The sequence below is a fragment of the Rahnella sp. 2050 genome (assembly GCF_040544515.1).
Classification (GTDB): domain Bacteria; phylum Pseudomonadota; class Gammaproteobacteria; order Enterobacterales; family Enterobacteriaceae; genus Rahnella; species Rahnella aceris.
In genome coordinates this window covers 171,538-402,223 of record NZ_JBEPKE010000003.1, presented here as the reverse complement: position 1 = coordinate 402,223, position 230,686 = coordinate 171,538, and the positions used below count along the sequence as shown (strand labels likewise).

Annotated in this window: 202 protein-coding genes and 9 pseudogenes (2 of these 211 running past the window's edge); 89 read left to right on the top strand and 122 right to left on the bottom strand. The window is 52.6% G+C overall.

Annotation, left to right across the window (positions count from 1 at the left end; translation table 11 throughout):
* From ABIC79_RS15385 to ABIC79_RS15365, 5 genes are all read left to right on the top strand, one after another.
* Nucleotides 1-2,440: the 3' portion of a membrane-bound PQQ-dependent dehydrogenase, glucose/quinate/shikimate family gene (locus ABIC79_RS15385; protein WP_121019850.1), read on the top strand. Its footprint begins 38 nt before the window's first position; only the last 2,440 of its 2,478 coding nucleotides appear in the window; its start codon lies beyond the left edge, outside the window; it ends in the stop codon at nucleotides 2,438-2,440.
* 193 nt (nucleotides 2,441-2,633) lie between these two features.
* Nucleotides 2,634-4,733 (top strand): lipase family protein, encoded by a 2,100-nt coding sequence (locus tag ABIC79_RS15380; protein WP_119262374.1) that lies wholly within the window; start codon nucleotides 2,634-2,636, stop codon nucleotides 4,731-4,733.
* Nucleotides 4,717-5,487, top strand: a complete 771-nt coding sequence (locus ABIC79_RS15375; RefSeq protein WP_240966981.1) for a hypothetical protein — start codon at nucleotides 4,717-4,719, stop codon at nucleotides 5,485-5,487. The genes ABIC79_RS15380 and ABIC79_RS15375 overlap by 17 nt, the downstream gene beginning before the upstream one ends.
* Before the next feature lie 40 nt (nucleotides 5,488-5,527).
* On the top strand, nucleotides 5,528-6,298 hold the full coding sequence (locus ABIC79_RS15370) for a hypothetical protein (protein WP_191996270.1): 771 nt from the start codon (nucleotides 5,528-5,530) through the stop codon (nucleotides 6,296-6,298).
* Nucleotides 6,299-6,339: 41 nt separating this feature from the next.
* A complete protein-coding gene (locus tag ABIC79_RS15365; protein WP_240966982.1) occupies nucleotides 6,340-7,110 on the top strand; it encodes a hypothetical protein in 771 nt (256 codons plus the stop codon).
* Between the two features lie 107 nt (nucleotides 7,111-7,217).
* Here the strand turns inward: ABIC79_RS15365 and ABIC79_RS25665 are convergent, their stop codons facing one another.
* The 3 genes and pseudogenes from ABIC79_RS25665 to ABIC79_RS15355 form a co-directional block, all read right to left on the bottom strand.
* On the bottom strand, nucleotides 7,218-7,472 hold the full coding sequence (locus tag ABIC79_RS25665) for a hypothetical protein (protein WP_502947774.1): 255 nt from the start codon (nucleotides 7,470-7,472) through the stop codon (nucleotides 7,218-7,220).
* Nucleotides 7,429-7,650 (bottom strand): annotated as a pseudogene (locus ABIC79_RS15360) (HipA N-terminal domain-containing protein); the annotation flags it as partial. The pseudogene ABIC79_RS15360 and the gene ABIC79_RS25665, both read right to left, overlap by 44 nt.
* Nucleotides 7,651-7,654: 4 nt before the next feature.
* A complete protein-coding gene (locus ABIC79_RS15355) occupies nucleotides 7,655-7,951 on the bottom strand; it encodes a helix-turn-helix domain-containing protein (protein WP_121019978.1) in 297 nt (98 codons plus the stop codon).
* A gap of 187 nt (nucleotides 7,952-8,138) precedes the next feature.
* On the opposite strand from ABIC79_RS15355, the gene ABIC79_RS15350 reads away from it, so the two are divergent.
* Nucleotides 8,139-8,849, top strand: coding sequence for a GntR family transcriptional regulator (locus ABIC79_RS15350; protein ID WP_013577982.1), 711 nt, complete (start codon nucleotides 8,139-8,141; stop codon nucleotides 8,847-8,849).
* 10 nt (nucleotides 8,850-8,859) lie between these two features.
* On the opposite strand, the gene ABIC79_RS15345 is transcribed toward ABIC79_RS15350, so the two are convergent.
* Nucleotides 8,860-10,059 carry an enolase C-terminal domain-like protein gene (locus ABIC79_RS15345; protein ID WP_013577983.1) on the bottom strand — a complete coding sequence of 400 codons (1,200 nt, stop codon included), beginning with the start codon at nucleotides 10,057-10,059 and terminating at the stop codon, nucleotides 8,860-8,862.
* 324 nt (nucleotides 10,060-10,383) lie between these two features.
* On the opposite strand from ABIC79_RS15345, the gene ABIC79_RS15340 reads away from it, so the two are divergent.
* A complete protein-coding gene (locus tag ABIC79_RS15340; RefSeq protein WP_354567787.1) occupies nucleotides 10,384-11,784 on the top strand; it encodes a PTS transporter subunit EIIC in 1,401 nt (466 codons plus the stop codon).
* Between the two features lie 6 nt (nucleotides 11,785-11,790).
* On the opposite strand, the gene ABIC79_RS15335 is transcribed toward ABIC79_RS15340, so the two are convergent.
* On the bottom strand, nucleotides 11,791-12,663 hold the full coding sequence (locus ABIC79_RS15335; protein ID WP_112151483.1) for a fumarylacetoacetate hydrolase family protein: 873 nt from the start codon (nucleotides 12,661-12,663) through the stop codon (nucleotides 11,791-11,793).
* Nucleotides 12,664-12,821: 158 nt separating this feature from the next.
* Between ABIC79_RS15335 and ABIC79_RS15330 the strand changes: the two genes are divergently transcribed.
* Entirely contained in the window at nucleotides 12,822-13,745 is a 924-nt protein-coding gene (locus ABIC79_RS15330) for a LysR family transcriptional regulator (RefSeq protein ID WP_013577986.1), read from the top strand.
* A gap of 18 nt (nucleotides 13,746-13,763) precedes the next feature.
* Here ABIC79_RS15330 and ABIC79_RS15325 read toward each other — a convergent pair whose 3' ends face one another.
* From ABIC79_RS15325 to ABIC79_RS15275, 11 genes and pseudogenes are all read right to left on the bottom strand, one after another.
* Nucleotides 13,764-14,729: an ABC transporter ATP-binding protein gene (locus ABIC79_RS15325; RefSeq protein WP_013577987.1), complete on the bottom strand. Its 966-nt coding sequence runs from the start codon at nucleotides 14,727-14,729 to the stop codon at nucleotides 13,764-13,766.
* Nucleotides 14,726-15,730 carry an ABC transporter ATP-binding protein gene (locus ABIC79_RS15320; protein ID WP_119262369.1) on the bottom strand — a complete coding sequence of 335 codons (1,005 nt, stop codon included), beginning with the start codon at nucleotides 15,728-15,730 and terminating at the stop codon, nucleotides 14,726-14,728. The genes ABIC79_RS15325 and ABIC79_RS15320 overlap by 4 nt, the downstream gene beginning before the upstream one ends.
* Complete coding sequence (gene opp4C / locus ABIC79_RS15315) at nucleotides 15,727-16,674, bottom strand: oligopeptide ABC transporter permease (protein WP_013577989.1); 948 nt, start codon at nucleotides 16,672-16,674, stop codon at nucleotides 15,727-15,729. The genes ABIC79_RS15320 and opp4C overlap by 4 nt, the downstream gene beginning before the upstream one ends.
* Complete coding sequence (locus ABIC79_RS15310; protein ID WP_014416615.1) at nucleotides 16,674-17,633, bottom strand: ABC transporter permease; 960 nt, start codon at nucleotides 17,631-17,633, stop codon at nucleotides 16,674-16,676. Before ABIC79_RS15310 ends, opp4C begins: the two co-directional genes overlap by 1 nt.
* Before the next feature lie 51 nt (nucleotides 17,634-17,684).
* The gene (locus tag ABIC79_RS15305; protein WP_223510035.1) at nucleotides 17,685-19,304 is read right to left on the bottom strand and encodes an ABC transporter substrate-binding protein; all 1,620 of its coding nucleotides are present in this window, start codon (nucleotides 19,302-19,304) and stop codon (nucleotides 17,685-17,687) included.
* Between the two features lie 423 nt (nucleotides 19,305-19,727).
* Entirely contained in the window at nucleotides 19,728-19,949 is a 222-nt protein-coding gene (locus ABIC79_RS15300; RefSeq protein WP_014341711.1) for a DNA-binding transcriptional regulator, read from the bottom strand.
* A gap of 94 nt (nucleotides 19,950-20,043) precedes the next feature.
* A pseudogene (locus ABIC79_RS15295) lies at nucleotides 20,044-20,260 on the bottom strand (phage late control D family protein); the annotation flags it as partial.
* Between the two features lie 184 nt (nucleotides 20,261-20,444).
* Nucleotides 20,445-20,936 carry an Hcp family type VI secretion system effector gene (locus tag ABIC79_RS15290; RefSeq protein ID WP_121019854.1) on the bottom strand — a complete coding sequence of 164 codons (492 nt, stop codon included), beginning with the start codon at nucleotides 20,934-20,936 and terminating at the stop codon, nucleotides 20,445-20,447.
* A gap of 248 nt (nucleotides 20,937-21,184) precedes the next feature.
* Nucleotides 21,185-21,706, bottom strand: coding sequence for a DUF2778 domain-containing protein (locus ABIC79_RS15285; protein WP_153376840.1), 522 nt, complete (start codon nucleotides 21,704-21,706; stop codon nucleotides 21,185-21,187).
* A gap of 171 nt (nucleotides 21,707-21,877) precedes the next feature.
* Nucleotides 21,878-22,987, bottom strand: a pseudogene (locus ABIC79_RS15280) (IS3 family transposase).
* A 389-nt stretch (nucleotides 22,988-23,376) separates the two neighbouring features.
* Nucleotides 23,377-23,598 carry a replication endonuclease gene (locus ABIC79_RS15275; RefSeq protein ID WP_309247398.1) on the bottom strand — a complete coding sequence of 74 codons (222 nt, stop codon included), beginning with the start codon at nucleotides 23,596-23,598 and terminating at the stop codon, nucleotides 23,377-23,379.
* A gap of 139 nt (nucleotides 23,599-23,737) precedes the next feature.
* Here ABIC79_RS15275 and ABIC79_RS15270 point away from each other — a divergent pair.
* Nucleotides 23,738-24,000: pseudogene (locus tag ABIC79_RS15270) on the top strand (tyrosine-type recombinase/integrase); the annotation flags it as partial.
* Between the two features lie 323 nt (nucleotides 24,001-24,323).
* On the opposite strand, the gene ABIC79_RS15265 reads toward ABIC79_RS15270, so the two are convergent.
* The 6 genes from ABIC79_RS15265 to pdxR all read right to left on the bottom strand — a co-directional run bounded on the left by ABIC79_RS15265 (nucleotide 24,324) and on the right by pdxR (nucleotide 31,823).
* Nucleotides 24,324-25,310 (bottom strand): replication initiation protein, encoded by a 987-nt coding sequence (locus ABIC79_RS15265; protein ID WP_013577992.1) that lies wholly within the window; start codon nucleotides 25,308-25,310, stop codon nucleotides 24,324-24,326.
* Nucleotides 25,311-25,875: 565 nt separating this feature from the next.
* Nucleotides 25,876-26,079 carry a hypothetical protein gene (locus tag ABIC79_RS15260; RefSeq protein ID WP_147423489.1) on the bottom strand — a complete coding sequence of 68 codons (204 nt, stop codon included), beginning with the start codon at nucleotides 26,077-26,079 and terminating at the stop codon, nucleotides 25,876-25,878.
* A 600-nt stretch (nucleotides 26,080-26,679) separates the two neighbouring features.
* Nucleotides 26,680-26,889, bottom strand: a complete 210-nt coding sequence (locus tag ABIC79_RS15255; protein WP_013577993.1) for a plasmid partition protein ParG — start codon at nucleotides 26,887-26,889, stop codon at nucleotides 26,680-26,682.
* Complete coding sequence (gene parA / locus ABIC79_RS15250; protein ID WP_013577994.1) at nucleotides 26,886-27,512, bottom strand: ParA family partition ATPase; 627 nt, start codon at nucleotides 27,510-27,512, stop codon at nucleotides 26,886-26,888. The genes ABIC79_RS15255 and parA overlap by 4 nt, the downstream gene beginning before the upstream one ends.
* A gap of 1,418 nt (nucleotides 27,513-28,930) precedes the next feature.
* A complete protein-coding gene (locus ABIC79_RS15245) occupies nucleotides 28,931-30,016 on the bottom strand; it encodes an ABC transporter ATP-binding protein (protein ID WP_121019855.1) in 1,086 nt (361 codons plus the stop codon).
* A 250-nt stretch (nucleotides 30,017-30,266) separates the two neighbouring features.
* Nucleotides 30,267-31,823 (bottom strand): MocR-like pyridoxine biosynthesis transcription factor PdxR, encoded by a 1,557-nt coding sequence (gene pdxR, locus ABIC79_RS15240; RefSeq protein WP_121019856.1) that lies wholly within the window; start codon nucleotides 31,821-31,823, stop codon nucleotides 30,267-30,269.
* Nucleotides 31,824-31,969: 146 nt separating this feature from the next.
* Here pdxR and ABIC79_RS15235 point away from each other — a divergent pair, with 146 nt between their 5' ends.
* From ABIC79_RS15235 to ABIC79_RS15200, 8 genes are all read left to right on the top strand, one after another.
* Nucleotides 31,970-33,238 (top strand): 4-aminobutyrate--2-oxoglutarate transaminase, encoded by a 1,269-nt coding sequence (locus tag ABIC79_RS15235; protein ID WP_013577997.1) that lies wholly within the window; start codon nucleotides 31,970-31,972, stop codon nucleotides 33,236-33,238.
* A gap of 277 nt (nucleotides 33,239-33,515) precedes the next feature.
* Nucleotides 33,516-34,544: an ABC transporter substrate-binding protein gene (locus ABIC79_RS15230; RefSeq protein WP_013577998.1), complete on the top strand. Its 1,029-nt coding sequence runs from the start codon at nucleotides 33,516-33,518 to the stop codon at nucleotides 34,542-34,544.
* Nucleotides 34,545-34,714: 170 nt separating this feature from the next.
* Nucleotides 34,715-35,980, top strand: coding sequence for an ABC transporter permease (locus ABIC79_RS15225; protein WP_013577999.1), 1,266 nt, complete (start codon nucleotides 34,715-34,717; stop codon nucleotides 35,978-35,980).
* A 23-nt stretch (nucleotides 35,981-36,003) separates the two neighbouring features.
* Nucleotides 36,004-36,831 (top strand): ABC transporter permease, encoded by an 828-nt coding sequence (locus ABIC79_RS15220; protein WP_131637575.1) that lies wholly within the window; start codon nucleotides 36,004-36,006, stop codon nucleotides 36,829-36,831.
* Nucleotides 36,832-36,919: 88 nt separating this feature from the next.
* On the top strand, nucleotides 36,920-37,663 hold the full coding sequence (locus ABIC79_RS15215) for an SDR family NAD(P)-dependent oxidoreductase (RefSeq protein ID WP_014416620.1): 744 nt from the start codon (nucleotides 36,920-36,922) through the stop codon (nucleotides 37,661-37,663).
* Nucleotides 37,656-38,705: a phosphotransferase gene (locus ABIC79_RS15210; protein ID WP_119262365.1), complete on the top strand. Its 1,050-nt coding sequence runs from the start codon at nucleotides 37,656-37,658 to the stop codon at nucleotides 38,703-38,705. The genes ABIC79_RS15215 and ABIC79_RS15210 overlap by 8 nt, the downstream gene beginning before the upstream one ends.
* Nucleotides 38,706-38,716: 11 nt before the next feature.
* Nucleotides 38,717-39,976: an aspartate aminotransferase family protein gene (locus ABIC79_RS15205; RefSeq protein WP_013578003.1), complete on the top strand. Its 1,260-nt coding sequence runs from the start codon at nucleotides 38,717-38,719 to the stop codon at nucleotides 39,974-39,976.
* Nucleotides 39,977-40,248: 272 nt separating this feature from the next.
* The gene (locus ABIC79_RS15200; protein ID WP_013578004.1) at nucleotides 40,249-41,373 is read left to right on the top strand and encodes a GGDEF domain-containing protein; all 1,125 of its coding nucleotides are present in this window, start codon (nucleotides 40,249-40,251) and stop codon (nucleotides 41,371-41,373) included.
* A 155-nt stretch (nucleotides 41,374-41,528) separates the two neighbouring features.
* Here ABIC79_RS15200 and ABIC79_RS15195 read toward each other — a convergent pair whose 3' ends face one another.
* Nucleotides 41,529-42,203, bottom strand: a complete 675-nt coding sequence (locus ABIC79_RS15195; protein ID WP_041689163.1) for a GntR family transcriptional regulator — start codon at nucleotides 42,201-42,203, stop codon at nucleotides 41,529-41,531.
* A 175-nt stretch (nucleotides 42,204-42,378) separates the two neighbouring features.
* Nucleotides 42,379-43,836, bottom strand: a complete 1,458-nt coding sequence (locus ABIC79_RS15190; RefSeq protein ID WP_013578006.1) for a sugar porter family MFS transporter — start codon at nucleotides 43,834-43,836, stop codon at nucleotides 42,379-42,381.
* Nucleotides 43,837-44,115: 279 nt separating this feature from the next.
* On the opposite strand from ABIC79_RS15190, the gene ABIC79_RS15185 reads away from it, so the two are divergent.
* Together ABIC79_RS15185 and fabV are read left to right on the top strand one after the other, a co-directional pair.
* Nucleotides 44,116-45,216, top strand: coding sequence for a DmsC/YnfH family molybdoenzyme membrane anchor subunit (locus tag ABIC79_RS15185; protein WP_225444947.1), 1,101 nt, complete (start codon nucleotides 44,116-44,118; stop codon nucleotides 45,214-45,216).
* 197 nt (nucleotides 45,217-45,413) lie between these two features.
* Nucleotides 45,414-46,610 (top strand): enoyl-ACP reductase FabV, encoded by a 1,197-nt coding sequence (gene fabV, locus ABIC79_RS15180; RefSeq protein WP_013578012.1) that lies wholly within the window; start codon nucleotides 45,414-45,416, stop codon nucleotides 46,608-46,610.
* Between the two features lie 124 nt (nucleotides 46,611-46,734).
* Here fabV and ABIC79_RS15175 read toward each other — a convergent pair whose 3' ends face one another.
* The 3 genes from ABIC79_RS15175 to ABIC79_RS15165 all read right to left on the bottom strand — a co-directional run bounded on the left by ABIC79_RS15175 (nucleotide 46,735) and on the right by ABIC79_RS15165 (nucleotide 47,921).
* Nucleotides 46,735-47,037, bottom strand: a complete 303-nt coding sequence (locus ABIC79_RS15175) for a TM2 domain-containing protein (protein WP_013578013.1) — start codon at nucleotides 47,035-47,037, stop codon at nucleotides 46,735-46,737.
* A 213-nt stretch (nucleotides 47,038-47,250) separates the two neighbouring features.
* Nucleotides 47,251-47,556, bottom strand: coding sequence for a YdgH/BhsA/McbA family protein (locus ABIC79_RS15170; protein ID WP_014416631.1), 306 nt, complete (start codon nucleotides 47,554-47,556; stop codon nucleotides 47,251-47,253).
* A 143-nt stretch (nucleotides 47,557-47,699) separates the two neighbouring features.
* Nucleotides 47,700-47,921 (bottom strand): helix-turn-helix domain-containing protein, encoded by a 222-nt coding sequence (locus ABIC79_RS15165; RefSeq protein ID WP_121019859.1) that lies wholly within the window; start codon nucleotides 47,919-47,921, stop codon nucleotides 47,700-47,702.
* A gap of 263 nt (nucleotides 47,922-48,184) precedes the next feature.
* Between ABIC79_RS15165 and ulaA the strand changes: the two genes are divergently transcribed.
* Nucleotides 48,185-49,477 carry a PTS ascorbate transporter subunit IIC gene (ulaA, locus tag ABIC79_RS15160; protein WP_314521912.1) on the top strand — a complete coding sequence of 431 codons (1,293 nt, stop codon included), beginning with the start codon at nucleotides 48,185-48,187 and terminating at the stop codon, nucleotides 49,475-49,477.
* A gap of 131 nt (nucleotides 49,478-49,608) precedes the next feature.
* Here the strand turns inward: ulaA and ABIC79_RS15155 are convergent, their stop codons facing one another.
* Nucleotides 49,609-50,994 (bottom strand): aldehyde dehydrogenase family protein, encoded by a 1,386-nt coding sequence (locus ABIC79_RS15155; protein ID WP_121019860.1) that lies wholly within the window; start codon nucleotides 50,992-50,994, stop codon nucleotides 49,609-49,611.
* 100 nt (nucleotides 50,995-51,094) lie between these two features.
* On the opposite strand from ABIC79_RS15155, the gene ptrR reads away from it, so the two are divergent.
* From ptrR to ABIC79_RS15130, 5 genes are all read left to right on the top strand, one after another.
* Complete coding sequence (ptrR, locus tag ABIC79_RS15150; RefSeq protein ID WP_013578018.1) at nucleotides 51,095-51,979, top strand: putrescine utilization regulator PtrR; 885 nt, start codon at nucleotides 51,095-51,097, stop codon at nucleotides 51,977-51,979.
* A 545-nt stretch (nucleotides 51,980-52,524) separates the two neighbouring features.
* Nucleotides 52,525-52,932 carry an H-NS family histone-like protein gene (locus ABIC79_RS15145; protein WP_013578019.1) on the top strand — a complete coding sequence of 136 codons (408 nt, stop codon included), beginning with the start codon at nucleotides 52,525-52,527 and terminating at the stop codon, nucleotides 52,930-52,932.
* A 212-nt stretch (nucleotides 52,933-53,144) separates the two neighbouring features.
* A complete protein-coding gene (locus tag ABIC79_RS15140; RefSeq protein WP_013578020.1) occupies nucleotides 53,145-53,678 on the top strand; it encodes a cytochrome b in 534 nt (177 codons plus the stop codon).
* A gap of 162 nt (nucleotides 53,679-53,840) precedes the next feature.
* Complete coding sequence (locus ABIC79_RS15135; protein ID WP_013578021.1) at nucleotides 53,841-54,305, top strand: STM2901 family protein; 465 nt, start codon at nucleotides 53,841-53,843, stop codon at nucleotides 54,303-54,305.
* Entirely contained in the window at nucleotides 54,290-54,634 is a 345-nt protein-coding gene (locus ABIC79_RS15130; RefSeq protein WP_037032727.1) for a DUF1493 family protein, read from the top strand. Before ABIC79_RS15135 ends, ABIC79_RS15130 begins: the two co-directional genes overlap by 16 nt.
* 22 nt (nucleotides 54,635-54,656) lie before the next feature.
* Here ABIC79_RS15130 and ABIC79_RS15125 read toward each other — a convergent pair whose 3' ends face one another.
* Both ABIC79_RS15125 and panE read right to left on the bottom strand, forming a co-directional pair.
* Entirely contained in the window at nucleotides 54,657-55,139 is a 483-nt protein-coding gene (locus ABIC79_RS15125) for an Hcp family type VI secretion system effector (protein ID WP_013578023.1), read from the bottom strand.
* A gap of 181 nt (nucleotides 55,140-55,320) precedes the next feature.
* Entirely contained in the window at nucleotides 55,321-56,244 is a 924-nt protein-coding gene (gene panE, locus ABIC79_RS15120) for a 2-dehydropantoate 2-reductase (RefSeq protein ID WP_354567663.1), read from the bottom strand.
* 156 nt (nucleotides 56,245-56,400) lie between these two features.
* Between panE and ABIC79_RS15115 the strand changes: the two are divergent.
* A pseudogene (locus tag ABIC79_RS15115) lies at nucleotides 56,401-57,171 on the top strand (Fic family protein); the annotation flags it as partial.
* Nucleotides 57,172-57,226: 55 nt separating this feature from the next.
* Here ABIC79_RS15115 and ABIC79_RS15110 read toward each other — a convergent pair.
* The 4 genes from ABIC79_RS15110 to rhaS (ABIC79_RS15095) all read right to left on the bottom strand — a co-directional run bounded on the left by ABIC79_RS15110 (nucleotide 57,227) and on the right by rhaS (ABIC79_RS15095) (nucleotide 61,831).
* On the bottom strand, nucleotides 57,227-58,189 hold the full coding sequence (locus tag ABIC79_RS15110; RefSeq protein WP_099049221.1) for an ABC transporter permease: 963 nt from the start codon (nucleotides 58,187-58,189) through the stop codon (nucleotides 57,227-57,229).
* A 56-nt stretch (nucleotides 58,190-58,245) separates the two neighbouring features.
* Nucleotides 58,246-59,259 carry an ABC transporter permease gene (locus tag ABIC79_RS15105; protein WP_013578027.1) on the bottom strand — a complete coding sequence of 338 codons (1,014 nt, stop codon included), beginning with the start codon at nucleotides 59,257-59,259 and terminating at the stop codon, nucleotides 58,246-58,248.
* A complete protein-coding gene (locus ABIC79_RS15100; RefSeq protein WP_217192444.1) occupies nucleotides 59,256-60,770 on the bottom strand; it encodes a sugar ABC transporter ATP-binding protein in 1,515 nt (504 codons plus the stop codon). The genes ABIC79_RS15105 and ABIC79_RS15100 overlap by 4 nt, the downstream gene beginning before the upstream one ends.
* Nucleotides 60,771-60,838: 68 nt before the next feature.
* A complete protein-coding gene (gene rhaS / locus ABIC79_RS15095; RefSeq protein ID WP_013578029.1) occupies nucleotides 60,839-61,831 on the bottom strand; it encodes a rhamnose ABC transporter substrate-binding protein in 993 nt (330 codons plus the stop codon).
* A gap of 401 nt (nucleotides 61,832-62,232) precedes the next feature.
* On the opposite strand from rhaS (ABIC79_RS15095), the gene rhaS (ABIC79_RS15090) reads away from it, so the two are divergent.
* From rhaS (ABIC79_RS15090) to ABIC79_RS15075, 4 genes are all read left to right on the top strand, one after another.
* Nucleotides 62,233-63,057 carry an HTH-type transcriptional activator RhaS gene (gene rhaS, locus ABIC79_RS15090; RefSeq protein WP_013578030.1) on the top strand — a complete coding sequence of 275 codons (825 nt, stop codon included), beginning with the start codon at nucleotides 62,233-62,235 and terminating at the stop codon, nucleotides 63,055-63,057.
* A gap of 195 nt (nucleotides 63,058-63,252) precedes the next feature.
* A complete protein-coding gene (gene aldA / locus ABIC79_RS15085) occupies nucleotides 63,253-64,692 on the top strand; it encodes an aldehyde dehydrogenase (RefSeq protein ID WP_037032738.1) in 1,440 nt (479 codons plus the stop codon).
* Between the two features lie 71 nt (nucleotides 64,693-64,763).
* Nucleotides 64,764-65,345 carry a LutC/YkgG family protein gene (locus ABIC79_RS15080; protein WP_013578032.1) on the top strand — a complete coding sequence of 194 codons (582 nt, stop codon included), beginning with the start codon at nucleotides 64,764-64,766 and terminating at the stop codon, nucleotides 65,343-65,345.
* Nucleotides 65,346-65,585: 240 nt separating this feature from the next.
* Nucleotides 65,586-66,563 (top strand): coiled-coil domain-containing protein, encoded by a 978-nt coding sequence (locus ABIC79_RS15075; RefSeq protein WP_354567658.1) that lies wholly within the window; start codon nucleotides 65,586-65,588, stop codon nucleotides 66,561-66,563.
* A 20-nt stretch (nucleotides 66,564-66,583) separates the two neighbouring features.
* Here the strand turns inward: ABIC79_RS15075 and ABIC79_RS15070 are convergent, their stop codons facing one another.
* Complete coding sequence (locus ABIC79_RS15070) at nucleotides 66,584-67,342, bottom strand: alpha/beta fold hydrolase (protein WP_119262357.1); 759 nt, start codon at nucleotides 67,340-67,342, stop codon at nucleotides 66,584-66,586.
* Nucleotides 67,343-68,129: 787 nt separating this feature from the next.
* Between ABIC79_RS15070 and pqqU the strand changes: the two genes are divergently transcribed.
* Together pqqU and ABIC79_RS15060 are read left to right on the top strand one after the other, a co-directional pair.
* On the top strand, nucleotides 68,130-70,283 hold the full coding sequence (gene pqqU, locus ABIC79_RS15065; RefSeq protein WP_112197656.1) for a TonB-dependent receptor PqqU: 2,154 nt from the start codon (nucleotides 68,130-68,132) through the stop codon (nucleotides 70,281-70,283).
* Between the two features lie 178 nt (nucleotides 70,284-70,461).
* Nucleotides 70,462-72,861, top strand: coding sequence for a glucose/quinate/shikimate family membrane-bound PQQ-dependent dehydrogenase (locus tag ABIC79_RS15060; RefSeq protein WP_217244542.1), 2,400 nt, complete (start codon nucleotides 70,462-70,464; stop codon nucleotides 72,859-72,861).
* 71 nt (nucleotides 72,862-72,932) lie between these two features.
* Here the strand turns inward: ABIC79_RS15060 and ABIC79_RS15055 are convergent.
* Nucleotides 72,933-73,154 (bottom strand): annotated as a pseudogene (locus tag ABIC79_RS15055) (LbetaH domain-containing protein); the annotation flags it as partial.
* Nucleotides 73,135-74,037 carry an AraC family transcriptional regulator gene (locus ABIC79_RS15050; protein WP_168444334.1) on the bottom strand — a complete coding sequence of 301 codons (903 nt, stop codon included), beginning with the start codon at nucleotides 74,035-74,037 and terminating at the stop codon, nucleotides 73,135-73,137. The gene ABIC79_RS15050 and the pseudogene ABIC79_RS15055, both read right to left, overlap by 20 nt.
* Nucleotides 74,038-74,171: 134 nt before the next feature.
* Here ABIC79_RS15050 and ABIC79_RS15045 point away from each other — a divergent pair, with 134 nt between their 5' ends.
* The 3 genes from ABIC79_RS15045 to ABIC79_RS15035 are packed head-to-tail and all read left to right on the top strand — an operon-like array spanning nucleotide 74,172 to nucleotide 76,317.
* The gene (locus ABIC79_RS15045; protein WP_013578041.1) at nucleotides 74,172-74,915 is read left to right on the top strand and encodes an SDR family NAD(P)-dependent oxidoreductase; all 744 of its coding nucleotides are present in this window, start codon (nucleotides 74,172-74,174) and stop codon (nucleotides 74,913-74,915) included.
* Nucleotides 74,916-74,932: 17 nt separating this feature from the next.
* Nucleotides 74,933-75,337, top strand: a complete 405-nt coding sequence (locus tag ABIC79_RS15040) for a VOC family protein (RefSeq protein ID WP_354567654.1) — start codon at nucleotides 74,933-74,935, stop codon at nucleotides 75,335-75,337.
* Nucleotides 75,334-76,317 carry a saccharopine dehydrogenase family protein gene (locus tag ABIC79_RS15035; RefSeq protein ID WP_013578043.1) on the top strand — a complete coding sequence of 328 codons (984 nt, stop codon included), beginning with the start codon at nucleotides 75,334-75,336 and terminating at the stop codon, nucleotides 76,315-76,317. Before ABIC79_RS15040 ends, ABIC79_RS15035 begins: the two co-directional genes overlap by 4 nt.
* Here ABIC79_RS15035 and ABIC79_RS15030 read toward each other — a convergent pair.
* The 6 genes from ABIC79_RS15030 to ABIC79_RS15005 all read right to left on the bottom strand — a co-directional run bounded on the left by ABIC79_RS15030 (nucleotide 76,290) and on the right by ABIC79_RS15005 (nucleotide 81,160).
* Nucleotides 76,290-76,949, bottom strand: coding sequence for a LysR family substrate-binding domain-containing protein (locus ABIC79_RS15030; RefSeq protein WP_014416637.1), 660 nt, complete (start codon nucleotides 76,947-76,949; stop codon nucleotides 76,290-76,292). The two genes, ABIC79_RS15035 and ABIC79_RS15030, sit on opposite strands and share 28 nt — an antisense overlap.
* A gap of 296 nt (nucleotides 76,950-77,245) precedes the next feature.
* Nucleotides 77,246-77,890 carry a hypothetical protein gene (locus ABIC79_RS15025; RefSeq protein ID WP_013578045.1) on the bottom strand — a complete coding sequence of 215 codons (645 nt, stop codon included), beginning with the start codon at nucleotides 77,888-77,890 and terminating at the stop codon, nucleotides 77,246-77,248.
* Nucleotides 77,891-78,088: 198 nt separating this feature from the next.
* Nucleotides 78,089-78,328, bottom strand: a complete 240-nt coding sequence (locus tag ABIC79_RS15020) for a DUF1272 domain-containing protein (protein ID WP_072012244.1) — start codon at nucleotides 78,326-78,328, stop codon at nucleotides 78,089-78,091.
* Nucleotides 78,329-78,540: 212 nt separating this feature from the next.
* The gene (locus tag ABIC79_RS15015) at nucleotides 78,541-78,912 is read right to left on the bottom strand and encodes a VOC family protein (protein WP_095925464.1); all 372 of its coding nucleotides are present in this window, start codon (nucleotides 78,910-78,912) and stop codon (nucleotides 78,541-78,543) included.
* Nucleotides 78,913-79,009: 97 nt separating this feature from the next.
* Nucleotides 79,010-79,699, bottom strand: coding sequence for a helix-turn-helix transcriptional regulator (locus ABIC79_RS15010; protein ID WP_013578048.1), 690 nt, complete (start codon nucleotides 79,697-79,699; stop codon nucleotides 79,010-79,012).
* A gap of 39 nt (nucleotides 79,700-79,738) precedes the next feature.
* The gene (locus tag ABIC79_RS15005; protein ID WP_354567649.1) at nucleotides 79,739-81,160 is read right to left on the bottom strand and encodes an MFS transporter; all 1,422 of its coding nucleotides are present in this window, start codon (nucleotides 81,158-81,160) and stop codon (nucleotides 79,739-79,741) included.
* A 134-nt stretch (nucleotides 81,161-81,294) separates the two neighbouring features.
* On the opposite strand from ABIC79_RS15005, the gene ABIC79_RS15000 reads away from it, so the two are divergent.
* Nucleotides 81,295-82,200 (top strand): LysR family transcriptional regulator, encoded by a 906-nt coding sequence (locus tag ABIC79_RS15000; protein WP_037032752.1) that lies wholly within the window; start codon nucleotides 81,295-81,297, stop codon nucleotides 82,198-82,200.
* Between the two features lie 4 nt (nucleotides 82,201-82,204).
* Here ABIC79_RS15000 and exoX read toward each other — a convergent pair whose 3' ends face one another.
* Entirely contained in the window at nucleotides 82,205-82,867 is a 663-nt protein-coding gene (exoX, locus tag ABIC79_RS14995; protein WP_013578051.1) for an exodeoxyribonuclease X, read from the bottom strand.
* 388 nt (nucleotides 82,868-83,255) lie between these two features.
* On the opposite strand from exoX, the gene ABIC79_RS14990 reads away from it, so the two are divergent.
* The 6 genes from ABIC79_RS14990 to ABIC79_RS14965 are packed head-to-tail and all read left to right on the top strand — an operon-like array spanning nucleotide 83,256 to nucleotide 89,698.
* On the top strand, nucleotides 83,256-84,410 hold the full coding sequence (locus tag ABIC79_RS14990) for a mandelate racemase family protein (protein ID WP_037033211.1): 1,155 nt from the start codon (nucleotides 83,256-83,258) through the stop codon (nucleotides 84,408-84,410).
* Between the two features lie 51 nt (nucleotides 84,411-84,461).
* A complete protein-coding gene (locus ABIC79_RS14985; protein ID WP_370461740.1) occupies nucleotides 84,462-86,105 on the top strand; it encodes an ABC transporter substrate-binding protein in 1,644 nt (547 codons plus the stop codon).
* A 41-nt stretch (nucleotides 86,106-86,146) separates the two neighbouring features.
* Nucleotides 86,147-87,163: an ABC transporter permease gene (locus ABIC79_RS14980; RefSeq protein WP_112151590.1), complete on the top strand. Its 1,017-nt coding sequence runs from the start codon at nucleotides 86,147-86,149 to the stop codon at nucleotides 87,161-87,163.
* Nucleotides 87,160-88,065: an ABC transporter permease gene (locus ABIC79_RS14975; protein WP_112151460.1), complete on the top strand. Its 906-nt coding sequence runs from the start codon at nucleotides 87,160-87,162 to the stop codon at nucleotides 88,063-88,065. The genes ABIC79_RS14980 and ABIC79_RS14975 overlap by 4 nt, the downstream gene beginning before the upstream one ends.
* Nucleotides 88,037-88,903, top strand: coding sequence for an ABC transporter ATP-binding protein (locus tag ABIC79_RS14970; protein WP_112151589.1), 867 nt, complete (start codon nucleotides 88,037-88,039; stop codon nucleotides 88,901-88,903). Before ABIC79_RS14975 ends, ABIC79_RS14970 begins: the two co-directional genes overlap by 29 nt.
* A 24-nt stretch (nucleotides 88,904-88,927) precedes the next feature.
* Entirely contained in the window at nucleotides 88,928-89,698 is a 771-nt protein-coding gene (locus ABIC79_RS14965) for an ABC transporter ATP-binding protein (RefSeq protein ID WP_134705459.1), read from the top strand.
* Between the two features lie 43 nt (nucleotides 89,699-89,741).
* Here ABIC79_RS14965 and tssG (ABIC79_RS14960) read toward each other — a convergent pair whose 3' ends face one another.
* From tssG (ABIC79_RS14960) to ABIC79_RS14920, 9 genes are all read right to left on the bottom strand, one after another.
* Entirely contained in the window at nucleotides 89,742-90,827 is a 1,086-nt protein-coding gene (tssG, locus tag ABIC79_RS14960) for a type VI secretion system baseplate subunit TssG (RefSeq protein WP_121019980.1), read from the bottom strand.
* Entirely contained in the window at nucleotides 90,791-92,566 is a 1,776-nt protein-coding gene (tssF, locus tag ABIC79_RS14955; protein WP_121019869.1) for a type VI secretion system baseplate subunit TssF, read from the bottom strand. The genes tssG (ABIC79_RS14960) and tssF (ABIC79_RS14955) overlap by 37 nt, the downstream gene beginning before the upstream one ends.
* Nucleotides 92,566-93,099 carry a type VI secretion system lipoprotein TssJ gene (tssJ, locus tag ABIC79_RS14950; RefSeq protein ID WP_354567643.1) on the bottom strand — a complete coding sequence of 178 codons (534 nt, stop codon included), beginning with the start codon at nucleotides 93,097-93,099 and terminating at the stop codon, nucleotides 92,566-92,568. The genes tssF (ABIC79_RS14955) and tssJ overlap by 1 nt, the downstream gene beginning before the upstream one ends.
* The gene (locus ABIC79_RS14945; RefSeq protein WP_354567641.1) at nucleotides 93,086-96,454 is read right to left on the bottom strand and encodes an ImcF-related family protein; all 3,369 of its coding nucleotides are present in this window, start codon (nucleotides 96,452-96,454) and stop codon (nucleotides 93,086-93,088) included. Before ABIC79_RS14945 ends, tssJ begins: the two co-directional genes overlap by 14 nt.
* Complete coding sequence (locus ABIC79_RS14940; RefSeq protein WP_240966973.1) at nucleotides 96,447-97,859, bottom strand: KPHS_23130 family T6SS system protein; 1,413 nt, start codon at nucleotides 97,857-97,859, stop codon at nucleotides 96,447-96,449. Before ABIC79_RS14940 ends, ABIC79_RS14945 begins: the two co-directional genes overlap by 8 nt.
* Nucleotides 97,856-98,110: a PAAR domain-containing protein gene (locus tag ABIC79_RS14935; protein ID WP_121019871.1), complete on the bottom strand. Its 255-nt coding sequence runs from the start codon at nucleotides 98,108-98,110 to the stop codon at nucleotides 97,856-97,858. Before ABIC79_RS14935 ends, ABIC79_RS14940 begins: the two co-directional genes overlap by 4 nt.
* 68 nt (nucleotides 98,111-98,178) lie before the next feature.
* The gene (locus tag ABIC79_RS14930) at nucleotides 98,179-98,925 is read right to left on the bottom strand and encodes a T6SS immunity protein Tli3 family protein (protein ID WP_121019872.1); all 747 of its coding nucleotides are present in this window, start codon (nucleotides 98,923-98,925) and stop codon (nucleotides 98,179-98,181) included.
* Nucleotides 98,926-98,937: 12 nt separating this feature from the next.
* Nucleotides 98,938-101,055 carry a T6SS effector phospholipase Tle3 domain-containing protein gene (locus ABIC79_RS14925; protein WP_121019981.1) on the bottom strand — a complete coding sequence of 706 codons (2,118 nt, stop codon included), beginning with the start codon at nucleotides 101,053-101,055 and terminating at the stop codon, nucleotides 98,938-98,940.
* Nucleotides 101,055-103,565, bottom strand: coding sequence for a DUF2345 domain-containing protein (locus tag ABIC79_RS14920; RefSeq protein ID WP_121019873.1), 2,511 nt, complete (start codon nucleotides 103,563-103,565; stop codon nucleotides 101,055-101,057). The genes ABIC79_RS14925 and ABIC79_RS14920 overlap by 1 nt, the downstream gene beginning before the upstream one ends.
* Nucleotides 103,566-103,999: 434 nt before the next feature.
* Here ABIC79_RS14920 and ABIC79_RS14915 point away from each other — a divergent pair, with 434 nt between their 5' ends.
* Nucleotides 104,000-104,980 (top strand): GNAT family N-acetyltransferase, encoded by a 981-nt coding sequence (locus ABIC79_RS14915; RefSeq protein ID WP_013578069.1) that lies wholly within the window; start codon nucleotides 104,000-104,002, stop codon nucleotides 104,978-104,980.
* Nucleotides 104,981-104,996: 16 nt separating this feature from the next.
* On the opposite strand, the gene ABIC79_RS14910 is transcribed toward ABIC79_RS14915, so the two are convergent.
* The 9 genes from ABIC79_RS14910 to ABIC79_RS14870 all read right to left on the bottom strand — a co-directional run bounded on the left by ABIC79_RS14910 (nucleotide 104,997) and on the right by ABIC79_RS14870 (nucleotide 116,931).
* Nucleotides 104,997-106,784 carry an ABC transporter permease subunit gene (locus ABIC79_RS14910; protein WP_131637415.1) on the bottom strand — a complete coding sequence of 596 codons (1,788 nt, stop codon included), beginning with the start codon at nucleotides 106,782-106,784 and terminating at the stop codon, nucleotides 104,997-104,999.
* Nucleotides 106,784-108,292 (bottom strand): ABC transporter substrate-binding protein, encoded by a 1,509-nt coding sequence (locus ABIC79_RS14905; protein WP_121019875.1) that lies wholly within the window; start codon nucleotides 108,290-108,292, stop codon nucleotides 106,784-106,786. Before ABIC79_RS14905 ends, ABIC79_RS14910 begins: the two co-directional genes overlap by 1 nt.
* A gap of 13 nt (nucleotides 108,293-108,305) precedes the next feature.
* Nucleotides 108,306-109,544, bottom strand: a complete 1,239-nt coding sequence (locus ABIC79_RS14900; RefSeq protein WP_354567636.1) for an MDR family MFS transporter — start codon at nucleotides 109,542-109,544, stop codon at nucleotides 108,306-108,308.
* A 4-nt stretch (nucleotides 109,545-109,548) separates the two neighbouring features.
* Entirely contained in the window at nucleotides 109,549-110,364 is an 816-nt protein-coding gene (locus tag ABIC79_RS14895; RefSeq protein WP_166860960.1) for an ABC transporter ATP-binding protein, read from the bottom strand.
* Nucleotides 110,364-111,182, bottom strand: a complete 819-nt coding sequence (locus tag ABIC79_RS14890; RefSeq protein WP_166860962.1) for an ATP-binding cassette domain-containing protein — start codon at nucleotides 111,180-111,182, stop codon at nucleotides 110,364-110,366. Before ABIC79_RS14890 ends, ABIC79_RS14895 begins: the two co-directional genes overlap by 1 nt.
* A gap of 257 nt (nucleotides 111,183-111,439) precedes the next feature.
* Nucleotides 111,440-112,495 (bottom strand): LacI family DNA-binding transcriptional regulator, encoded by a 1,056-nt coding sequence (locus tag ABIC79_RS14885; RefSeq protein WP_013578075.1) that lies wholly within the window; start codon nucleotides 112,493-112,495, stop codon nucleotides 111,440-111,442.
* On the bottom strand, nucleotides 112,496-113,905 hold the full coding sequence (locus ABIC79_RS14880; RefSeq protein WP_153375203.1) for a sucrose-6-phosphate hydrolase: 1,410 nt from the start codon (nucleotides 113,903-113,905) through the stop codon (nucleotides 112,496-112,498).
* Nucleotides 113,902-115,275, bottom strand: coding sequence for a sucrose-specific PTS transporter subunit IIBC (locus tag ABIC79_RS14875; RefSeq protein WP_013578077.1), 1,374 nt, complete (start codon nucleotides 115,273-115,275; stop codon nucleotides 113,902-113,904). Before ABIC79_RS14875 ends, ABIC79_RS14880 begins: the two co-directional genes overlap by 4 nt.
* Nucleotides 115,276-115,350: 75 nt before the next feature.
* Nucleotides 115,351-116,931, bottom strand: a complete 1,581-nt coding sequence (locus tag ABIC79_RS14870; protein WP_013578078.1) for a carbohydrate porin — start codon at nucleotides 116,929-116,931, stop codon at nucleotides 115,351-115,353.
* A gap of 250 nt (nucleotides 116,932-117,181) precedes the next feature.
* Here ABIC79_RS14870 and cscK point away from each other — a divergent pair, with 250 nt between their 5' ends.
* Nucleotides 117,182-118,120 (top strand): fructokinase, encoded by a 939-nt coding sequence (cscK, locus tag ABIC79_RS14865; RefSeq protein ID WP_354567631.1) that lies wholly within the window; start codon nucleotides 117,182-117,184, stop codon nucleotides 118,118-118,120.
* A gap of 214 nt (nucleotides 118,121-118,334) precedes the next feature.
* Nucleotides 118,335-120,758, top strand: a complete 2,424-nt coding sequence (gene bamA, locus ABIC79_RS14860; RefSeq protein WP_354567629.1) for an outer membrane protein assembly factor BamA — start codon at nucleotides 118,335-118,337, stop codon at nucleotides 120,756-120,758.
* A gap of 211 nt (nucleotides 120,759-120,969) precedes the next feature.
* Here bamA and ABIC79_RS14855 read toward each other — a convergent pair whose 3' ends face one another.
* The 11 genes from ABIC79_RS14855 to ABIC79_RS14805 all read right to left on the bottom strand — a co-directional run bounded on the left by ABIC79_RS14855 (nucleotide 120,970) and on the right by ABIC79_RS14805 (nucleotide 134,639).
* Nucleotides 120,970-121,356, bottom strand: a complete 387-nt coding sequence (locus tag ABIC79_RS14855; RefSeq protein ID WP_013578081.1) for a methionine-R-sulfoxide reductase — start codon at nucleotides 121,354-121,356, stop codon at nucleotides 120,970-120,972.
* 95 nt (nucleotides 121,357-121,451) lie between these two features.
* A complete protein-coding gene (locus tag ABIC79_RS14850) occupies nucleotides 121,452-122,822 on the bottom strand; it encodes an efflux transporter outer membrane subunit (protein ID WP_168444374.1) in 1,371 nt (456 codons plus the stop codon).
* On the bottom strand, nucleotides 122,822-125,938 hold the full coding sequence (locus tag ABIC79_RS14845; protein WP_166860966.1) for an efflux RND transporter permease subunit: 3,117 nt from the start codon (nucleotides 125,936-125,938) through the stop codon (nucleotides 122,822-122,824). The genes ABIC79_RS14850 and ABIC79_RS14845 overlap by 1 nt, the downstream gene beginning before the upstream one ends.
* On the bottom strand, nucleotides 125,938-127,077 hold the full coding sequence (locus ABIC79_RS14840) for an efflux RND transporter periplasmic adaptor subunit (protein ID WP_121019882.1): 1,140 nt from the start codon (nucleotides 127,075-127,077) through the stop codon (nucleotides 125,938-125,940). Before ABIC79_RS14840 ends, ABIC79_RS14845 begins: the two co-directional genes overlap by 1 nt.
* Before the next feature lie 126 nt (nucleotides 127,078-127,203).
* Nucleotides 127,204-127,695 carry a PadR family transcriptional regulator gene (locus tag ABIC79_RS14835; protein WP_013578085.1) on the bottom strand — a complete coding sequence of 164 codons (492 nt, stop codon included), beginning with the start codon at nucleotides 127,693-127,695 and terminating at the stop codon, nucleotides 127,204-127,206.
* 271 nt (nucleotides 127,696-127,966) lie between these two features.
* The gene (locus tag ABIC79_RS14830) at nucleotides 127,967-128,548 is read right to left on the bottom strand and encodes a PqiC family protein (protein WP_241917392.1); all 582 of its coding nucleotides are present in this window, start codon (nucleotides 128,546-128,548) and stop codon (nucleotides 127,967-127,969) included.
* Nucleotides 128,545-130,140 carry a PqiB family protein gene (locus ABIC79_RS14825; RefSeq protein ID WP_037032776.1) on the bottom strand — a complete coding sequence of 532 codons (1,596 nt, stop codon included), beginning with the start codon at nucleotides 130,138-130,140 and terminating at the stop codon, nucleotides 128,545-128,547. The genes ABIC79_RS14830 and ABIC79_RS14825 overlap by 4 nt, the downstream gene beginning before the upstream one ends.
* Nucleotides 130,133-130,756, bottom strand: coding sequence for a paraquat-inducible protein A (locus ABIC79_RS14820; protein ID WP_013578088.1), 624 nt, complete (start codon nucleotides 130,754-130,756; stop codon nucleotides 130,133-130,135). The genes ABIC79_RS14825 and ABIC79_RS14820 overlap by 8 nt, the downstream gene beginning before the upstream one ends.
* Complete coding sequence (locus tag ABIC79_RS14815; RefSeq protein ID WP_354567624.1) at nucleotides 130,753-131,370, bottom strand: paraquat-inducible protein A; 618 nt, start codon at nucleotides 131,368-131,370, stop codon at nucleotides 130,753-130,755. The genes ABIC79_RS14820 and ABIC79_RS14815 overlap by 4 nt, the downstream gene beginning before the upstream one ends.
* A gap of 26 nt (nucleotides 131,371-131,396) precedes the next feature.
* Complete coding sequence (locus tag ABIC79_RS14810) at nucleotides 131,397-132,059, bottom strand: DUF3313 domain-containing protein (RefSeq protein WP_013578090.1); 663 nt, start codon at nucleotides 132,057-132,059, stop codon at nucleotides 131,397-131,399.
* A 207-nt stretch (nucleotides 132,060-132,266) separates the two neighbouring features.
* The gene (locus ABIC79_RS14805; protein WP_370461751.1) at nucleotides 132,267-134,639 is read right to left on the bottom strand and encodes a TonB-dependent receptor domain-containing protein; all 2,373 of its coding nucleotides are present in this window, start codon (nucleotides 134,637-134,639) and stop codon (nucleotides 132,267-132,269) included.
* 387 nt (nucleotides 134,640-135,026) lie between these two features.
* Between ABIC79_RS14805 and ABIC79_RS14800 the strand changes: the two genes are divergently transcribed.
* The 3 genes from ABIC79_RS14800 to ABIC79_RS14790 all read left to right on the top strand — a co-directional run bounded on the left by ABIC79_RS14800 (nucleotide 135,027) and on the right by ABIC79_RS14790 (nucleotide 137,074).
* Nucleotides 135,027-135,638, top strand: a complete 612-nt coding sequence (locus tag ABIC79_RS14800; RefSeq protein ID WP_013578092.1) for a TetR/AcrR family transcriptional regulator — start codon at nucleotides 135,027-135,029, stop codon at nucleotides 135,636-135,638.
* A gap of 138 nt (nucleotides 135,639-135,776) precedes the next feature.
* A complete protein-coding gene (locus ABIC79_RS14795) occupies nucleotides 135,777-136,589 on the top strand; it encodes a siderophore-interacting protein (RefSeq protein WP_168444344.1) in 813 nt (270 codons plus the stop codon).
* Nucleotides 136,590-136,591: 2 nt separating this feature from the next.
* Nucleotides 136,592-137,074, top strand: a complete 483-nt coding sequence (locus tag ABIC79_RS14790) for a PadR family transcriptional regulator (RefSeq protein WP_223509528.1) — start codon at nucleotides 136,592-136,594, stop codon at nucleotides 137,072-137,074.
* A gap of 55 nt (nucleotides 137,075-137,129) precedes the next feature.
* Here ABIC79_RS14790 and map read toward each other — a convergent pair whose 3' ends face one another.
* Together map and ABIC79_RS14780 are read right to left on the bottom strand one after the other, a co-directional pair.
* A complete protein-coding gene (map, locus tag ABIC79_RS14785; RefSeq protein WP_168444345.1) occupies nucleotides 137,130-137,930 on the bottom strand; it encodes a type I methionyl aminopeptidase in 801 nt (266 codons plus the stop codon).
* Nucleotides 137,923-138,177 (bottom strand): ParD-like family protein, encoded by a 255-nt coding sequence (locus tag ABIC79_RS14780; RefSeq protein ID WP_013578096.1) that lies wholly within the window; start codon nucleotides 138,175-138,177, stop codon nucleotides 137,923-137,925. Before ABIC79_RS14780 ends, map begins: the two co-directional genes overlap by 8 nt.
* A gap of 159 nt (nucleotides 138,178-138,336) precedes the next feature.
* On the opposite strand from ABIC79_RS14780, the gene ABIC79_RS14775 reads away from it, so the two are divergent.
* On the top strand, nucleotides 138,337-138,726 hold the full coding sequence (locus ABIC79_RS14775) for a hypothetical protein (RefSeq protein ID WP_013578097.1): 390 nt from the start codon (nucleotides 138,337-138,339) through the stop codon (nucleotides 138,724-138,726).
* A gap of 100 nt (nucleotides 138,727-138,826) precedes the next feature.
* Here the strand turns inward: ABIC79_RS14775 and ABIC79_RS14770 are convergent, their stop codons facing one another.
* From ABIC79_RS14770 to ABIC79_RS14760, 3 genes are read right to left on the bottom strand one after another with little or no spacing between them, the layout of a single operon-like run.
* On the bottom strand, nucleotides 138,827-139,093 hold the full coding sequence (locus ABIC79_RS14770; protein ID WP_013578098.1) for a pentapeptide MXKDX repeat protein: 267 nt from the start codon (nucleotides 139,091-139,093) through the stop codon (nucleotides 138,827-138,829).
* A 51-nt stretch (nucleotides 139,094-139,144) separates the two neighbouring features.
* A complete protein-coding gene (locus ABIC79_RS14765; protein ID WP_354567619.1) occupies nucleotides 139,145-139,948 on the bottom strand; it encodes a molybdopterin-dependent oxidoreductase in 804 nt (267 codons plus the stop codon).
* 10 nt (nucleotides 139,949-139,958) lie between these two features.
* Entirely contained in the window at nucleotides 139,959-140,585 is a 627-nt protein-coding gene (locus ABIC79_RS14760) for a cytochrome b/b6 domain-containing protein (protein ID WP_013578100.1), read from the bottom strand.
* Between the two features lie 154 nt (nucleotides 140,586-140,739).
* Here ABIC79_RS14760 and ABIC79_RS14755 point away from each other — a divergent pair, with 154 nt between their 5' ends.
* The 7 genes from ABIC79_RS14755 to ABIC79_RS14725 all read left to right on the top strand — a co-directional run bounded on the left by ABIC79_RS14755 (nucleotide 140,740) and on the right by ABIC79_RS14725 (nucleotide 147,438).
* A complete protein-coding gene (locus ABIC79_RS14755; RefSeq protein WP_013578101.1) occupies nucleotides 140,740-141,462 on the top strand; it encodes a response regulator transcription factor in 723 nt (240 codons plus the stop codon).
* A gap of 3 nt (nucleotides 141,463-141,465) precedes the next feature.
* On the top strand, nucleotides 141,466-142,932 hold the full coding sequence (locus ABIC79_RS14750) for a sensor histidine kinase (RefSeq protein ID WP_354567616.1): 1,467 nt from the start codon (nucleotides 141,466-141,468) through the stop codon (nucleotides 142,930-142,932).
* Nucleotides 142,933-143,178: 246 nt separating this feature from the next.
* A complete protein-coding gene (locus tag ABIC79_RS14745) occupies nucleotides 143,179-144,678 on the top strand; it encodes a UbiD family decarboxylase (RefSeq protein WP_013578103.1) in 1,500 nt (499 codons plus the stop codon).
* Between the two features lie 59 nt (nucleotides 144,679-144,737).
* The gene (locus ABIC79_RS14740; protein WP_121019887.1) at nucleotides 144,738-145,307 is read left to right on the top strand and encodes a UbiX family flavin prenyltransferase; all 570 of its coding nucleotides are present in this window, start codon (nucleotides 144,738-144,740) and stop codon (nucleotides 145,305-145,307) included.
* Between the two features lie 39 nt (nucleotides 145,308-145,346).
* The gene (locus tag ABIC79_RS14735; RefSeq protein ID WP_112151437.1) at nucleotides 145,347-146,060 is read left to right on the top strand and encodes a DUF554 domain-containing protein; all 714 of its coding nucleotides are present in this window, start codon (nucleotides 145,347-145,349) and stop codon (nucleotides 146,058-146,060) included.
* An 87-nt stretch (nucleotides 146,061-146,147) separates the two neighbouring features.
* On the top strand, nucleotides 146,148-147,002 hold the full coding sequence (locus ABIC79_RS14730) for a LysR family transcriptional regulator (RefSeq protein ID WP_014416647.1): 855 nt from the start codon (nucleotides 146,148-146,150) through the stop codon (nucleotides 147,000-147,002).
* 115 nt (nucleotides 147,003-147,117) lie between these two features.
* Entirely contained in the window at nucleotides 147,118-147,438 is a 321-nt protein-coding gene (locus ABIC79_RS14725; protein ID WP_013578105.1) for a DMT family transporter, read from the top strand.
* Between the two features lie 59 nt (nucleotides 147,439-147,497).
* Here the strand turns inward: ABIC79_RS14725 and ABIC79_RS14720 are convergent, their stop codons facing one another.
* From ABIC79_RS14720 to ABIC79_RS14690, 7 genes are all read right to left on the bottom strand, one after another.
* Nucleotides 147,498-147,971, bottom strand: coding sequence for a helix-turn-helix transcriptional regulator (locus tag ABIC79_RS14720; RefSeq protein ID WP_013578106.1), 474 nt, complete (start codon nucleotides 147,969-147,971; stop codon nucleotides 147,498-147,500).
* On the bottom strand, nucleotides 147,968-149,317 hold the full coding sequence (locus ABIC79_RS14715) for a type II toxin-antitoxin system HipA family toxin (RefSeq protein WP_013578107.1): 1,350 nt from the start codon (nucleotides 149,315-149,317) through the stop codon (nucleotides 147,968-147,970). The genes ABIC79_RS14720 and ABIC79_RS14715 overlap by 4 nt, the downstream gene beginning before the upstream one ends.
* Nucleotides 149,318-149,512: 195 nt before the next feature.
* Nucleotides 149,513-149,734, bottom strand: a complete 222-nt coding sequence (locus ABIC79_RS14710) for a YdgH/BhsA/McbA-like domain containing protein (RefSeq protein ID WP_014416648.1) — start codon at nucleotides 149,732-149,734, stop codon at nucleotides 149,513-149,515.
* Nucleotides 149,735-149,901: 167 nt separating this feature from the next.
* Nucleotides 149,902-150,525: an NAD(P)H-binding protein gene (locus tag ABIC79_RS14705; RefSeq protein ID WP_121019888.1), complete on the bottom strand. Its 624-nt coding sequence runs from the start codon at nucleotides 150,523-150,525 to the stop codon at nucleotides 149,902-149,904.
* Entirely contained in the window at nucleotides 150,522-151,034 is a 513-nt protein-coding gene (gene hutX, locus ABIC79_RS14700) for a heme utilization cystosolic carrier protein HutX (RefSeq protein ID WP_404814850.1), read from the bottom strand. The genes ABIC79_RS14705 and hutX overlap by 4 nt, the downstream gene beginning before the upstream one ends.
* Complete coding sequence (gene hutW, locus ABIC79_RS14695) at nucleotides 151,021-152,346, bottom strand: heme anaerobic degradation radical SAM methyltransferase ChuW/HutW (protein WP_166860982.1); 1,326 nt, start codon at nucleotides 152,344-152,346, stop codon at nucleotides 151,021-151,023. Before hutW ends, hutX begins: the two co-directional genes overlap by 14 nt.
* A gap of 112 nt (nucleotides 152,347-152,458) precedes the next feature.
* Entirely contained in the window at nucleotides 152,459-152,833 is a 375-nt protein-coding gene (locus ABIC79_RS14690) for a hypothetical protein (RefSeq protein ID WP_013578111.1), read from the bottom strand.
* 378 nt (nucleotides 152,834-153,211) lie between these two features.
* Here ABIC79_RS14690 and ABIC79_RS14685 point away from each other — a divergent pair, with 378 nt between their 5' ends.
* From ABIC79_RS14685 to lldD, 3 genes and pseudogenes are all read left to right on the top strand, one after another.
* Nucleotides 153,212-153,430, top strand: a complete 219-nt coding sequence (locus ABIC79_RS14685) for a YgdI/YgdR family lipoprotein (protein WP_013578112.1) — start codon at nucleotides 153,212-153,214, stop codon at nucleotides 153,428-153,430.
* Between the two features lie 125 nt (nucleotides 153,431-153,555).
* Nucleotides 153,556-153,849: pseudogene (locus ABIC79_RS14680) on the top strand (ferric citrate ABC transporter ATP-binding protein FecE); the annotation flags it as partial.
* A 368-nt stretch (nucleotides 153,850-154,217) separates the two neighbouring features.
* Complete coding sequence (gene lldD, locus ABIC79_RS14675) at nucleotides 154,218-155,381, top strand: FMN-dependent L-lactate dehydrogenase LldD (RefSeq protein ID WP_354567609.1); 1,164 nt, start codon at nucleotides 154,218-154,220, stop codon at nucleotides 155,379-155,381.
* Between the two features lie 44 nt (nucleotides 155,382-155,425).
* Here the strand turns inward: lldD and ABIC79_RS14670 are convergent, their stop codons facing one another.
* The 9 genes from ABIC79_RS14670 to fhuE form a co-directional block, all read right to left on the bottom strand.
* The gene (locus ABIC79_RS14670; protein WP_241917388.1) at nucleotides 155,426-156,553 is read right to left on the bottom strand and encodes a sensor domain-containing diguanylate cyclase; all 1,128 of its coding nucleotides are present in this window, start codon (nucleotides 156,551-156,553) and stop codon (nucleotides 155,426-155,428) included.
* A 112-nt stretch (nucleotides 156,554-156,665) separates the two neighbouring features.
* Nucleotides 156,666-158,858 carry a pyrroloquinoline quinone biosynthesis protein PqqF gene (pqqF, locus tag ABIC79_RS14665; RefSeq protein WP_121019891.1) on the bottom strand — a complete coding sequence of 731 codons (2,193 nt, stop codon included), beginning with the start codon at nucleotides 158,856-158,858 and terminating at the stop codon, nucleotides 156,666-156,668.
* A 7-nt stretch (nucleotides 158,859-158,865) separates the two neighbouring features.
* Nucleotides 158,866-159,999, bottom strand: coding sequence for a pyrroloquinoline quinone biosynthesis protein PqqE (pqqE, locus tag ABIC79_RS14660; protein ID WP_373689690.1), 1,134 nt, complete (start codon nucleotides 159,997-159,999; stop codon nucleotides 158,866-158,868).
* Nucleotides 159,986-160,243, bottom strand: coding sequence for a pyrroloquinoline quinone biosynthesis peptide chaperone PqqD (gene pqqD, locus ABIC79_RS14655; protein WP_037033221.1), 258 nt, complete (start codon nucleotides 160,241-160,243; stop codon nucleotides 159,986-159,988). Before pqqD ends, pqqE begins: the two co-directional genes overlap by 14 nt.
* A 26-nt stretch (nucleotides 160,244-160,269) precedes the next feature.
* A complete protein-coding gene (pqqC, locus tag ABIC79_RS14650; RefSeq protein WP_037032804.1) occupies nucleotides 160,270-161,037 on the bottom strand; it encodes a pyrroloquinoline-quinone synthase PqqC in 768 nt (255 codons plus the stop codon).
* Nucleotides 161,038-161,048: 11 nt separating this feature from the next.
* The gene (pqqB, locus tag ABIC79_RS14645; RefSeq protein WP_014416660.1) at nucleotides 161,049-161,960 is read right to left on the bottom strand and encodes a pyrroloquinoline quinone biosynthesis protein PqqB; all 912 of its coding nucleotides are present in this window, start codon (nucleotides 161,958-161,960) and stop codon (nucleotides 161,049-161,051) included.
* Between the two features lie 58 nt (nucleotides 161,961-162,018).
* On the bottom strand, nucleotides 162,019-162,090 hold the full coding sequence (gene pqqA, locus ABIC79_RS14640) for a pyrroloquinoline quinone precursor peptide PqqA (protein WP_013578120.1): 72 nt from the start codon (nucleotides 162,088-162,090) through the stop codon (nucleotides 162,019-162,021).
* Between the two features lie 170 nt (nucleotides 162,091-162,260).
* Nucleotides 162,261-163,298 carry a dipeptidase gene (locus tag ABIC79_RS14635; protein ID WP_014416661.1) on the bottom strand — a complete coding sequence of 346 codons (1,038 nt, stop codon included), beginning with the start codon at nucleotides 163,296-163,298 and terminating at the stop codon, nucleotides 162,261-162,263.
* A 336-nt stretch (nucleotides 163,299-163,634) separates the two neighbouring features.
* Nucleotides 163,635-165,857 carry a ferric-rhodotorulic acid/ferric-coprogen receptor FhuE gene (gene fhuE / locus ABIC79_RS14630; RefSeq protein WP_354567605.1) on the bottom strand — a complete coding sequence of 741 codons (2,223 nt, stop codon included), beginning with the start codon at nucleotides 165,855-165,857 and terminating at the stop codon, nucleotides 163,635-163,637.
* 646 nt (nucleotides 165,858-166,503) lie between these two features.
* On the opposite strand from fhuE, the gene ABIC79_RS14625 reads away from it, so the two are divergent.
* From ABIC79_RS14625 to ABIC79_RS14575, 11 genes are all read left to right on the top strand, one after another.
* A complete protein-coding gene (locus ABIC79_RS14625; RefSeq protein ID WP_112151426.1) occupies nucleotides 166,504-167,406 on the top strand; it encodes a homocysteine S-methyltransferase family protein in 903 nt (300 codons plus the stop codon).
* Nucleotides 167,407-167,475: 69 nt separating this feature from the next.
* The gene (locus ABIC79_RS14620) at nucleotides 167,476-169,017 is read left to right on the top strand and encodes an ABC transporter substrate-binding protein (protein WP_173362124.1); all 1,542 of its coding nucleotides are present in this window, start codon (nucleotides 167,476-167,478) and stop codon (nucleotides 169,015-169,017) included.
* 94 nt (nucleotides 169,018-169,111) lie between these two features.
* Nucleotides 169,112-170,050 carry an ABC transporter permease gene (locus ABIC79_RS14615; protein WP_354567781.1) on the top strand — a complete coding sequence of 313 codons (939 nt, stop codon included), beginning with the start codon at nucleotides 169,112-169,114 and terminating at the stop codon, nucleotides 170,048-170,050.
* 18 nt (nucleotides 170,051-170,068) lie between these two features.
* Nucleotides 170,069-170,884, top strand: a complete 816-nt coding sequence (locus tag ABIC79_RS14610; protein ID WP_013578126.1) for an ABC transporter permease — start codon at nucleotides 170,069-170,071, stop codon at nucleotides 170,882-170,884.
* Complete coding sequence (locus ABIC79_RS14605) at nucleotides 170,881-172,470, top strand: ABC transporter ATP-binding protein (RefSeq protein ID WP_119262320.1); 1,590 nt, start codon at nucleotides 170,881-170,883, stop codon at nucleotides 172,468-172,470. Before ABIC79_RS14610 ends, ABIC79_RS14605 begins: the two co-directional genes overlap by 4 nt.
* A 236-nt stretch (nucleotides 172,471-172,706) precedes the next feature.
* The gene (locus ABIC79_RS14600; RefSeq protein WP_013578128.1) at nucleotides 172,707-174,371 is read left to right on the top strand and encodes a methyl-accepting chemotaxis protein; all 1,665 of its coding nucleotides are present in this window, start codon (nucleotides 172,707-172,709) and stop codon (nucleotides 174,369-174,371) included.
* A 125-nt stretch (nucleotides 174,372-174,496) separates the two neighbouring features.
* A complete protein-coding gene (blaRAHN, locus tag ABIC79_RS14595) occupies nucleotides 174,497-175,384 on the top strand; it encodes an RAHN family extended-spectrum class A beta-lactamase (protein ID WP_241917383.1) in 888 nt (295 codons plus the stop codon).
* A gap of 102 nt (nucleotides 175,385-175,486) precedes the next feature.
* Nucleotides 175,487-175,900 carry a hypothetical protein gene (locus tag ABIC79_RS14590; RefSeq protein ID WP_041673406.1) on the top strand — a complete coding sequence of 138 codons (414 nt, stop codon included), beginning with the start codon at nucleotides 175,487-175,489 and terminating at the stop codon, nucleotides 175,898-175,900.
* Nucleotides 175,901-176,454: 554 nt separating this feature from the next.
* Nucleotides 176,455-177,840, top strand: coding sequence for a diaminobutyrate--2-oxoglutarate transaminase (locus ABIC79_RS14585; RefSeq protein ID WP_354567600.1), 1,386 nt, complete (start codon nucleotides 176,455-176,457; stop codon nucleotides 177,838-177,840).
* A gap of 18 nt (nucleotides 177,841-177,858) precedes the next feature.
* Nucleotides 177,859-179,331, top strand: a complete 1,473-nt coding sequence (locus ABIC79_RS14580) for a pyridoxal phosphate-dependent decarboxylase family protein (protein ID WP_013578132.1) — start codon at nucleotides 177,859-177,861, stop codon at nucleotides 179,329-179,331.
* Between the two features lie 654 nt (nucleotides 179,332-179,985).
* Nucleotides 179,986-181,062, top strand: coding sequence for a mechanosensitive ion channel family protein (locus ABIC79_RS14575; protein WP_166860990.1), 1,077 nt, complete (start codon nucleotides 179,986-179,988; stop codon nucleotides 181,060-181,062).
* On the opposite strand, the gene treY is transcribed toward ABIC79_RS14575, so the two are convergent.
* From treY to ABIC79_RS14560, 3 genes are all read right to left on the bottom strand, one after another.
* A complete protein-coding gene (gene treY, locus ABIC79_RS14570) occupies nucleotides 181,059-183,569 on the bottom strand; it encodes a malto-oligosyltrehalose synthase (protein WP_314521777.1) in 2,511 nt (836 codons plus the stop codon). The genes ABIC79_RS14575 and treY overlap by 4 nt on opposite strands.
* Nucleotides 183,566-185,353, bottom strand: a complete 1,788-nt coding sequence (treZ, locus tag ABIC79_RS14565) for a malto-oligosyltrehalose trehalohydrolase (protein WP_354567597.1) — start codon at nucleotides 185,351-185,353, stop codon at nucleotides 183,566-183,568. The genes treY and treZ overlap by 4 nt, the downstream gene beginning before the upstream one ends.
* Nucleotides 185,354-185,497: 144 nt before the next feature.
* Nucleotides 185,498-185,689 (bottom strand): hypothetical protein, encoded by a 192-nt coding sequence (locus ABIC79_RS14560; protein WP_013578136.1) that lies wholly within the window; start codon nucleotides 185,687-185,689, stop codon nucleotides 185,498-185,500.
* Nucleotides 185,690-185,993: 304 nt separating this feature from the next.
* Here ABIC79_RS14560 and ABIC79_RS14555 point away from each other — a divergent pair, with 304 nt between their 5' ends.
* The gene (locus ABIC79_RS14555; protein WP_121019898.1) at nucleotides 185,994-187,100 is read left to right on the top strand and encodes an ABC transporter substrate-binding protein; all 1,107 of its coding nucleotides are present in this window, start codon (nucleotides 185,994-185,996) and stop codon (nucleotides 187,098-187,100) included.
* Nucleotides 187,101-187,166: 66 nt separating this feature from the next.
* Here ABIC79_RS14555 and ABIC79_RS14550 read toward each other — a convergent pair whose 3' ends face one another.
* Nucleotides 187,167-187,769, bottom strand: a complete 603-nt coding sequence (locus ABIC79_RS14550) for a glutathione S-transferase (RefSeq protein ID WP_013578138.1) — start codon at nucleotides 187,767-187,769, stop codon at nucleotides 187,167-187,169.
* A 4-nt stretch (nucleotides 187,770-187,773) separates the two neighbouring features.
* The gene (locus tag ABIC79_RS14545) at nucleotides 187,774-188,625 is read right to left on the bottom strand and encodes an alpha/beta fold hydrolase (RefSeq protein WP_014416672.1); all 852 of its coding nucleotides are present in this window, start codon (nucleotides 188,623-188,625) and stop codon (nucleotides 187,774-187,776) included.
* A 101-nt stretch (nucleotides 188,626-188,726) separates the two neighbouring features.
* Between ABIC79_RS14545 and ABIC79_RS14540 the strand changes: the two genes are divergently transcribed.
* The 3 genes from ABIC79_RS14540 (at nucleotide 188,727) to btsR (ending at nucleotide 192,258) form a co-directional block, all read left to right on the top strand.
* Nucleotides 188,727-189,623 (top strand): LysR family transcriptional regulator, encoded by an 897-nt coding sequence (locus tag ABIC79_RS14540; RefSeq protein WP_013578140.1) that lies wholly within the window; start codon nucleotides 188,727-188,729, stop codon nucleotides 189,621-189,623.
* Between the two features lie 233 nt (nucleotides 189,624-189,856).
* Nucleotides 189,857-191,545, top strand: coding sequence for a sensor histidine kinase (locus tag ABIC79_RS14535; protein WP_013578141.1), 1,689 nt, complete (start codon nucleotides 189,857-189,859; stop codon nucleotides 191,543-191,545).
* On the top strand, nucleotides 191,539-192,258 hold the full coding sequence (btsR, locus tag ABIC79_RS14530) for a two-component system response regulator BtsR (protein WP_013578142.1): 720 nt from the start codon (nucleotides 191,539-191,541) through the stop codon (nucleotides 192,256-192,258). The genes ABIC79_RS14535 and btsR overlap by 7 nt, the downstream gene beginning before the upstream one ends.
* Nucleotides 192,259-192,288: 30 nt before the next feature.
* Here the strand turns inward: btsR and yjiA are convergent, their stop codons facing one another.
* The 3 genes from yjiA to ABIC79_RS14515 are packed head-to-tail and all read right to left on the bottom strand — an operon-like array spanning nucleotide 192,289 to nucleotide 195,691.
* A complete protein-coding gene (gene yjiA / locus ABIC79_RS14525) occupies nucleotides 192,289-193,260 on the bottom strand; it encodes a GTPase (protein WP_119262316.1) in 972 nt (323 codons plus the stop codon).
* Nucleotides 193,261-193,273: 13 nt separating this feature from the next.
* On the bottom strand, nucleotides 193,274-193,477 hold the full coding sequence (locus ABIC79_RS14520) for a YbdD/YjiX family protein (RefSeq protein ID WP_013578144.1): 204 nt from the start codon (nucleotides 193,475-193,477) through the stop codon (nucleotides 193,274-193,276).
* Nucleotides 193,478-193,537: 60 nt separating this feature from the next.
* On the bottom strand, nucleotides 193,538-195,691 hold the full coding sequence (locus ABIC79_RS14515; RefSeq protein WP_119262315.1) for a carbon starvation CstA family protein: 2,154 nt from the start codon (nucleotides 195,689-195,691) through the stop codon (nucleotides 193,538-193,540).
* Between the two features lie 367 nt (nucleotides 195,692-196,058).
* On the opposite strand from ABIC79_RS14515, the gene ABIC79_RS14510 reads away from it, so the two are divergent.
* Nucleotides 196,059-197,495: a glycoside hydrolase family 1 protein gene (locus ABIC79_RS14510; RefSeq protein ID WP_119262314.1), complete on the top strand. Its 1,437-nt coding sequence runs from the start codon at nucleotides 196,059-196,061 to the stop codon at nucleotides 197,493-197,495.
* A 168-nt stretch (nucleotides 197,496-197,663) separates the two neighbouring features.
* Here ABIC79_RS14510 and umuC read toward each other — a convergent pair whose 3' ends face one another.
* The 9 genes from umuC to ABIC79_RS14465 form a co-directional block, all read right to left on the bottom strand.
* The gene (umuC, locus tag ABIC79_RS14505) at nucleotides 197,664-198,926 is read right to left on the bottom strand and encodes a translesion error-prone DNA polymerase V subunit UmuC (protein WP_014416677.1); all 1,263 of its coding nucleotides are present in this window, start codon (nucleotides 198,924-198,926) and stop codon (nucleotides 197,664-197,666) included.
* A 2-nt stretch (nucleotides 198,927-198,928) separates the two neighbouring features.
* Nucleotides 198,929-199,348 carry a translesion error-prone DNA polymerase V autoproteolytic subunit gene (gene umuD / locus ABIC79_RS14500; RefSeq protein WP_013578148.1) on the bottom strand — a complete coding sequence of 140 codons (420 nt, stop codon included), beginning with the start codon at nucleotides 199,346-199,348 and terminating at the stop codon, nucleotides 198,929-198,931.
* Between the two features lie 246 nt (nucleotides 199,349-199,594).
* Nucleotides 199,595-200,608, bottom strand: coding sequence for an alpha/beta hydrolase family protein (locus ABIC79_RS14495; RefSeq protein ID WP_354567589.1), 1,014 nt, complete (start codon nucleotides 200,606-200,608; stop codon nucleotides 199,595-199,597).
* A 199-nt stretch (nucleotides 200,609-200,807) separates the two neighbouring features.
* Entirely contained in the window at nucleotides 200,808-201,647 is an 840-nt protein-coding gene (locus ABIC79_RS14490; RefSeq protein WP_014416678.1) for a VOC family protein, read from the bottom strand.
* 33 nt (nucleotides 201,648-201,680) lie between these two features.
* Nucleotides 201,681-202,400, bottom strand: a complete 720-nt coding sequence (locus ABIC79_RS14485; protein ID WP_013578151.1) for an ABC transporter ATP-binding protein — start codon at nucleotides 202,398-202,400, stop codon at nucleotides 201,681-201,683.
* Nucleotides 202,397-203,176, bottom strand: coding sequence for an ABC transporter ATP-binding protein (locus ABIC79_RS14480; RefSeq protein ID WP_014416680.1), 780 nt, complete (start codon nucleotides 203,174-203,176; stop codon nucleotides 202,397-202,399). The genes ABIC79_RS14485 and ABIC79_RS14480 overlap by 4 nt, the downstream gene beginning before the upstream one ends.
* Nucleotides 203,173-204,060, bottom strand: a complete 888-nt coding sequence (locus tag ABIC79_RS14475) for a branched-chain amino acid ABC transporter permease (RefSeq protein ID WP_013578153.1) — start codon at nucleotides 204,058-204,060, stop codon at nucleotides 203,173-203,175. Before ABIC79_RS14475 ends, ABIC79_RS14480 begins: the two co-directional genes overlap by 4 nt.
* Entirely contained in the window at nucleotides 204,053-204,946 is an 894-nt protein-coding gene (locus tag ABIC79_RS14470; RefSeq protein WP_013578154.1) for a branched-chain amino acid ABC transporter permease, read from the bottom strand. The genes ABIC79_RS14475 and ABIC79_RS14470 overlap by 8 nt, the downstream gene beginning before the upstream one ends.
* Nucleotides 204,947-204,994: 48 nt before the next feature.
* A complete protein-coding gene (locus tag ABIC79_RS14465) occupies nucleotides 204,995-206,122 on the bottom strand; it encodes an ABC transporter substrate-binding protein (RefSeq protein ID WP_013578155.1) in 1,128 nt (375 codons plus the stop codon).
* Between the two features lie 534 nt (nucleotides 206,123-206,656).
* On the opposite strand from ABIC79_RS14465, the gene ABIC79_RS14460 reads away from it, so the two are divergent.
* The 3 genes from ABIC79_RS14460 to ABIC79_RS14450 all read left to right on the top strand — a co-directional run bounded on the left by ABIC79_RS14460 (nucleotide 206,657) and on the right by ABIC79_RS14450 (nucleotide 209,464).
* Nucleotides 206,657-207,358: a GntR family transcriptional regulator gene (locus ABIC79_RS14460; RefSeq protein WP_013578156.1), complete on the top strand. Its 702-nt coding sequence runs from the start codon at nucleotides 206,657-206,659 to the stop codon at nucleotides 207,356-207,358.
* Between the two features lie 121 nt (nucleotides 207,359-207,479).
* The gene (locus ABIC79_RS14455; RefSeq protein WP_013578157.1) at nucleotides 207,480-208,658 is read left to right on the top strand and encodes a M20 aminoacylase family protein; all 1,179 of its coding nucleotides are present in this window, start codon (nucleotides 207,480-207,482) and stop codon (nucleotides 208,656-208,658) included.
* 2 nt (nucleotides 208,659-208,660) lie between these two features.
* Nucleotides 208,661-209,464, top strand: coding sequence for a pyrroline-5-carboxylate reductase family protein (locus tag ABIC79_RS14450; protein ID WP_014416682.1), 804 nt, complete (start codon nucleotides 208,661-208,663; stop codon nucleotides 209,462-209,464).
* A 126-nt stretch (nucleotides 209,465-209,590) separates the two neighbouring features.
* On the opposite strand, the gene ABIC79_RS14445 is transcribed toward ABIC79_RS14450, so the two are convergent.
* Genes ABIC79_RS14445 through cecR form a run of 5 tightly spaced genes read right to left on the bottom strand, consistent with a single transcriptional unit; the run spans nucleotide 209,591 to nucleotide 215,257 of the window.
* Nucleotides 209,591-210,697, bottom strand: a complete 1,107-nt coding sequence (locus tag ABIC79_RS14445) for an ABC transporter permease (protein WP_013578159.1) — start codon at nucleotides 210,695-210,697, stop codon at nucleotides 209,591-209,593.
* Between the two features lie 9 nt (nucleotides 210,698-210,706).
* Nucleotides 210,707-211,843 (bottom strand): ABC transporter permease, encoded by a 1,137-nt coding sequence (locus ABIC79_RS14440; protein ID WP_121019901.1) that lies wholly within the window; start codon nucleotides 211,841-211,843, stop codon nucleotides 210,707-210,709.
* A complete protein-coding gene (locus tag ABIC79_RS14435) occupies nucleotides 211,836-213,581 on the bottom strand; it encodes an ATP-binding cassette domain-containing protein (RefSeq protein WP_013578161.1) in 1,746 nt (581 codons plus the stop codon). Before ABIC79_RS14435 ends, ABIC79_RS14440 begins: the two co-directional genes overlap by 8 nt.
* Nucleotides 213,568-214,572: a secretion protein HlyD gene (gene hlyD, locus ABIC79_RS14430; protein ID WP_013578162.1), complete on the bottom strand. Its 1,005-nt coding sequence runs from the start codon at nucleotides 214,570-214,572 to the stop codon at nucleotides 213,568-213,570. Before hlyD ends, ABIC79_RS14435 begins: the two co-directional genes overlap by 14 nt.
* Before the next feature lie 13 nt (nucleotides 214,573-214,585).
* On the bottom strand, nucleotides 214,586-215,257 hold the full coding sequence (cecR, locus tag ABIC79_RS14425; RefSeq protein WP_013578163.1) for a transcriptional regulator CecR: 672 nt from the start codon (nucleotides 215,255-215,257) through the stop codon (nucleotides 214,586-214,588).
* Nucleotides 215,258-215,781: 524 nt separating this feature from the next.
* Between cecR and ABIC79_RS14420 the strand changes: the two genes are divergently transcribed.
* The 3 genes and pseudogenes from ABIC79_RS14420 to ABIC79_RS14410 form a co-directional block, all read left to right on the top strand.
* Complete coding sequence (locus tag ABIC79_RS14420; RefSeq protein ID WP_168444358.1) at nucleotides 215,782-216,942, top strand: iron-containing alcohol dehydrogenase; 1,161 nt, start codon at nucleotides 215,782-215,784, stop codon at nucleotides 216,940-216,942.
* A 142-nt stretch (nucleotides 216,943-217,084) separates the two neighbouring features.
* Nucleotides 217,085-217,624 (top strand): annotated as a pseudogene (locus ABIC79_RS14415) (IS5 family transposase); the annotation flags it as partial.
* 49 nt (nucleotides 217,625-217,673) lie between these two features.
* Nucleotides 217,674-217,961 (top strand): annotated as a pseudogene (locus tag ABIC79_RS14410) (mechanosensitive ion channel protein MscS); the annotation flags it as partial.
* Nucleotides 217,962-218,007: 46 nt separating this feature from the next.
* On the opposite strand, the gene ABIC79_RS14405 reads toward ABIC79_RS14410, so the two are convergent.
* Complete coding sequence (locus ABIC79_RS14405; RefSeq protein ID WP_112151407.1) at nucleotides 218,008-218,454, bottom strand: ester cyclase; 447 nt, start codon at nucleotides 218,452-218,454, stop codon at nucleotides 218,008-218,010.
* 118 nt (nucleotides 218,455-218,572) lie between these two features.
* On the opposite strand from ABIC79_RS14405, the gene ABIC79_RS14400 reads away from it, so the two are divergent.
* The gene (locus ABIC79_RS14400) at nucleotides 218,573-219,487 is read left to right on the top strand and encodes a LysR family transcriptional regulator (RefSeq protein ID WP_013578166.1); all 915 of its coding nucleotides are present in this window, start codon (nucleotides 218,573-218,575) and stop codon (nucleotides 219,485-219,487) included.
* An 89-nt stretch (nucleotides 219,488-219,576) separates the two neighbouring features.
* On the opposite strand, the gene ABIC79_RS14395 is transcribed toward ABIC79_RS14400, so the two are convergent.
* The 4 genes from ABIC79_RS14395 to ABIC79_RS14380 all read right to left on the bottom strand — a co-directional run bounded on the left by ABIC79_RS14395 (nucleotide 219,577) and on the right by ABIC79_RS14380 (nucleotide 223,096).
* Entirely contained in the window at nucleotides 219,577-220,437 is an 861-nt protein-coding gene (locus ABIC79_RS14395) for an aldo/keto reductase family oxidoreductase (RefSeq protein WP_037032854.1), read from the bottom strand.
* 136 nt (nucleotides 220,438-220,573) lie between these two features.
* Nucleotides 220,574-220,930, bottom strand: a complete 357-nt coding sequence (locus tag ABIC79_RS14390; protein ID WP_013578168.1) for a DUF1493 family protein — start codon at nucleotides 220,928-220,930, stop codon at nucleotides 220,574-220,576.
* The gene (locus tag ABIC79_RS14385; RefSeq protein WP_121019903.1) at nucleotides 220,917-221,999 is read right to left on the bottom strand and encodes a glycosyltransferase family 9 protein; all 1,083 of its coding nucleotides are present in this window, start codon (nucleotides 221,997-221,999) and stop codon (nucleotides 220,917-220,919) included. The genes ABIC79_RS14390 and ABIC79_RS14385 overlap by 14 nt, the downstream gene beginning before the upstream one ends.
* A 77-nt stretch (nucleotides 222,000-222,076) precedes the next feature.
* Nucleotides 222,077-223,096: a glycosyltransferase family 9 protein gene (locus tag ABIC79_RS14380; protein ID WP_013578170.1), complete on the bottom strand. Its 1,020-nt coding sequence runs from the start codon at nucleotides 223,094-223,096 to the stop codon at nucleotides 222,077-222,079.
* A gap of 351 nt (nucleotides 223,097-223,447) precedes the next feature.
* Here ABIC79_RS14380 and ABIC79_RS14375 point away from each other — a divergent pair, with 351 nt between their 5' ends.
* The gene (locus ABIC79_RS14375; protein WP_013578171.1) at nucleotides 223,448-224,419 is read left to right on the top strand and encodes a LysR family transcriptional regulator; all 972 of its coding nucleotides are present in this window, start codon (nucleotides 223,448-223,450) and stop codon (nucleotides 224,417-224,419) included.
* A 4-nt stretch (nucleotides 224,420-224,423) separates the two neighbouring features.
* Here ABIC79_RS14375 and mntP read toward each other — a convergent pair whose 3' ends face one another.
* Complete coding sequence (gene mntP, locus ABIC79_RS14370; RefSeq protein ID WP_013578172.1) at nucleotides 224,424-224,999, bottom strand: manganese efflux pump MntP; 576 nt, start codon at nucleotides 224,997-224,999, stop codon at nucleotides 224,424-224,426.
* A gap of 719 nt (nucleotides 225,000-225,718) precedes the next feature.
* Between mntP and tssB the strand changes: the two genes are divergently transcribed.
* The 6 genes in view from tssB to tssG (ABIC79_RS14340) are tightly spaced (at most 52 nt apart) and all read left to right on the top strand, a layout consistent with a single transcriptional unit that may run on beyond the window.
* Entirely contained in the window at nucleotides 225,719-226,198 is a 480-nt protein-coding gene (gene tssB / locus ABIC79_RS14365) for a type VI secretion system contractile sheath small subunit (RefSeq protein ID WP_013578173.1), read from the top strand.
* Nucleotides 226,195-227,676 (top strand): type VI secretion system contractile sheath large subunit, encoded by a 1,482-nt coding sequence (tssC, locus tag ABIC79_RS14360; RefSeq protein ID WP_013578174.1) that lies wholly within the window; start codon nucleotides 226,195-226,197, stop codon nucleotides 227,674-227,676. Before tssB ends, tssC begins: the two co-directional genes overlap by 4 nt.
* A gap of 29 nt (nucleotides 227,677-227,705) precedes the next feature.
* Complete coding sequence (locus tag ABIC79_RS14355; RefSeq protein WP_013578175.1) at nucleotides 227,706-228,197, top strand: Hcp family type VI secretion system effector; 492 nt, start codon at nucleotides 227,706-227,708, stop codon at nucleotides 228,195-228,197.
* A gap of 52 nt (nucleotides 228,198-228,249) precedes the next feature.
* Nucleotides 228,250-228,666 carry a GPW/gp25 family protein gene (locus ABIC79_RS14350; RefSeq protein WP_013578176.1) on the top strand — a complete coding sequence of 139 codons (417 nt, stop codon included), beginning with the start codon at nucleotides 228,250-228,252 and terminating at the stop codon, nucleotides 228,664-228,666.
* 12 nt (nucleotides 228,667-228,678) lie between these two features.
* Nucleotides 228,679-230,481, top strand: coding sequence for a type VI secretion system baseplate subunit TssF (gene tssF / locus ABIC79_RS14345; protein ID WP_013578177.1), 1,803 nt, complete (start codon nucleotides 228,679-228,681; stop codon nucleotides 230,479-230,481).
* Nucleotides 230,472-230,686: the 5' portion of a type VI secretion system baseplate subunit TssG gene (tssG, locus tag ABIC79_RS14340; RefSeq protein WP_013578178.1), read on the top strand. 733 nt of this gene lie beyond the right edge of the window; 215 of the gene's 948 nt are visible here — the first part of the coding sequence; it begins with the start codon at nucleotides 230,472-230,474; the stop codon falls past the right edge of the window. The genes tssF (ABIC79_RS14345) and tssG (ABIC79_RS14340) overlap by 10 nt, the downstream gene beginning before the upstream one ends.

The following is a 230,686-nucleotide window of genomic DNA, read 5'->3' as shown; positions in this document are numbered from 1 at the left end:
GTTACTGAGTGCGCTGATGGTCGTCATCGGCCTGACACTCGGTATCGGTGGTGCGTACCTGGCCACATTAGGAGGAAGCGTTTACTTCCTGCTGATGGGTCTGGCGCTCATCGTTTCCGCCGTTTTGATTTTTAAAGGTAAGCCGTCAGGCGCATGGCTGTATGCCGTGGCCTTTGTGCTTTCTATTATCTGGGCTGTCTGGGACGCGGGCTTCACGTTCTGGCCGCTGTTCTCCCGCCTGTTCACTTTCGGCGTGCTGGCTTTCCTGGTGGCACTGGCCTATCCGTTGCTTCAGGCACGCGCGGGCCTGGTGGTGCGTAAAGGGCCAGGCTTCTCGCTGGCGGCTGTTCTGGCCGTTGCGCTGATTGCCGCATTCGGTAATACCTTCGTTCCGACGCCAATCATCAGCGCCGACAGCGATCAGGTGCCGGTGAAACCGGTAGATAAAGGTGCAGAGCAGAAGAACTGGGAAAACTGGGGTAACACTACCGCTGGCGACCGTTTTGCTGCACTGGATCAGATCAACAAAACCAACGTGGATAAACTTCAGGTTGCGTGGATTGCCCATACCGGTGATATCCCGCAGAGCAACGGCTCCGGCGCTGAAGACCAGAACACGCCGCTGCAAATCGGTGACAAGCTGTTTGTGTGTACCGCTTACAGCAAAGTGATCGCCCTGAATGTGGATGACGGTAAAAAGCTGTGGTCTTACGATTCCAACTCCACCGCACCTAACTGGCAGCGTTGCCGCGGGCTGGGCTATTACGAGAACAGCGCCGCCCCACAGGCTGCGGCGGCACAACCTGCCGCTGTGCCTGCTGCTGAACCGGCAAGCCCGACCGCTGCTTCAGAAGCCGCCGCGCCTGCCACTAACGCACCGCAAACGCCTGCTGCCACCGGCGGTACCGTCAGCGCCACCTGTGAACGTCGTCTGTTCCTGCCAACCATTGATGCCCGCCTGATTGCCATCAACGCCGACACCGGCAAGCCTTGCGCTGATTTCGGTGACAACGGCGTGGTGGATCTGAAAGTCGGCATGGGCGAAGTGAAACCTGGCTACTACCAGCAAACCTCTACCCCGCTGGTTGCGGGTAACGTGGTTGTCGTTGGCGGTCGCGTAGCGGATAACTTCTCTACCGGCGAACCTCCGGGCGTGGTGCGTGCATTCGACGTGCACACCGGCGCACTGGTGTGGGCATGGGATCCGGGTAATCCGAACATCACCAAACTGCCACCGGAAGGTCAGACTTATACCCGTGGTACGCCAAACGTCTGGTCGGCCATGTCCTACGATCCAAAACTGGGTCTGATTTACATGCCTACCGGTAACGCGACGCCAGACTTCTTCGGCGGCACGCGTACCGAGCTGGATGACAAATACAGTTCTTCTGTTGTTGCGGTAGATGTGGCCACCGGTAAAGTCCGCTGGACCTTCCAGACCACCCATCACGATCTGTGGGACTTCGACCTGCCGTCTCAGCCGCTGCTGTATGACCTGCCGGACGGGAAAGGTGGCAGCACGCCGGTTCTGGTGCAGACCTCCAAACAAGGCATGATCTTCATGCTGAACCGCGAAACCGGCCAGCCGGTCGCCAAAGTGGAAAACCGCGAAGTACCGCAGGGTAATGTCCCTGGCGAACGCTACTCCAAAACGCAGCCTTTCTCTGTCGGTATGCCAAACATCGGCAACCAGACGCTGAAAGAGTCTGATATGTGGGGCGCGACACCAATGGATCAGCTGCTGTGCCGCATCGAGTTTAAAGGCATGCGTCACCAGGGCGTTTACACGCCTCCGGGTCTGGATCGTTCCCTGCAATTCCCGGGTTCTCTGGGCGGCATGAACTGGGGCAGCGTCTCGGTTGACCCGAACAACGCCATCATGTTCGTGAATGATATGCGTCTGGGTCTGGCGAACTACATGGTTCCGCGTGCCCAGGTTCCGACCGGCGCGAGCGGCATCGAGATGGGGTTGGTACCGATGGACGGCACACCTTATGGCGCAGTCCGCGAGCGTTTCCTGTCTCCGCTGGGCATTCCTTGCCAGAAACCACCGTTCGGTACCATGTCTGCGGTGAACCTGAAAACCGGCAAAATCGTCTGGCAGGTGCCGGTCGGTACGGTGAAAGACACCGGTCCGCTGGGCATCAAAATGCGCATGCCAATGGAAGTCGGTATGCCAACGCTGGGCGCGAGCCTGTCAACGCAATCCGGCCTGCTGTTCTTCGCCGGTACGCAGGATTTCTATCTGCGCGCGTTCGATACCGCAAACGGTAAAGAAATCTGGAAATCCCGTCTGCCGGTCGGCAGCCAGTCCGGCCCGATGACCTACGTTTCACCGAAAACCGGTAAACAGTACATCATCATCAGCGCCGGTGGCGCACGTCAGTCCGCAGAACGCGGCGACTACGTGATCGCCTACGCACTGCCTGATCAGAAGTAAGATTTAGCAGTAAACGACAAAGCCCGCTGGTGCAGACCGGCGGGCTTTTTTGTTGAACGTAACCCACAGATACCTTTAATGATGTTCCTGTCTTCACGACAGCAATGTTAAAACATACTAAACAAATAATTTGGGTTAAGGAGAGTGACGAGTATGATGCAACCATTACCCTTACTAACCAAAAGGAATTGGCATGGAAATCATCGGAGACAACAGCGTTATCACCAGTGTTGCACCCAAAGGTAAGGTTGTTTACTGCCGTGGTGAAACCCCCAGATTCTGGCTGGAACTGCAATTTGTCGATGAGAATAATCTCCCCGTTACCGGACTGAAGGTCACACTGGAATACCATCCGCTGGCATCCGCGCAAGACGTCGCGATGTGGAAAAAATATAGTAATCACCACTACGATCCCACACCACCACCTAATCCCCCTGCCGGAGTGACAGACAGCCAGGGACTGGTCAGGTTCGACGATTTGTCCTGGATAACGGTCGACGTAAAAGCAGACGCACAGCAGCTGGCCGACGAAATGGAGCAGCGCCCGCTGGGACTTCGGCGCAATCCTAACAGCCAGCCGGTGAGCAAAAATGTCTTTCGTCGGGAAACGCGAGATAAAAGCTGGCGATCTGACGTACAGGAAAAAGCCGAGGCCGCAGGACATATCCACCATTACGTGACCATCGGTGAACTTTGCGATCAGTTGCCTCACATTGAAGGCTGGGAGGAGAAGGAGCCACCGGAGTTTCATTTTCAGCAAGGGCGTTCGCTGAAAGGCACAGAGATAGCGTGTCAGGCGCTAAAGCAGCGGCACGTCATTGAAATCTGCCCGTTCCGGGCGTGGGTGCTGGCACTGCATGACACCACCGCGTTTGATCTTGCCAACAGCCTAAACCTCGGCATTATGGCTGACCTCGCCTATTCGGCTGAAGCGAAGAACAATACCATTGATTATTTCTTCCGGAATAAATGTCAGGATCTGTCTGCAATCCCGCAGTTTGCCGAATTCCCGTCTTATTACCACACGCTGGCCGTAGATGTCCCCTTCCGGGAACGTTATCTTGCACCTGTGTATCTGAATACGGGTGAGGGGTTAAATCCTGAGGGTGACACCAGGCTTTTTACAGTTGAGTGTGATACTCACATTATCGTTGCGTGGTGCGGTACGGACAGTTTGTTAAACGCTCTGACAGATATCTCCTTTGCGCCCAAAAAATGCCAGCCTGAGCTTGGTGGCGTGGGTCACATACACGGCGGTTTTTTGAAAGCCTACCAGCTAGCAAAACAAAGATTCGAGCTTAGATTTCAGAACGTAATCACTTCTCTAAATGAAGGGAGAGGCACGAAAAAACTTTTCATCTGTGGTCACAGTCTGGGCGGTGCGCTGGCCTTAACCTATGCTGCCGAGATGAAGAACAGCCGCCCTATTTTGTATACTTTCGGTATGCCACGCACCTTCACTCGCGCAGCAGTGCTCGGACTGGACGCTGTAACTCATTACCGCCACGTCAATGATAACGATTCAGTCACCCAAATTCCTCCCGATGCCGATGTAGACAATATTTTCTATGAGAAATGGGGGCCACTGGGCGACAAACTCGGCTTCGACTGGTCGGTGACAACACTTACCGGTTTGGGAGTGGCTGTTCGCGACCTGGCTTTTCAGTCCACAGGAATTTCCGATAAAAAAGATCCCTACTGGCATCACGGCAATACAGTGATATTTTTCCAGGCTCAGCAGTGCGTGATGCAATCCCGTCATCAGAACGTTCCGTGGATAGGCGGCGGAGGCAGCGATAATCCGGCACCCGGCGTGGTGAGCACCTGCCATAAGCAGTCGGTGAAACTCTTTCTGGTGCCCTCACTGAATGAAGAATGCCTTAATGCCACCGGCGAGCATCAGGCGAAGTTTATCGGGTGTCTGGATACCGTTAACCTGAGAAAAACCTTCCCCAGAAACACTAATCCCGAACTGGACGGACTTTTGAGTAACCCTTCCAGCCATTCTATGGCACACCGCTACCTGCCTTATATCCATAATCAGGTACTTGAGCTGGCAAATCCGGATCTTGAGATGGACCGGAAGGAGAAGCGGGCTGAGTTCAGGCAGGAGATTGAAGCAACTGCCAAAGGAAGTGCTAATCAGGATGAAGTACAGCGAAACCAGGAATTTATAGCGCTTCAGGATATGTTGCCGGTGGCACTAACCCGCACCCGCTCAGAAGATGTGGGCAAAAATGCCCTGCTACGTTTTGCTGCAGTTACGGAGGAAGAAGTTGAATTTTCTAAATAAAACAGCCCTGTTGATGCCGACAGTATTTTTGCTTTCCGCCTGTTATGGCAAAACAGACCAGACGTTGTCACCGCCGGAAAATGCCCGGCGCGTGACCATAGCCGTCAGGGTTCCTGAAGGCATTACACTATTGCCATTGCAAATGCTTTACCGTTCTGAACGGTGCAAGACTAAAAGCTACAACTCGAGTAATGAAGCCTACGAAATTCGCGGATATAACGGTTTTATGCAGGCATTCCCCCCGCAGGAAAACAGTGATATCAGACAGCAGCGGATTGCCATTGATGGCGGCGGGCCATGTCAGTGGCAGCTTAATTCCATTAAAGTCAGCTTTAAATTTTCCAATGACAATCCTCTAGTACAAGGGAAGAAAATAATTACTACTAATTATATTTTTGATTTTGATGATTATGGCTTTAGTGATGGTTACGCCACCGGTGAAGCACAAATTACCAGTGGAAATCTTGAATTGAAAACAGATTTTTTTCCTATGGTTATTATAAATCAAATGTTCAATCAAATATCTATTGAGATGTTTGGTGGTGATACAAATTATGACAGATGGAGCCGACGTTACAAACTTCAAGATACTCAGAAAATAGCCATTGAACCGATATTACACTCTCAGAAAGAAGTATTACTACAGGGTGATGAAGAACGTGGAGTCGGGATGATGATCACTTATCCCAATGGAAGCATTGAGCATGTACGCAAGATAAAGCCTGATTATGAAAAGCTACTATCGATGAAATAGAAAGGGATTCTTTCGTTTTACATATTCAAGGAGGAAGAAGTTGAATTTTTTAAATAAGAATTATGCGGTTATATCCTTTATCGTGCTGCTTTATGGCTGTGATAACACTCCCGACCGCACTCTGTCTCCACCTCAGAATGCAAAGTGGATCGACGTGGTCTTCACGCTTCCGGCAGATACCGTTCTTTTACCAATGGAAGTTCTTTACCGTTCAGATAAGTGTAAAACAGTGCGTTATAACTCGAGTAATGAACCTCATGATATTCCCGGTTATAACGATTTCGAGAAGCCATTCGGTCAGCAAGGAAGCAGTAATATCTGGCGGGCACATATCGCCATTGATGGCGGCGGAAAATGCCAGTGGCAGCTTAATTCTATCAAGGTCAGTTTTAGGATTGCTGATAATAATCCTCTGGTGCAGGGGAAAAAGGGGTTTGCGACCAATTATATCTTTGACTTTGATGATTATGGATTCAGTGATGGCTACGGTACAGGTAGGGCAATCATGGTCAGTGGAAATCTTGAATTGAAAACAGATTTTTTCCCTATGGTTATTATAAATCAAATGTTCAATCAAACATCTATTGAGATGTTTGGTGGTGACACAAATTATGACAGATGGAGCCGACGTTACAAACTTCAAGATACTCAGAAAATAGCCATTGAACCGATATTACACTCTCAGAAAGAGGTATTACTACAGGGTGATGAAGAACGTGGAGTCGGGATGATGATCACTTATCCCAATGGAAGCATTGAGCATGTACGCAAGATAAAGCCTGATTATGAAAAGCTACTATCAATGAAATAGAAAAGGAATTATTTCATTTTACATTTTCAAGGAGGAAAAAGTTGAATTCTCTAAATAAAACAGCCCTGTTGCTGCCGACAGTATTTTTGCTTTCCGCCTGTTATGGCAAAACAGATCAGACGCTGTCACCGCCGGAAAATGCCCGGCGAGTAACCATAGCCGTCAGGGTTCCTGAGGGCATTACACTGTTGCCATTGCAAATGCTTTACCGTTCTGAACGGTGCAAGACTAAAAGCTATAACTCGAGTAATGAAGCCTATGAAATTCGCGGATATAACGGTTTTATGCAGGCATTCAACCCGCAGGCAAACAGTGACATTAGACAGCAACGGATTGCCATTGATGGCGGCGGGCCATGCCAGTGGCGGCTTAATTCCATTAAAGTCAGTTTTAAGATTGCTGATGGCAATCCTCTCGTTAAAGGAAAAGAGGTTTTCGCTACTAATTATATCTTCGATTTTGATGATTATGGATTCAGTGATGGTTACGGCACCGGAAGGGCAATGGAAGCCAGCGGGGATATTATTTTAAAGACAGATTTTTTCCCAATGGTTACTTATCACATTGATAATACTACTAGCTTGAAATTTTTTGGTGGAGATACTGGATTTAAACAATGGAGACGCAGATATAAACTTTTTAATACACATCGGATACTTGTTGCACCGAATATTCATTTAACAAAAGTTGTTACACTCATTCCGCCTGAACAAAAAGAGGATAGAGATTTTTCAGCGATTTATCCTGATGGGAGTACCGAAAAAATTCCGTATATTTATCCTAATTACGAAAAACTGCTACCCATGAAATAACGAAGTCATTATGAAGTTACCTTCAGGGAGGAAAAAGTTGAATTCTCAGTGTAAATAAAGCCCCGCGGGTCTGCACCGGCGGGGCTTTGTCGCGCGGTGCTGATATCTTAAACCTGCGCCTCCAGCCTCACCCGCTGCTGTTCCATCCCGGTTAAAATAGCGTCTGCCAGTTCAGGAGGAAACGAAGCAGGGAGCTGCCTTGCGACATTTTCAATAACGACCGGTACGAGCTCGATGAGCTCATCGATCATGGTTTCTATTTGCCGTTTACCTAACCCGCTCTGCTCGCCCTGCTTAATCCAATGCCTGCGCAGGATCTTGCTGATCAGGTAATAAATTATCAAAATAATCGCGAACCACATTGCCGCGATGCACCTGATTACCCGGCGTAAACGGCAGGGAAAGCGACAAAGGTCGCCCTTGTGGGTCCTCTGTCCATTCGGGCGAGTACTGTAAACGATCCTCGCCTTTTTGCTTATCCCAGTACCCCACAGGAATACCGTTCATCCATATCGCTAAACGCTGCTGCGCACGACGCATATCATCACCATTGTTCCTTTCTGGCGGGCGTACTTAAATAATCCGGCTTGATTTCCTCCATAGAGGGTTTTTCAGGATCGGATTGTGAGGAAAACACCATCTCAATGCCCAACACATTAAATACCCGAAACAGCCGGTCAAGGCTGGCAGTAGCAGGGTTTGCCTCCAGTCGGGCATATGTCTGCTGGGTCACGCCCAGTTTTTCTGACACATCCTTTTGCGTCAGACCTTTTTCCTTACGGAACCCCACCAGTAACGGACGGAGCTGGTTAAGTGTTTTTAACGGATAGACTGTATTCATTATTTTGGCTCTGGTATCGCGGTTCTTATACAGATTATAGGCTGTATTCAGCACATTACACCCTAAAGGCTGTAAAAACAAAATACAGCCTGCAAGCTGTTAAAGATAAATACAGTTTATAAGCTGTAATTTGCCCACTACTGCCCCCTCATGCTCAAATACCGGTTTCACGCCCGGATGAAACCTCATGAAAAAAAGCGAATTTATCGCTCAGGATTTACTGAGCAAGATTTATCAGAACAGCGGATCGCTGCCGGAGAAGTTACCGCCGGAGCGCCAGTTAGCGGAAGAATACGGGGTTTCGCGCTTTACCGTGCGCAAGGCGCTGGAAAAACTGGTGAGCATCGGGGCGGTGCGCATTGTGCAGGGCTCGGGAATTTACATTAACCCCGGCGTGAGCAGTAATCCGCTGGTGTACAACTCGATCACCGAAAAGAAATTCGCCGAAATCAGCTTTAAAATGCTGGAGCTGCACAAGCGGCGGCCGGATAAAGAAGAGCAGCAGGTTTTCGATCTGAATGTGGATGATTTTATCTGGGCATTCATCCGTTTGCGGCGTATCAGCCAGCGCAACGTACAGATTGAATACTCCCGTATGCCTGCCCGTGAATTTGGTGATCTGAATCAGAAGACCATCGAACATTCCATTCAGCAATATGTTCTGAGCAAGGGCTATGCGATTTCACATTCCCTCACCCGCTATCAGGCGGTGACAGTCAATAAAGAACAGGCGCACATCCTGGGATGTAAAAAAGGCATTGCCGCCATGCACATTACCAACAGAGGCATTTTGCAGGGCGGCAAAGTTTATGCGTTCAGCGACATTATCGACATCGATTATTCCTGTACCTACATCATCCCGTTTAATCAGGACAATCTGGCTTTCCGCCAGAAGTAACACCCTGTTGTCAGGGCGTGTGGATCACGCCGTCCGGCAGGCGGCTTTGCGTCCATTCATGCGGACGGTACACCACCGGAAATTCAGCCGCAGCCTGGCTGTTAAAGCCCACACCAATGCCCGCTTCTTCTCCCGGATAGAAATACCCGTTCTCCGGTGCCCGTGCGCCCGGAAAGACCTGCTGCGTGTTAGCCGGATACGCGACAAATTCCTGAATTGCCGCATTATGCAGATGAATATTCAGATGCGTATTCACGGCTGCACCAATCGGCGTCATATCAGGCGGACAATGCCACGCCAGTCGCACGCCAAAGCTCTGACAGAAATGCGCCAGTTTTAATGCCGGTGTGATACCGCCGATTTGCGAAACATGGCAGCGGATAAAGTCTATGCGGCGGTTAATAACCAGTTCTTTCCATTCCGCCGGATTATTAAATAATTCACCGGTCGCCAGCGGCACCGCAGTCTGGCTGCGGATTTGCGCCAGCCATTCGTTCTGGTCCGGCGGCAGAATATCTTCGATAAAGTAAGGCCGGTACTGCTCGACGGCTTTGGCGAACTGCACCGCCTGCTGCGGGAACAGCCGTTCGTGAACGTCATGCAGAATGTGGAACTGATTGCCGTATTTTTCACGCAGCGCTTTGAACATCGCCAGCGTGTTGTCGATGTACTGATCCTGATCGTAATACGCACCCGCCGTCGGTTGGCGGGTGCTGTGGAAATCACGCGCATTACCGCCGTAAAAACCTAGCTGGCAGCGGATATGGCGGTAACCTTCAGCCAGCAAGCGATCCACTTCACCGTACAATTCTTCCAGCGTTTCACCGGCCGCATGGCTGTACGCCGTGACGGCATCTTTCGATTTACCGCCAAACAGATGATACAGCGGCATATCTGCCAGCTTGCCTTTGATATCCCACAGCGCCATATCAATGCCCGCAATGGCGTTATTGATCACAGGTCCGTTACGCCAGTAAGCGTTCACCATCATCATCTGCCACAAATCTTCGATGTGATTGGCATCGCGGCCGATCAAAAGCGGTTTGAGATATTCATCCACCATCAGTTTGACCGCCAGCGGGCGCTGCTGGAATGTCGCGCAGCCCAGACCGAAAATACCACGATCAGTTTCAATTCTGACCACCACTAAATTATGACGATCAGGGCGCGTTATCTGACATTCGATATGAGTAATCAGCACAGGCTGCATGATAAATCCTTAATAAAGACCGTAATTCCTTTTCACAAAAAGGCGGCGGGAATATTCGTATAGAGGTTATTTCAACGTATTTTTATCCTGCTTGTAAACCTAAAATTCAGGCTTTTATTTTGGTTTGAAAGCATGGCTGAATATCGCCAAAAAACAGACCAATTTAACCATGATGCACTAAACCAGCACCGATCAGTGAAGTTCTGTGACGGGGATCCTGTTTTATTGGTTTGTTTTTAAAAATATCCCTCATTACACTCCTCTTCACTCAAATAAAGAATAATTGATTTTTTCGTCGCGGGGTTCAGGGTGAATACAGAAATAATGCTCTCGGTAATTAAACTGGTGGGCGGTGCGGGAAATATTAATAAAGTCTGGCACTGCATGACCCGCCTGCGTTTTGATTTACGCGACGAAAATAAAGTGGCCTGGGATGAGATTAAAAATCTGCCCGGCGTGCTCGGCGCGCAAAGCCAGAGTGATCAGGTGCAAATCATCATCGGACCAAAGGTGAATGTCTGGTACGAGGCCATCGTGTCGCAACTGGATCCGGTGAGCGGCAACGCCGAAACACCAACAGGAAATGTTTCCACAAAAGGAAGAAAAAGCCTGGTATCGATGTTCATGGATACTGTCTCCGGCGTGTTCGGCCCGATCGTTCCGGCCATTGCGGGCGCGGGGATGATTAAAGGTTTACTGGCCGGACTGATTGCCCTGAAAGTCATATCGGCTAAAAGCGAAACCGTGATGATCATCGATTTGATCGCCAGCGGCGTATTTTACTTCCTGCCGTTTTTCCTCACGGTTTCTGCGGCGAAGATCTTCAAAACCAATGAATATCTGGCCGCTGCCGTAGCCGCCTGCCTGATGTACCCGACACTGATGGACGCGGCGAAAGCACTCGCCAGCCACACGGCCGGGGCACCGACAGCGTTGTATTTTATGGATGTGCTTCCGGTGTCTGTTTTCAACTATTCGGCAAGCGTCATTCCGGTAATTTTCTCGGTGCTGGCGCTGAGTTACATCCATCGCTGGGTCGATAAAATCATGCCGGATGTGCTGAAAACCGTCTTTACACCAACGCTGACACTGTTTATCGCGGCGCTGGTATCACTGACGCTGATTGGTCCGGCGGGGATTTATCTCGGTAAGTTGCTGGCGTTTGGCATCCAGGGATTGTTCGATGTATCGGCGGTGTTTGCGGGCTTTATTGTCGGCGCGATCCGCCCGGTGGCGATCCTCACCGGCATGCATCACGCCATGACGCCAATTGCGTTGCAGAACTTTACTGATCAGGGCTGGGACATGCTGATGCCGATGATGTTTATGGCCAACATGGCGATTGCCGGATCCACCTTTGCGATTTATTTCCACGTTAAAACCCGTGAACAAAAATCCGTGGTGCTCTCTGCGGCGATTTCCGGCTTGCTGGGGATCACCGAACCGGCATTATTCGGCGTGCTGACGCGCTACAAAAAAGCCTTTATCGCCACCACCATCAGCAGTTCCGTGGCGTCGGCATTTATCGCGTTCTTCGGAGTGCGTTTGTACGGCTATATTCTGTCGAGCATTTTCAGCCTGCCCGCTTACATCGGTCCCTATTTCATTTACATTCTGATGGGCGTAGTGCTGTCACTGGGGCTGTCGTTTACGCTGACCTACCTGATGGTCGTCAAAAACAAAGGCACCGAACAATCGGTGCCTTTGGTGAATCAAACGCGCTGAGATTTATCAGGCCGCTGTCTTTGAATGCGTAAGCTCAGACAGCGGTGCATTCTGAATAAGATTGGTCAGACGCCCGATATTTTCGATTTCCACTTCAATCTTGTCATTCTCATGCAGGAACAACGGCGGTACGCGGGTTTTACCCACACCGCCCGGTGAACCGGTCATGATCACATCGCCCGGAGAAAGCTGGGTGAAGGTGCTGATGTAGGCAATCATCTGCGGAATGGTGTGCACCATATTGGCTGTGGTGTCGTCCTGCACCAGCCGGTCATTCAGCCAGGTTTTGATACTCAGATTTTGCGGGTCGCCGACTTCATCCGGCGTCACCATCCACGGGCCAAATGCGCCTGTCGATGGCCAGTTTTTACCTGCGGTATACCATTTATGCTGCCAGTCGCGTACTGAGCCATCCATGTAGCAGCTGTAACCGGCGACAAAATCGAGTGCGTTTTCTGCTGAAATATTGCGGCCCGTGCGGCCGATAATAATCGCCAGTTCGCCTTCATAATCAAACTGCTCAGAAGAAGCCGGTTTAATGATGGTGCCGTTGTGACCGACCTGCGAATCCGCGAAGCGGACAAACAATGTCGGCGCGTCGCTGGTTTCATTAAATTCTTTGCGTTTTTCCGCGTAGTTCATGCCCACGCCGAAAATTTTGCCCGGCCTGTCGATAACCGGCAGGAAACTGATGTCATTCAGTTGAAGATCCGCAGGGGACTCAACATAGCGTTGCAGTTCTGCAAGTGAATGGCGTGCCATGAATTCGTTAATATCGCGGCATCCTGAGTGACTGCCGACGTCGACAATCCCCTCTTTTTGGTAGATACCGAAGCTTTTGGTGTGGTCTTTATTGATGGTGAAATTAACAATTTTCATAGATGCACTTAGATTCTTATTTTACTTAAAACAGGTAAATTCGCTGGCGTTCGTGTTGCGAAAACGGCGTGCCGGTCACAACGTTGGCGTGATTATTGACCCTGCCTCTCATGCCTTCTACTATATTTTATTATCAAATTGATGAATTTTAGGAATCAATGTTAAATAACAGAGACTTAGAGTATTTCGTGACGGCTGCGCAGATAATGAATTTGAGACTTGCGTCACAAAATTTAAATATAACTCAGCCTGCGCTTTCGAAATCCATCACCCGTTTAGAGAAAGAACTGAACATCAAACTGTTCAAACGGGCAGGTCGCGGGCTGGAACTGACCGAGGCGGGACGGGTGCTTTATCAGCGTGGTTTAGCGCTGCAAAGTTCCTATCTTGAGCTTGGGGAAATCATGAATGAACTGAGCAGCGGCGCGGGCGGTATCGTTCGCGTGGGTGTCTCAGGTTCTGCGACACAATTCTTACTGCCTGAAATCTGCAAAATGCTGCAATCGCAGGTGCCGAATATGAAACTGGAAATCCAGATCGGCATGAACGATGTGCTTTTTACGTTGCTGGAACGTCATGCGATCGATGTGATCATCGGTCCGCTGGTCAACTACGACAGCCCGGTGGTGCAGTTGCCGGTAACCGCCGACCGGGTGATCGTCGCCGCGTCACGCGATCACCCGCTGGCCGGTAAACCCGCCAGCCTGCGTGAACTCAGCCGTTATGGCTGGATTTTACCGGCGAAAACCGTGTCGATGCGCCAGTGGCTGGATAAAATGTTCTATGAAAATCATTGCTCACCGCCAGACGTGAAAGTGGAAATCAGCTCACTGGCGTCGGTGCCGGGGCTGATTGCGAAAAGCGGATTGCTGAGCTTTTTGTCGGAGAATATTCTGGTCGAAGAAGAATTCCTTTCGCGGCTGATCCGTATCGATAACGACCAGTTAGTGATGGAACGCCGGGTCGGGATCACCTGGCTGGAAGGTGCGTTTCTTTCACCGGCCACACAGAAAGTGATCGACGTGACCAAAAGCGTTGGGCAAAAAATGCAGATGGAGGCCCGCCGGATCATGGAAGACTGAAATCCGGCGGGCTTGTTTTTACACCAGATGGCAGGCCACGTGATGACCGCTTTCTACCTCACGCAGTAACGGAATTTCTTTATGACAACGGTCGGTTGCACACGGGCAGCGGGTATGGAAACGACAACCGGCAGGCGGTTTTGACGGATCCGGAATTTCACCACTGACCATCGCCACCGGCTCACTGTCCGGATCCAGCGTCGGCACCGCCGCCAGCAGCGCCTGCGTATACGGATGCAGGGGCTGACAGAACAACGCATCACGGCTGGCCGTTTCCACTAACTGGCCGAGATACATCACCGCCACGTCATCACACAGATGTTCCACCACGCCGAGATCGTGCGAGATAAACAGAAACGTCACGCCGTGATCGTCACGTAAATCCGCGAACAAATTAATGATCTGCGCCTGAATCGACACGTCCAGCGCCGAAATGGGTTCATCGGCAATAATGAAATCGGGTTGCAGGATCAGTGCGCGGGCGATGCCGATACGCTGGCGCTGACCGCCGGAAAACTCATGCGGGAAACGGTTGTAATGCAGCGGCGACAGCCCGCAGATCTTCATCACCTCCACCACTTTCCCGTGCAGTTGCGCCCGCGTACACAGCTTGTGTTCCAGCATCGCTTCACCGATAGCATCACCAATGCGGATGCGCGGGTTCAGCGAACTGTAAGGATCCTGAAAGACCAGCTGGATTTTCGGGCGTAACGCTTTCAGTTGCTTAGGTTTCAGTCCGTGCAGGTCTTCGCCACGAAATTTTACGCTGCCCGCCGTTTTGTCATACAGCCCCAGCAACGTGCGTCCTACGGTGGTTTTACCGCTGCCGGATTCACCGACCAGCCCAAAAATCGTGCCCTTGCGGATGTTAAAACTGACGCCATCCACGGCCCGCAACTGCCCGGTTTCCTGTCCGAATACGCCGTCACGGATCGGGAAATACTTTTTCAGGCCATCCACTTCAATCAGATATTCAGCACTCATGGCTGTAACCCCCAGTTTTCCTTCTCACTGACCGCGTTCAGTCCGCTATAAAAACATGCGGCCTGCCGGAACTGACCTTCCAGCGGCGGAATGCCCTGGCGACATCTTTCCGTGGCGCGGGAACAGCGTTCGGTGAATGCGCAGTAAGGCGGCAGCGCGGCCAGATCCGGTACCTGACCGGGAATGGAATACAAGCGGCGGCGGCGTTCGCCCGGTGTCGGCCTCGAGGCAATAAGTCCCTGGGTATACGGATGTAGCGGATTGCGCAGCACATCGGCGGTCGCCCCCTGCTCGACAATTTTACCGGCGTACATCACGACCACGTGGTCGGCCATCTGCGCGATCACGCCCAAATCATGAGTGATCAGCATCAGTGCCATATGATTTTGCTGCGCCTGTTCACGTAATAAACGCAGGATCTGCGCCTGCACGGTGACGTCCAGTGCAGTGGTGGGCTCGTCAGCAATCAGCAACTGCGGCTTACAGCTCAGCGCCATCGCAATCATGATGCGCTGTAACATACCGCCCGAAAGCTGATGCGGATAACTGGTCATCAGGCTTTCCGCACGCGCCAGCCCGACGTTGGTGATCATCTCCGTCGCATGTGCCCACGCCAGTTTCGGCGATTCACGGCGGTGGCGGATCAGCGGCTCGACAAGTTGCTCACCGAGGGTCAGCACCGGATTCAGCGCGGTCATGGGTTCCTGAAAGATCATCGCCAGTTGGTTACCGCGCAAATCCGCCATTTGTGACGGTCGCAGTTTAAGCAGGTCACGCCCCTGAAACAGAATTTCACCGCCATCAATACGTGCGGCCTGTGGCGGTAACAGCCCCATCAGCGACATCGCCGTGACACTTTTCCCGCAGCCGGATTCCCCGACAATACCGACAGTTTGACCTGCCTGAACGTCAAAGGTGACATCCTGTACCGCGCGCACACGGCCCTGATCGCTGGAGAACGACAGCGAAAGCTGATTAAAACGGATCAACGGTTGTGTCATTTTTTGCTCCGTTTCAGTTTTGGATCGAGCGCGTCACGCAGCCCATCACCCAGCACGTTAATCGCAATCACCGTAATAAAGATCGCCACGCCAGGCGGCATCCACAACCACGGGCGACGCTGGAAGTCGATCAGACTGTTCGCCGCATCCATCATATTTCCCCAAGACGGCGTCGGCGGCACCACGCCTAATCCCAGATAGCTGAGTGCAGACTCGCTGAGAATGGCGTTCGCCACGGCCATCGTGGCCATCACCACCAGAATTGGCACCGTGTTTGGCAGTAAATGACCGAACAGCCGACGGCGTGAAGACAAACCGAGCACCTGTGTCGCCAGCATGAAATCACGTTCACGCAGGGAGAGAATTTGCCCGCGCACCAGACGTGCCAGCTTCGGCCATTCCAGCAAACTGAGCATCACGATCACCATGTACACACGGGAATCCGGCGAAAAATCCAGTTCAGAAAGCATCGCGCCCATCACGATCAGCAGCGGCAGGCTCGGAATAGTCATCACCAGATCAGCAAAACGCATGATGATTTTATCAGTCACACCACCGAGATAGCCGGACACCGCGCCCATGAGATACCCGAGTGTCACAGACAGCAACATGGTCAGCATGCCGATAATCAGCGAGATGCGCCCCGCCAGCAGCAGCCGCGTATAGACATCACGCCCGAGAAAATCGGTACCCAGCCAGTGTTCTGCATTCGGCGCTTTGTTGATCATCAGCGCATCAGTGGCATCATCGCGCCAGGGAGAATAGTAAGGACCCGCTATGCACCAGACGGCCATAACCAGCAGCAGAACTAAGCAAAACATTGCCAGCCGGTTTTGGCGCAACGCCCGCCAGGCCTGTCGCCAGGGTGACGGTGTCACCTGAGCCAGCACCGGAATTTGCGCTTCGCGCAGACGGCGGTTGGTTGAAAATAAAGAGCCAAACATTACGACCTCACACGGATACGCGGATCAGCCCACGCATACAACACGTCGGCAATCAGATTGCCAAGAATGGTCAAAACCGCCAGAAACAGCGTGAACCCCATCAGTACCGGGTAATCACGCGCTGCCAGTGAATCAATATGAATGTGCCCTGCACCCGGCCAGTTGAAAACTTTTTCGGTGATCAGCGCCCCGGAAAACAGCCCCGGCAACTCAAATCCGAGCAGCGTAATAATTGGCAGCAGCGCGTTTCTCAACGCGTGTTTGAGGATAACCGTGCGTTCACGAAGCCCTTTGGCACGCGCGGTACGGATGAAATCCATCCGCACGACGTCCAGCATACTGGCGCGAAAATAACGCGTCAGGCTGCCCGCCTGCAGCATCACCAGCGCAACGACCGGCAACACCAGATGCGCGGCCACCTGCATCACCCACGCCCAGCCGGTCGCATCACTGCCGGTGTTAGTCATCCCACCCACCGGCAGCCAGTGCAAATCAACGGCAAACCATTTGATCAGCAGAAGACAGAGGAAAAACGTCGGGAAGGACATCGCGGCGAAAATGATCACACTCACCACATGATCGAACAGGGAATAAGGCTTCATCGCCGAGACAATGCCAACTGCCAGCGCGATCCCCCAGTACAACACCATCGCAATGGTCGCAAGCAGGAAGGAATTCCAGATGTACTGATTCAGCAACTGGCTGACCGGGATCTGATATTGCAACGAAAAACCCAGATCCCCCCGCAACAGATTCCCCAGCCAGTGCAGATAGCGGCTGAGCAGCGGTTGATCCAGGCCGTATAAGGCTTTCAGTTCAGCAGCGCGTTGTGCAGTCAGCGTAATATTACCATCGATAAAATCACCCGGCGTTTTGGCAAACAGCATGAAAATCAGCAGCGAAGCGAGGAACAACATCGGAATGGTTTGAAGTAAACGACGCAGAATGAAATTTCTCATGACTTTCTCATTGAAGCTGCCGGAAGAGCCCGGCAGCGGCGTTATTTCTGATTATTTGACAATTTTGACATCCGGCAGACTGCCGGTCAGGCCGTTGTAGATGTCCGGTTTAAAACCGGTCACGCGGGCGCTGCTGGCTGAAAGAATTTTGCGGTTACCGAGCAGGATCGCCGGCGGATCGTTTGCCAGCACTTTGTACAGCTCGTGGTAAATCGGCTTACGCTTTTCGATATCCAGCGTCGCGTTCCCTTCGTTGATCAGCTTATCGACTTCAGGGTTGTTGTAGCCGGATTCGGTAGCCTCGGTGCTGTAATAATCCCACACGCCATCATGCGGATCGTTAAGCGTGCTGGTGCTGAATGAGGCCAGATCGTAATTACCCGCTTTACGCTGTGACATCAGGGCGTTGAAGTCCACAACCTGCGGTTTCAGCAATACGCCAATTTTCTGATAGTCTTCTTTTGCGATCGGGATCAGCGCATCGTTCAGCACTTTTTTGCTGACCAGCAGCGTCAGTTCGAGACGTTTACCGTCTTTCACACGAATACCATCACCGCCAACTTTCCACCCTGCTTCATCCAGCAATTTATTGGCCTGCGCCGGATCGAATTTATAGGGATTCACGCCATCAGTGTTGTACGCCCAGGAGATAGGCGCGATCGGCTCAATCGCCACAGAGCCGTAACCCTGATAAACCACGTCGATCAGTTTCTGGCGATCCAGCCCGTAGATCAGCGCCTGACGCACTTTCACATCCTGCAACGCAGGGCGGTGAACGTTAAATTCAATTTTGCTGTAATCGCTGGATCCATACAGGTTGATGTTGGCAAAGCCGAGCATTTTCAGCTGCTCGATGTCATCCGGTCGGGAAGTGAAGGCATCGTAATCAGTATCGCCGGTCTGGAATAACTGGAAGTTAGTCGACGGATTGGTCACGCGATAGATAAAGCGCGGAGTCGGCGGTACGCCGCGATAATAATTGGTGTTGGCGTGGAAACGGATCTCCTGCCCCGGGATGTACTTATCGTACACATACGGGCCATTACCCAACGGTTTGCCATGCAGCGTGCGCAGGTAATCGAGATTTCCTCGCTGATAGCCTTTGCCGTAATACGCTTTCGACAGCACCGGCCCGCCGATTTTTTGCAACGTGGTGGCTCCCGGCTGAGTGGTGGTGACCTGCAACGTCAACGGGTCAATCACTTTCAGACCATTGATGCTGTCCGCCTTGCCCTGCTTATATTCATCACCACCGGCAATGTGTGCCAGCGTGATATCAGTGTCCCCATCGTATTTCGGGTCATACAACACCGTCAGCGTGAACGCGACGTCTTCTGCAGTCAGTGGTGAACCGTCACTGAATTTCAGGTCAGGACGTAGTTTGATGGTATAGGTTTTGCCATCCGGGCTGACGGTCCAGCTTTGCGCCAAGCCGGGAACCAGCTTGCCCTGGCTGTCCCAGTCAATCAGACGGGCGAAAATCACGTTAGTGACATTTTCATCCCAGCCGTTGACGAAGAAATACGGGTTAAAAATCCCCTGAGGTTCGGAGATCCCGGCGATCACTGTATCAGTGCGCAGTTTTGCAGCCGCAGGAATCTGGCTGACATCTGTTGCCGGTGTGATGCCTTCCTTTAATACATCATCAGCGAATGCAAAAGAAGACAGCATCACGGCGCTGGCCAGTAATGCGATTTTGAAAGAAGCAGTACGGTGCGCGCGTTGTGCGGCTGGCGCGAATGCAGAGCGTAATAACGTAGCCAAAAGACATCCTCATCATAAGTGTGCAAACGGTTTACAAAACATGACAAAGAGTAAGGATGCCGTTTACCCTTGTCTAACAACGAAAAAATATGGCTTATAGCTATTTTTTATTTCTTAATGCCAAAAAATAACTTCAAATAATCAAGTTAAATTCAATAAATTCATAATGTTATTTTTTGATTAATTAAGTTGATTTTTAGCTATACGCTTTATGATGGCGATGAAATGGCGGTAGAGCTAACGCCCTCCTTAATGCGGCGAACAATCACAGCCTGTAATCATTGATAAGGCACAATAGACAAGAAACCCGCCATTGGCGGGTTTCTTGTTTTAGTGCATCTGTAGAGATTGCTGCTGATGTTTGTCCGGATGCAACTGCACGGCGTGAACCGTCCCAGGCTCAACAATGATGTCCGCAATCGACTCATGAGTTTTAAACGTGCAACTGCAATTAATATTCTGACACTGATGATAACGCTCTTTGGTGTTGAGGCTCAGGTAACGGCTGGAACGGGCGTGAGCGGCGTGCTGGCATTTCGGGCAGTGCATCATAATAATCACCATGTAATCATTTTAATCAGATACAATCATTGTATGTCATTCGCTAAAACATACATCTGACATTACAGTGATTTACATATTCAGCTTATTCAGCACCGTCGCTTTCCGTCGCCTCATAACTCACATCCGACAGCAATACTTCCAGATTCAACATCGTCACAAATCTGCTGCTGTCCAGGTTGTGTGTCACCTTGCTGATTAGCCAGGGCTGCGCGTCGATCACGGATTTAAAACCCGACACCGCGCTGGAGTTTGTCCCCTTTTGCCTGGGCTGCACGCATGGCGGCCTTTTGCGTGGCGTAGGCGCAGAAAGCGGCGCTGGCGGAATAATTTTTTAAGGCGACGGAGAAGTCGCTTTAAAAATAGCTTAAAAATATGAAATAAAAGGATTTATTTCTAGTAGCGTCCACATCGTGACCATGTCGATACTAAAAGCCCCGTTCACATGTACGGGGCTTTTTTATGAATTAGCCACAGTACATATTTTTATGCGGTATGACGTTCGTTCCAAGAGTCTGCAAATTGAATGTTTCCATCAACAATGCGCCAAGTTATTTTTTCATACTGCAAACTGACACTCTCGACATGGTTCATTTTATCGTTGCCTGCTAATTTCACATTGGGCACTCCGCAGTTAACGCCAGTAATTTTTACATTTTCCATCAATACGGTGTAATAACAAACTTCTTGTCCTGCGTCGTTAATATGATAGAAACAAATTTCCGCGCTTTTTAGCGTCTGACCAGTGGCTGCCGCTTTATACAGATAAGGTGTTGAGCTATCAACGTCCTTTTCAATCATCATGGATGAATGCTGGCGCGTGCCTGTTATTTTGCCGTTTGCATTGTCCACTGGTAAGTTAATGCCATGACTTAATCCAATGATTTCAATACTTCCTTCGCGATCCTTAACGTCTACAGACCCTTTGATATCGGCACCGCCATCGTCTTTAAGCCACATGTATGGAGGAATTGGCATTTTATTTGTTCCTTATTTTTGTGATTAACTTCATTGTTAAAATGTAAATTAGAGTTGTGACAGAAAAAACCGTGATTACGGAGATGTAAAAGTACAGGTCATAAAAATTATCTGCCCCAATCTCACCAGCACCATAAATCATATGGCCTATGTAGCTTGCTAAACTATGATCAAACCATACTTCAGGATTTCCCAATGTACGACCAACAACCAGTGACAAAAGAATATAGAAAGTGATTTTTGAAACTCTACGGGCAAGTGTTGTTATAGTCACCGGCTATCACCTCAATCCAGCCACGAGCCATGAGAGATCTCATACAAGGAACCTGCATAGGTGTTGTTCTCAAAAGTGCATTTCTAATTAGAGCGTAATCTGAGTTATGCGCTATGGTTATACACCCTTCTGAAACATGGCCTGGGTGAAGCCTAAACAACCCACGGAAAACACCATTGACCCAAGTTCCATCATCAATGCCCCAGTCATCCTTGTACAATGCAAACCACTCATCACGCCCAAATTCAGCACCATAGTAAAATTTGTTGAACATATCTTGGGATTTAGCCTTAACCCACGAGCCTAAGCCACCGGCACCACGCTCCACTATCCAGTACTTACCTGGTGGTAACGGTCCATCACTGGGTATTGCACCGCACGCACCTTTATTTCGGTAAACACCTTTTCCCGAGAAGGCCATAAACACGCCAACGCCGTACAGATTGAAAGGTGCGTAATCAGCACCATTCAGAATCAACTTTCCATGCAATGCCATAGATCACCCTATAACCTTGTAATGTGTAGGCTTATAATATAAGCGTTCAATCAGATCAGCCAAATTAAATTATGATTTCAAGGCCTGATTGAATCATTACGAAATCTAATCGGCTGACGATGCCGGTGATTTTCTCCATTAGCGCTCCGCCCACCTGTAAGTATCCCAGCTTTAGTTCCAGGCACTTTTTGAGATTTCCGGTTTCTCAGCCATCAGCCGGTACTCTTCCGGCGTCAGGTTATTCAGGGATTCATGAGGACGCTCACTGTTGTACTCATTCAGCCAGCGCTCTGTGATTTCTCGTACTTCATTCAGTGTTCTGAACAGGTAAAAATCCAGTATTTCTGTCCGATATGTTCGGTTAAACCGTTCTATAAACGCGTTCTGTGTTGGCTTACCCGGCTTGATAAATTCCAGCATCACTCCATGGTCTTCAGCCCATTGCGCCAGCGCCAGTGATATCAGTTCCGGCCCATTATCCATCCGCATCTTCAGCGGATATCCACGGTTTGCTACTATTCTGTCCAGCACCCGGACGACACGCTGCGCTGGGATATTCAGGTCAATTTCTATCGCCAGCGCTTCACGGTTAAAATCATCGACAACATTGAAAGTCCGAAAACGTCGGCCACATGTCAGCGCGTCGTGCATAAAATCAATTGACCAACTTTGGTTGAGTGCTTCCGGCGTTGCCAGCGGAGCCGGATTGCGCACCGGCAGGCGTTGTTTACCCTTACGACGAAAATTCAGTTTGAGAAGACAGTAAATCCGGTAGACACGTTTGTGGTTCCAGACGTGCCCCTGCCTGCGAAGTACCTGAAAAAGCTTCTTAAAACCGTAGCGGGGATAGCGCTCAGCGACCTCGGTCAGCCTCTGGATCACCGCTTCATCACGTCGCGTATCCGGTTGATAACGAAACACCGTCCTGCTTAGCGATAACGTCCTGCATGCCTGGCGTATGCTCATCGTAAATTGCGTGGTCAGATAGTTGACGAGCTCACGCTTTATCGCTGGTTTTAAAGCTTTTTTCGATGACGTCTTTCAGCGCCCGGCATTCCAAACTCAGATCGGCAAACATTTGCTTCAGACGACGATTCTCGTCCTCAAGGTCTTTGATTTTTTTGATATCAGCGGCTTCCATCCCGCCATATTTTGCTTTCCAGTTGTATAGCTGGCTTCAGAAATAGCAGCCTCGCGGCACACATCTTTGACGGTACTGCCAGCCTCGACTGATTTCAGGACGGCGATGATCTGGTGCTCAGTGAATCGGATCTTACGCATAGCGATCTCCTCAGGGGACATAATCAGTATGTCGGAAGATCTCTAAAAATGAATGGGCCGTTTTGGTGGGATACTTACACCTCCAACTCCCAGCGCGCAGCAGTGATTTTGCTTTTCATCAATTCTCGCTCAATTTCAGGCAATCGCGCCCGTTCTTCAGGCGTTAATCTTGCTGATGGAGCAACATTGCGTCCCTTTGTTAGGTCAAAACTTCGCTGTCACCTACTCACCTTCGGTGTTTCTTCCCGTATACGCGCCACAAACGCCCTCACGGCGGCAGTGTCTGTCCAGTCAAAACTCGCAGGTTGTCAGAAGTGGACGCCGTAGCAGTGCTCCCAGCCTGCCTGTAATGCCAATTTGTAAGTTGTTTCTTTCCACCTAACCCACAGTTATTGACAGGACTCCGAGGCGCTAGCCTGCTTACTGGCATAAGGTGAAGCGTCGCGGTTCACTTTGCCGATGGCGATCCGTAAAGATTCACGCCAGCGTGTGCGCTGGCCTTTCAGTTGGCGTAACCACCAGTCCGGATTAACCGGGCGCGACATGGCAGCGATCGCGGAAACGGCATCCAGCTTGCCTTTGCAATATTGTCCAGTACATCTGCGTGACATTAAAAGCCTGTGCCATACCGGCGATTGCCAGGGAATTCGATGCAAAGATGTTTTCCCGGTATCGGGAAAAGAGACTTTTAGGGGATTTTTCACGCGGCAACAGAGTGAAGAAGATCACCCCACAAACGATCAATCTTGATTTCGCTCTGCCCTGCAACGCACCGATATACAGTTACCAGCCGGTCAATCATCGCATGTGCTCCGCCACACGTTCGCTTCTCACTTCATGATGAAGGGGAAGAACATTCTCGTTTTGCAGCGTGTTCTAGGCCACACCGATATCAAAATGACAATGCGTTATGCCCACTTTGCACCCGAGCATCTTGAGGAAGCAGTGAGGCTAAACCCTCTGGCTTAAATGGCGATAAAATGGCGGTGCAAATGGTGCATGGTGGCAATTAAAGGGCAAACGTGGCCGGTAATGTCAGTACCCACTTACACTTCAAGCCTGCATATACGTTAGAAACAGGCTTCCGCCCTGGGTTTTATGCCTCATGTGCTACTTTTTTAGAACGTAAGGCTTATAGCTTTTAAACAGTACGCAGAAAAAGTCGCCAAAACGGCTAATGTGGAAAGATTTCCTGATATCACCCAGTAAGCGCTTACTAACCCATTAAGCCTTATTAAGAAGGATATGTGCGGTGAATGCTTGCATTTTGGACAAAAGAAAAACGGCGTATCTCGTGAAAGATACGCCGTTTATTTTTATTTCTGCTTCAGGGGAATCAGGCAGCGACTTTTTTGCTACGCGAACTGACTTCTGCCAGGATCGCTTTATGCTTACTCTTCTCGCCGATCAGCTTATACCATCCCGAAAGCTTACGCAGGTCCGGCAAGGTAGCCTTCTCATCCACATCGTAAGCGCTTAGTTTGTCGAGATATTCTTCGAAGATCGTGATGCAACGGCGCGCCCACTCGCCTTCCAGCGCCGATCCGGCGACAGCTCGCGGACGTCGCGGTAAGCGCGGGCGCAGCGGTTTGCTGGCTTCCGGTGCAGATTCATCCACATAGGCAAACTTGATGGATACCACGGTTCTGCCCTGCTTTACTGGCTCCCAGACCACCGAAATATCGGTATTGGCGTTGATCCGGTTGATCGTCGGCTCAAGGAGTTTCTGACGGAAGTCACGATAGTCCTCGTATTTGCCCGCCAAACCGGCCTTCTCGCGCATCCAGTTGAGATCCAGCGTCACTTCTATGGCTTTACCGCTGCGACGTCCGTAGAGGTTCTTAGCTTTGATGAGCCAGCCATACAGCCTTACGGAGAACGGCGTATCAAGTTTTGCGATGTTGGCAAAATTCAATTTGGTAAAAGACTCTTTAAGTTCATAAAGATACGGGGCAACATCCTGTCCGAATCGCAGAACCACTGCGCTGTGATCGTCACTGCTCACATACTCAAGACGTGAAAACCAGGAGAGTTGTACAGTGCGAACCTTGCCGGTTTTTACGTCCGGTTTGTAGATGGTGACCGGCTTTTTCATCAGGCTTTCAGCGGCTTCGCGCAACTGGCGGTGGCTGCTGGTCGGGTTTACCCCGTAGATCCGCTGATAGTCCTGAGGGAAAAGTCGATAAAGCGTATCTGGCTGAGGTTTCCTGCTATCAATTTGTGCCAGCGCCAGATTTAGCAGGCGCATTTCATCCAGAGTGACGCTGTAAGCGCCTTCAAGAAGATCATTCCCCTGAACTACGGTGAGTTTATTCAGTTCCATGTAGCAGGATCCATAAGTGGAAAGTAGGTAAATTATTCCACATAAAAAATACCGACGTAAAGTAAAAACAAGGGTTATTTATCCCCTTAAAATCAGTACTTTAAATAAGGATCCGAAAAACCTGAACAGGAAAAATCTCCACATATTGTTTTCAGCGCTTCCAGGGATCCTTTTTCTAATACGTTGGATCGTCGGTTTTTTTACAGGAAATTATTCCACATATGCGGGTGATAACCTTCGCTGAATTTTATCAGCAATGCGCAACCAGACCCTAACCGCGATCAGAAAATCATTCCACATTTGAAGCGCCCATGCACATAAAACCATCAAATTTACCTTTGTGATCCCCTTCTCACTTCGTTCCGGTCCAGGGTTTCTCACCCTGAGCTGATGCACAGGAAAACTTTCCACGTATAGCCAGCATGGGGATCAGAAAATGTCTCCACATTAAGAGGCAATGATCGCGTCAGCAGGAAATTACTCCACATAAGAAACCCGATGGCGCTCACAGAAAATGTTTCCACATACAGACCGGGATGGGATCAGGAAATTTCTCCACCTAAAGTCATGCAATGTGGTTTTTCGCCGGGTAAGCATCGTGAATATCATCATCTTTGATCAGGAAAACATTCCACATATAGAGACGTGACGTTGTCACAGTTATTTTAATTTGCTGATTTATAACAATTATTATGCAGAAGCGATGAGGAGATGCTTTCAAGGGATCAGATAATGTTTCCACATAGGGAGGATCAGGAAAAGCTTCCACATATCCCCTTCCCTGACCGCCTCAAAGAGAATGGGTCTGCCCTGTCTGCAGGTATTTGGGATCCGTTATCGGAGTACGTGACATAACGTGACGCTGTCACAGGAAATTGTTCCACATATTAATGTTAGCTATGGGATCAGGAAATCCTTCCACTTATGAGAAACGCCTGTTGTGACAGTCGGTTAGGCAGATGTTAAGCTTACTGTGGCTGTTGGCTGGCGGGTAACCGAGATATCCACAGAAAATCATTCCACATAGATAATAGATTGATCCGTAAAGAAATTATCCACAGAAAAAGACTCTACATTTGGCATGAAAAGGATCCACATCCAACAGGAAGGATCTCCACCTGAAGCAGGAAATACCTCCACAATACGTGTAGTAACCTATTGATAATGAATAGTAAAAACCGTCTCTAAAGAGAAAGATCTAAACTTAAAAAATAAACAAAACATTATTTGATCTTGGGATCTGATCACCCCGGAGTAGATAATTCAAGAAGGGATAAGTTAGCGTTGAAGGCAGACAGAGCAATGTTCTCAGGCAAGATGTCATCAGAAACGGGCCTTGGGAGACCCGATCCAGCCAGTAATCAGCACATTATGACCGTTCGTTGGTGATGAGCCAGGCTTCGATCAGCTCTGTCAGGACGTCTTTCATTTCGCGATCTTGCAGGAAGCAACTGGTTTTAAAGCGGCGATGTAGCTCTTCATCGATATTGGTCTGCAATTTCTTCACTGATGCGGGTGGTTTAGATACCGCTTCCAGTGCAGTCGTCAGTTGTCTGTGCTGGCCAAGTTTCATTTTCATTTCAGCAACTCCGTAATTTCTTTGGTCATAATTTCAATTTCACCTTTCGCGTTTCCGTCTGTCGTATCGAAAACGGTGCCGCCATCCATCATTGTGCGGATGTAAACCTGGCGCTGTGTCGTACCAGTACGCAATGCGGGAACGCCGGTATCGGCAATGGATTCTTTCAACACTTCAAGCATTTTAGCTGACGCGACTTTTTTGGTGATAAGAAAACGGGCAATCACCGGCTGCAAGTTTTCGCGAGCTTCCACGACGGCCAGAATAGCGCCACAGGCAGCAAAATCTAAAGGTGACGGTGTCACGGGGATGAGTACCAGGTCACTCACCATTACCGCCGCGGAAGAAATAGCTGATATTGCAGCAGCACCATCGATCACCACGTAATCGTATTCTTTCAGTTGCTTACGGACGGTATAGACTTCTTTTTCTGAAGCCGCTTCTGCAAGATCGAACAGGCATTTGCTTTCGTCATACCAGTTGCTGATACTCCCCTGCGGGTCGGTATCCACCATTACGACCTTGTGCCCTTGCCGGGCAAGACAGGTTGCTATGTTTATAGACGTCGTGGTTTTCCCTACTCCGCCCTTCCCGTTCAGGAAAGAAATAATTTTCGCTGCCATGACAACCTCTGATGAAGCGTTCAGTGAAGATAACATGATTCTAAAATCATAAGATTTCAGGATTCATAAACTTTATAATCATAGGATTCTGAGATTTTTAAATCCATGAATCACAGGATTGTGCTGCTACTATAAAGTTTGCATCCGGGGATTTCAATATTTTAGGATTATCGAATTATAATATCTTGTGATTATGAAATCTCAAGATTATGAGATTATGATGCGTGGAGCCAATAAGTAGTCAATCTTGTGATTCCAGGATGATTAAAGCCTGTGATTATATGATTCAGTGATTCCGGTTGGAACGCAGTTGGGATGTCAAAGCAAGTCGGGCAAAAGCAGAGTCATCAATGTACATCTCCGGATTTTAGGATTTTTAAATCTTAGGATTTCAGGATGCAATGATTCCTTATGAGTTTTGCATGTCTTAAGTACATACAGTTTTACGCCAGACATATGAACATCCTGCTATAAAATCTCACCATCTCACCATCTCACCATCTCACCATCTCACCATCTTCAGATTTCGTGATTTCAGGAGTGGCAGGATTGTTTGATTACAGGATTTTTCCAGTCTCAGGATTTCATTCAACCGGGCATGATCTCTTAATCCTGGAAGTATTGGAATCCTGTGATTATCATGAACCAGCGGCTAAATATCTTTGAATCCTGGAATCTCTAAATCCTGCAAGGCTGCTATCTTAGGATGAAAGACGGGTTCAGATTATCCTGTACCAGCCTCCAGGTATTCTATGATTACAGGATAGTAGAATCCTAATTAAGATTATAGGATTTCAGGATTCCATTAATTAAATACTCTGCTGCCTGGCTATCATAAGATGCAATTGAGAGAATCCTGGAATGCCAGGATGCTTATGTGATTACAGGATTTCAGGATTAAAATCGCAGGTAGGATTACAGGATTTAATGATTAGTTGATGTTTTACATGAAGTTAAGTCAGTTGTAGTGATTTTATTTAATGTTATGATTCTGTGATTACAGGATTATATTGAAGGATTACATAATCCTGAGATTCCCATTGAGGATTGTATGATTACAGGATTCTGTGGTGGATCTTCGATTGCAGGATACCATGTGGTTAGTGTCTCGATAGAATCCTGTGATTCTGGTTATTCTGAGATTATACAATCCTGAGATTATGATTGGTCATTCACCTGTACAAATGATTCAGAGATATTGGGATTAAAAGATAGTGGAAATAGCAAATCACCGGATTCGAAGATGCAGGGATTTCAGGATTCTGAGAGTGCAAGATGAGGAGATAGTAGAATATAGGTATAGTGAATCCTGACATCTGGTAATCATTGAATCCCAAGATAAAGAATCTTAGGATTCAACAATCATACAATCATACAATCATACAATCATACAATCATACAATCATACAATCAGGTGATTAATGCGTGACAACATCAAGTGCCCGGAGATGTTCAGGTTGCCAGGAAAGAAGCACTTCAGCGCCGGGTTGCCACTCCTGTTTCATTGCAGCCGCAGAAAGTTTAACCATAAAATTATCCTGACCGGCCACTTCCGTCATCATGCGTACGTGATCACCCAGATAAATGAATTGCTGAATTCTTGCCTTCACCTGTTCCATTCCGGGTTGCGGATTATTTACGTGAATACGCTCAGGGCGAATAGAGAGCAAAATCTTTTTGCCCGGCGAGCTTGGGCGAATTTTTACTGCACGCAGTTGAGTGCCGTCATCGAGTGATGCGCGGTAATAGTCGCCTTCGGCAGCATTGTTGGTGGCCAGCAGGCTGTTATTCTCGCCGATGAACTGAGCCACGAATGCATTATCCGGTTTTTCATAAATCACATTCGGGCTGTCCATCTGCTGGATCACACCATCATTGAACACCGCAACACGGTCAGACATCGTCATTGCTTCGCTCTGGTCATGCGTTACATAAACAATCGTCAGATCCAACATTTTATGAAGTTGCTTAATTTCCATCTGCATATGTTCGCGCAATTGTTTATCCAGCGCACCAAGGGGTTCGTCCATCAGCACCAGCTTAGGTTCAAACACCAGCGCGCGGGCTAGCGCAACACGTTGCTGCTGACCGCCCGACATTTGGGCAGGGTAGCGGTCAGCCAGAGATTTGAGTTTGACCATGTCCAGAATGCGGTCAACTTTCTCTTTGATATCAGATTTATTAAGCCGTCGAATGGTCAGTGGAAATGCCAGATTTTCCGCCACGGTCATGTGAGGGAAAAGCGCATAGTTCTGGAACACCATGCCGATATCTCGCTGATGTGGTGGCAAATTATGCAGAGGTTTATCGCGCAGTAAGATTTCACCCTGGGTAGGCGTTTCAAAACCTGCAAGCATCATCAGACTGGTGGTTTTGCCGGAACCGGAAGGACCCAACAGCGTCAGAAATTCTCCTTCGTGCACATCAAGGTTGAGGTTTTTGACTACCAGCTTGTCCCCGTCGTAACTCTTTTTGATATTTTTGAAGCTGACATACGTTCTCATCACAGGCACTCCGCAAATAAAATTATCGAAAATGGGATGACGCGATACGGCACAATTTGTGCATAAAACATCCTCAGAAGGATTGTTTGTCTGGCGTTATTAAAAATCTTTACCATCCGCTTCTGACGCTAACAAGCATTTTTTGACAAAATAACACAAAAAATAAGCCTGAGAGAAATCTCGCAGGCTTATGAATCTTATTGTTATTTTTATTTTAAAAGAGTTTATTGCTAGCAGTAAGATCTGTGTTTTACGCAGGATCAGGCAAATCACCTTGCAGGGTCAGCACCCTATTGTCAGCCCCCGGGATTGCACCACCGGCTTGCAGCCTGTGTCGTAAACACTCCACGATGTGCCCGAAAGCCGTTTCAATTTCTTCTTCAGGAACGCAACCGTAACCGAGCAAAAGCCCGCGCCGCGGGGCAGGGCGCAGGTAATATGCCGACAGAGGCCGAGTGAGAATTTTTTTCTGCTCCAGCTCTGCGCTCAGCGCCACATCATCAATCGAATCAGGCAGTGACAAAATCAGATGCAAACCGGCATTGCTGTTTTCACACAGGAATTCCGGACCGAGTTCCTGTCCGATAAGCCGTATCAGGGCATTACGTCGTCTGCCGTAAAGCAATCGCATCCGGCGGATGTGGGCGGCGTAATGCCCTTCGCGAATAAATTCCGCAAGCGTAAGTTGCGTCAGTCCGTTACCGGCACGGTACAACTCGGAGTGCGCAATTTTGAGGCGCGAGGCCAGCGGGCGCGGCAGGACGACATAACTTATCCGCATTGCCGGATACAATGTCTTACTGAATGTACCGATGTAAATCACCGGCGCATCGCTGCTCAGTCCCTGCAACGCGGGGATCGGACTGCCCGAATAGCGAAATTCGCTGTCGTAATCATCTTCCACTACCCAGCTACCTTGCTGGCTGGCGATGGCAAGAATTTTTTGCCGTCGGGCCAGACTCATCACTGAACCGAGCGGATAGTGATGTGACGGTGTCACGCATATCAGCTTAGGTGCGCGGTCCTGTGGCGGGCTGTCAGGCGGGTTCAGCCCGTTTTCATCCACCGGCACCGGCTGAATATCCACGCCGTTGATGGTCAGCACATTGCGTATTCCCCAGTAGCTCGGTTCCTCAATCCAGGCAACATCGCCCGGGTCACAGAGCATTTTCGCCAGCAAATCCAGCGCCTGGTGGGTACCGGCGGTAATAAGGATCTGATCTGCCGTGCAGTCAACAGAACGCGCTATACGCAAATAATCTGCCAGCGCATGTTGCAGTTGCGGGCAGCCACCATGGCGGGAGTAGGTGAGGAATTCGGGCGGCAGACGACGGCTCAGACGGTTCTGCAACTTACGCCAGATGTCATGCGGAAATTTTGTGACGTCCGGTACCCCCGGCATAAACGCGCCCCACTGATGCGAGGCAACGCCGGTACGCGTCAGCAGTTGAGAACCGCGCTTGGAAAGTGACACATGGCTGCGAACCGGTGCGCAGCGCGGAGGTATTTTATCGGCGATCACGCCGTCTTTCGGTAAATCTGCGGGAACGAAGGTTCCGCTTCCGGTGCGGGTCTGAATGTAGCCTTCGGCCTGTAACTGCTCGTAGGCAGCCAGCACCGTATTGCGCGAAATATCCAGTTCTTTGGCAAGGTCTCTTGAGGCGGGCAAGCGGCTGCCAGGCGCAATACTGCCATCAAATATAGCCTGTTGTAATGCCTGATAAACCCGCTTGTTCAGCGTGCCGGGCCGGGCATCTGAAAGCTCAGTGAGACGTTGCAAAATGAGGTCAGAAAGCAATGAGCGCAAAAGTGGATCCTCAAAATAAATGAAACTGGTTCTGGATTATAGAGCCGCTGGCGGGATAAAAAACAAGTACAGATTGCTAATTCGACAAATTGTTCATCTCGCAACCGGCAATCTATAAAACATCAACCTGAAGGCAGGAGCGAAAGATGAGTCACAGTGAACTGGAAAAACGCCGTAAAGAAGCGACGCCGCGTGGTGTAGGTGTCATGTGTGATTTCTATGCGGCAAAAGCAGAAAATGCCACGCTGTGGGATGAACACGGGCGGGAATACATCGATTTCACTGCCGGGATTGCGGTTCTGAACACCGGGCATCGTCACCCGAAAATCGTTGAAGCCATCCGCAACCAGCTCGACCTGTTCACACACACTTCCTACCAGATTGTGCCTTATGCCAGCTTTGTGAATCTGGCTGAACGCATCAACGCGATTTCTCCTGTGAGCGGCAAAGCGAAAACCACTTTCTTCAGTACCGGCGCGGAAGCTGTCGAAAACGCGGTGAAAATTGCCCGCTCCGCCACCGGTCGCCCGGGCATCATCACTTTCTCCGGTGCATTTCATGGCCGCACGCTGCTGACCATGGCGTTGACCGGCAAAGTAGTGCCTTACAAAGTGGGCTTCGGGCCGTTCCCGGCCTCGGTCTTCCACGCCCAATATCCCAACGCCGTTCACGGTGTCACCACTGAAATGGCACTCGACAGTATTGAACGTATTTTTCGCAGCGATATCGCGCCGCAGCAAATTGCTGCGATCCTGTATGAGCCGGTACAAGGCGAGGGCGGTTTCAATATCGCGCCGGAAGATTTCGTGAAAGGGCTGCGCGAAATCTGTGACCGTCACGGCATCGTGATGATTGCCGACGAAGTACAGAGCGGCTTTGCGCGTACCGGTAAAATGTTCGCGTCAGAATACTATCCCGATGCCAAACCGGACATCGTCACGATGGCGAAAAGCCTCGGCGGCGGTTTGCCGATCTCGGGCGTAACCGGGCGCGCCGGGCTGATGGACGCACCGGAGCCGGGCGGCCTTGGCGGTACTTACGCGGGTAATCCGCTGGCCGTGGCCTCTGCGCTGGCAGTGCTGGATATCATCGAAGAAGAAAAATTGTGCGAGCGCGCAAATCGTCTCGGTGCAGAGCTGACTGAAGTACTCGGGAAAGCCAAAGCGAATTGTGCGGCACTGGTGGATGTCCGTGCGCGTGGTTCAATGGTGGCGGCCGAATTTAACGATCCCGTGACCGGAAAACCTTCTTCTGAACTGACCAAACAGTATCTGCGCAAAGCGCTGGACGCGGGATTGCTGATGCTCAGTTGCGGTGTGCATGGCAACGTGATCCGTTTCCTTTATCCGCTGACCATTCCTGATGTGCAGTTTAAAGAAGCCCTGGCAATTTTGTCCCGTGTGCTGGCTGACTGAGGAAACCTGTGCATCGGGCTGAGTGATTAGCCGTTCAGACAGAGTGCACAGATGCACGAAAGCAGTGCCAATAATAAGAAACTGAGTGTCATGAGGCATAAAAAAATCACATAACGCCTCTTCAATCCCTGTCCGCCCGCCGTTCTGTGCGTGGCGGATGGACTCAACCGGAATGGCATGGTTTATGCTTCATTATAAAATATGATGCATCATATTTTTAACAATGCCGTTCTCTTAGCGTTTTTCCTTACTTTTTCGTTAACCCAGGAGTCACAGCATGTTCAAGAAAATAGCCCTTACCACGCTTCTAGCAGGGTTGGTGTTTCAGGCTCAGGCGGAATCCCTGACCGTGATTTCTTTTGGTGGCCTGAATAAGGACGCCCAGGACAAAGCATTTTACAAACCTTTTGCGGCAGCAGGAAAAGGCACGATTGAGCCAGGAGAATACAATGGCGAAATGGCGCGCATCCGTGCCATGGTTGAAACCAAACAGGTTGGCTGGGACGTCGTGGAAGTGGAAAGCCCGGAGCTTATCCGCGGCTGTGATGAAGGGCTGTTCGAACCGCTGGACTGGAACAAGCTGGGCGACAAAACGCAGTACGTGCCGGGCGCGGTCACCGAATGTGGTGCGGGCATCTTCCTGTGGTCAACCGTGCTGACTTATGACGCCAGTAAACTGAAAAAAGCGCCAACCAGTTGGGCCGACTTCTGGGACGTGAAAGATTTTCCGGGCAAACGCGCACTGCGCAAGAGCGCCAAATTCACGCTGGAAATCGCCTTACTGGCAGACGGTGTGAAACGTGAAGATATTTACAAAGTTCTGGCAACCCCTGCGGGCGTTGAACGTGCTTTCAAAAAACTTGATCAGATCAAACCGAACATTCAGTGGTGGGAATCCGGTGCACAGCCGTTGCAATGGCTGGTGTCCGGCGATGTGGTCATGACCTCTGCGTATAATGGCCGCGTCAGCGCCGCGCAAGGTGAAGGCCACGATTTCAAAATGGTCTGGGACAACAGTCTCTACGACCTCGACAGCTGGGCCATTGTCAAAGGTTCCAAACACAAAGATCTGGCCGAACAGTTTATAGCCTTCGCCAACAAACCTGAAAACCAGAAAGTCTTTGCCGAAACCATCCCCTATGGCCCGACCGAGAAGTCGGTCACCGGCATGATAGACGCGAAATATGCTCAGAATCTGCCAACTGCTGAGAAAAATCTGGCAGGCGCTTTGCAGGTAGATACTCACTTCTGGATTGAGCATGGTGAAGATCTCGAGCAACGGTTCAACGCCTGGTCTTCTAAGTAGTCGGTCCTTCATCCTTCAAGCTGCACCTGCGCTGGCTTCACTCGTGAACCCCGGTCACATACTCAAGTATGCTCCCGGGGATCCGTCTCGTTCGCCGCCTTGCTGCAACTCGAATGATTTTGGGCTGTGAGCCCGATAAAAGCATAAAAACCTCGCAGCGGGAGAAAAACATGAGTCAAACCGAAATGTTGACCACACCGGTGACGGAGGGATCAGCAGAAGGGCCAACATTGCGTCAGCGTCTGCGTAAAGTGGAAGCGGCGTATACGCGTCGTTCTTTATTGCTGATCGCGCCGCTGTTGCTGTTTGTTATTGTCAGTTTTCTGTTCCCGATTGCGTCCATTCTGGGCAAGAGTGTGACTAATCCGGAACTGGGCGCAACCCTGCCGGAAACTGTGGCGCAGCTTGCACACTGGGACGGCAAAACCGTGCCGGATGAAGCGACGTTTACTGCACTGGTCACCGATTTGCGTCATGCCCGCAGCAGCGGTCAGATGGCAACCATTGCCAAGCGTTTAAGCTACGAAGATAACCGTTACCGCAGCCTGATCACTGGCACATTACGTCAAGTACCCGCGGGAGGGGGCGCGATCCGTGAACCGTTAATCCAGAGCATGCCGCTGTGGGGTGAACTCAGCACCTGGCAGACGCTGCAACGTGCTTCGGGGCCGGTGACTTCTCTCTATTTATTGTCGGCGTTCGACCGGAAGGTAGACGTGGATACTGGCAAAATTGTCGCACTGCCACCGGATCAGGCGCTGTACGTCAACGTGCTGCTGCGCACATTGTGGATGGCGCTGGTGGTGACGATTTGCTGCGTCGTGCTGGGTTATCCGCTGGCGTACTGGCTGGCAAAACAACCTTCCGGACGCGCGAATTTGCTGATGATTCTGGTGTTGCTGCCGTTCTGGACGTCGTTGATTGTCCGCACAGCCAGCTGGATTGTGCTGTTGCAATCGGGCGGCCTGATTAACCGCGCGTTACTTTCCACCGGCATTATCGATCACCCGCTGGTGATGGTGTTCAACCGCCTCGGCGTTTATATCTCGATGACGCACATCATGCTGCCGTTTATCGTCCTTCCTTTATATGCGGTGATGAAAAGCATTTCGCCTAATTATGTTCGCGCCGCGATTTCACTGGGTGCGCATCCTTTCTCCGCCTTCTGGCGGGTGTACGTGCCGCAAACCTACGCGGGTGTCACTGCCGGTGCATTGCTGGTGTTTATGATGGCGATTGGTTACTACATCACGCCTGCGTTGCTGGGCGGTCCGGGCGATCAGATGGTCAGTTACTTCGTGGCGTTCTTTACCAATACGACCATGAACTGGGGCATGGCCGCAGCGCTGGGCAGTCAGTTGCTGGTGATTGTGGTGCTGCTGTACATCGTTTACATCCGCGTTACGCGCACCAAAGCTGAAATTGCAGCGCATTAAGGAGCCCGAAGATGAAACACGCAATGAGACAAAAAGGGGCGTTAATCCTGCGGTTATGGCGCTGGTGTTTTAATTTCTACAGTGCGGCGGTCCTGCTGTTTCTGATTGTGCCGGTGCTGATCATCGTGCCGCTGTCATTTAACGCCGGTTCGTTTCTCAGCTATCCGCTGACAGGGTTTTCGCTGCGCTGGTATCAGACGTTTTTCCATTCCAATGAATGGCTGAGTTCACTGGGTAACAGCCTGCTGATTGCGCCACTGGCGACTTTGCTCGCCACCCTTCTCGGCGTTCTGGCTGCGGTCGGGCTGGTGCGCGGTGAATTTCGCGGTAAATCACTGGTGATGGCCATTCTGATTTCGCCGATGATCGCGCCGGTAGTGATTATCGCCGTTGGCATGTTCTTCTTCTTTGCCCGCGTATCGCTGCTCAACAGTTATCTCGGGCTGGTGCTGGCACATGCATTACTTGGCGTGCCGTTTGTGGTGATCACGGTAGTGGCGATACTCAAAAATTACGACCGCAATTTATCCCGCGCCGCCGCCAGCCTCGGCGCGTCGCCGTGGACCGTATTCCGTAAAGTTACGCTGCCGCTGATTGCGCCGGGTGTTTTCTCAGGAGCGCTGTTTGCGTTTGCGGCGTCATTCGACGAAGTGGTGGTGACGTTATTTCTTGCCAGCCCGCGTCAGCGCACGCTGCCTATCCAGATGTTTGCCGGTATTCGTGAAAACCTCGACCCGACCATTGCGGCGGCGGCGTCGCTGATGGTCGGTGCATCGCTGATTTTGCTGCTGGTGATGGAACTGCTGCGCCGCCGTGGCGAACGCCTGCGTCATTCGACGGCAACACACTGACGTTAAATTCATCAGAGGACTTTACAGGTCCTCTTTTTTTGATTATTCCTGATGCATCAAATATCAAAAGTAACGGGAGCCATTTCTCATGACTGACACAACTCAGAAAAAAACGCTTTTGCTGACCGGCGCAAGCCGTGGCATTGGTCACGCGACGGTCAAACATTTCTATGCTGCGGGGTGGCGGATTTTCACCGCATCGCGGCAGAACTGGGTGGATGAATGTCCGTGGGCAGAGGGTTTTCTCAATCATATTCACCTGGATCTGGAAGACATCGACAGCGTGCAGAAAGCCCTGCCGATGATCAAAGAACGCCTCGGCGGACGGCTGGATGCGCTGGTCGATAACGCGGGTATTTCACCGAAAACCCCTACCGGTGGTCGTCTCGGTGTGCTCGACAGTGATTACGCCACCTGGTTGCAGGTGTTTAACGTCAACCTGTTTTCAACCGCCATTCTGGCAACCGGATTATTTGATGAACTGAAAACCGCACAGGGCAGCATTATCAACGTAACCTCGATTGCGGGCAGCAAAGTGCATCCGTTTGCCGGTGTGGCCTATGCCTGTTCTAAAGCGGCGCTCTCGACGCTGACCCGCGAAATGGCACACGAATTCGGCCCGCACGGCATACGGGTAAATGCCATTGCGCCGGGGGAAATTGATACCGCGATCCTCTCGCCGGGCACGCAGGAAATTGTCGAGCGCAGCGTGCCGTTGCAGCGACTGGGTAAGGCTGAAGAAGTCGCTTCACTGATCCATTTTCTGTGCACATCGGGCGCTTCTTACGTGAACGGCGCTGAAATACATGTGAACGGCGGTCAGCATGTCTGAAGCGCCGTCATTGCTCACCACGGAGGTACCGCGTGTCAGCAGGTCGCAGGCAGAAAATATTGCTGCGCAGGTTTACGGGCTGGAAGGCAAAGCGGAGGTGCTGGGCGGCGAACGCGACAGCAATTTTTGCCTGACCACGGGGCCTGGCCACGCTTACATGTTGCGGTTTGTTAATCCGGCGGAAGTGCCCGCAGAAGTGGCTTTCCAGACCGCCATTCTCAGCCATCTGGCGATACGCGACAGCCAGTTGCCGGTGCCACGGTTGCAGGAAAGTCGCCACGGTGAACTTACGCCGCAGGTGACGGTTGACGGACAAATGCTGACACTGCGTGCCGTCAGTTATCTGCCCGGTATCGCGCAATATCAGGTGTCGCGTTCAGCGGTGCTGATGCGGGAAATTGGCGACACGCTGGCACGGCTGGATATCGCGCTGAGCGATTTTAACCATCCCGGCGCACAGCGTGATCTGCTGTGGGACATCAGCGACATGTCACGCCTCGAGGGCTGGTTAACGCAACTCACTGACCCTGAGCAGCGCCGCACCATTACCCGCGTGCTGGAAACCCACCGGCAAAAAGTGGTTCCGGCCAGCCAGCGGTTGCGCAGACAAGTGATCCACAATGACCTGAATGCCCATAACGTTCTGGTAAACAGCGCTGATCCGCAGCGTCTCGCGGGCATTATTGATTTCGGTGACGCCCTTCACGCGCCCCTGATTAACGAACTGGCTACCGCCCTGGCTTATCAGCTCGATAGCGACGGCGACGATCTTTTCCTCTATTGCCGTCCGATGATTGCTGCGTATACCGCGCGTTTGCAACTCACCGGTGCCGAGCTGGATGTTTTACCGGAACTGGTGGCGTCACGACTGGCGCTGAGTCTGCTGATTGCCCAGCATCGTGCGGTGCTGTATCCGCAAAACCGTGATTATATTTTGCGTAATCAGGTGCATGCATGGGGAAGTTTATCGCGTCTGATGGCGCTGCCGTTTTCGCAGACTGACCTGATATTTCGTCAGTCATGCGCGTTTGAACAGAAATAAGAGGCCGTTATATGCTCACTCCGAAACAGGTTTTAGAAGGTCGTCAGCAATTTCTTGGCGGCGGTTACCGGCTGTTTTATCAGGAACCGCTGCATGTGGTGCGCGGCGAAGGCGTCTGGTTATATGACAGCGAAGGGCGGCGCTATCTGGATGCTTACAATAATGTTGCGTCTGTCGGTCATTGCCATCCGGCGGTGGTTGAAGCCATCACCACGCAGGCCGCGCAACTCAATACACACACGCGTTATCTGAATGATGCGATTGTCGAATTTGCTGAAGATTTCCTGACCGAGTTTCCTCCTGAGCTGCGCAACCTGACCATGACCTGCACCGGCAGCGAAGCCAACGATCTGGCGCTGCGTGTCGCACGACAAATTACCGGCGGGCAGGGCGTTATTGTGACGAGCTGGGCGTATCACGGTGTGACCAGCGCGCTGGCAGAACTTTCCCCCTCGCTTGGTGACGGGTTTGAGCAAGGCAAAAATGTCTGGCTGACTGATGCGCCGGACACGTTCCGCCATCCCGGCGTATTCTCTGCGGGCGTGGAGCGCGCGCTGGAAGAAATGAAACACGCGGGCGTGAAACCGGCGGCGCTGTTAGTGGACACGATTTTCTCCAGTGATGGTGTATTCAGCCCGGACCCGCTGGACATGCAGCGCGCCGTCGGGCTGGTGCGTGCGGCGGGTGGATTATTTATCGCAGACGAAGTGCAGCCCGGTTTTGGCCGTACCGGCAGCCAGCGCTGGGGATTCGCCCGCTACGGCGTGACGCCTGACCTGGTCAGTCTGGGCAAACCGATGGGTAACGGTCATCCGGTCGCCGGGCTGGTCGGCAGACCGGAACTGTTCGCGGAATTTGGCCGCCGTCAGCGCTATTTCAATACTTTCGGCGGTAACCCGGTTTCCTGCCGCGCCGCGCATGCCGTTTTACAGATTTTGCGTCGTGAAGAGTTGCAGCAGAATGCGCAGATGACCGGCGCAATCTTGCGTGAAGGGCTACAAAAACTGGCGCAACGTTATCCGGTCATCGGCGATGTACGCGGCGACGGTTTGTTTATCGGTGTGGAACTGGTGAGCGATCAGCGCAATACGCCTGCGCCGGAACTGGCGGCATTTATCGTCAATGAAATGCGCCAGAAACAGGTTTTGATTAGTGCTACGGGACCGGCGGCGAATGTCCTGAAAATTCGCCCGCCGCTGGTCTTCCAGCCGGAACACGCGACGCTGTTGCTGCAAACACTGGCAAGCGTGCTGGCGGAGATGCCGGGATAAGGAACGCACATTTGCGAAACCGAATGTGCTATAGAATTCAGGAACATCGGCTATCCGCGTAATGTATGCGCCTTTAGCTGATGAGGTACTGAATGTCGGGTCTTGAATGTAGCGATTTAAAAATCTTAGTCAATTCATAACAAAAACAGAGTTAACTCTTTATCAAAAAGATCTTTGTTGAAGACCTGGTGAGTGGTATTTTAAAATCACATGAGGGAATTATAAATTACTTGAATGTATTAAGAATGTGATGGTTACTCAGGGAGTAAAGAATGATTTATTCAAGTTGGAAGTGGGTAGTATTACTCCCGTTACTTACAAAACCTGTTTCATTTGTTTTATTTGGTGGTGTGGTCTCTTCACTTATTATTTTCCCTTTATTGTACAGCCAGGATGTTCAGGAGTGGAAAGGCAATATTAATAACATTCAAAATATGGGCAGCTTTTATGATTCAGATAATTTGCAAGGAGATATCTCAGCAGGAAACTATATCAGGAATCCTTCACAATACACTGAGGTGCAAGTTAAGACTTTACTGTTCTCTAAGTCAGGAAATCCGCAAGAATGTAACGCCAAAATCCGAGAGTTTTTAACTTCAGTCAAAGAAATACAGCCTCATAATATTCCCGTTGTATTAAATAAAGTGTGTGCTAATCGTGGATTTGCTATCGGAAGGTTTGCTGATGAGAATACCATCATTTCTATTTTACCCTTGCATGATAAAGGCTACAGTTTAGTCGGGGTTAAAATACGTAAATACTCCATTCTGGGAAAACCCGCTTTCTCGAAATCTATAATGAATTTTTCGAACGTCTGGCCTGCATTAATTATTATCATTTTATCGATGGTTATTAGCTATTTACTGTCATTAATAGCAGGAGGATATCTCCGGGTCCTCAATGAATATGCATCTAAAGATGGATTAACAGGATGTTTACGAAGGGAGGCATTTTACGCGAAAGCAAGTTACGAATTAGAAAAATCCAAGAAAAATAATGTGCCTTTTAGTGTTTTAGTGATCGACCTTGATCATTTAAGAGACGTGAATAACACCTATGGCCATGCCAAAGGTGATACGGCTATTTCTCTGATTGCTGAAACAATACTTAAGAGCTTACGTGGAACTGACTTTGTTGGCAGGGTGGGAGGCGATGAATTTATCGTTATACTTAAAGATACCACACCTGCAGATGCATTATTAATCGCAAACAGGATCCGTCATTCAGTGAAGAGTTTAAAACTTGATGATTTATCTTTATCAGTAAGTATCGGTATCTCTCAGTGTGAGAAACAGAATGCAACATTACAAGAAATCATTTCTAAAGCCGATACGAATCTCTATCTGGCAAAGCGTCAGAGAAATGAAGTTGTTTTTGAAAATGATATCCTCAGGTAATTTCTGTTGTTACAGTATGCCAGATACTGCTGGCTGATGTTTTCTTCTATGTGTCAAATAAATGCGATTTCACTTAATACATTAAAAAGAGTCCGCGAGATAATCTCAGACCCCCTGAATACCCTTTTTTCTCAGCGCATACGTTAGCACGCACGCTACAGGACTTTGCGACTTACGCTCAGAAACTCGACCATCTTCTGGCTGCCGTCGAGAATGTCTTCCTGAATGGCACGCCTGGCGGTTGCGCCGTCGCCTTTACGCAGTGCAATCAAAATCTCTTCGTGATGTTCAATGGCCATACGTTGTGAGAAATGAGCATAAGCCTGTGCAATCAGCGGGCCGGTGCGCATCCATAAACTGTCGATGAAATTGCTTAAAAGGGGCATCCGCGCACTTTGTGAGAGCATCAGATGGAACTCGCTGTTGAGGCGCAGTGCTTCGGGCAAATCTTCGCTGCTGATGGCTTTGCGGTTATCTTTAATATTCTGCGTAATCCGTTGCAACTCATATTCCGTTACCGATTGCGCTGCTTTCTCCGCCCCGAGACCTTCCAGTTCCAGCCGTAAGGTGCGAATTTCCTGATATTGCTGTTCATCGAGCTGCGGTACGCGGATGTCTTTCGGGGTACGCATTTCCAGCGCCTGTTCTTTGGCCAGCTGTAAAATCGCATCCCGCACCGGCGTGACACTGGTACCCACCTGTTCGGCCAGTTCGCGGATACGTAAACGATCATTAGGTTTCAGGCGGCCGGTAATCAGTGCCTCGCGCAAGGTGGCGTAAACGCTGCTGCCCAGATAGGCGTGATTAATTGAGTTGATGGGATAATTCAAAAGTTCACCGTAGCAATGAGAGTGCGCATACCCGGAGTTGGGAAGAGGCCGTGGAAAACGATTATACAACATGATGCATCAAATGTGAGGATGGCGGGGGCAGCCTTTTCTTTCTTTTGAAGCGACTGCCTGGCCAGATATCATGCTGACCAGGCAGGGTTATTACATGACCAGCTTAACTTCCTGCTTCCTGCGGAGCAGGGTCATCCTGCAAGTGCTTTTTAAAGTGTTTCTCAATCTGTTCTAACGTTTTACCCTGCGTTTCAGGCGCAAAGATAATGGCAAATATTCCGCCTGCGACACCGATGGCGGCAAAGCAGAAGAATGACATCGTCAGCCCGATAGACTCCAGCATGATCGGGAACATAAAGGCGATGGAGAAGTTGGTCATCTGCATGGCAAATACCGATACGCCGTTAGCCATGCCGCGGATGCGCATCGGGAACATTTCCGACAGCAGCAGCCAGGTAACAGGCGACAACGCGCCCTGCTGGAAGCACAGGAAAATCAGCATACCGCCAAGTACCAGATAGCTGCGAACCGCATCGGGATGACCGTTGACAGTTTCCGGCATCAGCCAGGTGACTAATCCGATGGCAAGCAGCGTCAGGGTACAGCCGATCTGACCGGTCAGCAGCAGCGGACGGCGCCCGAAACGGCTGAGCAGCATGATGCCCACAAACGTCATGATCACTGAGATGACCCCGTTGGCGATAGTCGCCATCAGAGACGCATTAGTGCTTAACCCCGTGGCCTGCAACATGGTCGGTGCGTAGAACATAATGGTATTCACGCCGGAGAGTTGTTGCAGCATGGCGATACCAATCCCCAGAAACACCAGACGTTTCATCCACACGGAGATAGTCTTCTGGCGGCGGGAATGCTTCTCGCTTTTGGAACTCATGGAACTGCGGATCTCGCTCAGCTCTTTCTCTACTCTGCCTGCCTTACGGGTACGCTCCAGCACGTCACGCGCTTCGCGATAGCGGCCGTGCATGGCATACCAGCGCGGAGTATCAGGCAGGAAAAGCATCCCGACCCACAGCACCACGGCCGGAACGCAGGCGACACCCAGCATCCAGCGCCAGGTGGTTTCGCCACCCCACACTTCGTTGATGGCCGCATTACTGGTATACGCAATCAGCTGGCCGGAGACGATCATCAGTTCCTGTAATGTAACGAACTGCCAGCGGCGATGAGAGGGGACGATTTCCGCGATATAGATGGGCACAATCGCTGCCGCGCCACCGACTGCCAGCCCCAGAATAAACCGGCAGATAATCATTATCACGACGTTGGGCGCCGTGGCACAACCGAGCGAACCGGCCATAAAGATCAGTGCCATCACCAGAATGACTTTCTTACGCCCGAAACGGTCAGCCACGCGACCAGCACAGACTGCACCCACAGCCGAACCCAGTATCAGGAAGCTGGTGACCATCCCGGTTGTTAACGATGTCAGATGCAGATCGTGCTTCATGAACAGCAAAGCACCGGCAATCACCCCGGTATCGTAGCCAAAAAGTAAGCCACCCAGGGTGGCAATAAAGGCAATTACTTTCACCAGCGGTTCGGTCGGTTGCGAGGCTTTCGCCGCATCATCCCGACCGCCACTGTTTATTTTCTCACTCACAGATGCTCCCTAATCATTACTTTTCTTATGGTTTTTGTGTGACTCATGTCACACATTATAAATCTAACGCATAATCCGGATATTGAAAGGAAACGGGAAAAATGAAGGGAAACGAAGGCTGGTGGCGCTGAATTTAACGGGGGAAATGTTACTTTTTTGTGACGAGATATTCGTAAAAGTGATTAGTAATGCTTAACAAATAAACATCAAGAATGTCAGGCTCCATCAAACGATGATGAAACCTCTATTCTTACCTAAAAGTGAGTCACCGCGGCATAATTGTGGCGAACGTACCGCGCGCGGCTCGACGCTGCTGGCCACCATATCCAGCTTTCCGCAGGCAGCACGCTTTTCACCACATTTATCCTGATGTATGCCGCTGACAGTCTGAATACGCAGGAAAAATGGCGCGTTGCAGTACCTGCCATGTTGCTGGCTTTTGTCGCCGGTGCGCTGGGCCTTGTCGCTTCAACCGCGCATCTGGGCTATCCGCTGAATGCCTTTCATGCACTGAGTCATATCAGCAGTTCCTGGCTGAGCCGGGAAATCGTTTTCGCCAGTCTCTATCTCGGTATTCTGGGGTTGACCAGGCTGATCGGGCTGGTAGCAAAACGCGTCGTGACTTCTCTTCTGCTGCTCGCTTCTCTTTTGGGCCTGATTGATCTCTTCTGCATGAGCGCGATTTACGCTCATACGTCTGTCGCGACCTGGATGCACATCAATACTAACGTGATGTTTTACCGCGCTGACCGGCTGGTGATGCCGCTGACTCGCGTTGCGCCCTGTACTGAAGAATTGCTGATGTGGCACAGCGAATACGGCATCCGTTTTGTTGAGATGAAAGCGGAAAGCGCGGCTGGCTGGTTTCAGGCCATCGCCACGCTGAATGTTCGCCTGAAACGAATGCAGGAACCGCTGTGGAATATTGTGCCACCGTCCCGGCAAACGATGAACGGTTCACGCCGCCGGTGGTTGCATCTTAAAAACGAAGGCGCTTCTGCCGGTAACGTACCTGTCGGGCGTCGGTTCAGGCGCGCCCGTTTTACACAGATCAGTGAATATCACGTTGATCTCGATAAACACCGTTGCGTACTCTGCGGCGCCTGTAGCCGTGTCTGTCCCGAACAAGCCATCCGCCTGGATAATCTGGCATTAACGCTGGATCCTGTGAAATGTACCGGTTGTGGCAACTGCGAGGCGGTGTGCTTTGATGGCGCTATCTCCGTATCCGCGCGTGAAAACAGTGAAAGTACGTTAACCGTTTCCAGGCTTGAACAAGCACAATGCCGGGTGTGTGGCTGCATATTTCCCGCCTGGTCTGCGCAGGATAATGAATGTGCGGTATGCCGCCGCCATGCTTTTGGAATGCGTGAGGCCTGAAATGAACATCCCGGCGGGACTGCGTTACACTACAGAGATAATTTTTGGCTCAAATTTTATGCTTTCTGCCGAAAACGAGCCTGTTTTCGGGTCAGAGAACTCTGTTTACACGGCGAAGAAGCGTCAGGTTTTGCCTGAAACGGCGCAAACCTATATTCTATCGGCCAATTTACTGAGACAGTTGCAATGAGGTCTATATGATTATCAAACCACGCATCCGTGGCTTTATCTGTGTTACTGCCCATCCGGAAGGTTGCAAGGCGAACGTTAAAGAACAAATCGACTACGTTACCGCGCAAGGCAAAATCGCAGGCGGTCCGAAAAAAGTCCTGGTGATCGGTGCTTCTACCGGTTACGGCCTCGCTGCCCGCATCTCAGCTGCTTTTGGTTCTGACGCAGCAACGCTGGGTATCTTCTTCGAACGTCCGGGCGATGAATCCAAAACCGCCACTGCGGGCTGGTACAACTCAGCCGCATTCGAAGAATTTGCCGATGCCAAAGGTCTGTACGCAAAAAGCATCAACGGCGATGCGTTCTCTGACGAAGTGAAGCAAAAGACCATTGAGCTGATCAAACAAGATTTGGGTCAGGTTGATCTGGTGGTTTACAGCCTGGCTGCGCCACGTCGCACCCATCCTAAAACCGGTGAAGTGTTCAACTCCACCCTGAAACCAATCGGTAAGCAAGTCACTATTCGCGGCATCAACACCGACAAAGAAACCATCAACGAAACCACGCTGGAACCGGCAACCCCTGAAGAAATCGCGGGCACCGTTGCAGTGATGGGTGGCGAAGACTGGCAGATGTGGATCGACGATCTGAAGGCTGCCGGTGTGCTGGCCGAAGGCGCGAAAACCACGGCGTTCACCTATCTGGGTGAAGAAGTGACGCAGGACATTTACTGGAACGGTTCTATCGGTGAAGCCAAGAAGGATCTGGACAAACGTGTTCTGGATATCCGTAGCACACTGGCAGAGCAGGGCGGCGACGCACGCGTTTCCGTACTGAAAGCCGTTGTGACGCAGGCGAGTTCTGCTATCCCGGTGATGCCGCTGTACCTGTCACTGTTGTTCAAAGTGATGAAAGAGAAGGGCACTCACGAAGGTTGTATCGAGCAGGTTTACGGTCTGTACAAAGACAGCCTGTATGGCGCTGAGCCGCTGGTCGACAACGAAGGCCGTCTGCGCGCTGACCTGAAAGAGATCGCGCCAGAAGTGCAGGCTGAAGTGGGTAAACTGTGGAATGAAGTCACCAACGATAACATCGCGGAACTGACTGATTTTGCAGGCTACAAAAGCGAATTTATGCGTCTGTTCGGCTTTGGCCTGAACGGTGTTGATTATGCTGCCGACACCAATCCTGACGTGAAAATCAAACATCTGATCCAGATGTAATCTGATTTAGCGTACAGAGATTATGCGAACCCGCATCTGCCGAAAGGTGGGTGTGGGTTTTTTAATGTTTAGTAGATTTCAAAAAGCCACTTTGAAAGCGGCTTTTATAATCAGATAGCTAAACTCAACCGTATTTTTTGGCGAAGTTTTCATCTGAATCGCACAGATAAATAATGAATTCAATGAATGCAATTATTGAAGGAATAAACGTCCAGCAGAAGATGAGGTATAAGAACCCTTGCCCGATTTTACCCAGATAGAACTTATGAACACCAAAACCACCCAGGAAGAAAGCTAACAACGCTGCAGCAACCCTGCTTTTAGTCCCCTGAGGATTAATACTTTGAGTGGCGCCACAATGAGGGCATGATTTAGCCGACTCGTGGATCTCCTTTCCGCATCCTCTACAAAAAACCATAGATCCCATTTCTATTTCCTTACATGTTATTATTCGGACTAATCTTACCCGTAATTATCATTAAGAAAAAGAGAATGATGATGCTCCAGGCTGATGGGGCGGCGCTCCACCCGTGTACCGCGCGGCCAGTGAATGGTCTTCAATATGCTTTCTCATCAATAAATAACGCCGCAAACCCTAAAGCCTGCGGCGTTCTTATTTCATGACACTCTGCTCTGCACATCAGCCATAGGCCACTTTGTGATTGATATGGTAAAAGGTCGCGGTGGCAGCCATAACGTGTTGCTGCTCTTTACCCGGTTTGTGCGATTCCACATTGGTAATGTGGTAGCCGACAGCGCCTGCATCCAGTGCTTTTTTAACAAATGCATTGTTGAGTTCTTCCATGGAGGTAGCCCAGGACACCGTGCTCACGCCGACAGCTTGCAGCGAGGCGATCTCGCGATGTGATAACCCTGAGCGGACCAAAACAGGCTTAACCGCTTTGGGTGAGAATATGGATAAGACATCATTCACTAAGCCTTTCATGGATTTACTCCTCATCAGGTCATTTTTCTAAATCGGATATTAAGCCGCACCGTTAATCGATCGTTGTGATGACGCATCTGAGATATTTAACGGGCGTGAGGTTAATAAATACCTTTTCATGTAATGACCTTTAGCTTTAATTGCTAATTCTTTGTTAAGCAACCTCCCGCCACAATTAACACGAAAGTAACAGAGGATATTTTCACCTGGTTACAGGTCATGTATTTTTGAAATGAGTGCAAGAAGGGGCACATTTCACGCCCTGTCTGCAGTTTGCGCATTTCACCTTTCGTCCACGGTCCGGAGAGTGCGCTGGATAGCGTCGAAGGATTCAGACCCACGGCGCGGGAAGCGGCGGCCAGCATTGCGCTTCGCCAGACCGGTGTTCTCTTGTTATGTCTATTCCAAAACACATTAAAAAATGCCTTCTGCTCCACTAATTGCGAGTCACTTCACATCATCCCTTTCACGAACTCTATATAAAACACCGTGCCAAATAAAAAGAAACATTGTTTCATAAAAACAAATTTCGAATGACGTCTGAGCAAGGATGAATGAGGAATGTTGAAAAAATGTAACGATAAAGTTTCTTATAAAAAGGCCGCAACTTTCAATCAATATAAATTCAATGAAAGAGGGGAAGATGGAAATATTTCTGAGTTTGGTTAAAACACCGGCTGTTATCATTGCGATTATCGCATTTCTGGGATTGGTTTTTCAAAAAGCATCGGTATCAAGAATCATCACCGGAACGGCACTTTCTTTTATCGGATTTACCATGATAAAGGTCGGTGGCTCAATCTTAATGAAAGTGTTAACGGCTTTTAGCACTTTGTTTTCTAACGCCTTTAACATTGTTGGTGTGGTGCCGAGTAATGAAGCCATTATGGCAGCAACCATCGATCAGATTGGTTCAACGGCAGCGATAATTCTATTGTTCTCTATGGTGATTAATATCCTTCTGGCCCGCTTTACGCGTCTGAAATTTATCTATCTCTCGCTGCATCTTGTCCTGTTTATGTCCTTTGCATTAACAGCAGTGCTGATGCAACTGGGTTATAGCTATTATCCCATTATTATCATCTCGTCGATTTTCATCGGTCTTTATATGGCCGCTTCTCCGTTTTTCCTGAACAGATTTAGCCGTGAAATCATCGGTTCTGACGAATATGCCATTTCTCACGCAGCCATATCTTCATATATCATCGGTTCATATATGGGAAAATGGTTCGGTAATAAAAAGACCGATACAGAACATCTCAAAATCAGTAACAAGTTTGATTTCCTGCGTGAACCCAATATCGCCACGCTTTTAACGATGCTGGTTCTTCTGCTGATATCCTGTGTATTCGCTACGCAACCGCAGATCAAAACGGCGATGACGCTTGTGTATGGCGCCGGTGCGGCAGATAAAAATACGATTATTTTTATTCTTGAGCAGTCGGCTGTGTTTGCTTGCGGTCTGTATCTCGCCAAAGCGGGCGTCAATTTATTTACGGCGGAAATCGTACCGGCGTTTAAAGGATTCTCACGAGTTTTCGCACCTGGCGCGGTCCCGGCGGTGGATGTCATGGTGCTTTTCACTAAAGCGCCAAATGCCACGTTGATTGGTTTTCTGGTGAGCTTCTCTGTGGAACTGGCCTGTATTCTCATTTTCCCGTTTGTCGGATTGCCCATTATTGTTCCGGGCATTATGGCGAGCTTTATTACGGGAGGCGCGGCGGCCATCTTCGGTAACGCCACCGGCGGGTTCCGTGGCGCGATTATTGCCAGTGGTATCAACGGACTGCTGTTATGTGTGTTACCTGCACTGACGTTGCCATTATTCTCACATCTTGGTGCGCAGGGTGTCACATTTGCTGACCCTGATTTCACCCTCTCTTCGCTGATTCTGGACCATCTGATGGGGCTGTTTAAGTAACCACAAAGGCGTCTCGTTATCAGCAGGCCGTCACGGCGATTGATGCCCGGCCTCACTCACAGGCTGGCAAAAAATAATAATCACAGGATTATAAAATCCTGTGATTAGTTTAAACCTCCACCGGTTAACGGTTATTTACGGTTGCTCCACACGGTCTGCACGTTACAGAACTCGCGTAAACCGAAGTGTGAAAGCTCACGACCATAGCCGCTTTTTTTCACGCCACCGAACGCTACGCGCGGGTCTGACGCACTGTAGCCGTTAATAAATACGCCGCCGGTTTCCAGCTCGCCAGTCATCTGTTCTGCCCGTGCCAGGTCGGCGGTATAAATCGTCGCGCTCAGACCAAAATCACTGTCATTCGCCAGTTCGACCGCATGCTCAGCATCGCGTGCAACCGTAATCGCTGCGACCGGGCCAAATAACTCCTGACGGAATGCGGTCATTTGTGGCGTCACGTTGCTCAGAATAGTGGGGGCATAGAAGTTACCTTCGCCAGCAATTTTCTCACCACCGAGCAACAGCGTTGCGCCTTCTGACAGCGTTTCCTGAACCTGCCTGTCCAGCTCATCGCGCAGGTCGTAGCGTGCCATCGGGCCGATGTAGGTGTCGTCGTCCTGCGGGTCGCCGATGACCAGTGCCCGCGTGGCGGCCACAAATTTCTCGGTAAAGGCTTCCAGCACACCTTCTTCAACAATCATACGTTTCGCGGCGGCGCAAACCTGTCCGGTATTCTGATAGCGGCCCGCGACAGCCGCCTTCACCGCTTCATCGAGGTTGGCGTCATTGAGCACGATAAATGGATCAGAGCCGCCCAGCTCCAGCACACATTTCTTCAGTGATTTACCTGCCAGCTCCGCAATAGCACCACCGGCACGCACGCTGCCGGTTACCGTGACGGCAACAATGCGCGGATCAGCAATCAACCCGGCAACATCTGCATTCCCGACATTAATTACGCCAAAGGCCCCTGCCGGAAAACCGGCTTTCAGCGCAGCCTGTTTCACCAGACGGGTCGTGCCCATCACGTTAGGGGCAGGTTTAAGCAGGAACGTATTTCCCGCCAGTAACGCAGGTACCGCGCCGCGCAGGATCTGCCAGACCGGGAAATTCCACGGCATAACCGCCAGGATCATGCCGGAAGGGCGGTAATGAATATGCGCTTCGCCGTTATCGACCATGGTGGGTTCAGGTGCGAGCATCGCCGGGCCCTGCAGGGCATACCATTCGCACAGGCTTGCGGATTTCTCCACTTCAGCGCGCGCCTGTTTAATAGGTTTACCCATTTCGCGGCTGATCATGCGGGAGATGTCTTCACTGGCTTTGCGAAGTTCAGTCGCCAGATTATGCAGATGGGATGCGCGCTGAGCGATATCCGTTTTGCGCCACTGCTTATAGGCCGCGCTGCCTTGTGTGACTGCCATCTCAAGAGTCAGTGCGGTGTCGAAAGGATACTCTGCGATACGCTGGCCGTTGAACGGGTTGAGCGAAATTGCGTGTGTGTCGGGCGTTGTCATTATGTGCTCCTCATTTATCCAGTCCGTTCAGCATAGAGACTTGCGAAGATGAATAAAAATGAATAAAAATAAGTAAACCGTTCACTTTTTGAGAAAGACTATGAATCTGTCACAGCTCGAGATGTTTCGCGCCGTTGCTGAAACCGGCAGTATCAGCGCCGCCGCCCAGCGGGTGCATCGCGTCCCGTCGAATCTGACAACACGCATTAAACAGCTTGAGGCGGAACTGGGCGTCGAATTATTCATCCGCGAGAATCAGCGTCTGCGCCTTTCGCCAGCAGGGCGAAACTTTCTCAGTTACAACAACCGTATTCTCGATTTAGTCGAAGAAGCGCGGGTGTCCGTGGCGGGCACAGAACCGCAGGGGATATTTGCGTTGGGCGCGCTGGAAAGCACTGCAGCGGTGCGGATCCCCACTTTACTGGCGCGTTATCACCAGCAATTCAGCAAGGTTGAACTGGCGCTGAGCACTGGCCCTTCAGGGGAATTGCTGGATAAATTGCTGGAAGGGGCGCTGGAAGCGACGTTTGTCGACGGCCCTGTGCTGCATCCGGTTCTGGATGGCGTGCCAGTGTATAAAGAAGAAATGGTGATTGTCGCCCCCTTACATCACGCGCCTGTGACTCGTGGGCAGGAGGTTAACGGGGAGATTCTGTATGCGTTCCGGTCGAACTGCTCTTATCGTCGCCATTTCGAAAGCTGGTTTGCGGATGATGGCGCTGCGCCGGGGAAAATCTACGAAATGGAGTCTTATCACGGCATGCTGGCTTGTGTGATAGCCGGCGGCGGGCTGGCGCTGATGCCGCGCAGTATGCTGGAAAGTATGCCGGGCAGCAGCACGGTGAGCATCTGGCCGCTGGCCGACAATTATCGTTTTTTGACAACGTGGCTGATATGGCGGCGCGGCGCATTAACCCGCAATCTGACAGAATTTGCGGCTCTGGCCTCTCAGTTAACGGTTAACCTTCCGCCACCTGCAAAATAATCTGCCAGTCCAGTGCGAGCTTCAGCGCCACACACGCGGCGCAAACAATAAAAATGGTCTTAAACATAGGGTAAATAAACATCCTGTGTGACGTGAGTCACATTTTAAAGCGATGCTGCGTAAACCGCTTTAAATTTTTTGTGCAGAAGATGCTTTTCGTCGATTTCCGGCAGGAAAATTTTTAGCGAAATGAATAAGAGTAAGCGTGAGATCCGCATCAAAAGAAAAGAACTGGCCCGATTTGTACATAATAGCAACATATGTTATTCACGCACTGATACTCTTATAAAGAGAGGTAAATTTAGCTTAATAATGTTTTCCTGCTTATTTTGAAGTTCTGCAGGTGATTTGTGCGCTGAAAATTTATTAACCCAGATACAATAATTACTTATAAAACTAACGCATTAAAACGCAATAAACCAAAGAGGCTCACGCAGGAATTGTGTAATAGGTTGTAATATTATCCTGACGCAATTGATATCAATATTGGTTTGTGTAGAATCAGAGTCACTAATTTAATGGCACATATCTAAAGTGAGCACATCATGGACAACGCATTAAACGTTTTGAATAATATCCGTACACTTCGGGCTCAGGCTCGCGAAATGCCTTTGAGTACTCTGGAAGAAATTCTTGAGAAACTGACTGCCATTGTTGAAGAAACTCGCGAAAATGCCAAAGCGCGCAGTGCGCAGCAACAAGAGCGCGACGAAAAATTACTGAAATACCGCGAAATGTTGGCAAACGATGGCATCGCGATTGATGACCTGTTGGGCCACCAGAGCGCGAAAGAAACCACTAAAGCCAAACGTAAGCCACGTCCGGCCATTTATGAGTACACAGACACTGACGGTTCTAAAAAAACCTGGACGGGTCAGGGTCGCACGCCTTCTGCCATTAAAGCAGCGCTGGATGGCGGCGCGACACTTGAAAGCTTCCTGATCGCGCGCTGACCTCACGGCTGATGTGCTGCGCTTTTCTGCCCCGCTTTTTAGCCGGGCAGAAAAACGTACTTCACCGCCAGTTTTTATTCTGCTGTTCCCCCTTTTAAAAATTCTCGCGTTTCTGGGGATTTTTTCCTTTTCATTACTCTCCGTCATTGTTCTTAAGGTAAGCTTAAGTCTGCATAAGTAAGGTTAACGTCTCTTCGTTTACCGGAACTTCTATGCGTACCCGATATTCTTTCGTTCAAATTATGCTCCACTGGCTGGTGTTTGTGTTAGTCGTACTGACCTATGCCACGATGGATATAAAAGGGTGGTTTGCAAAAGGCACGCCAGCGAGGGAGTTATTAGCCCTTACGCATTACAGCCTGGGATTTTGCGTATTATTCCTGATGTGTATGCGTCTGTTTGTTCGCGCAATGTATGTCACTCCGCCGGTTAAACCCGCGTTGCCGCGCTGGCAGCATTATTTGTCAGGTTCGGCTCATGTACTTATATATCTGATGTTTTTAAGCTTGCCGGTGCTGGGCATCTTGTCACGTTATTATGGCGGCCATGACTGGACGATGTTTAACATCCTTATGCCTAAAAGTGTTTTTCCGGATCTCCCTTTACAGAAACAGTTTAAAACGCTGCATGAATGGCTCGCGAACGCCGGGTATTATCTTATCGGATTACATGCTCTGGCTGCCCTCTGGCATCACTATCGCCGGCGCGATAACACGCTAATCCGGATGTTACCTTCGCGAAAATAACCCGCGGGTGCGTGGGTCTGAGAAACCGTTGCCAGTTTCTGGTATCAACGGAGCGATTAACGTGACGGAAGGAACAATGATGATATCCAGTGCGAGGGGGCATATTGCCTGCTAATAAATGCGGCAGTATCCTAAAGCCCTTCTAATCAAAAGGATATTGAAATGGATACTATTGAAGAGCTAAACGGAACGTACTTTTATCACGGCCACGCCAATCTGAGTAATCAAGAGTTATTTGGTCTAATTTTTATTGAAAGCTTATCAAATCACCTCGGGTTAGATACTACGGCTACAGTTCTCATTATTACAGGGCAGCCTTACATTCCGGTTCCGGGCAAGATGGTAACTGCAATACCGGGAACAAGCGTGGCGTCAAAGCTATCGAGGGCCCTTTTAAAGCAAGCGAAACTGCCCTTTGGCCTTAAAGCGTGGACGCCGGTTGGTAAGTCGTTCAATACCTTGACTATGCGAAAAACCACAAAATGGGCTGCGCTGATAGATAGATATGTCCCCTTTGTTGGATATGCAATGGCGGTCATATTAATCCAGCAGGTGGCCGCCGAAACCAGATCAAAATATAATTTAATAGCCCGTCCAGAAGATCGTATTGCATGGACATACTTTTAATGGAAGAAAAAGTCTTATCAATGTTCCGCGAGGAAATACCTGGCTACTACGATTTCGATTTGAAAAGAGAGGTTCCGCTTGAGTTTGATACCGAGCTACAAGATTTTGCTCCAGGTGATGATTTCGTATATGCCCTCGAAGCTTATGAAAAAACCTTTAAAGTGGACCTGTCAGTCGTAAATTGGTCCTTCTACTTTCCCTGGGAAAACCTTCCGTTTTTCACTCGCTGGTTTAAGGTTAAGCGTAAGGACATAGAAAAGACCAGAAAGCCCTTAACTGTAAGAATGTTCGCAGAATCGGCTAAGGCGGGTAAATGGCTTTATGATTAAGGGGCTTTAGCCCCTTTTTTAATCATGCGGTTTGGCGATCATTCCACGAGTCAGCAAAGATAATGTTCCCATCATTATGCTTCCAGGTGATTTTCTCGTAACGCAACTCAACAGTTTCCATATGATTTTCATTCGGATTGCTGGCTGCGGCCATTGCTGGTGTAATCGAAACGATACGCACCTTTTCCAACAGCATGTTGAAATACTCCACTTCCTGACCAGCATCATTTATCCGATACCATTTGATTTCAGCTGAAGCAAGGCATTGACCCGTTGCCACTGCCTTGTAGATGTATGGGCTGGACGAATCGAACTCTTTAACCACAAGCAATGGTGAGTGCATACGTGTACCCGTCACTTTGCCCGTAGCGTTATCAGTGGGAATCATTAAGTTGTGGTGAAAACCTCGAACCTCGATACTGTATTCCCGATGTTTGACATCCACACCGCCTTTAATCAGTGCACCGCCGTCGTCTTTAAGCCATAAATATGCCGGGATTGCCATTTCCGAAAATTCCTTTTTAAAAGTGAGGCTTCAAATTATTCCTTTGTTCAGCCAGGCACAATTAGCGACTGTTGTAATAGACTGATTTTCAGATGTTTATTATTCATGGCGGGTTATCATTGGGATGAATGTTGAATGCGCCCGTTCAGCATTTTAACTTGCATAAACAGGCGCAAAAACTTTACTGTTTTACGCCGTTCTTCTGATAAACACACAAATGCGTATACGCCGCCTGTAACAGCGGAATAGTAATCCCCACACGCGTTGCGCGCTCAACCAGATCGCCAATAATCTGCTCAGCTTCGATGGGGTAACCCTGCATCATATCGCGGTACATGGAAGAGGTTTGCGGCGAGTTTTTATCAGTGACAGCGTCCCTGACTTTTGCCACGGCCGCCGCGCGTTCCGCGTAGCCAAAGGCTTTCATGGTGGTCAGCGCCTCGGTGACAATGGCATTTGCAAACTCCGTCCCGCCCGGCGCAGAAGCCACCTGTCCGATGTTGCCGCGCATGGTGCAGGTGATGGCGCCGAAGCTTGAAAGCAGCAGCCACTTCTCCCACAAATCACTGATAATGGTTTCAGAAAGCACCGCCTCGATATCGGCACTCTGGAATGCCTGATCGACTTTCAGGATGCGTTCAGTTTTTTCGCCGGAGAGTTCACCGTAAATAATCTGATGCATTGGCGTCATCTGGTGAATATGTCCGTCAGTATCCAGCGTCGCGTTGATTTTACATAAGCCGCCGATCAGGGCGTGTTCACCGAAACGCAGACTCAGCGTCTCCATATGTTTCATCCCGTTAAGTACCGGCATCACCATGGTGTTTTCACCGACAACCGGCGCGATATCTTTCATTGCCGCTTCCAGCCCGAAACTTTTTACAGTCAGTAAAATCAGATCATAAGGCCCGGTCAGCTGCGATGCCTGTAAGACATTGGGCTGGAAATGGAAATCACCGTGCGGACTGTGAATCGTCAGCCCGTTTTGCTCAACCACAAGCGCGCGCTTTTCACGTAAAAGAAACGTCACATCCTGCCCGGCCTGCGCCAGCCGCGCACCAAAATATCCGCCGGTCGCGCCAGCTCCCACCACTAAAATTCTCATGCGTTATCCTTTTTTATCAAGACATTCAGAAACCCTGTGTTTGTTTAAACTACGGGAGGAGGGCGGCAGGGATCAAGAGCCATGATGAATGAGGGATTTTTGAAGATTTTGCCGCGTGATACTATGCCCCATCACTATTTCAACAAGGAGCACTGAATGGCAGGTTATCAGCCTCCGTACAGTATCACACCGCAGATCCTCAACCGGGTTGTGGACGTCGGGGAATTGCTGGGGCGTTGGGCTGCGCATGCTGAACAGTCATCTGTGCTGCTGCGAAAAGAAAACCGTATCCGCACGATTCAGGCTTCACTCGCTATCGAACACAACAGCCTGTCGACACCGCAGGTGACCGCCATTATGGAAGGCAAACGCGTGCTGGCGCCGCAAAAAGATATTCAGGAAGTGCGTAACGCCATTCTGACGTACGAACAGTTACCGGCATTGAAAAGTCATCGTCTTGAGGATGTTCTGAAAGCTCACCAGACGCTGATGCTCGGACTGGTGGATGCGCCCGGCCACCTGCGCAGCGGCAATGTGGGTGTGTATCGTGACAATCGGCTGATTCATATGGCACCACCGGCCGGGCAACTCCCGCGTCTGATGTCAGATTTGCTGAACTGGCTGAAGGAAACGGATATCCACCCGCTCATCGCCAGTTCGATTTTCCATTATGAGTTTGAATTTATTCACCCGTTTGCTGACGGTAACGGCAGGATGGGGCGCTTATGGCAGACGCTGATCCTCAGCCAGTGGCGTTCAGAGCTCGCCTGGCTGCCGGTAGAAACGCTGATCCATAATCAGCAGCAGGATTACTACCGCATTCTTGGCGAATGCGATCGTGCCAGTGACTGCACGGCATTTATCAGTTTTATGCTCGATAAACTGGCGGAAGCATTACGTGAAGGCATTGAAACGCAATCCTCACACTGAACGTCAATGACTCATTCGATACCCCCCGCCCGAAGACGGGGGAGTTACACCGCTATTTCCCCCGCGCCAGAACCTTGCGGTACAGCACCGGCAGTGAAATCACCACGATCAACATCGCACCGACAATCACCGACATCACGATGCCCGGCACATTCAGCAGACTGAGGCCGAAAGTCAGCAGCCCCATCAGAAACGCGGCAATAATTACGCCGGTCATGCTGCCGGAACCACCGAGCACGCTGACACCGCCGAGCACGGCCATGGTAATCACGCTCAGTTCCCAGCCAAGTGCCAGTGTTGGCCGCGTGCTGCCAAGCCGTGACGTCAGCAAAACGGCCGCCAGTCCGGACATCACGCCGACCAGCACGAACAGCGTCAGATTATGGCGTTTCACGTTAATCCCGGAGTACCACGCGGCGACCGGATTGTTGCCGATGGCATAGGTGCGGCGTCCAAAGTTAGTTTTGTGCAGCAGGAAATAAAACACCGCGCCCAGCACCAGGAACAGCGCGAATTCAAACGACAATGGCCCCCAGACATAGCCCTGACCAAACCACGCGAAACTGGCGGGATATTTATTCAGCGACTGATCGCCGAGCAGCACGTAGGTGATGCCACGGAACAAGCTCATGGTGCCGATGGTAATCACGATAGACGACAAATTCAGCCGGGTGACCAGCAGGCCGTTAATCAGCCCGCACAACAGGCCGACGCTCAATCCGACACCGACCAGCGCCGGTGTTGGCAAACCGGCCTGCGCGCAGAATCCCATAATGGTGGAACTCAGCGCCATGGTTGAAGCGACCGACAAATCGATTTCCCGGGCGATAATCAGCATCGCCATCGGCAGCACAATGATGGCTTTTTCGGTGAAGTTAAACGTCGCGTCCGACAGGTTCCATATATTGAGGAAATACGGCGAGGCGAACGCATTCACCACAAATACCAGCAGCGTCACCAGCAGTAAAAATCCTTCCCAGCACATCAGGCGGCGGAAAAACGGCGTGACAGCCATGGTGGTGTTTTCTCCGGCAGCGGAATGCGGCGTGTTGCGCGACGTTAAGGTCTTGTTCATGATCTTACCCCGGTTTCAGTTCGCACAGGCTGGACGGCGGGAGAGTGGCGCAGAATCAGCCGTCCTTTACGTTTGTTGGCGCGTTCGTTGAGGATGACGGCAATCACAATCACGCCGCCAGAAATCGCCATCTGCCAGAACGGCGACACTTCAATCACCGGCAGGGCATTGTTGATGACGCCGAGGAACAGCGCGCCCAGCAGGCAACCGACCACCGAGCCGATGCCGCCCATGGTGCTGATCCCGCCAATGACGCAGGCTGCAACAATTTGTAATTCAAAGCCGTTGGCGACGTCCACGTAAGCCACGGCGAAGCGTGAGATCCACAGATAGCCGCAGAAACCCGCCAGCGCGCCGGAAAGGCAGAAGCTGACGAACTGCATTTTGCCTGCGTTGATGCCGGTGTAATACGCCGCCGTGGCGTTGCCGCCAGCCGTGTAAAGTGCGCGTCCGGTCCGGCTGTAACGCAGGAAATACGCCACCAGAATGAGTGCGGCAATCGCACACCAGCCAAGCAGCGGCAGACCAATAAAGGTGGCGCGTGGCAGACTGAGGAATTCCGGGCTCATCTGATGGGCATTGATCCAGCCGCCGTTTGAGAGCAGGAAGATAATGCCGCGATAAATGCTCATGGTGCCGAGCGTCACCACAATCGGCGGAATACCGACTTTCCATACCAGGAGGCCATTAATTGCGCCCATCACCAGCCCGAGTACGGTTGCCAGTAACACCAGTGACCACACCGGAATATCCGGATGATGGAAGTTAATCAGCGCGACGATCATGCCGGTCAGCGCCAGATTGGCGGCCATCGACAAATCGATACCTTTGGTCAGCAAAACCATCATCTGCCCGAGCGCCAGGATGATCAGAATCGAGGTATCGTTAAACATCTCCAGCAGGTTTCCGGCACCGATAAACTCCGGCGAGCGCACGCCGACGCCCAGCACCATCAGCACTATCACCACCGCCAGCAGCAGCTCGCGGTATTTCAGCAGGTTTCTGATCATGCTGCCTCCTCGCCCGCGCCGCTGGCGGCACTGACAATCATTTCTGCGCTGGCTTCACCGGCGTTGAATTCGGCGACCATCAGTCCTTCATGCATCACAATGATGCGATCGGCCATGCCCATGACTTCCGGTAATTCGGAAGACACCATAATCACTGCCAGCCCGCGCCCGACCAGTTCAGACATAAACTGATGCACTGCCGCTTTCGAGCCGATATCAATGCCTTTGGTCGGTTCATCGAGAATGATGATGTCCGGTTTGGTCGCCAGCCATTTGGCGATCACCACTTTCTGCTGATTTCCGCCCGACAGCGTGCCGACGGCCTGTTTCCAGCTTGACGCTTTCACCTGCAACCGTCTGGCGTAATCATCGGCCAGCGCCCACTCTTTTTTGTCGTTGAGCACGCCGCGCGGATTAAGCTGGCTGAGCTGCGGCAGGCTGATGTTCTGGCTGATGGGCAAATCAATAATCGCGCCTTGTTTCTGGCGCTCTTCCGGCACATACACAATCCCCGTGCGGATGGCCTGAGAAGGGCGGGAAAAATGGTGTTCTTTGCCGTTGATCAGAATTTTGCCGCCGTTCGGTTGCGTGACGCCAAATAACGCCTGCATCAGTTCGGTTCTTCCCGCACCGACCAGCCCGTAAAAACCGAGGATTTCGCCTTTGCGCAGTGAGAAGTTAATGCCTGCGAATTCGGTCGGATGGCTGAGGTTTTGCACCTCGAGCACGGTGTCGCCCGGTTTGCAGTTCACTTTCGGGTAAGCCTGACTGACTTCACGTCCTACCATCATGGTCACCATCTGCTGTTCACTGATGTCGCTGATTTTGCCGGAGCCGACATAGCTGCCGTCGCGCAAAACGGTGTAGTAATCGGAAATGGAGAAGATCTCGTCGAATTTGTGCGAGATAAACAGAATCGCTTTACCCTCCTGTTTCAGGCGTTCGACAATCTGATAAAACTCAACGATTTCATGCTGAGACAGGGCGGCGGTGGGTTCGTCGAGAATGACCACCTGCGCATCAAACGACAGCGCACGGGCGATGGCCACCATATGGCGCTGCGCGATGCTTAACTCTTTCAGAATGGCATGCGGATCAATGTTTACTTCCAGACGCGTCAGAATATCGCGTGCCTGCTGATGCATCGCCGGCCAGTACAGACGTTTAAAAATGCCGCGGTAAAGATAGTGACCGACGAAGATATTCTCGGTCACGGAAAGCTCGTCAAACAGCACGGTTTCCTGATGAATGGCGGTGATGCCGATTTTGTGTGCGGATTCCGGATTCGGCAGTTTTATCGGAATGGCTTTATAGTGCAACTCGCCTTCTTCCGGCTGATAAATGCCGGTCATGACTTTCACCAGCGTCGATTTCCCCGCGCCGTTTTCGCCAATCAGGGCGGTTACTTTTCCCGGATACAAATCCACATGAACGTTATTTAACGCCCTGACACCCGGAAAGACTTTGCTGATGCCCTTCAATGACAACAACGGTGTCGCTGAATCACTCATGGAGTTTCCCCTGTCTGGCTAAGTACAACAAAACGGCTGAACGGTAACCCGGTCAGCCGCATTCAGGATCAGAAGATTTTAGAGAATTTATCGATGTTGCTGGCGTCGTAGACAAACGGTTCAGCCATTGCGCCGCTGCCGTCTGCATCGAGTTTCACTTTGCCTAAACGGCCCATGCTGGCTTCGGTTTTAGTGGCGGTGCCTTTCACTAAATCATCAGCCAGATAAGTGGCGGCGTAACCCAGGTCAATCGGGTTCCAGATAGCAAAACTTTTGGTGGCGCCCGATTTTACTGCGCCCGCCATTTCAGACGGCAGCCCCAGTCCCGTTACGTAAACCTTGCCGATTTTGCCCTGATCTTTCACTGCCTGTGCGGCCGCCACGATACCCACGGAAGAAGGGGAAATAATCACTTTCAGGTCCGGATAGGATTTCAGCAGGCCAATGGTTTCGCGGTAGCTTTTATCTGACAGATCATCGCCATAAGCGACCGTTACCAGATTCACCGAAGGGTATTTCGGCAGCACTTTTTTCATTTCCGCAATCCACAGATTCTGGTTGGTAGAGGTTGGCGTGGCGCTCAGGATGGCTACATCGCCTTTTTCTACGTTCAGGGCTTTCAGCGCATCGGCGGCCAGTTTGACGTTGGTTTCGCCAATCAGCGCGTTGTTAGACGGATTAAGGTGGATCTGGCGGCCCTCTTTGGCGACACCGGAATCCCACGACACGACTTTAATGCCGCGTTGCATGGCTTTTTTCAGCACCGGCACCAGTGCATCCGGGTCATTGGCGGAGACAGCAATGGCATCGACGCCCTGGGCGATCAGGCCATTGAGCACTTCTATTTGCGCCTCGGCGGTAGTGGTGGTCGGGCCGGTATAAATCACTTTCACATCGCCCAGTTCTTTAGCTGCCTGCTGTGCGCCAACGTTTGCTGCTTCAAAAAAACCATTACCCAACGATTTTGCTACCAGGGCGATCTTCACTTCTGCCGATGCCGCGCCTGCCAGCAGGATGCTGCTCGCCATCAGGGTAAGGCTCAGTACGTGTTTTAATTTCATTTTTTGTACTCCGCATAAGTCCGCATAAAGTTTAACGACCAAAAAGTTGCCGACGCGCCAGGCGCATGATCACGACTCTAGGAGGTTGCTGACAGCCTCACCTTTCCGCGAGTGCCAGTTCAGTGCGAACTATGGCAAAGACGCAAAGGTTTGAGCGAACAACCTCACAATTTGATAACAATCTTATTTCAGGCAGGCTAAACGGTCAGAAAAACACACATTACCGGTTTCAGAAGACCGCACTGAAATAAGGCATAAAGCTACGCAGTACGCCGGATTGCACCGGATTTCATCAGGCGGGAAATGTTTTGTTCAAAAGCGGCTGGCGGATCACAGTTTCAGCCCGATGGCTGCCCCGGCGGCGACTAAGATATTACGATAGTGTTAATAAGGAGTCGGAAATGACCGTGTTACGCAGTAGTGAGTATTTCCCCTCAGGAGATTTCCCGGTCGCCATTGAACCCCGTTATCCGCAGGAAACTTTTCCTGAACATCATCATCAGGATTTCAATGAAATTGTCCTGGTCGAGCAAGGTACCGGCACGCACGTTTTTAATGACCAGCCGCTGATCCTCAGCGCGGGGAGCGTCTGTTTTGTGCGTCACAGCGACCATCATCTTTATGAAGATACCGAAAACCTGCATCTGACCAACGTGCTGTATCGCAGCCCGAACGCGTTTCGTTTCCTTAATGGCGTCGGTGATTTATTGCCGCAGGAAGTGGACGGGGTGTATCCGGCGCACTGGCGCATCAGCCCGACTCAGATTGTGCAGGCCAAAACGCTGATTAATTTGCTGGCGCGACAACCCGCCACGCAATCGCCGGAATCTCAGGCTCAGCAGGAATTATATTTTATGCAGCTCTTATTATTGCTGCGCAAAGGCAGCCGTGATGTCGGATATCGCGGGCAGGGCGGTGATCTGAACAATGTTCTGGACTGGATGAATGAGCATTATGATGAGGAAATCGACTGGCCGGCACTGGCCGCGCAGTTCTCGATGTCGCTGCGTACCTTGCATCGTCAGATGAAACAACAAACCGGCTGCACGCCGCTCAATTACCTCAACCGCCTGCGTCTGCTCAATGCGCGCAACATGCTGCGTTTCAGCGACAGCCCGATCACCGAGATTGCCCACAACTGTGGTTTCTGCGACAGCAATTACTTCTCCACATTGTTTAAACGTGAATTTGGCTATGCACCCAGAAGTGTTCGTCAGTATCAGTAAGCGGAACCCTGTATTTTGCAAAATTGTTATGTCGGGCAGTCCGACCATGACATTTTTGCCATTTCTTAAAATTAAGTGGCAATCACGGAAAGGTAAAAACCAGACGGATAGAACAGGCTGTTAAAACTTCACAAAAAAGAACTTTTTTATTAACAACTCGTTCATCAACTCTATCCGTATTTTGGAGACCCTTACATGAGCACAGTTCAGAAACGTATGTACATCAACGGCGAGTTCGTTGAAAACACCGGCGGTAAGTGGATCGACGTTGTGAACCCGGCGACAGAACAGGTGATTTCGCAGATCCCTGAAGGCTCAGCAGAAGACGCCAGAAAAGCCATTGATGCAGCAGAAGCGGCGCAGCCGGGCTGGGAAGCGTTACCTGCGGTAGAGCGCGGCGTGTGGCTGCATAAAATTGCCGACGGTATTCGTGAGCGCGAAGCCGAACTGACGGAAACCATTATTGCGGAAGGCGGCAAAACCTACGGCCTGGCGCAAACCGAAGTACTGTTCACCGCCGACTACCTTGATTACATGGCGGAATGGGCACGCCGTTACGAAGGCGAAATCATTCAGAGTGACCGGCCAAATGAAAACATCTTTGTGTTCCGCAAAGCCATCGGCGTGACCACCGGTATTCTGCCGTGGAACTTCCCGTTCTTCCTGATCGCCCGTAAAGCCGCCCCGGCGCTGATCACCGGCAATACCATCGTCATCAAACCGAGTGAAATCACGCCAAACAACGCGGTGATTTTTGCGGAAATTATTCACAAAATTGGCCTGCCAAAAGGTGTGCTGAATATTGTCACCGGCTACGGCCCGACCGTCGGGCAGGAACTGGCGGCGAATCCTAAAGTCGGCATGGTCAGTCTGACCGGGAGCGTGGCTGCAGGTATCGCCACCATGACTGCGGCGGCACAGAACGTCACTAAAGTCTCACTGGAACTGGGCGGTAAAGCACCAGCCATCGTGATGAATGACGCCGATTTGGATCTGGCGGTGAAAGCCATCGTGAGCTCGCGCGTCATCAATACCGGGCAGGTGTGTAACTGCGCGGAGCGTGTTTACGTGCAGGAAGGCGTATACGACGAATTCATTTCGCGCATCAGCGAAGCGATGAAAAAAGTGACGTTCGGCAATACCGCCGAGCAAAAAGAGCTGGATATGGGGCCGCTGATCAGCGCGGCGGCATTGCAGCGTGTGGAGGATAAAGTGGCGAAAGCCGTGTCACAGGGCGCAAAAGTGCTGCTGGGCGGCAAACGTCATGGCGACAAAGGTTTCTTCTATCAGCCGACGGTGCTGGTGGATGTGAAGCAGGACATGCCGATCATGCATGAAGAAGTGTTTGGTCCGGTGCTGCCGGTCGCCACGTTCAAAACGCTGGATGAGGCGATTGCCATGGCAAACGACAGCGAATATGGCCTGACGTCATCGATTTACACCAGCAATATAAATACGGCGATGAAAGCACTGAAACAGCTGAAATTCGGCGAGACCTACATCAACCGTGAAAACTTCGAAGCCATGCAGGGCTTCCATGCGGGCTGGCGTAAGTCGGGCGTCGGTGGTGCCGACGGTAAACATGGCTTGCAGGAATATCTGCAAACGCATGTTGCGTACCTGCAGTTCCATTAATTAACACACTGTGGCCGGAGCAGGGGAACCTGACTCCGGTTTTGCTGACTTTCACCTGACAAGGAAACCCCATGAGCCGCAACGATTTCCTGACCGGCATTCGTCAGCATAAATTCATGCAAACGCTGTTCCCGCCACCGGCTGAAAAATCCCATCCGCAGCAAGAATTTGGCCGTGCGCTGACCCTGATGGGCGGTATCTGGGATGACCGGTTCCTGCGGGCACCGCAAAATGGCTACACCACGCTGAATGCCTATCTGCGCGGGTTATATCCGGCAGACTCGCTGTTTTGCTCCGCCACGCCGGAGATTATCGCAGAGAGGAGTCTCGACGCCCGTACTCAGGCGGCATCGCTGAAAGATGTTGATGTCGGCGTGGTCCGTGCCTGTTTTGGTGTCGCAGAAACCGGCGCCGTCTTTCTCAGTGATCCGCAACTTTGTGTGAACACCCTCAGCGCGATGGCTAAAAACCTGGTCGTGCTGCTCGACGTTAACCACATCATCGAACATCTGCATCTCGCCCACCGTCAGCCGCAGCCTTTTAATGCCCGTTACGCGATTATGGTCACCGGCCCGGCGGCGATCGCTGACAGCGAAAGTGCGCTGATGCTGGGTGCCAAAGGCGTCCAAAGCCTGCGGGTGATCGCGCTTTAAGTCCGAAAACCCACGGATCCTGCTGTACTCATCCCGCTTAAAATAACTCCTGTAAATAAAATAAATCCTATCTGATACAATCAGTAAACGGGTGCACAACGGGCGTGCCCTGACTTTTTACGGCAAGTGAGTGCGGCAACCATGAGCGTGATACAGAGCCTTATCAAACAAGCATTTGGAACCGGTAACAGCAACGAAGCAGCCACTTTCCTGGCCAGTGCGTGCAACCGGATGAAAGCCATGGATAAAACAACCATCGCCCGCGAAGTGGAAAGCGCGCTCAGAGGCATCAGTTTCAGCCGCGCCGAGACAGATAAGGCAAAAGTAAAAACTGTTTATAAAGACACCGCCGTCACGCTCGAAAAGCTCGCCTCACTGGAAAAACAGGTGTGCAGCCTGAAGAATGAACTGGCCGTTGCGCGTAACCAAACAGGCAAAGGCAATACAGAAGACGCTGAGCGGATGAAAGGGGAGTTGTCGCGTCTTAACACCCGCATCAGCGAACTGCTTCGACAATCTGACATACAGAAAAAGCAGCACGCCGATGAACTGGCATTGTTGCGTTCGCGCCAGCGTGCAGACGGCCATTCAAACTCCGCAGAACTCGATGCCGCCAACAGCCTGATTGCGTATACCGGCAGTCAGATGACCGCGATGGCGGCGGCGCGTGATGCGCTGCAACAGCGTTTAACCCGGCTGGAAACCGAGTCGGAACGCCGTGTGCGTGAGGAAGAAGATAAACGCCATGCCGCCAACCGCCGTGCTGACGGGAATTACGCCCTGCTCGGACAGCAGAAAGAACTGACGGCCGAGGCGAACCGTAAAATCACGCAGCTACGGGCCAGCCTGAAACTCGAAGAGTATGAAGGGCAGAACGCGAAGAACGAAAAGGCAAAACTGAAGAAGCAGATTGCCGAGCTGGAAGATGAAAACAGCCGCCTGGCCGAACGCTTGTGTGATAACGAAGAAGATTGCGAACGGCTCAGTAATGCGCTGGAAAGAACAAATCAGGAATTTGCTGCCTACAAAAAGCAAAAAGAACGCCTGACCCGCTGGATCCACATACCCGGCGCCATGATGGGGATTTCCGTCGTTGTGCTGGTATTGTACTCAGATGCCCAACCCGGACATCTGTTTGACAGTCTCGCCCCCGCTGTATTTCTGGGCAGCGTCGTCTATGCCCTTTCCCTGATGATTGCGTTTACCCGCAGGGCGTAACCGGGGGGCGTTGCCTGCCTTTACTTCACTGCCCCCATTGCCGCCTGCTCAATCAGTGCGGCCACTTCTTTTGGATGTGATTCATAAACGGAATGGCTGGCGCCTGCGATTTCCACGGTGTGGCTGTGTGCGCGTTTGGCGTACATGCGTTCTAAATCAGGGTTAATGATCTTGTCGGCCTTCGCCACCATGTACCAGCTCGGTTTCACTTTCCAGGCCGGATCAGGAATGTTCGCAGTAAATACGCTGGCGGATGTCAGCATCTGGGCCTGCGCTTCGAATTCAGCCTGTTTACGTGGCAGGTCTGCGGCGAAATCAGACGGGAAATTGGCCGGATTGATGTACAGGAAACCGTCCGGCGTTTTCACAAACGGATGCGCGGAGTTCGGGTATTTCTTACCGTTAATCGCTTCGGTTTCCCCGTTGTCCAGCGCATGCGCCGCGATATACACCAGCCCCGCTACGTGCGGATCGTTGCCTGCTTCAGTAATAATCGCGCCGCCATAACTGTGGCCGACCAAAATGGCAGGGCCGTTTTGCCTGTCCAGAATACGTTTAGTGGCTGCAACGTCATCGGCAAACGACGTCAGTGGTTCCTGTACCAGTGTCACTTTATAGCCATCGCGGGTCAGAATGTCATATACCGGACGCCAGCCAGAGCCGCCAACAAACGCGCCGTGAACCAGCACGATATTTTTCACTGGCGCAGCGGTGGCTGCCTGGGAACCGAACGCCGCAGTGGCGGCAAACAACAATGTTGAAACTACACGTAAACGCATGGCACGACCTCTTTTACTGTGATCAGAAATGAAACTCAGTGTGTGATGCCACTTTGCGTGTGGCGCTCTGACAGAGGAGTGACCTGCGGATGACAAAAAAGTCATAAAGCCGCTGACCCGCAGGATGCGGTGAAAACGTTTCCCCGGGTTTATTTGCGGGTATTTTAAGCGCTGTGAGAATTCTCCATTTTATATCTTTTGTAAAGACGCCACGGTTTCATTACACGGAACTTATCGTCTGAAAAAACAGCGATGAATATGCCGCTGTCTTGAAATAGTGGTCTATATTTATTCTGAGGTCTGCGCCTTCGTCTGGATTTCGAAAGACAAAAAGGAATTAGCCAGCTGAAAATATTCTCTGATAAATACGCATCAGGTGCATTTTTGTTTTCCGGTAAATCACCTAATTATCAGTTGGTTGTATATTGTGTAATCGTTACCACTGAGGCGCGGATAAATACCGGGAGATCGTTGGATGATTTTTCGAATGAAAGCGGATGTTTATTTTGTGTCGGAATATAAACGGTATCAGACGAATAAAACCCTGTATTTTGCGCGGAGATAGAATTTGAAAATGGCGTCAGATGTACACCGCGTGCGGTATTTTGTTAAAAAGTTATATTTGTAAAGTTGCGTATGTACTAACAGGAAGAAAAAATCTATAGTGAGCCCCTTCACGGCTCTCAATCAGATTGGTCAATTTATGTCTACTTCTTATGTCCAGAATTGAGAGATGCGTCGTATTTTTTGACTCAACCTTTTAACGTAAAACAAAAGAACTCATAAAGTGAACGCCAAAACCTCTGCTTTTATCATCACGTTTTTGTCATTTTTTAACCCGGTATCAGTCAGTTACGCCCAGTCTTCGACAGCGTCGCCGAAAGATGATGCGGGTGACACCGCCGGCTCATCAACAATGATGGTCATCAAGCGTGAAAGCACCGGTAAATTATCCGAACTCGATACCCCGGCGGCAGTCAGCGTGATTGATGGCGGGGATTTCAGAAACAGCAAAGCGCAGGTCAATCTGTCTGAAAGCCTTGGCAGCGTCCCCGGTTTACAGGTTCAGAACCGCCAGAACTATGCGCAGGATCTGCAACTTTCCGTTCGCGGATTCGGCAGCCGTTCCATGTATGGCGTGCGCGGTGTGCGTATTTACGTTGATGGTATTCCTGCCACCATGCCGGACGGGCAGGGACAGACCTCCAATATCGATCTGAACTCGGTAGAGCGTGTTGAAGTGCTCCGCGGGCCGTTCTCAGCGCTGTACGGCAACGCCTCCGGCGGCGTGGTGAACGTCGATACCCAAACCGGTTCACAGCCTGCCAGACTGGAAGCGGGCACTTATTTCGGCAGCTACGGTTCGTTTCGTAACAGCGTCAAAGCCAGCGGCGCAACCGGCGACGGCACCCATGCCGGTGATGTGAATTACCTGATTTCCGGTTCCCGTTTCACCACTGACGGCTACCGTGACCATAGCGGTACGCAGAAAAATCTCGGCAACGGCAAACTGGGCGTGCGTATTGATGATGACAGTACCCTGACGCTGATGTTTAACAGCGTGTCCGTGGATGCCAACGATCCGGGTGGCCTGACAGAATCTGAATGGCATGATGACCCGAAACAGGCCAAACGCGCCGATCAGTACAACGCCCGTAAGAGTCTGGATCAGACACAAGTCGGGTTACGCTATCAACGTCAGATGGGCGAAAACGACGAGTTCAGCCTGATGACTTATCACGGCGAACGCCACACGACGCAATACCAGACCATTCCGGCGGCATCGCAGAAAAATCCGCTGAACGCGGGCGGGGTGATTGTTCTGGAACGTAAGTATTCCGGTGTGGATACCCGCTGGAAACATGACGATCAGATAGGTTCCGTGCCGTTTTCCGTCACCGGCGGGCTGGATTATGAAACCATGACCGAGCGTCGTTTCGGTTATGAAAACTTCAATGATGAAGGCGATCTGGGCGTGAAAGGCGACGAACGCCGTAACGAAAAGAACGTGATGTGGAACCTCGATCCCTATCTGCAAACCACGTGGAACCTGACATCGCGCTGGACGCTGGATGCCGGTGCGCGTTACAGCACCGTGAGTTTCGACTCGCAGGATTATTACATTACCGGCAGCAACCCTGATGACAGCGGTTCGCGCCGTTATCACAAACTGCTGCCGATGGCGTCCCTGAACTATGCCGTGACGCCTGCACTGAACACTTATATTTCGGCCGGGCGCGGTTTCGAAACGCCGACCATTAACGAGCTTTCTTACCGCACCGACGGTAAATCTGGCCTGAATCTGGGACTGGAACCTTCCACCAGTAACACCGTGGAACTGGGCAGCAAATGGCGCGTGGGCAACGGTTTAGTGACCGCTGCCGTCTTCCAGACCGATACCGATGACGAGCTGATTGTGGCACAAAGTGTCGGCGGGCGGTCAAGCTACACCAACGCCGGTAAGACACGCCGTCGCGGTCTGGAACTGTCGTTAGATCAGCAGATTGAAGAAAACTGGCGCGTGAAAATGGCCTGGACGCTGCTCGATGCTACTTTCCGCAACGAGACCTGTGGCGCGGGTGATTGCACACCAGCAGGCAACCGACTGCCGGGTATTGCGCGCAACATGGGCTACGCTTCTCTTGAGTGGGCACCGGTTGACGGCTGGCACGCGGGCGCCGATGTGCGATACATGAGCGACATTGAAGTAAACGACGAAAACAGTGAACAGGCCCCCGCTTATACCGTGGCCAGCGTGAATGCGGGTTACCGCTTCAACTGGAACAAAGTGACGCTCGATTTGTTTACCCGCGTCGACAACCTGTTCGACAGAAATTATGTCGGTTCTGTGATTGTTAATGAAGGCAATGGCCGTTATTTCGAACCGGCACCTGGCAGAAACTACGGTGGCGGCGCTACGCTTTCTTATAGTTTCGAATAACTTTTAGTCAGTACGTTCAGTCAGCAGAACAATGAACCACGCGGTGCTGCCCGTTACCTGCACTTTTTGACGCGGGGCAGCACATGCAAGGAATGACACCCGGTGAGAACCGGATGTTCTTGAAGATTCGGGCTATGCCTGAATCGACGATTATAAAAAATCAGTAAGGTCATCAACTATGGAAACGAAAGCCTCGTTATCACGCATCGTCGTCATAATTACCGCTTTGTTCGCCGCGTTAAGCGGGATTTATCTTCTTGTCGGCGGTATCTGGCTGGCAAAATTAGGTGGTTCTCTTTATTACATTATTGCCGGTGTTATCTCGCTGGTTACCGCGTGGTTGCTGTATCGCCGTCGCTCTTCTGCATTACTGCTGTACGCAATCTTCCTGTTCGGCACCACGGTGTGGGCGGTGTGGGAAGTAGGCACAGACTTCTGGGCACTGACGCCGCGTTTAGACGTCACCTTCTTCCTGGGCCTGTGGATCCTGCTGCCGGTTGTGTATAACCAGATGCTGGCGAAAAATGCTTTCGCACGCGGCGCTCTGGCCGTTTCCCTGCTGTTCACCGTGATTGTGCTGGCGTACTCCGTCTTCAACGATCCGCAGGAAATCAACGGCACCCTTAAAGCTGCCGATGCTGCACCGTCAGCAACCGATTCCGGCGTTCCTGCCAGTGACTGGCCGGCCTATGGCCGTACTCAGGGCGGTACCCGTTACTCGCCACTGAACCAGATCAACGATAAAAACGTCAGCAAGCTCGACGTGGCCTGGACTTTCCGTACCGGTGACCTGAAGACCCCGAACGATCCGGGCGAAATCACTGACGAAGTGACGCCAATCAAAATCGGCGACATGCTTTACCTGTGTACGCCGCACCAGAAGCTGTTTGCTCTGGATGCCGCGACCGGTAAAGAGAAGTGGAAGTTCGATCCGCAGCTCAATTCTAACCCGACCTTCCAGCACGTGACCTGTCGCGGTGTGTCTTATCATGAGACCACACCTGCTGCACAAGGTGATGCGGCTAATGGCGCAGCGCCTGCTGTCTGTTCACGTCGTATCATTCTGCCGGTCAACGATGGCCGTCTGTTCGCGCTGGACGCTGAAACCGGCGCACGTTGCCCGGCATTCGGTAACAACGGTGAGCTGAACCTGCAAGGCAACATGCCTTACGCAACGCCAGGGCACTACGAGCCAACGTCACCGCCAATCATCACTAAATCTGTGATCATCGTGGCGGGTGCGGTTACTGATAACTACTCAAACCGCGAGCCTTCCGGCGTGATCCGTGGCTTTGATGTGGAAACCGGTAAACTGCTGTGGGCCTTCGATCCGGGTGCGGCTGAACCGAACAAAATCCCTGAAGATGGTCAGCACTTCACGCCAAACTCCCCGAACTCATGGGCGCCTGCGGCTTATGATGACAAGCTGGATCTGGTCTACCTGCCAATCGGCGTAGCGACACCAGATATCTGGGGCGGCAACCGTACTCCGGAAATGGAACGTTATGCGAGCGGCCTGCTGGCGCTGAATGCGACCACCGGTAAACTGGCCTGGTTCTATCAGACCGTTCATCACGACCTGTGGGATATGGACGTTCCGGCGCAGCCAACGCTGGCTGATATCACTGACAAGAGCGGCAACAAAGTTCCTGCGATTTATGTACCGACCAAAACCGGTAACATCTTCGTGCTGGATCGCCGTGACGGTAAGCTGATTGTTGACGCACCTGAGAAACCTGTTCCGCAAGGCGCAGCGAAAGGCGACCACGTTTCTCCGACTCAGCCGTTCTCCGAACTGACTTTCCGTCCGGAAGCCAAACTGACCGGTAAAGACATGTGGGGCGCAACGATCTATGACCAGCTGATGTGTCGTGTGATCTTCCACAAACTGCGTTATGAAGGCACCTTCACACCGCCATCCGAGCAGGGCACGCTGGTGTTCCCGGGTAACCTCGGTATGTTCGAGTGGGGCGGTATTTCTGTGGATACCGACCGTCAGGTGGCTATCGCGAACCCGATCGCACTGCCGTTCGTGTCTAAACTGATCCCACGTGGTCCTGGCAACCCTATGGAGCCAGATGAGAACGATAAAGGTGGTTCCGGTACTGAGACTGGCATTCAGCCACAGTACGGCGTGCCATTTGGCGTGACGCTGAACCCGTTCCTGTCTCCGCTGGGCTTCCCATGTAAACAACCTTCATGGGGTTACATCTCCGGCGTTGACCTGAAAACCAACGATATCGTGTGGAAAAAACGTATCGGTACCGTGCGTGACAGCTCACCATTACCGCTGCCGTTCAAAATGGGTATGCCAATGTTGGGCGCACCGATTTCTACCGCCGGTAATGTGTTCTTCATCGCAGCGACCGCAGATAACTACCTGCGTGCATTTGATATGAGCAACGGTGACAAACTGTGGGAAGCTCGTCTGCCAGCAGGTGGCCAGGCGACCCCAATGACTTACTCTGTGAATGGCAAACAGTACGTTGTTATCGCAGCAGGCGGTCACGGTTCGTTCGGCACCAAACTGGGCGATTACATCATCGCTTACGCACTGCCAGACGCTGACGCTAAATAATTAGCTGTCATAAGCTCTGAAATCTGAAAGGCCGCGAAAGCGGCCTTTTTTATGGCTACAACGCCCGTAGCCATCGCGCCGTGGCCGATAAAGCAGTTTTCCCCGACAGTGACATATTCACAAATAAAGGTATGCGACTGGATTTTTGTCCCCCGTCCGATGCTGGTGTTGGCCTGAATTTCCACAAAGGGCCCGACAAAAACGTCATCACCGAGAATACAGTCATACACATTAGCGGGTTCGTAAATCACCACATCCTGGCCTGCTTTCACATTACGGATTGTCACGCACATTGATGACCTTTCGCAGATGGGCAACATCCTTTAGCGGTGGCAGACCAAAGATGCGGACGTAATCCCTGTTAAACTGGGGCACACTCCTGTACCCCACTTCCTGGGCAACAAACGTCACGCTTTGTTGCCTGCCTAATAACATCGTTCTGGCATGAAGTAGCCTAACGCGCTTTTGATACTGTAAAGGACTCATGGCCGTGACGGCTTTAAAGTGACGATGAAAAGCCGATACGCTCATCGCCTCCCGTTCGGCCAATGATTCAACGACAAACTCTTCTGTAAAATTATGTCTTAACCAGCGAATGGCATTGCCGATTCGGGCCAACATCGTGCCCGGAGAGGCAATGTCCCTCAGCATCCAGCCATGCGGTCCTTTCAATACGTGATACAGAATTTCGCGCTCATAATTGGGCGCGAGGGCGGGGATATCGTCGGGGGTCTTCATCAGACGCAGCATTCTGACCCACGCATCAAGAAGTTCCGATGTCACTGAGGCAACAGAGAACGCGCCTTCCGGTCTGTTTTTCATGGCTGATTGAGGTAAATCGTCCAGCATAGCAGCCACCCGTTGAGGTTCCAGGGTCAGACTCACCGCCAGATACGGTTCTCCCGTCGCAGACGGATGAACAGCACCCACTGCAGGTAAATCAACCGACATCACAAAATACGAGGCTGGGTCATAGTTGAAAACCCGGTCTCCCACCGTCATCGACTTACTTCCCCTGAGGATCAGATTGATCATTGGCTCATAAACCGCAGCCAGTGCCGAAGCCGGAATATTTCCCTGAACCATCGCGACGCGTGGGATCCCCGTCTCCGTTCGCCAGTTGCTGGCGTGTGCGGCAAGACCACAAAGCTCATCAAGCTGGGATTGCATCATCATGTCTTACATCCTCGGTCTCATCGTTGAAAGGAGCATAAAGCAGAAACAGGCAAGAATCGAGCAGGAACACGGAAGCCCCTGTTTGACCCTTACCTTACTATTACTCCAACGCAAACACAGAGAAAGGAAACATCATGAAAGTTATTCTTGTAACAGGTGGAAGCAGTGGTATAGGAGCCAGTACGGCTATCCAGTGTGCCGCACGCGGTATGGGCGTGGTACTCACCTACCATAATCATCCCGAAGCCGCTGACAAGGTTATCAAACAAATCGAAGCGACTGGCGGTAAGGCTATCGCTGTCCAGCTTGACGTTTCGCGCTCTGAAACTTTCCTTACCTTTAGGAAGACCCTTGAGGATTTACTACACCGTTTCTGGCAACGTTCTGATTTTGATGTACTAATCAACAATGCCGGTTTCGGCCTTTTTAACCCGATTGAAACGGTGACAGAAAATGAGTTCGACAGTCTGTTCAATGTTCACCTTAAAGGCCCGTTCTTCCTGACACAGGCTCTTTTGCCCGTCCTTGCTGATGGGGGGCACATCGTGAATGTGACCAGCGCAACGACACGCGTTGCGACTTCAGGTGTGGCGCCTTATGCCGCTTTCAAAGGAGGGCTCGAGGTACTGACACGCTATATGGCCAAGGAGTTTGGGCCACGCCGTATTCGCGCAAACGCTATTTCTCCAGGTGCCATTCGTACCGGCCTGGGCGGCGGCCTGAATGATGAGTTCGAAGCCTTACTCGCTTCACAAACAGCGCTTGGACGCGTTGGGGAGCCTGACGATGTAGGTAAGGCCATTGCGAGTCTGGTGTCGGATGAAAATGGCTGGGTTAATGCTCAGTCCATCGAAGTGGCTGGCGGCTATCACATTTAATGATGACAGGAGGCTCTATGATCGATCATATCTTTCTATCGGTGACTGAAATCGGGCGATCCGTTGCGTTTTACACCGCAGCCCTGGCGCCTCTCGGCGTCACCGTTCGCCTGGACTATGACGGAAATGATGGGCCGCTGGGGCATCCTGACCTCAAAGGCTTTGGTGCCAACGGCCGGATATTTTTCTGGCTGCGCGAGGGGGACGCTGCAGGTGGGGCCACGCACGTTGGCTTTGTCGCTAATAGCAAAGAAAGGGTTGATGAAGCCTATGCCGCAGCAATGAGTGCGGGAGCCGCTGACAATGGTGCGCCGGGCGCACGCCTTTATTATGATCCCCGTTATTACGCTGCCGGCGTTATCGATCCCGACGGCTACACCCTGGAATTCGTCTATAAAAGTTGGCAGCACACCTCATCATGAAAACATTACTTATTTACGGTGCCACCGGTTATACCGGACGCATGATTGCCAAACAGGCAAAAGACGCTGGTCTCAATTTCGTGATTGCCGGCAGAAATAAAGAAAAACTGGATGAACTGGCGAAAACATTGGACGTAAGGGCCCATGCTTTTGCGTTGGATGATGCCGGGGCTCTCCCTCGTCATTTAGACGGGATAACGGTTGTATTGAACTGCGCCGGTCCTTTTGCTCATACCTCAGAATCACTGATGCGAGCCTGCATTATTCAGGGTGTTCATTACCTGGATATTACTGCCGAAATCAACGTTTATCGGCTGGCTGAGTCACTGCATGATCTCGCCTCCACGGCCAGGGTCATGTTACTGCCTGGTGTGGGATGGGATGTTGTGCCAACGGATTGTCTCGCGGTGACGATAGCTGAAAAGGTGCATGAGCCTGTACGCTTGAGAATTGCGCTGCAGGTTGCAGGCTCAATGTCACGGGGTTCGGCCTTCAGTGTGGGAGAGATTATCAGCGCGGGTCTGCTTGCCAGGGTCAATGGTGAACTGACGACGAAAACCGATGCCAAAACAGACTTTTTTGATTTTGGTGAAGGGAAAGTAGAATGTGCGCCACTCTCTTTCGGTGATCTTGTTACTGCATGGCATTCAACCGGCATTCCAAATATTGAAATGTATGTCCATGTGAGTGGCGATGCCTTTCCATCCGGAGATTTATCACGCTTGCCTGATGGCCCCTCTCAGGAAGAGCGCGCAGGTAATGTCGCTCGTGCAGTGGTAGAAATGACCGGGGTTGATGGTGACATTCACCATGCAGTCATTGAAACGGTCAACGGATATTCCTATACGCCACTCGCTGCGGTCGAAGCCGCCAGGCGGGTGCTTAGCGGAACAAGCCAGCCTGGATTTCAGACGCCAGCTAAAGTATTTGGTGCAGATTTTGCGCTGAGTATTCAAGGGACGCGTATTTCCATACTTTGAGCCATAGGTGTGTAAAACCATGCTAAAGCTGCGCGGCAGTCAGTCTCGAGCATCTGTTCAATAAGATTGCGCACCGTTGGCAATCGCTCATGCCTTCGAAATAGTGCCGCCACCTCCGAAACAATAGCAGGGCCGGCAATTTCTCTGAAAACGACATTCGGCAATTGAATCGTGTTGATCAGCACACTGGGAATGATTGCGACACCCATACCCAGCGCTACTTGTGTCAACACCGCAACCAGAGTTCCGGGCGACGAGACGATATGTGGATCGAATTTTCCGCGCCTTGCGACCTCACGCAAGCCCAGACCTTGTTCTGGGATCACAAACGACTCATTGGAAAGCGCGCGCGGGAGAATGTCCGTCGACATCTTCGACAGAGCGTGGTCTGCCGGCAGAGCCACACAGAATCGGTCCCGTGCCATGACATGGCTGGAGACAGACAGAGGCAGATGCACGGGCGTTCGGACAAAAGCCAAATCTATCCTGCCTTCCTCCAGGAGTGGCAGGATCTGCTCGGTGGGTAATTCCTTCGTGTTAAGCATAACGTCGGGCCATTTATTGCGAAACCGCTGGACCTGTTCCTGGAGTACCCCAAAAAATGCCGCTGAACCAACATAACCTATCTCCACTCTTCCAACCTGACCCCAGACACCTACACGCAGTTGTAGCACGTGCCGATTACGGTAAGCTTCATAAGATAATGATCGGAGACAATAAGAATGATTTTGAGGCCGCCCAGGGATACGAAATGTCGTTTGCATTTGCAAATTGGGGTTATGGATCTCTGGTGGACGAGAGTGAAGCAGTCATTCTCAGAAAATTCATAGATATTCTCGACTTCGTAGATTTACCATCTTGATGAACCATCGTGTATTTGTTGACCACTTCAATGCCGGATGGCAGGGAAATCTGGACATAGGTTTCGCTATTTCCCGCAGCCTGTCACTTGCGGATAATTGCGGCAAACCAGCATGAGTTTATGTTTCGGTTCAAAACCTTTATCCAGCATGCATTGCTGAACTTTCGCGGCCTTAAGAATGGTCGGAACGAAAGGAACCGAGCCTAGCGGTTTCGGATATCCGCATTCATACATCATTTGTAACGCGAGCTTATCGTTCTCCACAGCGTGTGAAAAATGCAGTGAGGCGCCCGCTTTACGCCAGCTGATGAGCTGTGACTCATCCCGGCCTGAATCCGGTTTGATCGGGTGAAAACCCTTATCGGCGACAAAAGGTAGCGCTTCGAGCTGTCGCTGACTGAGCGGATGTCCCTGTTGTTTCTCGATGCAGGCAGGGGTGTTTTTGTAGTAATCGCAAATATGGAAATCGCCCTTATAGGTAAATCCTTTCCCCTCCATGCACTGGTAATACAGCACCGTTTCATTGTCGGTAAAAGAAGGTTCCGGCCCCGGAAGCGGGACGCCGCATTGCCCCATCGCAACACGCGCGTCATCTATGGTGCTGCCAGGGCGCTGCCACTGCGTTAAATCAGGCGGGGGCGGACACCCGGTGAGCAGAAAAACCGAACCGATCAGTGCAGATGAAGAAACCAGAGAAGTGATGCGGGGCATAAAAATCCTTTTTAATAATAATGTTATAGAATTCTTTGACTCCCTTTATGCAGCGGGAGTGGCAGGAGAAGGATAACTTTAGTTCAGTTTCAGGAAACAGAAGCGTTTATATGTCCTGAAGTAAGGAGAAGACAGATGACCGTTGTTTTGGATGAAGGCACGCCAGCGGCTGAAACTCTGGCGTGACACTGCGCGGAACTAAGAAGCACAGCCCTCTGGCTTAAATACCCGTGTTATGGACGCCGGATTATTGGCCAGTTTATTGGCCGGTCTGCGCGGACGGGCAACGAGTTCTCCGCCACAGTTGGGGCATATCCCGTGAAGTTTGTCTTCGGCACAGGTTACACAGAATGTGCATTCAAACGAGCAAATTCTGGCATCAGCAGCAGGGGGGAGATCGGTATTGCAACACTCGCAGTTGGGTCTCAGTTCCAGCATAGAATTTATCCTTCAACAGTATGACTTCAGGGATAACCATCAGACGTTCGCCGGTCTGTTTCGTCATAAACATATCCTGAAACAGGTGTTTGGGAAAGATCCGGCGCAAGGACTGACCGGAATAACGAAACATCTGCGGCAATCGCTGGAATGCGTATCAGAACCCGTTGATTTAAGCAGAGCGCCTGTGAGGGCGCTCCGGGTTGAGCTGTTTACTCTATCGACAACCGGTAAACCCGCAGGCGATACCCGTCAGGATCCAACGCGAGAAAGGTATAGCCGAAATCCATCTCAACAGGTTCCTGCATTATCTCAAGTCCCTTATCGCGCCAGAGAGAGCAGAGAGCATCGACCTGTTCATTGCTGTCAGCAGAAAAGACGATCTCACCATTTCCGGCATAACCTTCAGCGGCGGGTTCGACAGTATGCTTTGACCAAAGGCCCAGCCTCATCCCTGAGGGTAGAACAAACATGGCGAAAGTGGCTGAAGCCTCAACGGGTTGTTTTTCCAGAAGTTCTTCATAGAATCTGGCGCTGACCTGCGGATTGTTGACGTACAAAATAACGAAGTTTGAATCAATCATTAATGGCCCCTCAGGAATGAAAAGACATCCGGTTTGATGTGTGTTACTGAGTATCTTAGTGGCCACCACTGCCAGTTTCTGTCAGGAGTGATTCGGGTTACTGAGGTGAGATTTGTTCCTTATCTTGCCACTCTTTCAGCAATCTCTGACGCCGCCTTGGGTAGCGCTCATCCGTTCGTTTGAGAGACATAATGCAGTCGGTGCGGAAATGACGAAAGCTCTGACGCGACTCGCACCATGCGATCAGTATCTGAACCTGATCGAAATAACCGAGGGCAAATGGCCAGATCACCCGGGAGGAACTTTCATTTTTCAGGCTGCGATAAACAATTTCAATTTTACGTTCGTCTTTAATTGCCTGACGGATTTGCGGTAATAAGGCTGCGTCTGCGCCAGAATTGTCTGCTGGGCCGATGAGTAAGGTTGTCGATTCCAAAGACATGCGCAGATCTTCGGGCAGCACCGCTGCAATTTTGGCAAGCGCGTTTTTTGCTGCCGCGCTCAGTTGCCCGTCGCTACGTCTGGATACCCAGCGGGAACCCAACACCAGTGCCTGGATTTCATCCTCGGAAAACATCAGAGGAGGAAGCATGAAACCGGGGCGCAAAATATATCCCAGCCCCGGCTCGCCCTGAATATCAGCTCCCTGCTCCTGCAATGTTGCGATATCCCGGTAGAGCGTTCTTACGCTGATATTGAGTTCCGCAGCCAGCGTTAACCCGGTCACCGGAAACCGGTGGCGGCGGAGGATCTGAATTAAATCAAGCAAACGCTGGGAACGGGACACGGTGTTACTCTCTTAGGTATCGGTTATCTATTATTTCCATTATTTCTCCGCCTGCAAGTGACCGCGCTGACCTCGCAGGCGGCTGAGGCTTATCACACTCGCCAGCACCGTGGCCATCACCGCCACCCATAAACTGACCTGCACTGCCCGGGCCTCCTGCAACACACTACTGGCAGAATAAAGTGTCAGGATGACCCCGACGCACGCGGCACCGAGACACTGGCCGAAGGTGCGCATAATGGCCAGTACGCCGGAGGCATAACCGCTGTTTTCCCGTGAAGCGTTGGAGAGCATTTCACGGTTGTTCGGGCTCTGGAAACAGCCGAAGCCCAGTCCGCAGATAAAGCTTCTCAGGCCGATATCCCAGACCTGGGGTTGCGCGGGGAGTTGCGCGAGTAACAGTAATCCCACCGCAAATACCGCCAGACCCACAGTAGAAATAATGGCGGCCGGATAACGGTCGGCAAGGCGTCCTGCATGCGGTGCCGCCAGAATAATCCCCAGCGGCCAGGGCGTGAAAAGTAATGCGGAAACAAAGGCGCTGTAACCGTAAACGCTCTGAAACAGGAACGGCAGCGCGACAAAGGTGATGCCCTGGCTGACGAATGAGGCCAGCGAGGTGAAGGCCGCCAGCGTGAACCGCGTGGAGGCAAACATGCCGAGCGGCAGCAGCGGTTTTGGCGCCCGACGCTGACGCCAGACAAAGGCCACGCCTGCAATTATCGCCGTCAGGCCATAGGTTATGGCGGTGGCAAGTTTGTCATTTCCCGGATGCGCAAAGGATTCTGCCGCCATAATCAGCGCGCCCAGTGCGACTGCCGATAAAATCGCCCCGGCAGTATCAAACGGCTGGCGCGTACTGGCGGGGTTTGATGGCACCACGCGCAGCGTAAGAATGACCGCAATAATGCCGAGCGGAATATTGATCGCGAACAGCCACTGCCAGCTCATCGCCGATAATATTGTCCCGCCCAGCACCGGCGCGACAGCGGTGCTGGTGGCGATCATCAGAGCATTCAGCCCCAGTATTCGTCCGAGAAGGCGGTTGGGGAAAACGGAGCGCAATATCGCCGGGCCAATACTCAGCGTGGCTGCCGCGCCAATTCCCTGAAGCACCCGCATGATAATCAACATGTCGAGCGATGATGACAGCGCACAACCCAAAGAGGCAAGGGTGAACACCGTCAGTCCGGCGGCAAACAGCGGACGGAAACCGATGCGGCTGGCCAGCGCGGCGAAGATTGCCAGTGTCATGGACGCCGACAGCAGATAACCGTTCGACACCCAGACCGCTGCACCTGCCGAGATATCCAGTGCATGTGCAATCTGTGGCAGTGCGATGTTGACCATCGAACCGTCGAATACCGCCATCGTTGCCATGATCATCACGGCGGCCATGGCAAATCCCCGTTCACGGCCGGGTAATCCTTCATCGCCTGGTTTGTCGGAAAATAATTCCATAACGCATTCGCCTTATTGATATTGAGTCAGGTAACTATACCGGCTGGTAATATAGTGCGGAAGACGCAGCATCTGCACTTAATACCTGCACCAAACGCCTTCTCTCATTATTGCCGTTGCGTTACTCTGTTCAGATGACTGAACCCGATCTGAACTTACTTATTGCACTTGATGTGCTGCTGGCTGAAGCAAGTGTAGCCGCTGCTGCCCGACGTCTGGGATTAAGCGCCTCTGCCATGAGCCGTACACTGGGTCGCCTGCGCGAAACCACCGGCGATCCGCTGCTGGTGCGCGCCGGACGAAATATGGTGCTGACGCCTTATGCCGAAGAAATCCGCCAGCGCACCCGGAATGTGGCGTTTGAGGCGCGCGCCCTGTTGCGGCCTTCATCAGCAGATTTCAATTTAGCCAGACTTGAGCGTACTTTCCTGATCCGTTCCAACGATGGTTTTGTGGTGGCATTTGGCGCGGCGATGATTGCCGCCGCTGCGCAGGTGGCCCCGTCCGTATGTCTGCGATTTATGCCAAAACCGGAAAAAACCTCAAATGCCTTGCGGGAAGGGCGGGTGGATCTTGAGATTGGTGTTTTAGGCGAAATGGGACCGGAAATTCGTTTGCAAACTTTGTTCCGCGACAGGTTTATGGGCGTGGTGAGAAAAGGTCATCCGCTGGCGCTTAAGAAAACGATTACCGCACACGAATACGTGTCGTTCGGGCATGTTGTCGTTTCACGTCGCAACAACACTTACGGACCTGTGGATGACGCGCTGGCCGAAGTCGGGCTGAAAAGGAAAATTGCCGCCGTCGTGCCGGGTTTTTCCGCCGCCCTGGCGATTGCGCAAAACTCCGATCTGGTGGCGCTGATCCCCGCGTCATTCCTGATTGCTGAGCCAGACCGGTTATATGCTTTCGAACTGCCGCTGGAAACCCGTGAAATCACGATTTCCCAGATGTGGCATCCGCGTTCAGAAGTTGACCCTGCGCACCGCTGGCTGCGGCAACTGGTATTGGGAGTGTGTCGTGATAAGGTGACGCTGTAACGCGTTACTCTACCTCCAGATAATGCCTGAGTGTCATCCGCAGGTCAGGCGTTAATTCTTTGATGTTATTCAGCATCCAGCGCAGGTACATCGGGTCGTCTTCGGCGATTTCAGCAATTTTTCTGCCGCGATATTTCCCAAACATCATGGTGCTCACCAGCGCAGGGCGGCCGGTAATGGTCACCATTTCTTCCGGTGTCCAGCCGGATTCATCCATGATGCGGATAAGTAACGCGGCGGTGATGTAGCAGTCAAACAGCGCGCGGTGATGATGCAGATCCGCAGGCGTTGCCACGTCCAGCTTGAGGGATTTGTACAGCGCCATGTTGCTGTATTTGATCCCCGGCCATAAACGGCGGGAAAGTTTCACGGTGCAAATCCAGTCACCCGGCATATCGGGTAGCATACGCTGGTCAAAGCTGGCGTTATGGGCCACATAATATTGGCTGCCGTGATAACGCGGAATGATCTCCTCAATCCACGGTTTGTCGGCCACCATGGCCTCGGTAATTTTGTGGATGGCCATTGCCTGATGGCTTATCGGCCGGTCGGGGCGCACCAGATCACTCATCGGGTTGACGATTTTCCCGTCTTCAATGTCGACCGAAGCCACTTCAACCACGCCGCCTTGTAATCCACAAGTTTCCGTATCAATAACGCGCAACATATTCCACTCCGACTGGTCAGCAAACACCTTCTAAAAACGTTAGCCTAACGGATTGACTTCCTCGTGCCCACTTTTCTCATCACAAAGTAAAGGCCGCAATATCCCCCTACATCCCATCCGTCTATTTCCTGTACAGATCACACTTCCCCTCACTTTCGTGAAAATGCTCACATTCCGTCGTGCAGATGCCCAAATCTACCGGCAAATTTTCGGCTTTTAGCCGTGGAAATGCGTCACCAAACTGGCTAAGTTCAATAATGAAACGCTATTTTATTATTGTTGGATTGCGGTTTTAAAGAAGTGTGAGTGTGCTCACACTGCTGAATGGACGCGCAATGACGAAGCGCTCTGAAGGGCGTTAACTCTCTCAGTAATGGCAGGTATCGCTGTGAAAATAAGTTCTGTTGAAGTCTCTGTTTTTACTTATCCGACCCGTCGCGTTTCTGACAGCGCGGGTCATTCTCATCCGGGTGAAGAAAGTCAGGCGAAAATGGCCATGTTAACGATCACCACTGACGAAGGTGATTGCGGGTATTCGTTCGCACCGCCTGAAGTGGTGCGTCCGCATGTGGTGAACGCATTTTTCAGGAAAGTGCTGATAGGCCAGAACCCGTTCGACCGCGAACGCCTCTGGCAGGATTTGGTTCACTGGCAACGTGGCAGTGCGCATCAGCTGACCGAGCGGGCACTGTCGTTTGTCGAGCAGGCATTGTGGGATCTTATTGGCCGCAAACTGAATATGCCGGTGCACAAACTGCTGGGCGGTTTTCGCGAAAAAGTCCCGGCTTACGGCAGCACCATGTGTGGCGACGAACTGAAGGGCGGGCTGTCGACGCCGGACGAATTCGGGCAGTTTGCCGAAAAACTGGTGGCCCGCGGTTATCAGGCTATCAAGCTGCACACCTGGATGCCGCCGGTGGCATTTGCGCCGGATCCGAAAATGGACATCAAAGCCTGTGCCGCCGTGCGTGAAGCGGTCGGGCCGGATATCGAACTGATGCTCGACGGCTATCACTGGTACAGCCGCAGTCAGGCGCTGACCATCGGTAAGGCGCTGGAAAAACTCAACTTCGCCTGGTTCGAGGAACCGATGGAAGAAGAGAGCATGGCTTCTTATGCCTGGCTGGCGGAAAACCTGTCTATCGACGTGATCGGGCCGGAAAGTCTGGGTGGCAAGCACCACAGCCGTGCGGACTGGGTGAAGGCCGGTGCCTGCGACATTTTACGCGCCGGTGCCAACGGTGTCGGCGGCATCTCGCCGTGCATGAAAGTCGCCAGTCTGGCGGAAGCTTTTGGGATGGACTGCGAAGTGCACGGCAACGGCGCGGCGAGTCTGGCGGTGGTCGGCGCAATCCGCAACTGTCGCTGGTACGAACGCGGCCTGCTGCATCCGTTCCTGGAATACGACGAACCTGCTGCATACCTGAACAGCATTGTTGACCCGATGGATGAACACGGCTTTGTTCATCTTTCTGACCGCCCCGGCCTCGGAGAGGACATTAATTTTGATTACATAGAAACCCATACCGTCAGCCGCGACTGACCTGCGGGCAGAAAAAATAATAAACCTCTGACTCTACCCGGAAGGTACATCATGAACTCTGGCAAACCGTGGGGCGCATGGCTTTTCGCGCTCCTGCTGATGACGGCTGGCTGGACGGCGCAGGCAAAAACGCCGCCCGACCAGCTGATCATCGGCATGAACATGAATAACCTGTTAACACTCGATCCGGCAGCGATGACCGGCAATGATATTGTCGGCATCGTGGTCAATCTCTATGACCCGCTGATTGAGCTTGATCCGCAACAACTCACCAACGTGCGCCCCGCACTGGCGACCTCGTGGGAGGTCAACGACGCCCGCAACCTCATCACGTTTCATCTGCGCGAAGGCGTGAAATTCCACTCCGGCAATCCGGTGACTGCTGACGATGTGGTGTGGTCGATGCGCCGCATTCTGCATCTCAATCTGGCACAGGCCTCGGTGTGGAAATCCTACGGATTCAGCAAAAAGAATGTCGATGAGATGGTGCGTTCGCCGTCTCCCGGTATCGTCGAAATTCAGTTACCCAAACCCAATGATCCGAAACTGGTGATCTACTCGCTGGCCGCGCTCGGCAGCGTGGTGGCGCTGGACAGCAAAACCGTGCAGGCCCATGAAGTGAATGGCGACTGGGGTAACCGCTGGCTCACCACCAACGAAGCCGGTTCCGGGCCATTTCGTCTCGACAGCTGGCAGGCGAAAGATGTGCTGAACATGAGTCGCAATCCGCAGTACTGGCGCGGTGAACCGAAACTGTCGCGCGTGGTATTCCGTCATTTTCAGGAATCCCAGACGCTGCGCCTGATGATTGAAAAAGGCGATCTGGATATTGCCAATAACATGGCGGTGTCTGATGTGAAAGCGCTGAGCCACGACCCGGCCATGCAGGTCGATCAGGTGAAAAAAGGCACCATTTATTACGTGGCGATGAGCATGAAAGAGCCACATTTCGCTAACCCGAAAGTACGCGAAGCGGTGCGCTATCTGATTGATTACCAGGGTATCGGCAAGGCGCTGATGGACGGTTATGGCATCGTGCATCAGCGTCCTATCCAGGTCGGTATGCCTGCCACGTTGCCGGATCCGGGTTATAAGCTGGATATCCCGCGTGCCAGAACTTTGCTGGCGGAAGCCGGTTATCCCGACGGTTTTGATACTACGCTGCGGGTACTGGCCGATCAGCCTTTCCTCAATATCGCGATTGCGGTGCAGTCCACGCTGATGCAGGCGGGGATCCGCGCCAAAATCGTTACCGGTACCGGCAACCAGATTTACGGCGCGATGCGTGAACGCAAGTTCGACATGCTGGTCGGGCGCGGCGGCAGCGGCGTGGAACCGCATCCGCATTCCAGCCTGCGTGCGCTGGTTTACAACCCGGATAACAATGACGCGGCACGGCTGACCAATTTTCAGGGCTGGCGCACCGGTTTCTATGACAAACAGCTGAATGCGGATATCGATCAGGCGCTGCTTGAGCGTGACCCCGAGAAACAGAAACAGGAGTATTTCGCCATTCAGCAACGCTACGACGCGCTGATCCCGGCGCTGGTGCCGCTCTCGCAAATGGTTGATTCCATTGTGGTGCGCAGGGACGTCAAAAACTACCTGCCGCATCCTTCTGCCACCACGTTCCTGCGTGACGTCTGGAAAGATGAACCTGCTGACGTGCAGCCAACCGGAGGTAAAGGGTTATGACCATGCAAATTCCGGCTCCTGCTTCAAAGCAAACGGCGCGGATGTCATTCCCTGCCGGGCGCATTGGCAAACGTCTGGTGCAGGTAGCGGTCACGCTGTTCGGACTGCTGCTGCTGACGTTTTTTATCGGCCGCGTGATGCCGGTGGATCCGGTGCTGGCGATTGTCGGACCGGACGCCGACCACAGCACCTATGAGCAGGTTTACCATCAGCTCGGCTTTGATAAACCGCTGTGGACGCAGTTCGGTATTTACCTTTCCGGGCTGGCGCATGGCGATTTGGGCAATGCGCTGCTGACCGGTAAACCGGTGACGCAGGACATTCTGCGCGTGTTCCCGGCCACCATGGAACTGGCGACGCTGGCGATCATTCTCGGTGCGGGCGTCGGTATTCCGCTCGGTGTGCTGGCGGCGGCAAAACGCAACAGCATCGCGGATTATGTGGTGCGCATCATCAGCCTGGCTGGCTATTCCACCCCGATATTCTGGGTCGGCATGATGGGCTTACTGGTGTTTTACGCCTGGCTGGGCTGGGTCGGCGGTGCCGGGCGGCTGGATTTCAGCCTCGACGGACAGGTTACCCGCCACAGCGGTTTTATGCTGATCGACGCACTGATCGCAGGCAACGGGGAAGTGTTTCGCAACGCGCTTAATCATCTGATTTTACCCGCGTCACTGCTCGGTTTTCACTCGCTGGCCTACATCAGCCGCATGACCCGCAGTTTTATGCTGGCGCAGCTTTCGCAGGAATTTATCATCACCGCCCGCGTGAAAGGGCTGAGCGAATGGCATGTGCTGTGGAATCACGCGTTCCGCAACATTCTGGTTCAGTTGCTGACTGTGGTGGCGCTGGCATACGGCTCGCTGCTGGAAGGCGCGGTGCTGATCGAAACGGTGTTTTCCTGGCCGGGCTTCGGTTCGTATCTCACCAGCAGCCTGATGCTGGGCGATATGAATGCGGTGATGGGCTGCGTGCTGGTGGTGGGTATGATTTTCGTGGTGCTGAATTTGCTCTCTGACCTGCTGTATCAGGTCTTTGATCCGAGGACAAAAGTATGACGATTTCCCTTGATTCCGTCACGCTCAGCGCGGGCGACGAAAAACGTCAGCGTGTGAAAAGGGCGTTTGGCCGGGCGGGCCATTTTCTGTGGCAGATGGCGTGTAATCCGCTGACCGCCATCGGTGGCGCGATTGTTCTGGTGCTGATGATTGTGGCGGTTTTTGCGCCGTGGATCGCACCGTTTCACCCGCTGGTGCAGGATTTAAACAATGCGCTCAGCCCGCCGTCGGCGGCGCACTGGTTCGGCACTGACGAGTTTGGCCGCGATATCTTCAGCCGTCTGGTGTATGGCTCGCGTATCACGCTGTACATCGTGTTGCTGGTGTCGGTCACCGTCGGGCCGCTCGGTTTGCTGCTTGGCGTTACCGCCGGTTATTTCGGCGGGAAAACCGACATGGTGCTGATGCGCGTCACTGACATCTTCATCTCTTTTCCGAGTCTGGTGCTGGCGCTGGCATTTGTCGCGGCACTCGGGCCGGGGCTGGAACATGTGGTGATCGCCATTACGCTCACCGCCTGGCCGCCGATTGCGCGTCTGGCGCGGGCCGAAACGCTCTCGCTGCGACAGGCTGACTTTATCTCAGCGGTACGTTTGCAGGGCGCGAGTCCGGTGCGGGTGTTGTGGCGTCACATTGTGCCGCTGTGCCTGCCGTCGGTGATCATCCGTATCACCATGAATATGGCGGGGATTATCCTGACCGCAGCCGGTCTGGGTTTCCTCGGGCTTGGCGCCCAGCCGCCGGATCCGGAGTGGGGCGCAATGATATCAAGCGGCCGTACTTACATGATGGAGTGCTGGTGGGTGGCGACTATTCCCGGTCTGGCGATCCTGATTAACAGCCTGGCGTTCAACTTCTTAGGAGATGGCCTTCGTGACATTCTCGATCCCCGAAATGACTGACGCTCCGGCGTTACTCGATGTGCAGGATTTGCACGTCAGCTTTGTGAATGGCCGTCAGGTCACGCAGGCAGTACGCGGCGTGTCTTTCCAGCTCGGGCGCGAAAAACTGGCGATAGTCGGTGAATCCGGATCGGGTAAATCCACCGTGGGGCGTGCGCTGCTGCATCTGCATCCGTCGAAAGCGCGTATCACCGCCAGCAAAATGCAGTTCGCCGATGTGGATTTGCTGCACGCCAGCCCGGCGCAGATGCGACAGGTGCGCGGTAAGCGGATTTCAATGATTATGCAGGACCCGAAATATTCGCTGAATCCGGTGCTGTGCGTCGGCGATCAGATTGCTGAGGCGTGGCGTTCGCACCACAAATGTTCCTATAACGATGCCAAAAGCAAAGTGCTGAACATGCTCGACGTGGTGCGTATCCGCGAACCTGAACGTGTATACGGCCTGTATCCGCACGAGATTTCCGGCGGACAGGGGCAGCGCATCATGATCGCGATGATGCTGATCACTGACCCGGAAATGGTGATTGCCGATGAGCCGACCTCGGCGCTTGATGTGTCCGTGCGTTTGCAGGTGCTGGCGCTGCTTGATGACCTGGTGAAAACCCGCGGTCTGGGGCTGATATTTATCAGTCACGACATCAATCTGGTGCGCAGTTTTTGCGACCGCGTGCTGGTGATGTACGCCGGGCGCATTGTCGAATCCATTGCCGCAACCGATCTGGATAACGCGCAGCATCCGTACACCCGTGGTCTGCTGAACGCGTTGCCGGACATGGATAACCGCCGTTATCCGCTGCCGGTGATGCAGCGTCAGGCCAGCTGGCTGACCGATTAAGGAGCACGTATGCCACAGAAAACGATGATAGACGTGCGCAACCTGAACCTGAGTTTCGGTGAGGGCGCGAAGACCACGCAGGTGCTGACCGATGTCAATATCGCTGTGCGTGAAGGCGAGATTTTCGGGCTGGTGGGCGAATCCGGTTCCGGTAAAACGACGGTGCTGAAATGTCTGGCGGGATTGTTTACTCACTGGCAGGGCGAGCTGGAAATCGACGGCCAGCAGCTTGAGCACCGCATTGGCCGCGAGCGTTGCAGACTGGTACAGATGGTGTTTCAGGATCCGTATGGTTCACTTCATCCGCGCCACACCATTGGCGATATTCTGGAAGAACCGTTGCAAATCCACCGTATCGACCAGCGGGAGCAGCGGATTAACACCATTCTGGAAAAAGTGGGTCTGAACCGCGCATTTCGCAGCCGCTATCCGCACCAGCTTTCCGGCGGTCAGCGTCAGCGTGTGGCGATTGCGCGGGCGCTGATCCTTAAACCGCGTGTTCTGCTGCTCGATGAACCCACGTCTGCGCTGGATGTTTCCGTGCAGGCGGAAATACTTAATTTGCTGTTCGATCTTCAAAAAGAGGAAGGGTTGACGTATCTGATGGTGACACACGATCTGGGGGTTATCGCCCATCTTTGCCAGCGTGTTGCAGTAATGAAATACGGCAAAATCCTCGAAACGCTGGACACTGATGCCTTGCTGCGCGGCGATATCCGGGATGATTACACCCGTGTGCTAGTCGATGCCAGCCGTGACTACAGCCGGGAAATGGCGGCAAAAGTGATGTTATAGGAAGGAGAAAAGGCCACTGTAGCGGCAGTGATGCAGCGGCCTTTTACCTCTTATCCCTGATCCTGCCCAGTTTCATCGTCACCTGCTCCGGCATTTTATCCAGATTATCTTCCCGCAATCCCAGCACCACGTTGTAACCCGCGAACAGAGTGCGATCGCCCAGACGCGGCAGCGGTGCGAGCTTCATCGGAATGGTCAGCGTCAGGCTGGCGTCGTAGTCACACCCCAGATAGACGCGCAGCAGGGTAAAGACGTCTTCCCGCAACTGACCGCCGGGCAGCCAGCCGTTGGCCTCAGTTGGGTCTTCGGTAAACATCTCCACGCCAATGCAGTAGTTGGCATCCGAGGTTTCACTGCCGAGAACCAGATGATCGCCCAGCCGTTGTTGCTCTGAAAAAGAGAATCTCGCACGTTTGCCGGCGGGCATCCGCGTGACCTTATGCGGTTTTACGGTGACCTGCGTGTTGGGTGCCTGCGAGCGGATCACGCTGGTGATACCTTCCGCCGTGCGGGTAGTTCTGACCAGCGGCTGCAATAACGCCAGCAATCGCGAGGCGGGCACGTCGCCGCTGTCGGTGATGCCGGTCAGGGCCATCAGGCTGCGCGACGTTTTGTCGGTCCCGCCTTCCTCAAAGGTGGCGGGATAATTGTACTTTCGCCAGATGCGGTAAAACTGCGTCATCATCCGGTGGTTGAAGATGTCTAAAAAGGCTTCCAGCGCCTCGTGACCTTCGCGTCGCTGGGTGATGTCATCGATGTAGCCGGTCGGCAGCGGCGAATCCACGCCGTACAGCCCCATGAAGGTAGTGCGCACCGTCGGCGGCGCGTCCGGGCGTTCTTCGCTCGTTTCGACGGCTTTAAGCTCGCTGACCGGAAAACCCATCCCCGGATGCGGACGAAAACGCACCGCGTCATTTTTCGGCGAGAAGGTGCTGCCTAACGGTTTATTATCCGAGAGCTGTTTCTCCAGCAACTGGCAGAAACGGTAGAAGTTAAAGGCGTGCGCCCGGTCGTTCCCGTCCTTGTCCCGCCAGAATTCCTTCAGGACGTTCTCTTTCTTTTTTACATCGTCATCAAAATCATCTGGCATCATCAGAACAACACCCGCGTCAGGCGGCGTTCCGGCCATGCCCATTGTGTCCCGGACTGACTGAGCGTGACTGTCAGCTGTGTGAACCGGCGGATATCGGCGTACTGAGTGTAGAACTGCTCCAGGATCTCGCAAAACAGCAGGGCATCGCCCTGGCCACAGAACTGATGTTCATCCAGCGTTACGCGGATAGCCACGCCGTGCCAGCCTTCGGCAGGATAATGAGAGGGCGTATACTCTACGTGCGTAATACCCATAATGCGGCGCGCGTTGTCCGGGTCATGCGTCCAGTCCAGCAGGCTGAGTGCGTGACGCAGCGTGTCGGTTTCCATCAGCCCTGCGATGGCCTGCGGATGCAGCAGCGCCAGCACCTGCCACTGATAAAGTTCAGCGGTCGGCGGGTAATGCGGCATGGAGGGCCGCGTGCGGGTCGCACACTTCAGCTCAAGATTACCCGGGGCAGTCTCGCCGTCGAATACGCTCTCCTGTAACGCCATGCGCGGCCAGGCACCGTTGGTGCAGGTCATGTTCAGCCGCATTTTCAGGCCGTTCTGCGCCTCGTGGGTGCGTCCACCGAGCATTAAAATGGTCTCGTTCAGTCCGGAAGGACCCCGGTACATGCGGGTGTGGTAATAACGGTCGGGCCAGTTTTTCTTATACTGGAGCATGCCGCCTTTCTGGCGAAACTGGCTGTAGGGCACGTAGCTGAATTCGGCGTTGTCTTCGGTCACTTCCGCGACGTCATTGACCGCATAGATTTCAGTGTGGCCGTCGCTGAGGCGGTGCGGTCGCAGGCGGTAATCACTGACTGCGGCGGTCACGGACAGCGGCTGGGCCAGCAGGCGGAACAGGTTGATCACCGGCACGCAGTGCATGCGGATGGCGTCCGGCGGCACGGCCAGATCGTATGGCCAGCGTTCGCTGAGCGTCACCTCGATATCAAACGAGGTGGTGTCCGGCGGAAAGGTCAGGGTTTCCAGCCCGCGCAGCTGCATAAAGAAATAACGCGCCGGTGAAGTGAAATATTCCAGCCACGGGCGCACCTCGCCGCACAGGGCCGGACTGTCGCTCTCCGGCCAGATTGAGGCGTCGTTTTCTGCCTGCCAGCGTGGCACAAACTGCACGTCTACTGGCATCAGCTCTGTCGATTTCTGCCAGAACCGCACGTTCACCCGCTTCACCTGACGGCTGAGGGCCAGATACAGCGCTGACTGCAGCACGCGGTCGCCGTTGAGATACAGGCTGATGTTTTGCCAGTCGGCGCGGCGGATTTCAGTGAGGGCGGGCAGGGTGAAGCGCAGTTTCAGCGCCTGCTGGCCTTCCTGCAGGGTGAATAACGAGACGTTATCAAGCGCAAACGGATGGACTTTCAGGTCGCGGGTGGTGCGATAAACGCAGCGCTGACGGTCGTTGCCCAGTGGCTGGGTTAACAGATCGCTTTCAGCGGGCAACACCTCTTCGCGCACATGCAGCTCCGGCGCGACCGGTGTCAGTTCGACCACTGCCGTGGAGGGCAGCGTGCGGTTGATCACCGGCAGCAGGTGCGAGAGCAGAGGCTCAGTCAGCTCGGGAATATCGTCATCTATCTTCTGACGCAGCTTGGCCATCATCAGCGAAAAGCCCTGAAACAGCCGTTCGACGGAGTCATCGCGCGGTACCGGACTGCCGTCCAGACCTAACGCGCGTCCCAGCTCCGGGAACTCTTTCGCAAACTCCAGCCCGGCTTCCTTCAGGTAGCGCATTTCGCCGTCAAAATATTTTAAGAAATCGTCTTCCATTACTGATTTTTCCTGAGCTGCAGCCGGTTGTCATTGAGCTCAACGATCCGGTCTTTACTGTGATCGAGGTCATTACGTTCGAGAACCAGCCGCCAGGTGTTGTTTGTGGCATCCGGTGCCATAAAGAGGGCCACCACGGCGACAAACTTTGCGTCGGCATGCAGCGGCACGGCCACCGTCGCCTCTGCGTCCGGCATCACCTGGACAACCTGCCGGTCGAGCAGGTCAGCGGCCAGCACGGTGTTGTCCTGCCTGAGCAGGGCGGCGTAGCTGGCCGTATCAAAGGTTTTACGGTCTTTGAGCTGATAAACGCGAACCACCGTCGGCAGCGCCTCGCCGCCTTCGTTGCTGTTGAGCGCGGCGCGGGAGGTCAGCTTCAGATGCAGGGTGTCTATTTTACGGTAGAGCACGGCCTCTGCGACCGCAGAGGCGCCGCTTCCCACGCGCTGCGTCAGGCCGCAGCTGCTTATCAGTAAGGGCAGTAATAACAGCACGGTGCCGCGTCTTACTCGCTGGAAATTATCGGGCGTCATGGCGCGTTGTGTCCTCCGCATTTTCCGTGGCCAGGTCCGGAGAGGTAAATATTTGGGCCGGCAGCTTAAAGCGTCGCAGGGTAAGCAGTTCCAGCGGGCCGCCGCCGCTTTGGGTGCGTAACACCACGTTTAGCGTCTCTTTGGTGGCGGTTTGCCAGCTCAGGCGATAGCGGCTGCTGTCGAGCTGTTCAACCTGCGCCTTATCGAGTAAACGCAGCCAGGCCCAGCCGCCGTCCGCCTGAAAATAGCTCTGGAAGGCGTCGGCGCTTTTCCCTGATGCCGCGACCGGTGAGTACGTCAGGGACACCTGCGGGTGATCGCTTGCGGCGTCTGGCCAGCGGAACGTCTGCCAGCCCGGCAGCTGGTTAAAGTACTTCAGGGTGGCATCGTCTATCTGCAGGTCAGTTTCGACTACGTTGCGGGTCGGGCGGATCTGGAGCTCAAAGGTCACGCCGGGTTTACCCTGCGGGAAGACGCGGCGGCCGAGTTGGCTCAGCTGGTTAACCGCGCTGAGGAAGTCCGGGTTGATGCTCATTCCCTGGGTGTTGAGCGGGTCAGGTACCCAGCTGTCACCCTGCTTTTCCAGCACGCCGGCCAGTTGCCGGGTAATAAACTGGTCAATCAGGCCGGTATCCGGCGTCAGGTAGTGAGCCAGTTGGGTGAAGTCGGCGTCATTTTTGGTGTTATCGAACGGGTAGCGTCCGGTAAATTCCGCCTGCCACGGGTTCTGCACCTGAACCTGCCAGGCGCTGTTGATCCCCTGCTGTGCCGGAGTCATCACGCCGTTCCACGCCTGTTCCAGCGGCTGGACAAACGCAGCGTCGGCAAAGCTGCTCCATTCGCCACCCAGGCTGGCTGCCAGAAGCTGCGCGTAGTGACGGCCCTGCGACAGCGTGGTGTCGCTGTTGCTGAAGGCGGATTTGACCAGGCTTTGTGCCATCGCCTGCGGGTCGGAGGCATTGGCCACCTGCATCAGCTGTAATCGCGTTTGTGACACCTGCAGCAGGTAGTTGCTGACGGAGACGCTGGCGGTATTCTGTGCAGCAGGCGTTTCACCTGCCGCCGGGGTTTCCGGCGGTAACACGGCCAGCAGCGGGGCGAAGGTCTCGCTCAGCACGCGGGTCGGGTCATTGCGCCCGCCGGCGAATCCGGCGGGCGGCGTGGTTTTCGACACCAGCTTTTGTGCCGATTTCAGCAGGGAGTCCCCCATCGCTTCGCGGTGCTGACCGGCCGCGCCCTGATAACGTAGGGTGCGGCTCAGGGCCAGCAGCGGCGACTGGCGGGCATCGGCCAGCTGGGTCAGCTGATCGAGGGAGGTGCTCAGCGAGTCGCTGGTGTTCCAGCGGATGCTGTTGAGGAAATTGAGCCAGGCGCTGGTGTAATCGGCAAAGTAGCGTTCGGTCAGGCGGTACTGCAGCTGGTCTTTGGTCAGCAGCTGTTGTTCGCCTTTATCATCCAGCACCCAGTCGGAGGTGACGTGGCGTGCCGCAGCCGCTTTATCAATCGCGTCGCTGACTTCCCCCTCCCAGGCTTCACGGGTGAACATGCCCGGCAGGTTGTCATCGGTGGAGAACAGCTGACCGCCGGCGGTTTCCCCGAGCAGGCTGTCGAGCGTGACGTCGGCATAGTGCGGCGACACGCTCAGCAACACCTGCTGATACAGCGCGTTTTCGCTGTTGCTGATGCCTTTCTGACTGCGCAGGATGGTACGCACGTTGGCCACCAACTGGTCATCGGCGGGCAGCTTCCACTGCAGATGGCGCGGCAGTTGCTGCAGATAAAAGCCGAGCAGTTTGTCTGAACGGGCCAGCCATTCTCCGGGAGCCACGCCGTCCGGCACCGTCCACAGAGGAGACAGCACCGGTTGCATAAAGGCCGGGTCGGCGTGTTCAGGATGCAGCAGCATCAGGTAGGCTTTCAGCTGCTGATAGGCCAGTTTCCCGGCCAGACGTCGTTCGGCAGAGCCTGGCGGCAGGGACACAAACGCCTGCAGCCGGTCTTTCAGCGCGTTAACCATAGGCGTTAACAGCAGCGCCTGACTTTGCCGGGTATAGGCGGGCCACAGTGCTTCGATCACCGCGTCGCGCTGATCGAGACCGAAGCGGTGCAGCCACGGCGAGCCGTTTTGCTGCCACCACAGCAGGCGGTCAATGTTGTCCTGCAGGGCTACGCTGCGGGTCAGCGTGTCGGACATCGGGGCCGGCGTGCGGGCCGCCTGCAGCAGTGCCTGGCTGTCGGCGATAAGCGTGCGGTTGGCACAGGCAGATATTCCCATGCCGAGTACCCACAGCCCCGCCAGCGTCAGCGTGCCGATGGCCAGTTTGTCACCGGTGGACAGGTGGTCGCGGCGACCCTGCTGCGTCCGGCTTTGCGCGATAACGCCGTTCCAGGCGGGGGACAAATAGCAGGCGTGGGAGCTTTGCTGAACAGAAGCTGATTCAGGGGCAGCAGGCATAAAGAAGATGCCGCCGGCCAGCACGCGCTGATGCTCACCGAGCCACGGCTGAAAACGCTGCCTGAGCAACGCGCCGGTGTGGTGTTTCAGATCCCCTGACAGCTGCAGCAGCCAGGCCCAGTGTTTGTTCTCGCTCAGCTGCGCAACGCCCTGCGGGATGAGCGAGGCGGCAAGCTGACTGAGCTGGTCATCAAGTGAGACCGGCGTGCCCGCCGGCCAGTGGCAGCCGATACTCTGCACCGGGCGGTCGTCCTGTTCCCACTGCGGCTCACTCAGGCACACGCCAAACACCGGCGGACGCCAGCTGAGGGTGTGCCCGAGCGCGATAAACTGCCGATAGACGGTGTCGCTGTTGCCGGCCGGCAGGGTCTGATTAGGCACCGGCTGCGTAGTCCACAGGTATTCCGGCGCAGCCGTCACATCAGTGACCCACAGCACGGCGTTAAAGGCGCGGCGCCCGCGCATGTCGCGCAGCTGCGTCACGGCAGCCAAATCCAGCGTGTCAGCCTCGCCACACCAGATAAGGACGGCGTTCTGGCTTTCCTGCCAGCGCGCCTGCGTCAGGCCGGGGGCGATTTTCTCCACCACCGCCGCCTCACCGGTGACCAATAGCCACGGCTGTTTGTGTTTCCAGTGCCAGCCATAGCGGTGACGCAGGGTGAAACGCAGGGTATCAAACGCCGTGATGCGCGCGTCGTCCTGTGTCTCGGGCGGGCGGTTAAAATCGAGCAATTCCAGGGCGAAGGCGTAGCGGGCCAGCAGAAAATAGCTCAGCAGGATGACGCCGGTTGCCCACCAGGCTACGCCGTGGGTGAGGGTTTCCCCGTCGGCGTTCAGCCACAGAAGGCTCAGGGCCAGGGCAAGCATCACCACCAGCATCAGGTGAAGGCTTTTAGTCATGACGTTGTTGTTCCAGCAGGTGCCATTCCACATCGAGCCACTTACGCCATAAGCGCAGTGCCAGAGGGACAGAGAAACTCAGTAAGGCTGCGACCACCACCAGTCCGCCACCCAGCCAGGGCAGCATGCCCATCTGCGTATCACGATCGGCGGGGAGTAATATCAGTGCCAGCATCACGGCCACGATCCCCGCCAGATAGGCCAGCGGATAGCGTGAAATCGTATCGACAGGCATGTTCACGGGCGCAGCAGGTTGGGTGCTGAGCTGAACCAGGCTGATGGACTCCTCAGACTGTGCAGCGACCAGCTGGCCGCGCTGGCCTAAATCGCATCCCTGCGCCGCGAGGCACAGGGCAAGCCAGAAGGAGGCCGGACTCGCAGGGCCTAACAACAGGGACAGATCGTGACGCCCCTGTGCCGGCAGCATCACGTCGTGTTCATCCAGTAAGGCCAGCAGGGTGCCGCGCTCACGGCTGTGCAGCCTGGCATCCCACAAATGGCTCAGACGTTTGGCCTCGGTTTGGCCGGCGGCAAGAAATCGAGGGAAGTCTGCATCGAGGTCGTGCGACTGTGTCACCAGCGGGCGGAACAGGTATACCGGTCGGAAAGGCGGGGCTTTTATCACCGGGCCGGAAGACCTCTGGAAGAGCAGGGCGGAGCTGCTGGCACTGGCCTGGCTTTTGCCGTCAAGCAAATGCAGGGCAATCACTAGACGCGGGATGGAAATGTCTTCATCACACCAGTTGTCCAGCAAAGCAGCGTCCGGGGCAATGCTCTGCCAGTGTATGTTCTCAGTGGGCAGGCGTTTTTTTAATTTGGCAGACCAGTACTGTTCGACCGCGCTTCTGGCCTGTTCTTCCGGCGTATTTGCATACAACCATATTTCGATAGAAGACTGCGCACGCAACGTCTCTGACAGTGGTTCGAGCGTCTGGGAGAGAATATCTTTCAATGGGGATTCCCCCAGTTGCAAAGGTTGCACGGGGATGATTTCTGCCGGTTTCGCCGGGGCCTGCGGCGGCTGACCCTCCAGACCCAGTTCCCGGCTGGCGATATCCGGTTCCGGCGTCAGGCAGTGAAATGCCACCAGCCGCAGAGACCGGCGTCCCCAGTGCTGCCAGTGAGCATATTTGCGGTCAATAAACAGATGTCGCCAGTCAGTCTCACGCCGGACCTGTAAAGCCGCACTGAGCACAAAGGCCATCACTGCGCTGGAAACCAACACCGGTAACAGTAACAGCCAGAACCAAAACCGCAGGTTGGTAAATCCACGCTGAACCGGCCAGGTGAAAAACAGTGCGATGGCTGCCAGTGCAATACAGGCTGCCGGTACCGCTAACCACCACCAGCCAGGAAGTTTGGGTAAGGCGTTGCGGGCCATCTGCGGAAGATGCCAGTTCATCATTGTGCTCCGGCGTTCGGCAGGGTTGTTTTGAGAGTGCAACCACACTGCGCAACACAACCGTCAACAATCACAGCTTTGCCGTTCATTTTCCAGGTCGGATGCCCCTGATTCACAGGCACGGTGCCATGTTGAGAACAGCTGACGGTATCACCGGCTAACATCACCGGTTTACCCTCAAAGATGGCACCTGACGCTGAGCTGACTTTGCCACCGTGAGTATGGGGATCGCCTAGGCGAATGACACCTTTCATTACTTATACCTTCCCTGATAGCAGAATGTTCGCACGCTGTGAGCGAGACGCTTCGCAAACGCACTATTTTATTTTGATGTCAGCCCTAAATTTGGGTCACAGCGCATATGATCCCAGCCGGTATAATTTTTGACTTCGGGCACTTTATTGGGTATGCCTTGAAAATTGGTTTTATAAGCCAAAATTGACCATGGTTTTGGGCTTTGCACTGAATTCCATGAAAGGTAATTCTCACCCCATTTCCCTCCACCGTATCCAGGTGCAATGTGATGATTTTGTACAAGCCCACGTTTTGTCGTGATGGTATAATCAATACCGCTCCCTCCAGGCTCAAGGCGTGGGTCATCAAAGGGTTTGGAACTCATGTAAATATCACCAGCTTTAGTCAGCATAAAGCCCTGATCGTTAACTACTGTGAACGACTCAATTTCCTCACGTTGCGGATGGTCGTCTTTGTATCTTACAGCCCCCCCTCCAGGTGAAAAACTTGCACCATCCCACGTACGTCCATAGTCTTTTGAAATGGCAAACCCGCCTCCTTCATATGAGGTAATTGCAATATAGCGTTCAGAAGGATGAACAAATTTCTTGGTGAAAATCCGGTACCCATCTGAAACATCATAAATCTGATGTTGGATACCTCGTTGAGTATCGATATACCGTAATCCCCCCTGACAGTTGAATCCTGTCAGTTCCAGATAACGATGATCATCAAACCGATAGACAACTTGCGTTGGAGGGGACTGAGGTGCTGCCCGGCATGCTCCGATGTTAATTACCAGAATAAGCATTCCCGCCATTTTAAACGTTTGCATATATCTTCCCTGTCAGACCTGAGGTTTGGGCACATCCCACTGCAAAAGCTGAACCGTTGTATTTTCCATATCACGATGATTGCCAGGCTTAACCATCTGGCGGGAACCATAGTCGTTAGTCACTCCGAATTCTTCCCCAAGCGGCATACCTTTTTCTCGCTCTGGTTTATTCATGAATTGCTTAATATGTTCATAAGGAAGAAGGCCTTTTTGGTAATAATTTTTTTCATCAGAAATAGGATTTTCTGCTCTTCGCCAATCAGCACGTAAAAGCAACCTCTCCCAAAACTCCTGGTTTTCAAATGCCTCACATTGTCCGATCGCTAAGTCGTAGACCATTGCATGGGACGGGGCTTTATCACTGGCGACAATCGATGAATGCTGGCTGTAGGAAACATCCATTTGCACCGCAGCAGTTAACTCATCATTTGTCATTTCCCGCTGGAGAATCAGCTGCTGAAATGAGTCTCTGTGTCCAGACACTATTCCTGAAACAAACTTTTTAGGGGCATACGTGGTATTCAGCTCCTCCAGCTGTTCCGGACTTAGAACGCTCCCGTTTGACCTCATCCCATAAAAGAGCGGGCTATTGGGTACATCAACCGTTTCCGGGATAAATTTCTCCGCTTTCATTGCTGCTTTGGCTATCTCAGGGTCGTTACCGGCCATTTTGGCTTTATAGTTATCTTTACCCTGCGCCATTAGTACAAACTGAAACGGCTCAGGTAGTACCGGCGCGTTGATAGTGACGTCGGTATAGGAATAGCCAGTATCTTTAGAATCATCAGCCTGACGTGGTGGCATTGTGTAATGGAAACCCGTTTTGTCACCGACCCAAACATCTTTGCAGAAAACACGTTGATAGAGATTGTCGCCCAGCTGTGCCTTAATTTTGTCCTGAATACCTCTCCAGCCAAACCCCTGAATCGGTGACATGGATACCACCTGGTCATTAGGGCAAAAATAGTTATAAACCCGACCAAAGTTATTGCGGTTATAAAGGGCACTTTCCCAGATAGTTTCTTTTGCCTTTTTAGCCAGGCAGCCTGTATCCATTATTTTTTGAATATAAGCACTGTCATGTGAAAGGTTGCCCTGCGGTGCATTTGGATTCTTCGCCATCAATTTGCAGAAATGAGCAAAGGTCTTTTGTCGCGCATCACTGGTTTGCTGGTTACCCGGCATAAAGTTTTCCAGCCAGCGATTTTCCAGTGCATAAGGGGAGTGATTAAGGATTACACAATCAGCGGTAGGATATCCTTCAGCTTCAACCCACATATTGGCCAACATGGTGATTAGAGTGCCTTGGCTATGAGCCACTATATTTATTGTATCTAACTGCGTATCTGGGTTCTGCCGTATATCAATAATCAGATCAGCCAATCTTCGTGCTGCATAAGCCTGATAGATGCGGTGCGGGTTCTGATAGATTGGATGGCTCCAGTCCTTATTGTTCAAATTGAACGTTTCAGTACGCGACATCAGTTTCCCAATCATGGCCAGTATCGGCCCTGCGGCTCCCGGACCAAACATATCCGGGATATTGGTGGTGGCGTTCGCAAACGTACCGCCACCTTTAGCGGATAAAGGATCCAGCCAGTTATTCAGATTGTCGATTTTGGCATTGTTATGCGCCTTCAACTTTTTCTGGTCGTTTTCACGGTAGGTATCGTAGGGTAAGTCTGCGTCATTACCCTTTTTTAGCAGCTCGGATTTATAGCGTTTCTGGTCTTGCACAAATGCATCATGATCGACCGGCTTATATCCCCAGTAAAAAGGGATCACTGGTGAACGGTTAACGACACCAACACATGTCTGATCCTGCACTGTACAGGTTTCTGTTGTGATATTTCCGTCTGCGTCGGAAATCATAAAATCATACTGTTTCCACTCATGATGATGCATATCAGTGCGGCCAAGGCGCGTGTTAAGTCCGGCGCAAATACCGACATCCTGATTTTCGTAGGCTTCGCCCACGTCATTGACCCCATGTACCAAAATAACAATGCAGGGCAGCGGAGGCTGTACACCGCACTCCTGTATCAGTGCCTTCCCGGATGTGACTGGACGACAAATATCACCTTCTGAAAGAAGCTTTGGATTACGAATGTTAGAGCATGAATCAGCCATCATTTCACTCCCTTGATCAACTCAATGGCGACATTTTCCAGTTCGCTCATTTGCAACAGAGAGGACTCACCGTTTGTATCGGTTATACCCTCAGAGACAGAGCCATCCTGGCGATGAACCCGGAACTTTTGGTTCTTGAGAACATGCGATGGGTCACCATTGATATGTAGTTTGTACTTCACACCAAAGTCCCCCTGATTAAAGGTTGGCATCGCCTGCTTCACGCTGTCCCCACCCTGATACTCCAGTACCGGTGATTTTTGGGTAATACGGGTCGGTGCCAGTTCTTCGATCGTTCCATCCTTAATGCGGATCCCAGCCCCGCCACACATCAGCAGCAGCTCTTTTTTGGCGTTAAGCACTATGCGGCCGTTGGTACTGGTGATCTGCATGTCCTCGAAGGAGGTCAGCTCCATCTGGTCTTTTTGCGCCTGTAGCTGCACCTTTCCTGCAGCGGCGATGAGCTTGATGCCTAACTTGTTCGCAAATACGGAGAACAGTTCACCGGCGGCAACTGAGAAGCGACGGAATACGCTGAAACTGACATCCTGGCCAGCGGTGGCCACCAGATTCTTACCTGCAGTTTGTTGGATCGTTTTCGGCGTGGTGTGCGCAATACCGGCATCGCCATAGACGACGACACCTGGCTGAGCGAGTTTGGTGAGGTCTGTCTTGAGCAGCTCCTGATCGGTGGTTTCTGCCGGAGACGCCTGAGCGATATCGGCGGTACTCTTCAGGGTTTTGGCCAGAGCCAGGGCTTTTTCAAGCTGGGCAATGGCGGCATCCATATCCAGTTGCTGTCCCTGAGCACTGTTCTTCGGCTCGGTAGAAAGCAGCACGCCTTTACCGCCGCGAACGGCAACATAGGCATCAGTTCGCAATTCTGCGCCTTCACCTCGTTGCTTTCTGGCACTGTCCACCAAGTGTCCCAGACTGAGCTGGCTCTTACCTGAATGTACCGTGCTGATTTTTATATGTTCTTTGCCCCGCTGGTCCTCAAGTCGAATCTTATTTCCAGAAGGAGTGCGTATGACGTTCCGCTTATAATTCGGTAACGCCACATGATCCGGGTGCGTTGAATCATGCAGCGCACAGGCGATATAAGGCCGGTCAACGTCGCCATTTTCGAAGGCAATCGCCACGCCGGTGGAATCCAGCAGCGGCATATGGAAGCCGCAGGTATCACCGGAATACGGTTTCGCCAGACGTAGCCAGCAGCTCTCAAAGCCTTTCTGCCATTCGGTGCGGTCGAAACCAAACTGGGCGCGGTACAAACCGTCGGCGTTGATGTGGGCGTAAGGTTCGTCCGGATGCGCGCTGGAGATACGGGCAGGCAGCGTGCCGGTGACGGTCGGCCACGGCAACAACGCAGGGCGGTACGGATGCTGAGTATTACGCGGAACCGCGGTGAAGGTGACGAAATACGCAGTATCGCGGGCGACGTTTTTAGAGTTCGTGGAGACAATCAGGAGACCGTCCAGCGCTTCCGGCCAGTCTTTGTCGGGCGTGGTGATGACCATCCCCGGACGCAGCGTCATACAGTTAGATTTGCCCTCAAAGGTGACTTGCTCACTAAGGTAACGTTCCTGACGGCGTTTGGTGTACCACATGCCCTGTCCGGGCTCGTTGCTGAATTCCTTGCCCGGCTCGGGATAGTACTCACCCCAGCGGTAATCTTCGGCGACCAGCGCCGGATAATCGGGATTGGTCTCCGCTGTGCCGGTCATATCACTTTGCGCGGCAGGGTAGTAATCGTCGTTAACCGTGACAGATTTCGGGATTGATTTACGGCTAACCGACATGTCCCAGACTGATTCCAGGCCACCGTCAAACATGCCCGCCGGGTTGCGGAACGGGATGGCAACGGATTCAGGCCAGGCGTATGAATGGTCTGCCAGAACCATCACGTCGCAGTTGTTCTCTTCGTCATATTCGAAGAAGTAGGAGATACCGCTATCAGCCAGGCGTCGCGCAATATGGGCGTATTCGCTTTCACCAAACTGCATCATGAATTTTTTCAGCGGGTACTGGTCATTGAGCGCAAACCGAAAATCCAGCCGGTCCATGTTGTAACGCAGGAAGGTGTTTTCGGTCATGCTGATCACGCTGTCGTTCTGGTAAATCGCGTTGTTGCTGCCCTGATTTAAGCGGGTGACGCGGTGCTCCAGCGTGGCGACGTAACGGGTTTCATCAGCAGAAGTGCTGCACTGGCGAAACTGGGTGATCACACCGGGGATAATGCGTGGCTTAACCGATTCCCACGGCTTGCCGTCGGGGTACATCAGAAACAGGGCGGTATAGTTGATGATGTGCCGGGCGGGAATGTCTTTCACCGCGCTGGTAAACTCAATCTCATAGCGCAGAATATCGCTGATGGCCTCGCTGCCGCTGAATTTGAGCACAGAAATATCAACGCCGGGCTGTTGGGATTCCAGTCTTTTAAGACGCAACTGGTAATGGTTGTGGATCGGTAATTTACTGCCTGCAAGAATATATTCCTGAATGCTCATTTTTAATTCCCTTTGACACAACGCAGCATATGGCCGGTTAATCGACACCCTGTTTACTGGTTATGAAATGAATCCATTGTGTTAAATCATTGGCGGTATGAATGAAAATATAATTTGACTTAAGTTGAATTTAAAGATCGCGCAAGTCTACTTAAAAATCCCCAAAAAAGAAGTGATATATGTTCAATAATTAAAAGTAATGGCTCTGGCAAGTATGCCTGAAGGCTGTGATTTGTATTGCCGGGTTTTTATAATCATTTTCTTCTTATTAATTCAGGTTATTCATTTTCGTTAACGTAATGCCAGATAAGTGCCGGCGCAGCGGCTCAGAATTGAACGGTAGTGTATGAGTGGATTGAGGGATGTAGTTCAGGGTTGACAGAATGGCGGAAGCTGTTTAATTTCGTTGATACTATCAACTAACAGAGTTAAAAATGACGGCCATTCATTCGATTCGCACCGAGCTGCGTTACCTTGTCAGGGAGCTCGGGTTGCTGGATAAAAACTGTTTTCGCTCGGGTTTATCTCTTACGCAGGCGCATCTGCTGACCTATCTTTCAAAGAACGGCGTGACGTCTTTTGCTGAGTTATGCCTGCAACTGAGCATGGATAAGGCCTCGCTAAGCCGCACGCTGAACGTGCTGGCCGGAAAAAATTATGTTGAACCGGTCACCGGAGAGAGAGACAAGCGGCAAAAAAGTTTTCAGCTGACGACGGCAGGTGCGCAGTGTTTAGCCGCGGCTGATGCTTCGGCGGATAATGAATTTTCATTTGTTCAAAATGCAATGGAATTACAGCAAGCGCAGGAAATAATTAATGGGTTACGTGCGTTGAGAATAAATACTTTCCGGCGGAATGCCGCACGTCATCCGCAAAGAATACAAATTGAAATTATGCGCAGTAATTACCTTCCCGAAGTGAAAAAACTCTTAATGGAGACTTTTTCGCAGGAACAGAATATTCCGCAGGCGCTTATTCTGTTACCCGCAGAGCTTAAAACTAAATGCTGGATAGTTCGCTCGGGAGAATATGTTCTGGGCACTGTCGCCTGCTGGCAGGAAAATAACGAATGGCACTGGGGAAGGTTTGCCGTTAATCCTTGTTATCGCGGGATGGGCATCGGCAGGCAACTGGCGCGGGTTTCCCTGACGGAGATGCTTGAAGAAACAGATAACGTGATAATGGAGGCGCGGGATTCCACGGTCAGGATCATCAGCGAGCTGGGTGGAAAAATCACCGGGCCCACCCGTGATTTCTACGGCATGCCCATCACCCCGATGCATCTGAAAAAAGAAGATTTTGAGCACGTAACAGAACAGCGAAAAAATACACGCCTGACCGGAGATTGTCATGAGGCGAAATTGAGTCCGGCCGGTCATCAGGGCGGCAGTACCGTCAGATTGGCGCGAAAATAATGATTCAGGTAACAGTTCAGCCAGCCCTGACGGTTTTTTTCCAGCGCAAACTGCTCATCGTCACCGCCATCACGGACAGCAGCGCCAGCGCACCGGCAGGCGCGAGCACACTCCACGGGGCGCGTTCAATATACGGCATCCCTTCCGCCAGCACGCGTCCCCATTCCGGGGCGGGCGGGGATGCGCCAAGCCCGAGAAAACCTAATGATGCCAGCGCCAGCGCGATGCCCGGTAAACGCAGCAGGGCGTGGCGCAACAGCGGACCTGCCAGCGCAGGAAACACATAAAATACATTACGGCGCAATGCACCCACGCCAATGACCGCAAGCATCTGCATGTATGGCCTTGCGCGGATTTCGGCCACCAGCGCGGCGGTATGTGCTGCCAGCGGCGCCCAGCTTACGGCGGTGACGGCAATCGCCGCGCCGGTGGCTGTTGGGCCATTGATGGCAGCGATCACCAGCCCGGCAATGACCGGCGGCAGTGCGTTAGTGACTTCAATCGGGCCGGTCATAGCACGGGGAAAAGCACCGGTAATCACGCCTGCGAGCAGGCAAATCAGTGAAACACTCAGTGCCTGCAAACAGGTGCTGAATGTGCCACGCGCCACGCGGGCGAGAAGGTCACGACCCATCGCGTCAGCGCCAAACGGCAAAGCGAAAGAGGGGGATTGCAGGCGCAAATACTCTGATGTCAGCGGGTCGCGCGGCAAACCGGCGAGAACCATAACGACCAGAACGCTCAGACAAAGCCACGGCAGCCATGCCCGCTGTTTCTCGGGCGTGGCATCGGGTTGCGGAACCGGCACCGCACCCAATGACAACGCACGGCCCAGTAATATCCGCCGCATGCCGCCCGTCAGCATGCCGATGGCGGAGGCCAGCAGCAGCAGGATCAGCACGCCGGTTTGTAACGCCGGTAAATCTCCCGCTGCCGCCGCGCCCAGCGTAGCGCGCCCCAGGCCGGGGATGGCGAAGACTTTTTCCACCGCGATTGCACCGCCGGTCAGCGACACCAGCACCAGTCCGGTTAACGGCATTACCCCGGGCAATGCGCGCCGGATGATGGCCAGTGCGGTATGGCGGCGCGAAATGCCCAGCACGCTCCAGGTGGTCAGCCAGCTTTCATTAAAGACACCGCTGAGGGCATCGGAATACAGCCGCCCGAGATAGCCACCCGCCGGAATGCCCAGCGCCAGCGCAGGCAGCACAGCGTAATACCAGCCGGACCAGCCATAAGGCGGGAAAAATTTCAGCCAGACAGCGCCGGTAATCAGCAGCACCGACGCCAGTAAAAACTCGGGCAGCGCGGTCAGCAGTGCGGCCAGAAAACCGGCCGGGCGTGCCGTGCCGCCCTGCAAGCCACGAATCATCGTGCCCGCGCATAACAGCAGTGCAATCAGAAACGCCACGCCAGCGGAAACCGCCATCAGCGTCAGTGAAACGCCGGTGGCCCGCAACATGCCGGGTAAAACCGGCATGCCGGATACCCAGGAAATTCCCGCGTCACCCCGCAACAAACCGGCCAGCCAGTGGGTCAGTGCATGCCACGGCCCCTGATCTAACCCCAGAGTAAGGCGGATCGCATTGAGCGTTTCTGCCGTGGCTTCCTGCTCACCGGATTTTGCGCGCAGCAAGGTCAGTGCCGGATCACTGCCCGACAGCCACGGCAACAGGCCGATCAATACCACGATGGCGGCCAGCGTCAGCAAGCGCGAAATCAGCGGTATCCACGCGCCGCCGGTCTGGCTCATGCGAACACGGCTGACGGCCATGCAGGTGCGGCAATACAGAGATTCACTCATCAGTCGGCCTGAACCGCACGTTGTGTTGCGGCATTGATTAATGTGCGTTCACGCGGGTCGCGCACTGCATCACGAATATCCGCTGCTTCGCCCTGAATCACCCGTTCATGCAACATTGGAATGGCGGCATCCGTGGCGAGGATCCGGTTTTCAGCCTGCATGATCGCCTGGCGGCGTTCAGCGCCAGCCGGAATAACGGCAGCCTTTTGCAGCGCCTGATCGATGTCAGGGCGGCAAAGCTGCGCAATGTTAAACGACCCTTTGCAGGCAAAATCGCTGTACATATAGGCCACCGGGTCGCCGGAATCCAGCACCGTCGCACGGGATAAAATAAAGGCATCGAACTTGCCTGCCAGCGCGTCAGATTCGATTTGTGAGTATTCGCGCACTACCTGTTTCACGGTAAAACCGGCGGCCTTCAGTTGTTGCGCAAGATACACCGCCACCTCCGGCAGTTCAGCGCGGTCACTGAATGTCGCTAACGTGATGGTTTCACCGGCCGGTTTACGGGCAGCTACCGGATGGCTCACCGGCTGGCGCAGTTGTGCTGCCCAGGGGAGTGCCGGGCCGAGCAGACCCTGCGCCACATCTGCGCGTTTTTCGTAGACATTATCCACCAGTTGCTGACGGTTAATCGCCTCGCGAACGGCGGCACGCAGCGCCGGATCCTGCATGACACCGAGGCGCGTATTGAGATACAGCGTGTTGGTGCGCGGCATCGGCACCTCGTGGATTAAGTTCTGATCGAGCAGCGGGGCCTGAGACACGGGAATGGCTTCGACAATATCCGCCGTGCCGCTGCGTAATGCCGCGCCGCGTGCGGTGCCGTCCGGCACGAAACTGACATCAATGCCGCTGGCTTTGGCCTTTTTACCCCAGTAACCGGCGAAACGTTCAAGCCGGGCGCTGCTGGTGCCATTCACCTGCACCAGTTCAAACGGGCCGGAACCGGTATGGCGTGGATCGACCACGCCGCTGGCGCTGTAGGCTTTTTGTGAAAGAATCGCCAGTTGCGGGCTGGACAGACGCTGCGGCAGCAACGGATCCGGCAGTGCGGTGGTCACAATCACCGCCAGTGCGCCGTCAGCCACGGCGGTCAGTTGCACGCCATCCAGAATGCGCGGTTTCGGCGCGGCATGGGCGGCGACGGTCAGTGCATTCACTACTGTGGCGGCATCAAGCGGGCTGCCGTCGTGGAATTTCACACCGGCACGCAGCGCGAAACGCCAGCTGTTATTACCGATTGGCTGCCAGCGGATGGCCAGCGCCGCTTGCGCTTCGCCGAGCTTATCGAGCGTCACCAGCGTCTCTGCTGTACTCCAGCGTGAGAGTTTAAATGCATCGTCGCTGAGCGGCGTCAGACCGGAACGCGGCGGCTGTAACATCGCCAGCCGCAGGCGTTGATCCGCGCTTTTTTCGGGGGTTTTATCGGCTTCACTGAAGCAACCGGTCAGTAAAAGGGCAGCAGAAAGCAGCCCGGCCAGCGGGCTTACACGTAACAGAGACATCAGAAGTTCCTTGTCAGATTGCAGGAGGGGGCAACTGGCGGCAGATTCGCCACATCGCCAGCGCGCTTAAAAAGGGAACGGCGGCCAGCGCCAGCCACGGAATCACTGCGCCCGGAGACGGTGTCAGGGCGTTATCGAGCAGGCCGCCGAGCAGGAAATTGCCCGCGAGCACCGCAGCGCCGCCCATCGACGACAGCGCACCATAATGCGCACCGAGATTATGTTGCCCGGCAAAGCGCGGAATGAGATCCATCCCGACCGGCACAATCAGCATCTGGCCGACAGTCAGCAGGGTAATCAGTAATACGGAAGGCAGCAGCCGCAGCCAGCCTTCCGGCGGTATTGTCCAGGCGAAAAGCGCCACGGCGATAAACGCGGAAGACAGCAATCCGAAGCCCGCAGGTAAAATCCGCGCCGCGCCTACCCGGCGGGAAAAACGCGCCAGCGGCATTTGCAGAACGATCACCAGAACCGAGGCCAGCACGAACAGCGGCCCGAGATCCTGCTCGCTGCCGCCCGAACGGCGCAGCTCCACCGGCAGTGCCAGATACAACTGGTTGTAGCTGAACAGATAAGCGCTGTAGGCAATAATAAAGGCCACAAAACGCGGCTGACGGAAAGTCTGCCACCACGGCACAATTTTCAGTTCAGCGGCACGTTCCGGCGTGGCGGGCAGCGTGAAAAACAACACCACCAGCGCAATCAGAAACAGACCGGAGCCGGCCAGCGCCACCGGCTGAAAACCGTAACCGGACAGCAGCGATCCGAGCAATGGCCCCAGCACCGCACCCAGTTCCGCGCAGACCGCCGAGAGCGCGAACCATTCTGCCCGGCTGCGTTTTCCGGCTTTCTCGCTGTGCGTTCCTGCCTGTGCCAGCAGCGCTTCGATCGAAGGGGAAAACAGTGCGCCGCCGATGCCGGTCAGACAGGCGCCGAGAATCACCGGTGCCAGTGTGTCGGAAAGCCCGAGCAGCAGAAAACCGGTGATACGCACCACGCAGCCCAGCAGAATGATGACCCGTGCGCCGTAGCGGTCAGACAGTGCCCCGCCGAGCAAAAACATGCCCTGTTGCGAGAATGTCCGCAAACCCAGCACCAGCCCGATCGCCCAGCCGGAAAGCAATAAATCGTCGCGCAGAAAAATCGCCAGGAACGGCACGACGGCATAAAAGCCAATGTTAAATACCAGATTGCTGGCGAGCAGCAGCGGTGGTTTTGGCGCAGAAGCGCGGGCAATGGAACGGGTCAGCATCCGGTTATCCGTTAACGGTCAAAGGTAAATGAGGAATGGCCTGCAGCAGTTGTCGGGTATGCGTATGGTCCGGGGCGCGCAAAATATCCTGTGTGGCGCGGTCTTCCACAATTTTGCCGCCGTGCATTACCAGCAACCGGTCGCATAGCCCGGCCACCATCGAGATATCGTGCGTGACCATCAGCAGGCCCATGCCATTTTGCTGCGTCACCTGTTGCAGCAGTTGTTTGATCTGCCCGCGCAGGGGAAGATCCAGCCCGCTCACCGGCTCGTCGGCCACCAGAAATTGCGGGCGGATCGCCAGCGCACGGGCAATCGCCAGCCGCTGCGCCTGCCCGCCGGAGAGTCCGGCTGCCGTCCGCCCTATCAACGTTTCGTTCAGGCAGACCTGCGCCATCACGTCAGTCACGCGCAGACGGATATTGCCGCTAAACCCGAGGCGTTTCAGCGGTTCGGCAATAATCTGATAAACGGTCTGAGCCGGTGGCAGCGAACCGGCCGGATCCTGCGGAATGTACTGCACGCGCTGCCGGTATGCGCGCAGAGACCGTGCAGAGCCGGGGCGAATTTTAACACCGGCGCAATATACTTCACCGCTGTCGGGAGATTCAAGCGCCAGCAAGATTTTCAGCAGGGAGGATTTTCCGCAGCCGGACGCGCCGACCAGCCCGAGCGTTTCGTGGGGGCCGATACGCAGCGACAGATGCTCAAAAAGCGCAGCGTGCTGCCTGCGCCAGCCGGAACGCGGCAGGGCGAAATGGCGGCTGACGTTATGCAGATGCAGAAACGGTTCGGTGGCCAGATGCAGTGAAGACTCCATCAGACGGCAACCCCGCGCAGCGACGCGGCATTCTGATGCAGCGCGGCGGCCTGTCTTGCAGCGTGAACCAGTTTTCTGGAATAAGGATGTTGCGGATGACGGAGTAACTGCGCCATACCGGCAGATTCCACCAGCACGCCGTTTTCCATCACCAGTGCGCGCTCGCATAGCTGCGCGGCGACGGCAATATCATGGGTGATAAACAGCAGCGCCCGGGGTGATTGCGGGCGGGTGCAGACGTTATGCATGACCTGTAAAACCTGTTGCTGGGTCAGCACGTCGAGCGCGGTGGTCGGTTCATCCGCCACCAGCAGCGAAGAAGAGGATTGCATCGCCAGCGCCAGGCACAAACGCTGGCGCTGACCGCCGGAAAGTTCTGCCGGATAACGGGTGGAAAATTGCGCAATATCGGCCAGCCCGACGGCATCCAGCATCGTGCAGATTTCGTCTTCGCTGGCGGCGGGCAGGGCGAGACGTAGCTGTTTTCCGAGCGTCATCAGCGGGTTCAGTGCGGTGGAAGAATCCTGAAAAACCGTGGCGACGCGGCTGGCAGCACAACGTGAAACCGGATGTATGCCGCGCACTTCGACGCTATTCACCCGAATGCTGCCGCCGTGTATCGCGCCCGCAGGCGGCGTGCCGGTGATGGCTTTGGCAGTCAGTGATTTACCGGAGCCGGAAGCACCAAGCAGACAAACCCGTTCGCCCGCACTGACGCTGAAACTCAGTCCGCTGACGCGTTCTTCACCTGCGAGCCGCACTGTCAGCCCTTCCACCGCGAGAACCGGTTCAGTATTTTGCGTCCTGTTGTATGTCATTCCCTAAACCTGTTCATCGCTGCGACTGTTTTGATATGTGATAACATAACAAAATGTGTCAATTTAATGCAAAAGGTTTTGTGATTTTCTCTGTGCTATTTGCCGGTGCAACTGTGTGCAGCACCCTTTCAGGCAGCGAAATGATGAGTTCGCCGCTGTCGTAGCCGGGACATGATGAAGCAAAGCTGGCAGGAACAATCAGATGATGCGAGATGAATTAACATCTCTCATCATCCTCATGTGACGACATTGAATATCTATTTGATCTGCGAGAAGTGCGGGGAACGCCAGTGCAATTTAGGGGTTAAAAAGCATTGTGGCTGTGCGATGGGGTGTTCATTCATCAGATCACTGATCATGCTGAAGCAGTGCATGGCCAGCTCCCCGCAGTCCTGAGCGACGGTATCAATTTTCACGGACAGCGAGTCGTAAAGATAGTGATCGTCAAAACTGCAAAGATGGATATCACTCTCAAGCAATTGATGCTGACTCATATAGCGCAGAACCCCTTCCATCAAACCGCAGGAGGCCACGAAAAGCGCTTTGGGTGGACGCCCAAGCCGGGCACACAGCTGCGCAAACATTTCGTAGCCGGAGCTCGGGTGGTAGTTGCCGTACACAATCCAGTCGGGGTCGAGACTGACACCTGCCCGCTGCAGGCCAAGCTGATAGCCTGCGAGGCGATCGCGGGTCGGAGAAATTCGCGGCTGGCCGCCGATAAAATAAAACTCGTCCCGCTGAATTTTCGCTATCCGCGAAACCAGTTCTGCTGAAGATTCGATGGCTTCACAGACAACAATAGGGAGCTGCGTGTCCTGCATATGACGGTCAAACAAAACGACGGGGACTTGCTGGCTGATTTTTACGTATTCCGCATCGCTGAGCATGCTGGACGCCACAATCAGGCCATCGACCTGACGCTGGATGAGATTATTGACCACCATGGTTTCCTGGCTGGTATTTTCATCCGTACAGGCAATCAGCAGCTGCATGCCGTTCTCACGACACAGTGTTTCAAGTTCGTTAGAACAGGCAGCAAAACCGTAGTTGGTCATTTCCGGCACCACCAGCCCCAGGGTGAAACTGCGGCTGACATTCAGCGAGCGGGCGTGAATGCTCGGCTGATAATGATGTTCAGCCGCCACGGCGAGCACCCGATCCCGGGTAGGATCGGAGATACGAAACTTCTTGCTGTGCCCGTTGAGTACCTGGCTGGCAGTCGATTTCGATACGCCAGCCAGTTCGGCTATGCCACTGATAGTGATGCGTTTGGTCTTTTTCACTGCGCCATATTCTGTTGTCCGGAAAGACATTTATTCTATCACGCATTCCGCCAACGACCAGTGGCGCAGCGTAATCTGATGAGAACCCTGCAAGTTCAATTGTGCTGGTAAAACAGGGAAATAGCGTGCGGACATCACCGCTTCTCCGTCATTAATGAAAATTTCAAGGCTCGATGCATCGCTTAACACCGTCAGCTTACGTAACTGCCCCTGCCAGACACGGTATTCAGGCACACCCGTACGTCGGTTTTTACGGCTTAAACGCAGCCATTCTCCGTCGAAGCTGAGGGTCATATCACCACCAAAATCGGCGATGAAGGGGTGCTCAGTGACAATCTCTGTCTCGGCGTGGGTGATGTCCAGAGGCAGGCAATAGTCCGCAATCCCTTGCCATGTCTGCTCGTCACGACGAAGTTGTTGCAGTTCACGGGCCGGTTTCTGGATGATTTTTCCCGCGACCAGTGTCAGTTCGCGCGGGCAGGTCAGGGTATGCAGCCAGCCGTTTTGTATCGTTGGCTGGAAAAATTCATCGCCGTCCGGGATCCCCATCCACCCAATCAGCAGGCGTCGCCCGTCATCCGTTTGCGTGGTTTGCGGTGCATAAAATTCGAACCCCAGATCCAGCTCAGCGAAATCGCCGTGCGTAAACGTGGCATTGGCGTAATCCAGTTGTCCGACAAAATAACCCGACTGGAAGGTATTCAGATAACGGTCAGATTCCGCCGCTAAACCTTGCGGGCAGCAAATCAGAATGTCGTTTTCGGCCAGCCGGAATAAGTCCGGGCACTCCCACATGTAACCGAACTCACCCAGCCCGTGTAAACCTGAACCGGCAATTTCGCCGAGCAGATCCCACGCGGATAAATCGTCAGATCGCAGCAATAACACTTTACCCTGAAGGCTGAGATCCTGAGCGCCCAGCACCATGTACCAGTGTTTGTCATGCCACCAGACTTTCGGATCCCGCACATGTCCGGTATAGCCTTGCGGCAGGTTGAATACCGGCCCGGTTTTATCAAACTCACCCTCAGCATTTTCGCGCGCCAGACACTGAAACGCCGTGCGGCTGCCATCGGGATATTTCACGTTGCCGGTGTAAATCAGCGTCAGTTGGCCGTTGTCTGTTACGGCTGAGCCGGAATAACAGCCGTGGGTTTCGTATTCTTCTGACGGCGCCAGCGCCAGTGGTTCATGCTGCCAGTGAAGTAAATCTGCTGAACTCCAGTGCCCCCAGAACTTGGCACCGTGCGCGCAGGCCAGCGGGTTCCATTGATAGAACAAATGGAATCGACCGTTATGCTGGATAAAGCCATTAGGGTCATTGAGCAGCCCGACCGGCGGCGCGAGATGCCAGCCGGGTCGATAAGGATCTGCCGCCGCTCTGACCTGACCGGCCACCACACTGCGCAGCGCTTTTTTCAGCAAACTGACTTCTGTCATTTTTCACTCTCCGTGTTGTATTTCAGCAGCAATGACAACAGGAATGCGCTGCCGAAGGCAATCACCAGACCAATCAGGTAGCTGAGAATCGAACTGGACTGCACGATGGCCAGCCCCGGAATACCGGTCAGGCCAACCGCCGTCATATTGACGTGCATCGCAACCACCCAGGCGCCGCCAAGCGCACCGCCGACCAGAGCGGCGAGAAACGGTTTCATGAAGCGCAGGTTGATACCAAAAATTGCCGCTTCCGTTATGCCCAACATCGCGGAGAATGCTGAAGGCACGGCAATGGCTTTAATTTTCGCATCACGCGTTTTGAAATAGACCGCAAGACAGGCTCCCCCCTGTGCAACATTCGCCATCGACCAGATAGGCAGCAGGAAATTCACCCCGATATTCGGGTTCCCCAGCAAACCGGCCTCAATCGCATGGAAGCTGTGGTGAATACCGGTGATCACGATAACCGAATACAATCCGCCAAACACCAGACCTGCCACCCAACCGGCATGGGTAATTAACGTGCTGAGAATAAAGGAGATACCGTCCCCGAGCGCACGACCCGCAGGGCCGATGATCAGGAAAGCGATAAAACCGGAAATGATGACCGTCAGGAAAGGCGTCAGGATCAGATCCAGTGCATCAGGGATCACTTTGCGCAGGCGTTTTTCGATGAAGCTCATAAACCAGACCGCCAGCAAAACCGGGAATACCGTGCCCTGATAACCGATCATCGCAATTTCAATACCAAAGAAATTCATGGTATGGAAACCACTGGCAACGCCCCAGGCGTTAGTCAGTGCCGGGTGAGTCAGAATGCCGCCCAGTGTTGCACCCAGGAACGGATTACCGCCAAATTCGCGCGCGGCAGTGAAACCAATCAGGATCGGCAGAATGATAAATGCCGCCGAGCTGAACATATCGAGCATGATAAAAATCGCGCTCTCAGGGTTGGCCCAGCCGTAGGTTTTCACCATGCCGAGCAGCCCCATCAGCAGGCCGGATGCGACAATCGCCGGAATAATCGGCACAAAGATATTCGACAGCACGCGCGCGAGTCGCTGGAAGGGATTGAGTTTTCGCGCCGCAATATCGGCGGCTTCGGATTTGCTCGATTCGCTGATACCGGCCACTTTAATAAACTCGGCGTACACCTTGTTCACCAGTCCCGTACCAAAAATGATCTGAATCTGTCCGGCGTTGCTGAAACAGCCTTTTACGCCTTCCACTTTTTCGATAGCACTTTTGTTGATCAGACTGTCGTCTGCCAGCACCAGGCGCAGACGTGTGGCGCAGTGTGCCGCGCTGGCAATATTGTCCTTCCCACCCAACAGCGGAAGCAGCTCAGTCGCGATTGCATTGATGTTCATAGAATCCCTTAATTTGTCATTACCGTTAACACCCGGTCAGACCGGGTGCTTTTTTTTTAAATCAAACCCTGCCGTTTAGAACCAGGTTTCCATCTGGATGCCGAAATTCCACTGTCCGCCCGCTGTAAAGCCATCAGTACCAAATGAATCACTGGAGGAATAACTGTCGAGTTCTTTGCTCCAGTCCATGTAGGTGGCAAAGAAGCGGATTTCAGGGCGGCTCAGCATGTTGCTGATATCGCCCACTTTGAAGGTTGGTGCGAAGGTCAGTTTGTAGAAACCGCCTTTCACTTTGTTGTAATCGCTGTAACCCTGCGGATTGAGATCCATATACTGATAGCTGCCTTCATACGCCAGCTCGAAGTTCTCGGTAATTTGCTGAATCAGCCGGGTGTTGAAGGTCAGCCATTTATAGTCATCGCCGGAGACATAACGGTCTTTGCTCTGCTGAGCCAGAACAGCCGGAGCAATACTCCAGTTTTTGCTGATCGGTGTGATGCCGTAGGTTGCCAGACGCAGTGTACTGGCATCGTCAGTCAGATGTCCGTCAGAGCCCAGTGCTTTCACCTCCGCCCCCAGTCCGTGACCGTAAAGCAGCGCGGTTTTGGATGACCCTTCACGCAGACCATAGAAACTGTCGCCGTGGTACGCCAGCATGGTATGGAAGCCGGTATCCGCCGCATTAGTGATCCCATTTGTGCCGCTATTTTCGCGATCCTGATTGTTTTTGGCACGCAACCCGCTCAGCATCCACTGGAAAGGCCCGGCATAGTTGTTGGCTGTGACAATGTAATTTTCGATGCGGGTATCATCGTTGTTATCGTCTTCAAGATCGTCAAAGTTTCTTCCGTAAAGCGAGAAGTTACTTTTCAGGTTATCTCCCCATTTGACGTCATAGATCCCGCCGCCGGTACCCGCCAGGAAGACGATGTCGGAATCGAGCCAGTGAATGTCGAAATTATCGCGGTCAAAGCGTTTACCCGCCCACAACGTGGAATCTTTCCACGGACCGGTGAACGTCGGCAGCGAGCCGAGTTCAACAAAGGCCTGACGGATATTTAAATCGCTGGTCGCGCCGGTCCAGTCGTTGTAGCTGCGCTGACCGTCAGCCAGCATGACTTTGTAGCGGGAAGTCGCGCCGCTGGCCATTGTCTGGTTATGCTCCAGATTCAGCTCGACGTAGGTGTTGTTTTCATTGCCAAGACGCCCGACTGCACCGCCGGTTTGTCCGGCAGGCGTCACGTACGGGCCGCTTTCCGTGGAGGTCGCCGAGTCATTCATGATCACGCCGGAACGGGCATATCCCGTGAATTTAAACCCGCTGTTATCACTGCTGTTTTTATTGTTATCAGCGGCTAACGTTTCAGTGCGTTTAGCCACATCGGCGGTTTGCTGCTGGGTGATTTCAGCCGTCTTCGCCACCTGACGGGTTTGCTGTTCGTTGCTGGCGGTGCGTGTTTCGAGTTGCTTAACCTGCTGTTCTGCCTGCGTAGCACGGGCTTCGGCCTTAGCGGCGCGGCTTTCGGCGAGTTGTAGTCGTTTTTCCATCGCCGCAAAGCGCGCTTCAATCGCACTGGCGGAGATATCGGCACCCTGGGCCGCAGAAGAAAGAATAAGTCCAATAGCAACAGCAAGATAGCGAGGTTTCATCATCATTTTTATCCCTTCAGAGGAAGTTTAATTATTATGGGAAAACCATTTTGCTAAATTGCTAAACTGGTTTTCCTGAGCACAATAAACACCCGTTATGTATTTACGCAACGAAGTTCGGCAGCCTTGTGCTGGATTTGTGATCTTGCTGGCAATTCCATCTCTCGTCCTGAAAATTCATTTGCTCTTGATTAGCTAAACCGGTTCTTCTATTTTATCGACAGACGATTTATCAGGATTTAAAAAAGGAATGAAGATGAATAACCGGATTTGGGTTTTGGGTGACGCCGTGGTGGATCTGATCGCTGAAGAGGATGACCGCTTATTAAAATGCCCGGGCGGGGCACCGGCGAATGTTGCCGTCGGGATCCGCCGCCTCGGGGGAGACAGCGCATTTATCGGACGCGTGGGCGATGACCCTTTCGGGAAGTTCCTGATGAAAACCCTCGCGGATGAGGGGGTGAATATTGACTGTATGTACCTTGACCCTCATCACCGTACCTCCACCGTGGTGGTGGAAAACGATGCTGACGGCGAACGCTCTTTCACGTTTATGGTGCGTCCGGGTGCGGATTTATTCCTCCAGGCCACCGACATTCCGGCTTTCCATCCCGGGGATTTTTTACATTTATGCTCAATCGCGTTATCTGCGGAACCTTCACGTTCCTCCGCCTTTCTGGCAATGGCGAAGATGAAAGCGGCAGGCGGTTATGTCTGTTTTGATCCCAATATCAGGCATGACTTGTGGTCTGATGAGGGACAACTGCGTGAAAATCTTGCCCGCGCCTTGTCGCTGGCTGATGTGATTAAAGTCTCAGAGGATGAGCTGGAATTTCTGACGGGCGAAGCGTTGCTGTCGGAGGGGATGCTGCGTCTGTGTGACCGCTATAATCCCGAGCTGCTGCTGGTCACGCAGGGAAAACTGGGGGTTTCGGTTTACCGGAAAAATAATGCCAGTCTGAAGCACTATCCGGCCCCCGAAGTGAAAGCGTTGGATACCACCGGCGCCGGAGATGCTTTTGTCGCCGGATTACTGGCCGGGCTGGCGCAACACTGGCCGCTGACCTCGGAGAGTGTCTGGCAACAGATCATTCATCAGGCACTGGCATGCGGTGCTCTTGCCACCACCGCCAGAGGCGCAATGACTGCATTACCCGACAGCGTTACCTTAAAAGCGTTCTCCTCTCAGGGGTAACCTCCCCCGACGATGTTGCCCGGACCGCAACTGTTCACCCGACGAAAATAATGTAAGTAATCTGTAATCCAACGTCATGTTTTACGAAAATCAAATGTTTGCCGCTGAACCTCCTATATATCCCACAGTCTGTTAGCGAGGTTATTTCTTCTGATAGCAAAATATTTTGTTAACAGGAATTTTTGTTAGTTGAAAAACGGCGAGCACGGATCACATGACAATGAAAAAATTACTCTTAGCGTCGCTGCTGTTCAGCAGTGCCCCGGTTTTTGCTGCCGGCGGGTTTGTCGTAAAAGACATTCACGTCGAAGGATTGCAGCGGGTCACCGTCGGCGCAGCCTTGCTGAGCATCCCCGTGCGCGTGGGCGATACGGTATCCGATGACGATATCAGCCAGACGATCCGTGCCTTGTTTGCGACCGGCAATTTTGACGATGTGAAGGTGCTTGAAGATGGCAACACGCTGATTGTTCAGGTGAAAGAGCGGCCAACGATTGCCAGCATTACGTTCTCGGGCAACAAAGCCATAAAGGACGAGATGTTGCAGCAGAACCTGGAAGCCTCAGGGATCCGCGTCGGGGACGCGCTGGATCGCACCACCATTTCGTCGATTGAAAAGGGACTGGAAGATTTTTATTACAGCGTCGGCAAATACAGCGCGAGTGTAAAAGCGGTGGTGACGCCGTTGCCGCGTAACCGCGTGGACGTGAAACTGGTCTTTACCGAAGGTGTGTCGGCAAAAATTCAACAAATCAATATTGTGGGCAATAAAGCTTTTACCAGTGACGATTTAATCGCCCATTTCCAGCTACGCGATGAGGTGCCGTGGTGGAATGTGATTGGCGATAAAAAATATGAAAAACAAAAACTGTCAGGTGATTTAGAAACACTTCGCAGTTTTTATCTCGACCGCGGTTATGCCCGTTTTAATATTGATTCCACCCAGGTCAGTTTAACGCCGGATAAGAAAGGGATTTATATTACCGTCAATATTACTGAGGGTGCGCAATATACCGTGTCCGGCGTGGTAGTGACCGGCGACATGGCCGGACATTCTTCCGAAATTGAATCGCTCGCCACCATTCCTGCCGGTGAATTGTATAACGGCGCGAAAGTCACCAAAGTGGAAGGTGACATCAAAAATCTGCTGGGCCGCTACGGCTATGCCTATCCGCATGTCACGACGCAAAGCGACATTAATGAAACGGATAAAACCGTGAAACTGCATATCAGCGTGGATACCGGCAACCGTTATTCGGTGCGCCGCATTCGTTTTGAAGGCAATGACACCTCGAAAGATGAAGTGCTGCGGCGCGAAATGCGCCAGATGGAGGGCGCGTGGCTGGGCAATGATCTGGTGCAGAAGGGCAAAGATCGCCTCAACCGTACCGGCTATTTCGAGTCGGTCGATGTGGATACCCAGCCGGTGCCCGGTTCAGCGGATCAGGTTGATGTGGTGTATAAAGTTAAAGAGCGTAACACCGGCACATTCAACGTGGGCCTGGGTTATGGCACCGACAGCGGCATCAGTTATCAGTTGGGCGTAACGCAGGACAACTGGCTGGGCAGCGGTAATACGGTCAGTTTCAGCGGCACGCGCAACTCCTATCAGACCTATGTCGAAGTCTCGGCCACCAACCCGTATTACACCGTTGATGGCATCAGCCTTGGCGGCAAAGTGTTCTACAACCATTACGACGCGGAAGATAACGATCTGGCGGCGTATAATCTGCAAAGTTACGGCACAGGCGTGAATTTTGGCCTGCCGGTCAGCGAAAACAATACGCTGAATCTGGGGCTGGATTATGTTCACAGTACGCTGAGTGATATGGAACCGCAGGTCGCGGTCTGGCGCTATCTCAATGCCAGCGGCGTACATCCGGGGCTGGTAACGACGTCCACCAACAGCGATGCACAACTGAGCACCAATGACTTCTTCGCCAGTGTCGGCTGGGCGTATAACGATCTTAACCGTGGCTTCTTCCCGTCATCTGGCACGCGCGCCAGCCTGGCGGCAAAAGTGACCACGCCTGGCTCGGACGACAGTTATTACAAAATCACCTTTGATGCCAACCATTACATTCCGCTGAGCGACAAATCGGACTGGGTATTAATGGGCCGCGCCAAAGCCGGTTACGCGGCAGGCATTGGCAGCAACGAAGTCCCGTTCTACGACAACTTCTACGCAGGTGGCTCCAGCTCGGTTCGCGGTTTCTCCTCCAACACCATCGGGCCGAAAGCGGCATATTACAAATGCAGCAGCGCTGACAGCTCGTATTCCACCTGTCCGGTGACCAAATCGACTGATGCGGTGGGCGGTAATGCGATGGCGATTGCCAGCGCGGAACTGTATGTGCCGACGCCGTTCATCAGCGAGAAATACGCCAGTTCAGTGCGTACCTCATTATTTGTCGACTCCGGTACGGTGTGGGATACGAGATGGAAAAATACCTCAGCGACCGAAGCCGCGGGTATTCCGGATTACAGCGACCCGACACATATTCGTGTTTCCAGTGGTATTGCGTTGCAATGGCAATCCCCGCTCGGCCCGCTGGTGTTCTCTTATGCGCAGCCGCTGGTGAAATATGAAGGGGACAGTGCGGAGCAATTCCAGTTTAATATCGGTAAGACGTGGTAATAATAACGCTGTCTTACAAAGTTATTACTTTTTACAGACGCAATGAGAATAGAAAATAAATCTGATTCAATTATAATGCCGGCATGATGTTTATTGAGCAACCCTTAGGGTAAAACATCATGCCATTATAATATTGTTGGAGTTCTTCCTTTTAAGGGCTGCCCCTGTGCGGCCCTTCTTTTTATTCGTTTATCACAGCAGAAATAAGCGATTATTCTGCTTTGTGGTAATTCCCTTGCGCATCGGCACTTTCAAAAATCATTGAAACGGAATTGACACAATGGCGCAGATTCTTCTCAGTTAAATATTCCCCCTCAAAGACATGCCCCAGATGTGCCTTGCAGTTGGCACACACAATTTCTGTTCTGCGGCCATCGGCATCCGGCACACGTTCAACCGCACCCGGAATTTCATCGTCAAAAGCGGGCCAGCCGCAATGGGATTCGAATTTGTGTTCTGAGGAATACAGCGGCGCAGAACATCTTTTACAGACGTAACGGCCCGGTGAAAAGTGGTCGTTATACTCACCGGTATTCGGGCGCTCTGTCCCTTTGTTTTCGATGACAAAACGTTCAAAATCATTCAGTTCTCTGTTCATTATCATTGCTCCTGGCAGGTGACATTGCAGCCTTATAGTGTAGCGCTATATTGGGGCGACATATCAAGCTGCAAGTGCCCTCCTGCCATAGTGTGCTATTTCACGCCGCCGCCCAGCGTCTGCCACAGGGTGATACGGTTTTCAAAATCAGTCTGTTGCAGGGCAATCAGGTCGGTCTGCGCCGACCACAGTGAACGCTGATCGGTAAGCACCGTCAGATAATCGCCCGCACCGGTTTCATAACTGCGGCGCGCCAAATCGTAACTGCGCTGTGCGGCCGCAACATATTGCTGCTGGGCATCCATCTGTTCACTGAGCGTGGCACGGCGGGCGAGGGCGTCCGCCACATCTTTAAAGGCGCTCTGGATGGCTTTTTCATACGCGGCAATCAGCCCCTTTTTCTCCGCTTCAGCGTAGCGCAACTGCGCGGTATTACTGCCGCCGGTAAACAGAGGCAGGCTCAGGCTGGGCGCGAACGACCACACATTGCTGCCGTGGCTGAACAGGTTCGACAGCGAACTGCTGCCGACGCCTGCGCTGGCAGTCAGCGAGAGCGTCGGGAAGAAATTCGCCCGCGCTGCGCCGATATCCGCATTGGCACTTTTCAGGTTATGTTCCGCTTCCTGCACGTCCGGGCGGCGCAGTAATACCGACGACGAAATCCCGGCGGGCACCAGTTTGATGGCCTGCGGTGCCAGGCTTTCCAGCGTACCCGGCAACAGATTTTGCGCCACGGTGTCGCCCGCCAGCAGATTCAGGGCGTTGATGTCCTGCGCGACCAGCGTCTGGTAGCTGGCGACACTGGCGCGTGCCTGCTGATAAATCGCCATCGAAGAGCTGACGTCCGGCCCCGAGGCGACGCCTTCCTGTTGCCGCCGTTGCGTAATGCTCAGCGAATCCGCCGCACTTTTCAGGGTGTCCTGCGCCAGTTTCAGATTGCTGTTGTCCGCCGCCAGCGTGATCCACGCGGTGCTGGTTTCTGAAATCAGCGTCAGGCGGGTGTTCTGCGCGGTCGATTCACTCGCCAGCCAGGTTTCTTTTGCCGCTGTGCTCAGGCTGCGGTTACGGCCAAACAGGTCGATTTCAAAACTGCTGACCGCTCCGTCGGCGGTGGCGCTGCTGCTGACGCCTGCATCCTGCGTCCGGCTGCGGGTTTGCGAAAGCTCCGCATCCAGCGTCGGGAACAGGCTGGCGCGTTGCTCGCCATACAGCGCTTTGGCGGCTTCAATATCAGCAATCGCTTCCTGCAAATCGCGGTTGCTGGTCAGCGCTTTGGCCACCACGGCATTCAGGCGCCCATCGGCCATGATGCCCTGCCAGTCGCTCAGCACCGTGGTGGCCGCTGGCTGTGCGCCCTGCGCAGGCCAGACTGCAGGCACCGGCGCGGCAGGGCGCTGATAATCGGGATCCAGCGAGATACAGCCTGCCAGCAACATGGCCAGCGAAATAATACTCAGACGAAAAATCATGCTGACTCCTGCGCGTCTTTGTGACCGGTGAAGACTTTTTTCACCAGCACGAAGAACAGCGGAACAAAGAAAATAGCCAGTAAGGTGGCGGTCACGGTGCCGCCAATAATGCCGGTACCGATGGCGATGCGGCTGTTAGCCCCTGCGCCGGTCGCGACTGCCAGCGGCATCACCCCGGCGATAAAGGCCAGCGACGTCATCAGGATCGGGCGTAAACGGGTGCGGGCAGCGGAGAGCGCGGCAGCGGTCAGGGTGTTGCCTTGTTTGAGTGCTGCTTCGGCAAACTCAACTATCAGGATGGCGTTTTTCGACGACAGGCCGATGGTAGTCAGCAGCGCCACCTGGAAGTAAACGTCGTTATTCAGGCCACGCAGTTCGGCGGCAAGGGATGCGCCAAGCAGACCGAGCGGGATCACCAGGATCACGGAGAACGGCACGGACCAGCTTTCGTACAATGCGGCGAGACACAGGAATACCACCAGAATCGAGATGGCATACAGACTGAGCGCCTGACCGCTGGCGAGCTTTTCCTGCAGAGAGAGTCCGCTCCATGCCCAGGTTGAACCGGCGGGTAATTTATCCGCCAGCGCTTCCATTTTTGCCATCGCCGCGCCGGAACTGTAGCCGTCGGTGTTCTCGCCCTGGATCTCATAGGAAGTTGATCCGTTATAGCGCGCCAGACTTTCCGGGCCATAGGTCCAGTGGGTGGTGGCGAACGCGGAGAACGGCGTCATGCTGGTACCGTCGCTGCTGCGCACAAACCATTTATTCAGATCCGCCGGTTTGGAACGAAACTCACTGTCGCCCTGGATATACACTTCCTTGACGCGGCCACGGTCAATGAAATCATTGACGTAAGTGCCGCCCCACGCGCTGCTCAGGGTGGCAGTGACATCGCTGAGTGTCAGCCCGAGCGCCACGGCTTTGTTGTTGTCGATATCCACCTGCAACTGTGGCATTTGTGGCAAATCATTGGCGCGAACCGATTGCAGTTCCGGGCTTTTGGCGGCCAGGGCCAGCAGTTCGGTGCGCAGTTTGAGTAAGTCCGCGCGGCTGGTGCCGCCGGTAGCCATCAGCTCAAAGGTGAAACCGTTGCTTTGCCCGAGCCCGTCCACGGAAGGCGGCGTCATGGCGATGACTTTTGCGTCGCGGATCACCGCCAGATCCCGCATCGCGCGACCGGCTACCGCCTGCGCGGTGTTTACGGCACCCGGACGTTCATCCCAGTTCTTCAGTGACACAAACGCCATCCCGGCATTCTGACCGCTGCCGCTGAAGTTAAAGCCGGTGATGGTGAATATGACGTTGGTATTGGCTTTCTCTTTGCCGAGGAACCACTCTGTAACACGGGAATTGACGGCTTCGGTACGGTTCGCTGTCGCCCCGGCGGGCAGGGTGTATTGCACCATGACTTCGCCCTGATCTTCAGACGGCAGGAAGCTGGTCGGCAGTTGCCACATCAGCACACCCATCAGTGCGGCCATGGCGCCGTAAATCAGCGCCATCGCCACCGGACGGCGCTGCACATGCGTCACGCCATTTTCGTAGCGTTGCTCAGTACGCGAATACAAACGGTTGAAGCCACCGAAGAAACCACGGGTAGCCTGTGGTTTATGGCGCAGAAAAGCGCCGCACAGCGCCGGTGTCAGGGTCAGCGCCACCACCACGGAAAGTATCATGGCGGAAATAATGGTGACGGAGAACTGGCGGTAAATCACCCCGGTTGAGCCGCCGAAAAACGCCATCGGCAGGAACACGGCAGAGAGCACCAGCGCAATCGCCACCAGCGCGCCGGAGATTTCTCCCATCGACTTCTCGGTGGCCTCGCGGGCGGGAAGCCCTTCATCACGCATGATGCGCTCGACGTTTTCCACCACCACGATAGCGTCATCCACCAGCAGGCCGATGGCCAGCACCATCGCGAACAGCGTCAGGGTGTTAATGGAATAGCCGAACAGCGCCAGTACGCCGAACGTGCCGAGCAGTACCACCGGCACCGCCAGCGCGGGGATCAGCGTGGCGCGCAGATTCTGCATAAACAGATACATCACCACGATGACCAGCACGATGGCTTCGATCAGCGTTTTAATGACGTCTTCCACCGACACTTTAATAAATTCGGTGCTGTCTTTCGGATAGGCGACGTCATAACCTTTTGGCATGCTGCGCTGGTATTCGCTGATGGTGTTTTTCACCAGCGTGGCGGTATCGAGCGCGTTGGCACCCGGCGATAACATCACTGCCATACCCGCCGCCGGATGACCGTTCAGCTGTGAAGACGCGGTGTAATCTTCGCTGCCCATTTCGACGCGGGCGATATCACTGATGCGCACCACCGCGCCGCCGGTATTGCCTTTAACAATGATGTTACGGAACTGCTCCGGCGTTTGCAGACGTGATTGCGCACGCACCGTGGCGGTCAGTTGTTGTGAAGCGGAAGACGGCAGACCGCCAATTTTACCGGCGGAGATTTGCACGTTTTGCGCTTCGATGGCCGTTTCCACATCTGACGGCATCAGGTCATACGCCGCCAGTTTGGTGGGATCCAGCCAGATGCGCATGGCATATTCCGCACCAAACACCTGCAAGCTGCCGACGCCGCTGACGCGCGCCAGCGGATCCTGCATATTACTGACCAGCCAGTCGGCGATATCCGAGCTGCTGGTTTTGTCGGTTTTATCGTACACCGCCATGATCAGCAGGAAACTGGACTGCGACTTGGTGACCGTCACCCCGGCTTCCTGTACTTCCGTCGGCAGGCGTGATTCCGCCTGCTGGACTTTGTTCTGCACCTGCACCTGCGCGGTATCGGCATTGGTGCCCTGTTTGAAGGTGACGGTGATATCCACCGACCCGTCGGAACTGCTGCTGGAGCTGAAATACAGCAGATTATCCAGGCCGGTCAGTTGTTGTTCGATGACCTGCGTGACGCTGTTCTCCAGCGTTTCGGCGTTAGCCCCGGAATAGGTGGCTTTGATTTTCACTGAGGGAGGCGCGACGTCCGGATACTGCGCGACCGGCAGCGTGCGGATCGCCATAATCCCGGCCATCATGATCAAAATCGCAATCACCCAGGCAAAAACCGGGCGACGTACAAAGAAGCGGGAGAACATCAGGCGGCTCCTTCTGTGCTTTTCGCAGTGGCGGCGTTATTCACTTCAACCGGTTTCACCGTATCGCCCACCGTGACTTTGTCACTGCCTTCCACCAGCACGCGATCGCCCGCCTGCAAACCTTTGACAATCAGCCAGTGGGTTCCGGTAGCCTCGCCGGTTTCGATATGACGTTGTTCGACTTTGTTGTCGGCGGTAACCACCAGCGCGGTGGCATCGCCTTTGGCATCCCGTGTCACACCTTGTTGCGGCGCGAGCACGGCATTTTCGACGACGCCTTCATCCACGTCAGCGCGGATAAACATCCCCGGCAGTAAAACGTGTTGCGGATTCGGGAACACGGCGCGCAGCGTGACCGAACCGGTGGCTTCATCGACCGCCACTTCGGTCAGTTCCAGACGACCTTTTTCGGGGTAGGTTGAACCGTCTTCAAGGGTGAGCGTGACACTTAAAGCATCGCTGTTCGTTGCCAGCGCGCGTTTACGCAGACTGAGCAAATCGGCGCTGGAACGGGTGAGATCCACGTACATTGAATCGAGATTTCGCACCGTCGCCAGCGCGGTGTCCTGCGCGGCAGAGACCAGCGCGCCCGGTGTAACGGAGGAAATGCCGATACGACCGGCAATCGGCGACGTGACCCGCGTCCAGTCGAGATTGATTTTGGCCGACTCCAGCGATGCGGCTTTTTCATCAACGCTGGCGCGGTCTTCTGCACAGGCCGATTGCGCATCTTCCGCATCCTGCTGTGACACGCCTTGCTCTTTCACCAGTACGGCATAACGGCGGGCTTTCTGGCAATCCGAGAGCACCAGCGCTTTGGCGCTTTTCAGTGCAGCGGCAGCCTGATCGTACGTCGCTTTATACGACGACGGATCAATCTGATACAGCGCCTGACCGGCTTTAACCCAGTCGCCTTCGGTGAATAAACGTTTTTGAATAATACCGCCGACCTGCGGCCGCACATCCGCCGTCAGTGTGGCGGTGGTCCGGCCGGTTAATTCGCTGACCAGATTGAACGATTGTGCTTTTAGCGTGACGACGCCCACTTCAGCGGGCGCGGCAGTGGGCTGAGCCGGTGGTGAATTATCGCAACCACTCAGCGCGATAAGTATCAATAAGCAGGAGAATCTTAAAGGCATTTTGGTGTCCGTAAATAATAAATAATATAATTAAAGGCAAAGGAGCCCCGGCTGTTTTATCGAAATAAAACAGTCAGGATCCCGTTAAAATTATTTAAAGATGTGCCGTTGTTTATAAATCAGGAATCATAAATCATGAATTTTCTTCGTGACCTCATTAATGTATTTAACCATCTGCTGATATATTTCCGGCGTGACCTCACCGTTATAGGCTTTCGTCCGTACGGTGATTTTTAAATTCTCAATGGCGTAAATTATTTCAGGTGCGGGCGGCGGGTTATTTTCAATCACGCGCTTTTTCATTTTTTCTTCTATGGCGCGGATTTCGTTTCTTCTTGCCGCCAGATATTCAGAACCGGCCGGTGTCATGGAAAACTGTTTTTTCCCGCCTTCTATTTCTGCGGCGGTGGCAAAGCCGTTGTCAACAATATGCGCCAGGATCGGGTAAATCACGCCGGGGCTGGGGATGTACACCCCCATAGAATAGCCTTCGATGGTTTTGATAATTTCGTAGCCATGCACCGGGTTTATCTGGATCAGATGCAACACAAACAGCGCCAGTTCCTGACGGGTGAACAGTTTGCTTTTACGCCGTACAGCAGGTTCGGTTTCGCTCATGATTTTTCTCCTTCGCTGATTGCCGACGACCTCAAGATATATCTTACAAGTTTGCAGGGCAAGACAGTGACGGAGCGGGAAACTAACGTAAGGATAGTGTTAATGTGTTGTTTTATAATGACTAAATCATGATGGTGCTCTCAGGTTCGCCCCTGTTGCTGACACTTCTTAACAGTTCAGAACAGGGGTAACTGATTGATCTTGAGATAAACGGCGGAAAGATGCCGTAAACCTATTTTTGCCGTGTAAGCATTGCGAAAAAGTCCGGTTTTCAGCGGCAGTGGCGGCTTTTTATGGCATCTGAAACATCGGCGGCCAGTGCCGCAATCAGTTTCTGTTGCGCGGTGATAAGTTCCGGCACGCCACCCGTCACGTCAATCTGATGCTGTGAGCGACAGGTCAGCATTTTTTCATCTGCGCCAAAACGCAGTTGCCAGCGGGCTGTCAGGCTGGCGTGACGTTGCGGCCAGGCATCCAGTTGCTGCACGGTTACGCGCAGGGTGATAACCGGTTTATCGGGCGGCGGTGTCAATTCGCGGATGTCTGTTGTATTCAGCGAGCGTTCAAGCTGCGCCGACAGCGCACTGCGTATTTCCTCCGGCAGCGGCGCGGCCCACAACGTGCTATCCGATATCACGATTTCGCCGTCACTTTTACGTATCACCAGTTGCGGCTGATTAAGCTGTTCAGGCACGGTCACCGGTTGCACGCGCAGCACAAATGCAGCCGGTGGTATCGCAGATGGCGCATTCTCCGCAGGTGTGATCAGGGTGTAATAATGAGGCGCAGGAGAGGCGCAACCGCTTAACCCCAGCAGGAGGCAAACCCTGGTTATCACGCGGAGGACATTCATGGTTGCTCCTTATTTTCACTGTTTCTGCCGGCGATCAGCGCCTGTGGCTGGCGCGTGAGCAGGCCGGTGAGGGTGCGCAGGGAATATAATGTCCGCTGGAATTCGGCCAGCGTTTGCAACAGCGGAGAGTCCGCCGCCAGCAGGGTTTGTGCGCTGCCCATCGTCTGATCGAACTGGCGCAGGGTTTGCGTGGTTTGTGGCAGAACCTGACGGTTCACCTGAATCAGCGTCTGATTGAGATTGCCCAGTGTGGCATTCAGATTGCTGCCAATCGACTCAATGGGCATTGTCGATAACTTGCCAATCAGTGTCGCGAGCTGTTCCTGCAGGTGATCAAAGCCGCCATTGAGTGTGGGGATCTGCAACGGACGCGCAGTCATATCAAAAGACACCGGCAGCGCCGAAGGCACAAAATCGAGCGAGATATACAACTGTCCGGTGAGCAGATTGCCGGTGCGCGCCTGCGCCCGCAGTCCGTGTTTCACCATGTCGCGCAGGAACGTGGCAGCCTGCTGCTGGCCGTCTTTTTCAGGTTTCGGCAGTTTCTCCTGCACATGCCCTAAGCGGTTCGGATACACCTCAATCGTCACCACCGAGATAAACCGTGAAGCGGCAGGGTCGTAATCGAGCTCAATCGCCGTGACTTTCCCGAGCTTCACGCTGGAAAACTCCACCGGCGCGCCGGTTTTCATGCCGCGCAGCGACTGCTGGAAGCGCAACTGCAACACCTGCGGCGTGCCGTCCGGCGGGGTCATTGCCGAGGCCTGATCGTCTGCCAGCGTATATACGCGGTGGCTGGCTGCCGGTTTTGCCGTGCTGTCGTCGGGCGGATTGGCAAACGCGATGCCCCCGGCAATCACCGACGCCATGGTCTGCGTTTTGATCTGCAAACCTTCAGAATCGAGCGATAAATCCACGCCGCTGGCATTCCAGAAACGGGTGGCGGAAGTGACGAACCGGTCATACGGCGCATCGATAAATACGTTCAGGCTGACGCCTTTGCCGTCTGGGCGCAGCGCATAGGAAGAGACCCGCCCGACCGGCACGCGGCGGTAATACACCGCCGAACCGATATCCAGTGAACCCAGATCGTCGGCTACCACTTCAAACTGTTTGCCGGGCATCCCGTTGATCACCGCCGGGGGCGATTCCAGTCCCTGAAAGTCACTGCCGGATTTCTGCGATGTGCCGGTATCAAGGCTGATATACGCGCCGGAAAGCAGGGTATCGATACCCGATACGCCGCCCATGCCGATGCGCGGACGCACGACCCAAAAACGGGTGTCCTCCCTGGGCAGATTTTCGGCGTTTTTCATCAGTGAAACGGTGACCAGCACGCGCCGGCTGTCGGGGCTGAGCGAAATCGATTTCACCCGCCCGACCGTGACGTCTTTGTATTTCACTTCGGTTTTACCGGCTTCTAATCCGCTGGCGGTCTGAAAAGTAATGGAGATTTCCGGGCCGGTATCCGCCCAGACCTGTAACAGCAAAAACAAACCCACTGATGCCGCTATGGCGGGCACCAGCCAGATCAGCGAGGGGCGAAAACGGCGCGGGACAATGTCCGGCGGGGGTGAAGCGTGTTCAGTCATTATTCTGATTTTCCCAGAGCAAACGCGGGTCGAACTTCAGGGCAGCCAGCAGGGTGAAGATCACCACTGCGCCAAAAAAAACAATACCGATGCGCGGTTCGGCAGTGCTGAGGCCGGGGAACTGCACCAGCGCTGCGATCATCGCGACCACCATCACATCGAGCATCGACCAGTAACCGATATGTTCCGTCAGGCGGAACAGGCGCGAGCGACGAAGCTGACCGGAAGCGGGACGTCGTTGTACCGCGATCAGCAGCCCGCCGAGGATCAGGAACTTAGCACACGGCACGACAATGCTGGCGGTAAAAATGATTGCTGCGATGATGTAATCACCGGCATCCCAGAACCCGGCAATACCGCCCAGAATGGTGCTTTCACTGCCGCGACCGGCAAAACTGTTGTACATCACCGGCAGTAAATTGGCGGGCAGATACAGCAACAGCCCGGTGAGCAGCAATGCCCATGACTGGCTGAGGCTGTCCGGCAATCGCGGATGCAGCGGCGCATGGCAGCGCGGACACGGCAACGCCCGCACGCCAGGCACCTGTTCGCAGGCCAGTCCGCAGACATGACAGCGCACGATGCCCTGCGTTAATGCGTGCGGAACCGGCGTCATTCGCGCTGGCCTTTCAGCGTTTTGAGGCTCCACAGCGGGTGGAAATCCTGATGGTTGATCACCGGTAATAACAGGCACAACCCGAGCAGCGCCCATGTGCCGGGGCCGGGGGTGAATTGCACCAGCCCCGAGAGTTTGATGGCGGCGATAAGAATGCTCAGCAACGCCACTTCCGCCATGCTCCAGGGCGCCAGCCCGGCCAGCAAACGCATCGCAGAAGCGAGCCCCGGCGCGGCTTTTTTCCGGCAGGCGTGCCATAACACCCAACCCAATAAGAGAATTTGCAGACACGGACAGACGATGATCAGCATGGCCAGCGGAATGGCCAGTGGCGATGCGTAGCTGTACGCCAGCGCCATCGCGGTTTGCCACAACGTTGCCGCCTGCACCTGACCATGAAACTGAATTTCCAGCACCGGAAAGGCATTGGCGATAATGAAAAACAGCGCGGCGGTGACCGTCAGCGCAAACCATTGTTCCAGACTCAGCCAGCTTCCCCGATACAGTACGGCACGGCAACGCTGGCAATGTGCGGCCTCGCCGGACCGCACAGGTTTTCGGGTATACAGACTGTCGCAATGTTTGCAAACGACCTGCTGCGGATAGATTTTCATGGTGATGTCCTGTGTCCTGCCGTCACTTATTTCAGTTGTGCCTGCAACTGTTCCGCGCCTTTATCCAGCCCGGTTTCGGCCGCACTCAGCGCACCCCAGGTCGCGCCAATGTTCAGCGAGTTCGGGTATTGCTTCGCGATATAAGCCTTCAGCAACTGATTGGAGGGGGCGTCATAAATTTCCACCGCATAACTCACGGAGCCGGTGAATGAACCCTGTTTGCCGCGCACTGACTGCACGATGTTGTACGGCCCGCCCATCAGATCAAAGCGGGTGAACGTGCCCAGAAACGCGGTGGTGGTTTGCGCGCCGGTGAGCGTCAGCCGGATACGTAAGGTGCCTGGGGTAATAGCGTTCGTCAGCGGGAAACGCCCGCCGACACTTTTGCCGAACTGCTGCTGCATGTACGCCGCCAGTTGCTGTTTTTGCTCCGCCGTGACGTCATCAAACTGGGCATCCTTGCCCTGATAAATCACCACCGGATCGAGGATCGCGCGGCTGTATTTATTCCAGTCCGTCGGGGTGTTGTAGCTGTATGCGATATGGCCTGAATCGTCCTGGGTATCAGGTTTCATTTGTGGAGAAGAGGTGACCCCGGTGTAGGGCACAGGCTGGGTACTCGCGCACCCGGTGAGAAAACCCAAAGAAATCAAAGCCGCCAGAGAATAGCCGTGAACGGATGCAGACATTTTTCCTACCTTTTTAAGAATCGTCGCGGGACGTCGGTTTCGGTTTATTTCAAAACCGTACGGTACGGTTCATTTATGGGGTAATAAAATTCCCATGTCAAGAAAATGTACAGGTGGGTTTAGTTTTGAGGGGAAGGTCACAAGGCGTAAAAAAGGCGTCATGTTTGCACATGACGCCTTTGATGTTGTCCGTTCGGGCGTTATCGGTTAGAAATCGACGTTCACGCCCAACTGGAAGCTGCGACCCGGCATCACAGCCAGCGCTTTGTTGTACTCATCCTGATTGGTGGTTTCGGTCAGGGTGCGGCTGCTCAGGTAATCCCAGTATTTGCGGTCGGTGATGTTATAAACGCCACCGCTGAGTTTCACGTTCTTCGCGACTTTCCAGTAGGCCGTTGCATCCACCATACCGTAGCCCGGCACATTCATGTATTCGGTGGTGGAACCCGTGATTGGCGTCCCGGCATTGGTGTAGCTCTGGCGGCTGGTCGCTTCGGCTTTTTTACCTTTCACGAAGGTGGCGGTCAGGGCGGTGCCGTAGATGCCGGATGGCGCATCCCATGCCACGCCAGCCACAAACTTCATTGGCGGCACGCTGTCGAGGTCAACATATTTGTCGCCATCGTAGCTGGATTTCGATTCACCCTTGGCATAACCCAGTGCGAAGGTGGTGCTCAGGCCATCAACGCTGCTGAACCAGGTACCGTAGTTAATTTTGGTACTCAGATCGCCACCGTAGATAAAGGCTTCATCGCGGTTTTCTGCCTGATAAATCGTATAAATATTGGAGGGCACGTTGGTGAACATACCCGGGCTGCCCGCGCGGGTGTAACGGGTGTTAGCAATGAAGTTTTTGTAGGTGTTATAGAAGAGGGAAGTCTTGAAGGTCACGCCTTCCGTGGCTTCGCCTTTCATGCCCCATTCAAAGTTATTGCTGGTTTCGGTTTTCAGATTAGTGTTACCGATCAGCGCGTACTGACCACGTCCTGCATAGTTAGAACCGAGGTTCCAGGAGCCGTAAAGCTGGCTGGCATCCGGGAACTGGGCACCGCGCTGGTACTGCAGGTAAGTCATCAGCTTAGGGGTGATGTCATAGGTGAAGGCCAGTGATGGCAGGGCCTGTGTATCGGAGTTGGCTTTACCGTACAGGGTGGAAACCTGATCTTCAGAAACAATGCTGTTGGACAAGTCTGACAGGTTTTCTGCCTTGGTATTCTGATACGCGACACGCACCGCAGGCACGACAGAGAAGTTATGGCCGTCGAGGTCAAACTTGATGGTGTCTTGCAGGAAGCCGCCGAGGATATACGTCCGGCTGTTAGCTTCCGGCTGCATGATAGTCGTGAAAGCACTTTGATCCGGGCTTTCGCGGAACGGACGTTCAGTGTTGGACACGCGGCCGTTGATACCGGCACTCAGCTCATGGCGACCCAGCGTTTTTAGCCAGCTGGTCTCCGCGCCGTAGGTGTTCACGTCATAGTTTGAGTAGACGTTCATCATCTGCTTACTTTCGTTTGGCAGATAGGTGTTGTCGTGTGCCTGGGTGTACTGGTAATACACTTTCGAGACGATGGCATCCACGTAATCGTTGAATGGCGTCCATTCATCTTTCAGGCTCGCGCCCCAGCGGCGGGTGTTACTTTGCTGTTGTGCGGTACCCAGAATCGCGCTGCCAGCATTGTTCCAGGTATCGTAATGGGTGTGGTTCACTTTCTCGTAGTAATCGAGGGTGCCGGTGATTTTATGCGCATCATTCGGCTGCCAGATGACCGACGTCATAATGGCGTCAGAGTGCCAGTTGGCCGGATACGCATCGAGCGTATCGCTGTTGTTGCTGGTTTCCTGGCCGTCGCGGCGGCTGATGGCGATCAGGCCCCGCAGGGTTTCGTCACCGGCGGCAGCGGTGATGCCGTTGTGCCAGGAACGATCCGAAGAATCATAATCAGACTGGTAACCGAAATAGACTTCCTTGCCCGGACGCAGGTAATCGTCGGCAGATTTTGGCAGGAAGGAAACGGCACCACCGATGGAGGTGTTGGCGCGATCGGCTGATGTGGCGCCGGATTCAATATCCACCTGACCGTAAATATACGGGTCGATGTAATCGCGGCCAATACCAAAGGTGTTCAGGCCCGCACGGCTGACGTAGCTGCGCCCGGTAGCGTTTGGCTGCGGAATACCGTCGACGTCAATACCGACGCGGTTGCTTTCCAGGCCACGGATGTTATAGCCGGTATAACCGCTGCGGTCGAAGCCGCTTTTGCCATTGCCGGAGCCGCCACTCGCGCCGGTCGCGGTGATCAGCGGCTCATAACGCATGATAGTGCCGAAATCATTACCGCCTTTTCGCTGCATTTCTGCCGCCGTGATGGTGGTTTTCGAGCCTGGTTTTTTATCCGGCATCGTTTCGGTGACAGTCATGACTTCTTCATTGTTCTGCGCCAGATCCTGCGCGGTACGCACCGCCGGTTTTTTTTTGATGGCTTCAGAAGATTGCGTATTGCTTGCTGTGAGATCGGTATTGTCTTTAACGGCTTCCGCTGCATTTACGTTAAAGGTGGTGGTGAGAATCGTCCCCATGAAAATGACGTTTTTCACCAAACCCTGCTGTGTAAAGGATTTGAACATTTGTTATAAGTCCTGGACTAATTTTTTTAAGTTCTGCTCGCATTTACTGCCTTTCGACAAATCAGACGCGCTGGTCATCTGCATGCAATTCTTCCGTGAAAAGGCCATTGTCCTTATAAAATATGGGTTTATTTAACATCCGCACCCATTTCGGCTTTGTGAGAATGATAATGATACTGATAATTGTTATCAACAAAATGATAAAAAAAATGTAGTTCTTAACGAAATCTTTGCAATTCGTCTTTCGAAACGGGTCAGGGGGGCGCGGCTTTACAAGCCGGAAAGGCATGGTTAGAGTGGGTACAAATAGAAACTGTACCGTACAGTTAAGGAGTGAAAATGAAGGTACGTACTGAGGCCAGAAGGGATGCCATTGTGGATGCCGCGGCGGAATTATTTCAGGAGTGCGGCTACGAGCGTGCTTCGATGAATGAGCTTGCCCGGCGGCTTGGCGGATCAAAAGCCACACTTTACAATTACTTTCCCTCCAAAGAATCGCTGCTGGTGGCGGTGGTTAAAGCCTACGCCACCGGGCATCTTTCCGATGCCGTTGACGGGCTTTCCGCCCCCTTGCCTGATCTGCCGCTTGAAACAGTGCTGACCCGTTTTGGTGAAAGAATGTTGCTGGTGCTGACCAACGACGGTACCGCGCTGGCGGTATACCGGATGGTGATTGCCGAAGCCGGGCGTTCTGACATCGGTATGTTGTTTCACGATGCCGGTCCGGGTGAAGCCATCGAATCACTGGCGGCATTTTTAGCGCTGGCGATGCAAAAAGGGCAACTCGGCAATGCTGATGCCGATTTGCGCGCGCGCCAGTTTCTGGCGCTGGTGACGGCGCAAACCAATATGCGTTTGTACCAGAGCGACCCTGCGCCACTGGACGTCATCGAGATCAAGCAACTGGTGAAAAACGCCGTCGAGATGTTCCTGTACGGCGCCGTGCGCTAGCCATTCTTCCTCCTGCCACTGCAATCCGAAGCCATCCACCGTGATGGCTTTTTTGTTTTTCCTTACACTTTCCGGGATTGCGGAAAACATGACTAAGATATATCTTTCTGTAAACCTTATCGCAAAAGAGAGAACGTGATGGCACAACATCGCACTGAAACCCCTGCCGCAAATCTGCCGGTTCGTGTCAAAAATGAACTGGTTTTCCGTCATATCACGGTAAAAAGCAGTGAAACGATTTCCGGCTGTTTTAAACGCATTGTATTAAACGGCGACGAGCTGAGCGGGTTTACGTCACGCGGCTTCGATGACCACATCAAACTGTTTTTCCCGGCGAATCCGGGGGATGTCATTACACCACCCACCGCCACCGAAGAAGGGATTGTGTGGGGCGAAGGGCCGCGTCCGCTGAACCGCGAATACACGCCGCTGCATTACGATGCACAGACCAACGAACTGACGCTGGATTTCTATATTCACGACGGGGGTGTCGCCAGCGAATGGGCGGCTGATGCGAAGCCGGGCGATAAACTGATCATCGGCGGGCCACGTGGTTCACTGATCATCCCGACCACCTATAAATGGCAGTTGTATGTCTGCGATGAAACCGGTCTTCCGGCGGTGAAACGCCGTCTGCGTGAGCTGAAACAGGCGGCGTCTGACGCCAAAATCACCGTGCTGGTGAAAGTGAAAGACGTGAGTTGCGTCAGCTATTTAGATGATGAACAAGACTTCAACATCGAATGGATTGTCAGCGATGAGCACAACGGTTATCAGGAAGATGACGCGGCGGTTAAAAAACTGAAAAGCCTGCCGCTGCCAGAAAGCGATTACTACATCTGGGTCACCGGTGAAGGGAAATTCGCCAAAGGGCTGAATGATTATTTCGTGGAAACCCGTGGATTGGATGCGAACCTGGTGCGTTGTGTGGCCTATTGGCATAATAAATAACGATGATGAATCATAAACACCGCCGCGAAAGAATGTTCGAAACGGGGGATATCCGCCTGCTGATGCTGCATTTTTTGCAGCGGCGTCCCGCCCACGGTTATGAACTGATCAAGGCCATCGAAGAATTATCCAAAGGTGAATACACGCCGAGCGCCAGTATCATTTATCCGAACCTGACCTTTTTAGAAGAACAGGGGTTGATTTCGGCCAGCCAGGAAGAGGGCGGTAAGAAGCAATATGCGATTACACCGGAAGGTTCGCAATCGCTGGCTGAACAGGGAGAACTGCTCGGCTCAGTGACGGAAAAACTGCATTCGCTGGCGATTTTATCCAACAATCGCAGCATTCCTGAAATGCAGCGCGCGATAAACAATATCCGCATGGCGCTTAACCTGCGGCTGGCGAAAGGCCCCATCGGACAGGAGACACTGTATAAAATCACCGATGCGTTAGACCGGGCGACAAAAGAAATCGAGCGCAGTTAGCCGTACCTCAGAAAGCAAAAAGCCTCCGGATGGAGGCTTTACTGTCCCGGTATTGTCACTTCTCTTCCGGCCACGGGGTCAGTATTTCATAACCATCTTTCGTCACCGCAATCATATGTTCCCATTGTGCGGACAACGAATGATCTTTAGTCACCACGGTCCAGCCATCGGGCAGGACTTTGTTTTGTTTTTTACCGGCATTGAGCATCGGTTCGATGGTAAATAACATGCCTTCCTGCAATAACAGCCCGTGACCTTGCTCGCCATAATGCAGCACCTGCGGATCTTCGTGATAGCCCATGCCGATGCCGTGGCCGCAATACTCTTCCACAATGGAAAACCCTTCGCGTTTCGCGACAGTGGCAATCGCATGGCCGACGTCGCCGAGCGTTGCGCCGGGACGTACCACTGCAATACCGGCCATCATTGCTTCATAGGTGGTATCCACCAGACGGCGCGCCATAATGCCGGGTTCACCGGCGTAATACATACGGCTGGTATCGCCGTACCAGCCGTCTTTGATCAGCGCCACGTCGATGTTAACAATATCGCCTTTTTTCAGCGCCTTATCGGAAGGAATGCCGTGACAAATCACGTGGTTGACGGAGGTGCAGGTGGTTTTCTGATAGCCGTGATAACCGATATTGGCCGGGATCGCCTGCAATTCGTTGACGATAAAATCGTGGCAGATGCGGTCCAGTTCGTTAGTCGTAACGCCTGGCACTACGTACGGCGTGATCATATGCAACACGCGCGCCGCCAGTTTACCGGCGATACGGGCTTTATCGATGCCTTCCGGCGTTTTGATCATGCGGTTATTGTTGACGAAATACCTGCTGTCTAAACCATTATTCATTGCTTGCCTTCCTGTGTGTGCCACCCACGTTTAACAGCGTGCGGATACTTCCGGTGTTTTCTTCAGATTCCATGCTGCACTGCACCAGCAATTGCGAAATCTGGCTGTGCGTCATATCAGGATGGGTTTCCATCAGCATGCCAATCTTCATCCAGTGCTCGGCCTGTGCGTTCATCGAACGCGTATAAGCCATGCTGGCAATACGCAAATTCTCGTGCATCAGTTCTGAAATCTTAATGATACCCATGGGCTTGCCTCGGTAGTATACGAATCATATATGTTTTATATACTACGCAAAGCGAAAACGAAACTCAACCAGCGTGTTTCATGACACCTTTCGGAAAATGGCGTATATTGTGTTGATTTTTCAAGCTCTTATCCCAAATTTTAAATCCAAAAGGTTCACATGAAATCTACAAGTAAGTTACTTATCGGCCTTGTCTGTGTCATGGCGCTTTCTGGCTGCGCGCGTACCGAGCCGGTAACGACGCCGCATACCACGCTGGCAACCCATAATTCAGAAAGTCAGATCAGAACCGCTATTATCGACGCAGGGCAAAAACGTGGCTGGATAATGACGGATGGCGCACCGGGCGTGATTAACGGTCATCTGAATAACCGTGAACACAAAGCAGATATCCGTATTACCTATGACACCCGCGGCTACACCATTAATTATGTCGGCAGCACCAATCTGCTGGCCGGGAAAGGCGAGATTCACCGCAGTTACAACCATTGGGTGAATAATCTCGACAATGATATTCAGATTCGCCTGGCGTCCAGTGCCACAAAATAATTAAGTGTTAAGGGGCGGGTTATTGGCTCTTAACAGAAAGTAAAACGCCTCCGCTGAACAGACGGAGGCGTTTTCGCTATATGGCCGGGTTTAGTGGCGCTTACTGGCCCGAGGACTCTTTTTTCATCGCGTCTTTGGACATGGAATCTTTCGACATGCTGTCTTTCTTCATGTGATCTTTCGACATGCAGTCTTTGCCCATACTGTCTTTCGCCATGGTGTCTTTGCTCATGCTGTCTTTTTTCATGCAGTCTTTTGACATATGGCCCATGGTGTCTTTCTTCGCCATTGCGTCAGCGGCATAGGTGGTGCTCACTGCGCCCATCATCAGGCAAGCAGACATCATCATTATGGTTAACTTTTTCATGGTAAATCCTTCTCTATAGGTTTGATGTACAAAGGGTGTTGTGGAGAGTGTTCAGCTTCCGCCGAACCAGTTGTAGCCCTGATCTTCCCAGTAGCCACCGGTAAATTTATTGGTAATTTCAATCACTTCGATGTGTTTCGGATTCTTGTAGCCGAGTTTGGTCGGCATCCTCAGCTTCATCGGGAAGCCGTATTGTCGCGGCAAAATCTGGCCGTCGTAGGTCAGCGCCAGCAGGGTTTGCGGATGCAGTGCCGTCGCCATATCGATACTGGTGTAATACGCGTCGGCGCATTTAAAACTGACATATTCCGCCGTGAGATCTGCCCCGATCAGGCGCAGAAAATCGCCGAACGGCACGCCGCCCCATTTACCAATCGCGCTCCAGCCTTCGACACAAATGTGTCGCGTCACCTGACTGACCTGCGCCATTTTGTACAGCGTCGGCAGTGACCATTCGCGTTTATCCAGTGCCAGACCGACGATTTTCAGGCGGTAAGCGTCGCCGTCGACTTGTGGCGCGTCGTCTTCGGCGTAAAAAGCGTTAAACGGAAACGGACGGGTGATCATCGATTCGGCATACACCGGCGCGAGGCGTGTTGAACCGAACAGCCAGCCCTGCACGCGGTCATTGAAACCGGAGATTTTGCCCAGCGCATTTTCCACGCTGGCGTTATCGCTGATATCGCAACCGGTCAGCATCGCCACGCCGCCGAGTGTCAGTCCGCGTTGTAAAAACAGGCGGCGGGAGGGCGCATCCAGTTCGCGGATAATCTGTTTTTTCGCTTCCTGTAAAATCGCTTCGCTGTCGGAAGGACTGAAAATCTGGCTGAGGGTTCTTTTAACGATGTTTTTCATCATGTCTTCCTTAACGCCCGCGGATCATGGCAATCAGGGTTTTCGGCACCAGCGCCACCATCACGATGTGCAGCACCACGAATCCCACCAGTGAAGCCATCGCCAGAAAATGCACATAACGCGCGGTATCAAAGCCGCCCATCAGTTCGCGCAGCAGCGGGAATTGCACCGATTTCCACACCACCAGCCCGGAAAGCACCAGCACGATGCCGTCGAACATCACGAACACATACGCCGCACGTTGCACCATGTTGTAGTGCCGTAAATCGTCGTGTTTCAGCTTGCCACGCAGGGCAGCCCGCAAATCATTGAAGATGCCGCGTGGCGTCAGCGGCCAGAATTTCTGTTTCATCCGGCCGGTAAAAATGTTCATCAGCAGATAAAACAGGCCGTTAAAACCGAACAACCACATACCGGCGAAATGCCACTGAATACCGCCGCCGAGCCAGCCACCCAGTGTCATCGCTGGCGGGAAATCAAAATCAAACAGGGGTGATGCGTTATAAATCTGCCAGCCGCTGGTCACCATAATCAGCACCGCCAGCGCATTCAGCCAGTGGGTCAGCCGCAGCCACAAAGGGTGCACCGTGGCCGGTTTGGATTTTGCCTGATGAGGTAATTCCGTGTGTATTGTCATAATGAAGTCCGGCTGTCCGCCCTGTGATGTAGCGAGTATTGAGCGGATTTGTTCCCCGAGACCTCACGCAAAGTTAAATAAAATGTGATAACTCGCAGACGGTTGCTTGTGTAGACTCAAACCATTAGGAAACGCCACGTTTTTGGGATAACACATGGATAAGACGAAGAAGATCCTGATCGTTGAAGATGACGGGGATATCGCAGAACTGCTCAGCCTGCATCTGCGTGATGAAGGTTATGAGATTACCCACGCCGCCGACGGCAATCTGGGCGTGGCACATCTGGAGAAGGGCGGCTGGGACGCGCTGATCCTCGATCTGATGCTGCCGGGCGTTGATGGCCTGGAAATCTGCCGCCGTGCACGCAATATGACGCGGTATACGCCGATCATTATTATCAGCGCGCGTTCCAGCGAAGTACATCGCGTGCTCGGGCTGGAACTGGGGGCGGACGATTATCTGGCGAAGCCGTTCTCTATGCTGGAACTGGTGGCGCGGGTCAAGGCGCTGTTCCGGCGGCAGGAAGCGATGAGCCGTAATCTGAAAATGGATGCCGGAACGCTGAGCTTTTCCGGGCTGGTGATCGACCCGATTGCGCGTGACGTGATGCTCAATCATCAGTCTGTCGAGCTGACGCCCCGCGAGTTTGACCTGTTGTATTTCTTTGCCAAAAATCCCGGCAAAGTATTCTCGCGACTCAGCCTGTTAAATCAGGTCTGGGGCTATGAACACGAAGGGTATGAACATACGGTGAACACCCATATCAACCGGCTGCGCATCAAGATAGAAACCAATCCGGCCGAGCCGGAACGGATTCTGACCGTGTGGGGAAAAGGCTATAAATTCGTGTCCTCTTCTGAGGCGTCACAAGGGTAAATCATGAAAAATCTCACGCTGGCGCAAAGACTGACTCTGGTGTTTATGGTGCTGCTGATCGCCTGCTGCGCGCTTTCCGGCTATATGCAGGTGCGTTCCAGCAACCAGTACAGCCAGTCGGTGATCCAGCGTCTGTCGGCCAATCTGGCGACGCAGATCGCGGCGAATAATCCGCTGCTCAGCCAGGGCGACTGGGATCCCAAAGCGGTCCATACGCTGTTTGATCAGCTGATGGCGGTGAATCCGAGCGTTGAGGTGTATCTGCTCGACAAAGACGGCAATATCGTCGGCAATGCGGCGCCTCCGGGACGCTTGCAACAGCAGAAAATCGATTTAGCACCGGTGAATGCGCTGCTGCACGGCGCGAAAATGCCGGTATATGGCGACAATCCGCGTGACCCGCAAACCCCTCAGGTATTCAGCGCCGCGCCGTTGCAGGTAGACGGTGTGACCAAAGGCTATGTGTATATTGTGCTTCTCGGCGATGAATACACCGCACTGACCAGCGACGCGCAGTATCAGTCGGCGATTTCTCTGGCGCTGCGGTCTATGGGGCTGGTGGCGCTGTTTGGCCTGCTGGCGGGTGCGCTGGCGTTCCGTTGGGTGACGCGCCCGGTGCGTAAACTCACGGCGCAGATTGCACAACTCGATTCCGGCGGCATGGACGCAATTCAGGCGCTGTCGAAAACGGATACTCCGGCCGGTGCCGCCCGCGATGAAGTCACGCAGTTACAACAGGCGTTTGTCGCGCTGGCAAAACGTATCGACCAGCAATGGCAAAGTCTGATGGTGCAGGATCAGCAGCGGCGGGAATTTATCGCCAATATTTCTCATGACCTGCGCACGCCGCTGACCTCCCTGCATGGCTATCTGGAAACGTTGTCGGTGAAAGCTGAACATCTGACCAACGAAGACCGGCAGCGTTATCTGAATATTGCCCTGACGCAAAGTAAAAAAGTCGGGCGGCTGGCGCAGGAATTATTTGAACTGGCACGGCTGGAATATGGCGTGGTGAAACCGCAGAAAGAACCTTTCTCGCTGAGTGAACTGGTGCAGGATGTTTTCCAGAAATTTGAACTGGCGACTGAAACGCGCGGGCAAAAATTACTGGCGGATATCACGCCGGGTATTCCGCTGGTGAATGCCGATTTAGGCATGATTGAACGGGTGCTGACTAATCTGCTGGATAATGCGATTCGTTTTACACCGGAAGGCGGCGTAATCGAAATAAAACTGTGGAAACAGGAAGGGCAGGTGATGGTACAACTGAAAGACAGCGGACCGGGCATTGCGCCGGAGCTGAAAGACAGCCTGTTTGTGCGTCCGTCAATCCTCAGTACCAATAAACACCGTGCGGGCGGGCTGGGGCTGATGATCGTGCGCCGCATTCTGCAACTCCACGGCAGCGATATCCGGCTGATTGAACAACCGAAACACGGTGCCTGTTTTCAGTTTTCCGTACCTGTTTAAATTCCTGATTTTTAATTTCCGTCAGGGTATGAATGCCGTGGCGGAATTAACGTAATGTTTCGTCATTAAGTTATTGTGATGTATTGATTAGTGTTAAATAATTATTATTTTTTTGATATAAACCAAAAAGGTTTAGCGCGTGAATTTAAACGGTACTTTTTGATCTTCGGCAGTAAATATATATTCAATCCGGCGATGAAAATAATTTTCTCATTATGTGGAATATTTATTTACCTGGATAAAAATATGTCTAAGAAAGAAAGCCACCCTCAAAATAATAACGTGCACGACCTCCGGTCTGCGATTGCATTTTTAGAAAGCCTGCCAGGCGAAATGGTCAGTACCGATGTGGAAGTGGATCCGCATGCGGAACTCTCCGGCGTGTACCGCTATGTCGGTGCCGGGGGAACCTGTGAACGTCCGACCCGTAAAGGCCCGGCGATGATGTTTAACACCATCAAAGGTTTTCCGGGGGTGCGTGTGGTCACCGGCCTGATGTCTACCCGCGAACGTGTGGGCTATCTGCTGAACTGTGCGCCGGAAAAACTCGGTTTCCTGCTGAAAGATTCGGTGAAAAACGCCATCGCGCCCGTGGTTGTGGATCGCGGCACGGCACCCTGTCAGGAAGTGACGTATCTGGCGGATGATCCGAATTTTGACCTGCGCACCTTGCTGCCTGCACCGACCAATACCGAAGAAGATGCCGGTCCGTATTTCACCATGGGCATGTGCTATGCCTCTGATCCTGAAACCAAAGAATCCGACATTACCATTCACCGCCTGTGCATTCAGAGCCGCGACGAACTGTCGATGTGGCTGACCCCGGGTCGCCATATTGATGCTTTCCGCGAAAAAGCCGAGCGTGCGGGTAAACCGCTGCCGATTTCCATCAGCATCGGCGTTGATCCGGCGATTGAGATTGCCGCCTGCTTCGAGCCACCCACCACGCCGCTGGGCTTCAACGAACTGAGCATTGCCGGTGCATTACGCGGGAAAGCGGTGGAACTGACGCACTGTGTTTCCATCGACGAAAAAGCCATTGCCCACGCCGAAATCGTGATTGAAGGCGAACTGCTGCCGGACGTGCGTGTCCGTGAAGATCAGAACACCAACACCGGCAAAGCGATGCCTGAATTCCCGGGCTATACCGGTGAAGCCAAAGCCGCGCTGCCGGTGATTAAGGTGAAAGCGGTGACGCATCGCCGCAATCCTATCCTGCAAACCACGCTTGGCCCGAGCGGCGAACACGTCAGCATGGCCGGTATTCCGACCGAAGCCAGTATTCTGGATATGATCGACCGCGCCATGCCGGGGCGTGTGTTGAATGTGCATGCGCACACCTCCGGTGGCGGTAAGTTACTGGCGGTGCTGCAATTTAAAAAATCCTCACCGGTGGATGAAGGCCGTCAGAGACAAGCCGCGCTGCTGGCGTTTGCAGCCTTTTCCGAGCTGAAACACGTGATTCTGGTGGATGAAGATGTGGATATTTTCGATACCGATGACATCCTGTGGGCGATGCAAACCCGCTATCAGGGCGACGTGGATACCGTCACTATTCCGGGTGTGCGCTGCCATCCGCTGGATCCTTCGCAACATCCAGCCTACAGCCCAGGTATTTTGCAGGAAGGTATGTCATGCAAAACTATTTTCGACTGCACAGTGCCGTTTCATCTGAAAGCCCATTTCGAACGTTCCAAATTTAAAGACGTCGATGTGAAGAAATTCCTGCCTGATTTTAAATATTAATATTATGTGCCCTTCATACTTCGCATTGCAGTGCGAAGTATGAAGGGCGGAGAGGTGAAATGAAGAGAAGGCGGATAATTGTCGGCATCAGCGGGGCTTCGGGATTTCAGTATGGAATGAAGGCACTGGAAATATTGCGCGATATCGATATCGACGTGCACCTGATTATCAGTAAAGGTGCCGAAGTGACACGTAGTCTCGAAACCGATATCGGGCGGCAGGATGTGATCCGGCTGGCCGATGACGTGCATTCCATTAATAATCTTGGGGCGTCGGTATCCAGTGGTTCTTTTAAAACCATCGGGATGATTATCGCGCCGTGTTCGATGAACACTCTGGGGTCTGTTGCTCACGGACTCACCAGTAACTTACTGACACGCGCCGCAGATGTCGTATTAAAAGAGCGGCGCAGGTTAGTATTAATGGTCAGAGAAACGCCGTTGAATCTGTCGCATCTGAAAAATATGCAGGCGGTGACGGAAATGGGCGGGATTATTTTCCCGCCGGTTCCCGCCCTGTACCATAAACCTGAAAGCGTGGATGATATTATTCACCACAGCGTGGCACGTGCTCTGGATTTATTTGACCTGGATGTTGGCAATATTAAGCGCTGGGGCGAAGACCGATAAACAGCACAGAGCGAAATACCTCAAATTTGTGGAGTTAACATGTTAATTGGACCTATTGTTAACAGCGGTGCCATTATTCTTGGCGGCCTGTTAGGGGGCTTTCTTGGCGTAAAAATGCCAGAGCGCTTGCGAACCTCGCTGCCCCAGACCTTCGGTTTGTGCTCGATGGCGCTTGGCGTCGTACTGCTGGTGAAAATGCACAGCATGCCGGTAGTGATTTTATCGGTGATCCTCGGTGCGGCTATCGGAGAACTGTTTTATCTCGAACGCTATATTGCCCGTCTTGGGAATATGGCACGCGGTATCGCTTCGAAATTTGCGCCGGATACCGGCATGGACCATAACGTTTTTACCGAGAAATTCGTGGCGATTATTGTGCTGTTTTGCGCCAGTGGCACCGGGATTATCGGGGCGATGACCGAAGGCATGACGCATGATCCGAACATCCTGTTCGTAAAAGCCATCATGGATTTATTCACAGCTGCGATTTTTGCTACGGTGCTGGGTTATGCCGTTGCACTGATTTTTATTCCGCAGTGGATTGTGCAGTTTCTTATCGCCTCGGCAGCGGTGTCTATTTTGCCGCTGACCAATGCTGAAATGATGGGTGATTTCACCGCAGCAGGCGGTTTTATTATGCTGGCGGCCGGTTTTCGCATCAGCGGAATTAAATCTATCGCAGTAGGAAATTTATTACCGGCGTTAATTCTGGTCATGCCCATTTCCCACTACTGGAGCCTGTTTATCCACTGACGGATGTCCGCACAAGCCACTTCCCCGTGAAGTGGCTTTTTGTATACTGGACGTCACGCGGCCAGACTGACAGGAAGGGAAAGAAAGATGGATCTCAAAAGAATGCGCTATTTCTGTACCATCGCTGAGCAGGGCTCGATCAGCAAAGCGGCGAAAGTGCTGAATATCGCACAGCCTCCGCTCGGAAAACGCCTGCATGAGCTGGAAGAAGAAATCGGTTCGCCGCTGTTTATCCGCACCAGCAAACAAATGGTACTCACTGAAGCCGGACGCTTTCTGTATCGCAAAACCAGCGACATCCTCAATCAGGTTAACAGCGTCACCAGACAAGCCATCGATATCGCCTCGCAAAAAAAACGCCCGGTGCGTATCGGCGTTTCTTACCTTTATCTGCGCTATTTCAACACCGTTTTTCTCGAGCTGTACCGCAAAAACCCGGACTGGGATCCGAACATTTTAGTGTCCGAATCGACCAGTCTGGAAGAGCTGGTGATGAACAAAACGCTGGATATGGCGATGATCCAGACGCCCGCCGACGTGCGTTCTTTCTACGTGCGTGAATTCGAGCCGATAAAACTGGTCGCGGTGGTGTCCGGCGAACTGGCGAGCACGCTGCCGGAACGTACGCTTTCTTTTGCTGATCTCTCCGGTTTCCCGTTGGTGATGCTGCACCGCATGGGCGGCGAGGGGACGTATGAAGTGCTGCTCAACCGACTGTATGAAGAAGTGAAAGACGTGAATGTGATCATGAAAGTGTCCGAACCCCGGATGGTGATCGAGATGTTCCGCGACGGTCTGGTCGGTGCGGCGCTGATGCCGGGATCTGAAGTGGGTGAGAGCCGTCACTTCCGCAGCTTTGAAATCGAACAGAAGGGGAAACTTTTCCGTCCGGCCATTATTACCCTGCACACTGAAAAAGATTCTTTTTTGCCCGAGGCGTAGATTTTGTAAAGTCAGGAAAGAGTGAACTATAATCCCCACTCTTCATGCTGACTGGACGACCAGAGACTCAGCCATACTGATGCAGGGACGACCTTGCGTGTTTTAAGGACATTTTATGGCCTGGGTTTATCTGCTTTTCGCCGGTATTTTCGAAGTGGTCTGGTCGACCGCGATGAAAGAATCTCACGGTTTCACCCGTCTCATTCCCAGTATGCTTACGGTCTTCTTCATGATACTCAGCGTCGTTTTGCTGGCGATTTCCATGAAAACGCTGCCCCTCGGCACGTCTTACACCGTCTGGGTAGGCATCGGTGCCATCGGCGCTTTCATTCTCGGTGTTGTGATGTTTGGCGAAAGCCTTAATCCGCTGCGCGTCATCGCCGTCCTGCTGATTTTTTCAGGCGTAATTTTGCTGAAAGTAGCGACGAAAGGATAGAAGCGGCAACGCGGAACATGACAAAGCCGCTCTGTAAAAGGAGCGGCTTTTTTTACATCTTACTCACTGCGCTCAAAGAGAGTCCTGAATATCTGCTGAGAAACCGGCACCAGCCCGACTTTCAGGCCAAATGGTCTAAACAGTTTGTTGATGATGTCAGGCGTGTAATTTCCCTTATCATTTTCCACTTCTGATAGCGTCTTACGTGACACTGTCACTAGTTTCCCAAAGGCGTCTTGTTTTAACCCCAGCACCGTAATCCTCAGTGCTTTTAGTGCTTGTCCCTGCGTGATTTCACCCAAAAGTAACGCCCGCATGATGTCGAGCCGGGCTTGATTTCGGTCATTGGTGCTGACGGGTTTCGTCAGGTTCGACACTCTTCGCTGGGCTTGTTTTTTTCCCGTGGAAGATGTTTCTTCCTGAGCCAGCATTTGTCCGGCGTCACGCCGCACATGATTCGCCTCATTTTGTTTAGCCCGTATTTTATCAATGGTATTTCTCGCAGAGTTTGCGGCAATCTCTGGTTCTTTCATAACAACCCCCAGCGGCGTAACTTTTCAGGAATAAAACTGAAACTTATCGCGGGCATGTTCAAAATTTGCTGCGGTATGCCACGGGCTTCCAGCCGCTCTTTCAGTCCCGACAGTTGATGTGACGTGTTTTTAAGTGCCGAAAGTAATGTTTCTGCCGGGACAAGATCATCGAGTGATTGTGCAATGCCGGGATAATCGTATTCACCGCCGATTTCCAACGGAGCCTTCCATTTCGTCGTTCTGGCAATACCTTCCGGATCGGCTTTCATCGGCGCAAAATCGTAGATTGGTGCAAGCCGGATGCTGCGTTCATCTTTCAGGAAAGAGGTGTTACGCCCATGATTATCGCTGTTACCAAAAATAATATTGAGCAGATCTCGTCGTACCCATTCAGTCACAAACCCCGGGATATCAAAATCAAAACCTTGTTCTGTCACCATATGACTGTGTGAAATCTTATCGATCAGTGCACGGAGGGTTTCTTCATGATACAGCGTCACACCGGGCGCTTTGCGCAGGAGTGAATAGACTGATTCCATTCCGAAACGTCTGATAAGTCCTTCCTCTTCAAAAGAAATATCAAAACGCGGAAGCCAGAGTGACGGATAAGTCAGCCCTTCTTCCAGCCGCATGTTTTGCGTCGGGATCGTGTCAAACCCCATGGCTTCAAGCTCATGGTAGAAATAGAATTCTGCCCGAAGAATATTGCAGTCTACCTCTGTTCTTGCGCCACGGGGATATTTGACCAAATAGGGAATGTCCCGGTTGGCAGTGTCATTCTGGTAGGTATCAATCCAGATTTGCTGTTCCTGACTACAACGCAGCAACAGCTTTGGTGCTTCGCCCCCGGCGCCTGTCGCGCCACCGGCAGCCGCACCGCGTTGTTGTGCGTAGTCCAGAAAGTCACCCGCCCGGTTTTTAACATCTTCTATAGTGAAGAAAAGTTTTTCAGCCAGCGGATTATATTCCGGTAATGATTCTTTTATGCGCAGATTGCCAACAGGGGACAAGGTGCCATGTTTGAGCAAAATGAAATTTTGCTGATCGGCTGTCAGTCCTTCGAGATCGAGATAGTTTGCCCAATAGCGGCGACTTGAACCGCTGGGAATAATATCATCAAGAAACTTCAGCCAACCCCGCTCATCGTCACCATCAAAAAACAAAGAGACGGGGTGATTCAACGATGCGGCATGGTTATCGTCACGATCAAGGTTATCAATAGCGTAATCCGAATGATAATTCAGTTCGGTCAGACGATAGTTATTCTGCTCACTGCCGGGAAAAGTGATGTTAGCAATATCAACCCAGGTATTATTGAGGAAAGCTTGTAACGTTAAAAATTCCATATGGGCTCCCATTAGTGTATGAGTGGTATATTACTCATTATCCAATGAGAGTCCATTTAATGTTACCTAAATAACTCATTAAAGGTTTTTTAAAGCAATAATGAGTGATATACCACTCATTATGTTTTTTACCCCAATGACAAAGCCGCTCTGTAAAAGGAGCGGCTTTTGTTTTTATCTCAGGACTTCAGCAAATCATTTGTACAACACGGCAGTGCCGTGAAGACGGTTCTGACCACCGGCTTCGATGATTTTATAAGAGGTTGCACCGGCGGCAGCGGCTTTAGCTGCGAAGGTGGATTCCAGGCCCTCTAATGTATTGCCAGAAGCAGATACAGTGCCGATTTCAGCGGCGAAGCTACCGAAAGAAACCGTGGCGAGTGCAGCAGCAACAACGAAAGTTTTGATAGATTTCATGATGTCATTCCTTCTCAATGTTTGTTTGGGGAAGGCCATGTGCCTTCGATGAGAAGAAGAATAACGCCGTGGGATTAGAATGAATAGCGAAGTGATTTGCTGATATTGGTTAAAATTTCTGAATAACATGTCAGGGGGCGAAATACCCCGTTTCCGGGGCATTTAATTCAGAACCGTTCTCCTTCCAGCATTGAATCACACAGCGCAAACACTTTGCCCCAGCCATCGCCTGAGGCCAGCAGTTGCTGGATGTGCAGGGCGACATCACTCCTGCGCACGCGGCCGTGAGCTTCGGTTTGGATCAGGTGCGCTTTGCCGGTCGCCTCACCGTTCATCAGGCCACCGGGACGAAGGATACATCCTTCGAGCGAGCTGGTTTGCAGCCAGCTTTCCGCCAGTGATTTCTCACGAACCGCCTGGCCGAACGCCTGTTTTGCCCGTGCGGATAACGTTGGCCAACTGTCGCCGCAACCGATAGACGTCACCAGCAACATCTGGCGGATGCCGGCTTGTTCTGCGGTATCAATGATCAGCCGGTTGGCAGTGTAATCGGCAAGTTTGCCACCCAGCGTTGACACGATTTGCGCGTCCGGACCGGCCATCTGGCAGGCCTGCAATACATCTGCGGAATTGAGTGCATCGCCTTCAATGACGGTCACGCCCTGTTCACGCAATACTGCGGCTTGTTCAGGGTTGCGGATCAGTGCCACTACCGGGCGATCCTGCGCCGTGAGCTTAACCAGTTCTGCGCCGACACCGCTGCCTGCGCCAAAAATCAGCAAAGTATTCAAGGTTGTTTCTCTCTCTCAGCCAGCATGGCGGGAAGGGCACGAAAAGCATTCAGCTGATCGGCAAGAAGCTGGCGATGGCTGTCGCGCCCGACGAAAACCTTGAGCATGGCATAACCGCAAGCGTTTAAAAACCAGACACTTGCTGTGCTCATTCCCATAAATGGCCGTTCAACCAGGGCAATATGCTGGCAGTGTGTGGCACGGATATGGCCGCTCATTCCGTGTTTACCGCGCAAATTAAAGTAGCCGTGACGATGCGTGCCGGTCGGCAATTCACCGTGGAATTCAAGGATCAGATCCTCGTTATTCACCAGCGTCGTCACCTCGCCCCATGCCGTGATGTTGTCCCAGACCGCATCAAAATGTGTGCCTGCAAACAGAGAACTTCCCGGCAGATTGCGGATCACCTCCAGCGGCGTGATGGCATATTCCCGGGCGATATCTTCGACAGTGCCGTCGGGTTGCGTGGCTAAAAAGTCGATCAGGGACTGAAGGTTATCCGTGTGCATGTGCGTCATTCCGTAAGGTCAGTTGAGGGATCAGTGTTTGTAAGGCCTGCAACATATTGCTGGCCCAGAACCGCCCGGCAGGCGTGAGATTAAAGCGCGGGCCTTCGCTGTGCATCAGGCCGCACTGTTGCCATTGTTGCAACAGGGGTTCAAGCGGGAAGGGGTCTTCAACAATACGGCTGAGATCATAACGGCCCGCTTCGATGCCGCCCTGCAAATCCAGCCGCCAGCGGTGCTCGCGGGTCGTTGACGCTGTCATCATCATGATAGGTTTCAACCCGGCGTCCAGTTGCTGGTAATACGCTTCCAGACTGCGCGCCGTCATATACGACTGACCCTCCAGATTGCCGCCCGCCCCGCTGCCAAAGGCCAGACAATCCGCGCCTTTTTTGATCAGCAAATTGTAGAGATTGCGCTCGCGGGTGTTGCGCGCCCAGTGACTGTTACTGATCTGATGCCAGGCATCACGCGCCAGAAACGCCTCGCCTTCGAGATAAAAATCGCGGCGCATGCTGACATCCGGCAGTGTAGTGCGTTTATTCCCGACCGCTTTGCCCAGCGGCGTGGAAGGCAGCAGGTTCAGCGCATAAAGATCAACGCCATCCAGCGGCAGGTCGCGGATAATCTGCAAATCTTCCCGCCAGCTCTCAGGCGTCTGCTCCGGCAATCCGAACATCAGGTCGCAGACCACGGCAGCCCGGTCACGTTCGCCGAGTTTACGCAGGAAACTGATGGCTTCGTCACGGTTCGCGCGGCGCCCCATTCGCTGGCGGATGCGCGTGTCAAAGGTCTGAATACCGATGGAAAAGCGGTTCGCACCGGCATCCAGACAGGCATCAATCCGTTCATCATCAAAGTTAAGAATACGTCCTTCGACGGTGATTTCGCAGTCCGGCGCCAGGGGTAAACTGCGGCGCAGCGTGGTGATAATCCGGTGCAGTTGTTTCGCGCTGAGCGCGGTCGGCGTGCCGCCACCAAAGTACACGGCGTGGACAGGGGCGGACTGATGCAGCGGCGAACCGGCTTCCTGCTCAATTTCGCGGATCAGATAATCGCAGTATTGTTCTGTGGCTTGCGCTTCCAGCTTGTTCTGGTAGAACCCGCAGAATGTGCAGTGCGTGGCACAAAAAGGGATATGCAGATAGACCAGGCGCTTATTGGCCGCAAGTGTGCGCATGCAGAGCGCCTGCCACTGTGCAGGGACATCCTGCGGGGCGACGGGCTGCTGAGGTCGCCATGGCATCACTGCCCGCCGGTCGGGAAATGGCAGTCCCTGATCAGCGGCATAAAAACGCGAGAGGTCTAAGCTCATAGGGTTCTTCTTCTCCTGAAGAATCAATCATTCCCGAGCATTAAACGATAATGATTATCATTCGATCAAACCTAACCCGCGTTTTAGATGATCTGTATCAAGTTAAAAAGGATTACTGATCCAGTTCTGACTTACATTGATGCAACACGGCATCCATATCCCGATACGCCCAGTCCTGAACGTTATGTGTACTTACTGAGCGGCCAATAGACCCCACAGTGGCTTTATCAATCCAGTAGATACCCGCTGTTTCTCCATTTTTACTTACGGTCATTTCTTTCATTATATTGGCTGCATCATTTTCGGGTGTTCCGGTTTGATAGCCTTTTTGATTCAGGTTCTGACGTAAACAATAAGCAATGTCCCAGGGATGATTATTAATATAATCCACTGAAAAATTCTTTTCACCCGCACATGCTGATATCAGAAATATCAGCGTGAGTAATATTGGTTTCCTGAGCATAGTTATTCTCATCTCATTTTTCATTAGAGCTATTCCGGTTATTGATTCTCTCTTTTACCGGGCATGATGATATTGCTGCGCATATACCTCTGCGGACGCCCGATAATGAATATTATCGCGTTCCGGTACGAGCGCCAACAATTTAAAATTAGAAAATATGCGCATGGATTCTGCGTAATGTACGCATAAAAAATTCTTTATCAGGATGTTAAAATATTAACATCATCCTTATTTTTCAGCATCCCGTTGTCAAAGCGTTGTATTTAAGGACAGTATTAACGCATAACATGAGCCATCAGAATACGCTTATGCGAAAGTGGATGGTTAGAAAATAATGATATATTTATTAGCCTGATAGCGTGTTTTTCGGATGTTTAGCGTTAAAATTCAACAGGAGTTATGATGAAAAAAGTATTAAGCGTAGTGGCTGTTATGGGCATCATGTTTGCTGTCAGTGCCTGTTCCAGTGACTATGTCATTTCAACCAATGACGGGCATATGATTACAACACATGGCAAGCCGGTGAAAGACAAAGATACCGGTCTGATCTCTTATAAAGATACTGATGGCAGTGTTCACCAGGTTCATCAGGGTGACGTAAAAGAGATTGTCGAAAAATAAGTGCGCTGGCACAGGAACCGCCATTAATATCATTAATGGCGTCATCTGCAGGGTAAAAATATATATTTCTTTCTCAGAAAGTTATAGCCGATTGCCAGCCCGAAAAACATAAATCTCTCTTATGGTCTGGTTCAAGGGGAAATAGAGCACGTTTGCTGACATCGCTGATGCTGCTCGACGAGCCGACCACCTATCTTGATATCAGCCATCAGGTTGAGCTGATGAACCTGCTGCGCAGTCAGAATCAGCAGGGGAAAACGCGGGTGGCGGTGCTGCACGATTTGAATCAGGCCAGCCGCTATTGTGATTATCTGGTGATGATGGCGGCGGGCAAAATTATCGCGCAGGGCACGCCGGAAGAGGTGATGACACCCGAATTGCTGGCGCAGGTACTTTCACCCTTCATCCCCGGTGACTAAAGAACAATATATCTTCTGGAATGACACAGCCGCGTTATTTGGAGAACCAGACGTTGAAGGCTTTATCGGATTGACGCTATTTATTATTTGTCCTGTTATCACAGTTATTTTGTATCAGGTGATCGTCAGGCTTTTACACTGGCATCTGAACAAACCCGATAAATGATGAATCCGTGGACATCATCAATGCGGCGAGATTAAACCCGCCGCGCATTTTCAAGATTTCTCCTTCTTTCTACTCCCATGCTCTGCCGCGTAAAAATATGGTTTTTCGTTGCCATTGTTTTCTCTCAGGTTGTGTTTATCAGCTACACTTTTGACACCCCTACAGCGCCAATCAAAAGAGCGCAAGATAACGAGAAAACATCATGATCATTTCTGCATCAACGGACTATCGCGCCGCGGCAAAAAGTAAACTGCCGCCATTCCTGTTTCATTACATCGACGGCGGCGCTTACAACGAGCATACACTCAGACGTAATACCGCCGATCTGGCCGACATCGCCTTGCGTCAGCGCATCCTCAAAAACATGTCCGATCTCAGTCTTGAGACACAACTGTTTGGCGAAAAACTGGCGATGCCCGTCGTGCTGGCACCGGTCGGTCTGACCGGTATGTACGCGCGACGCGGCGAAGTGCAGGCTGCCCGCGCGGCGGCAAAAAAAGGCATTCCTTTCACGCTTTCCACCGTCTCTGTCTGTCCGATTGAAGAGGTTGCACCGGCCATCGACCGGCCGATGTGGTTCCAGCTTTATGTGTTGAAAGACCGGGGTTTCATGCGCAATGCGCTGGAACGCGCGCAGGCGGCGGGGGTTAAAACACTGGTGTTTACCGTGGATATGCCGACGCCCGGCGCACGTTATCGCGATGCGCATTCCGGCATGAGCGGTCCAAACGCCGCTGCACGCCGCATGTTGCAGGCGGTCATGCATCCGCAATGGGCCTGGGATGTGGGGCTGAATGGCAAACCGCATGATCTGGGTAATGTTTCCGCTTATCGCGGCAAACCCACCACGCTGGAGGATTATATCGGCTGGCTGGGCGCAAACTTCGACCCGTCGATTTCATGGAAAGATCTGGAATGGATCCGTGAGTTCTGGAAAGGCCCGATGATTATCAAAGGGATTCTGGATTCGGAAGATGCAAAAGACGCGGTGAAATTTGGTGCTGATGGCATTGTGGTCTCCAACCACGGCGGCCGTCAGCTTGACGGTGTGTTGTCCACCGCCCACGCACTGCCGGCTATTGCAGACGCGGTGAAAGGTGACATCACCATTCTCGCCGATTCCGGCATTCGCACCGGTCTGGACGTGGTCCGCATGATTGCGCTCGGTGCAGACAGCGTGCTGCTGGGCAGGGCGTTTGTGTATGCGCTGGCGGCGGCGGGCGAGGCCGGGGTCATTAATCTGCTGAACCTGATCGAAAAAGAAATGCGGGTAGCGATGACATTGACCGGGGCGAAATCCATTGCTGATATCAGTGGCGATTCGCTGGTTTACGGACGGAATCAGGTGCATCGCGCGACCTTGTAAAATGCAGAGGGCGCAACTTCCGTTTGAAGCCACGCCCTGTTTCATTACCCCAGGCAATAGCCGTTTCTGCCCGCATGTTTGGCGTCATACAGCGCACCGTCGGCACGTTTGAGTAATTCCAGCGAAGTCATGCCCGGCGACCATTGCATAATGCCCTGGCTGACCGTCACCGTGTCTGCCACCTGTGATAAGGCGTGCGGGATAGCCGCCTGCGTTACGCTTTGCCTGATGCGTTCCGCGACGACCTCCGCATCATTCGCGGTGGCGCTGTGCAGCAGGATCACAAACTCCTCACCGCCATAACGGGCCACCAGATCGGCCGGTTGTCTTACGACCTGTTTAAAACACTCCGCGATGCCCACCAGACAAGTATCTCCGGCCTGATGGCCGTAATGGTCGTTGTATTTTTTGAAATAATCCACGTCAATCATGATCAGGGAAAAGGTGCCGCCCTGACGTTCCGTTTGCGCAATCAGTTGTTCAAGCTGATTATCAAGCTGGCGGCGGTTCGCTACGCCCGTCAGCGGATCATAATGCGCCAGATTATCCAGCTTGCTGACCAGCAACTGGTTGTCGCATTCCCGCCTGACAGAAAGGACAAACCAGCGGCTGAGCATAATACGCGCGCTTTCAAACAGGGCGCTGACGACAATCATCGCAGCGATTTCCAGAATCGGAATATCCGCTTTCAGCAGAACCAGATGAAAAAATAATGAAAACCACAGCGGTAATGTGAAGCTGTAAAGGATCGGCATGGTCGGGTACAGCGCAATCAGCGCCGTAAAAATCAGCATACAGAACAGCGGGAAGACCAGTTGTTGCTGCGTGTCACTGGCCAGCATGAAATGGAACACCACGGCCCAGAATAAACCGACCAGAAACGCCAGTATCATCGCGGGCGTACGTGAGCGTATGAAGCGCAGCACGGGCAAAAGAATGATAAAAAATACCAGGAAAATCAGGGCTAAATTATCCAGAACCGGACCGGAAACCGCCACGTCGGCGTTCGGATCCAGTAATACCCTGAACTGATGACGTCCGAATAAAAAAAGCACAAAACCAAGATTGGCGAGCAGCAACCAGATAGCGCTGATGCGCAGTGAGGCTTTTTTATAGTGATCCAGCAGGGCGTTAAACGCTGTGTCTTGCCGCGTGTGAGTGGTTTTTTGCATGGTTTTCCTTAACGTCGTCTTCGTGGATAGTGTAGACGAGGAAGAGTTTTTACTCCTCCCCCTGCGGAGGCCGGGAGGGGTTTTAAGGACGAAACGATGGCCAAAGCAGACATCAACTTCTTGATTTTTTTGTAATACCCCAACCCTCCCCTTCGCAGGGGAAGGCGTTGTCCGGTGTTCCCAGACAGGCAGCCAGTTGTTCCCCAGTTACGCCCGCGATGACCATCTCATTCACGGGGGGCGCAAAGGCAAACTCCCTTAACCATTGCTGCCTCGCCGCTTCCAGCCTGTCAGCGGGCCGCGCGCTAAGCGATTCCCGCAACACGCAGCGCTTTTCTTCCAGTGTCTCCGGGGTAATGCCGTCAATGATGGCCGGGATCTGCGCGATAAACGTATGGATAAACCCCAGCAGTGTTTCTGCGCTATACGTCGGCGATTGTAATGCAAACAAAATGCCGGACTGGCGGGCGGTCTGATGGAAACGGCAACTCACTACGTATCCGACATTTTTTTCGACGCGCAATTGCTGGAAGAATTTGGGTTCGAGGAACGACGCTAAAATCTGCGTGGCGGCCAGGCATTCAGCGGTGTTTTCCGCCAGCGGACAGAATAGCAATACCGCAGCATCGTCTCCGGCGGTCGTGAATTCATGCACTCCGCCTGACGAGCTGCTGACCACTTCCGGCAGTTTTGCCAGCAGGGTGCGTATCGCGATATCCGATGCCAGCTGATGCTGTTCCTGCTCAAACAGCCGTTTGCCTTGTGCCAGCGCGGCGGGAGAAGGCGCGCGCAGCAGTTCGAGCGCCGTGGCGAGCGTGCGCGTCGCCCATGCCTGAGAGCCGCTAAGTTGTAATAATCCGTTGCCCTGCGCACAGGTAAACACCAGAGAATGACCTGCATGGGCAGATTGCGCGCAAAGGGCGCGCAGGCTGGCGCGGGCGATACACGCCTGAAGTAAGGTCAGCGGGGCACCGGTGGTCAGGATGCTTTCCCCTGTTTTAAGCGTGATTCCGGCGGACGGGAGGTAAAACCTAAAAGGTGATTTCGTGACGTTGTCACATTGTGATTGCCATTCTTTAAAACTGACCGGCAGGGTGAAGCCTTTTACCGGGGTGTTTTGACCAGACACATCCGGCGCAATCCACAGCCGCGTCATGTTTTCCGGCTTTAACTCGCTGAGCAATATCTGCCAGCCGTTATGCGCGGCGGGCGGGAAATCCAGGGTGCGGGCGCGCAGTTGATCCAACGGCGTCAGGCGGCTGAAATCGCAATGCGCGAGGGCAATGTAATGTTGCAAATGCCCGGTGCCTAAAGCATGAATCTGTTGCAGCCAGTGGCAGAACAGTGTTTCCACACGTGCTCGTAAAGCAGGCGTGGTATTGCAGACGAGAAATTCAATACTGAGAATAGCGTCACTGTCGGATGCGTACGGCAGCGAAACCTGCACGCTGTCTGCCAGCGCCTGGGTTCGAAGTTGATCCAGCAAACTGCCCGGTGCTTCATCCGCCAGGAGCTGACGCAATAACGTCAGCGCGGGCGAGGGCGTGACCGGGAACGAAAAACGCAGTCGTGGTGACCCGTCAAGACGCAATTGCAGATGGCGTTCGTCGCGCAATACCAGAGGCTGAGCAGGCGCTGGCTGAGAACCGTTGCAGGCAACAAAGGCATTGCCGTAACGCTCTGCCAGCGTGGTCAGTTCAGCGACAGATTGCGGCCCCTGTAACCACAACGTGAGCTGCCCTGCGGTGAAGAATTGCTGATGATAGTCCGTCATTGCCTGTTGCAGAGCGGAAATATCCTCACCGAAAGCGGTACGGTTACCGACGTGAAAATCATGCAGTTGTGCCGGAGCCGCAAAGGCCAGACTCAGCGCCGCATTACAAAGGGAATCCGCATGACCGGTCAGCATGCGGTATTCGGCGTCGATCACCGCCACTTCCTGCTGCACGGCCTTCGTTGCCAGCAAAGGTTGCGCCAGCATGTCCGTCAGACGCGCCAGACCGTCTGCAAACTTTGCCGGTGTCATATCGAAAAACCACGCCGTCGAGGTGGCGTGCGTGCTGGCGTTGAGTCGCGCCCCTTCCGCCTGCGCCCACATCATCAGCCGTTCATCACCCTGAAACTCACGGCTTCCGGCAAACACGACGTGCTCGAACAGGTGCGCCAGACCGGGAAACGCGGGCGGTTCGTGATGACTTCCGGCATCCAAATGAATGAGTGCGGCAGCACGCGAGGCCTGCGGGTCATGAAGAATATTGACCCGCAATCCGTTAGCCAGTGTCAGGGTGTGTACGGCTGGCAGCATCAGACCCTCAGCCTTTAAAAATCAACTGCGAGTTCGCGCGGTTGCGGAACTGCAACTGATTGATCTGAATGTTGGTGCAGTTGGCCTGTTCGCGAGCTGCCACAATTTTGCCATGATGTTCGGATTTGGAGCACACCGGATCGGCGTTGTCGGCGTTGCCGGTGAGCATAAACGCCTGACAGCGGCAGCCGCCGAAGTCTTTCTCTTTTTCAGAACAGGAACGGCAGGGTTCCGGCATCCAGTCGAAGCCGCGGTATTTGTTAAAGCCGAACGAGTCGTACCAGATTTCCTGCAAGGTATTTTCCAGTACAGACGGGAATTCGACCGGCAACTGACGCGCGCTGTGGCACGGCAGCGCCATGCCTTCCGGCGTCACACTGAGGAATATCGCTCCCCAGCCGCCCATGCAGCCTTTCGGACGTTCTTCGTAATAATCGGGCGTCACAAACAGCAGGTTGGCCAGATTACCGGTGCCCGCCATTTTCTCGCGATACTGATGCACCACATTTTCGGCGCGGGCGATCTGCTCGCGGGTCGGCAATAGTCCTTCGCGGTTAAGCTGCGCCCAGCCGTAAAACTGACAGGTCGCCAGTTCAACGTCATCGGCTTCCAGCTCGATACTCAGGTCGATAATCTTGTCGATCTGGTCGATGTTATGGCGGTGCAGCACGAAGTTCAGCACCATCGGATAACCGTGGGCTTTCACCGCTTTTGCCATCTCCAGTTTTTGCCGGAAGGCTTTGGCGTTACCCGCCAGTGCGGCGTTCAGCGTTTCATCGCTGGCCTGAAAACTGATCTGGATATGATCCAGTCCGGCTTCGGCAAACGCATCGATTTTCTTCTCGGTCAGCCCGATACCGGACGTGATCAGGTTGGTGTAAAAACCGAGATCGCGGGCAGCGCGGATAAGCTCAGGCAAATCTTTACGCACCAATGGCTCGCCGCCGGAGAAACCGATTTGCACTGCACCCATTTCCCGCGCTTCTTCGAACACTTTGATCCACTGTGCGGTGGTCAGCTCTTTTTCCTGTTTGGCGAAATCAAGCGGGTTCGAGCAATACGGACATTGCAACGGGCAGCGGTAGGTCAGTTCGGCCAGCAGCCACAACGGTGGTTTGACCGCAGGTTTAAGCAGGTTCACGGAAGGTAATCCACTTTTGAGCATGGGCCTGAGCGAAGAAATCTTTGACGTCATCATTCACGCCACCGGCTTCCGGGAAGCGGGCATTCAGCTCATCGATGATATTGGCAATCGTCCGCTCGCCGTCGACCAGTTGCAAAATGAAGGTCGCGCTGTCGTTAAGTTTCGCCATCCCTTCCGGATACAGAATCACGTGGCAGTCCTGCGTTTTCTCAAACTGCATGCGGTAGCCGCGACGGAACATCGGCGTGTAGTGTTCGGTAATGGTGATCACAGAAGTCGTCCTTTATGCCAGACCGCCTGTTGCGTCACGCTGTGGTACGGCGGGCGGTTCAGTTCGTAAGCCATGCTCATGGCATCGAGCATGCTCCACAGAATGTCGAGTTTGAATTGCAGGATTTCCAGCATGCGCTGCTGTTTTTCGACGGTATCGCAGTATTCCAGCGCCAGTTGCAGGCCGTGTTCCACGTCGCGATTCGCCTGACTCAGGCGGCTGCGGAAGTAACCGTAACCTTCTTCCTCAATCCATTTGTAATGCTGCGGCCAGGTATCGAGACGCGCCTGATGGATTTGCGGGGCGAACAGTTCAGTCAGCGAGCTGCATGCCGCTTCCTGCCAGACGGCGCGGCGGGCAAAGTTAACGTAAGCATCGACCGCAAAACGCACACCCGGTAACACCCTTTCTTCTGAAAGCAGCACATCACGATCCAGACCGACCGCTTCCCCCAGTCGCAGCCAGGCTTCGATACCGCCTTCACTGCCGCCGTATCCGTCGTGATCGAGAATACGCTGCACCCATTTGCGTCGGGTTTGCGCATCCGGGCAATTGGCCATAATGGCCGCGTCTTTCAGCGGAATGCTGGTCTGATAATAGAACCGGTTCGCTACCCAGCCCTGAATTTGCTCACGCGTCGCCTGACCATTGTGCATCGCAATATGGTACGGATGATGGATGTGATAAAACGCGCCTTTGGCCCGCAGCGCCTGTTCAAAAGCTTCCGGCGTCATCGGTGACGTCCGGTTTGAAGATGTCGTCATAATCGTTTTACCTAAAGTTCGATGCGCATCCCGTCCCAGCTGACTTCGATGTTTTGCTGCGTCAGTGCCTGCCGCTCGGCAGAGGCTTCATTGAGGATCGGGTTGGTATTATTAATATGGATGAGAATTTTGCGTTCTGCCGGAAGGGAAGACAGCAGGGCAATCAGCCCTTGTTCTTCGGCAAGGGCCAGATGGCCCATGTCCTTGCCGGTATTGCGGCCGACGCCGGTGGTCGCCAGCTCGTTGTCCTGCCACAGCGTGCCGTCAATCAGCAGGCAATCAGCTTTATGCAGCCACTTCAGCAGTTCATCATCTGGCTCGCCCAGACCCGGTGCGTACAGCAGCGAGGTGCCGGTTTTCGTGTCTTCAATAAACAGCGCGATATTGTGGCCGGGGAGCGGTTTGCCGCGGTATTTCGAATAAGGCGGCGCGTTACTCAGCAGCGGAATGGCCGTGAATTTCAGATTCGGGCACACGGCCACGGAGAAGCGCTTCTCCGGCCCGATAGCGTGGTGTTGCAGGCCGCCATTCCAGTGCGAAAGCATGGTGAAAATCGGGAAGCCGGTGGTGAGATCTTCATGCACTTCCGGCGTGCACCACACCTGATGCGGACAGCCTTCGCGTAAATTCAGCAGGCCGGTGCAGTGATCAATCTGGCTGTCGGTCAGGATGATGGAGCCGATGGCGGTACCGCGTAAAACGTCGTGTTTTATCAGTTCCGGCGTGGCGGCAATCTGGTGGCAAATGTCCGGTGAGGCGTTACACAGCACCCAGTCGGTGCCATTGTCGCTGACGGCAATTGACGACTGGGTCCGCGGAGAGGTTTTCATGGTGCCGTTGCGAACGCCCTGACAGTTGCGGCAATTGCAGTTCCACTGAGGGAAGCCGCCGCCTGCCGCGGAACCAAGTACGATAATCTGCATGTGAGAACCAGGGGGAAAAGGAAGGAAGATGCCCACAGTTAACCGTGGGCACAAGGGCTTAGCGGTTAGAAATGTACAGCGTCACTTCTAAGCCTAAACGCAGGTCTTCGAAAGAAGGTTTAGTCCACATAATTACGTCCTCTTGGTGATTACAGTTTTAAGTTCACTGCCGTTTTAATTGCGGCAGGTGATCGGCTTATTGTCAAATATCGCTGGTTTGGCTAAGAAAATGTTGCGATGAGCTCAAACCGATATTGCCCTGTAAGCCACAGGGATTAGCGCAAAATGCCGGATGAAAAACTATTCACCCCACGTTTGCTTTAATACTTTCAGCCAGTTACGGCAGGCGATTTTTTCGATCAATACGTCGCCGTAACCCGCATCAGACATGGCCTGAATCAGTAACGGCAATCCGGCGACATCGCCGAGGACATCCGGCACATTGATGCCGTCGAAATCCGAACCAAAACCGACATTTTCTTCGCCCAGTTTACCAAGAAGGTTATCAAGATGTTTAACAATTTCGGTGATTGGGGTGTCACCGTTACGTTTTCCATCCGCCCGCAGAAACGCTGTGCCGAAATTAACGCCAACAAAGCCGTCGCTTTCCGCAATGGCAGCCAGTTGTTTATCGGTCAGGTTGCGCGGTTGCGGGCATAGCGCATGCACATTGGAATGGGTGGCAACCAGCGGTGCATCGCTGAATTTTGCCGTCTGCCAGAAGGCCCTTTCGTTCATGTGCGAGACATCGAACAAGATCCTTTTCCGGTTACACTCACGCAGCAATCCAAGCCCGGCGGGCGTCAGGCCCTCACCGGTATCCGGCGAACCCGGAAAATCGCCTTTCACGCCGGTCCCAAACTGATTGGGTAAATTCCACAGTGGGCCGATGCTGCGCAGCCCTTTTTCATACCAGAGTTCCAGCCGCGAGAAGTCATCTCCCAGCGCTTCCGCGCCTTCAATATGCATCACCATTGCCAGCACGTCGTGAGCGATACACTGCTCAATTTCGGCGACCGTCCGGCAGATTTTTGCCCGCCCGGATGACTGTGTTTCGATACGTTCCAGCAGTGAAATCTGTGCCTGTGTGATGGCTAACGCGTCATGAGGCACAGCCGGAGAATTTGGCTTCAGTTGTGGCATATACGAAGCAGGTGGTACGAAAATGGCAAATAAGCCACCCGCGAAGCCACCGAGGCGACAACGCCTGAGATCGAGATGTCCTTCCAGTGAGCCATCAAGAAACAGGGCAGCAGGATCTGCTGCATCATGCAGCCACAGGCGCAGTAACAGGTCGTTATGACCGTCGAAGACAGGGGGATGTGGAATGGTGTTCATGATGTTAATGGTACTTTATAAAAGCACGAAAATGTATGCGGAATATGTAATGGTTTGTTTGGGTGATGTTAAGTGATTTGACTGACTTGTTTTCATGTGGAGGTGAAAGAAAAATACGGCTTTGACCTTTTGTCTGCTGGTCAGGCAAATCTCAGTCAGCTCCCTCCCCTGCGAAGGGGAGGGTTGGGGTGGGGTATTAAGGTCAAAATCCAATAGTTAAAGTGTGCTTTTACAAAGAATTAGCCATTAAAACCCCCTCCCAACCTCCCCCTTCGCAGGGGGAGGAGCAAACAGAAAAACATTCTGCATTTGAATTATTGCTGCGGCCTCAGCAAATCAGAAACTATAGCTCGCCGTCACCGACACATTCCTTGGTTCGCCGTAGACCACATACTGGTTCACGCTGGTGTCATATTCTTTGTCAAACAGATTATTCACGTTGGCCTGCACCGCCAGTTGTCTGGTGACCTGATAACGACTGAACAGGTTAACCAGCGCGTAGCTGCCTTGTTCAGCATAACGGGTGCCGTTGCCGCTTGGCCCCGGAACGGTATCCCAGACGTGGGTCTGCCAGTTCACGCCACCGCCGACGGTCAGATCCTGCAACATCGGCAGACGGTAGCTGGAGAACAGTTTTAGCTGGGTGCGCGGCAGTTGCGGATTAACTGCATCGCTATTTTCATCTTCTGCAATGTAACGGGTACCGCCGAACGTCATCTGCCAGTTATCGGTCAGCGCGCCGTTCACTTCAAATTCCACGCCGCGGCTGACGGTGCCGTTTTTGCCTTCATAGGCGGTATCGGTTGTGCCAGGAATAATGCGGCCGGTGCTTTGTGCCACGTTATCCAGCTCCGCGCGGAAGATAGAAACCGACGCGGTCAGACGGCTGTTAAACCAGTCAGATTTTACGCCCGCTTCGTAGTTTTTGCCGATGACCGGTGAAAGGTAGCCGCCGTTGATATCGCGGTAAGTTTGCGGCTGGAACACTGAGGTGTAGCTCGCATAGGTCGACCAGGTATCGTTGATGTCGAACACCAGACCTGCGTACGGCGTGATGTTGTTCTTCTCGATCTGGTCGGTGAGCGTGTGAGAATTCCAGTTGGTGTAGCGTGCGCCAACGATCAGGTGCAGCGGATCCGCCAGTGAAAGACGCGTAGCCACGTAAGCCGATTTCTGACGGATAACATTTTCTTCCGCCAGCGCGCGCGGACCCCAGTCAGTTTCAGGGAACTGACCGTTGAAATCGTTAAAATTGCCCAGTTCTTCGGTTGAGATATTGGCAAATGAACTGTAATAGGTGTTCTGCTGTTTGCTGTAGCTCACACCGGTCATCAGTTCATGCTGACGGCCAAACAGTTCATACGGGCCGCTGGCAAAGGCATCTACACCATCGACTTTACGTTTACCGGTGTTATAACCGGTTCCCGCCACCACCGGATAACCGGCATAAGCGGATTCGCCGACGCCGGTGGTTTTATCGAATGTCCCGTCGATATACATCATCTTACTGTCGATACGGGATTCGGTATGGGTGCCATTCAGCGTGGCCTGCCAGCCGTTATCGAACGACTGCTTCAGGGTGGTGAACAGCTTAGTCGTTTCTTTATCGCTGTACGCCCAGTCCGGTGCGGAGTTAAAGCCGCGACGATAATCGGTTTTGCTGCCGTCCAGATACCAGCGCGGCATACCGCCCCAGGTCGGGCTGTCGGTGTTGGTTTGCTGGAATTCGTAGCCTGCGGAAAGCAGGGTGGAATCGGTGAGGTCGGCATCCACGGTGGCATAGACGAATTTTTTGGTGGCGCCGTAGCGTTCAACGTAGCTGTTTTTGTCCTGATAACCGGTGATCAGGCGGCCACGTACGCTGCCGGATTCGTTCAGCGGTGTGGATAAATCTGCCACGTAACGTTGTTTATTCCAGCTACCGTAAGTAGCAGAAACATTGCCGGTGAATTCTTTGCTGTCGGCGTGTTTACGCACCTGATTGACGGATGCTGACGGGTTGCCGGGGCCGGTCATCAGACCGGTTGCACCGCGCACCACTTCGATACGTTCATAAATCGCCGTGTCAGACTGGGAATCACCCAGATCCCAGCGCGGGTCGAAGGTGGTCGGAATGTTATCGACCATGTAGTTGTCGATCAGAAAGCCACGCGCGTAATAAGTACGGCGGTCGAGATCCGAGACGCTTTCCTGAATACCGGTGGTGTTTCTCAGCACATCACCCAGAGATTGCAGTTGCTGATCCTGCATACGTTGCTTGCTGATGATACTGACGGATTGCGGAATATCGCGCGCCGTCAGGGCCATTTTTGTGCCCGCAGTGGTGACCGGAACACTGTAATCGGTGGCTGAGGTATCTGCCGCGCTGGTGTCGTTCTGACCGGTGACGACAACCGTGTCTTCAGCGGTTTTTTTTGCGCTGGCTTCTGCTGCATAAGCACTATGCAATGAAGATGAAACAAGCAGGGCAATGATGGAAAGTGAAAGTTTCTTTCCTGAATTATTTTGAGGATTTTCCTTAACACTCCTGACGGCGTAATTCCCTGTAAAATTAGACATAAGTATTCTCCACACGGTTATTTTCTTATTTTTTAAGCCACTGCATTTTTTTATGAATACGGCTTTATCAGCATGAGCAAACCCCGCCAGGATCCCCCGTAACAAGGGCTGGAGAAGATAAAATGAGCATGGTTAATAAAGCGAATGAGAATAATACGCATTGGGTTTACTGCTGTAAATAAATATTACAGGCGGGGGGAGGAGCAAAGATAAAACACTCTGTTGTTGAATTTAAGATCGTGCGGGCGATTCAGAAATCTTGCTGAACGGAGCGGCCTGAAGACCTCAGGCTTCAGGACCGAGAGAAGGCACCGCGCAGCGGCAAGATTTCCAGCCTGTCATTGCGGTTGCTGAAACATAGCCAGCGAGCGGTAGCGCTGGTTGTAAAAGCGGGGAGAGATCCAAGAGAGGGAAAGCACTTCCCTCTCTTGGGCGGTTTCGGCACGAAAGGCTACGTGATAACCGTTGTTAAGAAACCGAAATATTCTCGATCCAGCCTTCACGGCGAGTGAGACCACTTTGCCATTAAAAACCCACCTTTTAGCCATTAAGAAATCTAGACATCTAAACGTTCGTTTTGTAGAGTGTCACCACCTGCCGGATTAACGTTTGATTCGGCTAAGAAAAATACAACGGCGGTGACACAATGTTCAGTAACGTTAAAATCCTCGACGGCGGCATGGGGCGCGAACTGGCCCGGATGGGCGCTCCTTTTCGTCAGCCTGAATGGTCTGCGCTGGCACTGATGGAGGCTCCGGAATTTGTGCGAGCCGCTCACGATGCTTTTATTGCTGCCGGTTCTCAGGTCATCACCACCAACAGTTACGCCGTGGTGCCGTTCCATATTAGTGAAGATGTTTTTGTGGAGCAGGGCGCGGCGCTGATTGCGCTTTCCGGCAAGCTGGCGCGGGAAGCAGCGGATGCTGCACCGGCTGATGTGCTGGTCGCGGGTTCACTTCCTCCGGTTCTCGGGTCTTATCGTCCGGATCTGTTCGAACCGGTGGCAGCCAAAAAATTACTGCAAGTGCTGTTGAATAATCTGACGGACAGCGTCGATGTCTGGCTGGCCGAAACGCAAAGCTCTGTGGCGGAAGTCGAAGCCGTGCGTGAGGTGCTCGGCGATGACCCGCGTCCGCTGTGGCTGTCTTTTACCTTGCAGGACAATCTTGATGAAAATGGCAATGCGCTGCTGCGCTCCGGCGAATCAGTTGATGATGCCGTAAACGGCGCATTACGGATTTCTGCCGGTGCGGTGCTGTTCAATTGCAGCCGGCCTGAAGTGATGGCCACGGCGGTGAAAACCGCGCGTGCCGCACTGACGGCGCAGGGATCTGCGCTTGATATCGGCGTGTATGCCAATGCCTTCGAACCTTCCGATAATCAGCGCGGTGCCAATGAAGGGCTGAGCAAAATGCGTCAGGACACCGATCCTGCCGGATACCTGGATTTCGCGAAAGACTGGGTGGCGCAGGGTGCCACCATGGTCGGGGGATGTTGCGGGATCGGGCCGGAACACATCGCCGCGCTTAAGCAGGCCTTTGCTAAATAACATCCATAAAAAGAATAAAACGCACATTAATTCTGAAGATGCATTCTTCGCAGACAGGGGAAAAACATGATTGATCGTCGTTCGTTTATCAAAAGTGCGGGGGCACTTTCCGTTGCTGCGGCTACCCACTCTTTGTGGCTGGGCAATGCCTTTGCTGCGGAGGCAGAAAAGCCGAAAAAAGGCGGGCATCTGGTTGTTGGTGTGGATAACGCTTCCAGCACTGACCGTCTGGATCCGGCATTCTGGTTCGAAACTTACATGTATTTCGTCGGTTCTCAGATGTTTAACAATCTGGTGGAAATCGACGAAAACGCCAGACTGGCCCCCTCGCTGGCTGAAGCCTGGGCCTCAACCGACGGCAGCAAAACCTGGGTGCTGAAAATTCGTCAGGGCGTGCAGTTCCACGATGGCCGCTCGCTGGGCGCGAAAGATGTGGTGTACTCCCTGAATCACCATCGTGGTGAGAAATCCACCTCGCCGGTGAAAGGTTATCTCGATACCGTCAGTTCAATTGAAGCCACCGGCGACCATGAAGTCACGATTAAACTGACCGCGCCGGACGTTGAATTCGTCTGGCTGCTGAGCGCCGTGCATTTCGCCATTACCGCTGAAAATGAAAACTTTGACAAAGGCATCGGTACCGGCGCATTTATCCTTGAGAAATTCCAGCCGGGCGTCTCTACGCTGACTAAACGCAATCCGAACTACTGGAACAGCGAACGCGGGCATGTCGATTCTGTCGAAACGCTGGCGATGAATGATTCAACGGCCCGTGTGGCGGCACTGGTCAGTGGTTCGGCACAATTGATTAACCGTGTGAATCCGCGCATCGTCAGCCGCATCGAACGTATGCCGAACCTGAAACTGGTGCGCGCCAAAGACAGTATGATTTATACCTTCCCGGGGCTGTCGAATCTGGCGCCGTTCGATAATGTTGATGGCCGTCTGGCGCTGAAATACGCCATCGATCGTCAGAAAATTATCGATACCGTGCTCGGCGGCTACGCCAGCGTGGCGAACGATAACCCGATTTTCCCGTCGAACCGTTACTTCGCGAAAGACATTCCGCAACGTCCGTACGACCCTGAAAAAGCCCAGTTCCACTGGAAGAAATCCGGGTTCAGCGGCCCGCTGACCCTGAACGTTGCCGATGCCGGTTTCCCTGGTGCGGTTGATGCCGGTCAGCTTTATCAGCAATCCGCCGCCAAAGCTGGCATTAATCTGAATGTGGTGCGCGTGCCGGACGATGCGTTCTGGAATGATATCTGGCAGAAGAAAGCCTTCGTGTCCTCGAACTGGGCGAACCGTCCGACCGCCGATGCGCTGCTCTCGCTGGTGTTCACCAGCCAGTCTTCATGGAACGAATCCGCGTGGCACGTACCGGCTTTCGATGCGATGGTCAAAGCCGCGCGCGGTGAAGCGGACGAAGCGCGCCGCAAACAGATTTACCATGACATTCAGGTGATGCTGGTTGATCAGGGCAGCGAGATCATTCCGCTGTATGCCGATGCACTCGACGGTTGTTCCGCCAAAATCAAAGGGTTCACGTCCGTTCCGGGGATGCCGCTGAGCGGTAACCGTGCGGCAGAGAAAGTCTGGATCGAAGGCTGAACCGGGTAAAAATATGTCTGACTTATCTGCACAACAGAAAGCGACTCAACGGCCTGCGGGCCGTTTTTCGCAACATCGTTCCAGCTTGCTGAGCATGGTGCTGATACGCCTGTTTTATGGCGTGCTGGTGGTGCTGGCAGTTTCCGTGCTGATTTTTGCCGGTGTGCAACTGCTGCCGGGCAATGCTGCGACGGCGATCCTCGGCCAGAGCGCCACGCCGGATGCCATCCGCGAACTGAACTTGCAACTGGGGCTGGATAAACCGGCAGTCAGCCGTTATCTGAGCTGGTTGACCGGTGTGTTGCACGGCGATTTTGGCACCAGTTTCTCCACCCGTGAAGCCATCAGCGGCCCGCTGTTTACCCGCCTGGGCAACACGTTGTTTCTGGCCGGATGTACCGCCGCGATTGCGGTTCCGCTGGCGCTGCTGATCGGATTTATTTCCGTTCGTTATCAGGGCAGCGTAATTGATACGCTGCTCAACACCATCACCCGCGCAACCGTCGCGCTGCCGGAGTTTTTCTCCGGCTATCTGCTGATCCTGATTTTTGCCATCACGCTGGCATGGGCGCCGAGTAACAGCAGTATTACGGCGGATATGCCGCTGGCAGCTAAACTCTCCGCCATTTCCCTGCCGTGTGCCACGCTGGTGCTGGCGATCCTCGGCCATATGAGCAACATGACCCGCGCCGCGCTGATTGCTGCGCAAAGTTCGACGTATGTCGATACCGCGTTGCTCAAAGGGTTGTCGCCGTCGCGCATTTTGTGGCGTCACGTATTGCCCAATGCCGTGGGGCCGATCATCAACGTCGTGGCGATCAATCTGGCGTATCTGATGGTCGGTGTGGTGATTGTTGAGAACGTATTTGTTTATCCGGGACTCGGGCAGTACATGGTCGACAGCATCAGCAAACGTGATATTCCGGTGATGCAGGATTGCGCGTTGCTGCTGGCTGGCATTTATATCCTGCTGAATTTGCTGGCGGATGTGATGGCACTGGTCGCCAATCCGCGTTTACGCCACAACCGCTGAATCTTAGGAATTGCTGTAATGCCTGCATTAAAACCTGCTTCGATACTTGGCCTGCTGGTGCTGAGTCTGTTTATTCTGATCGCCATTTTTGCGCCGTGGCTGGCGCCTCACGCGCCGGATCAAACGCTCGGGATGTCCTGGGATTTACCAGGACCGGATTCCATTCTCGGCACGGATAATCTCGGACGTGATTTGCTCTCCCGCCTGATCTGGGGCACCCGCGTTTCCCTTGGGGTGACTGCGCTGGCGGCGCTGGTGGCGTTTATCGTCGGTTGTACGTTCGGGTTTATTGCCGGACTGCGCGGCGGCTGGTTAGATCAGGTGATTTCCCGCTGCAACGATATCGTCATGGCTATCCCGACGCTGATCCTGGCGCTGATTGTGCTGGCCGTCTTGCCAAAAACCATTCTGGTGCTGACGCTGGTGCTCGGCTTGCTGGAATCGACCCGTGTGCTGCGCGTGGCACGATCCCTCGCGGTGGATATCGGCGTGATGGAATTTGTTGATGTGGCGCGGCTGCGCGGCGAAAGCCTCGGCTGGATCCTCTGGCATGTGATCTTACCCAATGCGCTTCAGACGCTGATTGCCGAATTCGGCCTGCGTTTTATTTTTATTCTGCTGTTTCTTTCTGCGCTGTCATTCCTCGGGCTGGGTATTCAGCCACCCACCGCCGACTGGGGCGGACTGGCGCGCGATAACAAAGACGGTATTTTGTTTGGCGTCTGGGCGGCGCTGGTGCCGGGTGGCGCCATCGCGGTACTGGCGCTGGCGGTCAACGCCGTGGCGGACTGGCTGATGAGCGGTGAGCGTCGTGTGTGGGGGAAAAAAGCATGAATGAGCACTTACTGCATGTCGAAAACCTGCACGTGGTGTCGCAGGGTAAAAATCCGCGCACGCTGGTGGATGACGTCTCTTTCACGGTGAAGCAAGGCGAAGTGCTGGGGCTGATCGGCGAATCAGGCGCAGGTAAATCCACCATCGGACTGGCCATTCTCGGGCACTGTCGTCAGGGGATGCGCATTCAGTCCGGCAGAATTACATTCAGCGGGCAGGAACTGACACAACTTTCTGACCGCCAGTTACGGCAGGTGCGCGGCAGGCAGATTGCTTATGTCGCGCAGTCTGCCGGAGCGGCGTTTAACCCGGCGATCACGCTCGGTGAGCAGGTGATTGAGGCGGCGCTGAAACATAAAATTTATCCCCGACAGCAAGCGCAGGCCAAAGCCATTGCGCTGTTTGAACAACTCGGCCTGCCGGATCCACAGGCATTTTATCAGCGTTATCCGCATCAGGTTTCCGGCGGTCAGTTACAGCGCGCGATGATTGCGATGGCACTGTGCGCCGGTCCTGAGTTGTTGATTTTCGATGAGCCGACCACCGCGCTGGATGTCACCACACAGCTCGGTGTGCTGAAAGCCATCAGCGATGTGATCCGCTTTTCCGGCGTCGCGGCGATTTACATCAGCCATGATCTGGCGGTCGTTGCGCAGATAAGCGATCACATCATGGTATTGCAGCACGGTAAAACGGTTGAACAGGCGGAAACGGCGCAACTGCTGAGCCAGCCGCAACAGGATTACACCCGCCGTTTGCTGCATGCGCAGGGCGGGAGCAAAACGCCGCAAACCGGCGATGCGCCGGTGGCGCTGGATATCCGCAACATCAGTGCGCGCTATCATGCGCAGCCGGTGCTGCAAAACATTTCACTGAGCTTGCCGCGCGGGCGCACGCTGGCGGTGATCGGCGAATCCGGCTCGGGGAAATCTACGCTCGGCAAAGTGATTTGCGGACTGCTCACGCCGCAAACCGGTGAAGTCAGTCTGAATCAGCAAGTATTACCTGCCAGTTTGCGCCAGCGCAGCCGCGTTCAGTTGCGCGATGTGCAACTCATTCATCAGATCCCCGACACGGCGCTGAATCCTAAAGAGCGTATTGGCAGCCAGATTTCCCGTGTGCTGGCCTGCTTTACGTCGCTGAACCGCAGCCAGCGTGAGGCGCGGGTCAGTGAATTGCTGGCGCAGGTCGGATTACACGCTGAACTTGCGATGCGTTTCCCTGCCGCACTTTCCGGCGGGCAGAAACAGCGTGTGTGTATTGCGCGGGCGCTGGCGGCTGAGCCAAAAATTATCGTTTGTGACGAGCCAACGTCGGCACTCGACCCGTTAGTCGCCCGCGATGTCCTGGCGTTACTGCGCCAAATCCAGCAGGAAACCGGCATTGCTTACCTGTTTATCACCCACGATTTACAGGTGGTACGTGAAGTGGCGGACGAAGTCGCGGTGCTCAGACAAGGCGTGATTGTGCGCCACGGCCCGGTGGCATCTGCACTCGCCGAACCTCTGGACGATTACACCCGCGAGTTACTGCGTTCGGTGCCTGAAATGCGGGTGGGCTGGCTGGAGGAAATGTTTGCTAATTAATACTTGTCCTCCTGCCCGGCGCTTTTGTTGTGCTCCTCCCCTTCGCAGGGGAGGAAGCAAAATGGTCATCCTTATTTACACTTTCGCAATATTAACGTCACTAAAGATTCCCTTATTTATACCGATAACCCTTTTGAATTAAATAAATCATTAGAAAGTCGTTCCGCTATGTAACCAATATTTTGAATTTTTTTTCATGGTATTTGTTTTATTGGCCAGGAAATAAGGGAAATAAAATGTTTAAACTGATCAACAATATGCGTGTCGGCGCCCGTTTAGGGGCCGCATTCAGCCTTGTCATTTTGCTTTTAGTCATTGTCAGCGGGATTGCAATCACCAAAATAAGCAGCATTAACACCAGTATTGAACAAATAATCAGCGACCGGTACGTGAAAGTCCGGCTGGCATTTGATGTTCGCGACGGCGTAAACGACCAGATTAAATATCTGCGGGGTATCGTTATCGATACTAAAAATCCTGAACAGAATAAAAAGCGTTATTTACAACTGGATGACACGGTCAAAAAAACCAATTTAGCGATGGATAAAATCGCCGCGATCCAATCCACCGTGACGGGCAAGCAGAAAATTAAAACGTTGCAGGAAGCGGGTGAAACCTTCGAAACGGCGAAAGAGCAACTGATTGCCTTAGCCCGTGCCGGTGACATGGACGGCGCGACCGAATTTGTTCTGCGCAAACTCACCACCTCGCAAAATGCGTATCTGGATCTGGCAACCGCATTTGCCAACTCTCAGGATCAGCAGTTGCAGGCTGAAGGTAAAACAGCGATAGCAGATGGCGCCACCGCCATTCAGCTGACGCTGATTTTCTCCGCGCTGGCGATTTTAATGGCGGCGGCGCTGGGCTATTTCCTGACGCGTTCGATCACCCGTCCATTGCATACCGCAGTAAAAGTGGCAGAAAACGTGGCGGCAGGGGATCTGACCACACAAATCCAGGTGATGTCGCAGGATGAAACCGGGCAGCTCATGCAGGGGCTGAAAAACATGAATGAAAACCTGCTGAAAATTGTGACCGAAGTGCGTGCCGGCACCAATGCCATCACCAGCGCGTCCAGCGAAATTGCTGCCGGAAACCTCGATTTGTCTTCCCGCACTGAACAGCAGGCCAGTTCGCTGGAAGAAACTGCGTCGGCGATGGAGCAGATGACCGCCACCGTGAAGCAGAACGCTGATAACGCGCGTCAGGCTAATCTGCTGGCCGCGCAGGCTTCCCGCGTGGCGGTGCAGGGTGGCGAAGTGGTGGGCGAAGTGGTGAATACAATGGAAGGTATCAACACTTCCTCGCGTAAAATCGTCGATATCATTGCAGTGATTGACGGCATTGCTTTCCAGACCAACATTCTGGCGTTGAACGCCGCCGTTGAAGCGGCGCGTGCCGGTGAGCAGGGCCGTGGATTTGCTGTCGTGGCTTCCGAAGTGCGCAATCTGGCGCAACGTTCTGCCAGTGCCGCGAAAGAGATCAAAGTGCTGATCGACGACTCGGTGGCGAAAGTGGATAACGGCACGCAACTGGTTGCCAAAGCCGGGGCTACCATGGCGGAAGTGGTGTCCAGCGTAAAAAATGTGACTGACATCGTGGGCGAAATTGCGATTGCCAGTAACGAACAAAGCACCGGCATTGAAGAGATCAACAAAGCCATCACTCAGATGGATGAAGTCACCCAGCAGAACGCCGCATTAGTGCAGGAAGCTTCGTCGGCGGCATACTCGCTCAATGAGCAGGCTGAGCGTTTATCTCAGGCGATCAGTATCTTTAAAGTCAGCGCCGGTTCGGCAACGGCGGCGGTGCGTAAAGCCGGGCAGACAAAATCTCCCGCCTTGCTGTCAAACCGTCAGCCGGTTCCGGCCGCTGATCAGGGCAACTGGGAAACGTTCTAAATCTCCTGTTAGTTTCTCAAAGTTTTCCGTTTCATGTTTAAAACCTGACAATTTCTGTCGGGTTTTTTACTTTCTGCCTCAGCTTTTGCCATAATCCCTTCGCCAATATAAAGGAGAAGGCTTTGATGATGAAAAATACCCTGCGTAAAACTGTGCTGATGGCGGCGGCTGTAGTGCCAATGCTCGCATTCAGTGCGGTGTCATGGGCGCAAACGGCGACAAAAATGACGTCTGTGCAGCAGCAACTTGCGGCGCTGGAAAAAGACAGCGGCGGTCGTCTTGGTGTGATGCTGATTAATACTGAAGACAATTCCCAGATTGCTTACCGCGCTGATGAACGTTTTGCCATGTGCAGCACCAGCAAGTTCATGGCCGCGTCAGCCATTCTTAAACAGAGCGAAACGCAAACGGAGTTGCTGAACCGCCGCGTCAGCCTCAAAAAATCTGATCTGGTAAATTATAACCCGATCACCGAAAAGCATCTCGATACCGGCATGACGGTAGGCGAACTGGCTGCCGCCGCCTTGCAGTACAGCGATAATACCGCCATGAATAAACTGATTGAGCAGCTTGGTGGCCCGCGGAAAGTCACGGAATACGCCCGTACGCTCGGCGATAAAACGTTCCGTCTGGACCGCACTGAACCAACGCTGAACACCGCCATTCCGGGGGATGACCGCGACACCACTTCACCGCGTGCGATGGCTCTGAGTCTGCAACACGTCACGCTGGGCAGCGCGCTGGCTGAACCGCAACGCGCGCAACTGGTGGAATGGATGAAAGGCAACACGACCGGCGCGATGAGTATCCGTGCGGGGCTGCCTGCGACCTGGGTGGTCGGCGATAAAACCGGCAGCGGCGATTACGGCACAACCAATGATATTGCGGTGATCTGGCCGGATAATAAGGCCCCGCTGATCCTGATTACTTATTTCACCCAGCCGGAGAAAGACGCGAAATCCCGCCGCGATGTGCTGGCTTCTGCTGCGAAGATTGTGACGCAGGGTTATTGATTTACGTTGAAAAGGACAAAGAGAAGGGCCCGCAAGAGCCCTTTTTGATTGCCGTGTAACGGGCAGATATGGGTTATTTTAGAAACAAGAGAAGGGAATAGAATGTCCAGGCCGTTTTCAGGATCTGCGCAGGCGCTCATGATGTCATTGCTGACGGGACAGGCTACGCACTGGCAGCGCGCGTGGGTTCCGCTACCGTTGACCTCTTCGGTCTGGCAATCAGTCAGCGGCGTTTTATTTTCCAAAATACTGCAACCGGTCTGGTGGTGCTGCCGTTGCCCTGAGCCTGTGGTGACGGTGAAGAAAAACACGGTGTACTGGCTGGCTCATCTGGTTCAGGAACCGGGTCCGGCGGCTGATAAACTGTGGATTGATGCGGTGCGAACGCGCTATCAGATGCAGACCAACAGCATCCTTCCGCCGGAAACCGATGCGATTTTGTCGCAGGTGTTCCAGGATTACGTCACCTTATATGAGTTCTACCGCAAAGGTCGGGTTAATGAGCTGAATAATTAGGGAAATATCCGAAGGGATTGTTTATATACGCGGCGGACATTATTCTCTGTATTATTTCTGTAATAACCGCACCGATGTCGCGGTGTAATATATTTCAAAATTTATATCTGACGGCTATTCAGCCAGTTACTGCACCGTACTTTAATATCATCGCCCATATAACAGCCGCAGGCTATAATTAAACAACTTTCCTGAAAGACTGTTCACCGGGCATCAACCTCCGGTGCGACGTCGTAGCCGCAGGGGTATTGATGCCTGACAACGGTGTGATTTTAAGCCTGATATGTCGCGTGTTGACCCGTCGTTCCGCAAGACGGATGTGCTTTTTAGTGCTTTATTAATGACCGTGTAACGGAGTTAAGTCAGCACGATCGTTCATTAAATCATCAACATATTGATTCCTATAGGAAAGAATAAACAAATCTATACAAAATAAATTATTGAGGTGGGGGCAAAAAAGCCATATATTGGCCGCGTTTTTCATACGCTTGTAATTTTCTTAATCAAATTTATTCAATTGTGGCGTTCTAATAACACACGGTTGTAGGAGAGATATGATGACGGATAAAGTCCGTATTGACAGTTTTGGTGCGAATTCATTAAACGGAAACAATGAAACCTATTTGGCAAGACAAGCTGAATTTGAATCGAATGTTCGGAGCTATCCACGTAAGTTGCCTCTGGCAATTGCGAAGGCCAATGGCGTTTGGATCACGGATGTTGAGAATAATCAATATCTTGATTGCCTGGCCGGTGCGGGTACGCTTGCTCTTGGACATAATCATCCTGACGTGCTGCAAAGCATCCAAAATGTCATTACCAGCGGCTTGCCGTTACATACACTGGATCTGACAACACCGTTGAAAGATCAGTTCTCTGAATATCTGCTTTCTTTATTGCCACAACAGGGCAAAGAGTATTGCCTGCAGTTCACCGGTCCGTCGGGTGCTGACGCTGTTGAAGCTGCCATGAAACTGGCTAAAAAAGTCACCGGCCGTAGCGGTATCATCAGTTTCTCGGGTGGCTACCACGGTATGACACACGCCACACTGGCGGTGACCGGTAACCTGTCTCCGAAAGAAGCTGTTAATGGCATGATGCCGGAAGTGCAGTTTATGCCTTACCCGCACCAGTACCGCTGCCCGCTGGGCATTGGCGGTGACGCTGGCGTTAAAGCATTAACCTATTACTTCGAAAACCTGATCAACGACGTTGAGAGCGGCGTTCGCAAACCTGCGGCTGTCATTCTGGAAGCGGTTCAGGGCGAAGGCGGCGTGAACCCGGCTCCGGCTGAGTGGTTGCAGCGCATCCGTAAAGTGACTCAGGAACACGGCATTCTGTTGATCCTTGACGAAGTGCAGGCGGGTTTCTGCCGTACCGGCAAACAGTTTGCCTTCGAACACGCGGGCATTGAGCCGGATATTATCGTGATGTCCAAAGCGGTCGGCGGCGGTCTGCCACTGGCGGTTCTGGGTATTAAGAAAGAGTTCGATGCCTGGGCTCCGGGTCACCATACCGGTACCTTCCGCGGTAACCAACTGGCGATGGCCACCGGCCTGACCACGCTGAAAATCCTGAAAGAAGAAAAAATCTCCGAGAAAGTGGCAGCGCAGGGTGAATGGCTGAAAGCCAAACTGGCTGACATGCAGAAACGCTATCCGGTTATCGGTCACGTGCGTGGTCTGGGCCTGATGATCGGTATTGAGATCGTCAAACCCGACGAAGCGCAGGATCACATGGGTTGCTATCCGGCTGACGGTGAATTGTCTGCATTGCTGCAGAAAAAATGCTTCCAGGCTGGCCTGATCCTCGAACGCGGTGGCCGTAATGGTTGTGTGCTGCGCCTGTTGCCTTCCCTGCTGATCACCAACGATGAGCTGGGTATTTTCCTCGATAAGTTTGAGCAGGCGCTGTTAGCGGCTGGCATCAAACCTGTCTGAGCGGAGTAAGAGATTCTGATGTCCGAGTTAAACCCGATTCTGGCAGGCTCAGCGCAAAGCACTGAAGCCTACCAGCAGGCCATTGCGCAGAGCAGTGAAGCTGTTGTGCAGTGGCTGAAACAACCTGAGATGTATCAGGGCAAAACCGTTGCTGAGCTGCGTGAACGTATCAGGCTGGACTTCAATCCAAACGGTCTGGGTAACCAGGCCGCGATTGAACGTGCGATTGAGTACTTTTTAAAAGACAGCCTGTCTGTGCATCACCCGCAATGTGTGGCGCATTTGCATTGCCCGAGTCTGGTGGTCAGCCAGGCGGCGGAAGTGCTGATCAACGCCACGAACCAGAGTATGGACTCCTGGGATCAAAGCCCGTCAGCAACCATCATTGAGATGAAGCTGATCGAATGGCTGCGTACTCAGGTGGGCTATCAGGCTGGCGACGCAGGCGTGTTCACCAGCGGCGGCACCCAGAGCAATCTGATGGGGCTGATGCTGGCACGCGATGCCTTCTTCGCGCGTCAGGGGCATTCCATTCAGCAGGATGGGCTGGTCGGCAATCTGCGCAAGATTAAAGTGTTATGTTCTGAAAACGCGCATTTCTCTGTGCAGAAGAACATGGCGCTGCTCGGTCTGGGCTATCAGTGTGTCACGCTGGTGAAAACCGATGAGTTTGCCCGTATGGATCTCAACGATTTGCGCGAGAAAGTGGCACAGGCGCAAGCCAGTGGCGATCAGATCCTGGCCATTGTGGCGACAGCCGGTACCACCGATGCGGGGGCTATCGACCCGCTGCGTGCTATTGCTGAACTGGCGGCAGAGCATCAGATTTGGGTGCATGTGGATGCGGCATGGGGCGGTGCATTATTGCTGTCCGAAAAATACCGCAATTATCTGGACGGCATCGAGTTAGTGGATTCCATCACGCTGGACTTCCACAAACAGTTCTTCCAGACCATCAGCTGCGGCGCATTCCTGCTCAAAGAAGAGCGTCATTACGAGCTGATGCGTTATCAGGCGGCTTACCTGAACTCTGAGTTCGACGAAGCGGCTGGCGTACCGAATCTGGTGTCCAAATCCCTGCAAACCACCCGTCGTTTCGATGCACTGAAACTGTGGATGGGGCTTGAAGCATTAGGGCAGAAACAATACGCCGCGATTATCGATCACGGTGTGACGCTGGCGCAGGAAGTCGCGCAATATGTGACTTCTGAAGCCGCGCTGGAACTGGTGATGAAGCCGCAACTGGCGAGTGTTCTGTTCCGTTATCGTCCTGAGCAACTGGCGGGCAGCAGCGATGCGGCTATTGCACTGCTGAACCAGAAAATCGGCGATGCGCTGCTGGAATCTGGCCGTGCTAACGTCGGTGTGACCGAGCATAATGGCGTCACCTGTCTGAAGCTGACCTTGCTGAACCCGACAGTAACGCTGGAAGACGTGAAAGTCCTGCTGGCGCTGGTTGAGAAAACCGCACAGCAATTGCTGAACGCATAAGTCATTACTGAAGCATAAGTTTCGTTCTGCGTTAACCCGCAGCAAAAAGCCGGTGATACAAAAGTATCACCGGCTTTTTTACGTCTGAATGACTTTCTGACCAGGATAATTCTTAATGCTGAGCGACAGGCAAAAAAGAACCCACCTCATGGGTGGGCTATTTAAGGGTATGGTGCTTACGATCCGCTGCTCTTGCGTCAGCTGATCTAAGAGTAATCCCAGACCCCTGTCCTGTTCAAGTCATTGACAAAAAAGTGCCACAAAGAGCGCATATTTTTGGGTGGCAGAACGCTTTTCGCCTCATGCCCCGCACTCACCCAGACGTTATCACTCACCTTACCGGGCCTTTGTTATCCGTTTCGGGCACCGATTATCAGCGCGGCGACCAATGCAATTGAAACGAACGACATATAACCAATCACTAAAGCTCTTTTCATATCAAGCACCTCAGTTGAACGTTTTTCAGAACATCGGGCTCACGCCAGAAATCATAGTAAACCGGACAGAACGTAATATAAATACCGATGACGTTAAGACGTCTGCAAAGTTTTACCTCTGCGGCAACGCCGGTTGTCTACCGACCTTTCCTATTCCTGACCCCTGCGCTGACCTGTTTCCTATACTGGAGGTTTGTGATTAATTCCGGGAGGGAAGATGAATTTTCTATCACGCTTTGATTTTATCGCGCTGGTGATGGCGCCGGTGTTCTGGATAGGTGTCGCGACGATGTGTGTCGTCACGCTTGTCACGTACTGGCTGCTGAGCTGGCTGGTCTCGTTTTTGCGCAAGGGCGTAAAACGCTGGGGGGAGGTTAATGAGGCCAGCCACCGGATTCGTTTTATTCTGGGCGAGATCCTCAACCGGACGAGTAATTTACTCATTTTCATTGCGGCTTTTTTGTTCAGCCTGAGGTTCGTTAATCTGCCCGATAATCTCTACAACACCATCAGTCACGCATGGTTTCTGGTGCTGGCGTTCCAGATGGCATTGTGGCTGGATCAGGCGGTGGTCTCGTGGTTACGTCATATTATGCGTCAGCCCGGTATGAACAAAAATCCGGTAACGCTGGTGATCACCGGGCTGATTTTCCGGGCGGTAGTGTGGTCGGTGATGCTGCTGTCGATACTGGCGAATGTGGGCGTGAACATTACCGCGCTGGTCGCCAGTCTGGGCGTGGGCGGTATCGCTATCGCGCTGGCGATCCAGACCATTCTCAGCGATGTGTTCGCGTCATTATCTATCGGCTTTGATAAGCCTTTCGAAATTGGCGATTTCGTCGTTTTCAATGATGTTGCCGGTACTGTCGAACATATTGGCCTGAAGACGACCCGGATACGCAGCCTGAGCGGGGAACAAATTGTTTGCGGTAATGCCATCCTGCTCCAGCAAACGCTGCATAACTACAAACGCATGCAAACCCGCCGCATTGTTTTCAATTTTGGTGTCGCGATTAGTACGCCGCCGGAAAAGCTGCGCAATATCGGTGACATGGTAAAGGAAATTATTATTGATGTCGGCGAAACGAAATTCGACCGCGCACATTTGCTGGGTTTTGGTACCGATCGCCTGAATATCGAAGTGGTCCACATCGTCAATACTGCCGATTACAATAAATACATGGATATTCAGCAGGAAATTAATATTCGTATTATTGAAAAGCTGATCGAGCAGGGGATCGAAATGGCATTGCCGAATATGATTGTTAAAACCCAGGCAGAACGCGACCGTTAAGATGGCGAGGACGCTATCAGTATGACCGGGGAGAAGCCAGGCCAGACAGCCATGTCTAGCTGGTCGCTCAGCGTAATTTCTTTATCGCTGAACAGATCCCGGTAGTGCCGGTAAGCAAGGTGGGGCGGCAGTACAATTTCCGCCTGCGGGAACCCCCGGGCTGGCAAACCCAGCACCAGACGCGGTGCCGCAACAATCACCGCATCGTCATTGTGCACCCGCGCAAACGCGATGATGTTTTCGGCGTGCTTGCCGGTTGCACTGAGCGGAACATAGTCCCCCTGCTGAAACAGCGCAGGTTTTTGCTGGCGAAGCCCGGCGAGCGTCGCCACGAGGTATTGTTTCAGCTGGCCGTTCAGCTTTCTTTCTGCCTGGCCCCGGCCCGTTTTATCATCCTGTCGTAACAACCGCGCCAGTCCGGTGAAATCCGGCAGACGACGGTTATCCGGATCAACAAGGCTGAAATTCAGCGCCTCGCTGCCCTGATAGATATCCGGTACGCCCGGCGCCATCAGTTTGATTACCGTCTGGGTCAGGCTGTTCACCAGTCCGGCATGGATAAATGGCTGGATCGACGCGTGGAAATCTTGCAGGAATAGCCGGTTTTCCGCTGAAAGCAGATGATGCGCGTAATCCAGCACGGCCTTTTCATAGTCTTCGTTGTTGTTATCCCAGTTGGTGCGCAGCTTGGCTTCCCGCAGCGCTTTTTCGACGAAACTCTGAAATCTTTCGTCGAGCTCCTGTAAACCCTGTTCATCTTCAGGCGTCAGCGTGACCGGCCACGCGCCCGCCAGCGCCTGATACAGCATCCATGTCAGCGCAGGGCGCGGTGCCGGGCCATCGGGAAGCATAATCACCTTTGACTCGTTCATCCGGTGCCAGCGTTTTACACAGGCGGCCCAGTCTTGTGGCGCTTCGGTCAGCGTAAACAGTCTGGCGCGGGCATCTTCCCCCCGTTTGGTGTCATGCGTGGATGTCGCGGAAAGCGCCGCCGGTTGCTCTTCGCGGCGTTTTATCATCTCCGTATGGAAGCGGCTGAGGGAGAAGGTGCGAATTAACGGTTCAGCGCCGACTTCGTTCAGCGCCAGTTCCATGTTCTGGCGGAAGAAAAGTGTGTCTTCCACCGATTTTGCCATCAGCGGTCCGGTCAGTTGCTGAAAGCGGGTACGGAATAAACCGGCCTGCGATGCCGCCGCAGCAGAGGTTTCTCCACAAAGAATGCGCGCCAGAAACGCAAGGATTTCAGGCTGAACGGCAAGGGCCGGGGCGCTGACCTTGCGCAGGATCTTGTGCAAAAGCGCGGTGTCTTCTGCGGGCATACCCTGTTCGGTGCCGTAAGTGCGGTACACCGGAAAGGCGATCAGTAATTCGCGCAGCGCGGTACGGATATCATTTTCGTCATACATCGTGCCCCCGGTCCCGGCGATGCTGTTCGCCAGTTTCCACAGCGTGGTGTACTCGCCTTCGAAATTCTTTTCCACCATCATAAGCTTGGCCGCACGCAGCTCGTTGCGCATGTCCACCGGCTTGCCGACCACGCTGTCGTAAAGCTCACTAAACACCGCGATATTTTCATCGTTGACCAGCACATCCGAAAGCGAGGCAATGAACTCATAGCCGGTGGTGCCGGAGACCGGCCAGTCCGGCGGCAGGCGCTCGCCTTTGCCCAGAATTTTCTCCACCGTGATATAGCAGTCCGGCCCGGCCTTCTCCCGCAGGCGTTCAAGATAGGCTTTGGGATCGGCAAGACCATCCACATGATCGACCCGCAGGCCATCGGCCACGCCGGAGCGGACCAGCTCGAGGATCAGCCGGTGCGTATCATCGAAAACCCCCTCGTCTTCCACGCGCACACCCGCGAGGCCGGTGATTTCAAAAAAGCGCCGGTACGAGAGTTCACGGGGCGCGTCACGCCAGCACATCAGGCGGTAGGGCTGGCGCTCATGTAATTCAGTCAGTTCTGTTTTGCTCAGGTCATCTGTTTTAGACGCCGTGAGAGTGCCGGGCGCAACGGGATAATAGGTATCGAAATAGGCGAAAGCGGGCTGACCGGTTTTGGGATCAGGCTTCAGCACAATGTCGCCTTTTTCCAGCGCATCCTCAAAAGCGTCCCCGAGGAAAGGCAGCGTCAGGCGACGCGACCAGTCGATATCAAAATGGCGTGCATAACGGCTCTTTTTGCCATGTTCAATGACGTCACGCCACCAGATATTCTCAAGTGAGGCCGCCATATGATTGGGCACAATGTCGAGGATCAGCCCGATCCCCGCCGCTTTCAGCGCCTGTACCATACGGTCGAAACCTTCACGCCCGCCAATCGTCGGGTCAATTTCGTTGGCGTTGGTAACATCGTAGCCGTGCGTGGAACCAGACGTCGCTGTAAACACCGGGGAAGCATAAAGATGGCTGATCCCAAGTTGTTTTAAATAGGGGATAAGCCCTGTCGCGGTGTCAAAGTTCAGTCCATTACGGAACTGAATGCGGTAAGTCGCGGTGGGGATTTTCACAGTAAGACTCCTGGCGCAAAACGGACAATAAGGGAAGCGGGCACCGACGTCGCGGCATCCTGCGGCCAGGCAAAGATCGTTTCTCCTGGCAGTTCAGGAAGCGGATGCGTGTCCTGGCCAACGTTGAGTACCAGCGAAAGCGTGCCACGGGGGAATGTCCATTTAACGGAGAGAAAACCGGTTGAGGTTTCGACAATCTGGCCGACTTCTCCTTTCGCAGGCGTCAGTAAGGGCACGATGTATTTCCGGCGCAGCGCCAGCAGCTTGCGGGTCAGCGCCAGGGTGTTTTCGCCTTCGGGATGTGTCAGTTTCTGCCAGTCAAGTTTCGAATTTTCGAACGTGCTGAGAGCGTTAGGATCGGGGACCGCGTCGTTGCCGTAACCGTTGTGTCCTTCAAATTCACGGGCGCGCCCCTCGCGAACCGCCTGCGCCAGCTCACCTTCAAAATCGGTGAAGAACAGAAACGGATTGGTTTCGCCGTATTCTTCGCCCATAAACATCAACGGAATATGCGGCGATAACAATAAGGCGGCGAACAGAACGCGCGTACGTTCAGCGCCAGCCAGCGTGATCAGCCGGTCGCCGTGCGCACGGTTACCAATCTGGTCGTGATTTTGAATGAAATCGACAAAGGCTACCGGCGGCTGTCTGCGGCTGACCGTACCGCGCGGTTTAGCGGTTTGCGGCGATTTTTCGCCCTGATACGCGAAACCTTCCGCTAACGCGCGTGCCGCCAGTTTCTCAGGGTTCTGCGCGAAATCCTGATAGTAGGCGTGGGTTTCACCGGTGCTGAGAACGTGGATGGCGTTATGGAAATCGTCATTCCATTCGGCGGTAAACAGTGGCACGGTGCCGTCGGCATTACGCGGGTGTAAAAAGATGACGTTGCGGCTGTCTTCGGTGGTCAGATGCACCGGGCGATCGGTGATCGCTTCGCGAATTCGTTCGGCGATTTCAATCAGAATATGCGGGGAAGAGGTGTCTTTCATCTGATCGATGGCGTCAAAGCGCAGACCGTCAAGCCGGTATTCTTTTAGCCAGTACAGCGGTGCTTCCACGATATAGCAGCGGGCCGCTTCGTTTCGATAATCGATGCCCGCACCCCAGGCCGTCATGCGTTGAGCATCGAAGAAATCCGGCGCGAGCAGTGGCAGATAATTGCCTTCCGGACCAAAGTGGTTGAGCACGATGTCCAGCACCACGGAGATGCCGACACCGTGCGCCGCATCGACAAACGCCTTGAAATCATCCGGCGAACCATAAGCGGAGTGAGGCGCGTACAGCAAGACACCGTCATAACCCCAGCCGCGTTGCCCCCCAAATTGTGAGAGCGGCAGCACTTCAATCATGGTGATGCCGGTTTCTGCCAGATAAGCGAGTTTTGCCTGCGCGGCGCTGAAAGTGCCTTCGGGTGTGAAGGTGCCGATATGCATTTCATAGACGACGGTTTCTTCCCACGGGCGGCCTTTCCAGTGGTGATTTCGCCATGCATAGCCCGATGATGAGGTGACCAGGGAAGGACCGTTGACGCCTGCCAGCTGGGCGCGCGAGGCAGGATCAGGAACCGGCATGCCATCGGCCAGAATAAACTGGTACTCCTGACCGGCAGAAACACCGGTTGCCACAAGCTCGAACCAGCCGTTTTCCGTCGGCTGCATTTCTCTGTCTTCGTCGGAAAGTCTCAGCGTCATGTTGGCCTGACCCGGCGCCCGGACCCGAAAGCGAACTGTCCCGGCGGAAATGAAACTGGCCCCCCAGCTTGTCGTCAATGCATCGCGTTGCATCACTTTACCTCGCAAAATAGTCGCGTTAACCGGCCGTTAGCCAACGAATAATAATCATAGTCGAGGATGAAAAAGAGGGCGATCTTGTCGGATATTAAACCCCGGCACAGAGGCCGGGGCATTCACGGAAAAATTATGCTGGCATCAGGAAGAGGAGGTGAAAAAAACCAGAGAGATAATGAAAGAGACGAGGGTCCCGATGAGCAGCATGCATTTGCTCGGCGTGAAGAACTTCTTGTTCTGATTGGCTTTATAAGCCTTGATTAATAACCACAGCATCACGATGCCAATGATAATAAATATTACGCCACCTGATATACTCGCGACTGGAGCCATATAAGTATCCTTCTCATCGGTAAATTTTAATTATAGCTCAGCATCTGAGAAGCGTTTTCCGCTTCATATTAACAGTTATCACCCGAACTCACCTCAGGTGCTCCCTTTTGTCCGACCTGCGGCAACATGCAGTTGTGACTGTACTGATGCAGCCGACCAAACGTATAATATCCCGCCGCGATGAGGGCATGGCGGTATTACCGGGTTACGGCGACTTAAGTTAAATAAACCGTGCAATAAACCGGTTGCTATAAAAATAATTTTCAGCCTCAGATAATAATCACACAATACCTAAGGGAATTAAATGAAGTTACTTCATGGTTTGCTTTTTATGCTGTCAGTCGTCATAACCGGACCGTCCGGTGCCGCAACAACGACACTGACTGATGTTCTGGGAAATAAAATAACCTTAGAAACCCCGGTGAAAAGAGCGGTATTAGGTTTCTATTTTGAAGATTATATGGCGGTCGGTGGTGAACAGGCATTTGATCATATTGTCGGTATCTCCCGCGAAGCCTGGCATGGCAAAGTCCCTGCGAACTGGGATATGTATATTAAATACCGTCCGTCCATCGCCAACATTCCGGATATCGGCGAAATCGACCTGCACAACGTGTCGCTGGAAAAAGTGATTAGCCTGAAACCGGATGTGGTCATTTTAGCCAGCTGGCAGTACGCCGCCCTGAAGTATGAAGTCACGCAGCTTCAGAGCCTGAATATCCCGGTTGTCGTGCTCGATTACAATGATCAGACAGTGGAAAATCATGTGAAATCCACGGAAATTATCGGGATATTAACCGGCCAGGCTGGTCGCGCGAATGAGCTTGCCCGGCTTTATAAAAATAACATCACGCTGATTGAAGACAGGATCAGACAGGCGAATCTGCCGAAGCCAAAAGTCTATATTGAGTTTGGCAATAAAGGTCCGGCGGAGTATTCATTTACCTATGGTGAAAATATGTGGGGGGTGATGCTGCGTCTTGCAGGTGGTGAAAATATTGCGGCACCTTTCGTTAAACAGTGGGGCGAAATTAACCCTGAGCAGTTGCTGGTTGCCAAACCGGATGTCATTTTTATTTCCGGCAGGGAGAACAATAAAGTCGATAAGGCGTTAGAAATGGGCATCGGGGTCAATGAAGCTACAGCAAGAGCAAAACTCAACGGATTTGCTCACCGTGACGGCTGGAGTTCATTACCGGCAATTAAAAACGACAAACTCTTCGGGGTTTATCAGGGGGCATCACGGACGCTGGTGGATTTCACCATGGTGCAGTTTATCGCCAAGTCCCTTTATCCTGATTTATTCAGGGATATTGATCCGGTGAAAAACTATCACGATTATTATAAAAAATACCTGCCTGTCATGCCGGTGGGAACCTTTGCGTTATCGGCCAGTGAGAAACCACACTGATCGTGGATTTTCCTGTTAATCGATCCCTTTCAATCCATTTGCTCTCTTTGAAAGGGATCGGTGTACTTACACCCTGGGTGTTGCCAGAAATTGCGGTCGCTGTTCGGCCCGCTGTGTGAAGCTGTTCGCTTGCGCATACTGGTCGGCGTTCATGATATCTGGCAGCATCGATACCGTAAAACTCCAGGCAACGGCGATGCTGATACCGGCTACAGTCAGTATATCAGGGGCGCTTTCCTGCAGGCTGTCATCAAGCATTTGCCATGTCCCCCGGAGCTGTCGGGTCACCCGATCAACCCAGGGCTGATGTTGCTTTTCCTCCGGCCTGAGGCGTCGTTCGTAAACGAGTTGCACCGCTTTTTCACAGGCTGTCAGAGCAAGTCCCGTGAGGCATAATTCCCGCAGGCCTTCCGGCCCGGACTCGGGGGGATTGCCAAGAGAGCGGGTGGACAGTTTCTCCAGATAGCTGATGATTAAGGTTGAGTCCATCAGTACCTGATTGTCTTGCGTGATAAGCGTGGGGACTTTGACCGCCGGGTTAATTTTCACCAGTGTCTCAAAATCGGCAAACACCGAGAGCGGACGATGTTCGAAATCAATACCCAACACTTTCATACAGATAGCCACGCGTCTGACATAGGGCGAATCCAGCATTCCGATCAGAACCATAGTGTTACCTCACCTCATTTTTGTTAATAAATTCGACTACCTGTCTGGCTACAGGCAGTGGAGCATCTTCCATCAAAAAGTGTCCGGCCTGCTCATAGATATGCAGCGTGGAAGACGAAATATCGCGTTGCAGACGCTGGCTATATTCAACGGGCTGCCATTCATCTTCTTTCCCCCATAAGATCTGTACGGGCAGATTCAGAAGAGGGAGCTTCTCCGCAAAGTCTGCCGTGTAACAGGAATTATAGTGAGCGACCTGATGTTGATAAAATGAGGCCTGCTCCACCACGCCACAAAGTGGCGCGAGATAACTCTCCAGCCGTTCCCCTGTCATCACTTCCTTTTTAAAAACGGCCATCTTTAGCTGGCGTGACATCGCAATACAATGTTGGCTGGCCGGTATCAATGCATATTCCGCATAATTATCCCGCATGTCTTTCCATGTAGGCGATGGCCAGGAGTCGTAGCTTGGAATATCGGCGAGGGTGAGTGTCTGGAGGCGGTCCGGGTAATCGAATGCCAGCCGAAGTGAAATTGCCCCACCGATGTCGTGACCCAAAAAGTGTGCTTTATCCAGTTGCCAGTATTCAAGCAGTCGTAGCAGAAAAGTCACCTGTGAGGCTACCGATGTATCCGTTTTCACCGGGCGTTCGGATGCGCCGAACCCTGGAAGGTCATACAGATGAACACGAAAGCCTGCGTCGACAAATATCGGGACGAGTGTCTGCCAGATGACAGAATGCGCAGGCGTGCCATGAACCAGAATCAGTGGCGTGCCTGAGCCGTGGACCCCCGTCGCAATGCGACAACCCTTTATCACAACGTGTTGAGTCAGTAATGGATTACAACCTGGCATAGTTTGCTCCGCTTTTATTCAGTCTGAGCAGGCTATCCGTTGACTGAATATGACGCCAGTGACATTCTTTCCCTCTGGTAACCCACTTTTGTCATAATAAAATGAATAAACGCCTCTCCGTTGATTCGCTCAGGGTGTTCAGAACCGTCGTTCAAACCGGCAGTATGAGCAAAACGGCTTCACTCCTCAGCCTGAGTCAGTCTGCTGTGAGCTGGAAACTCAGGCGACTTGAAGATCAGCTTCAGTGTCAGCTCCTGACACGTCACGCAGGGAAAGCCTGCCCGACTGAAAAGGGCAGCGTGTTACTCCAGCATGCGGTGAAAATACTCAGCGAACACGATAACGCTGTGGCCTATTTTTCACCTTCGGCATTGCGCGGAAAGCTCCGTGTTGGGGTAACTGAACACATTTCTCTGACAGAAGTGTGTTCAGTTATTGCTCTGTTCACTCACCATCATCCTGAGGTGGATGTCCAGCTGGTTGTTGAGCAAAGCCATCTCCTGCGTCAGCATTTTTCTGAGGGGGGACTGGACATCATTTTACACCAGGATTTCACGGGCATGGCCAGCGGCGAAGACAAGGTACTCTGGACAGAAAAATTATACTGGTGTGCACCTCCTTCGTGGCGGTATGCATCCGGTAATCGCCTTAAACTGATCACCTGGGGGACAGATTGTTTTTATCGCCGTATGGCTGAGGAGAAACTGAATCAGGCTGATATTACCTTTATGGTGATGCTGGAGTGCCCTTCAGTGGCAGGTATGCTTGCGGCGATAAATGCAGGCCTTGGGGTGGGAATAATGAATGAATTCAGCATCGCAAAACCGGTTAGCGATCTTTGCGAACTTGAACAGAGGATGCCGTTGCCGTCCGTGGATTGTCTGCTACGTGTGAACGAGCACCGCTATAACCCTGCAAGTGAGGCTTTCTGTCTGATACTGAGCCGGCTGATGCAGAGATCTGCTAAGGCGGGGGATATCAATAGCAGTCAGTCATGATTTTATCGGAGAGGCATGCGACTTTCTGATTCATTAATATCGGGTCGTGGTGGCTGCATAATACATATTACCGTTTGCTGAACGGCATCTTTAAATAGTTTTCTGATATTTCATTTAGAAGAATATTAAATTTAATTCGTCAATAAAAATATTCCCATTCTTCTGGCGGGTTCAAGGTAAATTTTATCTGAGCACGATATATTTTCAGCTTGTCGTATTTTGGATGCCCGGGAATGTACGAATTCAATTTGATATTGCTGCTGTTACAACAAATGTGCGTGTTTTTGGTGATTGCCTGGCTGATGAGTAAAACGCGGTTATTTATTCCGCTGGTTCAGGTGTCGGTTCGGCTGCCGCATAAGCTATTGTGTTACATCACGTTTTCCATTTTTTGCATTATGGGAACCTACTTTGGCCTGCATATCGAGGACTCTATTGCCAATACCCGCGCGATTGGCGCCGTGATGGGCGGGTTGCTCGGCGGCCCGGTGGTCGGGGGGTTAGTGGGGCTGACCGGCGGGATCCACCGTTATTCAATGGGCGGTATGACGGCGCTGAGCTGCATGATTTCAACCATCGCCGAGGGATTATTAGGGGGTCTGGTACACAGCGTTTTGATCAAACGTGGACGTATCGATAAGTTATTTAATCCTCTGGTAGCGGCTGGTGTCACCTTTGTTGCAGAAATACTGCAAATGCTAATCATCCTGCTTATTGCCCGCCCGTTTCACGATGCGCTTAATCTGGTCGGCAGCATTGCCGCACCGATGATGGTGACGAATACCCTCGGGGCCGCGATGTTTATGCGTATCCTGCTGGATAAGCGGGCAATGTTCGAAAAATATACCTCGGCGTTTTCGGCCACCGCGCTGAAAGTGGCCGCCTCGACGGAAGGCATTTTGCGACGCGGGTTCAACGAAGAGAACAGCATGAAAGTGGCACAGGTGCTGCTGAAAGAGCTGGATATCGGGGCTGTGGCGATTACTGATCGTGAGAAATTGCTGGCCTTTACCGGTATCGGCGACGATCACCATCTGGTGGGCAAACCCATCGCATCACAATATACCTGGCGTGCTATCGAGAACGATGAAGTGGTGTATGCCGACGGCAACGAGATGCCTTACCGCTGTTCACTGCATCCCAGCTGCAAGCTGGGTTCAACCCTGGTGATCCCGCTGCGGGGTGAAAATCAGCGGGTGATTGGCACGATCAAATTGTATGAGGTTCGCAACCGTCTGTTCAGCTCCATCAACCGCACACTGGGCGAGGGAATTGCCCAACTGTTGTCGGCGCAGATCCTCGCCGGTAAATTTGAGCAACAAAAAGCGTTGCTGGCACAGTCTGAAATCAAGCTGTTGCATGCTCAGGTTAATCCGCATTTCTTATTCAACGCCCTCAATACGTTAATGGCGGTGATCCGCCACGACAGTGATAAAGCCGGTCAACTGGTGCAGTACCTGTCGACCTTCTTTCGCAAGAATCTCAAACGCTCTTCTGAAGTCGTTACGCTGGCGGATGAACTGGAGCATGTGAATGCCTATCTGCAAATCGAGCTGGCAAGATTTCCGACGCAACTGAAGGTGGATTTACAGGTACCGGAGGCCTTTTCTGATCAGAGCCTGCCTGCTTTCACCCTGCAACCGTTAGTGGAAAATGCCATCAAACATGGCACTTCTCAGTTGCTGAGCAATGGCAATATTGTGATCCGCGCTTACAGTGAGGGCGAAATGGTGATCATCGAAGTGGAAGATAACGCCGGGTTATATCAGCCGGAAGAAAGCAGCGACGGGTTAGGTATGAGCCTGGTCGATAAACGTCTGCGGGCGCGCTTTGGCGATGATTATGGCATTACGGTCAGTTGTAAACCGGATGATTTCACCCGCGTCACGTTACGGCTGCCTGCGGAGGGTGCGCCATGTTAAGAGTGCTGATTGTCGATGATGAGCCGCTGGCGCTGGAAAATTTACGCTTACAGCTTCAGGATGAAAGCGATATTGAAATTGTCGGTGAATGTACCAACGCCATTGAAGCGATTGGCGTGATCCACAAAATCCGTCCTGACATTGTCTTTCTCGATATTCAGATGCCGCGCATCAGCGGGCTGGAAATGGTCGGTATGCTCGATCAGCAACATCGCCCGCACATCGTTTTCCTCACCGCGTTCGAGGAATATGCGGTGCAGGCGTTTGAACAGTGCGCGTTTGACTACTTACTCAAACCCATCCAGGCGGCGCGGCTTCAGAAAACGCTGGCGAGATTACGACTGGGCTATCAGGAGCAGGATGTCTCACAGTTACCGCAATATCAGCAGCCGCTGAAGTTTATCCCCTGTATCAGCAGTAACCGTATCTGGTTGTTGCAGCTTGAAGATGTGGCTTTTGTCAGCAGCCGGGTCGGCGGGGTGTATGTCACCGGACAGGACGGCAAAGAGACATTCACCGAACTGACCCTGCGCACGCTGGAAGTTCGTACGCCGTTGTTACGTTGTCACCGGCAATATCTGGTGAATATGGATTATCTGAAGGAGATCCGTCTGGAGGATAAGAACCAGGCGGAACTGCTGCTGCGTGATGGTCAGATTGTGCCGGTCAGCCGCCGCTATCTGAAATCACTGAAAGAGACGGTGGGGCTGTAAACCCCGCCGCTTTTCTTTTGGACACATGGGTCAGACAGGGCTGGCCGGACGCAGCCGGGCAAAGGCCGCGCGGATTTCGGTTTCGGGCAACTGCATGCCAATGAAAACTAACGCACTGCGCGGCGTTTCGTCCGGCAGCCACTCGCGATCCCAGTCGGCGCTGTAGAGGCGCTGTACGCCCTGAAACAGCAGGCGGCACGGGTGATCGGCTATCCATAACATCCCTTTATAACGCATCAGGTTATCGGCAAAACTGGCCAGCAGTTCTTCCATCACCTTCGATATCGCGGTCAGCGCCACCGGATAATCCAGTTCTACCACAATCGAGGAAACGGTGTTTTGCTGTGGCGCGAGGCGATGGAACAGCGGTCTGGCGGCGACCACGTCTTCCTCCAGCATAAATCCGCGGGTATCAAACAGCAGCGCCGGATCGATATCCCCCTGAACTGTTTTATAAACCGGTGCACGGGCATTAATGCGTTGCAGCCGCTCCGTCAGCTCAGGACATTCACCGGACACATCAGTTTTAGTCAGCAGGATACGGTCAGCGTAACCAATCTGCGACTGCGCCAGCGGGAACTGATCCAACTGAGACATGGCATGCACGGCATCCACCAGCGTGATAACGCCATCTAACACATATCTTTCACAGATGACTTCATGCGCGAAAAACGCCTGAAGGATTGGGCCGGGGTCGGCCATGCCGGTGCATTCGATTATCAGCCGGTCAAACTGCACCTCGCCTTTATCCACGCTGTCGAGCAAATCCAGCAGCGCCGATTCCAGCTCGCCCGAACGGGTACAGCAGATGCAGCCGTTGGATAAAGTGGTGATACGTGTGGCACGGTCGCCAATCAGCTGGTTATCGATGGGCATCTCGCCAAATTCATTCTCGATCACCGCAATTTTCATCTCGTGCCGGGTATGCAAGATCTGGCGTAAAAGCGTGGTTTTCCCGGCACCCAGGAAGCCTGTTAATACTGTGACTGCAATTGGCATCATAATTTTATTCCCCTTAACAACAGCGCATTCCGCCTTTACCATCCCCGCCGTAACGCGCCTGCTGACGCTCGCGGAAAAACTCCTCGTAGGTCATTGGCGGCGTATCCGGGTGGTTGGTCTGCATATGCAGGACGTAGGTGTCGTAATCCGGTATGCCCACCAGCATACGTGCGGCCTGACCGAGGTATTTCTTCGCCGCACCTAAGTTGTCAAACATACGTACTCCTTTGAATTTATGCTGAAAAGCCCCGCGGGTGCGGGGCTTTGAGGTAAACGGTCAGTGCCCGGAGGCGATTTTTATCCCTTCCGCAGGAACCGGCACATAAGGCGTTTCCTTATCGGTACGTTTGTCGGTTTTACGTGCCTGCAGGCAGGCGCGGATACCGTAGAAAATGATGCTGTACACCACAATCAGGAACAGAACACTCAGCCCGGCGTTGGTGTAGTTGTTGATGACAATATGGTGCATATTGCTGACTTGTTCTGGTGTCAGGTTCGCGCCGCCAGTGGCAATGCGTTCTTTATACTGACCGGCCATGTAGAAGAAGCCTTCCATCTGTGCATTGGTGCTGAACAGTTTCAGACCCAGCGCCCAGGTGGTGCAGATAAGCAGCCAGATGGCTGGCAGCATGGTGACCCAGATGTACTTCGTACGTTTCATTTTCACCAGAACGACGGTGGCGAGGATCAGCGCGACGGCGGCCAGCATCTGGTTTGAGATACCGAACAGCGGCCACAGACTTTTCACGCCACCCAGCGGATCGACCACGCCCTGATACAGCAGATAACCCCACAGCCCGACACAGCCTGCGGTGCCGATAATCCCGGCGATCAGTGAATCGGTTTTTTTCAGGAACGGGATAAAGTTACCCAGCAGATCCTGCAACATAAAGCGGCCGGAACGGGTGCCCGCATCCAGTGCGGTCAGGATGAACAGCGCTTCAAACAGAATGCCGAAGTGATACCAGAAGCCCATATCGGCCAGCGGCATAATTTTGTGGAACACGTGCGCAATCCCGACGGCCAGCGTGGGTGCACCACCTGCGCGGTTCAGCACTGAGGGTTCGCCGATGTCTTTCGCCGTTTGCATAATCTGCTCAGGCGAGATCACAAATCCCCATGAACTGACGGTTGCTGCAGCGTGCGCCGTGACGTCTTTCAGTTGCGCCAGAATCATCGGCGCATGATCACCGCCCAGTTCGTGCAGGTTTGGCATGATGATGCCCAGACCGGCTGGCGGGGTATTCATGGCGAAGTACAAACCCGGCTCGATGATTGATGCCGCGACCAGCGCCATCACCGCCACGAAGGATTCCATCAGCATTGCGCCGTAACCGATAAACCGGGCATCGGTTTCGCAGGCCAGCAGTTTAGGCGTGGTGCCGGAGGCGATCAGTGCGTGGAAACCAGACACCGCACCGCAGGCGATGGTAATAAACAGGAACGGGAACAGGGCGCCTTTCCACAACGGACCTGTGCCGTCGATGTACTGGGTCAGGGCCGGCATTTTCAGTTCCGGATTGAGGATCACGATACCGATCGCCAGCCCGACGATAACGCCGATTTTCAGGAACGTTGCCAGATAATCACGCGGCGCCAGAATCAGCCACACCGGCAACAGAGCGGAGACAAACGCATAACCAATCAGGGTGAAGGTAATGGTGGTGTCTTTGAAGGTCAGCGCCGGACCCCAGTAAGGATCGCTGGCGATAACGCCCCCGAACCAGATAGCCGCGACGAGCAGGATCACGCCAATCACCGAGATCTCACCCACGCGACCCGGGCGGATAAAGCGCATGTAGATGCCCATAAACAGGGCAATCGGCACCGTAGAACACACGGTAAACACGCCCCACGGGCTTTCAGCCAGTGCTTTCACCACGATTAAGGCCAGCACCGCCAGAATAATAATCATGATCAGGAAACAGCCGAACAGGGCGATAGTGCCCGGCACCGGCCCCATCTCTTCTTTGATCATCTCGCCCAGGGACGCGCCGTTACGGCGTGAAGAGATGAACAGCACCATGAAGTCCTGCACCGCACCGGCCAGAACCACACCGGCCAGCAACCACAGAACGCCCGGCAGATACCCCATTTGCGCGGCGAGCACAGGTCCGACTAACGGACCCGCCCCGGCGATAGCGGCAAAATGGTGGCCGAACAGTACGTTGCGGTTGGTCGGCACATAGTTCAGGCCGTCATTGTTGATTACCGCAGGCGTCGAGCGCGAAGGGTCGAGTTTCATGACCTTTTGCGCGATATACAGGCTGTAATAGCGATAGGCCACCAGATAAACCGAGACAGAGGCCACGACTATCCATAAGGCGCTGATATGTTCACCCCGCCGCAGGGCAACCACACCCAGACAGCAGGCACCGAGGAGAGCCACAATCATCCACGGTATGTGCTTGAATAATGCTTTTTTATTCATAAATAACCCGGTTATTTTAAAAGACTCACGAAATACCCGTCTCTGTTTTCTTTATTAAGGACCGCTTTCAGAGAGGCAGGGACCTGTTTTGTTACACACTTTACTGCCCGCATAGGGTGCCAAATTCGCAGGCGCGCAGGGGGGAAACTTGGTAAGCGGTCACAGAGGGAGATAAGCGGTTATTACGCGGAATAAGCGGTTCAGGGAGCGATTAATGCAGCAAAATCTGTGATTTAGATCACTGCACCGGTTATGCCTGAAAGCCCGGGCATCGGCGTAACTTTTGTGGCAGAGCCGTGTTTTGACAGGTAAATTATTCATTTGCTAAATGATCCGAGGGATCAATCAACACATTCAGGGAGTTTTTATGAAAGGTAAGTTTCCGCAAGGCTTTATGTGGGGCGGGGCAACGGCGGCCAATCAGGTTGAAGGTGCTTACGATAAGGATGGCAAAGGGCTGTCGATTGTCGATGCGATTCCGGGTGGCAAAGCGCGTCTGAACATCGTTTCCTCACCGGAGTTTGATTTCACCCTTGATACTGCAAACTACACGTATCCCAATCATAAAGGCATCGATCACTATCATCGCTTTCAGGAAGATATCGCGCTGTTCGCGGAAATGGGATTCAAATGTTACCGCTTTTCTATCGCCTGGACCCGCATCTACCCGAACGGTATTGAGCAGGAACCTAACGAAGCGGGGCTGAAGCATTATGATCAGGTGATTGATGCCTGTATTGCGCACGGCATCGAACCGGTGATCACCATTTCCCATTATGAGATGCCGCTCCATCTGGCTACCGCGTTTGGCGGCTGGAAAAACCGTGAACTGATTGGTCACTTTGAGCGTTTTGCCCGCACGGTGCTGACCCGCTTTGGGCATAAAGTGAAGTACTGGATGACTTTCAACGAGATCAACAGCGCGGCGCATTTCCCGATCATGAGTCAGGGGCTGACGGTAAAAACCGGCGCGCTTGAGGCGCAGGCGAAATTCCAGGCGTGGCATAACCAGTTTGTCGCCAGCAGTCTGGCGGTCAAAATCGCCCATGAAACCAACGCACAGATTCAGATTGGTTGCATGATCCTGTTTGCCACCAACTACGCTTATGACTGTAATCCGGTTAATCAACTGGAAACCCTGAAAGAGACGCAGGCGTTTAATTTCTACTGCGCCGACGTGCAGGCCGGTGGTAAATATCCGTATTACGCCAAAAGTTTGTGGAAGTCTCAGGGTGTTGAACTGGATATTCAGCCGGGTGATTTAGCGCTGATTAAAGAACATACGGTGGATTACATTGGTTTCAGCTACTACATGTCTTCAACCATCAACAAAACCAATCCTGATGCGGTTTCGGCGCAGGGCAACTTGCTTGGCGGCGCGCGCAATCCGTTCCTCGAAGCCAGTGAATGGGGCTGGGAAATCGATCCGGTCGGCCTGCGTATTGCCCTCAATCAGCTGTACGATCGCTATGAAAAGCCGTTGTTTATTGTCGAGAACGGGCTGGGCGCCGTCGATAAGCCGGATGAAAACCACTTTATTGCCGATGATTACCGTATCAACTATCTGCGCCAGCATATTCAGGCGATGGCTGAAGCCATTGACGACGGCGTGGAACTGATGGGTTATACCCCGTGGGGATGTATTGATCTGGTGAGTATGTCTACCGGTGAGATGAGTAAACGCTACGGTCTGATTTATGTCGACCTCGACGATAAGATTTCCGGCACCGGTAACCGTTACAGGAAGAAATCGTTCCACTGGTATCAGAAAGTGATCGAGACGAACGGCGCAGATATCAGCTGATATTCCCCCGCCAGGTTTGAAAACAGTCCGGGTGATAGCCGGACTGTTTTCACCGACCTTAAGTCAGCAAGTCATCGAAGACGCTGGCGCTGATTTTCGTGAGCGTGGCGAACGTGAGTGGCATTCATCAGAGGCTGTTTCCTTTCCTCGTGGCTTGCATGAATAATTTCACCTTGCCACTGGTAAGTCTGAATATCGGGTTGTGTAAGCGGGAGAAAGCATCTCCCGTTTCATCGCCCAGTTTTTTTCAATACCCTGCCCTGCAAACCAGATCTTTCCTTTCCCAGAGTTATTTAATTTATCGATAGCCTCCATTAACGCTGCACTGTTTTTTCGTGGAGCGTTATCGTCAAATAAATTTAGCTGCGCTACTCCATTACTGAAAAAATCAGCCAACATAACGCCAGCCTTCATATATTGATGGCCATCAACCCATATTCTCTTCAGGGAGTTTGTGGCCGAATTTATAATGTCACGAGTATCATTAGAAGGGGTCAGTAGCTTCATGGATGCTTGATTTCCATAGTATGTTTCATTATGTGCGTGTGGGCTGGTATGAAGGAAAACACTAACGAAACGGCAGAACTGGCGCTCACTACGTAGTTTTTCTGATGCTCGCTCAGCATAGTCACAAATGGCTTGATGCATATCCGAATACTGAGTTATGCGGTTGCCAAAAGATCTACTGCAGATGATCTGTTGTTTTTCTGGTGCAAACTCTTCCGGTTCAAGACATTGTTCACCTCGAAGTTCACGAACAGTCCTTTCGAGAACAACATTGAAGTGTTTTCTTATTACCCATAATGAGCTTTCAGCCAGGTCAAGTGCTGTATTAATACCCATTGAATTAAGTTTCTTACTAATTCTCCGACCAATACCCCAGACATCCTCAACAGAGATAATTGCCAGTAGCCTGCGCTGACGTTCAATATTCGATAAGTCGACAATGCCACCAGTGCCACGCCATTTCTTGGCTGCATGGTTAGCTAACTTTGCTAATGTCTTTGTTTGTGCAATACCAACCCCCACAGTTAATCCTGTATTTTTAAATACTCTATTTTTCATTTCATGACCGAAGCAATTTAGGGGCATGCAATTTATTACCCCAGATAAATTAACGAAGGCTTCGTCTATTGAGTAAACTTCGATCGAAGGAGACATTTCAGTTAGCGTCTGCATAACTCGCTCACTTAGATCGGCATAAAGTGCATAATTAGAACTGAATACATAAACCCTGGAGCTATATGTATTGTTTTTTATTTTAAAAAATGGCTCACCCATTTTAATACCAAGGGATTTTGCCTCGGCTGAGCGAGAAATAATACAGCCATCGTTATTGGAAACGACGACAACAGGCTTCCCCTGCAAGTCTGGCCGAAAAACAGTTTCGCAAGAAGTATAAAAACTATTTACGTCGATGAGAGCGAACATAATTATTTATGCGCCTTAATACTAAAAATGACCACTCCGAATATTTCTAATTCTTCTGCATTTTGAAATGAAATCGAAGAATAATCATCGTTGTGAGGTACTAGCTGTAGATAAGGATGAGTACGAAGTTCTTTCACGGTGAATTCACCTGAAACAGCAGCAATAACAATATCGCCATGTACGGCTGAAAGCGAGCGATCCACCACTAAAAGATCCCCATCACTGATGCCGGCGCCATGCATAGACTCCCCGCTAACTTTTATGAAGTAAGTGGCACTCGGATGTCTTATCAGCAATTTGTTGAGATCCAGTCTGTCCTCGACATAGTCCTGCGCTGGGCTCGGAAAGCCACAGGGCACTTTCTCAGAGAAGAGAGGAAGCATGACTGGTTGAGAAGCCTCAGTTGGTCGAATGAGCTGCATGATGTTGATTCCGATATACTGTGTTTATATACAGTATTGCTGAATGCAGCTAAGGATCAAGAAACTTGTGAAGCGATTCCTGAAAGTGCTTGAAGTGTCTGTTAATTTAGTTTGTGTGGTATCCAATATAGTTTTGTTGCCTGACTTAAACCCAGTTCAGCGAAACCGTAGCACTCTGACGGTAAGTCACCTCGGTCCCTGCTCTTCGATGAAGAACTGGCTTTCGGCACGTAATAAGAATGCAATTCAGTCCACACAGTTCTGATTCAGGATCCATGATGAGACAGTCCTGAGCGCCCCGGGCGAATATGAGTATCTCCCTGACAGCAGAAAAAGTCCCTGTTTCCACAAAGGCCACTGAGAAGCAAGTTGATAATCAAACCATTCGCTTCGTAAAAGTCCGTGAGTTGCCCCCGGCAACTGCCTGATACAGCGGGGAGTGCCCGCTGGTAGTGCTTTGGCCCAGACCGTGGCTGTTTCATCAGCGTCTACATTCCGGTCATCCTGGCCCATCAGAATTAATACCGGAGTATGTGTACCGGAAATATCTTTCGTCGCATCAGCCAGAGAATTCCTGCGTTCGAAGTCCTGGCGCGTACATTGGGAGTGGCAGGGGAGAACCGCTGCTTCTTCTGTAAACTGGCGGTCAAAAGCCACGGCTTCATGTTTTTTAGCATCCTGAATATCATTCAGGGAGCGACCTTCGACTTTAAGTCGTTGCCCTGTATAGTATATGCCCTGATTACGCCAGTTTATCGCCGCACCTATCAGCACAACAAACTCAGTTGTTGTCAGTTGGCTCGCCTGCGGTACAACCCAACCTGCCTGCGAGAACCCAAGATAACCTCCGCGACTTTTTTTCAGTTCCGGCTGTTCTCTCAGTTTTTTTAACGCCAAAACCGCCTCCTCTGCGCGATCTGACATTGTCTGTGCCAGCCAGTTACCTGTACTTTTATCCACACCAGGTTTATCCCATGAAAAAACGGCAATTCCCTGTGAGACAAGGAATTTAACCAATGGAATATATCCACCTTCTGACCAGCGGTCCTGAGGTCCGTCTCCATGAACTAAAAGCACAAACGGAGGAGAAACCTTACCTGGAGGCATAATCAACGTCCCCACCAGAACATCGTTATTATGCTTAAAAGATATAGAACGTTGTTGCCCGTACCCTGAAAGATCGAAATCATATAATCGGCTAAGCAAAAAAATAATGAGAACGACAATCATAATTGAAAATGACACAATATATTTAATCATGTATAGCTCTTTATAATTTATAAAATTAAATATCAGCCGACTTTTTTAATACTTTATAGAACAGGATGTCAATGACTTAAAATTCGAAGCTCCTGACAGTAATAATCTTGGTGCTGCTGTGGGCGTTAACTTCCACTTCAGGGATGAACAAATGGAAATTAAGTGAGATTTACCAACAGTAACTGGCGGAGCTTCACCGCTATTTATCCTTAAAGCGCATCGCCAGCCACTGAGCATGCTGCTGCGTCACCAACAGTTGATCATCTTGCTCGCGCCACTGAATATCCCCCTGGCTAAGACAGCGCCTGAGCTGCTCCAGTGATGCTACCTGGAAACAGAGCGCCACCATTTTCGCCGGTGCCTGCGCAGCGACAGGCGGAAGCGCGAATTCCAGACGTGCTTGTTGATGAGTGATAATACGCAGGCAGCAGGTCCCTGAATCAAGCACATAACCACCGTTGGCCTCCGCGCGGGCCTCCACACTGAACAACTGGTGATACAGCGCCAGCGTCTGTTCAGGTTGAGGCGAGGCAATAACGAAGGCAGACAGCGCTTGCACGCCATTAGGATGTACCCGCCAGGCGGGCTGCCAAACGGCCTGCGGCGTTTGATGTTCGCAGAAAAAACTGAAGCCGTATGCCAGGGCGCTGGCGCGGATCCGCGAGATGCAGAACCGGGCCTCAGTCTGGCTGCCGTCCGGCAATATCACCGGGCGTGAGAAGCGGGTCGGCGGTTCGCCATCGAGTTGACATTGCCGGAGGTGCTGCCATACCGCATGCGCATCCCGGGTTTTCCAGACCAGTCCGGCAAGGCCTGGCGCAACGTTCCACAATCCTCGCGAGTCTGTCTGACTGGCAGGCTCATAACCTAAAAGTTCCAGATAGTTATCTGCAAAGACGGCCAGATGGTTACTGGAGCCCATCGAATGGTGCCCCCGTGTACTGAGCTGAAATCCCATCCGCTGGAACAGGCCTTGCGCCTGATCCAGTTCTTCATCGACATTAATCACCGCGTGATCGATAACCGGGGTAATCGGCATGGTGTCTTCCTTCTGTTCTTTTTACTGATCCTGTCAGGCGGCACGACCGCCAAAATAGAGTTCGCGCATACGGGGGTCGTGTAGCAGGTCCTGCGCGCTGCCCTCCATCGCCACTTTCCCCAGCGCCAGAACATAGACCCGGTCGGAAATGTGCAGTGCCTCCATAGCATTCTGCTCGACCATTAAAATGGTCACTTTTTCCTGGCGGCGAATGGTTTGTATGGCGCTAAAAACTTCCGTAAGCATTTTCGGTGACAGCCCGGCCGAAGGTTCATCGAGCAGCAGTACTGCGGGTTCAGGCATCAGAGCCCTTGCCAGCGCGAGGATTTGTCGCTCGCCGCCGGAAAGCGCTGACGCGGGTGATTGCCATTTTTTATGTAACACCGGGTAATTTTCCGCCAGTTGCGCCATTCGCTGCTTACGTTGGCCTGGCGGTAAAAATTGTCCCCCGGTTTGTAGATTTTCTGCCACGGTCAGATTGTTGAAGACGTTGTCCAGTTGTGGGACAAACCCGAGTGAGCATTCACGGATTTTCCGGTGCACCGGAATTTTTGCCGTTTCGCATCCATCGATTTCAACCCGTCCTTCGCGCGGGGAGACAAATCCGGCAATCGATTTCAGCAAGGTGGATTTGCCGCAGCCATTTGGCCCCAGCAGCGTCACGATTTCCGCCTGTTCAACATGCAATGAAATACCGTGCAGAATATCAATCCCCGGGGTATAACCGGCGACCACGTTTTCGAGGGTAATCATACGGCCTCCTGCAATGTTGCGGTGCTTTGCCCTAAATAGGCATCCAGTACTTGCTGGTTCTGCGCCAGTTCATCCGGGCGGCAACTGGCGACAATCTGTCCGCGATCCAGCACGATGCAGCGCTGGCACAGGGTGTTTATAAAATGCATATCGTGTTCAATAACCAAAAGTGAAATACCCTGACGGCTCAGGTTGACCAACGTTTCCACCAGCTCCTGGCGTAATTTCGGGTGCACACCGGCCATAGGCTCATCCAGCATCAGCAGCGTCGGTTTACCCATCAGCGCGCAGGCAATACCCAGTAGTTTTTTCTGTCCGCCGGAAAGCGCCGCAGCAGGCAGATCTTTAACTTTGGTTAACAGCAAGGTATCCAGTAATTCGCTGGCGCGGGTCCTGTCTTCCTGTTCGGCTTTACGCCCGGAAGCCAGCCCCAGCAGACCGTTGAATAACCCGTGCTGACGAGTACCGGCAGTCATCACGACTTCCATAACGCTCATCTTTTCCGGCATGACGGGGAGCTGGAAGGTGCGTGCAATGCCAGCCTGGATGATCCGGTGGCTGGGCTGACGAGTAATGGACTGTCCATCGAATGTGATGCTGCCGCCATCCGGCCGGTTAAACCCGGAAATGGTGTTGAGCAGCGTACTTTTACCGGAACCATTCGGCCCCAGCAGGCCAAGAATCTCCCCCTTTTCCAGCGTAAATGATACGGATGTCAGTACCTGGTTGCCGCCAAAGGATTTGCTGATATCAGCCACTTCAAGCAAACGGCTCATGAGAAAGTCCTTAATTTTTCCGGTAACAGACCACCTGGCCGTGTGAGCAGACACAGTAATAAAGCCAGACCCACCAACCCCAGGCGTAGAGCGCCAGTCAGGTCTGAACTGATGTGGAAATAGTCTTTTGCAAAGGGGATAAAGTTATACAGCCCTTCCACCAGCAACACGCCCAGCAACACGCCGCGCACATTGCCAATACCACCGATCATCACCATGCTCCAGATAAGAAAGGTTTCCGACGAAAGCAGGTAATCCGGGCTGACATAATCGGTGTACCAGGCCAGTAACATACCGGCCAGACAGCACATCACAGCACTGCTCATCAACGCCCGGCATTTCAGCCACGGCAGCGCATAGCCCATGCAGATCGCTAACTGAGGTTGCTCGCGCATCAGGCGCAGCGCCCGCCCAAACCGGCTGGCGCCGATACGCAGGCTGGCGAGCGTGGCGACGATGACGCTGAGCAGAATAATGATCGCGAAGATACGCGTATCGGTGACGGTATCACCGGTCGACCAGGGCGAAGACAGGCCGCCAATCCCCTGCGCGCCGCCCGTCAGTGCGTCTTCATTGACGACGGCAATGCGGATGATTTCAGCCAGCGCCAACGTGGCAATGCCCCAGTAGTCCGCCGTTAGCTGACGCCCCAGCAACGCCATCAGTGCGCTGATAACAATGGCACACAGTAACCCGGCCGGGATCACCACCCACAGCGGCAACCCAAAATTGTTTCCCAGACCGACGGCATAAGCGCCGGTTCCGACAAACACAATGTGACCGAAATTCAGCAAACCGGCGTAACCTGCCTGTAAATTCAGGGCAAGCGCGATAATGGCATAGATCCCGGCAAGGCAAAGGATATGCAGTAAAAACTCAGACACGGCGGACCTCCCGGTTAAACAGGCCATAAGGACGCAGTAACAGCGCCAGCAGCAGAATGACAAACGATGAGGCGTTCACCCAGGTCACCGGGATAAACAATAAGTCGCCGCCGAACAGCCAGCTCCAGTCGATGTTGGTCACGAGGGTTTCGGTTGCAGCGATAAGAAGTGCACCAAAAATGGCGCCCATTGGATTTCCCAGCCCGCCGAGAATGGCGGCAGCGAGCACCGGCAACATCAGATCATTGCCCTGGTTGACCCATGCGCTGGCATTCATCGCCAGCATACTGCCTCCCACAGCGGCCAGCATTCCAGCCAACAGGTTGACGGTGTGGATAATTGCGCTGGCATTTAACCCGGAGGCTGCTGCCAGATCCCGGTTACTTGCCAGCGCACGGATAGCGCGACCTTGCGGCGTACGAAACAGCAACAGGCTGAACACCACCACCAGCGAAATCGTGACGCCAAGACCCCAGAGTTCGTCAGAGGAGATTCGGGTGTCCCCAACCTGCAAGAGCGCACCCACAGGCAGGGAATAATTCACCGGGGCCGACCCCTCAACCCCGAGAACCAGTGCGATCAGCACCATCGATACCGCAAGCGATCCGATCATGGCGTTAGCGGTACCGCTTTTCAGCAGTGGCTGATAAACCCAGTGATGCAAAATCATGGACAGCATGCCGCAGACCAATGCAGAAAACACGATTGCCAGAGCCAACGGCATGCCAAGACGAAGCCCGGCGGCGGTGATAAATGAACCGACCATGGCATATTGCATATGAGCGATGTTGGCGAACCGTACCAGCCCGTAAACCAGGCTTAATCCCAGCGCGACCAGCGACAAATCCGCAGTGCGAATCAATGTATCAATCAAAAACTGCAGCATGGTTTTTCCCCGATGATGTAGCGTGAACTGGCAAGATAAAGCGGCTCGTTACCGGGGAACCGGTACGCCATTAAACGCTTTCACTTTCAGGTAGGGCTGAGACATACGCTGGTTATCGGCATCCAGATTTAATGTACCGGTAATGCCGGTAAAGCCAGGCGCAACGGTTTTCATTGCCGCGATCATGGCTGCCGGATCGGCACTGTGCGCTTTGTCGATAGCTGCCGCCGCCAGCATTACGCTATCCCAGGCATAGCTACCGTACACAGAGCGAGGTTTCTCATGGAATTTTTTCTGGTACAGCTCAGCATAATTTACGCCGTGACCACCCGACGTTTTCTGGTCAATACCTGCGACTTCCATACCAACCTGCCCGTTGGTGTACTGCGCCGGGGAACCTTCAACGGCCATGGTTAAATACATGCCATACCAGGGCGTTTTATTCAGACCCAGCTCCCAGGCCTCACGGTTCAGCACAATGGCATCCTGGCCGTAGCTGGTGTAAACGTAGGCTTGCGGATGAGCGCGAGAAATTTGTTCCAGCTCGCGGCGATAAGAAGGCTGACCGCTGGCATAGAGCACTTTGGCGACCACTTTGCCCCCGGCTTTTTCAAACGCGTTGGTGAACTGCTTCGCCATACCCTGACCGTAAGCACCATCCGGGGCGATAAAGGCCACTTTGCTGTAACCGAGCTGGCGCACATCTTCTGCCGAGAAGCTTGCGGAAAGAGAATCCAGGCCAATAACGCTCCAGGAGGTAGCGCCGATTTTGCGGATATCGGTGCTGGTACCGGAAATATTGATGTGCAGCAGATTGTTCTTCACCAGATATTGCCCAACCGGAATGGTGACACCAGAGGAAAAACTGCCCATCACTAAAGGGACATGGTTAACCTGAGTTAACTTACGTACGGCATTCAGGCCTGTAACCGGGCTTTCGGCGGAATCTTCCACGATCACATGTAATGGCTGACCATTAACGCCGCCCTGGGCATTAACCTGTTCAACCGCCAGTTCAATACCACGACGCTGATCTTCACCAATGCTGGCGCTGGTGCCGGTTAAGGGCAAAATTGCACCCATGTTCACATCGGCCTGCGCCGTGCGCGCCAGACCAAACAACGTCATACCTGCCAGTGTTGACAGCATCATGCCTTGCCCGAAACGATTTTTCATGTTGGTTCTCCGGTTTGCTGTTGCCGGCTTCTGAGGCCGGTGTTTTGTCGCCTGCGCAAATGTGCACAAGCCTGCCTGGTAATGCCGAAAAAGAGCGCACTAAAGTGAATATATAAGTGCATACACTTGTGTATTAAGCAAAGACGATGCCAGATAACAGGACGTTCCCGGTATCAAGTGCTTATTTCAGGTTAAACGAATGCAAATTCATGAATAAATACAATGGAATCGAAAATATCTAAAAAACTTTCGTTTTCATTTTTATCATGGCCAATAAAAATATCTGTGTGCATAAGTGAATACACTTTGAATCATTTTAGTGCAATGCTGCCGTAAAATGGTGCGGGGAAAATCCATAAGAATAAATAAGATGAAAAATGCTTATGAATGAGTAATTTTTTAATTAAAGAAAAGTGTATTCACTTTTGTGTTGAGTTGTTTTTTTTGCTGTGCTATCTATAAAAACATTACGTGAAATAATCTTTGCCGCATTTTTATTTTCGTGCTGAGCATGCGGTAAATTAAGGGGATAATGTGGTTATCATAAAAAAGAAATCCCGTAGCGCTGACAGTGTGGAAAAGGTCTACGAGAAAGTGAAAGGCATGGCGATTGATTACTACTTTCGTCCCGGCGAACGGGTGAATGAAGTTGAGCTTGCGGCACAACTGGGGGTCTCGCGTACGCCGGTGCGGGAAGCGCTGAACCGTCTGGCAAAAGACGGCTTTATGAATTTTGTACCCAACCGGGGTTTTTACTCCCGTGACCTGACGCCGGAAGGTGTCCGCGAACTTTATGAGGTGCGAATGGTTATAGAGCAATCGACCTTTCGTTTCGCCTGCCTGCGGGCAACAGATGAAGAGATCGCTACGACCACGGCTATCTGGGAAGAAGTGAGCCAGCATCGCCCGGCGCAAACCGAACAGGATTGGGCGAAGATTGCGGAAATTGATGAGCGTTTCCACATGGAAATAGCCCGTATTTCCCATAATAGTCGGCTCTATGAAATGCTCGATAGTCTGAATTCGCTGAGCCGCTTTTTCCGGCGTATCGATCTCGAAACGCCCGTGCGCAGGAACAATGCCTATGACGAGCATGTCGAAATTATCGCAGCATTACGCCAGCGGAATATCGAAAAAGGCGTGGTGCTGATTGAGCAACATATTTCATTGAGTGCCGAGCACGCGGTTGAAGTCACAAAAGAAGGGCTTGCCAGGATTTATTTTGGGAAGCCCTGAGCCACTCTTTTCATTAGGTCCAAAACGATAATTTAATCAGCTACCAGAGGGCATTACGCGTTCCGGTAATTCATTCACAGCGTCATGCTGCGGCATTGTGCCGGGAAAATGTAGAGGATATATGCGCTCCATTCCCGAAGAGATTATTCAACAGGCGATTATCTGGCGACGTGAGATCCACACGCACCCGGAGATTGGCTTACAAGAATTTCATACTTCCGCGAAAATCAGCAGCCTGCTGCGCCAATATGATCTTGAAGTGCATACCGGCATTGCGGGCACTGGCGTGATGGGTGTTCTTCGCAATGGCGAGGGGCCGTCTATAGCCCTTCGCGCTGATATTGATGCATTACCCATCCAGGAAAACAACGCTGTTGCATGGTGCTCTTCCTCGCCAGGCATGATGCACGCCTGTGGACATGACGGGCATACCGCCATTTTACTGGGGGCGGCGCGCTATCTCAGCCAGACCAGAGCGTTCAACGGGACGGTGTACTTTATTTTTCAGCCTGCGGAAGAGAATGCCGGCGGCGGGCGTTTAATGGTGGAAGAAGGGATCTTTACGCGCTTTCCCGTTTCTGCGGTTTATGCGCTGCACAACTGGCCGGGGCTGCCGGTGGGGCAAGTGGCCGTTAGCACAGGCCCAATGATGGCTTCTCAGGACAATTTTTTTATCACGCTGACTGGCGTGGGATGCCATGCGGCGATGCCGGAAAAAGGGGCCGATCCGGTGCTGGCCGGTGCACACCTGATTACCGCGTTGCAAACGATCATGACGCGCCGACTCTCTCCGCTGGACAGCGTCGTGATCAGCGTGACGCAACTCCAGGCCGGGGAAGCAATAAATGTCGTCCCGCAGACAATGCAATTGTCCGGCACGCTGCGTTGCCTGAGCCAGACGGCCAGAGCGCGCTGCCAGATTCTGATGGCGGAGTATGTCGAACAGCTCGTCGGGCCATTTGGCGTCAGTGGCAGCATTCGCTGGGAATACGGTTACCCGGTAACCGTCAACCATGCGCAACAGGCAAAAATTCTGGCGGATGCCGCACGCCACGTCGAGGGGATCACGCAGGTCCACACACAGTTATCACCCTCAATGGCGGCAGAAGATTTCGCCTATTTTCTGGAAGCCTGTCCGGGCGCTTATTTGTGGCTGGGGGCCGATGGCCCAACGCCGGGCGCGGCATTACATAACCCGCATTATGATTTTAATGACCAACTTATCGCACCTGGCATCGGTCTTTGGGTATCGCTGGTGGAGAGGTCATTGGGTCCTGTTTCTGTTACTTCTGAGGATTAACTATGAGCCATATCCACTTTATTGGTGCTGGTCAAATGACCGAAGCGATTCTGCGCGCAGCCTTAAAACGCGGCGCATTAAACCCGGACGAGGTCAGCTTATCGGATATTGATCCAGAGCGAATTGAAACGCTGAAAGCGCGCTATGAGTTGAGCAATACACAAGATTTGCCAAACGCGCTGGCCGCAGCGGATCACATCGTGATTGGGGTACGTCCGCAGGATAATATTGCTGATGTCGCACAACTGATTAAGCAGTATGCCGCGCCACAGACGTCGGTCATTTCTATTATTGCTGGCGTAACGCTGACCCAGTTGTCTTTGATGCTGGGCGAGTCACGCCCGATTACGCGTATCATCCCGAATACGCTGACGGATACCGGGCTGGGCTACAGCGGCGTGGCGTTTAATGCTTATGTTAACAGCGCGTCCGTAATGCCGTTTCTGGAAAGTTTCGGCAAGGTGATGGTGCTGGAAGAACGGTTGATTGACGTCTTCACCGGTTTTGCTGTCGCTGGTGTCAACTATGTCTATTATTTTGTCGAAGCGCTGGCGGACGCCGGTGTCCTTGCCGGATTAACCCGGACTCAGTCAACACAAGTGGTATGGGAAAACCTGGTGGGCGCGGTTGAAATGCTTAAGTTATCCGGGCGCCATCCGCGCCAGTTGATGGATATTAATAACTCTCCGGCAGGGGTTGGCATTAATGGTTTATATGAGTTGAATAAAATTAATTTCGCCGCTGGTCTGCAAAGCAGCGTTCTGGCTGCGGTACGTCGTACAACGGAGCTTTCTGGTCAAAAATAACACTATTTTTTAACAAGGGTGGTCTATGACAGCAATTTCAACGTGTGGCTGCCATGCTGAAGGATGTAGCTCATCTAAAGTCATCAATGTGCGTGGCAACCCCTGGCGAAGAATTTGATTGACAGATCAGGCCACTTTGCGGCGAAACATCCAGTACGCCGCTGAGCCTGTTATCGCTGCAATCACCAGTAGCGGCCACAGGCTTCCCCATACAATGTCCAGACTCGCATCTTTCAGGTAAATTTGTTTTGTGATGTCCGTGAAGTGCCGGATAGGATTTATCCACGTCAGATTTTGCAACCACACGGGCATGTTCTCTACCGGTGAGACATAGCCGGAAAGCAGAATCGCCGGCATCATAAAGACAAATACGCCAATAAATGCCTGCTGCTGCGTCGAACTAAGTGCAGAAATCAGCAGCCCGAATCCCACCAGCGAAAGCCCGTAAATCAACATGGTGAAGTAGAACAGTAAGACCGAACCAGAGAAGGGGATTTGATAACCCCATATTCCCACACCGAGCACAATAGTGGCCTGCGCAATGGCGACAATCTGCGCGGGTACGGCTTTACCAACAAATATCTGCCAGGTGGCAAGCGGCGACACCAGGAGCTGGTCGAGCGTGCCTTGTTCACGTTCACGAGCAACGGACAGTGAAGTCACAATCATTACGCCGATGGTCGTTATCATGGCGATAAGCGACGGCACCACAAACCATTTGTAGTTCAGGTTTGGGTTATACCAATTGCGTATTACCAGCTCACTGTTATTCGACTTCGGTTGACCAGTCATGAGTTCTAGTTGGTAGTTTTTCACGATTTGCTGCAGGTAATTGGCGGCAATCTGCGCACTGTTCGAGTTACGACCGTCAAGAATAATTTGCAGTTTAGCTGGCTGATTGCTTGCCAAATTTCGCGAGAAATCCGCAGGGAAGTGGATCAGCAGCAGCGCTTTTTGTTTATCGAGGGTTGGCTGGATTTCCTGCGGGCTTTTTAACAGCAGCAGATGGCTAAAAGCTTTGGCGTGTGCAAAACGTTGCGTCAGTTCCACGGAATGGCTGCCATTGTCTTGGTTGTAAATCGCGATGGTGGCGTTAGTGACCTCAAGCGTGGCGGCAAACGGGAACAGAATCACCTGCAACACCACCGGCAAAATCAAAATGGTACGGGTTTGCGGCTCGCGCAGCAGGGATTGCAGTTCTTTGCGAATTAATGTCCAGAGTCGATGATACATAACTTTCCCTTAATCCAGACGACGTTTGGTCTTCAACGCCGTCAGGCCGATAAACATCACTGCCGAGACAATGAGACACAGTACGTTAACTATCAGCACCGTGGAGATATTTCCCGCGAGAAACAGGGTTTGCAGGGTATTCACGAAGTAGCGCGCCGGTATGATATAAGTCACTGCGCGGATAATCGCTGGCATGCTGTCGATCTGGAAGATAAAGCCCGAGAGCATGATGGAAGGTAAAAATGCAGCGTTCAGCGCCACTTGAGCGGCGTTAAACTGGTTGCGAGTGATAGTCGAAATCAGCAGACCCATACCAAGCGTACTGAGCAAAAACAGACTGGTAATCAAAAATAACAGTAGCAGCGAACCGCGATAGGGTACGCCGAGAATAAATACCGAAACCACCATACACAGTAGCATTGCCAGCATGCCGAGCACATAGTAGGGGAGCAACTTGCACAGCAACAACTCGGTACGCGTTATCTGCGTTGAAAGCAGGGCTTCCATAGTGCCTCGTTCCCACTCACGCGCCACGACCAGCGATGTCAGAATGGCACCGATAACCGTCATAATGATGGTTATCGCCCCCGGAATAATGAAATGCTGACTGATAGCAGCAGGGTTAAACCAGTAACGCAGTTGCACATCAATCAGTGGCTCGACGCTTTCACCCCGGCTCTTCGCGCGCTGCTGTTGCCATACCTGCCAGATCCCTTCGACATAGCCCTGCACAAAGTTTGCGGTGTTCGGTTCGCTGCCGTCGGTAATCACCTGAACCGGCGCTGTAGCCCCGGCGCGCGCCATGTTCTGCGCAAAGTCTGTAGGGATAACCACTATGCCGCGGATTTTTCCCGCCTGCATGAGCTGAATCAGTTCTTGGCGGTTATCGCTGATGGTCGGCTGAATGTAGGGCGAAGCGCTGATGGTATGAGCGAAACTCAGCGCTTCTTCGCTTTGCTGTTCCAGCAGAATCCCCACGTGCAGGCGGCTTGAATCCAGGTTGATGCCAAAGCCGAAAATAAAAAGCAGCAGCAGGGGGATCACCACAGCAATCAACCAACTGCTCGGGTCACGCGCAATCTGGCGCGTTTCCTTCACGCAGAGGGCGCGTACTCGCCTCCATGAGACTATTTTATGCTCACTCATGCGTGTGCTCCTTATCCCACTTGTTTATCAGCGTGATAAATGCCTGTTCCATGGTTGGGTCGACCTGCTCGTCGTCTGCCGCCTGCTGTTTGAGATCGTCCGGCGTGCCGCTGGCGATAAGCTTGCCACGATATACCAGCCCGATACGGTCGCAATATTCCGCCTCGTCCATAAAGTGTGTGGTGACCATCACGGTTACACCTTTTTCAACCATGTCGTTGATGTGCAACCAGAATTCGCGCCGTGTAATCGGGTCAACGCCAGACGTGGGTTCATCAAGGAACAGAATATCCGGCTCATGCATCAGTGAGCAGGCCAACGCCAGGCGCTGCTTGAAGCCGAGTGGCAGGGAATCTGTCGGGCTGTTAAATATCGGCTGGAGGTTAAACGCTTCACTCATACGGGAAATTTTGTCGTCCTGCGCCTTGCCGTGCAGCCCGTACACACCTGAGAAGAAACGCAGATTTTGTGCAACCGTCAGGTTGCCGTACAACGAAAACTTCTGTGCCATATATCCCAGATGCTGACGGGCCTTACCGGAGCTGGTTTTCAGATCCATATCCAACACCAGCGCCTTGCCAGAGGTCGGCACTAGCAGCCCGCACATCATTTTAAACGTCGTGGATTTACCCGCGCCGTTCGGCCCAAGCAGCCCGAAGATCTCGCCGCGCTGTACGGTAAAATTGACCTGGTCAGTCGCTGTGAAATCACCAAATTTCTTTGTGAGCTGTTTGGCTTCAATCACCGTTTCTTCGGAACTGCCTTCCACCGTATGCAGTATTTTTCCTAGCGGTGATTCCTTCGTGCCGGTACCCCCCAGCAGTTCGATAAACGCATCTTCAAAACGCGGGACGGTACGCGTTATTTGCTCCAGAGACAGATCCAATGCTTGTGCCAGCTCTTCTATAGTGGCGTCTTTTGCCAGTATCAGACGTACGGAACGCCCCTGGATCACACCGTCGCTCACCTGCGGCAATTTCAGCGCCCGCTGAAGCAGCTTGCGGTTGTTTTCTCCCCCATGACTCACCAGCAGCGAACGCCCGGCCATTTTCTGCGTCAGCTCTTTTGGTGCTCCGTGATACAGCAGCTCGCCTTCGTTCAGCAGCAGCACCTCGCGGCACTGTTCAGCTTCGTCGAGGTACGAAGTACTCCATAGGATCAGCATCCCTTCACCTGCCAGTTCGTGCACCATCTGCCACAGCTCGCGTCGCGAAATGGGGTCTACGCCGACGCCGGGCTCATCGAGCAGCAGAACCTTGGGTTGGCCGACCAGTGTACAGGCGAGGCCTAGCTTCTGCTTCATACCGCCGGAAAGTTTGCCGGCGAGGCGCGAGGTAAAGGGACCGAGGGAAGTAAATTCTAGCAGCCGCGCAAATGTTTTTTTACGTTCCTCGGCCGTCACTCCACGCAGGTCTGCGTACAGAGTGAGATTTTCCATTACCGTCAGATCTTCATACAGCCCGAATTTTTGCGGCATGTACCCTACTACGGCGTGTAGGGCACTGCCATCTTTGATTGGGTCGAGGCCTATGACCTGTGCACTTCCCCCGCTAGGTTTCATCAAGCCTGCCAGCATACGCATTAGCGTGGTTTTCCCTGCGCCGTCAGGCCCCACCAACCCGGTGACTTCCCCCGGGTGGATTTCACATTCGAGGCTTGCTACCGCGGGTTTACCCAGTTCAGGGAAGTTTTTCATCAGCCCCTGTAAGCGGATGATGCCGCTGTCATAGCGGGTCATGCTGGGCACCATTGTTAAAACTTACGGTGACCGGCATACCCTGACGCAGCGAATCGTCGGCATCGGTCACGATAATGCGCAGGCGATAGACCAAATCGGTGCGCAGATCGGGCGTCTCAACCGTTTTAGGGGTGAACTCCGCGGTAGGAGAAACAAAGCCAATTTTGCCGTGATAGGGCTTTTCGGGACGCCCGTCGGTATAAATCTGCACTTCCGTACCCGGCTGTACATTGTAAAGACTCACTTCATTCACATAAGCACGTACCCACACCGGGCGTGTAAGGGAAAGCGTTAATACCGTGCTACCCGCGCTGAGCATGCTCCCTGGTTCAACAGCGCGAGTAAGCAATGTGCCGGCGGATGGGGCGGTAAGCGTGGTGTCCTGTAAATCCAGCTGCGCCTGGGAGAGCTGTGCTTTAGCCTGTTGCAGACTGGCCTGTGCCTGGGCAATCTCTTGTGGGCGGTTACCGTTGTGGTACTGACTGAGCTTATCGCGCGCGGCTTTCAGCGTAGCTTTTGCCTGATCGCTTGATGAACGGGAATTTTCCAGCTCATTTGCAGCAATCATGCGTCTGGCCCACAGCCCTTGTTGGCGCTGGTAAAAATTCTGGGCATAGTCATAGGCAGCCTGCGCCTGATTCACCTGCGCGGCCACCTGGGCAATTTCTTCGTCACGGTAGCCGGCAATAATCAAATCAAATTTCGCTTGTGTCGCTGCAACGTTTGCTTCCGCCTGTTGCAAGGCGTTTTGATACGGGCCTTTGTCCAGTTCCCCGAGCGTTTCCCCAGCCTTGATTGAATCGCCTTCATCGACCTGCAACGTAGCGAGGCGACCACCGACGCGAAAGCTCATGTTCACTGTGCGAATATCCACATTCCCGTAGAGCGTTAATGGCTTTTCCTGCTCGCTTTGATACCACATCCAGCCGCCAAAACAGCTGACCAGCAACGCAATAACAACGAGCACAACCATGGGCTTTTTATTTTTCATGGCACGATCTTCCTTAATTAACAGACAATCCCAGCAGGATGAAATCGACGTGGGTTAACACAACGCTACTGATTTGCTGCCGGTTGGCCTTATCAAAGTTTGTCCAACCGGTGCGTAGTAAAATAGTTTCCCGCCCCAGTCGGAAGGCCAGAATCTGTCCGAGCAAAGCGTGAGTATGCAAAATGGTTTCGGTATCCAGGGGATCACGTCCAGTGTAACGGCCCACAAGGGAAGTCAGGTGGCTGTGCATCGGTGCTATCACACGATCGTGGATGAGCTGATAAGCGGGTGTTGGCGAAAGCTGTTCGCGAGAGATAAATTTGCTGAGATTCAGAGTTTCATCGGAGGTGAGCAGCCTTATCATTTGCTCACATGCCGTATGAATTAGCTGGCGGATTTGCGCTTTGTCTGATGGCGACTGACTCATAACCTCTTCGGCGCACTGCATGTGCTCAAGAAAATTGTCGTTGATAAAATCTGCAATCCACCCAGCAGAAGCAATATACAGCTCTTCTTTTGAGCCGAAATAATAGGTGATAGCCGCAATATTTTGCCCGGCAAGAGCCGCGATATCACGGGTGGTCGCCTGCAAGCCATATTCACCAAACTGAGCGATGGCAGCTTTAATAAGGCTATTTTTAGCCTGTTCGCCACGAGAAGTTATGGGAGGTTGAGAGGTCGGCATATTGCCTCATAAAAGAGTTAATCAATCGATTGATTAAAAATAGGCCGAAACAAATAGGCTGTCCAGCGATGTGTTTGTATCCTGCGAGGTGGTGCGGACGATTTATTAGACTGTCAGGAAATTGTTTATGTATTCGTACGAAGATCGGAGACAGGCCCCTTCACCGCCGCCGTGTATGGCTCACCCGATTATTTTCGCCGCTTCCCTCTGCCGCAGACGTCGCAAGATTTGCAACAACATTTGTGTATTGGCCGGCGTGAAATCTCCAGCGGTAACCTGAATCGACCAGGTCAACGACCAACCAGACATGCAATGTGAAAAAAGATAATTCTTTTTGTTATAAAGACCCTTCCTTTTGTGAGGTTGTTCTCTGTTCTTTACCAGTAATCCCTTACCATTGTCGTGGATATGTTCGGTCCGCGCTTTTGTTCGCATCACCCGCTCCGCGCTTGATGCATTTTGTCTACCGCTCAAAAGCAGTCATGGACACATTAACAATCACATTTATGAACAGGGGAAGCTCAATGTCGACATATTATTTTCTGCCAACACGAAATGTATTTGGCGAAGGCAGTGTTCAGGAAGCCGGTACGCTGGCAAAAACGTTAGATGTAAAAAAAATCATGATTGTCACGGACGCTTTCCTGGCAAAAAGTGGCATGGCGGACAAAGTCGCTAAAATTTATGAAGAAGCCGGTATTGAAGCGCGTATATTTGGTGGCGCGGAACCTAACCCCACAGATAAAAACGTAGAGGCGGGGATTAGTTTTTACCGGGAACATGGCTGCAATGGTATTGTTTCACTCGGTGGCGGTTCCTCCCATGACTGTGCGAAAGGTATTGGATTAGTCGCAGCCAATGGAGGAAATATTCACGACTTTGAGGGTATTGATAAATCCAGCAACGATATGATCCCATTAATGGCAATCAACACCACCGCAGGTACCGCTTCAGAAATTACCCGTTTCTGCATCATCACTGATACAGCACGTAAAGTTAAAATGGCGATTGTTGACTGGCGCGTGACGCCTCAAATCTCGATTAACGACCCGGAACTCATGGTCGGGATGCCACCTTCACTGACCGCCGCGACCGGCATGGATGCGTTAACTCACGCCATCGAAGCGTACGTGTCTACCATGGCGAACCCGCTGACTGATGCCGCCGCGCTGCAAGCGATCAGGATGATCACCCAGTACCTTCCCAAAGCTGTGGCAAACGGCGAATATATGAAGGCAAGGGATAATATGGCCTACGGGCAGTACCTCGCCGGGATTGCCTTTAACAACGCTTCTCTGGGCTATGTCCATGCGATGGCGCATCAGTTGGGCGGGTTCTATAACCTTCCCCATGGGGTATGTAATGCCATTCTGCTGCCTTATGTTGAGTACTTTAACTTGATTGGCAACCTTAATCGCTTCCGCGATATTGCAGAGGCCATGGGGGAAAACGTGGCCGGGCTCTCTACCGATGAGGCTGCGGTTAAAGCCATTAACGCCATCCGCCGCCTGAGCAGGCAGGTTGGCATTCCTCGCGATCTGAAAAGCCTGGGCGTCAAACCTGAAGATTTTGCCATCATGGCCGAGAATGCGAAAAAAGATGTCTGCCAGTTAACGAACCCGCGCAAAGCGACTAAAGAGCAGGTCATTGAACTCTATCGTCAGGCTTATGAAGGCGAAGAGTAACGTTAGATAACTGCGCGACGATGGGCCTGAAAAACCTTCACCGTAAATGAATTAAGGCCTGGCTGCAGGTGACCTGCAGCTAAGCTGTGTCCCTTAATCATCCGGGCTATAGTAACTATCTGTTTTCAAGACATAGTAAACTATGCCTCGCTACGACCTTCCCGGCGAAGCATGGACCATCATCCAGTCCTTGTTGCCTCTTGAGCCTGCTACGCCACGGGGCGGACGGCCATGGGCACAGCACCGCATGATCATCAACGGCATGTTCTGGGTGTTGTGTTCAGGTGCCCTATGGCGCGATTTATCTAAACGATAGGGGCCGTGGAAAACCGTTTATCCGCTTTAACCAATGGTCAAAATCGGCAGTGATTAACCTTATTTTCAACAGGTTGCTTTATGGCCTTGTTGACTGGTCTGCCACAGCGATGGATGGCAGTAATATCCGGGCGCTGAAATGTGCTGCCGGCGCTCAAAAAAACATCCCTATATAACCGGAGATAATGGGCTGGGTCGCTCTCACGGTGGTTTTGGCATCAAAATCCATCGGGTGACAGGCGCAAGCGGTCTCCCGCTAAACATCGTGCTGAGTCCCGGACAGGCTCATGAAAGCCAGTTTGCGCAACGTCTTCTGGACGGTATTGGAGTTCAGCGTAAGGTAGGGGGTATTCGGTCAGCCCGGCATCTTCTGTGCCAATTTCATAAAGATACAATCCGGCTGCCTGCGGGCTGTCGTGGCCGCCAGTCGCACGCGAGGTATTGATCTTCAGCAGAAGCCGCTGGTGCGCCAGCTCAGCCTGATGGACTGGTACATCGCTTATGAACTGCAGGTGCATCTCCAGCCGGGCGAATCTCTTGCCACAGTGAGAAGCGAATTGCACAGTCACATTCAGGACGTATTCAACGAATTTAATGTGCAGATCATGTCGCCGAATTTTGTGAATCAGCCGGAAACGGCGGTCATGGTAACTCAGGATAACTGGTTCGCCGCACCCGCCTCACCGCCAGACAATCCGAAATGAAATCTATCAGACGGGTCAGCGCTTGCCTTTAATTGTTGTCCGGTTGTTAACCCTGCGGCGGGAACTGACCGAGTTGCATGAACGCGCCAAACCAGTCTTCCAGATGCCAGGTGGTGGTGACGCGTTCGCCATTCAGCTCATGAAATTCATGCAGCCGGATGCTGACAAATTTGCCGGTCGGTTCGATGCCCATAAAGTTGCCGTGATGGGTACCGGTAATTTCTGCGCGCACGGCAATCTTCCCCGGGGTCTGAAGAAGGTCGTGGATGGTGATCTTCACATCCGGAAAAGCCTCAATGAACCCCCGGATGATCGGTTTCAACCCTTCGGGGCCGGATGCCTGACCTGGCGCGAGGGGAATATCTTTCCAGTCCTGCGTGACTGCCTCATCCATTAAGTCCGGATCATGCAGGCTAAAAGCCTGATAGATTTTTTCAACGGCTTTACGCTCCGCGATAAGACGATTTGCCATCTCGCTATTGTTGTCTGACATCGTTAAATTCCTCTGGCTGATTGCATTTTTATAGGGTTAATGTGGTGCACGCAGCGAGTATCACATTCATATCAGTAAGAATTGAAATAAGAAAAGCATATAGAGGAATATACGTTTTATGGATTTTAAGGGTCTCGATTTGAATCTGCTGGTCGCGTTTGATGCGCTGATGGAAGAGCGGAATGTGACCCGTGCCGCCAGCAAAGCGGTGGTCAGTCAGCCCGCGATGAGCGCGGCATTGTCGCGCCTGCGAACGCATTTTGCGGATCCGCTGTTTATCCGCAGTGCTTCCGGTTTGCTGCCTACCGCCAGGGCAAAAGAGATCGGTTTGCATGTGTCAAAAGCACTTAACGAACTGAGTCATCTGCTGGCTCCGGACGACAATTTTGCGCCGGAAAACAGAAAAATGTCTTTTACGCTTGGCACGTCCGAATATCCGCTGATGGTGTTACTGCCCGGCATTATGCGGGCGATCAGCGAACAGGCGCCCGGAGTGACACTGCATGTGAGGACATTCACCGACCGCGATGCGTCCGTGTCGATGCTGGATGCCGGTGAGGTTGATGTGGTGATCGGTATTCACCCGACCCGGCCGGAAAACCGCATCTTATCGCAGCCCTTGTTCAGTGATGAATTTGTCACGCTTATCCGCCGCGACAGTGATGCGGCACGCAACGGCATGACGTTAGAAACCTATCTCGGGATGAGCCATATTCTGGTCTCGCCGGAAGGAAATCATTATGGTCTGGTCGATGAACAACTCAGGGAGATGGGGCTGGCTCGTGAACTTCGTCTGACGTTGCCGACCATGGCTGGCGTTGCCGGTGTGGTGCAGCAGACGGGGTATGTCGCGACGGTGCTCAAACGCAGCGTGGTAGTGAGCGAGAAACACCCCAATATCGTGATGACCCTGCCGCCGGTGGCATTGCCGGAGATCCCGTTTTATCTGTTGTGGCACCGGCGTTCTGATGACAGCAATGCGCAGAAATGGCTGAGACAACTGATCTGCGCGCAGGCCCATGAATTGCTGTGAGTGACCAGACTCCGTTAATACCACGGGGCGAAGATTCAGCCACCGGGGAAACCATTCCCCCGCATGATGTGCCGGGGGATGTGTGAGAGCTAACCCGCTATTCCGTTCAGTTTTTCCATCACTTCATCGGACAAAATCACCTTCGCACTGGCCAGATTTTCCTGTAGATGCTGCGGCGATGACGTGCCGGGGATCAACAAGATATTCGGCGAGCGTTTGAGCAGCCAGGCCAGCGCGACCTGCATCGGCGTCGCCTGCAATTGTGCCGCTACTTCATCAAGCTGCGTTGACTGCAACGGCGAAAAACCGCCCAGCGGGAAGAACGGCACATACGCGATTTCCTGTTCAGCCAGGCTATCCACCAGCGCGTCGTCGTGACGGTTCGCCAGGTTATACATGTTCTGAACGCAGGCGATCGTCGTCAGTTTCTGTGCATCGGCGACCTGTTTTGCAGTCACATTGCTCAGACCTATATGACGGATCAGGCCGCGCTCTTTCAGCGTAATCAGCGCCTCCAGCTGCGGTGCCAGTGATCCTTCTTTTGGCTGACGTTCATCGAGCATGCTGCGCAAATTTACCACTTCCAGCGTCTCCAGCCCGAGATTGCGCAGGTTATCTTCCACCGCCTGCGTCAGTTCCTGCGGGCTGAAAGCCGGTAACCAGCCGCCTTTTTCATCGCGTCGTGCGCCGACTTTTGTCACGATGCACAGATTATCGGGATACGGATGCAGGGCTTTTTTGATCAGCTTATTGGTTTCATGCGGACCATAAAAATCGCTGGTGTCGATGTGATTAACACCAGATGCCAGGGCATCACGCAGCACCTGAATGCCCCGTGCTTCATCGCTGATCGGGCCAAAAACGCCGGGGCCAGCCAATTGCATTGCGCCATAACCTAAGCGCGCCACTTCTCTGTCGCCGAGGGGGTAAGTCATTGAAGGTTGTGACATGGAATTCTCCTGTGTGATTGTTCACTGATTGTAGCCGCGGGCAGGTTGTGCAACTATCCGGTGAAATCAGGACAAACTGTACGGACTGGCGCACAATGGCGAAGGTTATCGCGCTGAATTCTGCACAGGACACTGTTTATTGATTTTTGCCCTGAAGATAATCAGGCCAGACGCCCATAAGAGCCGCATCGTGCAGCGCTCTGACGGTTATGGGTGTCACTTTTCCCTGCATCCGGTTTAGGGTAAAAATCAATGAACCGAGAACACCCGTTTTTTCGGGGAAATGGTTGGATGTGCGATAGTTTTTAGGTTTTACCTTGAACTGGATGAAAAAATCGTTCATCAGGATATCCGTCTGTATTTCACTCAGCGAAAGCTTTAACAATGAAAAATCACTCCCGCAGACCTTATTGTAAAAACCAAACACGGTGGGGTGGTTATGTTGTTCAAGAAAATCAATGATTTTCCCTTCCAGCACATCATTCACTGTCATATGTCCTCCCCAGCAATTCCCTGACAGCGTGGTAAACCTCAACAGGCAGAATCGCCATCATGGGATGTTCTGTTTTTTCACCATCAGGACGGTGCAAAATAATATGTTTATCCGGATCCTGACACGGACCGGTATAGGCTGGATTGGCTGTGGCAAAAAGACTGACTGTATTTACGCCAGCGGCCACTGCGATATGTAGCGGCCCGGTGTCACCCGTAACAAGAACATCCAGACTTTTCAACAGCGTGACTAATTCTGTCAACTGCGTATGACCAGACATTACGCATATATTATTCTGATAGTGAGCGGGTAATTGTTTTAAGAAATCATTCGCCAGATTCTTTTCGGATGTTGTGCCTGTGATAATGATTTCCAGATCCCGATCGTTGTCTAATAACATACAGGCGAGTGTACTGAAAAAACATACCGGCCAGCGACGGGTCTCATTGGATGCCCCTAACTGAAATCCAATGCGCTGGCGTAAATACTGACGCGGTAAAAGAGTATTGATCATGGGAAGATGCATTGTCGTGTCGCCAGTATTTTCTCCCAGTGTTTCGAGTAACTTCAATTTGCGCCGGATAGTATGTCCGTCATAGTAACCGGAATAGTGATCTAAATAACGATTAAGTTCGGGAGACTCACTGCCATAGTGGTCGCGTAAAATCATTTTACTGCCGGATAAAACAGCACAAAATATGTCATAAGGAAAGTGTGCGTGTAAAATAACGGAAATATCAGGTTTGTGTTTTCTGAGTTTACATAACAAAGGTAATATTCTGACAACTTTATTATCCCATATATAAATATGGTCAAACCAATCATATTGCACAACCAGGCTGTGATTTTTTTTACTGGTAACCAGTATTATTTTGCTGGCTGGAAATCTATTCTTTAAATGCATGATTGCTGGTGTGTTCATGAGGTAGTCCCCCAGCGCGGTAGTGGAGTAAATGACAATATTACCCGGTGATGTTTCACGCTCTTCCAGCGAATATTTTTTTCTTCTCGTTAAAAAACAATAGATATGCAATATCGTCTTTATTACTTTTATCTTGATGGCTTTCATTTCTGTTCAGGTTACCCGCAACGCGATGATAGGGACTATTTTTCCATTAAATTACAAATAGAGTTTTAGGCTGTTACTCATTTTTTTGTATTTTCAGTAAGCACTTCATCTCTCAGTGCAACGAAATTGTTATAAACTTCATCGGTTGAAATATGAGAAACCTCTTCGTCTGCAGCAGCAATGATTCTGCACGGCACTTTCCATGGCCCCCAGACCTGCGGATCACTGTTACCAAAAAGCGCCACCACTGGTTTTCCCACACCCGCTGCAATGTGCAATGCACCGCCATCGCTGGTGATTATCTGGTGGCACAGAGACATTCCGGCCATAAGTTCACGAATATTTACGGTATCGAAAGGAACCATAATAATATCTTTGCAGGCGTTGATGATGTACTGCGCTTTCTGGTCATCCCCGGGATGACACAAGTTATCTTCTGAACCTGGCGACCAGAAAAGAATAATTTTGCAAGGTTCGTCACGCGCCAGCCTGTGCGCGATTTCGATATAATTCTCAACGGGCCAGCGTTGTTTTTCTTTTCGGGCGCTGATCTGCAAACCATATAAGGGCATATTGTAAGTGTTTTTTATTTTGTGAGCTGCCAGTTCTTTTTCAGATTTTGTCACCCATAAAGCCAGTTTCCCCGGTTTGGCGTGACAATTTAAAGGCCTGGCGAGTTCAGCCATCTGTTCAACCATATGCATGCCATCCCGCATATAAGGTATTTTATCGGTGACAGAGTCTGGCGAATCACTTCCTATCGCGATGATTCGTTTGGCCCGTGATAATGTTGCCCATCGCAAAGGTCTTTTATTCCAGTTCCCTGCCACAATAGCTACATCATAACCTTCTTTCCGAATAGCCAAAGTGGTGACTACACGGCGTAAAATGGCTTTTATCTTTTGAGTGTAAGATCCTTCATGATGCAGTTTAGTATAATGATGAACTTTACTGACGCCGGGATTACCTTCAAGAACCTGTTTGTTGTAAGAATTAACCAGCACATCGACGTGATGATTTTTCGCCAGCATAGAAATCAGCGGGGTTGTAAGGATAAGATCACCAATGTTTTCCCGTCTGATTATTAATATTTTCATTTCTTTCCTCATTAAATACACTGTCATCAAGAATGTAACTTTATGCCTGACTCTTATCATTATATATAAACTTCATTATCATCATGCGGGTGTTCTATTAAAGGGCCGTCATAAAGACATAATGAAATTTACTGCTAAGGTAGACTTAATCCTAAAAAGTTAGTTCCACGCATAACGTCAGCGTAAAGGAAAGATTGTGTTAAAGATCGTTAGTATTTCGTGAGGAGCTTTCGGTTTAATTAATACCGCGATTCTCTGTGTGTCACTCGGGATCAATCAAATGATTGTCGCGATGTTGTGAGTGTGCAACTATCCGGTTAAATCAGAAGTAACTGTACAGGGTGACGCACAATGCCGATGGATATCGCGCTGTTGCACGCAGTGGTAGAAGTGGCCAAAGCCGGAGGATTTCGTGAAGCGGCACGCGTCACAGGCAGTAATGCATCCCGGCTGAGCGATGCTGTGCGCCGGGCCGAACAACAACTGGGCATTCGCTTATTTCACCGCACAACGCGGGCGGTGGTGTTGACCGAAGCGGGCAGGGCGCTGCTCGAGCGGTTGCTCCCGGCCATGAATGAAGTGGATGCGGCACTCGATGCTCTCAACCGTTATCGCAATACGCCCGGCGGTACACTGCGGCTGAATGTGCCGGTCAGCGCAACCCGGCTGGTTTTGCCTGCACTTGTGCCCGAATTTCTCCGGCGTTACCCCGATATCCAGCTGGAAATCATTGCTGAAAGTAACGTGCAGGATGTATTTCGTGATGGCTGCGATGCCGGTATTCGTTACGACGAACGTCTCGAGCAGGACATGGTGGCGATCCCCATCGGACCGCGCCGTCAGCGTTATGCGGCGGCGGCCTCCCCTGATTACCTGAATGTGCATGGACGGCCATCGCATCCGCGGGATCTGATACAACACCGATGCCTGCGTGGTCGCTATGCCAGCGGGATTATGCCGGACTGGGAGTTCGAACATGAGGGCGAAAGCCTCAGCGTTCAGGTCAGCGGCCCGCTGGTGGTGAGTGTAGGGGGCGCGGTGGATCTGGCGGTAGAAACGGCGGTGGCGGGTGCGGGTATTATCTATCTGTTCGAAGAATGGCTGCGGCCTGCCATTGCCAGCGGCAAACTGGAGGCTATCTTGCAACCATGGTGGCTGTCGTTTTCCGGGCCATATCTTTACTACAATGACCGGCGTCTGATCCCCGCGCCATTACAGGCGTTTATCGATTTTGTGCGCGAAGATAATCTCAAACATAAATTATCTGAGGAATCGAAAAGTAGCCTGTTAGTCGGCACTATAAAAAATAGCTTCGCTGGATGAAGACTCAACCGAGCAGACCAAGATGCTCGATGAGAATTGACGTACCGATACCAATCAGCACCACGCCACCCAGAATTTCAGCCCATTTGCCCATCGCGGCACCGAGAAACCGGCCAAGCAACATACCGGATGTCGCCATGATGGTGGTGGCGGCACCAATAGTCAGCGCCATCACCAGAATATTCACCTGAAGAAAGGCCAGACCGACGCCCACAGCCATTGCATCCAGACTGGTCGCGACAGCTGCAGTGACCAGTACCCAGAAACCGTGACGACGTGGTGCCTGCGTATCTTCTTCCAATTTATCTTTCCTGAAGGCTTCCGCAATCATGCGGATACCAAGGATCAGCAGCAGGGTGAATGCCACCCAGTGATCCCAGCTCATAATAAACTGGCTGGCCGCCAGACCAATTCCCCATCCGATCACCGGTGTAATCGCTTCAATTACGCCAAAAATAAGCCCTGTGCGTAACGCCTCTTTTAGCGGTGGCCGGTGCAGAGAGGCACCTTTGCCAATAGCGGCTGCGAAGGCATCCATGGACATACCGAACGCCAGAATGAGGATGGTATAAAGTTGCATAAAACGGACCAGTCAGGCCTTCGGTAATCCCAAAGGCTATTTATTAATTGAGATGCGCAGTCTGCCACAAAAAACAAAATAAAAAAACCTTTATTTTCAGTATGTTATAGTGTTGGTTAAGAATGTTAGCACGGGCTATATTTGTTCAAAATGCCCGCAAAGTGATGAAAATTACGATGAGAAGCATCAAAAACATCAATCATCATAACGATGTAGAGTGAGTATGATTTATTCAGAAAATCTTACTGTTTCAGGACAGTACAGAACGTCACCAGGCCGAAGATCTCCAGTGACGCCGCATTCTGAATGTGATGATGAAGGTACAGGTTGTGAAGTTATGCGTACCCTTGTATGGCGTGAAAACAATTATCATTGCAGGTCCTATCACATACTATTTCTTTAAAAAAGAGTTGAATGGAGAATGTCAAAAATGAAATGTAAAAATAATTATCATTTAATATTTCGTGGTATTTCTTGTTTTTATAAAAAATTCAAGCATTCCTTATTATAAATATTAAAATCTAATCTCGATACATTCTATTTTTTCATTTACAAATAATTAAAATAACCCTGTATATTGTTATTTTTTATGAAAAAAATAAAATACTTTAGCAAAGGTAAATGTATTAGTAAGCAATCGGATATGTGAAAATCTATAATTACTGTTTATTATCACGGCCATATTAATTCTCTCTTTTAAACATTATGGTGATTTATCCGTGAGTAATACACAATATAAATTGAGCAAAGCGCGTCCCCCTCGCGTTCAAATTACGTACGACGTTGAAGTTGGCGGTGCTGAATCCAAAAAAGAATTACCTCTGGTGATGGGGGTTATCGGGAATTTTGCTAAAGATGATTTGCCACTGCGCGACCGTCGTTTTACGCACATTGATAAAGACAACTTTAATAATGTCATGGAAGGAATGAAGCCGGCTGTGGACATGCTGGTGGAAAGTACGTTGCCAGAAAAAGAAGGCCAGATGGCTATTGCACTGGAATTCAACTCTATGGATGACTTCTCTCCTGAAAACGTGGCGATGCAGGTGGAACCGTTGCGCAAACTTCTTGAATTACGCGAGCAACTGAGTGATTTGCGCAACAGAACTGCGAGCAATGACCGTCTGAAAGAGCAACTGGTTGAATTATTAGAGGGTATGGCGAAAGACGCAGAACCTGCCAAAGGGGAAGTAGAATGAGCGATATCCAGGTCATGAATGCTTCAGCTCAAGCTGAGCAGTCCGGTGATTATCTCGATCAAATTATCGATAATACTCAGGCCATCCGCCGGGAATCCGATCGTAATAAAGTAAAAAGCCAGTTGGATAACTTCCTGTCGGAAGTGGCATCAGGTGCGGTCATTGTTTCCAATGATCTGGTGGGTAGCATCGAAGCACGCATTGCCGCCATCGATGAACTGCTGTCTTCTCAAGTCAGCAAAATTATTCAGGCACCTGAATTCCAGCGTATGGAATCTTCCTGGCGTGGTTTGCACAAACTGGTGCAAAGCAGCGTCACGGAAAACACCAAAGTGCGTGTCTTTAACTGCACGAAGAAAGAGCTGCTGCGTGATTTTAAATCCGCCTCTGACTTTGATCAGTCTTCATTATTCAAAAGCATTTATGAAAGCGAATACGGTACCTTTGGCGGTGACCCTTACTCTGCTTTTGTGGGTGATTTTGAATTCGACTGTATGCCGGAAGATGTGCAACTGCTGGAACAGATTTCACATGTTGCCGCCGCCGCCCACGCGCCATTCCTGAGTGCTGCGAACCCTGGCATGTTTGCGATGGGATCGTTCTCCGAAATGCCGCGTCCGCGTGATCTGGGCAAACTGTTTGAAACCTCTGACTACGCCCGCTGGAAATCCTTCCGTCAGAGTGACGACTCACGTTATGTCGGCTTAACGCTGCCACGTGTTATCGGCCGTCTGCCTTACGGTGCAAAAACTGTATCCGTAGACGCGTTTAATTTCGAAGAAAAAATTGATGAAAATAATGAAGGAGCCAGCTATTTATGGGTCAACGCGGCTTATGATTTAGCGGGCCGTATGGTCGAGGCGTTTGAGGAACACGGCTGGTGTGCGGCGATCCGTGGTGTTGAAGGCGGCGGTTTGGTGAAGTCACTGCCGACCTACAATTACATTTCGCAGACCGGCGAAAAGGTCATGCAATGCCCGACAGAAGTGGCAATTTCTGACCGTCGCGAAAAAGAGTTAGCTGAGCTTGGTTTTATTCCGCTCATTTATTGCAAAGGTACAGATTACGCGGCGTTCTTCGCTGTGCAGTCGACCAATAAACCGCGTAAATACGATTCTGAGCTGGCGAATGCTAACGCCAAATTGTCAAGTCAGTTGCAATATATTATGACAACGTCGCGCTTTGCTCATTATCTAAAATCCATCGTGCGCGATAAAGTGGGCAGCTTCATGTCCAAATCTGAATGCCAGAATTTCCTGCAGAACTGGATCAACCAATATGTTGTGGGTTCAGATAATGTAGGACCAACGATTAAAGCAAGCCATCCGTTACGTGAGGCTGTGGTCGAAGTTGTTGATGTACCAGGTTCTCCGGGCAGTTATCGCGCCGTTGCGTATTTAAAACCGCATTTCCAGCTTGAAGGACTCAGCATGTCGCTGCGTCTGGTAGCGGAACTTCCTGCATCGACGGGTGCATAAATACTTAATCGTAAAAATAAGGATATAAAATGGCCACTGAATCGCTTTTCATGCAAATTGATGGTATTAAAGGCACTGTAAGTAATAAAGGTTATGAAGGTTGGATTGCCGTTGAGAATATGAATTTCGGTGTTTACTGCTCAGCTAAAATTGATAATGCTAGCGGTCAGGTAAACAGCGATGGCGTCAACTTTGATGCAATTTCATTTTCAAAAGTAATGGATACTACCTCTACTCAGTTATCCAATATGGTTGCGCAAGGCAGCAATGTTAAGCAAATTGTTATTGTTAAAGCATTGTTCCAGGGTGAGAAACTGGTTGAAGCACTCAAGCTGACCTATAAAAACTGTGTACTGAACAGCTACAATTTCAACGCTTATTCAGAAGGGGATGTTCCGAGTGAAAATCTGAGCTTTGTATTTGGTCAGATGACATTCGAAACTAATATGGTTGAGCCAGACGGTAAAACCAGCAAACAAGGTCCTGTGGGCTGGAATCTGGTTGAGAACACTAAGCTGTAATTTTTAAAACAACAGTGCACGCTGTAAGCGTGCACTGTATTAAGGCTTATTGATGAAGAGCTTATTACAGCAATTATCTGACAATAACCCAAAAGATCAAAATGACCTTATTGAGGAAGAAGACAAAAGCAGCACACTCATTGACGAAATATTGCTGCTTTTGTCTTCACGCCCCCGAAGTTACCGCATTGATAATATTCCACTGATTAATGAGTCGATACTTAATTATGGAGTCAGTGACGTTTTTTCCAGTGATACGCCTCGTCTTGAGCGCAATGCCATTATGCAATCACGTATTGAAATGGCATTACAACGCTTTGAACCAAGATTGAAAAACGTCTGCGTGACCCCCGGTGAAGAACTGGGAAGTCTTTGTTCATTCATTATTAATGCTGAAACATTCAATGGTGAAGTTCGCTACCGTCTAATGTGGGACGATGTCATCAGTCAATTTTCTCTGCGTGATTAACGAGTGTTTATAATGTTGGCGAAAAAATTAATTTCTTATTATCAGAATGAACTCGCTTACCTCAAAACGCAGGGGAAGGCGTTTGCCCGCCATTTCCCAAAAGTCGCCAGACGCTTAGGGATGTCAGAAGGTACGTCAGAAGATCCACATATTGAGCGAATTATTGAGTCCTTTGCGCTGGTCACGGCGCAGATTCAGCAACGTCTCGATGAGGATATGCCGGAAGTGACTGATGCATTGCTGACGGTGTTGGCTCCGCAATTTTTGCGTCCTTTTCCTTCGGTTTGCGTCGTACAAATGCAGCCAGATATCAAAGTCAGTGCGCTGACAGCCAGTAACCGCATTGACGCCGGAACAGCATTATTTTCCCGTCCGGTGAACGGACAGGTCTGCCGTTTTCGCACCACTTATCCGGTTACGCTTCAACCTGTCAGTCTGCATAACGTCAGCCTGCATCTGGATGCCGATGACATGAGCTGGAGTCTGAAAATACAATTATCGGTCTGGCCCGGTGCCACACTGGCGGCGGATTCCCTGAGGTTGCATCTCAGCGGCGCCAGTCGCATCGTCAACATCCTTTATACCTTGCTGTGCAGCGAAGTTGAGTCACTGACAGTTTTCCAGCAAGGGCAGAGTCATACGCTGTCGCCGCAAACTATACGTGCCGCAGGCTTCGGTGAAAATGAAGGCTTGCTTGCGGGTGATTCACGGGTTTCGCCCACTCACAGCCTGTTGCAGGACTATTTTTACTTCCCGCAAAAGTTTCATTTTATTGATATGCCGTTGCCTGCTGGCATGGTGGCGGGCAGTCAAAGCGAGCTTTCACTGGTGGTGAAATTCAACCGCTGCATGATAGCGCGTCAGTTGGAGAAAATAGCTGGTGCGGTGAACGAAAACCTGTTTCTGCTCAACTGCACGCCTGCTGTTAATCTTTTCGCCCATCGGGCCGAACCGATTTCACCTGATCACGAAACGGCGGAATATCCGGTTATCCCTGACATTCGTCACCAGGATGCGATGGAAGTCTGGTCTGTAGACGGCGTTTCGGCGATGCGCAAACTGGGCAATGAAACACAGTCCCGGCCTGTTTATCCATTGTTTGGTTTGGACCATTCCGCCAGTGACGGTGAAACCGGTTTGTTCTGGCAATGTATGCGCCGCGAAACCATGCAAAATGACGGTGTCGCCACATCGTTATTTATCGCTTTTTCTGACCGGGGAGAAAGCCCGTTAGCGCCCGGTTGCGACATTGTCAGCATGAACCTGACCTGCACCAATCGTGAGATTCCCGCAGCCATGCGCAACGGCGCTCCTGAAGGCGATTTCGAATCAGAGCTGCCGATTGCGGGCATGAAAATTATTGCGCTGACACGCCCGACGCTGCCGGTCAGGCCACCGGCTAAGCAGGCTACGCGCTGGCGTTTGATTTCTCAGCTTTCGCTCAACCATATGTTGATCAGTGGGCCGGAAGGCGCCCGTGTACTCAGGGAATCACTGGCGCTGTACAACTTTGTCGATAATCCGGGCATTACCCGCTTGATCAACCTGATCCTGCATGTCGAGTCTGGCCCGGTCGTTACCCGGCTGGCGCCTTTGGATCCCCGTTCCATGGCGCGGGGGATGGAGATCCGCATAACCTTTGCCAGCGAAGCGGCCGAAGAAGTTGAGTACTTCCTGCTGTGTCGCTTTATTGATTGTTTCCTGGCGTTGTACGCACCGGTCAACAGTTTCACCCGTGTAATCACCTGCATTGACTCACCGGGTGAAACTCCACGGACATGGCCTGTGCGGGCAGGAAGGCTGTCATGGATCTAAGCAAAATCCTCAGTCCGCATAACTTTTTCCAACAGGTGCGGCTGATGTTACGCAGTCTGACCAGAGCACAGGGAAAAGACAGCAAACAGGTGCTCGAAGCGCAACTTGATTTCATTTCACCGCTCTCGCTGGATGCGCCGAAAGGTGACATTACGTCGGTAACTCCGCTGGATCAGCAGCGCTGGCAAGTTGAAGTGGCCGCCCA

Coding starts and splice junctions, on each gene's coding strand:
- tssF (WP_013578177.1), top strand. CDS start 228,679: ATGTTGGCGAAAAAATTAATTTCTTATTATCAGAATGAACTCGCTTAC.
- ABIC79_RS14815 (WP_354567624.1), bottom strand. CDS start 131,370: ATGAAAATCTATCCGCAGCAGGTCGTTTGCAAACATTGCGACAGTCTG.
- ABIC79_RS14855 (WP_013578081.1), bottom strand. CDS start 121,356: ATGAACAGAGAACTGAATGATTTTGAACGTTTTGTCATCGAAAACAAA.
- aldA (WP_037032738.1), top strand. CDS start 63,253: ATGAGCACAGTTCAGAAACGTATGTACATCAACGGCGAGTTCGTTGAA.
- ABIC79_RS14820 (WP_013578088.1), bottom strand. CDS start 130,756: ATGACGCCGGTTCCGCACGCATTAACGCAGGGCATCGTGCGCTGTCAT.
- ABIC79_RS14710 (WP_014416648.1), bottom strand. CDS start 149,734: ATGAAATCTATCAAAACTTTCGTTGTTGCTGCTGCACTCGCCACGGTT.
- ABIC79_RS15130 (WP_037032727.1), top strand. CDS start 54,290: ATGGACATACTTTTAATGGAAGAAAAAGTCTTATCAATGTTCCGCGAG.
- ABIC79_RS15140 (WP_013578020.1), top strand. CDS start 53,145: ATGCGTACCCGATATTCTTTCGTTCAAATTATGCTCCACTGGCTGGTG.
- ABIC79_RS15000 (WP_037032752.1), top strand. CDS start 81,295: ATGACTGAACCCGATCTGAACTTACTTATTGCACTTGATGTGCTGCTG.
- ABIC79_RS14405 (WP_112151407.1), bottom strand. CDS start 218,454: ATGTCAGACAACAATAGCGAGATGGCAAATCGTCTTATCGCGGAGCGT.
- ABIC79_RS14840 (WP_121019882.1), bottom strand. CDS start 127,077: ATGCCTTTAAGATTCTCCTGCTTATTGATACTTATCGCGCTGAGTGGT.
- ABIC79_RS15040 (WP_354567654.1), top strand. CDS start 74,933: ATGATCGATCATATCTTTCTATCGGTGACTGAAATCGGGCGATCCGTT.
- ABIC79_RS15070 (WP_119262357.1), bottom strand. CDS start 67,342: ATGCGTTTACGTGTAGTTTCAACATTGTTGTTTGCCGCCACTGCGGCG.
- ABIC79_RS14755 (WP_013578101.1), top strand. CDS start 140,740: ATGGATAAGACGAAGAAGATCCTGATCGTTGAAGATGACGGGGATATC.
- ABIC79_RS14725 (WP_013578105.1), top strand. CDS start 147,118: ATGGCCTGGGTTTATCTGCTTTTCGCCGGTATTTTCGAAGTGGTCTGG.
- ABIC79_RS14440 (WP_121019901.1), bottom strand. CDS start 211,843: ATGAGTGAGCATAAAATAGTCTCATGGAGGCGAGTACGCGCCCTCTGC.
- umuC (WP_014416677.1), bottom strand. CDS start 198,926: ATGTTCGCTCTCATCGACGTAAATAGTTTTTATACTTCTTGCGAAACT.
- ABIC79_RS14635 (WP_014416661.1), bottom strand. CDS start 163,298: ATGAACACCATTCCACATCCCCCTGTCTTCGACGGTCATAACGACCTG.
- yjiA (WP_119262316.1), bottom strand. CDS start 193,260: ATGATGCCAATTGCAGTCACAGTATTAACAGGCTTCCTGGGTGCCGGG.
- ABIC79_RS15125 (WP_013578023.1), bottom strand. CDS start 55,139: ATGGCAATCCCGGCATATTTATGGCTTAAAGACGACGGCGGTGCACTG.
- ABIC79_RS14555 (WP_121019898.1), top strand. CDS start 185,994: ATGAAGTTACTTCATGGTTTGCTTTTTATGCTGTCAGTCGTCATAACC.
- bamA (WP_354567629.1), top strand. CDS start 118,335: ATGACAATGAAAAAATTACTCTTAGCGTCGCTGCTGTTCAGCAGTGCC.
- ABIC79_RS14915 (WP_013578069.1), top strand. CDS start 104,000: ATGACGGCCATTCATTCGATTCGCACCGAGCTGCGTTACCTTGTCAGG.
- tssF (WP_121019869.1), bottom strand. CDS start 92,566: ATGGAAGACGATTTCTTAAAATATTTTGACGGCGAAATGCGCTACCTG.
- ABIC79_RS15165 (WP_121019859.1), bottom strand. CDS start 47,921: ATGCTGGCCGCCGCTTCCCGCGCCGTGGGTCTGAATCCTTCGACGCTA.
- ABIC79_RS14975 (WP_112151460.1), top strand. CDS start 87,160: ATGACGATTTCCCTTGATTCCGTCACGCTCAGCGCGGGCGACGAAAAA.
- ABIC79_RS15290 (WP_121019854.1), bottom strand. CDS start 20,936: ATGCCAATTCCTCCATACATGTGGCTTAAAGACGATGGCGGTGCCGAT.
- ABIC79_RS15320 (WP_119262369.1), bottom strand. CDS start 15,730: ATGACACAACCGTTGATCCGTTTTAATCAGCTTTCGCTGTCGTTCTCC.
- ABIC79_RS14455 (WP_013578157.1), top strand. CDS start 207,480: ATGCGCTCCATTCCCGAAGAGATTATTCAACAGGCGATTATCTGGCGA.
- ABIC79_RS14945 (WP_354567641.1), bottom strand. CDS start 96,454: ATGACTAAAAGCCTTCACCTGATGCTGGTGGTGATGCTTGCCCTGGCC.
- ABIC79_RS14485 (WP_013578151.1), bottom strand. CDS start 202,400: ATGATTACCCTCGAAAACGTGGTCGCCGGTTATACCCCGGGGATTGAT.
- ulaA (WP_314521912.1), top strand. CDS start 48,185: ATGAAAGAGGGGAAGATGGAAATATTTCTGAGTTTGGTTAAAACACCG.
- ABIC79_RS14535 (WP_013578141.1), top strand. CDS start 189,857: ATGTACGAATTCAATTTGATATTGCTGCTGTTACAACAAATGTGCGTG.
- ABIC79_RS14540 (WP_013578140.1), top strand. CDS start 188,727: ATGAATAAACGCCTCTCCGTTGATTCGCTCAGGGTGTTCAGAACCGTC.
- ABIC79_RS14395 (WP_037032854.1), bottom strand. CDS start 220,437: ATGTCACAACCTTCAATGACTTACCCCCTCGGCGACAGAGAAGTGGCG.
- ABIC79_RS15050 (WP_168444334.1), bottom strand. CDS start 74,037: ATGATGATGCAATCCCAGCTTGATGAGCTTTGTGGTCTTGCCGCACAC.
- ABIC79_RS14690 (WP_013578111.1), bottom strand. CDS start 152,833: ATGAAAAATGAGATGAGAATAACTATGCTCAGGAAACCAATATTACTC.
- btsR (WP_013578142.1), top strand. CDS start 191,539: ATGTTAAGAGTGCTGATTGTCGATGATGAGCCGCTGGCGCTGGAAAAT.
- opp4C (WP_013577989.1), bottom strand. CDS start 16,674: ATGTTTGGCTCTTTATTTTCAACCAACCGCCGTCTGCGCGAAGCGCAA.
- rhaS (WP_013578030.1), top strand. CDS start 62,233: ATGACCGTGTTACGCAGTAGTGAGTATTTCCCCTCAGGAGATTTCCCG.
- ABIC79_RS15100 (WP_217192444.1), bottom strand. CDS start 60,770: ATGAGTGATTCAGCGACACCGTTGTTGTCATTGAAGGGCATCAGCAAA.
- ABIC79_RS15305 (WP_223510035.1), bottom strand. CDS start 19,304: ATGCTGTCTTCTTTTGCATTCGCTGATGATGTATTAAAGGAAGGCATC.
- ABIC79_RS14750 (WP_354567616.1), top strand. CDS start 141,466: ATGAAAAATCTCACGCTGGCGCAAAGACTGACTCTGGTGTTTATGGTG.
- ABIC79_RS14810 (WP_013578090.1), bottom strand. CDS start 132,059: ATGTCTGCATCCGTTCACGGCTATTCTCTGGCGGCTTTGATTTCTTTG.
- ABIC79_RS14730 (WP_014416647.1), top strand. CDS start 146,148: ATGGATCTCAAAAGAATGCGCTATTTCTGTACCATCGCTGAGCAGGGC.
- ABIC79_RS14355 (WP_013578175.1), top strand. CDS start 227,706: ATGGCCACTGAATCGCTTTTCATGCAAATTGATGGTATTAAAGGCACT.
- ABIC79_RS14420 (WP_168444358.1), top strand. CDS start 215,782: ATGTCGACATATTATTTTCTGCCAACACGAAATGTATTTGGCGAAGGC.
- ABIC79_RS14800 (WP_013578092.1), top strand. CDS start 135,027: ATGAAGGTACGTACTGAGGCCAGAAGGGATGCCATTGTGGATGCCGCG.
- hutW (WP_166860982.1), bottom strand. CDS start 152,346: ATGAGCTTAGACCTCTCGCGTTTTTATGCCGCTGATCAGGGACTGCCA.
- umuD (WP_013578148.1), bottom strand. CDS start 199,348: ATGCAGCTCATTCGACCAACTGAGGCTTCTCAACCAGTCATGCTTCCT.
- hlyD (WP_013578162.1), bottom strand. CDS start 214,572: ATGAAAAATAAAAAGCCCATGGTTGTGCTCGTTGTTATTGCGTTGCTG.
- ABIC79_RS15335 (WP_112151483.1), bottom strand. CDS start 12,663: ATGAAAATTGTTAATTTCACCATCAATAAAGACCACACCAAAAGCTTC.
- ABIC79_RS14480 (WP_014416680.1), bottom strand. CDS start 203,176: ATGAGCCGTTTGCTTGAAGTGGCTGATATCAGCAAATCCTTTGGCGGC.
- ABIC79_RS14390 (WP_013578168.1), bottom strand. CDS start 220,930: ATGACAGTGAATGATGTGCTGGAAGGGAAAATCATTGATTTTCTTGAA.
- map (WP_168444345.1), bottom strand. CDS start 137,930: ATGAATAATGGTTTAGACAGCAGGTATTTCGTCAACAATAACCGCATG.
- ABIC79_RS15245 (WP_121019855.1), bottom strand. CDS start 30,016: ATGAGAACGTATGTCAGCTTCAAAAATATCAAAAAGAGTTACGACGGG.
- ABIC79_RS14685 (WP_013578112.1), top strand. CDS start 153,212: ATGAAAAAAGTATTAAGCGTAGTGGCTGTTATGGGCATCATGTTTGCT.
- ABIC79_RS14825 (WP_037032776.1), bottom strand. CDS start 130,140: ATGACTGAACACGCTTCACCCCCGCCGGACATTGTCCCGCGCCGTTTT.
- ABIC79_RS14920 (WP_121019873.1), bottom strand. CDS start 103,565: ATGAGCATTCAGGAATATATTCTTGCAGGCAGTAAATTACCGATCCAC.
- ABIC79_RS15220 (WP_131637575.1), top strand. CDS start 36,004: ATGAGACAAAAAGGGGCGTTAATCCTGCGGTTATGGCGCTGGTGTTTT.
- ABIC79_RS14895 (WP_166860960.1), bottom strand. CDS start 110,364: ATGGAGTCTTCACTGCATCTGGCCACCGAACCGTTTCTGCATCTGCAT.
- cecR (WP_013578163.1), bottom strand. CDS start 215,257: ATGCCGACCTCTCAACCTCCCATAACTTCTCGTGGCGAACAGGCTAAA.
- ABIC79_RS14600 (WP_013578128.1), top strand. CDS start 172,707: ATGTTTAAACTGATCAACAATATGCGTGTCGGCGCCCGTTTAGGGGCC.
- ABIC79_RS15380 (WP_119262374.1), top strand. CDS start 2,634: ATGGAAATCATCGGAGACAACAGCGTTATCACCAGTGTTGCACCCAAA.
- ABIC79_RS14740 (WP_121019887.1), top strand. CDS start 144,738: ATGAAGAGAAGGCGGATAATTGTCGGCATCAGCGGGGCTTCGGGATTT.
- ABIC79_RS15200 (WP_013578004.1), top strand. CDS start 40,249: ATGATTTATTCAAGTTGGAAGTGGGTAGTATTACTCCCGTTACTTACA.
- ABIC79_RS15345 (WP_013577983.1), bottom strand. CDS start 10,059: ATGCAGCCTGTGCTGATTACTCATATCGAATGTCAGATAACGCGCCCT.
- ABIC79_RS14845 (WP_166860966.1), bottom strand. CDS start 125,938: ATGTTCTCCCGCTTCTTTGTACGTCGCCCGGTTTTTGCCTGGGTGATT.
- pqqF (WP_121019891.1), bottom strand. CDS start 158,858: ATGCTGCCAGCCGTACACACCCTGACACTGGCTAACGGATTGCGGGTC.
- ABIC79_RS14745 (WP_013578103.1), top strand. CDS start 143,179: ATGTCTAAGAAAGAAAGCCACCCTCAAAATAATAACGTGCACGACCTC.
- ptrR (WP_013578018.1), top strand. CDS start 51,095: ATGAATCTGTCACAGCTCGAGATGTTTCGCGCCGTTGCTGAAACCGGC.
- ABIC79_RS14760 (WP_013578100.1), bottom strand. CDS start 140,585: ATGACAATACACACGGAATTACCTCATCAGGCAAAATCCAAACCGGCC.
- ABIC79_RS14580 (WP_013578132.1), top strand. CDS start 177,859: ATGTCCGAGTTAAACCCGATTCTGGCAGGCTCAGCGCAAAGCACTGAA.
- ABIC79_RS15205 (WP_013578003.1), top strand. CDS start 38,717: ATGCTCACTCCGAAACAGGTTTTAGAAGGTCGTCAGCAATTTCTTGGC.
- ABIC79_RS14830 (WP_241917392.1), bottom strand. CDS start 128,548: ATGAATGTCCTCCGCGTGATAACCAGGGTTTGCCTCCTGCTGGGGTTA.
- ABIC79_RS15210 (WP_119262365.1), top strand. CDS start 37,656: ATGTCTGAAGCGCCGTCATTGCTCACCACGGAGGTACCGCGTGTCAGC.
- blaRAHN (WP_241917383.1), top strand. CDS start 174,497: ATGATGAAAAATACCCTGCGTAAAACTGTGCTGATGGCGGCGGCTGTA.
- ABIC79_RS14930 (WP_121019872.1), bottom strand. CDS start 98,925: ATGCAAACGTTTAAAATGGCGGGAATGCTTATTCTGGTAATTAACATC.
- ABIC79_RS15255 (WP_013577993.1), bottom strand. CDS start 26,889: ATGAAAATGAAACTTGGCCAGCACAGACAACTGACGACTGCACTGGAA.
- rhaS (WP_013578029.1), bottom strand. CDS start 61,831: ATGAAATTAAAACACGTACTGAGCCTTACCCTGATGGCGAGCAGCATC.
- ABIC79_RS14790 (WP_223509528.1), top strand. CDS start 136,592: ATGATGAATCATAAACACCGCCGCGAAAGAATGTTCGAAACGGGGGAT.
- ABIC79_RS14835 (WP_013578085.1), bottom strand. CDS start 127,695: ATGAGCGAAACCGAACCTGCTGTACGGCGTAAAAGCAAACTGTTCACC.
- ABIC79_RS15225 (WP_013577999.1), top strand. CDS start 34,715: ATGAGTCAAACCGAAATGTTGACCACACCGGTGACGGAGGGATCAGCA.
- ABIC79_RS14780 (WP_013578096.1), bottom strand. CDS start 138,177: ATGGGTATCATTAAGATTTCAGAACTGATGCACGAGAATTTGCGTATT.
- ABIC79_RS14770 (WP_013578098.1), bottom strand. CDS start 139,093: ATGAAAAAGTTAACCATAATGATGATGTCTGCTTGCCTGATGATGGGC.
- ABIC79_RS14605 (WP_119262320.1), top strand. CDS start 170,881: ATGAATGAGCACTTACTGCATGTCGAAAACCTGCACGTGGTGTCGCAG.
- fhuE (WP_354567605.1), bottom strand. CDS start 165,857: ATGTCTAATTTTACAGGGAATTACGCCGTCAGGAGTGTTAAGGAAAAT.
- panE (WP_354567663.1), bottom strand. CDS start 56,244: ATGAGAATTTTAGTGGTGGGAGCTGGCGCGACCGGCGGATATTTTGGT.
- ABIC79_RS14875 (WP_013578077.1), bottom strand. CDS start 115,275: ATGAACATCAATGCAATCGCGACTGAGCTGCTTCCGCTGTTGGGTGGG.
- ABIC79_RS14575 (WP_166860990.1), top strand. CDS start 179,986: ATGAATTTTCTATCACGCTTTGATTTTATCGCGCTGGTGATGGCGCCG.
- ABIC79_RS14515 (WP_119262315.1), bottom strand. CDS start 195,691: ATGAATAAAAAAGCATTATTCAAGCACATACCGTGGATGATTGTGGCT.
- ABIC79_RS14435 (WP_013578161.1), bottom strand. CDS start 213,581: ATGACCCGCTATGACAGCGGCATCATCCGCTTACAGGGGCTGATGAAA.
- ABIC79_RS15170 (WP_014416631.1), bottom strand. CDS start 47,556: ATGAAAGGCTTAGTGAATGATGTCTTATCCATATTCTCACCCAAAGCG.
- cscK (WP_354567631.1), top strand. CDS start 117,182: ATGAATAACCGGATTTGGGTTTTGGGTGACGCCGTGGTGGATCTGATC.
- ABIC79_RS15275 (WP_309247398.1), bottom strand. CDS start 23,598: ATGTCACGCAGATGTACTGGACAATATTGCAAAGGCAAGCTGGATGCC.
- ABIC79_RS14450 (WP_014416682.1), top strand. CDS start 208,661: ATGAGCCATATCCACTTTATTGGTGCTGGTCAAATGACCGAAGCGATT.
- ABIC79_RS15105 (WP_013578027.1), bottom strand. CDS start 59,259: ATGATCAGAAACCTGCTGAAATACCGCGAGCTGCTGCTGGCGGTGGTG.
- ABIC79_RS15175 (WP_013578013.1), bottom strand. CDS start 47,037: ATGGGATCTATGGTTTTTTGTAGAGGATGCGGAAAGGAGATCCACGAG.
- ABIC79_RS15110 (WP_099049221.1), bottom strand. CDS start 58,189: ATGGCTGTCACGCCGTTTTTCCGCCGCCTGATGTGCTGGGAAGGATTT.
- ABIC79_RS14890 (WP_166860962.1), bottom strand. CDS start 111,182: ATGACATACAACAGGACGCAAAATACTGAACCGGTTCTCGCGGTGGAA.
- ABIC79_RS14935 (WP_121019871.1), bottom strand. CDS start 98,110: ATGAAAGGTGTCATTCGCCTAGGCGATCCCCATACTCACGGTGGCAAA.
- ABIC79_RS14720 (WP_013578106.1), bottom strand. CDS start 147,971: ATGAAAGAACCAGAGATTGCCGCAAACTCTGCGAGAAATACCATTGAT.
- ABIC79_RS15230 (WP_013577998.1), top strand. CDS start 33,516: ATGTTCAAGAAAATAGCCCTTACCACGCTTCTAGCAGGGTTGGTGTTT.
- exoX (WP_013578051.1), bottom strand. CDS start 82,867: ATGTTGCGCGTTATTGATACGGAAACTTGTGGATTACAAGGCGGCGTG.
- ABIC79_RS14795 (WP_168444344.1), top strand. CDS start 135,777: ATGGCACAACATCGCACTGAAACCCCTGCCGCAAATCTGCCGGTTCGT.
- ABIC79_RS15325 (WP_013577987.1), bottom strand. CDS start 14,729: ATGAGTGCTGAATATCTGATTGAAGTGGATGGCCTGAAAAAGTATTTC.
- ABIC79_RS15310 (WP_014416615.1), bottom strand. CDS start 17,633: ATGAGAAATTTCATTCTGCGTCGTTTACTTCAAACCATTCCGATGTTG.
- ABIC79_RS15350 (WP_013577982.1), top strand. CDS start 8,139: ATGAAAAAAAGCGAATTTATCGCTCAGGATTTACTGAGCAAGATTTAT.
- ABIC79_RS15330 (WP_013577986.1), top strand. CDS start 12,822: ATGTTAAATAACAGAGACTTAGAGTATTTCGTGACGGCTGCGCAGATA.
- fabV (WP_013578012.1), top strand. CDS start 45,414: ATGATTATCAAACCACGCATCCGTGGCTTTATCTGTGTTACTGCCCAT.
- ABIC79_RS14520 (WP_013578144.1), bottom strand. CDS start 193,477: ATGTTTGACAACTTAGGTGCGGCGAAGAAATACCTCGGTCAGGCCGCA.
- ABIC79_RS14490 (WP_014416678.1), bottom strand. CDS start 201,647: ATGCCGATTACCCCGGTTATCGATCACGCGGTGATTAATGTCGATGAA.
- ABIC79_RS14980 (WP_112151590.1), top strand. CDS start 86,147: ATGTCATTCCCTGCCGGGCGCATTGGCAAACGTCTGGTGCAGGTAGCG.
- ABIC79_RS15060 (WP_217244542.1), top strand. CDS start 70,462: ATGGAAACGAAAGCCTCGTTATCACGCATCGTCGTCATAATTACCGCT.
- ABIC79_RS15135 (WP_013578021.1), top strand. CDS start 53,841: ATGGATACTATTGAAGAGCTAAACGGAACGTACTTTTATCACGGCCAC.
- ABIC79_RS14385 (WP_121019903.1), bottom strand. CDS start 221,999: ATGAAAGCCATCAAGATAAAAGTAATAAAGACGATATTGCATATCTAT.
- ABIC79_RS15285 (WP_153376840.1), bottom strand. CDS start 21,706: ATGGCATTGCATGGAAAGTTGATTCTGAATGGTGCTGATTACGCACCT.
- ABIC79_RS14615 (WP_354567781.1), top strand. CDS start 169,112: ATGGTGCTGATACGCCTGTTTTATGGCGTGCTGGTGGTGCTGGCAGTT.
- ABIC79_RS14585 (WP_354567600.1), top strand. CDS start 176,455: ATGATGACGGATAAAGTCCGTATTGACAGTTTTGGTGCGAATTCATTA.
- ABIC79_RS15215 (WP_014416620.1), top strand. CDS start 36,920: ATGACTGACACAACTCAGAAAAAAACGCTTTTGCTGACCGGCGCAAGC.
- ABIC79_RS14965 (WP_134705459.1), top strand. CDS start 88,928: ATGATAGACGTGCGCAACCTGAACCTGAGTTTCGGTGAGGGCGCGAAG.
- ABIC79_RS14670 (WP_241917388.1), bottom strand. CDS start 156,553: ATGCAAAAAACCACTCACACGCGGCAAGACACAGCGTTTAACGCCCTG.
- ABIC79_RS14885 (WP_013578075.1), bottom strand. CDS start 112,495: ATGTCTTTCCGGACAACAGAATATGGCGCAGTGAAAAAGACCAAACGC.
- ABIC79_RS15080 (WP_013578032.1), top strand. CDS start 64,764: ATGAGCCGCAACGATTTCCTGACCGGCATTCGTCAGCATAAATTCATG.
- pqqC (WP_037032804.1), bottom strand. CDS start 161,037: ATGACGACATCTTCAAACCGGACGTCACCGATGACGCCGGAAGCTTTT.
- ABIC79_RS15015 (WP_095925464.1), bottom strand. CDS start 78,912: ATGATTGATTCAAACTTCGTTATTTTGTACGTCAACAATCCGCAGGTC.
- ABIC79_RS14925 (WP_121019981.1), bottom strand. CDS start 101,055: ATGGCTGATTCATGCTCTAACATTCGTAATCCAAAGCTTCTTTCAGAA.
- ABIC79_RS14590 (WP_041673406.1), top strand. CDS start 175,487: ATGTCCAGGCCGTTTTCAGGATCTGCGCAGGCGCTCATGATGTCATTG.
- pqqD (WP_037033221.1), bottom strand. CDS start 160,243: ATGTTCCGTCGCGGCTACCGCATGCAGTTTGAGAAAACGCAGGACTGC.
- ABIC79_RS14545 (WP_014416672.1), bottom strand. CDS start 188,625: ATGCCAGGTTGTAATCCATTACTGACTCAACACGTTGTGATAAAGGGT.
- ABIC79_RS14900 (WP_354567636.1), bottom strand. CDS start 109,544: ATGCTGACCCGTTCCATTGCCCGCGCTTCTGCGCCAAAACCACCGCTG.
- ABIC79_RS15155 (WP_121019860.1), bottom strand. CDS start 50,994: ATGACAACGCCCGACACACACGCAATTTCGCTCAACCCGTTCAACGGC.
- ABIC79_RS14940 (WP_240966973.1), bottom strand. CDS start 97,859: ATGATGAACTGGCATCTTCCGCAGATGGCCCGCAACGCCTTACCCAAA.
- ABIC79_RS14775 (WP_013578097.1), top strand. CDS start 138,337: ATGAAATCTACAAGTAAGTTACTTATCGGCCTTGTCTGTGTCATGGCG.
- lldD (WP_354567609.1), top strand. CDS start 154,218: ATGATCATTTCTGCATCAACGGACTATCGCGCCGCGGCAAAAAGTAAA.
- ABIC79_RS15045 (WP_013578041.1), top strand. CDS start 74,172: ATGAAAGTTATTCTTGTAACAGGTGGAAGCAGTGGTATAGGAGCCAGT.
- ABIC79_RS14465 (WP_013578155.1), bottom strand. CDS start 206,122: ATGAAAAATCGTTTCGGGCAAGGCATGATGCTGTCAACACTGGCAGGT.
- ABIC79_RS14350 (WP_013578176.1), top strand. CDS start 228,250: ATGAAGAGCTTATTACAGCAATTATCTGACAATAACCCAAAAGATCAA.
- ABIC79_RS15235 (WP_013577997.1), top strand. CDS start 31,970: ATGAGTCACAGTGAACTGGAAAAACGCCGTAAAGAAGCGACGCCGCGT.
- ABIC79_RS14375 (WP_013578171.1), top strand. CDS start 223,448: ATGCCGATGGATATCGCGCTGTTGCACGCAGTGGTAGAAGTGGCCAAA.
- ABIC79_RS15025 (WP_013578045.1), bottom strand. CDS start 77,890: ATGCCCCGCATCACTTCTCTGGTTTCTTCATCTGCACTGATCGGTTCG.
- ABIC79_RS15300 (WP_014341711.1), bottom strand. CDS start 19,949: ATGATGCACTGCCCGAAATGCCAGCACGCCGCTCACGCCCGTTCCAGC.
- parA (WP_013577994.1), bottom strand. CDS start 27,512: ATGGCAGCGAAAATTATTTCTTTCCTGAACGGGAAGGGCGGAGTAGGG.
- ABIC79_RS14380 (WP_013578170.1), bottom strand. CDS start 223,096: ATGAAAATATTAATAATCAGACGGGAAAACATTGGTGATCTTATCCTT.
- ABIC79_RS15355 (WP_121019978.1), bottom strand. CDS start 7,951: ATGAATACAGTCTATCCGTTAAAAACACTTAACCAGCTCCGTCCGTTA.
- ABIC79_RS14400 (WP_013578166.1), top strand. CDS start 218,573: ATGGATTTTAAGGGTCTCGATTTGAATCTGCTGGTCGCGTTTGATGCG.
- ABIC79_RS14625 (WP_112151426.1), top strand. CDS start 166,504: ATGTTCAGTAACGTTAAAATCCTCGACGGCGGCATGGGGCGCGAACTG.
- ABIC79_RS15020 (WP_072012244.1), bottom strand. CDS start 78,328: ATGCTGGAACTGAGACCCAACTGCGAGTGTTGCAATACCGATCTCCCC.
- ABIC79_RS14470 (WP_013578154.1), bottom strand. CDS start 204,946: ATGCTGCAGTTTTTGATTGATACATTGATTCGCACTGCGGATTTGTCG.
- ABIC79_RS15005 (WP_354567649.1), bottom strand. CDS start 81,160: ATGGAATTATTTTCCGACAAACCAGGCGATGAAGGATTACCCGGCCGT.
- treZ (WP_354567597.1), bottom strand. CDS start 185,353: ATGCAACGCGATGCATTGACGACAAGCTGGGGGGCCAGTTTCATTTCC.
- ABIC79_RS15035 (WP_013578043.1), top strand. CDS start 75,334: ATGAAAACATTACTTATTTACGGTGCCACCGGTTATACCGGACGCATG.
- ABIC79_RS14880 (WP_153375203.1), bottom strand. CDS start 113,905: ATGACAGAAGTCAGTTTGCTGAAAAAAGCGCTGCGCAGTGTGGTGGCC.
- ABIC79_RS14735 (WP_112151437.1), top strand. CDS start 145,347: ATGTTAATTGGACCTATTGTTAACAGCGGTGCCATTATTCTTGGCGGC.
- ABIC79_RS14445 (WP_013578159.1), bottom strand. CDS start 210,697: ATGTATCATCGACTCTGGACATTAATTCGCAAAGAACTGCAATCCCTG.
- ABIC79_RS14905 (WP_121019875.1), bottom strand. CDS start 108,292: ATGTCTCTGTTACGTGTAAGCCCGCTGGCCGGGCTGCTTTCTGCTGCC.
- tssG (WP_121019980.1), bottom strand. CDS start 90,827: ATGGCCGGAACGCCGCCTGACGCGGGTGTTGTTCTGATGATGCCAGAT.
- ABIC79_RS14560 (WP_013578136.1), bottom strand. CDS start 185,689: ATGGCTCCAGTCGCGAGTATATCAGGTGGCGTAATATTTATTATCATT.
- ABIC79_RS14765 (WP_354567619.1), bottom strand. CDS start 139,948: ATGAAAAACATCGTTAAAAGAACCCTCAGCCAGATTTTCAGTCCTTCC.
- ABIC79_RS14550 (WP_013578138.1), bottom strand. CDS start 187,769: ATGGTTCTGATCGGAATGCTGGATTCGCCCTATGTCAGACGCGTGGCT.
- ABIC79_RS14715 (WP_013578107.1), bottom strand. CDS start 149,317: ATGGAATTTTTAACGTTACAAGCTTTCCTCAATAATACCTGGGTTGAT.
- ABIC79_RS14495 (WP_354567589.1), bottom strand. CDS start 200,608: ATGATTAAATATATTGTGTCATTTTCAATTATGATTGTCGTTCTCATT.
- ABIC79_RS14985 (WP_370461740.1), top strand. CDS start 84,462: ATGAACTCTGGCAAACCGTGGGGCGCATGGCTTTTCGCGCTCCTGCTG.
- ABIC79_RS15340 (WP_354567787.1), top strand. CDS start 10,384: ATGCTCTCGGTAATTAAACTGGTGGGCGGTGCGGGAAATATTAATAAA.
- tssC (WP_013578174.1), top strand. CDS start 226,195: ATGAGCGATATCCAGGTCATGAATGCTTCAGCTCAAGCTGAGCAGTCC.
- ABIC79_RS14610 (WP_013578126.1), top strand. CDS start 170,069: ATGCCTGCATTAAAACCTGCTTCGATACTTGGCCTGCTGGTGCTGAGT.
- tssJ (WP_354567643.1), bottom strand. CDS start 93,099: ATGACGCCCGATAATTTCCAGCGAGTAAGACGCGGCACCGTGCTGTTA.
- pqqB (WP_014416660.1), bottom strand. CDS start 161,960: ATGCAGATTATCGTACTTGGTTCCGCGGCAGGCGGCGGCTTCCCTCAG.
- ABIC79_RS15265 (WP_013577992.1), bottom strand. CDS start 25,310: ATGGAACTGAATAAACTCACCGTAGTTCAGGGGAATGATCTTCTTGAA.
- hutX (WP_404814850.1), bottom strand. CDS start 151,034: ATGCACACGGATAACCTTCAGTCCCTGATCGACTTTTTAGCCACGCAA.
- ABIC79_RS25665 (WP_502947774.1), bottom strand. CDS start 7,472: ATGTGGTTCGCGATTATTTTGATAATTTATTACCTGATCAGCAAGATC.
- mntP (WP_013578172.1), bottom strand. CDS start 224,999: ATGCAACTTTATACCATCCTCATTCTGGCGTTCGGTATGTCCATGGAT.
- ABIC79_RS14510 (WP_119262314.1), top strand. CDS start 196,059: ATGAAAGGTAAGTTTCCGCAAGGCTTTATGTGGGGCGGGGCAACGGCG.
- ABIC79_RS14910 (WP_131637415.1), bottom strand. CDS start 106,784: ATGAGTGAATCTCTGTATTGCCGCACCTGCATGGCCGTCAGCCGTGTT.
- ABIC79_RS15145 (WP_013578019.1), top strand. CDS start 52,525: ATGGACAACGCATTAAACGTTTTGAATAATATCCGTACACTTCGGGCT.
- ABIC79_RS14870 (WP_013578078.1), bottom strand. CDS start 116,931: ATGATGATGAAACCTCGCTATCTTGCTGTTGCTATTGGACTTATTCTT.
- ABIC79_RS14805 (WP_370461751.1), bottom strand. CDS start 134,639: ATGGGGACGATTCTCACCACCACCTTTAACGTAAATGCAGCGGAAGCC.
- ABIC79_RS15075 (WP_354567658.1), top strand. CDS start 65,586: ATGGATAAAACAACCATCGCCCGCGAAGTGGAAAGCGCGCTCAGAGGC.